This window comes from Kibdelosporangium banguiense, assembly GCF_017876405.1.
Classification (GTDB): Bacteria; Actinomycetota; Actinomycetes; order Mycobacteriales; family Pseudonocardiaceae; genus Kibdelosporangium; species Kibdelosporangium banguiense.
In genome coordinates this window covers 9929231-10159916 of record NZ_JAGINW010000001.1, presented here as the reverse complement: position 1 = coordinate 10159916, position 230686 = coordinate 9929231, and the positions used below count along the sequence as shown (strand labels likewise).

The 230686-nt window shown below is 66.5% G+C and carries 205 protein-coding genes, 1 tRNA gene and 10 pseudogenes (2 of these 216 cut by a window edge); 111 read left to right on the top strand and 105 right to left on the bottom strand.

Going from position 1 to position 230686, the window contains the following annotated elements:
• The 20 genes and pseudogenes from JOF56_RS45795 to JOF56_RS45705 all read right to left on the bottom strand — a co-directional run.
• Positions 1-948, bottom strand: the 5' portion of a protein-coding gene (locus JOF56_RS45795) for a hypothetical protein (protein WP_209645784.1). The gene continues 15 nt to the left of window position 1, outside the view; the window shows 948 of its 963 coding nt (coding positions 1-948); the start codon lies at positions 946-948; its stop codon lies beyond the left edge, outside the window.
• A gap of 10 nt (positions 949-958) precedes the next feature.
• Positions 959-2200: a hypothetical protein gene (locus tag JOF56_RS45790; RefSeq protein ID WP_209645783.1), complete on the bottom strand. Its 1242-nt coding sequence runs from the start codon at positions 2198-2200 to the stop codon at positions 959-961.
• Complete coding sequence (locus tag JOF56_RS45785) at positions 2197-4176, bottom strand: putative baseplate assembly protein (protein ID WP_209645782.1); 1980 nt, start codon at positions 4174-4176, stop codon at positions 2197-2199. Before JOF56_RS45785 ends, JOF56_RS45790 begins: the two co-directional genes overlap by 4 nt.
• Positions 4173-4592, bottom strand: coding sequence for a GPW/gp25 family protein (locus JOF56_RS45780; RefSeq protein WP_209645781.1), 420 nt, complete (start codon positions 4590-4592; stop codon positions 4173-4175). Before JOF56_RS45780 ends, JOF56_RS45785 begins: the two co-directional genes overlap by 4 nt.
• A 3-nt stretch (positions 4593-4595) precedes the next feature.
• Complete coding sequence (locus JOF56_RS45775; RefSeq protein WP_209645780.1) at positions 4596-4985, bottom strand: PAAR domain-containing protein; 390 nt, start codon at positions 4983-4985, stop codon at positions 4596-4598.
• A 31-nt stretch (positions 4986-5016) separates the two neighbouring features.
• The gene (locus tag JOF56_RS45770) at positions 5017-5673 is read right to left on the bottom strand and encodes a phage baseplate assembly protein V (RefSeq protein WP_209645779.1); all 657 of its coding nucleotides are present in this window, start codon (positions 5671-5673) and stop codon (positions 5017-5019) included.
• A gap of 11 nt (positions 5674-5684) precedes the next feature.
• Positions 5685-6758, bottom strand: coding sequence for a phage late control D family protein (locus tag JOF56_RS45765; RefSeq protein ID WP_209645778.1), 1074 nt, complete (start codon positions 6756-6758; stop codon positions 5685-5687).
• A complete protein-coding gene (locus JOF56_RS45760) occupies positions 6755-7438 on the bottom strand; it encodes a CIS tube protein (protein WP_209645777.1) in 684 nt (227 codons plus the stop codon). The genes JOF56_RS45765 and JOF56_RS45760 overlap by 4 nt, the downstream gene beginning before the upstream one ends.
• A gap of 5 nt (positions 7439-7443) precedes the next feature.
• Complete coding sequence (locus JOF56_RS45755; RefSeq protein WP_209645776.1) at positions 7444-7641, bottom strand: hypothetical protein; 198 nt, start codon at positions 7639-7641, stop codon at positions 7444-7446.
• Between the two features lie 4 nt (positions 7642-7645).
• On the bottom strand, positions 7646-8086 hold the full coding sequence (locus JOF56_RS45750; RefSeq protein ID WP_209645775.1) for a phage tail protein: 441 nt from the start codon (positions 8084-8086) through the stop codon (positions 7646-7648).
• Complete coding sequence (locus JOF56_RS60455; RefSeq protein WP_209645774.1) at positions 8079-9758, bottom strand: phage tail sheath family protein; 1680 nt, start codon at positions 9756-9758, stop codon at positions 8079-8081. The genes JOF56_RS45750 and JOF56_RS60455 overlap by 8 nt, the downstream gene beginning before the upstream one ends.
• A gap of 1 nt (position 9759) precedes the next feature.
• Positions 9760-10206 carry a phage tail protein gene (locus JOF56_RS45740; RefSeq protein WP_209645773.1) on the bottom strand — a complete coding sequence of 149 codons (447 nt, stop codon included), beginning with the start codon at positions 10204-10206 and terminating at the stop codon, positions 9760-9762.
• 28 nt (positions 10207-10234) lie between these two features.
• Positions 10235-11824 carry a phage tail sheath family protein gene (locus JOF56_RS45735; protein WP_209645772.1) on the bottom strand — a complete coding sequence of 530 codons (1590 nt, stop codon included), beginning with the start codon at positions 11822-11824 and terminating at the stop codon, positions 10235-10237.
• Entirely contained in the window at positions 11825-12466 is a 642-nt protein-coding gene (locus JOF56_RS45730) for a Pvc16 family protein (RefSeq protein ID WP_209645771.1), read from the bottom strand.
• Complete coding sequence (locus JOF56_RS45725) at positions 12442-13296, bottom strand: coiled-coil domain-containing protein (protein WP_209645770.1); 855 nt, start codon at positions 13294-13296, stop codon at positions 12442-12444. The genes JOF56_RS45730 and JOF56_RS45725 overlap by 25 nt, the downstream gene beginning before the upstream one ends.
• Before the next feature lie 65 nt (positions 13297-13361).
• Positions 13362-14276: a collagen-like domain-containing protein gene (locus JOF56_RS45720; RefSeq protein WP_209645769.1), complete on the bottom strand. Its 915-nt coding sequence runs from the start codon at positions 14274-14276 to the stop codon at positions 13362-13364.
• Positions 14277-15084: 808 nt separating this feature from the next.
• The gene (locus JOF56_RS45715; protein ID WP_209645768.1) at positions 15085-15471 is read right to left on the bottom strand and encodes an integrase core domain-containing protein; all 387 of its coding nucleotides are present in this window, start codon (positions 15469-15471) and stop codon (positions 15085-15087) included.
• Between the two features lie 379 nt (positions 15472-15850).
• On the bottom strand, positions 15851-17641 hold the full coding sequence (locus JOF56_RS45710) for an eCIS core domain-containing protein (RefSeq protein WP_209645767.1): 1791 nt from the start codon (positions 17639-17641) through the stop codon (positions 15851-15853).
• Between the two features lie 392 nt (positions 17642-18033).
• Positions 18034-18281 (bottom strand): annotated as a pseudogene (locus tag JOF56_RS58840) (helix-turn-helix domain-containing protein); the annotation flags it as partial.
• Positions 18282-18796: 515 nt separating this feature from the next.
• Positions 18797-20224 (bottom strand): FAD-binding protein, encoded by a 1428-nt coding sequence (locus JOF56_RS45705; RefSeq protein ID WP_209645766.1) that lies wholly within the window; start codon positions 20222-20224, stop codon positions 18797-18799.
• Positions 20225-20518: 294 nt separating this feature from the next.
• On the opposite strand from JOF56_RS45705, the gene JOF56_RS45700 reads away from it, so the two are divergent.
• A complete protein-coding gene (locus JOF56_RS45700; protein ID WP_209645765.1) occupies positions 20519-22816 on the top strand; it encodes a LuxR C-terminal-related transcriptional regulator in 2298 nt (765 codons plus the stop codon).
• Here the strand turns inward: JOF56_RS45700 and JOF56_RS58835 are convergent.
• A complete protein-coding gene (locus JOF56_RS58835) occupies positions 22790-23155 on the bottom strand; it encodes a cytochrome P450 (RefSeq protein WP_245378674.1) in 366 nt (121 codons plus the stop codon). The genes JOF56_RS45700 and JOF56_RS58835 overlap by 27 nt on opposite strands.
• A gap of 121 nt (positions 23156-23276) precedes the next feature.
• Between JOF56_RS58835 and JOF56_RS58830 the strand changes: the two genes are divergently transcribed.
• The 11 genes from JOF56_RS58830 to JOF56_RS45645 all read left to right on the top strand — a co-directional run bounded on the left by JOF56_RS58830 (position 23277) and on the right by JOF56_RS45645 (position 33152).
• Positions 23277-23465 carry a hypothetical protein gene (locus JOF56_RS58830; protein ID WP_245378673.1) on the top strand — a complete coding sequence of 63 codons (189 nt, stop codon included), beginning with the start codon at positions 23277-23279 and terminating at the stop codon, positions 23463-23465.
• Between the two features lie 242 nt (positions 23466-23707).
• Positions 23708-25000, top strand: coding sequence for an ATP-binding protein (locus JOF56_RS60450; RefSeq protein ID WP_209645764.1), 1293 nt, complete (start codon positions 23708-23710; stop codon positions 24998-25000).
• Positions 24997-25404, top strand: coding sequence for a roadblock/LC7 domain-containing protein (locus JOF56_RS45685; RefSeq protein WP_209645763.1), 408 nt, complete (start codon positions 24997-24999; stop codon positions 25402-25404). The genes JOF56_RS60450 and JOF56_RS45685 overlap by 4 nt, the downstream gene beginning before the upstream one ends.
• Positions 25401-25754 carry a DUF742 domain-containing protein gene (locus JOF56_RS45680; protein WP_209645762.1) on the top strand — a complete coding sequence of 118 codons (354 nt, stop codon included), beginning with the start codon at positions 25401-25403 and terminating at the stop codon, positions 25752-25754. The genes JOF56_RS45685 and JOF56_RS45680 overlap by 4 nt, the downstream gene beginning before the upstream one ends.
• Positions 25735-26325 (top strand): GTP-binding protein, encoded by a 591-nt coding sequence (locus JOF56_RS45675; RefSeq protein WP_209645761.1) that lies wholly within the window; start codon positions 25735-25737, stop codon positions 26323-26325. The genes JOF56_RS45680 and JOF56_RS45675 overlap by 20 nt, the downstream gene beginning before the upstream one ends.
• An 8-nt stretch (positions 26326-26333) precedes the next feature.
• Entirely contained in the window at positions 26334-27683 is a 1350-nt protein-coding gene (locus JOF56_RS45670; RefSeq protein ID WP_209645760.1) for a cytochrome P450 family protein, read from the top strand.
• Positions 27684-28060: 377 nt separating this feature from the next.
• On the top strand, positions 28061-28978 hold the full coding sequence (locus tag JOF56_RS45665; RefSeq protein WP_209645759.1) for an acetamidase/formamidase family protein: 918 nt from the start codon (positions 28061-28063) through the stop codon (positions 28976-28978).
• Positions 28979-29282: 304 nt separating this feature from the next.
• Entirely contained in the window at positions 29283-29891 is a 609-nt protein-coding gene (locus tag JOF56_RS58820) for a hypothetical protein (protein ID WP_245378672.1), read from the top strand.
• A gap of 137 nt (positions 29892-30028) precedes the next feature.
• The gene (locus JOF56_RS60920; protein WP_372448316.1) at positions 30029-30595 is read left to right on the top strand and encodes an MGH1-like glycoside hydrolase domain-containing protein; all 567 of its coding nucleotides are present in this window, start codon (positions 30029-30031) and stop codon (positions 30593-30595) included.
• Positions 30595-31173: an MGH1-like glycoside hydrolase domain-containing protein gene (locus tag JOF56_RS45650; RefSeq protein WP_209645757.1), complete on the top strand. Its 579-nt coding sequence runs from the start codon at positions 30595-30597 to the stop codon at positions 31171-31173. The genes JOF56_RS60920 and JOF56_RS45650 overlap by 1 nt, the downstream gene beginning before the upstream one ends.
• A 731-nt stretch (positions 31174-31904) precedes the next feature.
• Positions 31905-33152, top strand: a complete 1248-nt coding sequence (locus JOF56_RS45645) for a CE1 family esterase (protein WP_209645756.1) — start codon at positions 31905-31907, stop codon at positions 33150-33152.
• 292 nt (positions 33153-33444) lie between these two features.
• On the opposite strand, the gene JOF56_RS45640 is transcribed toward JOF56_RS45645, so the two are convergent.
• The 4 genes from JOF56_RS45640 to JOF56_RS45625 all read right to left on the bottom strand — a co-directional run bounded on the left by JOF56_RS45640 (position 33445) and on the right by JOF56_RS45625 (position 37857).
• The gene (locus tag JOF56_RS45640; protein ID WP_372448315.1) at positions 33445-34506 is read right to left on the bottom strand and encodes an arabinofuranosidase catalytic domain-containing protein; all 1062 of its coding nucleotides are present in this window, start codon (positions 34504-34506) and stop codon (positions 33445-33447) included.
• Positions 34507-34582: 76 nt separating this feature from the next.
• Positions 34583-35506 (bottom strand): dienelactone hydrolase family protein, encoded by a 924-nt coding sequence (locus JOF56_RS45635; protein ID WP_307855560.1) that lies wholly within the window; start codon positions 35504-35506, stop codon positions 34583-34585.
• A 233-nt stretch (positions 35507-35739) separates the two neighbouring features.
• Entirely contained in the window at positions 35740-36657 is a 918-nt protein-coding gene (locus tag JOF56_RS45630; protein ID WP_209645755.1) for an extracellular catalytic domain type 1 short-chain-length polyhydroxyalkanoate depolymerase, read from the bottom strand.
• Between the two features lie 96 nt (positions 36658-36753).
• Positions 36754-37857 carry an arabinofuranosidase catalytic domain-containing protein gene (locus JOF56_RS45625; protein ID WP_245378671.1) on the bottom strand — a complete coding sequence of 368 codons (1104 nt, stop codon included), beginning with the start codon at positions 37855-37857 and terminating at the stop codon, positions 36754-36756.
• A 383-nt stretch (positions 37858-38240) separates the two neighbouring features.
• Here JOF56_RS45625 and JOF56_RS45620 point away from each other — a divergent pair.
• Positions 38241-38330: pseudogene (locus tag JOF56_RS45620) on the top strand (arabinofuranosidase catalytic domain-containing protein); the annotation flags it as partial.
• Here the strand turns inward: JOF56_RS45620 and JOF56_RS60445 are convergent.
• Both JOF56_RS60445 and JOF56_RS45615 read right to left on the bottom strand, forming a co-directional pair.
• A complete protein-coding gene (locus JOF56_RS60445; protein WP_307855559.1) occupies positions 38291-38413 on the bottom strand; it encodes a hypothetical protein in 123 nt (40 codons plus the stop codon). The pseudogene JOF56_RS45620 and the gene JOF56_RS60445 sit on opposite strands and share 40 nt — an antisense overlap.
• 7 nt (positions 38414-38420) lie before the next feature.
• Positions 38421-38729, bottom strand: coding sequence for a hypothetical protein (locus JOF56_RS45615; RefSeq protein ID WP_281065590.1), 309 nt, complete (start codon positions 38727-38729; stop codon positions 38421-38423).
• Positions 38730-38876: 147 nt separating this feature from the next.
• Between JOF56_RS45615 and JOF56_RS45610 the strand changes: the two are divergent.
• A pseudogene (locus tag JOF56_RS45610) lies at positions 38877-39095 on the top strand (dioxygenase family protein); the annotation flags it as partial.
• Positions 39092-39316, top strand: coding sequence for a muconolactone Delta-isomerase family protein (locus JOF56_RS45605; protein ID WP_209648882.1), 225 nt, complete (start codon positions 39092-39094; stop codon positions 39314-39316). The pseudogene JOF56_RS45610 and the gene JOF56_RS45605, both read left to right, overlap by 4 nt.
• 9 nt (positions 39317-39325) lie before the next feature.
• On the opposite strand, the gene JOF56_RS45600 is transcribed toward JOF56_RS45605, so the two are convergent.
• Positions 39326-39925: a TetR/AcrR family transcriptional regulator gene (locus JOF56_RS45600; RefSeq protein ID WP_307855557.1), complete on the bottom strand. Its 600-nt coding sequence runs from the start codon at positions 39923-39925 to the stop codon at positions 39326-39328.
• 141 nt (positions 39926-40066) lie between these two features.
• Between JOF56_RS45600 and JOF56_RS45595 the strand changes: the two genes are divergently transcribed.
• The 3 genes and pseudogenes from JOF56_RS45595 to JOF56_RS45585 all read left to right on the top strand — a co-directional run bounded on the left by JOF56_RS45595 (position 40067) and on the right by JOF56_RS45585 (position 42165).
• On the top strand, positions 40067-41089 hold the full coding sequence (locus tag JOF56_RS45595; protein ID WP_209645754.1) for a type 1 glutamine amidotransferase family protein: 1023 nt from the start codon (positions 40067-40069) through the stop codon (positions 41087-41089).
• 67 nt (positions 41090-41156) lie between these two features.
• A pseudogene (locus JOF56_RS58815) lies at positions 41157-41576 on the top strand (fuconate dehydratase); the annotation flags it as partial.
• Between the two features lie 22 nt (positions 41577-41598).
• Positions 41599-42165 (top strand): ABC transporter permease subunit, encoded by a 567-nt coding sequence (locus JOF56_RS45585; RefSeq protein WP_307855556.1) that lies wholly within the window; start codon positions 41599-41601, stop codon positions 42163-42165.
• Here the strand turns inward: JOF56_RS45585 and JOF56_RS45580 are convergent.
• The 8 genes and pseudogenes from JOF56_RS45580 to JOF56_RS45545 form a co-directional block, all read right to left on the bottom strand.
• On the bottom strand, positions 42069-42680 hold the full coding sequence (locus tag JOF56_RS45580) for a TetR/AcrR family transcriptional regulator (protein WP_209645752.1): 612 nt from the start codon (positions 42678-42680) through the stop codon (positions 42069-42071). The genes JOF56_RS45585 and JOF56_RS45580 overlap by 97 nt on opposite strands.
• Positions 42681-42711: 31 nt before the next feature.
• Positions 42712-43911 (bottom strand): cytochrome P450, encoded by a 1200-nt coding sequence (locus JOF56_RS45575; protein ID WP_209645751.1) that lies wholly within the window; start codon positions 43909-43911, stop codon positions 42712-42714.
• 154 nt (positions 43912-44065) lie between these two features.
• Positions 44066-44629 carry a DJ-1/PfpI family protein gene (locus tag JOF56_RS45570; protein ID WP_209645750.1) on the bottom strand — a complete coding sequence of 188 codons (564 nt, stop codon included), beginning with the start codon at positions 44627-44629 and terminating at the stop codon, positions 44066-44068.
• Between the two features lie 99 nt (positions 44630-44728).
• Positions 44729-47302, bottom strand: coding sequence for a 3-keto-alpha-glucoside-1,2-lyase-like domain-containing protein (locus JOF56_RS45565; RefSeq protein WP_209645749.1), 2574 nt, complete (start codon positions 47300-47302; stop codon positions 44729-44731).
• A gap of 126 nt (positions 47303-47428) precedes the next feature.
• Positions 47429-48334 (bottom strand): annotated as a pseudogene (locus JOF56_RS45560) (CE1 family esterase); the annotation flags it as partial.
• 136 nt (positions 48335-48470) lie between these two features.
• On the bottom strand, positions 48471-49835 hold the full coding sequence (locus JOF56_RS45555) for a glycoside hydrolase family 43 protein (protein WP_307855555.1): 1365 nt from the start codon (positions 49833-49835) through the stop codon (positions 48471-48473).
• 17 nt (positions 49836-49852) lie between these two features.
• Positions 49853-51232 carry a glycoside hydrolase family 43 protein gene (locus tag JOF56_RS45550; RefSeq protein ID WP_209645746.1) on the bottom strand — a complete coding sequence of 460 codons (1380 nt, stop codon included), beginning with the start codon at positions 51230-51232 and terminating at the stop codon, positions 49853-49855.
• A gap of 16 nt (positions 51233-51248) precedes the next feature.
• Entirely contained in the window at positions 51249-52841 is a 1593-nt protein-coding gene (locus JOF56_RS45545; RefSeq protein ID WP_209645745.1) for a glycoside hydrolase family 43 protein, read from the bottom strand.
• Positions 52842-53635: 794 nt separating this feature from the next.
• Here JOF56_RS45545 and JOF56_RS45540 point away from each other — a divergent pair.
• The 9 genes and pseudogenes from JOF56_RS45540 to JOF56_RS45500 form a co-directional block, all read left to right on the top strand.
• Positions 53636-54658: an endo-1,4-beta-xylanase gene (locus JOF56_RS45540; protein ID WP_209645744.1), complete on the top strand. Its 1023-nt coding sequence runs from the start codon at positions 53636-53638 to the stop codon at positions 54656-54658.
• Between the two features lie 427 nt (positions 54659-55085).
• Positions 55086-57065 carry an alpha-L-fucosidase gene (locus JOF56_RS45535; protein WP_209645743.1) on the top strand — a complete coding sequence of 660 codons (1980 nt, stop codon included), beginning with the start codon at positions 55086-55088 and terminating at the stop codon, positions 57063-57065.
• Between the two features lie 87 nt (positions 57066-57152).
• Positions 57153-58079, top strand: a complete 927-nt coding sequence (locus JOF56_RS45530) for a CE1 family esterase (RefSeq protein WP_209645742.1) — start codon at positions 57153-57155, stop codon at positions 58077-58079.
• A 10-nt stretch (positions 58080-58089) separates the two neighbouring features.
• Positions 58090-60519: a PQQ-dependent sugar dehydrogenase gene (locus tag JOF56_RS45525; RefSeq protein ID WP_209645741.1), complete on the top strand. Its 2430-nt coding sequence runs from the start codon at positions 58090-58092 to the stop codon at positions 60517-60519.
• 10 nt (positions 60520-60529) lie between these two features.
• Positions 60530-61264, top strand: a pseudogene (locus tag JOF56_RS45520) (ThuA domain-containing protein); the annotation flags it as partial.
• A gap of 32 nt (positions 61265-61296) precedes the next feature.
• The gene (locus JOF56_RS45515) at positions 61297-63714 is read left to right on the top strand and encodes a glycoside hydrolase family 95 protein (RefSeq protein ID WP_209645739.1); all 2418 of its coding nucleotides are present in this window, start codon (positions 61297-61299) and stop codon (positions 63712-63714) included.
• A 45-nt stretch (positions 63715-63759) separates the two neighbouring features.
• Positions 63760-65157 (top strand): glycoside hydrolase family 30 protein, encoded by a 1398-nt coding sequence (locus tag JOF56_RS45510; RefSeq protein ID WP_209645738.1) that lies wholly within the window; start codon positions 63760-63762, stop codon positions 65155-65157.
• Positions 65158-65179: 22 nt separating this feature from the next.
• Positions 65180-66424, top strand: a complete 1245-nt coding sequence (locus JOF56_RS45505) for a glycoside hydrolase family 27 protein (protein WP_209648880.1) — start codon at positions 65180-65182, stop codon at positions 66422-66424.
• A gap of 114 nt (positions 66425-66538) precedes the next feature.
• A pseudogene (locus JOF56_RS45500) lies at positions 66539-66676 on the top strand (GntR family transcriptional regulator); the annotation flags it as partial.
• A 1-nt stretch (position 66677) separates the two neighbouring features.
• Here the strand turns inward: JOF56_RS45500 and JOF56_RS45495 are convergent.
• The 5 genes from JOF56_RS45495 to JOF56_RS45475 all read right to left on the bottom strand — a co-directional run bounded on the left by JOF56_RS45495 (position 66678) and on the right by JOF56_RS45475 (position 72939).
• The gene (locus JOF56_RS45495) at positions 66678-67322 is read right to left on the bottom strand and encodes an IS3 family transposase (RefSeq protein WP_245381309.1); all 645 of its coding nucleotides are present in this window, start codon (positions 67320-67322) and stop codon (positions 66678-66680) included.
• 17 nt (positions 67323-67339) lie between these two features.
• Positions 67340-67774 (bottom strand): effector-associated constant component EACC1, encoded by a 435-nt coding sequence (locus JOF56_RS45490; RefSeq protein ID WP_209645737.1) that lies wholly within the window; start codon positions 67772-67774, stop codon positions 67340-67342.
• 18 nt (positions 67775-67792) lie between these two features.
• Positions 67793-72079 (bottom strand): caspase, EACC1-associated type, encoded by a 4287-nt coding sequence (locus JOF56_RS60440; protein WP_209645736.1) that lies wholly within the window; start codon positions 72077-72079, stop codon positions 67793-67795.
• Between the two features lie 134 nt (positions 72080-72213).
• Positions 72214-72660, bottom strand: a complete 447-nt coding sequence (locus tag JOF56_RS45480; RefSeq protein ID WP_209645735.1) for a helix-turn-helix domain-containing protein — start codon at positions 72658-72660, stop codon at positions 72214-72216.
• A gap of 9 nt (positions 72661-72669) precedes the next feature.
• A complete protein-coding gene (locus JOF56_RS45475) occupies positions 72670-72939 on the bottom strand; it encodes a hypothetical protein (RefSeq protein ID WP_209645734.1) in 270 nt (89 codons plus the stop codon).
• A gap of 112 nt (positions 72940-73051) precedes the next feature.
• Between JOF56_RS45475 and JOF56_RS45470 the strand changes: the two genes are divergently transcribed.
• Positions 73052-73306 (top strand): hypothetical protein, encoded by a 255-nt coding sequence (locus JOF56_RS45470; RefSeq protein WP_209645733.1) that lies wholly within the window; start codon positions 73052-73054, stop codon positions 73304-73306.
• Here JOF56_RS45470 and JOF56_RS45465 read toward each other — a convergent pair.
• On the bottom strand, positions 73278-75242 hold the full coding sequence (locus JOF56_RS45465; RefSeq protein ID WP_209645732.1) for an ATP-binding protein: 1965 nt from the start codon (positions 75240-75242) through the stop codon (positions 73278-73280). The genes JOF56_RS45470 and JOF56_RS45465 overlap by 29 nt on opposite strands.
• A gap of 187 nt (positions 75243-75429) precedes the next feature.
• Here JOF56_RS45465 and JOF56_RS45460 point away from each other — a divergent pair, with 187 nt between their 5' ends.
• Complete coding sequence (locus JOF56_RS45460; RefSeq protein WP_209645731.1) at positions 75430-79128, top strand: nSTAND1 domain-containing NTPase; 3699 nt, start codon at positions 75430-75432, stop codon at positions 79126-79128.
• Positions 79129-79141: 13 nt separating this feature from the next.
• On the opposite strand, the gene JOF56_RS45455 is transcribed toward JOF56_RS45460, so the two are convergent.
• Both JOF56_RS45455 and JOF56_RS45450 read right to left on the bottom strand, forming a co-directional pair.
• Complete coding sequence (locus tag JOF56_RS45455; protein ID WP_209645730.1) at positions 79142-79936, bottom strand: alpha/beta fold hydrolase; 795 nt, start codon at positions 79934-79936, stop codon at positions 79142-79144.
• A gap of 761 nt (positions 79937-80697) precedes the next feature.
• Positions 80698-80955 carry a CBS domain-containing protein gene (locus JOF56_RS45450; RefSeq protein WP_209645729.1) on the bottom strand — a complete coding sequence of 86 codons (258 nt, stop codon included), beginning with the start codon at positions 80953-80955 and terminating at the stop codon, positions 80698-80700.
• A 156-nt stretch (positions 80956-81111) separates the two neighbouring features.
• Here JOF56_RS45450 and JOF56_RS45445 point away from each other — a divergent pair, with 156 nt between their 5' ends.
• The 12 genes and pseudogenes from JOF56_RS45445 (at position 81112) to JOF56_RS45390 (ending at position 91859) form a co-directional block, all read left to right on the top strand.
• Positions 81112-81468, top strand: a complete 357-nt coding sequence (locus JOF56_RS45445) for an ArsR/SmtB family transcription factor (RefSeq protein WP_209645728.1) — start codon at positions 81112-81114, stop codon at positions 81466-81468.
• Positions 81469-81572: 104 nt separating this feature from the next.
• Entirely contained in the window at positions 81573-82058 is a 486-nt protein-coding gene (locus tag JOF56_RS45440; RefSeq protein WP_209645727.1) for an NADH-quinone oxidoreductase subunit B family protein, read from the top strand.
• A gap of 47 nt (positions 82059-82105) precedes the next feature.
• A complete protein-coding gene (locus JOF56_RS45435; RefSeq protein WP_245378669.1) occupies positions 82106-84061 on the top strand; it encodes a proton-conducting transporter transmembrane domain-containing protein in 1956 nt (651 codons plus the stop codon).
• Positions 84058-85005, top strand: a complete 948-nt coding sequence (locus JOF56_RS45430) for a respiratory chain complex I subunit 1 family protein (RefSeq protein ID WP_209645725.1) — start codon at positions 84058-84060, stop codon at positions 85003-85005. Before JOF56_RS45435 ends, JOF56_RS45430 begins: the two co-directional genes overlap by 4 nt.
• Positions 85006-85016: 11 nt before the next feature.
• Positions 85017-85679, top strand: a complete 663-nt coding sequence (locus tag JOF56_RS45425) for a hypothetical protein (protein ID WP_209645724.1) — start codon at positions 85017-85019, stop codon at positions 85677-85679.
• Positions 85679-87139 carry a proton-conducting transporter transmembrane domain-containing protein gene (locus JOF56_RS45420; protein ID WP_209645723.1) on the top strand — a complete coding sequence of 487 codons (1461 nt, stop codon included), beginning with the start codon at positions 85679-85681 and terminating at the stop codon, positions 87137-87139. Before JOF56_RS45425 ends, JOF56_RS45420 begins: the two co-directional genes overlap by 1 nt.
• Positions 87136-88662 carry a hydrogenase large subunit gene (locus JOF56_RS45415; RefSeq protein WP_209645722.1) on the top strand — a complete coding sequence of 509 codons (1527 nt, stop codon included), beginning with the start codon at positions 87136-87138 and terminating at the stop codon, positions 88660-88662. Before JOF56_RS45420 ends, JOF56_RS45415 begins: the two co-directional genes overlap by 4 nt.
• An 82-nt stretch (positions 88663-88744) precedes the next feature.
• On the top strand, positions 88745-88951 hold the full coding sequence (locus JOF56_RS45410; RefSeq protein WP_209645721.1) for a hypothetical protein: 207 nt from the start codon (positions 88745-88747) through the stop codon (positions 88949-88951).
• 60 nt (positions 88952-89011) lie between these two features.
• A complete protein-coding gene (locus JOF56_RS45405) occupies positions 89012-89290 on the top strand; it encodes an ArsR/SmtB family transcription factor (RefSeq protein ID WP_372448311.1) in 279 nt (92 codons plus the stop codon).
• The gene (locus JOF56_RS45400) at positions 89287-90102 is read left to right on the top strand and encodes a hypothetical protein (protein WP_209645719.1); all 816 of its coding nucleotides are present in this window, start codon (positions 89287-89289) and stop codon (positions 90100-90102) included. The genes JOF56_RS45405 and JOF56_RS45400 overlap by 4 nt, the downstream gene beginning before the upstream one ends.
• Positions 90103-90141: 39 nt before the next feature.
• Positions 90142-91333 (top strand): annotated as a pseudogene (locus JOF56_RS45395) (phosphoenolpyruvate carboxykinase domain-containing protein).
• A gap of 154 nt (positions 91334-91487) precedes the next feature.
• Complete coding sequence (locus tag JOF56_RS45390) at positions 91488-91859, top strand: hypothetical protein (protein WP_209645718.1); 372 nt, start codon at positions 91488-91490, stop codon at positions 91857-91859.
• A 493-nt stretch (positions 91860-92352) separates the two neighbouring features.
• On the opposite strand, the gene JOF56_RS45385 is transcribed toward JOF56_RS45390, so the two are convergent.
• Entirely contained in the window at positions 92353-93153 is an 801-nt protein-coding gene (locus tag JOF56_RS45385) for a universal stress protein (protein ID WP_209645717.1), read from the bottom strand.
• A gap of 183 nt (positions 93154-93336) precedes the next feature.
• Here JOF56_RS45385 and JOF56_RS45380 point away from each other — a divergent pair, with 183 nt between their 5' ends.
• From JOF56_RS45380 to JOF56_RS45360, 5 genes are read left to right on the top strand one after another with little or no spacing between them, the layout of a single operon-like run.
• Complete coding sequence (locus JOF56_RS45380) at positions 93337-95703, top strand: phosphoketolase family protein (RefSeq protein ID WP_209645716.1); 2367 nt, start codon at positions 93337-93339, stop codon at positions 95701-95703.
• A complete protein-coding gene (locus JOF56_RS45375) occupies positions 95700-96194 on the top strand; it encodes a universal stress protein (RefSeq protein ID WP_209645715.1) in 495 nt (164 codons plus the stop codon). The genes JOF56_RS45380 and JOF56_RS45375 overlap by 4 nt, the downstream gene beginning before the upstream one ends.
• A gap of 32 nt (positions 96195-96226) precedes the next feature.
• The gene (locus JOF56_RS45370; RefSeq protein WP_209645714.1) at positions 96227-97189 is read left to right on the top strand and encodes an Acg family FMN-binding oxidoreductase; all 963 of its coding nucleotides are present in this window, start codon (positions 96227-96229) and stop codon (positions 97187-97189) included.
• Complete coding sequence (locus JOF56_RS45365) at positions 97186-98052, top strand: universal stress protein (protein ID WP_209645713.1); 867 nt, start codon at positions 97186-97188, stop codon at positions 98050-98052. The genes JOF56_RS45370 and JOF56_RS45365 overlap by 4 nt, the downstream gene beginning before the upstream one ends.
• Positions 98053-98102: 50 nt before the next feature.
• On the top strand, positions 98103-99737 hold the full coding sequence (locus JOF56_RS45360) for a heavy metal translocating P-type ATPase (protein ID WP_307855554.1): 1635 nt from the start codon (positions 98103-98105) through the stop codon (positions 99735-99737).
• Here JOF56_RS45360 and JOF56_RS45355 read toward each other — a convergent pair.
• Positions 99727-99948, bottom strand: a complete 222-nt coding sequence (locus JOF56_RS45355) for a dsRBD fold-containing protein (protein WP_209645712.1) — start codon at positions 99946-99948, stop codon at positions 99727-99729. The genes JOF56_RS45360 and JOF56_RS45355 overlap by 11 nt on opposite strands.
• Positions 99949-100097: 149 nt before the next feature.
• Here JOF56_RS45355 and JOF56_RS45350 point away from each other — a divergent pair, with 149 nt between their 5' ends.
• Both JOF56_RS45350 and JOF56_RS45345 read left to right on the top strand, forming a co-directional pair.
• Complete coding sequence (locus tag JOF56_RS45350) at positions 100098-102734, top strand: bifunctional acetate--CoA ligase family protein/GNAT family N-acetyltransferase (protein ID WP_245378668.1); 2637 nt, start codon at positions 100098-100100, stop codon at positions 102732-102734.
• Complete coding sequence (locus JOF56_RS45345) at positions 102731-102958, top strand: hypothetical protein (RefSeq protein ID WP_209645711.1); 228 nt, start codon at positions 102731-102733, stop codon at positions 102956-102958. The genes JOF56_RS45350 and JOF56_RS45345 overlap by 4 nt, the downstream gene beginning before the upstream one ends.
• A 135-nt stretch (positions 102959-103093) precedes the next feature.
• On the opposite strand, the gene JOF56_RS45340 is transcribed toward JOF56_RS45345, so the two are convergent.
• The 5 genes from JOF56_RS45340 to JOF56_RS45325 all read right to left on the bottom strand — a co-directional run bounded on the left by JOF56_RS45340 (position 103094) and on the right by JOF56_RS45325 (position 105671).
• Entirely contained in the window at positions 103094-103702 is a 609-nt protein-coding gene (locus JOF56_RS45340) for a DoxX family protein (protein ID WP_209645710.1), read from the bottom strand.
• 99 nt (positions 103703-103801) lie between these two features.
• Positions 103802-103924, bottom strand: a complete 123-nt coding sequence (locus JOF56_RS59760) for a hypothetical protein (RefSeq protein ID WP_281065588.1) — start codon at positions 103922-103924, stop codon at positions 103802-103804.
• 103 nt (positions 103925-104027) lie between these two features.
• Entirely contained in the window at positions 104028-104333 is a 306-nt protein-coding gene (locus tag JOF56_RS45335; RefSeq protein ID WP_209645709.1) for an HPF/RaiA family ribosome-associated protein, read from the bottom strand.
• Positions 104314-104832, bottom strand: a complete 519-nt coding sequence (locus tag JOF56_RS45330; protein WP_209645708.1) for a flavodoxin domain-containing protein — start codon at positions 104830-104832, stop codon at positions 104314-104316. The genes JOF56_RS45335 and JOF56_RS45330 overlap by 20 nt, the downstream gene beginning before the upstream one ends.
• A 2-nt stretch (positions 104833-104834) precedes the next feature.
• Entirely contained in the window at positions 104835-105671 is an 837-nt protein-coding gene (locus tag JOF56_RS45325; protein WP_209645707.1) for a universal stress protein, read from the bottom strand.
• A 108-nt stretch (positions 105672-105779) separates the two neighbouring features.
• On the opposite strand from JOF56_RS45325, the gene JOF56_RS45320 reads away from it, so the two are divergent.
• Genes JOF56_RS45320 through JOF56_RS45310 form a run of 3 tightly spaced genes read left to right on the top strand, consistent with a single transcriptional unit; the run spans position 105780 to position 109842 of the window.
• Positions 105780-108539, top strand: a complete 2760-nt coding sequence (locus JOF56_RS45320; RefSeq protein WP_209645706.1) for a cation-translocating P-type ATPase — start codon at positions 105780-105782, stop codon at positions 108537-108539.
• Positions 108536-109195, top strand: coding sequence for a potassium channel family protein (locus tag JOF56_RS45315; RefSeq protein WP_209645705.1), 660 nt, complete (start codon positions 108536-108538; stop codon positions 109193-109195). Before JOF56_RS45320 ends, JOF56_RS45315 begins: the two co-directional genes overlap by 4 nt.
• Positions 109192-109842 carry a potassium channel family protein gene (locus JOF56_RS45310; RefSeq protein WP_209645704.1) on the top strand — a complete coding sequence of 217 codons (651 nt, stop codon included), beginning with the start codon at positions 109192-109194 and terminating at the stop codon, positions 109840-109842. Before JOF56_RS45315 ends, JOF56_RS45310 begins: the two co-directional genes overlap by 4 nt.
• 133 nt (positions 109843-109975) lie before the next feature.
• Here the strand turns inward: JOF56_RS45310 and JOF56_RS45305 are convergent, their stop codons facing one another.
• Positions 109976-111238 (bottom strand): NAD(P)/FAD-dependent oxidoreductase, encoded by a 1263-nt coding sequence (locus JOF56_RS45305; RefSeq protein ID WP_209645703.1) that lies wholly within the window; start codon positions 111236-111238, stop codon positions 109976-109978.
• A gap of 178 nt (positions 111239-111416) precedes the next feature.
• On the opposite strand from JOF56_RS45305, the gene JOF56_RS45300 reads away from it, so the two are divergent.
• The 4 genes from JOF56_RS45300 to JOF56_RS45285 are packed head-to-tail and all read left to right on the top strand — an operon-like array spanning position 111417 to position 114187.
• Positions 111417-112454, top strand: a complete 1038-nt coding sequence (locus JOF56_RS45300) for a zinc-dependent alcohol dehydrogenase family protein (protein WP_209645702.1) — start codon at positions 111417-111419, stop codon at positions 112452-112454.
• A 13-nt stretch (positions 112455-112467) separates the two neighbouring features.
• On the top strand, positions 112468-113001 hold the full coding sequence (locus JOF56_RS45295) for a pyruvate formate lyase family protein (protein ID WP_209645701.1): 534 nt from the start codon (positions 112468-112470) through the stop codon (positions 112999-113001).
• Complete coding sequence (locus tag JOF56_RS45290) at positions 112893-113483, top strand: pyruvate formate lyase family protein (protein ID WP_209645700.1); 591 nt, start codon at positions 112893-112895, stop codon at positions 113481-113483. The genes JOF56_RS45295 and JOF56_RS45290 overlap by 109 nt, the downstream gene beginning before the upstream one ends.
• Before the next feature lie 14 nt (positions 113484-113497).
• Positions 113498-114187 (top strand): DUF998 domain-containing protein, encoded by a 690-nt coding sequence (locus JOF56_RS45285; protein WP_209645699.1) that lies wholly within the window; start codon positions 113498-113500, stop codon positions 114185-114187.
• 45 nt (positions 114188-114232) lie between these two features.
• Here the strand turns inward: JOF56_RS45285 and JOF56_RS45280 are convergent, their stop codons facing one another.
• From JOF56_RS45280 to JOF56_RS45270, 3 genes are all read right to left on the bottom strand, one after another.
• Positions 114233-114751, bottom strand: coding sequence for a DUF6069 family protein (locus tag JOF56_RS45280; RefSeq protein WP_209645698.1), 519 nt, complete (start codon positions 114749-114751; stop codon positions 114233-114235).
• Positions 114752-114876: 125 nt separating this feature from the next.
• The gene (ppsA, locus tag JOF56_RS45275; protein ID WP_209645697.1) at positions 114877-117132 is read right to left on the bottom strand and encodes a phosphoenolpyruvate synthase; all 2256 of its coding nucleotides are present in this window, start codon (positions 117130-117132) and stop codon (positions 114877-114879) included.
• A 1-nt stretch (position 117133) separates the two neighbouring features.
• Positions 117134-118132 (bottom strand): Acg family FMN-binding oxidoreductase, encoded by a 999-nt coding sequence (locus JOF56_RS45270; RefSeq protein ID WP_209645696.1) that lies wholly within the window; start codon positions 118130-118132, stop codon positions 117134-117136.
• Positions 118133-118298: 166 nt separating this feature from the next.
• Here JOF56_RS45270 and JOF56_RS45265 point away from each other — a divergent pair, with 166 nt between their 5' ends.
• From JOF56_RS45265 to JOF56_RS45255, 3 genes are all read left to right on the top strand, one after another.
• A complete protein-coding gene (locus tag JOF56_RS45265; RefSeq protein WP_209645695.1) occupies positions 118299-118811 on the top strand; it encodes a hypothetical protein in 513 nt (170 codons plus the stop codon).
• Between the two features lie 90 nt (positions 118812-118901).
• Complete coding sequence (locus tag JOF56_RS45260; RefSeq protein WP_209645694.1) at positions 118902-119348, top strand: universal stress protein; 447 nt, start codon at positions 118902-118904, stop codon at positions 119346-119348.
• A 1-nt stretch (position 119349) separates the two neighbouring features.
• Entirely contained in the window at positions 119350-119967 is a 618-nt protein-coding gene (locus JOF56_RS45255) for a CBS domain-containing protein (RefSeq protein WP_209645693.1), read from the top strand.
• A gap of 518 nt (positions 119968-120485) precedes the next feature.
• Here JOF56_RS45255 and JOF56_RS45250 read toward each other — a convergent pair.
• The 3 genes from JOF56_RS45250 to JOF56_RS45240 all read right to left on the bottom strand — a co-directional run bounded on the left by JOF56_RS45250 (position 120486) and on the right by JOF56_RS45240 (position 121941).
• Positions 120486-120767, bottom strand: a complete 282-nt coding sequence (locus JOF56_RS45250) for a PLD nuclease N-terminal domain-containing protein (RefSeq protein WP_209645692.1) — start codon at positions 120765-120767, stop codon at positions 120486-120488.
• Between the two features lie 5 nt (positions 120768-120772).
• Complete coding sequence (locus tag JOF56_RS45245) at positions 120773-121195, bottom strand: universal stress protein (protein ID WP_209645691.1); 423 nt, start codon at positions 121193-121195, stop codon at positions 120773-120775.
• Positions 121196-121287: 92 nt separating this feature from the next.
• Positions 121288-121941, bottom strand: coding sequence for a response regulator (locus JOF56_RS45240; protein WP_209645690.1), 654 nt, complete (start codon positions 121939-121941; stop codon positions 121288-121290).
• A gap of 327 nt (positions 121942-122268) precedes the next feature.
• Here JOF56_RS45240 and JOF56_RS45235 point away from each other — a divergent pair, with 327 nt between their 5' ends.
• The 5 genes from JOF56_RS45235 to JOF56_RS45215 all read left to right on the top strand — a co-directional run bounded on the left by JOF56_RS45235 (position 122269) and on the right by JOF56_RS45215 (position 125501).
• Positions 122269-122922: a CBS domain-containing protein gene (locus JOF56_RS45235; protein WP_245378667.1), complete on the top strand. Its 654-nt coding sequence runs from the start codon at positions 122269-122271 to the stop codon at positions 122920-122922.
• 11 nt (positions 122923-122933) lie between these two features.
• Positions 122934-123137: a DUF1918 domain-containing protein gene (locus JOF56_RS45230; RefSeq protein ID WP_209645689.1), complete on the top strand. Its 204-nt coding sequence runs from the start codon at positions 122934-122936 to the stop codon at positions 123135-123137.
• Positions 123138-123338: 201 nt separating this feature from the next.
• Positions 123339-124241, top strand: coding sequence for a universal stress protein (locus tag JOF56_RS45225; protein ID WP_209645688.1), 903 nt, complete (start codon positions 123339-123341; stop codon positions 124239-124241).
• Entirely contained in the window at positions 124238-124642 is a 405-nt protein-coding gene (locus JOF56_RS45220; RefSeq protein WP_209645687.1) for a CBS domain-containing protein, read from the top strand. Before JOF56_RS45225 ends, JOF56_RS45220 begins: the two co-directional genes overlap by 4 nt.
• Positions 124635-125501 carry a universal stress protein gene (locus tag JOF56_RS45215; RefSeq protein WP_209645686.1) on the top strand — a complete coding sequence of 289 codons (867 nt, stop codon included), beginning with the start codon at positions 124635-124637 and terminating at the stop codon, positions 125499-125501. The genes JOF56_RS45220 and JOF56_RS45215 overlap by 8 nt, the downstream gene beginning before the upstream one ends.
• Here JOF56_RS45215 and JOF56_RS45210 read toward each other — a convergent pair.
• Positions 125498-126181, bottom strand: coding sequence for a sensor histidine kinase (locus tag JOF56_RS45210; protein ID WP_209645685.1), 684 nt, complete (start codon positions 126179-126181; stop codon positions 125498-125500). The two genes, JOF56_RS45215 and JOF56_RS45210, sit on opposite strands and share 4 nt — an antisense overlap.
• On the opposite strand from JOF56_RS45210, the pseudogene JOF56_RS60435 reads away from it, so the two are divergent.
• Both JOF56_RS60435 and JOF56_RS60915 read left to right on the top strand, forming a co-directional pair.
• Positions 126119-126424: pseudogene (locus tag JOF56_RS60435) on the top strand (wax ester/triacylglycerol synthase domain-containing protein); the annotation flags it as partial. The gene JOF56_RS45210 and the pseudogene JOF56_RS60435 overlap by 63 nt on opposite strands.
• Positions 126394-126726, top strand: a complete 333-nt coding sequence (locus tag JOF56_RS60915; protein WP_372448310.1) for a WS/DGAT domain-containing protein — start codon at positions 126394-126396, stop codon at positions 126724-126726. The pseudogene JOF56_RS60435 and the gene JOF56_RS60915, both read left to right, overlap by 31 nt.
• Here the strand turns inward: JOF56_RS60915 and JOF56_RS45200 are convergent.
• From JOF56_RS45200 to JOF56_RS45165, 8 genes are all read right to left on the bottom strand, one after another.
• Entirely contained in the window at positions 126681-127913 is a 1233-nt protein-coding gene (locus tag JOF56_RS45200; RefSeq protein WP_209645684.1) for an acetyl-CoA hydrolase/transferase family protein, read from the bottom strand. The genes JOF56_RS60915 and JOF56_RS45200 overlap by 46 nt on opposite strands.
• A gap of 55 nt (positions 127914-127968) precedes the next feature.
• Entirely contained in the window at positions 127969-128352 is a 384-nt protein-coding gene (locus tag JOF56_RS45195; RefSeq protein WP_209645683.1) for a pyridoxamine 5'-phosphate oxidase family protein, read from the bottom strand.
• A 112-nt stretch (positions 128353-128464) separates the two neighbouring features.
• Complete coding sequence (locus JOF56_RS45190; protein ID WP_209645682.1) at positions 128465-128989, bottom strand: sensor histidine kinase; 525 nt, start codon at positions 128987-128989, stop codon at positions 128465-128467.
• 848 nt (positions 128990-129837) lie between these two features.
• Positions 129838-129915 (bottom strand) — tRNA-OTHER (locus JOF56_RS45185).
• Positions 129916-130008: 93 nt separating this feature from the next.
• Positions 130009-130650 carry a response regulator transcription factor gene (locus JOF56_RS45180; RefSeq protein ID WP_209645681.1) on the bottom strand — a complete coding sequence of 214 codons (642 nt, stop codon included), beginning with the start codon at positions 130648-130650 and terminating at the stop codon, positions 130009-130011.
• Between the two features lie 34 nt (positions 130651-130684).
• Complete coding sequence (locus JOF56_RS45175; RefSeq protein WP_209645680.1) at positions 130685-131374, bottom strand: DsbA family oxidoreductase; 690 nt, start codon at positions 131372-131374, stop codon at positions 130685-130687.
• On the bottom strand, positions 131371-132192 hold the full coding sequence (locus JOF56_RS45170; protein WP_209645679.1) for an MBL fold metallo-hydrolase: 822 nt from the start codon (positions 132190-132192) through the stop codon (positions 131371-131373). The genes JOF56_RS45175 and JOF56_RS45170 overlap by 4 nt, the downstream gene beginning before the upstream one ends.
• Before the next feature lie 18 nt (positions 132193-132210).
• A complete protein-coding gene (locus JOF56_RS45165) occupies positions 132211-133209 on the bottom strand; it encodes a DMT family transporter (protein ID WP_209645678.1) in 999 nt (332 codons plus the stop codon).
• Between the two features lie 127 nt (positions 133210-133336).
• Between JOF56_RS45165 and JOF56_RS45160 the strand changes: the two genes are divergently transcribed.
• Complete coding sequence (locus JOF56_RS45160) at positions 133337-133981, top strand: TetR/AcrR family transcriptional regulator (RefSeq protein WP_209645677.1); 645 nt, start codon at positions 133337-133339, stop codon at positions 133979-133981.
• A gap of 61 nt (positions 133982-134042) precedes the next feature.
• On the opposite strand, the gene JOF56_RS45155 is transcribed toward JOF56_RS45160, so the two are convergent.
• The 7 genes from JOF56_RS45155 to JOF56_RS45125 form a co-directional block, all read right to left on the bottom strand.
• Positions 134043-134297: a Rieske (2Fe-2S) protein gene (locus JOF56_RS45155; RefSeq protein ID WP_245378665.1), complete on the bottom strand. Its 255-nt coding sequence runs from the start codon at positions 134295-134297 to the stop codon at positions 134043-134045.
• Positions 134294-135136 carry an iron-containing redox enzyme family protein gene (locus tag JOF56_RS45150; RefSeq protein ID WP_209645676.1) on the bottom strand — a complete coding sequence of 281 codons (843 nt, stop codon included), beginning with the start codon at positions 135134-135136 and terminating at the stop codon, positions 134294-134296. Before JOF56_RS45150 ends, JOF56_RS45155 begins: the two co-directional genes overlap by 4 nt.
• Entirely contained in the window at positions 135133-135921 is a 789-nt protein-coding gene (locus JOF56_RS45145) for a dihydrodipicolinate synthase family protein (protein WP_245378664.1), read from the bottom strand. Before JOF56_RS45145 ends, JOF56_RS45150 begins: the two co-directional genes overlap by 4 nt.
• Before the next feature lies 1 nt (position 135922).
• Complete coding sequence (locus JOF56_RS45140) at positions 135923-136420, bottom strand: DUF6190 family protein (RefSeq protein ID WP_209645675.1); 498 nt, start codon at positions 136418-136420, stop codon at positions 135923-135925.
• Complete coding sequence (locus tag JOF56_RS45135) at positions 136410-137615, bottom strand: aminotransferase class I/II-fold pyridoxal phosphate-dependent enzyme (protein ID WP_245378663.1); 1206 nt, start codon at positions 137613-137615, stop codon at positions 136410-136412. Before JOF56_RS45135 ends, JOF56_RS45140 begins: the two co-directional genes overlap by 11 nt.
• A 758-nt stretch (positions 137616-138373) precedes the next feature.
• Entirely contained in the window at positions 138374-138538 is a 165-nt protein-coding gene (locus JOF56_RS45130) for a hypothetical protein (RefSeq protein WP_209645674.1), read from the bottom strand.
• Positions 138535-138732 carry a hypothetical protein gene (locus JOF56_RS45125; protein WP_209645673.1) on the bottom strand — a complete coding sequence of 66 codons (198 nt, stop codon included), beginning with the start codon at positions 138730-138732 and terminating at the stop codon, positions 138535-138537. The genes JOF56_RS45130 and JOF56_RS45125 overlap by 4 nt, the downstream gene beginning before the upstream one ends.
• Positions 138733-139142: 410 nt before the next feature.
• Here JOF56_RS45125 and JOF56_RS45120 point away from each other — a divergent pair, with 410 nt between their 5' ends.
• On the top strand, positions 139143-139670 hold the full coding sequence (locus JOF56_RS45120) for a hypothetical protein (RefSeq protein ID WP_209645672.1): 528 nt from the start codon (positions 139143-139145) through the stop codon (positions 139668-139670).
• Between the two features lie 5 nt (positions 139671-139675).
• On the top strand, positions 139676-140224 hold the full coding sequence (locus JOF56_RS45115) for a hypothetical protein (RefSeq protein WP_209645671.1): 549 nt from the start codon (positions 139676-139678) through the stop codon (positions 140222-140224).
• A 501-nt stretch (positions 140225-140725) separates the two neighbouring features.
• Here the strand turns inward: JOF56_RS45115 and JOF56_RS45110 are convergent.
• The 8 genes from JOF56_RS45110 to JOF56_RS45075 form a co-directional block, all read right to left on the bottom strand.
• Complete coding sequence (locus JOF56_RS45110) at positions 140726-141550, bottom strand: integrase core domain-containing protein (RefSeq protein ID WP_245378662.1); 825 nt, start codon at positions 141548-141550, stop codon at positions 140726-140728.
• Positions 141526-141789 carry a hypothetical protein gene (locus tag JOF56_RS45105; protein WP_209645670.1) on the bottom strand — a complete coding sequence of 88 codons (264 nt, stop codon included), beginning with the start codon at positions 141787-141789 and terminating at the stop codon, positions 141526-141528. The genes JOF56_RS45110 and JOF56_RS45105 overlap by 25 nt, the downstream gene beginning before the upstream one ends.
• Positions 141790-141936: 147 nt before the next feature.
• Positions 141937-142314 (bottom strand): group I truncated hemoglobin, encoded by a 378-nt coding sequence (locus JOF56_RS45100; RefSeq protein ID WP_307855553.1) that lies wholly within the window; start codon positions 142312-142314, stop codon positions 141937-141939.
• Positions 142315-143232: 918 nt separating this feature from the next.
• Positions 143233-144324 carry an integrase core domain-containing protein gene (locus JOF56_RS60430; RefSeq protein ID WP_307855552.1) on the bottom strand — a complete coding sequence of 364 codons (1092 nt, stop codon included), beginning with the start codon at positions 144322-144324 and terminating at the stop codon, positions 143233-143235.
• Positions 144325-144481: 157 nt separating this feature from the next.
• A complete protein-coding gene (locus JOF56_RS45090) occupies positions 144482-145759 on the bottom strand; it encodes an MFS transporter (RefSeq protein ID WP_307855551.1) in 1278 nt (425 codons plus the stop codon).
• Between the two features lie 95 nt (positions 145760-145854).
• Positions 145855-146907 (bottom strand): beta-keto acid cleavage family enzyme, encoded by a 1053-nt coding sequence (locus JOF56_RS45085; protein WP_209645667.1) that lies wholly within the window; start codon positions 146905-146907, stop codon positions 145855-145857.
• A gap of 40 nt (positions 146908-146947) precedes the next feature.
• On the bottom strand, positions 146948-147847 hold the full coding sequence (locus JOF56_RS45080; RefSeq protein ID WP_209645666.1) for a TauD/TfdA dioxygenase family protein: 900 nt from the start codon (positions 147845-147847) through the stop codon (positions 146948-146950).
• A gap of 34 nt (positions 147848-147881) precedes the next feature.
• Complete coding sequence (locus JOF56_RS45075; protein WP_209645665.1) at positions 147882-148856, bottom strand: quinone oxidoreductase family protein; 975 nt, start codon at positions 148854-148856, stop codon at positions 147882-147884.
• Positions 148857-148980: 124 nt separating this feature from the next.
• Here JOF56_RS45075 and JOF56_RS45070 point away from each other — a divergent pair, with 124 nt between their 5' ends.
• A complete protein-coding gene (locus tag JOF56_RS45070) occupies positions 148981-150018 on the top strand; it encodes an AraC family transcriptional regulator (RefSeq protein WP_307855550.1) in 1038 nt (345 codons plus the stop codon).
• Between the two features lie 382 nt (positions 150019-150400).
• On the opposite strand, the gene JOF56_RS45060 is transcribed toward JOF56_RS45070, so the two are convergent.
• Positions 150401-152092: a PucR family transcriptional regulator gene (locus JOF56_RS45060; RefSeq protein WP_307855549.1), complete on the bottom strand. Its 1692-nt coding sequence runs from the start codon at positions 152090-152092 to the stop codon at positions 150401-150403.
• Positions 152093-152264: 172 nt separating this feature from the next.
• Between JOF56_RS45060 and JOF56_RS45055 the strand changes: the two genes are divergently transcribed.
• The 8 genes from JOF56_RS45055 to JOF56_RS45020 are packed head-to-tail and all read left to right on the top strand — an operon-like array spanning position 152265 to position 160019.
• Positions 152265-152792 carry a YflT domain-containing protein gene (locus tag JOF56_RS45055; RefSeq protein ID WP_209645664.1) on the top strand — a complete coding sequence of 176 codons (528 nt, stop codon included), beginning with the start codon at positions 152265-152267 and terminating at the stop codon, positions 152790-152792.
• A gap of 24 nt (positions 152793-152816) precedes the next feature.
• Entirely contained in the window at positions 152817-154694 is a 1878-nt protein-coding gene (dnaK, locus tag JOF56_RS45050; RefSeq protein ID WP_209645663.1) for a molecular chaperone DnaK, read from the top strand.
• Between the two features lie 3 nt (positions 154695-154697).
• On the top strand, positions 154698-155234 hold the full coding sequence (locus JOF56_RS45045; RefSeq protein ID WP_209645662.1) for a nucleotide exchange factor GrpE: 537 nt from the start codon (positions 154698-154700) through the stop codon (positions 155232-155234).
• A 7-nt stretch (positions 155235-155241) separates the two neighbouring features.
• Positions 155242-156177, top strand: coding sequence for a DnaJ C-terminal domain-containing protein (locus JOF56_RS45040; RefSeq protein ID WP_209645661.1), 936 nt, complete (start codon positions 155242-155244; stop codon positions 156175-156177).
• Positions 156174-156494, top strand: a complete 321-nt coding sequence (locus JOF56_RS45035; protein WP_307855548.1) for a chaperone modulator CbpM — start codon at positions 156174-156176, stop codon at positions 156492-156494. Before JOF56_RS45040 ends, JOF56_RS45035 begins: the two co-directional genes overlap by 4 nt.
• On the top strand, positions 156485-159115 hold the full coding sequence (gene clpB, locus JOF56_RS45030; protein ID WP_209645660.1) for an ATP-dependent chaperone ClpB: 2631 nt from the start codon (positions 156485-156487) through the stop codon (positions 159113-159115). The genes JOF56_RS45035 and clpB overlap by 10 nt, the downstream gene beginning before the upstream one ends.
• A gap of 14 nt (positions 159116-159129) precedes the next feature.
• Positions 159130-159591: a thioredoxin gene (gene trxA / locus JOF56_RS45025; RefSeq protein WP_209645659.1), complete on the top strand. Its 462-nt coding sequence runs from the start codon at positions 159130-159132 to the stop codon at positions 159589-159591.
• On the top strand, positions 159591-160019 hold the full coding sequence (locus JOF56_RS45020) for a hypothetical protein (protein ID WP_209645658.1): 429 nt from the start codon (positions 159591-159593) through the stop codon (positions 160017-160019). Before trxA ends, JOF56_RS45020 begins: the two co-directional genes overlap by 1 nt.
• 112 nt (positions 160020-160131) lie before the next feature.
• Here JOF56_RS45020 and JOF56_RS45015 read toward each other — a convergent pair whose 3' ends face one another.
• On the bottom strand, positions 160132-161538 hold the full coding sequence (locus JOF56_RS45015; protein WP_209645657.1) for a selenium-binding protein SBP56-related protein: 1407 nt from the start codon (positions 161536-161538) through the stop codon (positions 160132-160134).
• A 1010-nt stretch (positions 161539-162548) separates the two neighbouring features.
• Between JOF56_RS45015 and JOF56_RS45010 the strand changes: the two genes are divergently transcribed.
• The 4 genes from JOF56_RS45010 (at position 162549) to JOF56_RS44995 (ending at position 166284) form a co-directional block, all read left to right on the top strand.
• Entirely contained in the window at positions 162549-163148 is a 600-nt protein-coding gene (locus JOF56_RS45010) for a hypothetical protein (protein WP_209645656.1), read from the top strand.
• A gap of 531 nt (positions 163149-163679) precedes the next feature.
• Entirely contained in the window at positions 163680-164384 is a 705-nt protein-coding gene (locus JOF56_RS45005; RefSeq protein ID WP_209645655.1) for a hypothetical protein, read from the top strand.
• A gap of 693 nt (positions 164385-165077) precedes the next feature.
• Positions 165078-165737, top strand: a complete 660-nt coding sequence (locus tag JOF56_RS45000) for a helix-turn-helix transcriptional regulator (protein WP_209645654.1) — start codon at positions 165078-165080, stop codon at positions 165735-165737.
• A gap of 31 nt (positions 165738-165768) precedes the next feature.
• Positions 165769-166284: a DUF3291 domain-containing protein gene (locus JOF56_RS44995; RefSeq protein ID WP_209645653.1), complete on the top strand. Its 516-nt coding sequence runs from the start codon at positions 165769-165771 to the stop codon at positions 166282-166284.
• Positions 166285-166615: 331 nt separating this feature from the next.
• Here the strand turns inward: JOF56_RS44995 and JOF56_RS44990 are convergent, their stop codons facing one another.
• Both JOF56_RS44990 and JOF56_RS44985 read right to left on the bottom strand, forming a co-directional pair.
• Positions 166616-168682: an ATP-binding protein gene (locus JOF56_RS44990; RefSeq protein ID WP_209645652.1), complete on the bottom strand. Its 2067-nt coding sequence runs from the start codon at positions 168680-168682 to the stop codon at positions 166616-166618.
• Positions 168683-168984: 302 nt separating this feature from the next.
• Positions 168985-169263, bottom strand: coding sequence for a DnaB-like helicase C-terminal domain-containing protein (locus JOF56_RS44985; protein WP_209645651.1), 279 nt, complete (start codon positions 169261-169263; stop codon positions 168985-168987).
• 274 nt (positions 169264-169537) lie between these two features.
• Here JOF56_RS44985 and JOF56_RS44980 point away from each other — a divergent pair, with 274 nt between their 5' ends.
• The 4 genes from JOF56_RS44980 (at position 169538) to JOF56_RS44965 (ending at position 174186) form a co-directional block, all read left to right on the top strand.
• Positions 169538-171829: an ATP-binding protein gene (locus JOF56_RS44980; protein WP_307855547.1), complete on the top strand. Its 2292-nt coding sequence runs from the start codon at positions 169538-169540 to the stop codon at positions 171827-171829.
• Positions 171830-172495: 666 nt separating this feature from the next.
• Entirely contained in the window at positions 172496-172807 is a 312-nt protein-coding gene (locus tag JOF56_RS44975) for a hypothetical protein (protein WP_209645649.1), read from the top strand.
• 417 nt (positions 172808-173224) lie between these two features.
• Positions 173225-173596, top strand: coding sequence for a hypothetical protein (locus JOF56_RS44970; protein WP_209648868.1), 372 nt, complete (start codon positions 173225-173227; stop codon positions 173594-173596).
• Positions 173597-173601: 5 nt separating this feature from the next.
• A complete protein-coding gene (locus tag JOF56_RS44965) occupies positions 173602-174186 on the top strand; it encodes a roadblock/LC7 domain-containing protein (protein WP_245378660.1) in 585 nt (194 codons plus the stop codon).
• A 1152-nt stretch (positions 174187-175338) separates the two neighbouring features.
• Here the strand turns inward: JOF56_RS44965 and JOF56_RS44960 are convergent.
• Positions 175339-175794: an Hsp20/alpha crystallin family protein gene (locus tag JOF56_RS44960; protein WP_209645648.1), complete on the bottom strand. Its 456-nt coding sequence runs from the start codon at positions 175792-175794 to the stop codon at positions 175339-175341.
• A gap of 57 nt (positions 175795-175851) precedes the next feature.
• On the opposite strand from JOF56_RS44960, the gene JOF56_RS44955 reads away from it, so the two are divergent.
• Both JOF56_RS44955 and JOF56_RS44950 read left to right on the top strand, forming a co-directional pair.
• Complete coding sequence (locus JOF56_RS44955) at positions 175852-177081, top strand: SRPBCC family protein (RefSeq protein ID WP_209645647.1); 1230 nt, start codon at positions 175852-175854, stop codon at positions 177079-177081.
• The gene (locus JOF56_RS44950) at positions 177078-177515 is read left to right on the top strand and encodes a CapA family protein (RefSeq protein WP_209645646.1); all 438 of its coding nucleotides are present in this window, start codon (positions 177078-177080) and stop codon (positions 177513-177515) included. Before JOF56_RS44955 ends, JOF56_RS44950 begins: the two co-directional genes overlap by 4 nt.
• A gap of 178 nt (positions 177516-177693) precedes the next feature.
• Here the strand turns inward: JOF56_RS44950 and JOF56_RS58785 are convergent, their stop codons facing one another.
• Positions 177694-179238 (bottom strand): serine/threonine-protein kinase, encoded by a 1545-nt coding sequence (locus tag JOF56_RS58785; RefSeq protein WP_245378659.1) that lies wholly within the window; start codon positions 179236-179238, stop codon positions 177694-177696.
• Between the two features lie 650 nt (positions 179239-179888).
• Here JOF56_RS58785 and JOF56_RS44935 point away from each other — a divergent pair.
• The 3 genes from JOF56_RS44935 to JOF56_RS44925 all read left to right on the top strand — a co-directional run bounded on the left by JOF56_RS44935 (position 179889) and on the right by JOF56_RS44925 (position 181465).
• A complete protein-coding gene (locus JOF56_RS44935; protein WP_209645644.1) occupies positions 179889-180038 on the top strand; it encodes a hypothetical protein in 150 nt (49 codons plus the stop codon).
• A 304-nt stretch (positions 180039-180342) separates the two neighbouring features.
• Positions 180343-180933 carry an RNA polymerase sigma factor gene (locus JOF56_RS44930; RefSeq protein WP_209645643.1) on the top strand — a complete coding sequence of 197 codons (591 nt, stop codon included), beginning with the start codon at positions 180343-180345 and terminating at the stop codon, positions 180931-180933.
• A 331-nt stretch (positions 180934-181264) separates the two neighbouring features.
• Positions 181265-181465 (top strand): zf-HC2 domain-containing protein, encoded by a 201-nt coding sequence (locus JOF56_RS44925; protein WP_209645642.1) that lies wholly within the window; start codon positions 181265-181267, stop codon positions 181463-181465.
• Positions 181466-181476: 11 nt separating this feature from the next.
• Here JOF56_RS44925 and JOF56_RS61140 read toward each other — a convergent pair.
• Positions 181477-181821 (bottom strand): annotated as a pseudogene (locus JOF56_RS61140) (helix-turn-helix domain-containing protein); the annotation flags it as partial.
• A gap of 191 nt (positions 181822-182012) precedes the next feature.
• Here JOF56_RS61140 and JOF56_RS44915 point away from each other — a divergent pair.
• Together JOF56_RS44915 and JOF56_RS44910 are read left to right on the top strand one after the other, a co-directional pair.
• Positions 182013-182243 (top strand): amphi-Trp domain-containing protein, encoded by a 231-nt coding sequence (locus JOF56_RS44915; RefSeq protein WP_209645641.1) that lies wholly within the window; start codon positions 182013-182015, stop codon positions 182241-182243.
• A gap of 25 nt (positions 182244-182268) precedes the next feature.
• Positions 182269-183699: a DUF2252 domain-containing protein gene (locus JOF56_RS44910; protein ID WP_245378658.1), complete on the top strand. Its 1431-nt coding sequence runs from the start codon at positions 182269-182271 to the stop codon at positions 183697-183699.
• A 103-nt stretch (positions 183700-183802) separates the two neighbouring features.
• Here the strand turns inward: JOF56_RS44910 and JOF56_RS44905 are convergent, their stop codons facing one another.
• The 4 genes from JOF56_RS44905 to JOF56_RS44890 all read right to left on the bottom strand — a co-directional run bounded on the left by JOF56_RS44905 (position 183803) and on the right by JOF56_RS44890 (position 188931).
• Positions 183803-185170 carry a diacylglycerol/lipid kinase family protein gene (locus tag JOF56_RS44905; protein ID WP_209645640.1) on the bottom strand — a complete coding sequence of 456 codons (1368 nt, stop codon included), beginning with the start codon at positions 185168-185170 and terminating at the stop codon, positions 183803-183805.
• A gap of 167 nt (positions 185171-185337) precedes the next feature.
• Positions 185338-185883, bottom strand: a complete 546-nt coding sequence (locus tag JOF56_RS44900; RefSeq protein ID WP_209645639.1) for a hypothetical protein — start codon at positions 185881-185883, stop codon at positions 185338-185340.
• 124 nt (positions 185884-186007) lie between these two features.
• Positions 186008-187420, bottom strand: a complete 1413-nt coding sequence (gene zwf, locus JOF56_RS44895) for a glucose-6-phosphate dehydrogenase (RefSeq protein WP_209645638.1) — start codon at positions 187418-187420, stop codon at positions 186008-186010.
• Positions 187421-187611: 191 nt separating this feature from the next.
• Positions 187612-188931, bottom strand: a complete 1320-nt coding sequence (locus tag JOF56_RS44890) for an NAD(P)/FAD-dependent oxidoreductase (protein WP_209645637.1) — start codon at positions 188929-188931, stop codon at positions 187612-187614.
• A 343-nt stretch (positions 188932-189274) separates the two neighbouring features.
• Between JOF56_RS44890 and JOF56_RS44885 the strand changes: the two genes are divergently transcribed.
• A complete protein-coding gene (locus JOF56_RS44885) occupies positions 189275-190717 on the top strand; it encodes a cytochrome ubiquinol oxidase subunit I (RefSeq protein WP_307855546.1) in 1443 nt (480 codons plus the stop codon).
• Complete coding sequence (locus JOF56_RS44880) at positions 190714-191733, top strand: cytochrome d ubiquinol oxidase subunit II (protein ID WP_209645636.1); 1020 nt, start codon at positions 190714-190716, stop codon at positions 191731-191733. Before JOF56_RS44885 ends, JOF56_RS44880 begins: the two co-directional genes overlap by 4 nt.
• 53 nt (positions 191734-191786) lie before the next feature.
• Here the strand turns inward: JOF56_RS44880 and ctaD are convergent, their stop codons facing one another.
• The gene (ctaD, locus tag JOF56_RS44875) at positions 191787-193436 is read right to left on the bottom strand and encodes an aa3-type cytochrome oxidase subunit I (protein WP_209645635.1); all 1650 of its coding nucleotides are present in this window, start codon (positions 193434-193436) and stop codon (positions 191787-191789) included.
• Between the two features lie 877 nt (positions 193437-194313).
• Between ctaD and JOF56_RS44870 the strand changes: the two genes are divergently transcribed.
• A complete protein-coding gene (locus JOF56_RS44870; protein ID WP_209645634.1) occupies positions 194314-195507 on the top strand; it encodes a lytic transglycosylase domain-containing protein in 1194 nt (397 codons plus the stop codon).
• Positions 195508-195790: 283 nt separating this feature from the next.
• Here the strand turns inward: JOF56_RS44870 and JOF56_RS44865 are convergent, their stop codons facing one another.
• Complete coding sequence (locus tag JOF56_RS44865; RefSeq protein WP_245378657.1) at positions 195791-196003, bottom strand: Sec-independent protein translocase subunit TatA; 213 nt, start codon at positions 196001-196003, stop codon at positions 195791-195793.
• 515 nt (positions 196004-196518) lie between these two features.
• On the opposite strand from JOF56_RS44865, the gene JOF56_RS44860 reads away from it, so the two are divergent.
• The 4 genes from JOF56_RS44860 to JOF56_RS44845 all read left to right on the top strand — a co-directional run bounded on the left by JOF56_RS44860 (position 196519) and on the right by JOF56_RS44845 (position 200137).
• A complete protein-coding gene (locus JOF56_RS44860) occupies positions 196519-197112 on the top strand; it encodes a polysaccharide deacetylase family protein (RefSeq protein WP_307855545.1) in 594 nt (197 codons plus the stop codon).
• Positions 197113-197114: 2 nt separating this feature from the next.
• The gene (locus JOF56_RS44855) at positions 197115-198323 is read left to right on the top strand and encodes a YncE family protein (protein WP_209645632.1); all 1209 of its coding nucleotides are present in this window, start codon (positions 197115-197117) and stop codon (positions 198321-198323) included.
• 51 nt (positions 198324-198374) lie between these two features.
• Entirely contained in the window at positions 198375-198800 is a 426-nt protein-coding gene (locus JOF56_RS44850; protein WP_281065586.1) for a twin-arginine translocase TatA/TatE family subunit, read from the top strand.
• 86 nt (positions 198801-198886) lie between these two features.
• Positions 198887-200137: an alpha/beta hydrolase gene (locus JOF56_RS44845; RefSeq protein WP_209645630.1), complete on the top strand. Its 1251-nt coding sequence runs from the start codon at positions 198887-198889 to the stop codon at positions 200135-200137.
• A 222-nt stretch (positions 200138-200359) separates the two neighbouring features.
• Here the strand turns inward: JOF56_RS44845 and JOF56_RS44840 are convergent, their stop codons facing one another.
• Complete coding sequence (locus tag JOF56_RS44840; protein ID WP_209648863.1) at positions 200360-201169, bottom strand: enolase C-terminal domain-like protein; 810 nt, start codon at positions 201167-201169, stop codon at positions 200360-200362.
• A 93-nt stretch (positions 201170-201262) separates the two neighbouring features.
• Between JOF56_RS44840 and JOF56_RS60425 the strand changes: the two genes are divergently transcribed.
• On the top strand, positions 201263-202102 hold the full coding sequence (locus JOF56_RS60425; RefSeq protein ID WP_307855543.1) for a glycoside hydrolase family 15 protein: 840 nt from the start codon (positions 201263-201265) through the stop codon (positions 202100-202102).
• 239 nt (positions 202103-202341) lie between these two features.
• Here the strand turns inward: JOF56_RS60425 and gyrB are convergent, their stop codons facing one another.
• The gene (gene gyrB / locus JOF56_RS44830; protein WP_307855542.1) at positions 202342-204315 is read right to left on the bottom strand and encodes a DNA topoisomerase (ATP-hydrolyzing) subunit B; all 1974 of its coding nucleotides are present in this window, start codon (positions 204313-204315) and stop codon (positions 202342-202344) included.
• A gap of 1424 nt (positions 204316-205739) precedes the next feature.
• Between gyrB and JOF56_RS44825 the strand changes: the two genes are divergently transcribed.
• Entirely contained in the window at positions 205740-208508 is a 2769-nt protein-coding gene (locus JOF56_RS44825; protein ID WP_209645628.1) for a helix-turn-helix transcriptional regulator, read from the top strand.
• An 8-nt stretch (positions 208509-208516) separates the two neighbouring features.
• Here the strand turns inward: JOF56_RS44825 and JOF56_RS44820 are convergent, their stop codons facing one another.
• The gene (locus JOF56_RS44820) at positions 208517-209011 is read right to left on the bottom strand and encodes a cupin domain-containing protein (protein WP_209645627.1); all 495 of its coding nucleotides are present in this window, start codon (positions 209009-209011) and stop codon (positions 208517-208519) included.
• A 218-nt stretch (positions 209012-209229) separates the two neighbouring features.
• Between JOF56_RS44820 and JOF56_RS44815 the strand changes: the two genes are divergently transcribed.
• On the top strand, positions 209230-210321 hold the full coding sequence (locus JOF56_RS44815) for a Gfo/Idh/MocA family protein (RefSeq protein ID WP_209645626.1): 1092 nt from the start codon (positions 209230-209232) through the stop codon (positions 210319-210321).
• Positions 210322-210339: 18 nt separating this feature from the next.
• The gene (locus JOF56_RS44810) at positions 210340-211473 is read left to right on the top strand and encodes an acyltransferase family protein (RefSeq protein ID WP_209645625.1); all 1134 of its coding nucleotides are present in this window, start codon (positions 210340-210342) and stop codon (positions 211471-211473) included.
• A gap of 17 nt (positions 211474-211490) precedes the next feature.
• Here the strand turns inward: JOF56_RS44810 and JOF56_RS44805 are convergent, their stop codons facing one another.
• Positions 211491-212906: an MDR family MFS transporter gene (locus JOF56_RS44805; protein WP_209645624.1), complete on the bottom strand. Its 1416-nt coding sequence runs from the start codon at positions 212904-212906 to the stop codon at positions 211491-211493.
• A 75-nt stretch (positions 212907-212981) separates the two neighbouring features.
• Positions 212982-213587, bottom strand: a complete 606-nt coding sequence (locus JOF56_RS44800; protein ID WP_209645623.1) for a TetR/AcrR family transcriptional regulator — start codon at positions 213585-213587, stop codon at positions 212982-212984.
• A gap of 214 nt (positions 213588-213801) precedes the next feature.
• Here JOF56_RS44800 and JOF56_RS44795 point away from each other — a divergent pair, with 214 nt between their 5' ends.
• From JOF56_RS44795 to JOF56_RS44780, 4 genes are read left to right on the top strand one after another with little or no spacing between them, the layout of a single operon-like run.
• Positions 213802-214074 carry an acyl carrier protein gene (locus JOF56_RS44795; protein ID WP_209645622.1) on the top strand — a complete coding sequence of 91 codons (273 nt, stop codon included), beginning with the start codon at positions 213802-213804 and terminating at the stop codon, positions 214072-214074.
• Positions 214075-214113: 39 nt separating this feature from the next.
• The gene (locus tag JOF56_RS44790) at positions 214114-215466 is read left to right on the top strand and encodes an NAD(P)/FAD-dependent oxidoreductase (protein ID WP_209645621.1); all 1353 of its coding nucleotides are present in this window, start codon (positions 214114-214116) and stop codon (positions 215464-215466) included.
• A gap of 9 nt (positions 215467-215475) precedes the next feature.
• Positions 215476-216915 (top strand): cation:proton antiporter, encoded by a 1440-nt coding sequence (locus JOF56_RS44785; RefSeq protein WP_209645620.1) that lies wholly within the window; start codon positions 215476-215478, stop codon positions 216913-216915.
• Positions 216912-218648 (top strand): B12-binding domain-containing radical SAM protein, encoded by a 1737-nt coding sequence (locus tag JOF56_RS44780; protein ID WP_209645619.1) that lies wholly within the window; start codon positions 216912-216914, stop codon positions 218646-218648. The genes JOF56_RS44785 and JOF56_RS44780 overlap by 4 nt, the downstream gene beginning before the upstream one ends.
• 54 nt (positions 218649-218702) lie before the next feature.
• Here JOF56_RS44780 and JOF56_RS44775 read toward each other — a convergent pair whose 3' ends face one another.
• The 5 genes from JOF56_RS44775 to JOF56_RS44755 are packed head-to-tail and all read right to left on the bottom strand — an operon-like array spanning position 218703 to position 224013.
• Complete coding sequence (locus JOF56_RS44775; RefSeq protein WP_209645618.1) at positions 218703-219695, bottom strand: Gfo/Idh/MocA family protein; 993 nt, start codon at positions 219693-219695, stop codon at positions 218703-218705.
• Positions 219696-219727: 32 nt separating this feature from the next.
• Positions 219728-220945 carry a cytochrome P450 gene (locus tag JOF56_RS44770; RefSeq protein ID WP_307855541.1) on the bottom strand — a complete coding sequence of 406 codons (1218 nt, stop codon included), beginning with the start codon at positions 220943-220945 and terminating at the stop codon, positions 219728-219730.
• Positions 220942-221547, bottom strand: a complete 606-nt coding sequence (locus JOF56_RS44765; protein WP_209645616.1) for a dTDP-4-dehydrorhamnose 3,5-epimerase family protein — start codon at positions 221545-221547, stop codon at positions 220942-220944. Before JOF56_RS44765 ends, JOF56_RS44770 begins: the two co-directional genes overlap by 4 nt.
• Positions 221544-222854 carry an aminotransferase family protein gene (locus tag JOF56_RS44760; RefSeq protein ID WP_209645615.1) on the bottom strand — a complete coding sequence of 437 codons (1311 nt, stop codon included), beginning with the start codon at positions 222852-222854 and terminating at the stop codon, positions 221544-221546. The genes JOF56_RS44765 and JOF56_RS44760 overlap by 4 nt, the downstream gene beginning before the upstream one ends.
• 16 nt (positions 222855-222870) lie before the next feature.
• Complete coding sequence (locus tag JOF56_RS44755) at positions 222871-224013, bottom strand: nucleotide disphospho-sugar-binding domain-containing protein (protein ID WP_209645614.1); 1143 nt, start codon at positions 224011-224013, stop codon at positions 222871-222873.
• 237 nt (positions 224014-224250) lie between these two features.
• Between JOF56_RS44755 and JOF56_RS44750 the strand changes: the two genes are divergently transcribed.
• The 4 genes in view from JOF56_RS44750 to JOF56_RS44735 are tightly spaced (at most 33 nt apart) and all read left to right on the top strand, a layout consistent with a single transcriptional unit that may run on beyond the window.
• Positions 224251-225045, top strand: coding sequence for a hypothetical protein (locus tag JOF56_RS44750; RefSeq protein ID WP_209645613.1), 795 nt, complete (start codon positions 224251-224253; stop codon positions 225043-225045).
• Positions 225046-225078: 33 nt separating this feature from the next.
• The gene (locus JOF56_RS44745; protein WP_209645612.1) at positions 225079-228129 is read left to right on the top strand and encodes a non-ribosomal peptide synthetase; all 3051 of its coding nucleotides are present in this window, start codon (positions 225079-225081) and stop codon (positions 228127-228129) included.
• Positions 228130-228131: 2 nt separating this feature from the next.
• Positions 228132-229595, top strand: coding sequence for an NDP-hexose 2,3-dehydratase family protein (locus JOF56_RS44740; protein WP_209645611.1), 1464 nt, complete (start codon positions 228132-228134; stop codon positions 229593-229595).
• Positions 229592-230686, top strand: the 5' portion of a protein-coding gene (locus JOF56_RS44735) for a cytochrome P450 (RefSeq protein ID WP_209645610.1). 99 nt of this gene lie beyond the right edge of the window; only the first 1095 of its 1194 coding nucleotides appear in the window; its start codon is at positions 229592-229594; its stop codon lies beyond the right edge, outside the window. Before JOF56_RS44740 ends, JOF56_RS44735 begins: the two co-directional genes overlap by 4 nt.

The following is a 230686-nucleotide window of genomic DNA, read 5'->3' as shown; positions in this document are numbered from 1 at the left end:
CACGTCGACCTGGAACCAACTGTCGAACACACCACCGGGGACGCCGTTGCCGGTCGGCAAGCGGCCGCCGAGATGGCTGCCGTCGATCTGACTACCGTTCTCATCGGTGAGGAAGTCGCAGAGCAGCGACACGTAAACCCAGTGTCCCACCGGGACAGGGGAAACCGGGTACGTGACGACAGTCCTGTTCTCGTCCAGCACCGGCTCCATCCCTTGTGGACACAGCAGCCTCGTCCGATCCGCGAACGGGTGCTCGGCCGAGTAGACGAGAAAGGTGTTCGCCGAAACGCCGTGCGCGGTGGCGTGCAGCCGGCGGTCGAACGTCACAGTCAGGTCGCGCAGGGGCGACGTTCTGTCGTGCTGCCAGTTCACCGACGAGATCCGAGTCAACCGGCTCGGCGAGAACAGCGGTCGTCGCACTGGCTGGACCACAAAGGATTGTCCGTTACTGCGGACGACGGCGAGCGGAATCAGGTCCAGCTCGTCGCAGGTCAGGTCGGCGCGGTCGTCGGTGACGATCTGCTGCCACCGGGCGGTGTCGGTGATCCATGTGGTTTTAGGGTTCTCCCGAACTCGGTTGTACTCGGACGCCGTCGCATCGGCTGATGCGACGGACACCGGTGGGACCGGTTCGATCTCGTCCTCGGCGTACTGGACACACAGCAGAGCGGGCAGGGCATAGAGATCCACGGTGGCACTCAAACCCGTGCTGACGATCACCTCCCGGCCGTTCCTGTCGAGCGCGACACCAGGAGCGACCCGGACGCATCTGGTCGTCGTCTGGTCGACAGTGACGGTGAGACCATCGAGGACTCCCCACCCGTGGCACAGCCGGTTGTGCGCCCGGTGAACGCCCAACAAGTAGTCCGGGTCAGCGGCGAAGTCCCTCGCCGCCATCGCCTTTCCGGTGAAGTACCGGTTGCGTTCGAGCTGCCAGGTGCTGGGCATCACCGGGGTGTCACCTCGAATCCGTGGTCGCGGTGGGATGGAAGGCAGGGGGTGGTGACACGATGGTGTCGACACCGACAGTGGCTTGCTGCCCAACGACAACCCGATCCGCCACCTCGCAGAGTTCGTAGCCGGCCGTGGCCGGTCGCTCGGCCTCGATCAGCGTGATGACCGCGGATCGCACCCCGGGCCTGTCGAGCCAGGCAGACGGCAGGAAGACTCGAAAGTGGTGCCCGGTCGTCATGACGTTGGTGGCGTCCTTGGCCGGATCGCCGACGCCGACAAGCCTGGCCTTCCCCACCTGGGAGTAGGTCCCGATCTGCAGTCGCCCGACAGCCTCCGCACCCCACAACCGGGTCGGGCCGCCCAGCACCGCCCGGTCCGGTCGGCAAAGGGCGAACCATCCACCGACCGATGGCCTCCCTTCAAGCAGAACCGGATAGTGCGTACGCGCGACGTCGACGCCGGTCAGACTGGTCAGCAACGCGATCAGCAATATGCGTAGTGCTGCTGGGGTGCCCCTGATCTGCGACGCCGCGATGCCGGCGCGCAGCACCCTGCGTTCGCGTTCGTACTGAAGGGTCTCCGTGGAGGCCATGGGTCCGGTCGTCAGCGCGATGCCGAACCAGCTCGCCAGCAACCTCATGGGCACGCCACCTGGCACAGCACCTGGATCAAGCGTCGCGGGCAGGTCGCGGATGCGGGCGGTGATCGGATCCCAACTTCCGGCGAGCGCACCGAGAAAGCGATCCAGCACGTCCCGGCTCTCATCGTCGGCGCGGAACACCGCGGGCAGGAAGTCCAGCCACGACGACCTGGGATAGTGCACCCGCAGCGCATGGACAGCGGGCGTACCACTGTCGTGACCCGACAGACACAGCCGGACGGCGAGATAGCGGCCTGGCCTGGACCGGACCGGCCAGTCGACGGTGTGTGTGCCCAGGCTGTTCGGCGCGTGGTGTTCGCCGCAGCGGGTCCAGTCCCGTTCGTCGATCTGCCACGGCGACTGGTCGAACGATGCCGTCTCCACCGTGACCACGCACTGTTCCGGCATGCCGGAGAAGACCAGTTCCACCTGGTCCCACACGCACCGGTCGATTCGGCTGTCCAGCACCAGACTGGTCCAGGTGCCCACCCCCCGGGCGGTCGGAAGCAACTTCAGGTCCGCGTCGTCGGACACGTCAGCGCAGGTAGCCGTGCGCCATCCGGTCAGCCGGTTCAGCAGCCAGTGTGTCGGTCCCCTCGGCCTCATTCGTTGCCACCGTTCTGGAACGTCACCGTGACGCCGTCGGGTTTGAGTACGGCGAGTTGTCCGGGCTCAAGGCGTGCCATGTAGGTGTTTTCGTCCGGTTTCTTCTTGTCCTTCCCGTACTCCACATTGAGCTTGGTCACGGCACGGACCCCGGCCATCGACAGCAGTTCGCTCCACAGGTCGGCGAACCGCAGCTCGGCGCGGAACATCGCACCTGGGCCAGGGGCGAAGGGGTCCATGAACCGGTTCACCGCCTCGGTCACGTCCGAGGAGAGGAGATCCTCGGTCGCGACCGAGGGGACACGTCTCAGCGTGATCTCGATGGTGAACTCGACCAGATCCGGCTGGCGGACGTGCAACTCGGTGGCGAGGAGGCGAACCTGCTCCAGCCGCTGACAGACCTTGGCGAGCAGCACGGGATCCACGAGCGGTCCATACGCCTCACGCCGCGCTGCGATGACAACCGTGACCACGCCGGGAACCTGCTTGTCCGGATAGTCCGGGTGAACCAGTGGTAGCGCGGCCGCATCGGCCACGCCGGGAACCTGCCGGGCGAAGGTGACATAGTCCTCAGCCGTCACCGCGCGGCGCTGGTTGCGCAGCATCGCTTTCGCGTGCGTCCTGAGTTCGTCGAGCGACTGCCGGTCGGCGCCGCCGGTTGCGGGCCGGTGGTTGGTGACGTGATCGACCCCGGGAAGCTCGGCCAGCAGGGTCAGCACCGCCCCGGCGGGCACGTTGCCCCGGATGCCTCCGCCGTGCCGGTAGCTCGCGGCCACGACCTCGGTGTCAGCCGATGGGATCAGGCCGTTGCGGCCGTCCCCGAAAGTGACCACCCCTGTGGTGGGTTCCAGCGCGAAGTCCGGATCGGCCGGACCGGAGGAGAGCAGGTCGGACTTGGCCTGCCAGCGTTGGGTGGTGCCGTCGTCCTGCCGTGTCTCCACCACGAGGCTGTCCGCATCGACCGGGGTCTGCCGGAGCTGGTAGGTCTCGGTGGGATGCCCCTCGGCATGCCCCAGCAGTTCCTCGTACTCAGTGACCAGGTTGCGAGCGGTGATGGTGTTGAACGACACCGCCTTGACCAACGGCTCCAGGTCGTCGGCGTAGGCGCCGTCAGCCAACCGGCACCGCAGCCAGTAGCGCTCCTCGGGTACTTCGTCGACAGATGTCAACGGGACGTCGTGCGGGCCGGCGATCACCAGATAGCCCTCGTGGGTCAGCCGGCCGGTCCCGTCGGTCAGCAAGGACAACGGACGCCATTCGAGAGCTTGGCCGGTACCGCGACGCGTCTGGTACTCCCACGCCAGGGTCACGGGTGGATCCGGCAGCTCCCGCACCTCCGCCGCGCTGAGCGTCTTGAGCACACCCGCCTCCGGCGGCACCGTCACGTGCAGTCGGAGCAGTTCGGGGAAACAGGCGGTTGGTGGGGGCACACCGTCGGGGACCGGAGCCATCGGGGCGAACCCCAGGAGCAGCGCGTCACCCTGGATCGGCCGGCAGCCGAACGGCCGGTAGGTGGGCGGTGCGTCGACCGAGGGCCGGCGCACCGACGAGTACTTGTCCTGGTGCCGGATCCAGATGTCGGTCAGGGGATACGACACCAGAGCCAGGTCGTCGTCTGTCTCGAACACCACCGGCGCCCCGTCGGAGCCGGTGGCCGATGCCCGCGTCCCCCTGGGAACTCGCACGCCGGTCACCTGGGCCATCGGGACGAACGTGAGGTCCACAGTGGCCGGGACCGCGGCGGCCTGGGAGAAGCCGACCAGTTCGAGGAATTTCACGTACGCCAGGTCGGGCATCCGGTTGGTCTCGTACAGCAGGGTTTCGGTGAGCCAGCAGAACAGCTCGACCAGTGCGGTGCCCGGATCGCTGGGGTTGAAGTCGGTCCACTCCGGCACGAACCGGACGATCCGCCGCTGTGCCTCGGCGACCAGCTCGTCGTAGGACCGGGTGTCGAGGTCGGGGAAGTCGAGGCTCATCGCCGGCCTCCGCTCACGGCGGCGTCGCCCTCGCTGAGGAAGAACGGGTAGACCACGTTCTGCGTCGCGTTGTTCGCCCGTATCCGGTAGTCGACCCGGATCAGCAGGCAGTTCGGCGTGTCGGGCGAGACGTCGACGCCCACGTCCAGCAGGTCGATCCGTGGCTCCCACCGGGTGAGCGCCACCTGGACCTGCTGGATCACCACGCCGTGCAGGGTCGCGGTGTTCGGCTGGAACACCAGGTCGTGGATGCCGCAGCCGAAGTCGGGGCGCATGACGCGCTCGCCGGGCGCGGTCGCCATGATCATCAGGATCGCCTGCTGGATCTTGGCCGAGCCCTCGGCCAGCCGGGGCCGGCCGGTCACGTCCCATCGGACGGGGAACGCCATCCCCTTACCGAGCATGTCGATGCCCATACTTCACCCCCCGAACTGCACAGTGCTCGTCGCCATCACCCTGCCGACCGGAAGATCGACCGGATCGTTGCAGGTCAGCACCGGATCTCCGGCGCGGGCGGCGGATTTTCCGTTGATCCGGACCGTGAGGCTGCCGAGGACGACCCGGCCCTGGTTGGTCGGGGGCTTGACGAACGTCCCGCCCGGCGGAATGTGCGGCGGCAGGTTCGTCGCCGTGCTGCCGACGGTGGCCGCGGGCCTGCCCTCGATCCGGACGTCGCGGGACACCTGCCCGACCAGGGTGCCGTTGAACGGCAACGGCACCGGGGCCGGTGGCGCTGTGCCAGGCGGCTGTACCAGGTGGGTGTCCATCGCGGTGACCCGGTCTCCGAGTTTCGCGGCCGGTTTGCCCATGACGTGTTTCCCCTTCAGAAGGAATGCCTGGCTAGTTGATGTCGACGGTCAGTCCGCGGATGGTGACCTTCTGCCCGGCGGTGGTGGACAACGTGGTCCCGGCCTCGGCTTTCAGTGATGTGCCCGCGGTCAGCTCGACGCCCTGCCCGGCCTTCGCCTTGAGCGAGGTGGTCGCGTCCAGCTCGATGGTCTTGCCCGACAGCGTGATCGCACCGTCCGGTGCGGACAGCTTGATCCCGCCGGAGCCCGCCTTGACGGTGATCTGGTCGCTGGTGCTGTCGATGGTCACCGAGCACTTCTTGCCCTTGTCGATCACCTCGATCTTCTCCTTGCCGGGGGTGTCGTCGAACCGGATCACGTGGCCGCTGCGGGAGGTGATGAACCGCCAGTTGTTCTCGGCCGGCTTGCCGTCGTCGGGCGGGGGAGGGTCCGGGGCGTTCCATACGGCACCTAGGACGTAAGGCGCCCGGCTGTCGCCCTGGAGGAAGCCGACCAGCACCTCGTCGCCCTTCTCCGGCCGGAACACCATTCCCCGGTGTTTGCCCGCCATCGGGGTGACCAGCCTGGCCCAGTCGCTGCGGGCGTCGCCCAGTTCCGGATAGCTGACCTTCACCCGGCCGAGGTGTTCCGGATCGTTCAGGTCGATCACGAGACCGACCAGCAGGCCGTGCCCGGCGGGAGGTGGCATCGGGTGTCTCCTCAGTCCTCTCGGCGGCAGTCGAAAGAGGTGCGGTAGCCGGAGTCACCCAGCGAGTGCTGGGTGCCCGTGACGAAGTAGGTGCCGTCGAACCGGGGCCCGACGCCGTCGATGCGCACCTTGCGGCCGGCCCGCAGGCCCGGCAGGCCGACCGTGGACCCGGTGGCCTGGATCATGCTGTTCCCGATCTCGGCGAGCCGGTCCTTGGCGATCCGGTGCGCTTCCTGTTCGCTGGCGACCACCGCGTACACCACCTCGCCCCGCCCGTTGAACGCCTTCCGCACCGCCGGGTCGCCGGAGGACCCGCGTTTCGCGGTTGCGGTGATCTGCTTCTTGCGCCTGCGGTCCCACGCCCATACCACCACCTCGTCGACCTGCCGCGCGGTGTTCAGCGTCGGCTCGAACTCGATCAGCGACTTGCCCCAGGTCAACCGGTAGTCGACCCGGCCGGCCGCGGCCGACGGCTCGAAGTGCAGCACTGGTTTTCCCCCGGAGAGGTCCTCGTCCACCCACAGGTCGTAACCGGCCCGCGCGGCCAGCCGCATCAGGAACAGCACGTCGTATTCGTTTTTCTGCAACAGGTACGGATACGGCTGCTCGTCCGAAGGCGCGGTGTGGATCGGTACCCCGATCTGGTCGGCGACCTGCTTGGCGATCTGACTGGCGGTCTTGTTCTCGTACACGGCGATGTTCTGCTTGTCGCGCAACCGATGCAGCAGGTTGAGCACGGTCACCACCAGCGTCGGCCGGCCGGATGCCGGGAAACTCGGCCGCATCGCGGTGATCTCACCGGTCATCAGCCGGCTCAGCGCGCCCTTGCCGCGGTAGCCGACCCACAGGTCCAGCTTCTTGCCTGGCAGGAAGGTGCTGGTCTCGCTGTACTTGAACGTCCGTTTGGCACTGTCCCAGTTGTTCACGGTGATCGAGAAGCTGTCGACCTCGCCGATCCCATCGCGGTAGGTCACGTCCAGCACGTCGTGCAGCACGTCGCGCGGCATCCGCTTGCCTGGCGGGTTGACCTCGAACGCCGGGACGTAGAAGTCCTGGCCCTGGTAGATCACCTGGCTGGTGCTCATGAGGCCGCCTGGCCCAGCGGGAGCGGGGGGATCTCCAGCAGCGTGCCCGGTTCCGGCCGCCTCGGATCCACACCGGGATTGGCGTCGGCGATCGCCCGCCACTGCCGCGGGTCGTCGTACGCCTCGGCCGCGACGGCGGCAAGTGTGTCGCCCCTGGCAACGACCCGGATCTTGGTGTGGTCCGGGGACTGGAGCTTCAGTTCGGCGAGTTGGGTCTCCAGCGACTTGTACTCCCGCATGGTCAGCGTCACCGTGGCCCGCAACGGGATGCCGGCCGGGCTGAACAGGGTGAAGCGCTGCTGCACCTGCTCGGCGACGGCGGTGAACGACAGGCCCTTGCCCCAGGTGACCCGGAACCGGGGAGCGGCATGGGTCGCCGGCTGGATCTTGACCAGCTGGTAGACGTGCCTGGTCAGGGTGGTCACGTCGAGCGCCTTGTCACCCATGCCGGACTCGGTGGTGTCGAACAGCAGCTCCAGGGTCAGCCGCTCGGTGTCGCCCCGGACGAACTGGAGAATCGGCGAGTCCACCCCGGGAATGCCGATCTCGGCGAACTGGGCGCCCTTGGCGAGCGTGTAGTCGGCCGGGTTGAACTGGGCGTCGAACTGGTCGAGCAGGCCACGGGCGCGGTCGACGGCAGCCTTGTCCAGCACCTCGAAGTGAATCTTGGTCAGGGCCATCGGCTTCAGTCCGCACTCGACCGGCGGCCACCGGCATCCGGCCACAGGTCGGTGGCCTCGGCCAGCAGCGCGGCGGCCCGCCGCCTGCGGTCCAGCCGGGCGGCCACCAGGTCCGCGATCCGGTCAAGGTCCTCGTTCGTCCACGAAGGACTGTCGGGTTGGGTGCGCACCTGGCTGGTCAGACTCTCGATGTGCAGCGGCACGACGTCATCTCCTCCGCTCAAGACCCTCATGGGCCAGTTCGACGGTCTCCACCGCGACGCGGCTCTGTGCCGCGTCGAGCTCCGGTCCGATCCAGGTCACCGGCAGGGCCCGGGAGAACCGCCATTCGGCCACCACGTCGGTACCACCCGGATCGCGCACCAAGATCGCGCCACCACGGCGGCGGACGATTCCGCCCGCCAGTTCGGCGTACCAGTCCCACAGCACCCGGTCGGCCACCCCGCGCCGCAGCGTGATGTCGCTTTGTGTGATCCGGACCGGCAGCTTGTGCACGTGGGTGTTCAACCCGCCCTCGGTGAAGTCCTGGATCTCGGTGTGCAGCCGCAGGCCGCCGCACTCGCTGAACCCGCCGACCGTGAGGGCGTCCAGCCGGACCTCGAAGCGGAAACCGAGGAACGGATAAGTCCGGGTGCCCAGCTCAGACATGCTCGCCTCCCGGCTGTTCGGCCAGTACTCCGGCCGGCGTGCGGACCATCCGGACCACCAGGAACTCCGCCGGTGGTGGTGGCCGAATCCCGATCAGGCAGGCGATCCGTCCCTCGGCGAGGTCCGCGGGCGGATTGACCGACTCGTCGCAGTGCACCGAGTACGCCTCGTCCGGTGTCGCCCCGGCCAGCAGTCCTCGCCGCCTCGCGTCTTCAAGGACGTTGCGCACCAGACGTTCCAGCTCGTCGCACAAGCTGGGCCCGTTGGCCTCGAACACGGTCCACGCGGTCTCGACCGCGATCTGCTCCTCCAAAGCCAGCAGCAGCCGTCGCACGTTCAACTGCCCCAGCCACGAACCCTGCTCGGTCATCGTCCGGTTGCCGAGCACGCGCACACCCCGAACCGCCCTGACCACGTTGACCCCCGCGTGGTTGAGGTCGCCGTGCTCCACCTCGTCCAGGTCGACGGCGGTGTCGATGGCCAGCTGTAGGGCGTGTCCAGCCGGGGCCTTATGCACTCCGATCGTGTTGTCACCCAATGCACAGAGACCAGCGACATGGCCGCTGGGTGGGATGAGCGTCCGTTCACTCGGTGTACGGTCGGGGAGCACGATCCAGGGGTGATAGAGAGCGGCGTAGGACGAGGTGAACCGGGCACGCCACGCGATTGCGTCAGCCGTACCCGCGAAAAGGCCGTCCGCGCCGTCGCGAGGAGCATCCAACAGCGCGACCCGGTCACCTCGTCGTTCGCAGTGCCAGACCACGGCCTGCTGCACCCGGGCCGCCTCCTCGGGATCGAACACCGCGCGTGGCGGCCCAAGCCCCATCCGGTCCACTGTGGACTTCGGGGCGCAGGGCCGTGGCTTGGCCACGTCACCCCACTGCACTGGCGGTGAGAAGCAGTCGGGCACGCTCACCATGGAGACCTCGTCGACCAAGTCAAGCGCCTCCACTCCCCAGCGGGCCTGCTCCGCACCGAAATGCTCGGGACGGAGACCGGCCAGGCCGTCCGCGCCGCCGGTGAGCAGTACGCCGTCGGCGGAATAACCCAGCGGATGCCCGACGACGCCGACCGTGTGGACCGTGTCGTCGGCCCACCACCGCACTGTCACCAAACGTGATCCCGTCACCGGGTCGTTGAGCACGGCGATCGGATCCCGGCCCACCGGGTGGTCCGGGGTGCTCGCCAAGCCACGCCACGTCTCACGAACGCCACCGCAGCGCAGTTCCAGTGAGAAGGTCCCGCCCAGCGCCGGCCGCACGTGGCATTCGATCTTGTTGCCCCAGGTTCCCGGATTGCCGGCCGTCACCATCAACGGGACACGGGCTTCCCCGACCATCACCGCGGCGCTGGCGGCGATGGCGTCGTCCGGGTTGGCGACCCGGACGACCCAGCACCGGTTGCCGCCGTTGGCGAAGAACGCCTCCACCGCGGACGCGAGATAGGCGTACCGGAGTGGAGCACCGAACACCCCTTGGAACTGGCCGAATCCGTCGACCCGAACCGCACTGTGCAGCGGCCCGCGCTCGGCTACACCGACGAAACCGGCAACGTCGGTCGGCACGACCGTGCGGCCCTGCGGGGCGGTGTCCAGCCATTCCATCTGGACACCGGGGGAGTGGTGCCTGCCAGACGGGTCTGGCCGCACGGAGGTGGTCGAGTCGCCGTGCACGCTATGCCGCTTCCAGCTCGAAGCTCTCCACGACCAGCACCAGTTCCTCGACCGCCACCTCGGTCGCGGTGCCGGTCAACTGCGGTGCGGAGTACTGCTTGGGCCACGCGTTGGTGAACTTCCAGCGCAGCGCGGGCTTGCCGGCCTCGTCGTTGAGCACGATGTGGCCGGTGCGGCGCACGACCGTGCCTTCCAGAACCGTGCGCCGCCACTCCCACAGTTCCCGGTTGGTGGTGAACCCCCGTTTCAGGGTGATGTCGCCGAACTTCTTCAACCCGGGCAACTTGATCACACTGAAGTCCATGTTGCCCTCGCGATACTCGATGACGTCCTGCTCGGTGTTGGCACCACTGCACTCCGAGAAGCCGTGTGAGCCGGCAAGTCCGTCGATGTCGAGGGTGAAGTTGAACGCCGCGAACGGATCCACTCGCGTTCCGGTCTGTGCCATGGTCGTTCCTCCAGGTGATTGGCCGGGATCAGGCGGTGGCCTCGATGGTCTTCTGCGAGAACCGCAGCACCACGAATTCCGCCGGGCGGACCGCGGCGAGGCCGATCAGGCAGATCAGACGGCCGTTGAGGATGTCGTCGGCCGACATGGTCGAGTTGTCGCACCGGACGAAGTAGGCCGCCTGCCGGGTGCTGCCCATCAGCGCGCCGTCCCGCCACACCTGTTCCAGGAAGGTGTCGACCGTCCGGCGCAGCCTGGCCCAGGTGGGTTCCGAGTTCGGTTCGAACACCACCCACTGCAGGCTGCGTTCCACCGACTCCTCGACATAGGTGAACAGCCTGCGGACGTTGATGTAGGTCCAGTCCGGCTGGCTGGCGATCGTCCTGGCGCCCCACACCCTGATCCCCTGCCCGGTGGCCCTGAAGTCCCGGATCACGTTGACGCCCTGCGGGTTGAGGATGTCGTGCTGTCCCTTGGAGATCGCGAACTCCAGCGGTCCGACGCCCGGCTGCACGTCCCGGGTGAGGATTCCCTGTACCTGGTAGTTCGCCGGTGCCTTGTGCACGCCCCGGCTGACGTCGTTGTTGGCGTAGATACCGGCGACGAACCCGCTGGGCGGCACCAGGATCGGCGCACGGGTGGCCGGGTCGAGTATCCGCAGATGCGGGTAGTAGATGGCGGCATAGTCCGACCGGCGGCCGACGTACTTGGTGGCGATCTTGGCGACGTCCGCCTCGCCCGGCCCGACGTCGAGGATCGCGAACCGGTCCTTCAGCTTCTCGCACTGGTCGAGGACGTTGCCGACGATGGTCCCGCGCTCGGCGTCGTCGGTGATCAGCGCGGTGTTCACCGCGTCGGGCACCGCGAGGATGGCCACCTCGTCCACGGCGGCCAGTGCCTCCAGCCCGGTGGGCGCACCTCCGTCCGCCCCGTCCTGTCCCTGGAAGTCACTGGCGGTCGGCTTCACTGAGGGGTCGTCGGCATCGACCGCGAGTGGGGTCCAATCGCCCTGGCTGGGCGGGGAGGGGGTTCTGCCCGGCGGCCAGGCCAGTGAGATGAGGTGGGAGGCGGCGTTGACCACGCCCGCCGCGTACCGCCCCGCGTGGGGGTCCGCGCCGAGTTCGTCGTAGTCCTCGGACACTGTCGGAGGGGACTTGACCGGGTCGAAGGGGTCTGGCGGCTTGCCCCGGTAGTAGGCCACCTGCAGCCGGAATCCGTTGGTGTTTCTGGTGGCCGGGATGACCCTGACGTACACCCGCCCACCCCAGCCACCCGGACCGGCCGCTGTGACAGTCGGCGCGGCGTCGCCGTCGGCGGGCAGGGTGAGCGTCGCGGTCGTGGCCGTTGCCGACTGTGCCACGACTCGGGCCACGAACAGCCGCTGGCCGCCGTTGGTGAAGAAACCCTGCACCGCGATCGGCAGGTACGACTGGGCCGGGTCGAGAATGCCGCCGTACCAACGCTGGTACTCGGGCCATGAGGTGACCAGCGTGGCGTGGGTCGGCCCGCGTTCGGTCAGGCCGGCGAAGCCCGCCGTGCTGGTGCTCACCCCCTGGATCGGGAGCACGTCGCTGGGCAGCTCTTCGACGTAGGTGCCGGGAGAAAGGTACTCGGGCATCTACCCTCCTCTGTTCTGCGGGATGTAATGACGCTCGATGGTTTCCAGAGGCCCCGTCGCGTCCCCCGGGTACAGCGACGCATAGATCGTTCTCACGTCGACGATCAGTGCGGTGTCGTCAACGCGGGTGCTGTCGATCCGCACCACCCGCACCACGTACGTGACCGACAGCCGGTACGGGGTGTGCAACGCTTCCCAGATCCCGACCGACTCGGCTTGGTCCTGGCGACCAAGGACGACCCTGATCTCGTCGACCGTGTGCGCGACGGGGTCATGGACGTACACGATCGGGTTGTCGTGCAACCGTTGCATCGAGCAGCTCAGCAGGATCTGGTCGTTCTCTGCCGCAGAGGCGAACGGGGTCAGCAGGTAGTGCAGGTCCAAGGCGAGCGGCGGCTGCCGGCGGGCTGTCGTCCCCGGCGGCTCCTCGACGGGGACGTTACGCAGGTAGCCGTTCTCCACAACCCGGTACAGCCACATCGAAAGACATCCCGGCGTGTCCTTGGCTGTGTCGGCCGGATTGGTGAACACGACGCCTCTCGTTGCGAGCGCGTTCACCTCCGGGTCGGTGCGGAGTCCCTCGGTGAGCACCTCGCGCAACGCACGGCTGACCATGTTCAGGGCGAGGTGGACGTGGCCCACTCCGGCACCTCTTCGTCCGCCGATTGGGTGGCCGCCCGCAGCAGTGCCGCCGTCCAGCGACGCAGCAACTCGGCGATCCGGTCCTTGGTCAGGTCGGCCACCGTCTGCTCGGCCGTGCTCTGCTCACCGGTGAGCGTGGACACCTTGTTCTGGGCTTTCGCGAGCGCCCGCTGGGTACGGACCACGTCGCCCCATTTGGCGAACACGAGCTTGTGGAACTCGTCCGTCGTCGGTATGAACAGTTCTTCCTCGAACTGCCGGATGATCTCGTCCGCCGTGGCGTACGCCTCGAAGGTCCGTAGGGGATCTTGTGAAGCGTCCTGCACCTTCTTGTCCAAGGCGGTCAGGGTGGTCAACTGCGTCGCCAGAGCAGCCGGCAGGTTCATCAAGCTGTTGAGGTACTCCTGCTTGTCGGCGAGTTCCCGCGTGCGCAGCGCCAGTTCCCGTTGGGCCGCCGTCAGGTGTTCGGTGATCTCCTCCAGCTTCGCCCGTGCCTGGAGGATGTCGTCCCGGTAGGTGCGGATGACCAGGTCGGCGAGATCGGCCTTGTCCTCCAGCACCCGCCGGAGACAGGGCCATTTGTCGTCGACGCGGGACCGTAGGTCGGCGAACTTCTTCAGGAAGTCGCCAGCGGCGTAGGCTTTCTCGTTCTTGTCGATGTCGTCGCGGTTCTTGTTCAACTCCTTGACGGCACCTTCAATCGCCGCCGCGTCCTTGGTGAGCGTCGCGGCGAACAGTTTTCCGTATTCGGCCTGCTTCTTCAGCTCGCGCAGCACGGTGTCCGGATCGTCGGAAGGGTTTGTGTTGTTGTCGTTGGTGTCGTCCGCCATGGCCAGCCTTCGGGTTGGAGAATCGGCACGGATGTTCATCGAACTCGGTCGCCGAGCCGGAAGATCTACAAGGAGTAGCAGACGGTGCGCACCAGCACATCGCCGTCCTTTTCGGACCAGGCCGGTTCGGCCACCTTGCGGAAGAAAATTGTGAATCCGCCGTTGAACCGCTCATAACCGGCCACTTCGACGGCTGCGAGATAGTCGTGGGCGATCGACTCGGCCTCCTTGGAGGACAGCAGAACCGTCCTCGAACTGAGGTTGTCGACGAAAACGTTCCTCGACCAGATCGTATTGATCTTGTGGTTGCTCAAGTCCTTGGCCGAGATCTTGTAGTCGTCCACGAGGACGGGCAGCGCGGAGGCGCCGTCCTTCCCCGGATCGCCCTTGTCTCCCTTGTCACCCCTCGGCCCGGGTTCACCCTTGTCGCCGCTGTCACCCTTCGGCCCTGGGTCTCCTTTATCGCCCTTGTCGCCTTTCTCGCCCGAATCGCCCTTCGGCCCGGGATCACCCTTGCCCCCCGGGTCGCCCTTGGCGCCAGCATCACCTTTCGGGCCGATATGACCGTCCGCCCCCGGTTCTCCCTTGTCTCCCGGGTCGCCCTTGACGCCGGGATCGCCTTTGTCGCCGGCCACACCCTTGTCGCCGGGGTCACCCTTCGGGCCGATGTCTCCCTTCGGACCACGGGTGCCCTGCAGCCCGGGGTCACCCTTCGACCCCTGGTCGCCCTTGGGTCCGGTATCGCCTTTGTCGCCGCGTTCCCCCTTGTCGCCCTTCTCGCCGTGATCTCCCTTGTCGCCCTTGGGCCCGGGGTCGCCCTTGTCACCTTTGTCGCCACGGTCTCCCTTGTCGCCCTTTGGGCCGGGGTCGCCTTTGTCGCCCTTCGGACCCCTCTGCGAATGATTCATGTCCTCATCGGGGTCCGGTCCGGCCACGCCACCGGATGGCTCGCTCACCGTGAGAGCGACATTGCCGAGCACGTCACCATCCGGTCCGCCCCTGCGCACCTCGATGCTGTGTTCGCCTGGTGACACGTCGGCCCCGACAGTGATATCGGCAGAAGCCGTGACCGCGCCGTCCGGGTCGGCGGTCGCAGTGAGGTCCCGCACTTCCCCGCCGTCGATGGCGGCAGAGAAAATGCTTACCGAGTCGACGTCGGACGGAAGTCCGTCAATGGTGATCCGTACGCGTGAACCCGGTTCGACTCTGGCTGGAGTGAAAATGGCATGGAGCGTTTGCGCGGTTGTCATCGCGGATTTCCCTTCCACAAGGGACGCACGAACATTGCGTATCAGCAAGCACATTTTCTGGGAACGTGTGAGCCCTCATTACGGGCTACCGTCGATACTGGCGCAAACAATTCGTGATCACAATCGGTTCACCCTTTAAGGCTAAGCGTAGCGTTCACCCGAATAGCCCACTTTCCGGGCAGCCCACTGGGTGGTAAGGCCGCCACAAAAGGTGGAACTTGAGCCCCTCCGGACACTTACTGTTATGACCGGTAGGCTATTTAGTGGTAGCACGTCGTGCATCCGAGCGGTTATCGCCCGAGAGCATGGCGATCACCGCTGTACGCGTGATCTGTTGTGACGCAGCTGTCGGATATCGGAGGGTAGACGATGGTCAGCCGAAAACAATGGCGGGGCGTCGGCACAGTGCAAACCAGGTATCACCGAGCACCGCAGGAACATCAGGCGTTCATCCTGTGCTGGTCGAAAACTCGGTTACCGGTTCTGGCCTGGACTTCACGCGGCAGGTCGGGTATTCGTTGAGCAGTCCGCCGAGACACTACCGGCGGCGGATCGTGTCGATCCGTGCCGGGAATGGGATCATGTTCGGTGCATCGTCGGGAGCACGCAGATGCATCCCGTCACCTTGGTGGCTGCGCCCGGCGTTGTAATGGGCGACGTAGACGTCGAGCACGTGGCGTAAGTGCCTTTCTCTGGTGACGAGGATCCGGTCGGTGCACTCTCGGCGGACGGAGCCGATCCAGCGTTCAGCGAAGGCGTTCATCCGCGGGGTCTGTGGTGCGGTGAGCACGACCTGGATGCCGATGGAGGCGAAGATCGCGTCGAAGGCGGTACCGAACTTCGCATCGCGGTCGCGAATCAGGTATCTGAATCGGTGCCCGGCCTCCTCCAGGTCGCTGGCAAGTCCGCGGGCTACCTGAACCATCCAGTTCGCAGTCGGATGATCGGTAATGCCGAGTAGGTGGACCCTGCGTGTCTTGATCTCGACGCAGCTCACCTGGATACGAACCGCGCCCCAGGTTCGGTTCTCCCTCGCTAAGCGCACGATCAGGCTGGCCAGCTCGTCGCTGATCGGTGGGCGACCTGGCGGGCGAGCAGGACAAGCCAGGACAGCACCTGACCGAAGAGCCAATAGACCAGACGAACAGACACGACAGCCGACCATCAGACGTCACGATCGCCCAGGGGTCAACCAGGTGGCCGCATTCTCGACCAGGACAGTCATTTATGGGATTCTCGGATATTCTGTCGATCCTGCCGTGGGTCAGCGTGTACGTGTGGCTATGGCTGCGATACCATCGGGCTCACTCACGTGGGCCGACGAGCTTCCTGAGCAACTCCCGCCTTTTTTGCTCGTTGTCTTTCGCCGCTTTCAGATCGCTATCCCATTTCTCGGCAATGCCCGTCAGAAAATTCTCCCATCCGCCGGGGAAGCGGCCGAGTTCGACCAGCATCCTGTTGTTCTTCAACTTCCCGCCCGCGATCTTGTCTTCCTTGTGTCCGAGCATGCTGGATACCGGGTTCGCGGTCTTCTCGCTCGAACGCCAGTTATGGACGTAGCCGACTGGGCTTTTGGCTCCCGGACCAACGGTCTCGATTCCGACCATGAGCGAGCCTTCTTTGGTCGCCGTCGGCTTCTGGTATACCATGAGCATGTGGCCATGCGAGCCATCCGGAAGAATCACCGCGCCGTTGAAGTCGAGCTGCCCAAGGCCGCCGGCAGCCAAGTTCAGTCCATAGATCTCCGCGTCACGTTTGACCACGTTGATCAGCGAGGCGAACATCCCGCCCTTCTCCTCGAACCTCCCGTCACCTATGTCCACCCGGTGCGTGGCGAACCCGCGCTTCTCGTCCTCGCGTCCCTTTCCGTCCGAGGTGAGTCCCAGCCAGTCGGTGAGTTCATGGCCGGTCTGCTCGGCGGTCAGGCTGGGGATTCTGATAGTGACCCGGCCTCCGTGAGCCAGGGCCCGCGCGACATCACCTTCCTTGTAGTCGACGTGGCCCGGCGCGCCGTCACCCTGTTCCCGCCACACCTGCAGGCCGTGTCGAAGTATGTGAAACACTCGGGTCAGAATGTCGGTCGCACGTTTGTTCTTCTCCCAATCGGATTTTTTCACGGTCGCCGCCGGCTCGGTCAATGATGCATCGATCGTGCGCACGAACATGTCCCGGATCTGCTCATCACGCTCCCGTTCGACTTCCTTCCGCTCATCTTCACCCAACGTGCCGCCCTTGAGCGCGAGGTGGCGACCGAGAATATAGGCAGGATCAGTTGGCGTTAGATTGGCGTCTTGACGACGGACACCCTTCCATTGCAAGGTTGCGATGAGTATCTTCTTTCCGGCGGGTAGTGGGTGCCATTGTAGATAATCCTTTTTGTTCAGATACTCGCGGGCCGCTTCCGAAGTGTCTATCCCGGCGTCGGTCAGCCACTTCGGGTAAGTCGGACTGGCCGAAAGAACTTCGATGTCGTCCAGATCGTCGTCGCTGAACAGGGGGCCGACCTTCAATCGCTTTTCCAGAATTTTCTTGATTGTGCTCGCGGACGACTTCTCCGGAGTTTTCGCGTCGCCCTCGGGCCCGTTTCGCCGTTTCTTGGTGATGCTCGCCTTGAGACGTGCCTTCGCCTCGATCCCGGCCGGGTCGCTCCCGCCGTTCTCGTCGTCCGTGGTGACGCGCTGGATCGCCCCCTCGTTGTGGGCCAGAGCTTTGGCTTCACCTCGCACGGTCGGCGAGAGGCCGGACATGACTCGATCGACATTGGCCTCTGCCGCCAACTCGAATGCGTCACCCGGATCGGAGACGCGCAGACCGGTGCCACTGTCGGTGCCGCCCACCGTTCCGGACCGCTGCTGAAGTACATGGGTCAGCTCATGGGCGAGGGTGCGCCGCCCCGCGGCGGTGGCAGGGGCGTATGCGGATCGCTGGAAGACGATGTGCTCTCCAGCGGTGAACGCCTGGGCCTGGACCGCTTGCGCGGCCGCATGGGCGAGGGCGCCGGCGTGCAGCCGAACGGTGGACAGGTCCGCGTCGAGGCGGGACTCCATATCCGCGCGCAGTTGTGGCCGCAACGGCGATCCGGGTTCACGAAGCACGGCGTGCACCCCCGCCGCCGTTCCGGACGGCTGGCCGTCGGCCTCGCCACGGGAGGGCGTGGACCGGCCGAGGTGCGTCGTCGATGGCTTCCTGCCGAGCACGAGGCCGGCTACCGCACGAGACACACCCCTGCCGGGCTCATCCCGTCCTGGTGACGTCGCCGCGGGGTTCGGGGCGCGGCCGCGGAGGTGAACCGCGACGCCCTGGGAATCCTGCTGTTTCCTGGTCCTCATCGTCGAATCCTATTCGTTGACCGCTGCGCCGAGCGAACAATCTCGGGGTGGCCCCATCACCGATATCATCCGATCTATGGCGTCAAGATCGCGAGCCCTGGACCCCATTGAATCGACGCCCGGATGAGTGGGATTCGTCGCTGAGGGCTTGCAGAGAATCACCATGCTGATTTGATCTTGCGCGTGGGGCGGTTGTCGTGTTCGAGGACGCGAGCGGTGAGCGCGGTGAGCGCGGCGGGTGGGAGGCTGCGGGCGGGGTGGCTGTCCCGTACTGGTCGAGTAGGTGCTTGATCTTGTGGAAGGTGTGGTGCACTGCGGCTCTGCTGCTGCCTAACAGCACGGCGAGAGGCTCTGCGGGCAGGTCGAGTCGGAGGTGGAGCACGGTGGCCAGAACCTGTTCAGGGAAGAACCGATCACTGGCCCTGAGTATTCACCGCGATCTTGACGCTGGAGCGTGTCAGACAGAGAAAAGTGCTCCTGGACTGGGAAAATGAGGGTGTCTACGCCTATTCCCCAGCTATCCCAAGGAGCACTGGAACATCCGCAACATCGAGGTCCTCGTCGACCGCGACGCGGTCACGTCCGGCCAAGCCGCCGCCTGTGAACCCTGGCTGCACTATGACCTCGGCCACGGATACTCCGGCTATCCGGCAGTGTTGCAGCCGGCGAAACGGCGCTGTCGTTCCCAGCCAACCCGAAGTCCGTTGCAGAGCCATGATGACCGAAGGGCTCTCGTCACGTGACAACAGGAAAGGTCTTACACAAGGTAGTCACATGTGGGGCGATCGTCGCCGGCTGCAGCTTTCCGATGCATGGCTGATTCGACGACCGTCTATAGGTTGCCCGACACCGCCGTGCGGATCGCGTTCCAGTTCTGGGTACGCCACCAGTCGAATAGGTCGATCGGGAAACATCAAGCGGCTAGGATAGAGTCGATATGGCAGGCCCAGGGGTCAGGATTCCAGTCGGATCGTAACGTTTTTTGGCGGCGGTGACGTCGGGCCACGTAGCTCCATAGTGGTCTTCCCAGGCGTGATTGTCGAAGGCCTGCGAACCGATGGGGTAGCGTACGCCACCGATAGATCGTGCTGTCTCGAATAGCATGCGGTTGCGTTCGAGCATTCGTGTCGCGAATTCTGGATCAGGGCCCACGTTCTTCGACGCGCCCAGGATGTCGAACAGCCAGACGTAATGGTCATCCTCGGGAATGCGCAGCCTCGGCGAGTGGAATGCGCTGGTTTCGTGGGGGAAGGCCAGCACGAAGCCGACGCCCGGGCTCCAGTCCTCTTCGGTGAGTTGCGAGACCACCTGCGCCACATAGGCCTGCACCGTCTTGTCTGGCAGAAACACGTCGAACCACGGCTTGACGCAATCGTCCCAGCCCTGTGCGCTCAGGGCGTCGAAGAACGCGTCGTAGGTGGTCACCTGCTGGACGTAGTCCTCGTCGATCTGCTGCCTGTCGGCGGGCGCTGGCAGTGCGCGCAGGAGATGCTTGTCGTCGGGCGAGGTGTTTGCGTCGTGAAACTGGTGCACGTGGAGTTGGTAGACCGGCGGGGTAGTAGCTGTCGGTGGAAGGATCATGCAGAACAGTTCGTCGACTTCGCGCCGAATGAGCAGCGTGCGCATCGCGTCGAACGCGGCATCGCTGCTGGTGTAGTCGAGCAGGTAGGTACGGACGAAGGGCAGAGCGGGGACCAGGTCGATCACGGCTCGGGTGATGATGCCGACCTGGCCGAGGCCGGCCAGCGCCGCGTGGAACAGATCGGTGTGCGCATCAGGTCCGCAGCGCACGATCTGCCCGGTCCCGGTGACCACCTCGAGCTCGCGTACCCGGTCGACCTGGCCGCCTACTCGGTAGGCGGGACTGACCCCACCGACGCTCAGCGTGCCGCCGACCGTCAGCCTCAGGTAGCCGGTCAGCGCGGGGAAACGCAGCCCTTGCTCCGCGGCTGCCTCGACGAGGTCTCGCCACATCACACCGGCATCGACCTCGGTGTGGTCGGTTCCAATGGTGTGGATCGTGGTGAGCGCGGTCATGTCGATGACGAGTCCGCCGGGGGCCAGACCCTGGCCGTGGGTGGTGTGGGCAGCACCGCGGGCCGCCACGGCGATGCCGTGGCGGGCGCAAAACTTCATCATGGCGGCGATGTCGGCGGACGATGCTGGCCGCAGCACCGCTCCCGGGCGACCGAACACGATGTTGCCGAGGTCGCGGCCGGCTGCGTCGAGGACTTCGTCGGACAGGATGAGTTCACCCTCGAGTGGTGGAACAGGGGCACTGTCGGTGGTTTCATGCCGGCGCACCCACCGGCGGCGCGATGCGTCGAACCTGACCGAGGGCTGGTCCATGACAAGGCCTCCGTTGCGCAGGGGGTGTGGTGGACAGCTGCCGCGAATCGATCAATTGTCGCAAGGCGCCTGCGGCTGTTCTATGCGCAAAACCCGCAGATTTGCGGGTACTGGGGCTGAGTAGTTGTTGCAGGTTCGCCGTGACAGGTAGGTAATTGCAACGGCGGTTGCGGGCCTGCGGATAATGGACCCCTGTGACCAGATAGCAGGGTGAGTGGTTGTACGGGTGCGATTGCGACAGGGGAGGGCATGGTCAGCGGCGTTCCGGGCCGATCTGAAAGGCTCGCGACTGGGGTGACCAGTTTTGTCGGACGCGACCACCTACTGGCGGAACTGCTGGATCTGCTGCGCGGATCCCGGCTGGTCACCCTGGTCGGCCCGGGCGGCGTGGGAAAGTCACGTCTGGCCGCTGAGCTGGAGCGACGCCACCGCGACAACTTCGGCACGGTCGCCGTGGTGCTGCTCGCGAAAGTCGACGCCGCCGGGGTGGTGGAGCGGGAGATCGCCGCCGCGCTGGGAATGGTGGACTACTCAGCCCGCCCGGCCTACGACACGCTCGTCGAGCACTTGCGCGGCCGCGGTGACGTGCTGCTCATCCTGGACAACTGCGAACACTTGTGGGAGGACGTCGCCGAGCTCGCCGGCGCGCTCATCGAGGACGTGCCCCGGCTGCGGCTCCTGGCCACCAGCCGGTCCTACCTCGGTGTGTCCGGGGAGCGCGTGTTGCAGGTTCCGCCCCTGTCGGTCGAGGCCACAGACCACAATGGACGGTCCGAGGCAATGATCCTGCTGATGGACCGCATGCACGCCGCCGGCAACTCCACCGGTGACATCGCCGCCGACGAGGCCGCCGACGAGCTGGCGCGCTGGTCGTCGGGCCTGCCACTGGTACTGGAGTTCATCGCGGTCCGGCTCGGCAGCGGCCTGACACCCGCCATGGTCCTCGAACGCCTCAACGGCGGCCGCCTGCTCAGCGCCGCCACTGGCCGTCAGAGCCGCCGCGTGCAGCCGCATCACAAGACGCTGCACGACGTCCTGGACTGGTCGTGGAATCTCTGTTCCCCCAAGGAGCAGCTGCTGTTGGCGCGCATCAGCGTCTTCAGTGGCAGCTTCGATCTCGATGCGGCGGAAGCGGTGTGCACCGGCGGCGACATCGCGCTCGAAGACGTGGTCGACCTGGTAGGCGAGCTGGTGCAGCAGTCCTGGGTCACCACCACCAAGAGCGGCCGTTACCTGCAACTACGGCCGATCCGCGAGTACGGACTGCGCCAGTTGGCCGCCTGCGGCGACGATGACCGGACCCGCAGAGCGCATTGCGCGTACTTCCGGGCGATGGCTGCGAACGCGGCGGTGTCCTGGTTCAGTCGCGACGAGGTCCGGTTGCTGAACCAGATCCGGGACAATCTGTACGACTTCCGCGCTGCGGTGAACTATTGCGCCACCGCACCGGACACCGTCCACTTCGGTCTGGAAACGTGGTTCAACCTGACCCGCGTGCGGGCGTGGTTCTTCTTCGGAATGCTCGGTGACGGCACCGAGCTGTTGCAATACATGCTGGATCTCGCTGATCTGCCGGTAGGGCCCGAACGCATCAGTGTGACGGCGTTGCTGGGGTTCAACCTGCTGTGCCAAGGTGATCAAGCCGGATCGGCCAAATACCTGGATCTCTGCCGTGACATGGCCGAGCAGGCAGGTGTGCCCGAGGCTCCTGCACTGACCTTCTTCGCCGGTTCGCACGCCCTGTTCTGCGACGATTCCACGCAGTCGATCCCGCTGCTGAAGCGGGCCTGCGACCTGTTCGCCCAGGCAGGGCCGGGCTTCCGGGGCGACCAGGGGATGGCTGAGCTGCTGGCGGCCATCGCCGGAGGGCTCGTCGGCACGCCTGCCGACGCTGTGCTCGCTGAACGATGTCTGGCCCACGCCGAGGAAAGCGGTGCCGAGTGGGCGGTGAGCTGGGCGCTGTGGGCGAAAGGCGTCACCCCGCTGCTGCACGGCGATCCGTTCACCGCCATCTCCCTGATGCAGGACGCGCTGGACCGGCAGATCACCCTGCAGGAGCGATGGGGAACGATCTGGTCGGTGGAAGGCTTGAGCTGGGCGACGGCGGCGCTGGTCATCCAGCTCCAACTCGACGGTGAGGCGGCGCAGCGGGCGGTCGAGCTGCAGGGCGGCGCCGAGCAGCTGCAGAAGGACAACGGCATCTACATCGGCGGTTTGGCCCCGATGCGCAGGCAACGGGACAAGGCCAGAACCTCGATGGTGAGCGTTCTCGGCGAGGCGGTCTACACAGCGGCCTGCGAACGCGGCGCAGCCCTTGCCCGGAGCAACCCCCAGGAGTTCCTTGCCGGAGCGAAGCGCCCGGTTGTCCTGAAGAACAGTCTCGACATCCTGACCCCGCGTGAGCAGGACGTGGCGCTGCTCATCGGCGACGGTCGGACGACCCCGGAGATCGCCGCCAAGCTCAACCTATCGCCACGGACCATCGAGAATGTAGTCCAAAAGCTGTACGACAAAGTGGGCGTCCGCCGTCGGCCCGCGCTGGCCGCCTGGGTGCAAGCGCAGCGGTCAGGGAGTCCACGTGACGGGCAGTGACCGCACTCCGCGTATTACCCCGTAGGTGGTCTCTATCTGCTGGCCGGGTGCGAGTGCGAGTCGGTGGTCGGGCATCGCCTCCAGGACTTCCCGGATCACCACACCCAGTTCGACGCGCGCCAGGTGCTGGCCCAGGCACCGGTGCGCGCCCGCGCCCCAGGCAAGGTGCCTTCCCTGATCGCGCTCGAGCCGGAACTGGTCGGCATCGGTGACGTGCTTCTCGTCGCGGGTACACGACCCCCCAGGCCAGCAGGAGCCTGTCGCCGGGGTGCAATGCGACGCCTGCCAGCGTGGTTGATGCCAGGACCGTGCGGCCGGTCGCCGCGACCGACGACTCATAACGCACCGATTCCTCGATCAGGTCAGGGATCAGGGTGGGGTCGGTGACAATCCGTCGGCGTAGTTCCTCGTCGCGTGCCAGCACCAGCAACGTGTTGGCGATCGTGTCCGCGGTGGTCAGGTGGCCGGCCGCGACCATCAGGAACGCGAACTTCACCAGTTGCAGTTCGGTGGCCTGGTCACCGATAGTGGAGTTGATCACTTGAGTGAGTACGTCGTCTCCGCTCCGGCCTCGGCGCTCGTGTACCTGTTCCCGCAGGAACGCCAGGTAGTGCTCAGCGGCGGATCGCGCCCGCTCCGGGGGCAGTGAGCCGGCGGCGATCGCACGGCGACCACGAAGGCCACATCGGATCGGCAGGCACACATTCGCAAGACCACCTGACCGGCCGAGCGCTACCGGATTTGTGACTGGTAGTGACCTGTCGCCGATTGCAGGTTCGCGGCCGGCCGTTGCGGGTTCGCGGGTAACTGTGCGGGTTCTGCTCTAGTGCGCGACCGAGCCCACCACGAGGATTTGACCCCCGCCACCGATTACGACAAATGGAGCTGTGCGTGCCGACATCGCTGGTGATCGTGGTGGGCTTGCCCGCGGTGTTGATACTTCTCGTCCTGCTGGTCCGGCAGCGACACGTCAGCACCCGGTTGCGGGGTCATCTCATCGCCGCACGCCAGGCTGTCGAACAGCGCGACGGCGAGCTTGAGCATCTGGGCAGGGCGCGCATACCCGCTGTGGTCGAGTCCGTTGGCGGCAAACAGGGCGAGGTGCCACCTCCGTTGTACCCGCAGCTGGAGAGCACCCGATTCGGACAGTTGCTGAACGGCTTGATGGACATGGCCACGAACTACGAGTCGACCGCGCTGCGCCGGGCCGATGAGCAGGCTAGGTCCGCGATTCTCGCAACCGCCCGCAGGGTGCAGAGCCTCGCGGCTCACCAGCAGGCCGCGATTTCGGACATGCAACACAAGCACGACGACCCGGAGGTACTGGAAGGCCTTCTGGTCATCGATCACGCCAACGCCCAGTTGAGCCGCCGCGCGCAAACACTCGCCGTGTTGGGTGACTCCTGGCCAGGCACTCAACGCTCCATGGCCGCGGACATCGTCGATGTCGTACGAGGTGCCACGTCGCGGATCCGCGACTACCAGCGCGTGGAAGTCACCTCCCGAGCTGCCGCTGCGGTCAAGGGCAGCTGCGTTGAGCCAGTCGTGCTGGCCGTGGCCGAACTACTCGACAACGCCGCCAGCTTCTCCGAAGCCAGCGTGCGAGTGGACGTGCAGCAGGCTTCCAACGGGATCGCGATCGTGATCGACGATGCCGGTATCGGCATGACGCCGGACCAGGTCACGCGGGCGACCTCCCTCCTGACCCGCGGCGCCTCGGTGAAGATCAGCGAGCTGGGCAACCCGGCGCAGATCGGGCTGCCCGTGTGCGGTGCACTGGCCAAGCAGTACCGCTTCAAGGTGTCGGTGGACACAAGCTCCCCCTACGGAGGTGTCCGCGCGGTGGTGTTCGTCCCCAACGAGATGCTGGTCTCCCACACAACGACAGAGGACCACCATGGTCGCCGTCCGGTGCCAGCGGTGCCGCCGCCAACGCAGGCCGCCGCTCCCGCGGTCGATGCGGCGGTCGTCGAACGCACGCCGAACGGCCTCCCGATCCGCCGCCGCAGGGAGCCCTCCGCCCTCGTGGCTCCTGCGGCGGCTTCTCGCTCCCTCTACCCCCAACCCGCTGCTCACCGTTCAGTGCAGGCAAGCGCGGACAACATCGCAGGCTGGCAGGACGCCGCTGCTGCGAACCGTGGCCATGCGACGTGGAGCGACGACGAAAGGATTGTCGAGTCGTGACTCGACCCATAACCGACAACAGGCTCGGCTTTCTGCTCGATAGAACCCTGCAGGGCGTCTCAGGCGTCAAGCATGGAGTCCTGTTCACCGACGACGGTCTACTCAAGGCGTACTCCACAGGGCTTCATCGCGACGAGGCGGAGCGACTGGCGGCCAGCCTGACCGCACAGGCGGCATTGGCACGGCAGGACGGCGAGCACTATTTCGGCTGGCAGCAAAGCGTAATCGAGTACAACAGTGGTTACGTCGTGCTCGCCCCGGCAGCGCTGAATACGAGGCTGGGCTTTATCACCACGCCAGAGGTGAGCCTGGGTGACCTGACACTGAAGCTGGCGGAGCTGGTGCAGCGGGTCGGCGAGGAGCTGGCAAGCGAACCCAGGCAGGACATAGGCAGCAGCGCGTGACTAACCCGCGTCGGCGTGACGAAGCGCTGGTGCGGCCCTACGTGGTAACCGACGGGCGGGGTACACCCAGCCGCGACGATTTCCACCACATCACCCTGATCAGTGCTGTGCGCAACAACTTCGACGGCCTGACTCCGGAGAAGGCACGGCTGGTACGGCTATGTCTGGGCGGACTGCTGTCCGTGGCCGAGGTCGCCGCCCACCTCGCGCTTCCCGTCGGCGTGACCAAGGTGCTGCTGGGCGACCTCGTTGACACCGGCCACATCACCACCACGTCGCCACGCGCACGTACAGCACCGCCCACCCGCGAAGTCCTCGAGGAGGTGCTCCATGCGCTCCAGCGTCTCTGAGACCGGCGTGGCCTACCTGCCCAGCGGCGTGCAACAGGCCGTGAAGATTCTCATCACCGGCCCCTTCGGCGTTGGCAAAACCACCCTGGTGTCGACGATGTCGGAGATCACGCCCCTGCGCACCGAGGAGGTCATGTCGCAGGCAAGTGTGCCCGTCGACGACCTGAGCGGGGTTCCCGGCAAGACCACGACCACCGTCGGGATGGACTTCGGCCGACGCACCCTGACTGACGAGATCGTGCTCTACATGTTCGGCACACCCGGCCAGAGCCGGTTCCAGCCAATGCTGGAACTCATGGCACAGGGGGCGCTCGGCGCGCTGGTCCTCGCTGACACTCGCCGTCTGGACCAGTCGTTCGAGGTGATGGAGCGCCTGGAAGGCATGTCGCTGCCCTATGCCGTGGCGGTCAACCATTTTCCAGAGTCGCGGACCTTCGCCGATCAAGAGCTGCGCGAAGCACTCGACCTGCTGCCGGACACCCCGCTGGTCACCTGCGACGCGCGGGATCTCCATTCGTCGGCGAGTGCGCTCGCCGCCCTGGTCGCGCACATCCTCACCCCTGACAAGTAGGAGTCCACGTGCAACCCACCCTCGGCGGTCCCGCGTCTCCGCCTCCGGGCTGTCCCGCACATGACCGCATTCCACTCTACGACTCGAAATTCGCCCAGAACCCCGCTGTTGTCTATGATGACCTACGCCGCCACGGCCCGGCCGCGCTCGTCGAGCTGGCGCCCGGTGTGCCGGCCATGCTGGTCACCGGCTACGCGGCGGCCTTGCGGGTACTGCAGGATTCCGTCACATTCCGCAAGGATCCCCGCCACTGGCAGCAGGGCATCGACCCGAACAGCAACATCGCTGCGGCCATGATGTACCGGCCGAACTGCATGTTCGCCGACGGCCTTCAGCATGACCGGCTGCGTGGGGCCGTCACCCGGTCACTGGCCAAAGTGGATCGCCACGAACTTGCCGTCTACACGCGACAGACAGCGGAAGCGATCATCAGCCAGCTCGGCGGCCGCGGCCACGCCAACCTGCTCACCGAGTACGCCATGCCGCTGGCCTTGCGCGTCTTCACGCACATGTTCGGCTGTCCCCAGGACCTCGCCGACAAACTGATGGCCGGCACGAACGCGATCTTCGACGGCGGCAACGCCGAGCAGACCAACGCCATGCTCGAGGAAGTGCTGCACAGGCTGATCACCCTCAAGCGCGACCAGCCCGGCGACGACGTCCTGTCCTGGATGCTCGCCGATGAGGCGCAGTTGACCGAGCCCGAGCTGATGCATCAGGTCCTGGTCGTCATGGGCGCCGGGGGCGAACCCGAAGCGAACCTGATCACCAACGCGTTGCTGCTCATGCTGTCCGACGAACGCTTCGCGGGCGACCTCTACGGCGGGACCGTACCGGTTGATCAAGCACTCGACCACGTGCTGTGGCACCTCCCGCCCATCTCCAACTACGGAACCGTCTTCCCCACACACGATGTCGAATTCGAGGGCACCATCCTCCCCGCACACCAGCCGGTAGTGATCAGCTTCGCGGCGGCCAACACCGACCCAGCCCTGGGCGACCCCACGAAGATGCGCAACCGTGCCCATCTGGCCTGGAGCGCCGGTCGCCACGCCTGTCCCGCACAGGAGATGGCCAGGCTGATCGCGACTAACGCCGTCGAGCGGATTCTGGACCGGTTGCCCGGCATGGAACTGGCCGTTCTCGTCGACGAACTCACGTGGCGCGAGGGACCATTTCACCGGGCGCTCACCGCTCTGCCGGTGCGGTTCCCGCGAGTGGCCGTACCCGCACTCGTCAACACCCCAACCATACCGGCCACGGCAACCGTCGCGTCGACCTCCGCCTCCGCCGCACCTCGTCGTCGAACAGGCAAACGTCTCTGGGCAAGGTTGGTGTCGTGGTGGCACGGCGAGTGAAATCAATGTGCTGTCACTACCTCGCTTCCGCCACGCCGCGCTGGGCGGCCGTCCCTGGGGGTACGGCTGTCCAGTTGCCTGCTCACACGTCTCGCTCATGACCACGTGCTCGTGCTTGGCCAGCCGACCCAACTTGAAAAGCCGCAGCGGAAACGGCTGAGCTGATCGTTCGTGCTCTGCTCAGCGAAGCATGGACCGAGCACTGGCAAGCTAAGGCACACGGACTGCGCGAGCCCTGTGAGACTCTGTTGCTTAATTTGGTTATGCGGCGAGACCCGGATCAAGCCTGGTGAGATGGCTGGCTCGTCGGTCGCGTGGCGTGCCGGTCAGCCAGGCGTCCAGCCGGATCAGGTTCAGAGCAAGAACAAGGAATCGGCGTGACCGTTCACGAACTGCATCCCGAGTCCGGGTTCACGACAGATGTGTTCGACCGTAGCGCGCCGCCTGTGTTGACCGTGGACCCAGGCGACACCGTTGTCGCGCGATCGCTCGACGCGGCTGGGTTCCTGGAACGGCAACGCTCACCAGGGGAGCAGCGGCCGACGATGTTCGACGGGCAGCGCGGCCACTGCCTCACCGGTCCCATCGAAGTGCGCGATGCGGAACCGGGGAATGTGCTCGCGGTCCACATTGTTTCGGTCAACCCGGCTGACTGGGGCTGGACCGTCGCCGGTGCCAAAAACAACGCGCTGAACCGCGCGCTCGGTCTCACCGGAGCACCTTCCTGGCTGCTATGGGAGATCGACGCGGACCTTGGGACCGCCACCAGCGACCGCGGCCACATCGTACAGACCTCCCCGTTCCTCGGCGTGATCGGCATGCCGCCGAATGAACCGGGCCACTCCACGATCCCGCCACGAGCCGCTGGTGGTGGGAACATCGACTGCCGTGACCTGACTGCGGGGGCGACATTGTTCCTGCCGGTCACCGTACCCGGCGCGCTGCTGCACCTCGGCGATGGCCATGCTGCGCAGGGCGATGGCGAGGTATCCGGCACCGCGATCGAATGTCCTATGACGACGGAGGTGACGCTCGACATCGTCACTGATGCTCCGATCTCCGGCCTGCACGCCGTAACTCCCAGCGGGCGTATCACTTTCGGGTTCGACGCAGACCTCAACGCGGCGATGGCGGAAGCCCTCGCCGCGATGGTGACGTGGATGCAGTATCTGTACGACCTTGACAGGGGCACAGCAACGGCACTGGCCAGTTCGGTCGTGGACCTGCGCATCACGCAGGTTGTGAACGAGACATGGGGCGTCCATGCCGTACTGGCACACGGGGCGATCACCTGAGTCATGGAGCTCTGACCGGCGGCGGGACTGAGGACATTGTCGTACGCAGATACGCCGAGATACCCACGTTTCTGGCCGAACGTGGCGAGTTTCAGCCACGCGCCGATTCACCTCAGTGGCCCGGCCCTCACCCGGCTGATTCCTCCCGGCAAGGACCGTGACTGGGAAAACCCTGTCGCCAACCGAATCCAGAGCCGTCGACTCGAGTACATCCGTCGGATTAGTGACCGGCATGCCGCCACACCTGTCAGGGAACGGCATGGATACGTTCAGCTCGTATCCATGCTGATCCCAAGGAGTTTCCATGCGACACAAGGGCATTGTTTCGACAGCGAACCCGCGGTGGCTCGAATCGGCCTGCCTGGCTGTCCTGGTGCCTGCGATGGCGTTCGGCTTGGCCGCGTGCGGCTCGAGCGTTGCGGGGACGAGCACCGCAGCACCCAGCGGCGGCACCAGTCCAACCGCGCCTCCGCCGAGTGCCACGAGCAAATCCAGCAGCGCCAACGCTCCGGCGGACAGCCCGGCTGCCGCGGTTGAGTCCTGGGTCACCCAGATTTTGCAGAAGCGCTACACTGAGGCATGCCTGGCGAGTGCGCCCGCGATGGCGCCGGATCAGGACGCCGAGACTGTGTGCAACGGTCCCGAAGCGAAGAAGACATTGGAGTCGCTGCACGAAGCCTGGGCCAAGCCCGGTGTCAAGTTGCCGCCGCAGGCGAAGGTCGAGGCGACCGGCGTGGCACCCCAAGGCGATACCGTCACGGTGGCGGACACTGCTATCAGCGTTGACGGCCGCACGTTGCACGAGCTCGCGCTCATCGGCGCGACCGGCAACGTCGAATCGTTCAGCGTCAGCCTGGAACTGAAGAAGCACAACGGGACCTGGCACGTCGGCGACCTGCACATCAAGTTCTGACCCACGTCGCGTCCTGTACCGCTCGAAAGTCATCGTTGTAGGTCAAGCGGCGTATCGGTTTCGTTGACTACGGCACTGGGCTTGTAACACGTGGCACCGATATCCAGCGCAGGGCATGGCGGGGGTGGCCAGGTTCGGTGCCTGGAAGCCGTTCGCTGTGGCGTTGGTGCGGAACAGGTGGATCTTGGCGGTGGGGGTGGTCGTTTCGTAGAGCGCGGCCAGGTCGGTGCGGCCGTCGGCGTCGAAGTCGCCTGCGGCGAGTCTGGCCCGTCCACTGTGGAAGGTGTTCCAACCGCCGCTGTCCCACCACCCGGCTGCGCGAGCGTCTCGCGTACGGGATACCTGATCCAGCGCGGGCCTATCGGCAACTCGCGGCGTGGACGTCCTTCTGGCTGGATCACCGCCGGCCGCCCGGCCACGAACTCCCGTACTACGAACACGGCAACGACAGCGGCTGGGACAACTCCACTGTGTTCCGCGACGACTGCCTCGTCCAGTCGGCGGACCTCGCCGCGTTTCTCGTGCTGCAGATGAAGGAACTTGCCACGCTCGCCGCCGAATTGGGTGAGCCATCCGCACAGTGGACCGAGCGCGCCGAGACATTGCTGACCACGATGCTGACCGATCTGTGGGACGGGACCCGGTTCCTCAGCCGTGATGTGGCCAGTGAACGCTCCGCGCCAGCACCAGCCTGCTCGACCTGATGTCAGTCGTGCGGGGTGAGCACCTTCCCCGTGACGTCTTCGATCGGTTGTGTGCCGGGGTCGCGGACCATCTGACATCGGTCGGTCTGGCCACCGAGTTGCCCGGATCGCCGTACTACGAGGCGGACGGATACTGGCGAGGGCCCGTGTGGGCGCCTGCCACAGTGCTGATCGAGGACGGCCTGCGCCGAGGCGGCGCGGTCGAACTCGCCGACCGGGTCAGTGCCCAGTTCCGTACTGTGTGCGAGAAGTCGGGCTTCGCTGAGAACTTCGACGCCCTCACCGGTGAAGGATTGCGCGATCGCGCCTACACGTGGACCGCCAGCGCGTATCTGATCCTTGCCGAGGACTCCGAGCGCGGCGGCCGGCACGACGAGACGGAGCTTCGTCACGGGGTTCATGGAGACCTTCAGTGCAGGGAAGGTGGGCAGTCCGGCAGTCAGCGAGAGCCGGACTATGGAAGGGAATCGCGGCCGGCGTCGCCCCGTGGGGCGACGCCGATCGAGCGATGTGGTCACCCGGATCGCTGGGCAGGGTGTGATCAGGGTGCGCCTGGGCGTCGGCAGGCCAGCGGATGAGCGGGATACGCGGCGCAGGAGTTTTGTCGCATCGAAAGTCCCCAACGTCATCGTTGACGAATGGCCGCGGCAGGGAGTCCGACCGGAGTGGGTCACCACCTCGTCGGCGGCCTTGACTTTCGAGCCAATGTAGCGCCGGCGGTACCGGCAGTCAACGAAAGTTGTGAGCGCTAACATTACCGCCCCGGGCCGGAAGATCGTTTTTCCGGGCCTGATAGTCGCGGCTACTCGACTCTTCCGTGGAGCGCTGTCCGTGCTCTTGGGCAGGCGGAACCTCTACCTGCTGGTTCGGCCTGTGAGCGTGAACAGTCCGGTGGCGGTTGTCCATAGTGGAACAGGCATGACCTGGGACCTCTGGGCCGTCTGGTCTCGCTGGGCAACGTCCGGACATCATATGTTTGTTGCTTGATCACTATCAGACCCCTGATCTGTCGAACCTGTCTTTGAGTCCTGGTGCGATCTCGCGGACGGTGACTGGCTGGCACTTGACACGACTCGGCACAAACATATGATGACTTGTTGGATGGCGGTATGCGTTGTGTGCCCGATGGCCACGATGCCCGCGATCGGGGCGGGTGTGCCGGGGAGTCGTTCCGCCTCGGGCGCCGCCGAACCGTTGGGTTGTCACCGTCAATGACGATGGGGTTCCCATGCCTGCTCAAGACTTCGCTCTCGGCTCTGCAGCCGATGTGCCGGCTTCCACGGTGACCCCGAGCAGAAGGAGTCAGTTCATGTTCAGGCACAGATTGGGGCCCGTCGTGGCCGCCGTGCTGCTCGTTCTGGGAATGGGAAGTACGGCCACGGCTGCGCCGGCGCAGAACGGCACTCTTGCGGCGAGCGCCGGATGCGGCAAGGCCCCGACGTTGACAAGCGGTACCCGTTCGATTCAGACCAGCGGCAAGAACCGCAGCTATATTCTGAGGATTCCCGACGGCTACGACCGCAGCCGCCCCTACCGGCTGATCTTCGGGCTGCACTGGCTGGGCGGCACGTCCACCGATGTGGACACCGGCCGCACGGTACAGACGGGGGTGTGGGCGTACTACGGGCTGCAGAGACTGGCGAACAACAGCGCTGTCTTCGCGGCGCCGCAGGGGTTCAACAACGGCTGGGGCAACTCCGGCGGCGAGGACGTCGTTTTTGTCGACGACATCATCAGGCAGATCGAGGCGGATCTGTGCGTCGACACGACGCAGCGTTTCGCCGTGGGATTCAGCTACGGCGGCGCCATGAGTTACTCGCTCGCGTGTTCCCGGGCGAATGTCTTCCGCGCCGTCGCGGTCCAGTCCGGCGGGGTACTCAGCGGGTGCAGTGGCGGCACCCAGCCCATCGCCTACATGGGCATACACGGACTCCGGGACGGAGTGCTGAACATCTCCGGTGGGCGGTCGATGCGGGACAGGTTCGTCCGGAACAACGGCTGCACAGCACAGAACCCGCCCGAGCCGTCGCAGGGAAGCCTGACGCACCGAGTCACCACCTACTCGGGGTGCCGGGCCGGTTATCCGGTCGTGTGGGCGGCGTTCGACGAAGGGCACATCGCCGCTCCACAGGACGGGGCCACTGGTGACAGCGGCTCCAGGACCTGGGTGCCGGCCGAGGTGTGGCGGTTCTTCTCCCAGTTCGGGTCCACCAACCCGCCGGATCCGGACCCGGGCACCGGGGCGTGCCGGGTCACCGACACAGTCAGCGCCTGGAACACCGGTCTGACTTCGAGCATCACCATCGCCAACACCAGTACCACCGCGATCAACGGCTGGTCGCTCGTGTTCACCCTGCCCGCCGGGCAGGCCATCACCTCCGGCTGGAGCGCGGATTACTCGCCCAGTTCCGGGCAGGTGACGGCCAGGAACGTGGCCTACAACGCCGAGATCGCTCCCGGTACGTCGACCACCATCGGGTTCCAGGCCAACCACACAGGCAACACCGCAGAACCAGCTTCGTTCACTCTCAACGGCACGGCCTGCACCGTCGCCTGATCGCTTGCCGAGCATCCGGGGGCAAGCCCTGCCCCGGGTGCTTGCCCGGTGTTTTCAATGAGGAGAGCAATGGCGTTCGCACGCGGCGATCCCTGTTATGGGGCGGGGACGCCACCGAGGTCGTCTCTGCGGAGCGTCCGGGTTCTTTCCCCTCGGTGTGATGACGTGTTGTCTCATGGTCGATATGCCTCCAGGACCGGATGAATGTGATGCGCTTTCGGCTTTGTGTCTACAGTGAACTGAAGGGCGGCCCGGACAGGGTGCGTGCCGCACGCCTGTCCGGGAGCTCGATCTAGCGGTAGCCGGCTGCGGTGATGTTGGCCTGCACTGCGTTCTCGGTGGCGTCTGTCGGGTAGCCGGAGGTCATGACGCCTTCGTAGAAGGTGCCAGCGGAGCCGTGGCTGTTGTCTCCGCCGATGCCGAGGATGATCGCGCCTTCCTTCTTCATCGGGTTGTAGCCGGGGACGTTGGGGCGCTTGCCGTTGTAATAGGTCGACAGGCCGCCGGACTGGGCGTTGCCGGCGCGGATGGCCCAGTGGTTCGGTTCGCCTTTGATGATGGCGGTCAGGTACCGGTGGTTCACGGTCGGGTCGTTGGCGTTGTAACGCTGGTTCACGCCGGAGAACAGGCCGTTTTCGAGGTCGGCCATCACCCAGGGGCCGGGACCGGTGCCGTAACCCCAGACTTTGATGTTGCCGAAGTAGATGGCTTCCATGGTGCCGTTGCCGTTGTCCCGGCTGTTGCGCTCGGCATTGCCGTAGTCGAAACAACAACCACCGTTGTAATGCGTCCCGTCGAGGATCGCGTACATGCCTTCGGGCTGGTCACCGGTCGCCACACCGTTGGTGTTGTTGTTGCGGTATCCGGTGCCAGGGGCCACGAACACGCCGTACGCTTTGCGGCCGCCTACCGTGGTCGGTGCCGCAGTGGCGTTCGCGAGGTTGTCGTACCCGCCCGGAGCCGGGCCGGGGAATCCTCCGGGCGGGGCCTGGGTGAGGTTGTTGTGCCTGCTGGTCTGGTCGTAGATGATCGTGATGAGACAGGTTGTGCCCGCGCAGAAAGAGTCCTGCGTTGCCGCGTTGGCGACTCCGCCCGCGCTCAGGACGCCGATGTCCCGGGTGGTGTTGTCCCTGGAGCGCCTGACTTGGTACAGCGGACCGTTGTATGCGCCGAACAACGCCCTGGTGGTGCTGTGGGCGGCCACGCAAGGCGTGCCACCGCTGGCGTAGATGTCACACGGCAGAGTGCCGGCTGCCGTCGCGGTCTGCGTTCCTGTCACACTCGCACCGGTGATGGCGAGTGCCATGGCAGCGGTGATCACCGCCAACCGGCCTGAGGTCCTCAACTTTCGCAAGGTGTACTCCTTTCTGGTGCGTAATCCGATCGCGCCTGGCCGGGAACACCACCGTGGTCCCGGCCAGGCTCAGGTGCTAGATCAACGGGCAGGTGCCGCGGTACATCGAGACACCGGTCTTGTCCAGCAAAGTCGGGCACAGGAACTGGCTGTAGCGGGTGTCGTTGTCGAGGAAGATCTTCAGCCAGGGGATCAACGTGCGCATCTCGACCGTGTTCGGCTTGGTGGCGAACAGATGGTCGGCGCCGTTGATCTGCACGTAGGCCTTCTTCGTCGCCGCGGGCAGACTGCCGTAGAGACCATCCAGATAGGACGGAGTGACCACTGTGTCCCGGTTTCCGGCGATGAACATCGTCGGCACGCGGTCGTTGGCCAGGTTCCCGGACGGCTTGAACGGCGCGAGCCCCACCGCGGCCTTCAGCGACGGCCTCTGGGTGGCGGCGACGAGGGCACCGCCACCACCCATGGAGTGCCCGATCACGCCCAGCCGGCCGGGGTCGACCCGGTTGCGCACCGCGCTCTTCTGCGTCAAGTAGTCCAGCGCGGCCAGCAGTTGCGTTCCCCGAGCGGTGTCGAAGTCCGTGCGGCTGTTGGTTTCGATGCCGATCACCACGAACCCGAAGGACGCCAGTCGCGGCCCCATCCAGGCCTCTTCGTTCTTGAACAGTGCTGTGTAGCCGGGCACGATCGCGACCGCACCCCACGTACCCAGGCTTGTGTCCGTCGGGTAGTAGATGTACCCGCCGTTGAAACCATTGCCTGGCGGCACGGTCATTTGCGCGGTGGCAAACGGTCCGTTCGTGGCCGCGACGCTGGCGAGGGTCGGATCCGGGCCCCGCTGGTACGGATTGGCCGCCGCCAACGCTGATTGCGGCGAGACCGCGGGCGCGAGTATCCCCAGGACTACCGCGGCTGCGGTGACAGCTTGTTTGAGCAGTCGCCGCCGGGGGATGGGGGGTTCGGCACCTGCCGGAGCCCGGGATTTTATGACATGTCGCACTGTTACGACCTCCTTGTCGGTGCAGGGGAGTTGTCGTTGCCGCCGTCGTGCGCGGAGATCCGCGAGCCGGGTGCAGGGACTCACAGACCGTCCGGAGTGGACCGTTACGGGCGGCGACTGGGTACATCACGACGCCGTGTGCGGGACTGAAGCGCTGATCGCGCTGGCCGTGGTCGACGTCGCACCGGTCTGCAGACCGGTCAGGGTGTAGCGGCCCGCGCCGGGAATGCCGGCTATGCGCGGGACAGGCCGAAGAAGTCGATGACGTACTGGGCCATACCGCCCTGCGGGAGGGCGTGGCCGACGCCTTGGATGCTGATGCCTTCCACCTGGACGGTGCCGCCAAGGTTGTAGCGGGTGCGGGTCCAGTTGGACTGTGGGCGATCAGTCGTGGTCGGGCTCTGGCTGATGCCCGCCACGTTCGTCCACTGTTTGATCGCCTCACCGAAGTTCGGGTATCGCAGCGTGGCGTCGGTCGTGCCGTGCCACAACTGCATCCGTGGCCTCGGTCCGCTGTAGCCGGGGTACGCGGCGCGGACGAGATCGCCCCACTGCTGCGGGGTCTTGATGATCTGTCCGTTGGCGCACTGGCTGTTCCACTCCGAACCGTTGGTGGTGGCGAAGCATCCGAACGGCACACCGGAGAAGGCCGCGCCGGCCTTGAACACGTCCGGATAGTCACCGAGCAGGACGTTGGTCATCATGGCGCCCGACGATGCCCCGGTGACGTACACACGGCCGGCGTCGGCGTTGTTGTGCTGCACCACGTACCGGACCATCGACACGATCCCGACCGGGTCGCTGCCGCCGTTGTGCTTCAGCGCCTGTGGGGAGGAAACGTCGAAACACTTGCTGGCACGGGTCACCGACGGGTAGATGACGACGAACCCGTAGCGGTCGGCCAGCCTGGCGAACTCGGTCCCGGAGTAGAAGGCCGGACCGGAACCCGTGCAGTAGTGCACCGCAACGAGGATCGCCGGCTTGGGTTTCACCGTGTTCGGCACGTACAGGTACATCTGCAGGTTCGACGGGTTGGTGCCGAAGTTGGTGACCTGGGTCAACGAGGCCGCGGACGCCGGCGAGGCCGTCAGCAAGGCGGCGGCGAACAGCGATATCGCGGTCAGCAACGCGGTAAGGAAACGACGAACCATTCTCTTGCTCCTCTCAGCTGTTCAGCACTCGGAGCGCGGCCGCCGCGCCGAGGACGGCTGTCTGCCATCGGTTGCTGGTCATGTGTTGATCTCCCCTTAGCGGTAACCAGCACCAACGATGTTGGCCTGTACCGCGTTCTCGGTCGCGTCGGACGGATAACCCGCGACGATCGCGCCTTCGTAGAAAGTTCCGATGCTGATGTTGGTGTTGCCGTTGCAGCAGTCGCCGCCGCTGCCCAGCACGATCGCCCCTTGCTTCTTCATCGGGTTGTATCCCCTGGGAAGCGAGCCGTCCCACAAGGTCGCCAGGCCGCCGGACTGTGCGTTGCTGCCTTTGATCGCAAACCGCGTGGTTCCGTTGTTCTTCAGCGTCGCGGTGACGAACTTGCTGGTGAACGATCGCTGGTTGGGGTTCCAGGATGTGCTGCCACCCGGGAACAGCCCCCACTCCAGATCCGCCTGTACCCAGGGACCGGACCCGGAACACCCGCCGAACCAGCATTGCCGGCTGAAGTTGATCGCGTCCATGGCACCGGGGCCGTCAGCCTTGCGGGTCGTTTCGCTGTTGCCGTAGTCGAAGCAGCAGCCGTTGTTGACGTGTGTGCCGCTGGTGACCATGTACATGCCTTCGGGAGCGCTCCCAGTCGGGACACCCGACGAGGACCCGTTGCGCCAGTAGCTGTTCCTCGCGTTGATGTACAACGAATAGGCCTTGTTCGTCCCGATCGTCAGCGACTCGCTGGTCGCCTTCGCCGGGACGTCCGAGCCGCCCGCGCCGCCGGGTCCCTGATAGGCCAGGTGGTTTCCCCGCCCGGACTGGTCGAGGACGACGGTGATGACGCACGACGTGCCGGCACAGAACGAATCCTGCGCCGCGGCATTGGCCGCACCGCCCGGGGACAGTACGCCGATATTTCTGGTCGTGTTGTCCGATGATCGACGGACCTGGTACAGGCTCCCGTTGTAGGAACCGTAGAGCGCGCGAACGGTGCTGTGTGCTGCTACACAAGGGGTTCCGCCAGCGGCATAGATGTCACACGGACCGGTCGCGGCCGCCGAGGCGGGCGCGGACCACGTCAGCGAACTCGCCAGCACCCCCGCCGCCACGAATACGACTTTCGTCGTCCGGCCGGCGGCGCGACGTGGAACAGTTGGGGCGCCGGAGGAGGCGATCACCGCGGACCAGTTCATACGGGGCATCGGAACTCCCATCATCGTTGACGGCGAGCACTGCCTGCAGGGCAGGAACCTGAATGGGCCGGACCTCTCGCCGGCCACATCGGACATCCGGCGGGGGAATGGAGTGGTCGGCTTACGTCAGGCGACTATCGTGTCGTGGAGCCGAGATTGTGTTAGCGCTAACATCTCGATTGTCAAAGTTTAGTACTCCAGATCGTCGTCTGGCAACGGTTCCGTCACGTTCTGCTTGCGCGTGAGGGTCATGGCTATCGCCGGCTCGAGACCTGATGATCCGGTCTTTCGTCCTCTGCTGACGTACTGAAAATGCGAAAAGACGGAGGAAAATGACACAACGGACTGTCCTCGGCGGGTAATAGTCGAAAGTGGACACAGAGCCCGAAGGCATGTACGCGATCTTCAACGGGACGCGTTACAACGGTGGTTGTTGTTTCGACTACGGCAATGCCGAGCGCAACAGCCGGGACGACGGCAACGGCACCAATGTGGGGATTTCGCACTGCCGGGCCGTCAGCCAGGCTTTGGGCAACGCGCCGACGCCTGTGACCGGCTGGCCCATCGGACAGTCACGTCGGGAGAAACTTCGCCGCGAGCACTCGAGCCAGAGCCCAGTCCTGGGCGGCGACGCCGACGGTCTTGAACACCGTTCGATCCCGCCGCGCGGGCGGATGGGACAGAGCCTCACCGAGCACGATGAGGTCATCGGCCACAATCGCCCCGCTGGACAACGCGTGCAGAATTTCGCCGGACTCGTCGAGGATCGCCGCACGGTCATCGATGACGACTGTGGCTTCGGCGAGCAGGTCGTCCGGAAGCTCCCGCATCGTCGGCCGGAACGCGCCGATGGCGTTGATGTGCACTCGGGCGGGCAGCATGGCCGATGCCAATGCTGGCTCGGGTCCGGTTGAGGTCGGTCACCGTCAGCTCGGCCAAGGGGCGAACGGCGTGCACGGCGCGAACCTGGTCGGCGGCCTGGCCTCCTGCGCCGACGATGGCCATTCGGTTGGGCGCGGGGGAAGCCAGCGGGCTGGCATGCCTGGCGGCCGGCGCACCTGCACGTCAAAGTCTCCGCGCCTGGCCACGAACTGCTCACCGCGCAGCTGTACTTCCCCGGCGATCCGCACAACGACGACGACATCGCCAGTGCGGTGAAGCCCGAGCTGATCCTGTCTCCCGTTGCCCAGGACGATGGCAGTGCCAAGGTCGGCTACGGCTTCGCGCTCGACCCGGTGCGAGGCTGAGCGTGCTGTTCCACGTGCGGAAGACGGACGTCCAGCAGCTGCAACAGTGCGGAAAGTGGCTGCATCTCTGGCGGATCACCGGTGAGTACGCCAACTTCTCGATCTTCGACGTCGAGTCCAACGACGAGCTGCACACTCTGCTGGCCGGGCTGCCGCTCTTCCCGTACATGGACATCCACGTCACGCCGCTCGCGACACACCCGTGCGACATCAATGCTTGAGGACCTGCATCAGTGATCGGTGGGCGTGTCGAAGGCGGCACCTGCCGTGGCCAGGTTGGCGCGGGCGGTGTCGATGAATTCGTGGAACGGGTCGTTGGGTTGCCATTGTTCGTAGGCGGTCATGAGTGCTGCCATCGCCAGGTTGAGTTGCAGGCGGGCCGATGGGAGGTCTTGTGCGGGGGTTCGTTGTTCGACCCAGGCGCGGAGGTCTTCGCTGATCCATTGGCTGCCTTTGCGGAACGTGGCCGCCATCGCCGGGGTCGAGGACTTCATCCGCCGGAGCGCCACGAACGATTTCTCGATCGATTCCAGTCCTTCCAGGACGGTGTCCGTGATCGCCCGCCACAGGGGTTCGGTGTCGGCGTGTTTCGCGCGAATGCTCGCCCACACGGCCCGCTCCTGCGGGTCCGGCTCGGTGATCGTGTCCTCTTTCGTGGGGTAGTAGTTGAAGAACGTCGCCCGGGAGACGTTTGCGGCGGCGGCGATCTCCTCCACGCTCACCGAGTCGTATCCGCGCTCGGCGAAGAGCTTCAGTGCCGCGTCGCGGATCGCTCGTCGTGCCTGCAGCTTCTTGCGCTCCCGTAGCCCGAGAGCCGGGTCGTTGCTCACATCCACGACCATAGACGACTGATGGACTTGCGTCCAACTTTGTCTTGAGTCTATGTTTGGGGTGCAGTCCAAAGTGTCCGTGTGGACATGAATCCGGATACCGCGCACAGCTACGTCCCAGACAGAAAAGGAACGATCGACATGTCGACCGGTAAGCGTGAAGTGCTGATCATCATCCCCTCGGGGGGCGACCTGCCGCTGGCCGAGCCCTCCGGGGCGTCGGTGTCGGTGGGGTTCTACCTCGTCGAACTCGCACAGGTCCTCCGGCAGTTCGAAAGCACTCACCAGTTCACTTTCGCCACGCCCGACGGGACAGTTCCCCAGCTGGACATCAACGGGATGGCGCTGCCGTATCACGCGTTGGACGCTCTCGTGGCCACGGCACAGCAGGCGCGCGAGCTGCAGAGTTCTCCCACGTTCGATGTGGTGGACTATCGCGAGCGGTTCGCGCCCCTGGTCGCGCGGCGCGAGCAGGAACTCGGACTGCTGGAGCGTCACCTCGGGCGGCTGGCGCTCTCCGACGTGCTGCCCGGCACGGACAAGGACGCCGCCACGTTGCACCCTGAGCTCGCGGCACGCATGTCTCGCCTGCCCGAGCACTCCTTCCTCTCCGCGCGGCAGATCGTGCAGCGCCACCGGGACCCGCTGGACAGCTTCGAGGTCGGCAGGTTCGACTTCATCCACGCGCCCGGGGGACACGCCCCCATGATCAGCTTCCGCGATGACCCATGGCTGGGCGAGATCCTGCACCTGGCCCGCGACAACGGCGTGCTCATCTCGCTGATCTGCCACGCACCCGTGATCCTCACCTCGACCCAGTTCCGGATCGACGAGAGCGGCAACCCCTACACGCCGCAACCGAACCCATTCGCGGGCACGACTGTCAGCACCGTGCCGAAACTCGCTGAGCGGTCCGCCGAGGACTACGGATATCTGCACGTTCCCGGCGAGCAGACCCGAGTCACCTACTACATCGACGAAGCACTCGAAGCCATAGGCGTGCACAACCTTCCCAAGGAAAACCCCGCAGCGATCGAGGTTCACCACGAGCGCGCCGTGAACGTGGTGTCAACCAACGGCCCTCAGGGGGTCGACGCCCTCGCGCAGGAGATCGAATCCCTGCTCGCCGCGACGGGTGCGCCCCGCGCCACATCGACCACTTGAGTCACAGCCGCCACCAGTGTCGGCCCTCAGGTTGCGTGGCGATGAGAGGTCAGTCCTCCAGGTGGGCATGCAGCCAGCGTTCCGCTTCCGGTTGAACCGAGAGGTGATCACGTTGGCCGAAGTGATCAGTGCCGTGGACGCCGTGGACGTCCGGTTCCCGACCTCGCTGAGCCTGGACGGGTCGGACGCGATGAACCCGGAACCCGACTACTCGGCGGCCTACGTGACCATCCGGACGAGTGCGGGCGAGGAAGGGTACGGTCTCGCGTTCACGGTCGGGCGTGGCAACGATGTGCAGGTAGCCGCCGTCCGCGCGCTGGTACCGCTGGTGGTGGGAATGCCGGTGGCCGAAGCGTTGTCGGATCTCGGTGCGTTCTCCCGTCGCCTGACCGGGGACAGCCAGCTGAGGTGGCTGGGGCCGGACAAGGGCGCCATCCACTTGGCCGTACTGGATCGAGGAGCCGACGTCACCGGACGACGTGCTGGGCCATGCCGCGATCCGCCGGGCGGTGGCGCCGATCAAGGTGGCCACCGGGATCGCACTGCTGGTGCTTGCCCAGACCATGGTGCTCGTCGTCGGCAAGATGGACCTCTCGCTGGAGTCCACGTTCGGCCTGGCACCCGGGGTGGCTGCCTGGCTGACCATCACCGGCGGCCACTCGCTGGGCCTGCTGCCCGGCTGGGCCGCGCTGCCTGTGGTGCTGCTGGTCGGAGTGCTGGTCGGTGCGCTCAACGCACTGCTGATCGTCCGATTCGGACTCGGCGGGTTCGTGGTCACCCTGGGTATGCTGATCGTCCTGCGTGGCCTGCTCACCGGGGTCTCCGGCGGCCGGACGTTCTTCGGCCTGCCCGATTCGATGCTCTATCTCGGAACGACGCTGTGGGCCGGGATCCCGGCGTCGATCTGGCTCTGCCTGCTGTTGTTCGCCGGCGGCACACCGATAGCGGCATGGGCAACCCGGTGCGCCCGTGATCGTCACTACCGGGGGGCAGGATGCGCTGGGAACTCGCGTGATGAGGGTGGAGGCAGCGTGGTCGGAGCAGTCCTCAGCCCGTCGGCCAGGAGAGCGACATAGCGTTTGCGGTCGGCGCCCTGGTGATCGTCTGGATGAACGGTGGCCAGGGCCATGACGATGACTGCCGCGAGGTCGCGAACCTCCAGCTCCGGCCGCGCCGTTCCGGCGTCGACGGCGCGGCGGAGCAGGCGTTCGAGGGAGCGCAGGCAGCGGTGCACGCTGTCGACGTCGAACGCGTCGGACTCCCGGGCGAGAGAGAGGATGGTCCGTTGCCGGGCCAATACCTCGACGGTCGTCTCAAGCATGCCGATGAGATCCCGCCACGGATCATCGGTGTGTGCCGCCGCCATGGGTTCGATCTCCGTGGTGAGCACATGGTCGAAAACGGCCCGGACGAGCTGGTCGCGAGCGTGGAAGCGCCGGTAGACCGTCATCACGCTCACATCCGCGCGCTGGGCGATCTGCTCGAGGGTCGCCTCGGGCCCGATCTCCTCGAACGCCAGGACTGCCGCGCCGACAATCCGCTCGTAGTTACGGGCAGCGTCAGCCCTCAGGGCCCGTTCGTTCGTCGCCATGGCAGACGCACGGTAACAGCCCGGCGGGACATCACCATGTCACCTGCAGTGTCTTGAGCCCGAACACCACGCCGAAGACATGGAACTGGGCCTGCTGGTCCGGGTCGGACAGCGCCAGCCGGGGGAAACGCCGAAGCAGGGCCGGGAAGGCGATCCGCATCTCCATCCGGGCCAGCGGTGCCCCCAGACAGTGGTGCACACCGTGGCCGAAGGCCAGGTGACCGGCGGCTCCACGGGTAATGTCCAGGGCCTGAGGGCGTTCGATGAACGTGCCGTCGCGGTTGGCCGCGGGCAGCGAGACGATCACGAGCGAGTCCGCGGGGATCGTGTGCCCACCGACTTCCACGTCAGCGGTGGTCATCCGTGGTGGCATCGAGTGCACGATGGACAGCCAGCGCAGCAGTTCCTCGACGGCGGGCTCGGCCTGTGCCGGATCGTCGCGGACCATGGCCAGCTGGTCCGGGTGCCGCAGCAGGGCCAGGGTGCCCAGGCCGAGCATGTTCGCGGTCGTCTCATGACCGGCCAGCAACAGCAGGCCCGCGATGCCGACAAGTTCGTCCGTACTGAGATCGCCGCCGTGTTCGCGCACCAGCATCCCCAGCATGTCCTCGCCGGGATCCGCCTGGGCGCGGGCGACCAGACCGGTCATGTAGTCGCGGCTCTCGCGCCGTGCCGCCATCCGCTGCTGCATGGACACCGACAGGTCGAGCAGGCGAGCGGAACGGCCGTGGAACTCGGCGCGGTCGGCGTACGGCACGCCCAGCAGTTCGCAGATCACCAGCGAAGGGACGGGAAGTGCGAAATGCGCCACCATGTCGGCGGGTCTGCCTGCCCGCTCCAGATCGGCCAGGGCCGCCTCGACGATCTCCACGATCCGCGGTTCCAGCCTGCGCATCCGCCGTACCGTGAACTCGGGCGTGAGGATGCGCCGCAACCGGGTGTGCTCCGGCGGGTCGAACCCGACCAGGTTGCCGGCCCGCATCCGGGCCACCTCCTGCTCGTCGGCAGCTATCTGGCCGCTCGGACCGAACGGTGTGCGCGCGCTGCTGAACCGTGCCGGATCCGACAGCACCTGCCGGACATCTTCGTAGCGGCTCACCAGATACGCGGGCACGCCGAACGGCGTCATCATCCGTACGACACCCTCGTCGTCCCGGGCCCGTGTCAGTTCCTCCGCGGGGCCGAACCCGTCCCGCCGCATGTGCAGCGGGATCTCCGGCGCTTCTGTCATCGCCTGTCCACCTTCCCTGCAGTCGTCCAGGGCCAACGTATCAGATAAGTGAAAGGTGGCTAACACTTACTGTATGGCGCCGGACCGGCAAGGTGGGTGCTTGGCAGGACTCTTGACCGTCCTTACTGGACATATTTCCGTGTCCGCGGGTCCGTCAGGCCGAAACGTTTGCCCGCTCGAGCACCTGCATGAACGCGCGTGACCACTGGGGCAGGTCGGGCCACCCACGACACGACACCATGTTGCCGTCCACGACGTCGGGCCCGTCCACGAATGTCGCGCCGGCGTTCTCCACGTCGGCCTTCAGCGGCGGGTATGCGGCGGTGGTGCGGCCGCGGAGCAGTCGCAGTGCGGCCGGGACCTGGGGGCCGTGGCAGATCGTGCCGACCGGGAGACCTTTGCCGAAGAAGTACCTGACGATGCGCGCCACGTCCGGGTCGGTCCGGATGTACTCCGGCGCGCGGCCACCGGGAATGACCAGCGCGTCGTAGTCCTCGGGATTCACGTCACCGAATGCCAGGTCCACGGGCAGTCGGTGGCCGGGCTTTTCGGTGTAGGCGTCGCAGCCGGGCTCGAAGTCGTGGACCACCAGCTTCACCGCCCGCGTCGTCGGGGCGGTGACTATCGCCTCGTGCCCGGCCTCACGCAGGCGGAACACCGGGTACATCGAGTCGAGTTCCTCCGCCGCGTCCCCGGTCAGGATCAGCACTCGTGCCATGCTCGCTCCTTCCGATCTGTCTGAAGCATCCCTTGTACACCAACGTAACCAGAACGGGAGCCCTTGCCACGCCTGGCGTGGCAAGGGCTCCCGTCCAGGTCAGAGCCGCTCGAGCCAGATGTCGCGGAACCGTGGGTTGGCACCGGGGTCGCCGTGGTCCTGCAGCTTGATCTTGCCGGTCGGGGCTTCCGGTTTGCCCAGGCCGGTCGGGCTGTCGATGGCCACGTTGTTGTGCACCTGCGTTCCGTTCCACCACACGGATATCCGTGCGTTCTCCACCTTCTTGCCCGAACCGTCGAAGCGCGCCGCGCGGAACTCGATGTCGTAGGTCTGCCAGGTGCGGGTCGGCCGCGCCGCGTTGACGTCGGGCGCCTTCTTCAGATAGATGGAACCTGCGCCGTTGAGCTCCGGTGGTCGCCGGTAGGACTCCAGGACCTGTAGTTCGTAGCTCTCGTGGATGTACACGCCACTGTTGCCGCGGGCCTGTCCGGTGACGTTCGGCGGGTAGTCCGGCTCGTACCACTCGACGTGCATGCGGAAGTCGCCGAACTGTTCCTTCGTACGGATGTCACCGCCGAGCGACTCCATCGACCCGTTCGCCACGGGCCACGTCGCCGGTCCGCCGGATGACTTCTCCCACGCGTTGAGGTTGGTACCGTTGAACAACGTAACCCGGTCCGCGTTCTGCGGTGGCGCCGCCTCGGCGGTAGGCAGCCGGTTGAGTGTGTACCACGCTTCGGTGCTCCACAGCTGCGTACCGGACGCCGAACTGAACGGGCGCGGCGTACGCACATACACCACCCGGCCCGGCTTCAGGTTCGCGATCTTCAGCGTCACCTTCTTGCGATCGGCCGACAGCGTCGCCGAGGTGACGCTGAGGTTCTCCTGGTCGACCTTCGGCCCGCCGTACGTGGACGTCGGCACGTACCGCCACTGCTGGGCCTTGTACCTGCTGAGGAGATTCGTCGCGGTGTCGTTGGACAGCGGCTGGGTGTACTCGAGTTCGAAGCCGCCGCTGATGGCCCGCATCTGGTAGATGTCGAACGCGGTGGAGGCGTTGAAGGTGAGCTTCTGCAGGCCGTGCTTGAGTTTGCCCTCCTGGCCCCAGTTGCCTGCCCAGCCGATGCCGCCGGCGTAGATCGCGCCGTCCGGGCCGAGGCTGATCCGGTTCACCCCGGCCTCGAGCCCCTGGGTCATGCGGAACACCGCGCCCTGATACTCGCCGCCGACCTTCTCCAGGTAGGCGCGTTGCAGACCGCCGTAGGTCACGTCGCCGAACACCATCTGGTCCTTGAACACGCCGCTGGGCAGCATGATCGGGTTGCTTGGCGAGTTGGAGATCTCGTTGTGCGGCAACCAGAGGATGGGCTGGGTCACCGGCTGGTCGTCGTACGGGCCGTCCGGGTTGGTGAAGTGGTTGTAGAAAGCACCTTGCTTGATCCGCAGCAGCTTCGACGTCGGCACCCACATGCCCTGGTTGTCGGTGACGAACAGGTCGCCCTCCGGCCCCAGGCCCGGACCGTTCGGTGTGCGCAGTCCACCGGCCATATAGGACAGTTGACCCGTGCTCCTGCTGATCTTGAGGACACTGCCGCGGCTGGGCACGGGCTGCGGGTCGGCGGTCGCACCGCCGGGGACCATCGCGATGCCCGTGGTGACGTAGAAGAACCCGTCCTTGTACACCAGGCCGAACGCGAACTCGTGGTAGTTGCCGCCGAACGGCCAGGTCGCGATCCGGCGGTACTCGTCGGCGACCTCGTCACCGGTGTTGTCCACGAGCGCGGTCAGCTGGTGCTTCTCCGACACGTAGATCGTGCCGTCGACGTACTTGAGCCCCATCGGTTCCCGCAGGTTCTGGGCGATGCGCTTCATCGTCACCTTGGACGGGTCGGTGTTGCCGGTGACACCGCTGAGCAGAAACACCTCGCCGAGCACGGTCAGCCGGTCGCCGCCCCACGTGGAGATGGCCAGCCGGCCGTCGGGCAGCCAGTCCATGCCGGTGACCTGCGGCTCGAAGCCAGGCGGACGCAGGTTCGTCAGCGTGTAGTCCGGGTGCACACCGGTCAGCGGCAGACCGTCGCCGCCCGAGTCGGCGGCTGTCTCGCACTGCTTGCGGCCAGGCGAGGTGACCCGGACGACGTCGGCGTCGGTGCTCAGCGCCGAGTTCGGCACCAGGCTGTATCCGCTCGCGCCCGGTGGCCGCCACTCGAGCAACAGACGTTGGGCGGAGACGGCGTCGAAGTGGTCGATGCGCAACGCATGCGGGCCCGTCGCCAGCTGGACCGAGCCTTCCTTCGAGGTGGCGCCATGCCGGCCGGGGTGGTTGATCACCTGGCTGCCGTCGAGCAGGAACCGGGCGCCGTCGTCGCTGGTCAGCCGGAAGCCGTACGTCCCTGCGGTGGATATGTTGAGATAACCGCTCACCTCGGTGACGAACCGGTCGGCGAATCCGAAGTGCGCGGTGGTCGACCAGTCGATCGTCGGCATCAGCTTGTCGATGTTGGGTGTCTGGGCGGGCTTGAGCCGGCAGTAGTCGTTCAGTTCGACCTGGACGTCGAACACGCGCATGGTCACGCCCGGTTCCTGGGGCGGGATGCCGGCCTGGGCGGACGCGGGGACTGAGAGGACGGGAATCGCTATGGCAGCGGCTAACAGGGCAGCGAACGACCGCATGAGGGGGTCTGCCTCCTTCGGGGCCGATGACAGGGCCCCACGCCGGTCGCGTGGGGTCCTGTCACTTACGGAAGAGGACAGCTTCCGTTACAGATCGACGAAGAAGTGGGAGTCCACTTCGGATCAGAACTGGGTGAAGAATTTCCATACCTCGGCGGGGACCCAGGTCCTGGAGCCGCTGTCACCGGGTGCGCCGTCCTGCGGTGCGGCGATGTGGCCACCGTCGAACGCGGCCCACGCGACCGGATATCCCCCTCGGCAGCCCGAGTAGGTGGTGGTCCGGTGTGTCAGGCTGCCGCGGGCAGGCTCAGGCGGGTTCTGCGCGGCGCAGCCGTTGTTGCGGACGAACCTGTCCCGCAGCCCTCGCCCACTGGCGATGTTGTCTCCGACGCCGTGCACACCCAGGTAGGCGATGGGCTGCGTGCCGCCGCTGCATCCGCTGAGCGTTCCGGGCGACGACTGGACCGCGACCGCACGGAAAACGTTCGGCCTGGCACAGGCCAGCGCATGGCTCATCGCGCCGCCGTAGCTGAAGCCCACGGCGAAGCGGCGCGTGGTCTCGACACAGAGGTCGCTCTCGATCCGGCTGAGCATGTTGTCCACAAAGGTGACGTCCTCGCCACCGGAGTTGGCCCAGCCGTTGCCGATACCTTGGGGTGCGACGAAAATCGTGCTGTTGTTCGCGAGTCGCTGCAGGCCGTAGTAGGCCCAGACATCGCGCTGCACGGTCTGGCCGGTGGCGACATCGGTGGCGGTGCCGCCCCACCAGTGGAACCCGAACACCAGCCGGTAAGGGTTCCTGTTGTTGTAGTTGTCGGGAATCTTGAGGATGAACGTGCGGTTCTTGCCGCTGCTCTGAATGGTGTGCGTACCGCTGCGCAGCGTCGGCGTCTTGCCGCATCCGGCGGTCGGTGAGGCGATCCCGATGTCCGTCGGTGACGCGGCGGCGCTGCCCTGGGCGGTGCCGCTCATGGTCAGGACTAGCAGTGCCGCGACCGCGGCGGCCCCGAGGAAGGATCTGTGTTTCACCATCATGTGGCTCCCTCGAACAAGGTAGGGGATTCAACAGAACGAGCCGGCCTGCGTGAGCAGGCCTTTCCGCCAGGCGGCCGGCCGTCGGCCGTGTTCCGGCGGGAAAACCCGGCGTGCGGCGAACACTCGATTCCGCTCAACTGGTGAACTGCCACCAGTTCATGTTGAACAGATAGCCGCTGGCGCCGGTGAATCTGAGAAACAGGTCCTGGGTTCCGGTCGCGCCGGTGACCGGGCAGGAGACGTTCGCCCAGTTCTGCCAGCCGCCTGTGCCCGCGACGGTGCACCTTCCGACGACCGTGCCGTTCTGGTTGCCGAGCCGCAGTTCGATGGTTCCGCCGTTGGTCGCGGAGGCGACTCGGGTGGTGAAGGACTTCGCGCCGGCTCCAAAGGCGACTGCTTTGATCTTGATCCAGTCGTTGTTGTGGATATGGCCGATGTTCATGGTGCCTTCGCTGGCAGGTTCGGTCTCGATGCCGGATCCCCAGGCGATGGTCTCGGCTTCCTGCCGGACATAGGGATTCAGCGTGTCGGCAGCGGGTGGCCCGGCGGTGGTCATGTTGAACGTCGGGATGGTGCCGTCGGCGTTGTAGCTGAACTTCTCCACGGCGACCGAGCGGGTGAAGCCGCCGCCGCCCGGCAGCGCGCCGTTGTGGTAGAAGAAGTACGAGGACCCCTTGTAGTCGATGATGCCGGGGTGGTTGGTGAAGCTGCTGCCCTGGGTGGGCATGATCGTTCCGCGGTAGGTCCACGGCCCGGTCGGGCTCGGCGCTGTCGAGTAGGCGATGAACTCCGAACAGCACTTCGCCGCGAACACGTTGTAGTACAAGCCGTTGCGTTTGTAGACCCAAGGTGCTTCCTCGTACAGGGTCGGCCTGCTCGGGTTGCCGGTCCGGGTGCCGAACCCCGCGGTGGTCAGCGGAATGCGAGTGGCGCTTCCGGAGAACGAGATCATGTCCGGGTTGAGCTTGACGTACCAGAGGTTGGGGTTGCCCCAGTACAGGTAGGCTTGGCCGTTGTCGTCGATGAACGCTGCGGGGTCGATCTCGCCGTTCTCCACCAGTGGGCGGCCGATGGCGTCCCGGAACGGGCCGGTGGGGCTGTTGGAAACGCCGACGCCGATGGCCATCCGGCCGGTCGCGCGGTTGGTGACCGGGACGTACCAGTAGAACATGCCGTTGCGCTGGATGGTGTGGCCTGCCCAGGCGTTCGTGCTTGCCCAGGAGAAGGTGGCCAGGCTCATCGGTGAGCCGTGGTCGGTCCAGTTCACCATGTCTGCGGACGACCACACCCGCCAGTCCTTCATCGTGAAGTTCGTGGAACCGTCCTCGTCGTGTCCTGTGTAGAGGTACACGCGTCCGTTGTAGACCATTGGGGCCGGGTCGGCGGTGTAGACATGCTGGACGATCGGGTTGTCGGCGCTGGCCACGGCCGGGAAGACCGCCAGGGCGCAGACAACACTGACGATCCAGGCGACTGTCCTGCACGGGAGAGATCGCACAGTCATCCTCCATGAGATCAGGGAGTGACGCGGAAGGTGGCGTCCTGCCGCTCGGTGAGGCTGGACGAGGCGCTGATCGGGTCGATACGCAGCAACGAGTTGGCGTGGCGCAGGTAGCGGGTGGGGAAGTTGTAGGAGCGGAACGACGACCAGGACGAGTCAGCCAGCCCAGCGGTCTGGTAGAACGTCGCGTCGCCGCGGAACGCCGTGGTGTTGTCATTGGGGTCCAGCCGGAGCGCGTAACCGGCGTGCCGCAAGTAGTTGTTGGCCACGTTCACCGACTGGAAGGACACCCCGGCCGAGTCGGCCAGCCCGGGGACCATCCGCCACAACTGTTCCTGGTACGGATCGAACGGGTAGGCGTCCAGCCTGGCAACGCGGTTCGAGTGCCGGACGAACCGGTCGGGCAGGTTGGACGACTTCAGCCGCACCCAGTTCGGCAGGCCCCACCGGTTGACCACGGCGTTGTACTCCACATCGGAGATACCGACCATCGAACCGTGCTTGGCGTTCAGCGGCGGGGTGTAGTCGCGCTGGTTGAGCAATGTCCACGCGTTGGCGGTGATGTTGGACGAGCTCCACGCGTAGTAGTCGGCGTTGACAGGGCTGAACGAGTCGCCCCAGAGGCGCCAGCCACCTTCATTGGTCTTGAGCAGTAGCGGCGCCTCCATGGCGTTGCCCTGTTTGAGGCCGCTGGTGTACGTGGTGAAACTGTTCGGCGCACCGGTCGAAGAACGCGCGCCATAGATGAAGCCGTCAGCAAGGTTCTTGTAGTACATGTACGTGGTCGCGCCCTCGACCACGATGTCACCGTCCAGGACATTGAAGCCGGGACTGAAGAACACCTGTGACGAGCTCACCGTCCGGAAGTCGCTGGTGTAGTTCACCATGAACACGTCCCGGCCGTTGTTGGCCGAGTACACGATGCCGTACTGGTTGCGCGAGGCGTCCCAGAACGCGGTCGGCGCCCACGTATGGGTGTTCAAGGTGTGCATCCGGACGCGCCGGTAACCCGTGAACGACGTGAGATCTGTCGAGTCGTACACGTGCAGGTACTGGCTGTTGCGGGAGAAGTCGGTGCCCTTCAGGTCAGTGGCGAGCACCACGAAGGCGCCGTCGCGCTTGCGGAACAAGAACGGGTCCCGCAGGCCCATCTCACCCGCGGTCGGTGTGACGACCGGGTTGTTCTGGTTGAGTGGCGTCCAGTTGAGACCGTCCCGGCTGACGGCCAGGTGCAGACCGTAGTCGGCGCCGGTGAAGCTGGGGGACTCGGTGAAGTACGCCATGAGGTACGCGGTGTTCGCCGCGAACGCCATGCGTGGCAGGGCCGCGAGTCCGGTGGCGCCAAGCGCCGACACGAAAGCCGCGCGTGTGAATGATCGACGAGTGAGAGCCATGGGATCCCTTACCGGGTCAGGGAGTGGCGAGTTCGAAGCGTTGGACGGTGACCGCGCCGCCGAGGGAGCTGGTGGCGTGGTTGAAGATGCCGAAGCGGTAGCCCATGAAGAACTGCCATTCGTTCTTGAGGGTGAATCCGGGGCCGAGTGGCGTGAAGGTGACGCCGTCGGTGCTGTAGGAGAACCGGGCCTGACGTCCGGCGCCGGGACGGATGTCGGCGTTGGCCCGCAACCAGATCTTCGTGCCTGTCAGGTTCGCGCTGGCCACTTCGGTACCTGTGCCGGTGGTGGCCCAGTTGTTGTTCATCGTCAGGCCGTTGACTATGACGAGCCGGTTGCGGCCGCCGTCACGTTTGACCCCGATCCAGGCCGAGGAGTCGCGTAGCATCGCCAGGCCGGTCCGGTCGCCATCACGCATCGCCGAGATATCCAGGGTGACGGTGCCGGTGGAGGTGGGGCCCTGGATGCGGTGGGTGAGGGTGTTACGGGCCGAGTAGAGGTCGTTGGTCACGGTCGCGGTTTGCAGGCGTAGTCCGTTGTTGACCGAGTACTTGCTGGTGTCCGGGTTGTGGTTCCATTCCCATTGCGGGCCCAGAGTGGTGCCGTTGAAGGTGTCCACGCCGGTCATCGGTTTCACCGGACGTGCGGGGAGGGGCATGGGGTAGCTGGCGCCCCAGCCGTTGTTCACCGTCTGGATCCGTGGCCACCCGTCGGATGTCCAGGTGATCGGGGCGAGGACAGGCACGCGTCCGCCGGGGTAGGCGTCGACGAAGGCCATGTAGTGCCAGTCGCCGTTCTGGGTCTGGACCAGTCCGCCCTGGTGGGGGACGCCGCCGCCGGGGATCGGGGTGGGCATGTTCAGCAGGACCTGTTGCAGTGTGTATGGGCCGAACGGGTTGCTGGCCTTGAGGATGTACTGGCCGTTGGCGGGGCGGGTGAGGAAGATGTAGTAGTTGCCGTTGCGCTTGTAGAAGCGGGCGCCTTCGAGGGTTCCGATGTTCGATGGGGTGGTGAAGACCTGTTGTGAGCGGACTTCGGTCTTGCCGTCCGGGGAGAGTTGGGCGACGCTGATGTTGGAGTTGCCGTAGGCGACGTACATGGTGTCGTTGTCGTCGACGAGCATTCCGGCGTCGTAGTAGCACTTGTTGATGGTGGTGTGGCGGGACCATTGGCCGTCGACGGCGGTCGCGGTGTAGATGTGGGTCTGGCCGAAGTCGATGCAGCCGCCCCAGTAGAAGGTCTTGTTGCTCTTGCGGTAGTTGAGGAAGGAGGCCCAGATGCCGCGCACGTAGCCGCGGCCGCCGTTGAGGTCGTACTTGGCGCCGAAGTCCAGACGCGGCACCGAGTGGCCGGCGAACTCCCAGTTCACCAGGTCGTAGGAGCGTAGGATTGGTGCGCCGGGGGAGTAGTGCATGGTGGATGCCGAGTAGTAGTAGGTGTTGTCCACGCGCAGGATGTCGATGTCCGCGAAGTCCTGCCAGAGAACCGGGTTGGTGAAGTTCGCGGCCGGCTGGACATCGCCGGTGCCTGCCTGTGCCGAAGGGCTTGCCAGCAGGCCGAGCGCGACGGTGACAGTTGCGCCGAGTGCCCAGAGGCGTCGGAGTGACATGGGGATTCCCTTTCCGGGTCGGAGCTCGGGCGCGGACCCGTGTCTGGCCGTGACAGGTCCAGGGACCGCGGCGCTCCGCGGCTCCTTCAGGTGGAAAGGGGACGCTGCCCGCGTGCTGCGCGCCGGCGGCGTCCCCGAGATCAGCAGGGCAGGACGGTCCGAGTGATCTGATTGATCAATGTGGACAGTCGACGCGGTGCGTCCGTCGGCTTGGTGATCGGGTTCATGGGCCTTCGGTGCAGGCAAGGGGGAGCGGGTGGGTGGGCGGACTCGGCGCAGGGGTTTGTTCGCATCGAAAGTCCCAACGTCATCGTTGACGGATGGTCGCGGCGGCGGGTGGCCCAACCGGGATGGGTTACGGCATCGGCCGTACGACCTTGACTTTCGGGCCAATGTAGCGCTAGCGGTATCGCCAGTCAACGAAAGCTGTGAGCGCTAACAGCGGTGGTCGCGCGATGTTCCGAGCAGGAAGATCGTCTTGTTCGGCCAGGCAGTCGCGGCCCTGTCACTGTTGTGAGCGGTCGATTGCTCTTTTCGAGGCAACGCGGGAACCCTACCGGCCGGTTCAACTTGTGAGCGTGAACAGTGCGGTGTCACACTGTCGCCCGTCAGGCGGGCTCCGGTTCCGGGCGCGCATCGCGTGGTGCTGCGCTGCCCCGAGTCCAGCCGGCTTGAGTCCGGACCGCGGCGGTCCTCCGCGACGCCCGTGCTATGTCTGCTTAGGACAGTCTGGCCGATCGCCGCTCCCTGCCACCTGCCTGCCATGGGCGGGTGCTGTCCAGAAGGTGTCACACATGAACCTGACAGCGAGGTCAGTGTCACGAGCTCTGATCGTGACGACGTTGGCGGTTGTCACAACCGGTGTAACCGCCCTGGTTCCGATCGGGTCGGCGAGTGCCGCGAGCACACTCGGCGCGTCCGCCGCGCAGACCGGCCGCTACTTCGGCGCCGCCGTCGCGGCGCACCGGCTCGGCGACGCGACCTACACCGGGATTCTCAACCGGGAGTTCGACATGGTCACGGCCGAGAACGAGATGAAGATGGACGCGACCGAGCCCAACCGCAACCAGTTCTCCTACGGCAATGCCGACCGGATCGTGAATCACGCGCGCAGCCAGGGCAAGCGCGTGCGTGGCCACACACTCGCGTGGCATTCGCAGCAGCCAGGGTGGATGCGGGGGATGGAAGGTTCCGCGCTGCGTTCGGCGCTGGTCAACCATATCTCGAAAGTCGCGGCGTACTACCGGGGCAAGATCTACACGTGGGACGTGGTGAACGAGGCGTTCGCCGACGGCGGTTCCGGCGGCAGGCGCGACTCGAACCTGCAGCGCACCGGCAACGACTGGATCGAGGTCGCGTTCCGCACCGCTCGTGCCGCTGACCCGGGTGCGAAGCTGTGCTACAACGACTACAGCATCGAGGACTGGTCAGCCGCCAAGACCCAGGGCGTCTACCGGATGGTGCGCGACTTCAAGTCGCGGGGCGTTCCCATCGACTGCGTGGGCCTGCAGGCCCACTTCGGCACCGGTATCCCCGGCAGCTTCCAGACCACGCTGCAGAACTTCGCCAGTCTCGGGGTGGACGTGCAGATCACCGAGCTGGACATCGCCGGTTCGGGCGCGCAGCAGGCCGACAACTACCGGCGCGTCACCCAGGCATGTCTTGCTGTGGCGCGCTGCAACGGGATCACGACCTGGGGAATCCGCGACACGGACTCATGGCGCTATCCAGGCGTGTCGCCGTTGCTGTTCGACGGAGCCGGCAACAAGAAGCCCGCCTACACAGCGGTGCTGAACGCTCTGAACGCACGCAACTAGGTGTGCCGGAACTCCTCGACACACACATCAGACATCATATGTTTAAGTTTGATCTCTGTTGTTAGCGGCAGGCGCACTCTCCGGATGGTCCGACGCTGCAAGGCAATGACGTAGACCGGTGAGAGCGTCGAAGCGAGGGTTGACAGGAAGCCTGATAGACATATGATGACTTGTTGGATGGCGGGACGTATTGTGTGCCTGACGGCCATGACGCCCGCGATCGGGATCGGGTGTGCCGGGGAGTTCACGTCGCTCTCCGCGTGCTGCCGAACTGTTGGGTTGTCGCCGTCAATGACGATGGGGTTCCCATGCCTGCCAAGCACTCTGCCCGTGTGAGGTTCTCCTCTCCGCATCCGGCCTGTTTCGCGCACAGCGGTCCGTAGCGTCTTCACTTTGCGCGCTTCGTCGTTACGAGAGGTTCCCTGCCATGTCCTCTTCAACGTCTCGATTCAACCGCCGCAGACTGCTTGTCGCCGCCGGGGCCGCCACGGCCACCGGCTTGTTGCGGCCTGGCATCGTGCTTGCCACCGAAGGCCCGAGTGGCTATACGCCGTCCTGGCCGTCGGTCGACCAGCATCCACCCGCGCCGGAATGGTTCCAGGACGCCAAGTTCGGCATCTACTTCCACTGGGGAGTGTTCAGCGTCCCCGCGTTCGCCAACGAGTGGTATCCGCGCAACATGTATGTCAGCGGCTCCAACGAGAACCGCCATCACGCTGCCACGTATGGGGACCCGTCCGCGTGGCCGTACCACAACTTCATCAACGGGGCACGAGACCGGGCGGGCAACTGGGTACAGTTCGCGCCGCGGTTACGGTCGGCGGGCGGCAACTTTGACCCGAACGAGTGGGCACAACTGTTCGCCGACGCGGGTGCCAAGTTCGCCGGACCGGTCGCCGAGCACCACGACGGCTACTCGATGTGGAACAGCACCGTCAACGAGTGGAACTCGGTGCGCACCGGCCCGCAGCTTGACTTGGTGCGGTTGCACGCGGACGCGATCCGCGCCAGAGGCATGAAGTTTGTGGTGTCGTTGCATCACGCGTACAACCACACCGGCTACTACGACCGAGTACCGGCCCAGCCGACTGCCAGTCTGCGCAAGCTGTACGGCCAGTTGGGCGCGGCCGCGCAGAACCAGTTGTGGCTGGACAAGCTCAGGGAGGTCATCGACGGCTATCAGCCCGACATCGTCTGGCAGGACTTCAACCTCGGCCGGATCGACGAGCCGAAGCGGCTGGAGTTCCTCGCGCACTACTTCAACCGGGCGGTCGCGTGGAACAAGGACGTGGTGACCACCTACAAGGACGGGCTGAACAACCGGGGATCGGTCTACGACTTCGAACGCGGCGGCCCTGCGGGGATCCAGTACCCCTACTGGCTGACCGACGACAGCATCTCCAGCTCCAGCTGGTGCTACACCGCCGGTATCGGCTACTACTCGCTCAACGCCATGCTGCACTCGTTGATCGACCGGGTCAGCAAGAACGGCAACATGTTGCTGAACATCGCCCCGATGGCGGACGGCACCATCCCCAGTGGACAGCGCACGATCCTGCTGGGCATCGGTGACTATCTCAAGCGGTTCGGCGAGTCCGTCTACGCGACACGGGCCTGGGAGGCCTTCGGTGAGGGCCCGACCCAGATGGGTGGCGGCTCGTTCGTCACGCCGCGGGCCGGAACCAACCGGGACATCCGGTTCACGCGCAACAAAGCCGCCACGGTGTTGTACGCGACCGTGATGGGCTGGCCGGGCAGCATGCTGTCGATCACGACCCTGAACTCGAACCGGATCAATCTCAGCGGCCTGGCCTCGGTCCAGCTGCTGGGAGCCACCGCCGGCACGTACATCAACCTGCCCGATCGCACCCAGAACAGCTCGGGCCTGCGGATCACGATGCCCTCGGCGGCGGCTCCGTTCAACGCACCTGCCTATGTCGTGAAACTCACCTTCAACGGCCAGATCCCCGGCCTGGGTACCGGTCCGCTGCCCACCGGCTGGACACGGATCGCCAATGTCACCAGCGGCCTGGTCCTCGACAGCGGTGGCAGCGTCCCTTCAGGCTCGGTGCTGAAGCAGTGGACCGCCGACGGAAGCACCAACTTGCAGTGGCAGCTGGTGGACGTGGGCGGCGGCTATGTGCGCATTGTCAACCGTACCAACGGCATGGTCGCCGACAGTGGAGGCAATGTCGCCGACGGGGCCAACGCGGCACAGGCGCCGTGGAACGCGAGCAACAATCAGCAATGGCGGTTGGCCAGCCTTGGCAACGGCCGCTACCAAATCATCAACCGGGCTACGGGCACGGCGTTGGACAGCGGCGGCGGTACTGCTGCCGGGTCCACTGTGAAGCTATGGAGCGTGAACTCCAGCACCAACCTCCAGTGGACGATCACGGCCGTCTGACCGTCTCCATTGGAACCATCTACCCGCGGCGCCTGTGGCGTTCCGGTGTGGCGGGCGCCTGCCCAGAGAACTGAGGAGTTACGAATCATGAGGTGGCGAACTTTCTGCCGATCTGTCGCGGTCGCGACACTTCTCGTGGCCGCCGTGGGCACGGGACACAGTGCCAGCGCGACCACGTCGGCTACGGATGTGGGCATCACCGCGGCGTCGGCAGGGTGCGGCAAGGCCCCGACGCTGGGGAACGGGACGTACACGATCCAGAGCAGTGGGAAGAACCGCAGTTTCATCCTGAAGGTCCCCGACAACTACAACAACCGCACGCCGTATCGCCTGGTCTTCGGGTTCCATTGGCGGGGCGGTACGGCCACCGACGTGGCCACCGGCCGGACGGTGAACCCGCAGTACTGGCAGTACTACGGCCTGTTGCGGCTGTCCGGTAACAGCACCATCTTCGTGGCGCCTCAGGGCCTGGGTAACGGCTGGGGCAATGCCGGTGGTGAGGACGTGACCTTCGTCGACAACGTGATCAACCGGATCGAGAACGACCTCTGCGTCGAAACAACCAAGCGCTTCGCTGTTGGCTTCAGTTGGGGCGGTGGCATGAGCTACGCGCTCGCGTGTGCCCGGCCGAACGTCTTCCGCGCGGTCGCGGCCTACTCCGGCGCACAGATAAGCGGATGCAGCGGCGGCACACAACCCATCGCGTACTTCGCCGCACACGGCGTCAGCGACGGAGTACTGGGTATCTCGGCCGGCCGGTCACTGCGAGACCAGTTCGTTCGCAACAACGGTTGCGCAGCGCAGAACCCGCGAGAACCCGCACGTGACAGCCGGACCCACATCATCACCACCTATTCCGGATGCCGGGCCGGCTATCCAGTTGTCTGGGCCGCGTACGACGGAGGCCACGACGCGAGTCCGTGTGACGGCGCGAACCGGGATGCCCCCGCGAACATCAAGGGCCAGTGCACCTGGCTGCCGGGCGAGACATGGCGGTTCTTCACCCAGTTCTAGGAGAACCACGATGAACAATCATGTCCGAGTTCGCAGATGTCTCTTCGTGCTGGCGGTGGCGATCGGTGCTCTCGCGATCGCACCGGCGGCCGCCCAGGCGGGATCGGTCATTCCGCCCGCTGACTACCAGCAGGTGCAGCTTGCGTCCGGCGGCGGTGAGCTCGGTGAGGCGATGTCGCTCGCGGTGTTGCCGAACCGTTCGGTGGTGCACACGGCGCGCGACGGCACAGTCCGGATCACCGACGCGGCCGGGAACACCGCCACCGCAGGAAAGCTGAACGTCTACTCACACGATGAAGAAGGCTTGCAGGGCGTCGCGGCCGACCCTGGTTTCGCCACGAACCGGTACATCTGGCTGTACTACTCCGCCCGGCTGTCCACTCCAGGCGGTGACGCACCGTCGGAGGGCTCGCAGGCGGAATGGGACCGCTGGAAGGGCGAGCTGCGGCTGTCCCGGTTCACGCTCACCACTGGCAATACCCTGGACATGGCCAGCGAGCGGATCGTGTTGCGGGTGGCCAACGACCGAGGCCTGTGTTGCCACGTGGGCGGCGACATCGACTTCGACGCGGCCGGAAACCTCTATCTGACCACAGGTGACGACTCCAACCCGTTCCAGTCCAGTGGCTACACGCCGATCGACGAGCGCACGAACCGCAATCCGCAGTACGACGCGCAACGTACCGCCGGCAATACCAATGACCTGCGGGGCAAGCTGTTGCGGATCAAGCCGCAGCCGGATGGGACGTACACGATTCCTGCAGGGAACCTGTTCCCGGCCGGCACCGCGCAGACGCGGCCGGAGATCTACGCGATGGGATTGCGTAACCCGTTCCGGATGAGCGTGGACAAGGCGACCGGCGTGGTCTATCTCGGCGACTACGGCCCGGACGCGGGCACCACGAACGCCGGCCGCGGGCCGAGCGGCCAGGTGGAGTTCAACCGGATCACCAGCGCGGGCAACTACGGCTGGCCGTACTGCACCGGCACGAACACCCAGGCCGAGACCTACACCGACTTCCAGTTCCCGTCAGGCCCGTCGGGGGCGAAATTCGACTGCGCGGGCGGGCCGGTCAACAATTCCTTCCGCAACACCGGTTTGCAGAAGCTTCCACCGGTGAAGCCGGCGTGGATCAAGTACGCGGGTGACAACGGAACCCCGCCGGAGTTCGGCACCGGTTCGGAGTCGCCGATGGGCGGTCCCGTCTACCGGTTCGATCCCAACCTGAGCTCCTCGGTCAAGTTCCCTCAGTCGCTGGACGGCCGGTTCTTCGCCGGTGAGTACGGCCGCCGCTGGATCAAGGCGATCGAAGTCACCTCCAGTGGCGGGGTCGGTGACATCGGGGCGTTCCCCTGGACCGGGACCCAGGTCATGGACATGGCGTTCGGCCCGGACGGGGCACTGTACGTGCTGGACTACGGTACGGGCTCGAACAACCAGGCGTTGTGGCGGATCGAGCACATCGGCAGGCAGAACCGTAATCCGATCGCGAAAGCCGCGGCGAACAGGACGTCCGGACCGGCGCCGCTGACCGTGACGTTCTCCTCGGCGGGCAGTTCCGACCCTGAGGGTGGTGCGCTGACCTATCAGTGGAACTTCGGCGACGGCACCTCGTCCACCGCAGCGAACCCCACGAAGACCTACAACTCCAACGGAAACTACACGGTCACGCTGACCGTGCGGGACCCGCAAGGGCTCACCGGCACGGCGAACGTGCAGATCTCAGTCGGCAACACCGCACCCTCGGTCACACTGTCCACACCGGCCAACGGAACCTTGTTCTCCTTCGGTGACCGGGTGAACTTCCAGGTCGCGGTGTCCGATCCGGAGGACGTGAGCATCGACTGCGGCCGCGTCAAGGTCCGCTACCTGCTCGGCCACGACAGCCACAACCACGAACTGACGTCGGTCAACGGTTGCTCCGGCACGATCGCCACACCGGCCGATGGTGAGCATGACCCGGCCGCCAACATCTACGGTGTGCTCGACGCCGAGTACACCGACAACGGCGGGCTGACCACCCACAGCCTCCGTACACTCCAGCCTCGCCATCGGCAGGGCGAGCATTTCTCGGCGCAGCAGGGCATCCAGACCGCGCAGCACGCCGGTGCCGAGGGTGGGACGACGGTCGGTTACACCGACAACGGCGACTGGATCTCCTTTACGCCCTACACACTGCCCAGCGCGGGCGGGAGCATCTCCGCCAGGGCTTCCTCCGGCGGTGCCGGCGGCACCCTCGAGGTCCGTGCAGGCTCGGCCACCGGCACGCTGCTCGGCTCGGTGACGGTGCCGAACACCGGAAGCTGGGACACCTTCACCACCGTCTCGACATCGCTGTCCGCCGCGCCGGCCGGCACGACCCAGCTGTTCCTCGTGTTCAGGAGGGTCAGCGGGACGGGCTACCTGTTCGACCTGGACGCGTTCACCATCTCCGGCTGAAAGGTCCGTCATGGCACACGAGATCACCCGCCGGTCGGTGTTGTCCGGCATCACCGCCAGTGGGCTTGCCCTGTTCCCAGCCGTGGCCATTGCCGCGCCCGTGACCAGGGTTCTGGTGTTCTCCAAGACCGCGGGATTCCGGCACGACTCCATCCCCGCCGGGATCGCCGCGATCCGGCAGCTCGGTACGCGCAACGGTTTCACCGTCGACGCGACCGAGGACGCCGGCCGCTTCACCACACAGAACCTGGCCCAGTACCAGGCGGTCGTGTGGCTCTCGACCACCGGCGACGTGCTCAACGCCGCCCAACAGGTGGCATTCGAGTCCTATGTGAACGGTGGCGGTGGGTATGTCGGCGTGCACGCCGCTGCCGACACCGAGTACAACTGGCCCTGGTACGGCGATCTTGTCGGTGCGTACTTCGCGTCGCATCCCGCGCAGCAACAGGCGTCGGTCATCGTCGAGAACCGCACCAACGACTCGACCGCGCATCTGCCGGCAGTCTGGAGTCGTTTCGACGAGTGGTACAACTATCGTACGAACCCGCGAGGCCGGGTGAACGTGTTGACGCGGCTGGACGAGTCGACCTACCGCGGTGGCACGATGGGCGCGGACCACCCGATCACCTGGTGGCGTGCGGTGGGTGCCGGGCGGGCCTGGTACACCGGCCTCGGCCACACCATTCAGTCCTATTCAGACGCTTTGTTCACCCGCATGCTCCTTGGCGGTATCCGGGTGGCCGCCCGCGCCGTCTGACTCGTGAGTGGAGGACCCAGATGTCGGATCTGACGCGACGGCAAGCGTTGAAGGCCGGTGCCGCGGGTGCCGTGCTGTTGCCGTTTCAGTGGACGGAGGCTGCCCGTGCCGGGTCGCTCGCGCCTCCGGAGGTACGTGCGGTCAACGACCTGGCGCTGTGGTATGACAGGTCGGCCGGTTCGGACTGGCTTCGTGCTCTGCCGATCGGCAATGGCCGCCTCGGCGCGATGGTGTTCGGCAACACCGACACGGAGCGGTTGCAGCTCAACGAGGACACAGTATGGGCCGGCGGTCCGCATGACTACAGCAATCCACGAGGTGCGGCCAATCTGGCGGAGATCCGGCGGCGGGTGTTCGCAAACCAATGGTCGCAGGCCCAGGATCTGATCAACCAGACGATGCTCGGCAGTCCGGGCGGTCAGCTGGCCTATCAGCCCGTGGGCGACCTCAGGATCACCTTGCCCGGTGCGAGTGGGATATCCGGTTACCAGCGGTGGCTGGATCTGACCACAGCCACAACGGTGGTCACCTATGTGGCGAACAATGTGCGGTACCGGCGTGAGGTGATCGCGAGCGCTCCCGACCAGGTGATCGCCATGCGCCTGACCGCGGAGACCCCGAATTCGATCTCGTTCTCGGCGTCTTTCACGTCTCCGCAACGGGTGACGGCGTCCAGTCCGGACAGTTCCACGATCGCGGTGGACGGCCGGTCCGGCGATCAGCGGGGCATTGCCGGAACAGTGCGGTTCCTCGCGCTGGCCAAGGCGATCGCCACAGGCGGGACCACCACCAGCTCCGGCGGAACACTTCGAGTGTCCAATGCGAACAGTGTGACGCTGCTGATCTCGGTCGGCACCAGTTACGTCGACTACCGCAACGTCAACGGCGACTACCAGGGCATCGCGAGGGGCCGCCTCAGCTCCGCTCAGGGCACGCCGTACGACACTCTTCTCGCCCGGCACGTAGCCGACTACCAAAGGCTGTTCGGCCGCACGACTGTCGACCTGGGACGGACCTCAGCGGCCGACCAGCCGACGGACGTCCGGATCTCCCAGCACAACTCGGTCAACGACCCGCAGTTCTCGGCCCTGCTGTTCCAGTACGGCCGGTACCTGCTGATCTCCTCCTCCCGGCCCGGTACCCAACCGGCCAACCTGCAGGGCATCTGGAACGAGCAGATGGCCCCGCCGTGGGACTCGAAGTACACGATCAACGCCAACCTGCCGATGAACTACTGGCCCGTCAACACGACGAACCTCGCCGAGTGCCAAGAGCCGGTCTTCAAGATGATCAACGACCTCACGGTCACCGGTACTCGTACGGCACAGGTGCAGTACGGCGCCCGAGGCTGGGTCACCCACCACAACACCGACGGATGGCGAGGCTCCTCGGTCGTCGACGGGGCGCTGTGGGGCATGTGGCAGACCGGCGGTGCATGGTTGTCCACGTTGATCTGGGACCAGTACCGGTTCACCGGTGACGTGGGGTTCCTGCGGTCCAACTATCCCGCGATGAAGGGTGCCGCCCAGTTCTTCCTCGACACGCTGGTGGAGGAACCGACGCTGAAGTCGTTGGTGACCAACCCGTCGAACTCGCCGGAGCTGGCTCATCACGCGAACGTGAGCGTGTGTGCGGGGCCCACAATGGACATGCAGATCCTGCGGGACCTGTTCGACGGGTGCGCTCGTGCCAGCGAGGTACTGGGCGTGGACGCCGACTTCCGCGGGCAGGTGGTGGCGGCCCGCAACCGGCTGGCCCCGATGAAGGTCGGCTCGCGCGGGAACATCCAGGAATGGCTTTACGACTGGGTGGAGACCGAGCCGGGGCACCGGCACATCTCGCACCTGTACGGTCTGCATCCCAGCAACCAGATCACCAAACGTGGTACGCCGCAGTTGTTCTCGGCCGCCCGCCGGACCCTGGAGCTGCGCGGGGACGCCGGAACCGGCTGGTCACTCGCCTGGAAGATCAACTACTGGGCCCGGATGGAAGAGGGCGCCCGGGCCCACAAACTGATCCGTGACCTCGTGACCCCTGCCAGGCTCGCGCCCAACGTGTTCGACCTGCACCCGCCGTTCCAGATCGACGGCAACTTCGGCGCGACCTCCGGTATCGCCGAAATGCTGCTGCACAGCCACAACAACGAACTGCACCTGCTGCCCGCGTTGCCGGCGGCCTGGCCGACCGGGCGCGTCACAGGATTGCGTGGACGCGGCGGATACACAGTCGGCGCCGCGTGGAGCACCAGCCGGATCACCGAGCTGTCCCTCACCGCGGACCGCAGCGGCACGGCAAGGGTCCGTAGCCGGATGTTCACCGGCACCTACGAGATACGTGACGAGACAAGCAGCACCGTGATCCAGCCGGCAAAACCCGAGACCGACCTGATCGAGTTCCCCGTCCAGGCCGGCCACACCTATCGCGCGACCGCCCGATGAGCGCACGACGGTGGAGCGATGACTCCGCACTGATGAGGTTTCACCATGCTTCGTAACTCCAAACGTTGCCTCGCCGTGACGATGTCACTGGCGTGCGTTTTGCTGAACCAGCCTCCAGCGCACGCCGCGGCCGCGGCGACCATCGACGGCGCTGTGGTGTACCAGCCGATCGACGGATTCGGGTTCTCCCAGGCGTTCGGGCGGACCAACGTCATCCGCGCCATGTCCGCGGCCAATCAGCAACAGGTGCTCGATCTGCTCTTCAACCGCACCACCGGTGCCGGGCTGAGCATCGTGCGGCTCGGGATCAGCTCAAGCGGCAGTTCCATCCAGCCGACCAACCCGGGCGGCCCGAACGCCACACCCCGCTATGTCTGGAATGGCGACGACGACGGCCAGGTATGGCTGTCGAAGAAAGCACAGTCCTATGGCGTCAATCGCTTCTATGCCAACGCATGGAGCGCGCCCGGCTACATGAAGACCAACGGCAACGAAGCCAACGGCGGCTCGTTGTGCGGCCTGCAGGGCGCCTCGTGCGGCAGCGGCGACTGGCGCCGGGCGTACGCCAACTACCTGGTGCAGTATACGAAGTTCTACGCCCAGGAAGGCATCAAGATCACCGATCTGGGGTTCACCAACGAACCCAACTACACCACCGACTATTCCTCGATGCGGTTCACCCCGGCGCAGGCCGCGGAGTTCGCCAGGACAGTCGGGCCGATCGCGGGCGCGGCCGGGCTCAAACTCGCCTGTTGCGACCCCGTGGGCTGGAACGACCAACGCTCCTACGCCTCGGCGATCCTCGCGGACCAGGAAGCCAACCGGTGGGTTTCTCTCCACACCGGACATCACTACAGCAGTGCGCCGACCTCGCCGTTGTCCGTGGGCGGGCGGCCCACCTGGATGTCGGAATGGTCGCCGGGCAGCAGTTCCAGCTCCTGGAACACCAACTGGGACGACCGTGGCGGCTATGACGGGTTCACAGTCGCCAACTCCATCCATACCGCCCTCACCGGCGGGAACGTCAACGGGTACGTCTACTGGTACGCGGTGTCGCTCAACAACACCCGGGCGTTCATCCAGGGAAACGGCAGCAGCTACACGGTGTCCAAGCGGCTGTGGGCCATGGCCGGGTACAGCCGCTACATCCGTCCCGGCGCCACCCGCATCGGTGCGATGTCAGGGGATGGCAACCTGCGGCTGTCGGCGTTCCGCAACAGTGACGGTTCCCTGGTGGTGGTCGCGCTCAACACCGGTACCAGCGCCACGCCCATGTCGTACACCTTGCGCAACAGTGGTGTGACAACCGGGACTGCCACCCCGTACCTGACCAACAACTCCAACAACATGGCCCAGCAGCCGGCAGCGGGGATCAACGGTGGCGCGTTCTCGGCGACCGTTCCGGCGCGGTCGCTGGTGACCTACCGGATCACCAGTGGATAGCAGAAGGGAGACCACAGTGACTATGACCTGCCTGGCCCGCCGCCGGCTGGCGACCGTCGTGTCCGGGCTGTTGCTGCTGACTGGAATGTCGGCTGTATCGTCGGCAAATTCCGCGCAGGCACTGGAAAACGGTGTGGCGCGCACGCCGCCGATGGGCTGGAACACGTGGAACACGTTCGGCTGCAACATCAGCGAGACCTTGATCAGGCAGACGGCCGACGCGATGGTCAACTCCGGCATGCGCGATGCGGGTTACAAGTATGTCGTGGTCGACGACTGCTGGTTCAACCCCAACCGTGACTCGGCCGGCAACCTGCAGGGCAACCCGAGCCGGTTCCCCAGTGGCATGAAGGCGCTCGGCGACTACATCCACAGCAAGGGGCTCAAGTTCGGTATCTATCAGGCACCGCTGGACAAGACCTGCGCTCAGTACTTCAACGCCTATCCGGGTGCGACCGGCAGCCGCGGGCACGAGGTGCAGGACGCCCGCCAGTTCGCCGCGTGGGGCGTGGACTATCTGAAGTACGACTGGTGTTCGCCCACGGGCACGATCGACGAGCAGGTGCGTACGTTCGCCAGGATGCGTGACGCGCTTGCCGCCAGTGGCAGGCAGATCGTGTTCAGCATCAATCCCAACAGCATCCACGACAAGACCGGGCCGCGGCGCAACTGGGGTGACGTGGCGAACATGTGGCGTACCACCGAGGACATCACCAACAGGTGGAACACCGGGCAGACCAACGGCTACCCGATGGGCATCCAGAACATCGTGAACGTCACGGTGCCGCTGGCCTCGTACGCGCGGCCGGGAAGCTTCAACGATCAGGACATGATGGAGGTCGGCCGTGGCGGCATGACCGACACCGAGATGCGCAGCCACTTCGCGCTCTGGGCGATCATGGCCTCGCCGCTGATCGCGGGCAACGACCTGCGGAGCATGAACCCGGCGACCACGACGATCCTGAAGAACCAGAACCTCATCGCGATCAACCAGGACAGTCTCGGTCTGCAGGCCACCCAGGTCAGCAACGACGGTACCCGCCGGGTGCTGGCCAAGCGGCTGGCCAACGGCGATGTGGCGGTCGCCCTGTTCAACCAGGGAAGCGGCACCACCACCGTCAGCACGACAGCCGTCGCGATCGGGCTGTCCGGGAATTCGTTCACTCTGCGGGACGCGTGGACCGGTCAGACAAGCACGACCTCAAGTGCCATCTCGGCCAGCGTCCCGTCACACGGCACGGTTGTCTACCGGGTCGCCCGTTCCTGACCAGGAGGGGAGGTGGGGTGTTGGCGGCGTTGGAGCGACCGCCAACACTTCATTTCACTACGATGTGGACTGAAGGGCCCGGTACCGGTCCGACCGTCGAGGAGTTCAGCCAAGATGTCATTGACCGACGAGGCCATCTCGCGGATCCGTGAGCTGGTCCGGTCCGGGCGTTTCCCGGCTGGTGCGAAACTGCCGCCCGAACACGAGCTGACCGCGGAGCTCGGCATGTCGCGCAGCCCGGTGCGGGAGGCTGTCAAGGCGCTGGCGGTAGCCGGCGTGCTCGACGTGCGTCGTGGCGACGGCACCTACGTGTGCCGTGTTCGAGGAATATCAGCGCGTAGAGACGCTTGCCGAGTGCGGTGTCGATGTGGAAGAAGTCTGCGGCGGTGATGCCGCGGGCTTGGCTGGCCAGGAACTGTGTCCACGTGGGGCCAGTTCGGCGTGGAGCGGGATCGATCCCTGCCGTGCGGAGGATCTTCCATATGGTGGATGCGGCGATCGGGTGACCGAGTCGTGCCAGTTCGCCTTGGATTCTCCGGTGACCCCAGCGCGGGTTGTCGTGAGCCAGGCGGAGGATGAGCTTCTTGATCGTGGCGTGGGTGGGCGGCCGCCCGGCAGGGCGTCGGCGTGCGCTGTAGTCCCATTTCGCGGTGATGAACCTGCGGTGCCAGGCCAGGATTGTTGCGGGTTGGACAGGGAAGATCTCACGCCAGCGGCGTCGGGGGAGCAGTGAGGACAGTGCGGCGAACCAGAAACGATCCGCCGGTTCGTACCGGACCTGACTGGTGATCTGGCAGCGGAGGACGGCGTTCTCGTGCCGGAGCACCAGCAGTTCAGCGTCGAGCACCCCACCGGGTTCGTCGGCGACTTCCGTTGCCCTCGAAGCCGTCGCGACCAAGACGCCTACCAGTTGCGCTATCGCGGGGGCTCTGGCTCGTCAGAGGTACGTTCCGCCGCGGGCAATTCGGCCAGCGGCGGGTCGGCCAGGGTGCCGGCTACCTGTGCGGCCAGTGCCTGAATGGCTTGCGGATCGAGATGGCGGACATGGTCGGCGGCCAGTTCGACGGACTCGCCGTCCTTGGTCACCTTGATGGTGATCTTGCCTGAGCGGTGCCGGAGCCAGACGATGACGGCGCTGGTCAGCGCCGCCAGTGCGCCGCCTGGACCGAGACCGACCTGCAGTACGTCGGTGATCGTGCCCATGGCGCCGGATGGCGGCGGGGCCTGGCGCAGCTCGATCCGGCCGCGGAACTCGTCCTCGCCGATCAGCCAGTCTCGCAGGTCACGCAGATCGTCGTCCGGACTGGACGTGGTCTTGACGAGAATCGACAGGGCGACTTGCTGCTGCATGGAATGTGGCCTCGTTCGTCAGGGACAGGGGGACTGGAACGGTACGTCAGGCAGAACCTGACGCCATTGGTCTTCGGTGATCCTGGTGTTCAACGTCGAGCACACCAGGTCGGCCACGGCCTGCGCTTCGGTATTCCAGAGCTGGACGGTCGAGTCCCATGAAGCGGTGGCGATGGTAGACGAGCCCGGGGCGAACGACACCCCGTAGACCACATTGGTATGACCGACAAGGGTTGCCACCAGAACTGGTTTGGCGCGGTCGCTGACGTCCCATACCTTGGCCGTCTTGTCCTCGGAGGTGGTGACGACAGTGCGCCCGCCGTCACCGAACGCGACGCCGAAGACCTGACCGACATGACTGCTCAGTACCGACATCACGACGGGTCGCCGTGGATCGCTGACGTCCCAAAGCCTGGCCGTCCGATCGTCGGACGCGGTGGCGAGCGTCAAGCCATCCGGACTGAACGCGACACCTCGCGTCGTGCTCCCATGATCGTCCTTGACCGCGATCTGCCGGGCCTGGCGCGGGTCGACGACATCCCACAACCGCAACGTCCGGTCCTCCGACACGGTCGCGAGTGTCTGGCCGTCCGGGCTGAACGCCACCCCGAACACGTAACTGGTGTGTCCCCTAAGGACGTCCAGTGGTACTGGCTGCCGAGGATGTGTGACGTCCCAGAGCCGCGCGGTCTGGTCGCCCGAAACCGTCGCCAGTATCGAGCCGTCCGGGCTGAACGCCACGCTTTTCACGGTGTCGGTGTGTTCGCCAAGGGTTGCCAGCTCCACGGGTTGAGAGCCGACATCCCATAACTTCGCGGTGCCGTCATCGGACGCCGTGGCCAGCAGTTGACCATCCCGTTTGAACGCCAACGCGTTGACTGTGTTCTTGTGCCCGGGAAGCGTCGCGAGCGCGGTGGGCGCACCGGGGTTGGAGATGTCCCACAGCCTCGCCGTACGGTCCTCCGACGCGGTGGCCAACGTCTTACCGTCCGGGCTGAACACGGTCGCGCGAACAGTGCCAGTGTGGCCGCCGAGTGGTGGCAGCATGCTGGCCGGATGACGGGGATCGCTGACGTTCCAGAGCTTTCCGCTCTGATCCGCGGATGTCGTTGCCAGTGTTCGGCCGTCCGGGCTGAACGTCACCCAGTTGACCGCGTTGGTGTGGCCGGAGAGGGTCGCGGTGGGAATCGGATGAGCCGGATCGCTTACGTCCCACAACTTCACCATCGTGTCGGCTGAGCCGGTGGCCAGCGTGCGCCCGTCCGGACTGAACGCGGCGCCGCGGATGGCGTCCGTGTGACCGGTGAGGGTCGCCAGCTCCACAGGTTTGCCAGCGATGTCCCAGAGTTTCACCGTTCGGTCATTGGACGCGGTGGCCAGAAGGTTACGGCCCGGCGCGAACGGCACTACTCGAACGGTGTCCGTGTGGCCAGGCAGAGTGGCCACGCCCTTGGGCTGACTGGGATTTGTGATGTCCCATATTTTGGCCGTACGGTCCTCGGACGCACTCGCCAGCAGGCCGTCCCGCAGGAACGACACGCTTCGCACGACGTCCTGATGACCTGGGATCCTCGCCAGCAGTGCCGGTTTGCCAGGGTCGTTGATGGCCCAGAGGCGGATCATCCGGTCCGCCGACGCGGTGGCGATCGTTCTGCCGTCGGGCGCGATGGCCAAACCACGTACGGAGTTCGTATGTTCGGCCAATGTGGACAGTTCAACTGGACGTCGTGGATCGCTGACATCCCACAGCTTCACCGTACGGTCACCGGATGCCGTCGCGAGCAACTGCCCGCCGCGGTCAAAGACGGCCTCGTAGACCGGGCCGGTATGTCTCTCCAGTTTGGCCAGTTGAACGGGATGGCGAGGATCGGCGCGGATGTCCCACAACCGCACAGTGTTGTCCTCGGCGCCGGTGGCGACGACCGCGCCGTCGCCCCGGAACGCTGCCGCGACCACACCGCCTGTGTGCCCCATGAGCGCCACAGGCAACGGGAGTGTCACCGAGCTGAGGACCGCGCTGCGTGCTTCGGGCGTGTTGTGAGTACGGAACGCGGCAACGCCGAGCTGCATGGCCACGGCGGGGTCGACGCCGCGCATGTCGGCAGCCGTACGGGCGGTGGCGAGGGAGTGAGCACGATTGAGACTGGCTTCAGCCACGTCACGCTGGCGGTCGGCGATCCGCTCCTGCCAGATGGCGTAAACGGCGGCCAGCGATGACATCACAAGCAGAACGGCCAGCACGGCGACACCGATTTTACGCAGCCGCCTGGCTTTCCGGACCTGGCGACGGCTGGCGTTGAGAAACTCACGCTCACGCTGCCCGAGCGATTCCCCGGAGTCCTCCCGCAGCTGGCTGTCCACCGCGGCCAACCGGTTGCGGGACAACAGCGAAGCCGGATCGCGGTTCTCGTCCTCCCAGGTGGCCGCGGCTTCGCTGAGCTGCCGGTGGACCAGCAGGTCCGCCCGGCTGTCGGCGATCCAGTCGCGCAGCCTCGGCCACGCACGCAGCAGCGCGTCGTGCGTGATCTGCACGAAGTCCTCGTCCACGCTGACCAGCCGCGCCCGCACCAGCTTGTCCAGCACTTTGCGGACACCCGGCTCCGCACCGATCTTCGATGATGGAAGCTTGCGTCTGCTGTCGGCGGTCCCGACACCGACCTGCACCAGCTGCAGCAGCAGGCGCCTGGCGATGTCCCGGCTGTCCGGATCGAGTTCGTCGATCACCGAGTCCGCGGTCTTGGCCAGCGCCTGCTCGATACCGCCGGTGGTCAGATATCCCCGCAGGGTCAGGCGGTTTCCTTCGCGGACCTGCCATGTGCTCAGCAACGCGTGGGACAGCAGCGGCAGCGTGCGGGCCGCTGCGCCGGTCCCACCGACGTCCTCGAGCAGCCGGTCGACCAGCTGCGGTTCCACTACCAGTTTGGCTCGGTCCGCCGGCTTTTCGATCACTTCGCGTATCTCGGCGTCGTCCAGCGGGGTGACCACCACCGGGCGCTGCAGTGCCGGCACCAGCTCGGGGTAGCTCGCGCAGATGCCGAAGAACCCGGCCCGCAGGCAGATGACCACTGTCGCCGCGGGCTCCCGCCCGTCCGGGCCGGGGCTGCCGGCCGCGCTCAACTCCTCGATGAAGCGGCGGCGAACCGACTCGTCCTCACAGCTGGTGAACAGCTCCTCGAACTGGTCGACCACCAGGAGCATCCGCGTGCCGGTCCGGTTGCGGGCCACGAGCACGTCGGCGAGCGCCCCCGGCTTGGCTTGCAGGCGCTCGCGGAGCACGCCGGTGGACACGCCTGCTGACGCGGACAGCCGGATCGCCAGTTCCCAGAACGGATCCGACCCGGGCGTGAGCACCTGCCATTCCCATCTGGGCGCCACGGTCATCCGCCCGACCGCAGGGACAAGGCCCGCACGCAACAAGGATGACTTGCCCACCCCCGACGATCCGGTCACCAGCAGCGGCTGGCGCTCGCCGATCCGAGCGACCAGATCGTCGATCAGCCGGTCGCGCCCGAAGAAGTAGCCGGCGTCCTCGGGACGGAAGTACGCCAGTCCGCGATACGGGCTGCCTTCGTCGCCACGGTCGGGTTCGGGCTTTGGCGGCCGTGCGGCTGCGTTACGCGCGAACGGCCTCATGTCGGTGTGGTCGGCCGCTTGCCGGCGTGGTCGCGGAAAACCTTTGTCTGCCAGCTTCGCCGACAGCGCTTGGTACACCTGGTCCAGAGTGAACACATCGGGACCGCCGGGGTCGCCGTTGCGCAGCAGCCGGATGACCTCACCGCTGAACGCGGTGTGCCGCTCGTTCTCCGGCGCCCACGCGTGCTCGTCCCGTCCGGCTGCGGCCAGCAGGTAGAAGCCTTTCTCCTGCGCAGTCGCGGACAACGAGTCCATCACGTTCCCGGTGACACCGTGGGCACGTCCGGCGAAACAACAGTCAAGGACAACGACAGTCGAGCGTGCCGTGGTTTGTTCCACCACCTCCCGCAGGTCCTCGTACGGGAACGCCTGATAGCGCAGCAGACCATGGCCGATGTCGGTGGTGGCGAGCGTGGCCAGGTAGAGGCGGCCGCCGTTGCCGATGACGCCGTGGCACACGAAATACAACACCAGTGTGTCCGTCGCGCGCGTCGCCGCGGCCATGAGGGCCTCGCCCAGCTCGTTCGGCGTACCGGGATCCAGCACCGTGGTGAGGTTGCCGGGGGCCAGGCCGCAGTAGTCGACGAACGTCTGCCCAAGCGCTGCGACGGTCGGCGCGATCGAGGGGACGCCAGGCAACATCGACCCTTGCTCGTGGCCGCCGGTGCCCACGACCAACACCCGAGTTCCGGCCGAGGCCAATAACCCGCCAGATCCGGACTCCACCGGTCATCCCCCTGCTCGCCTGTGTGAGCCGTCGCACGCCGATCACGCTCAGCATAGGTCACCATGGGCGTCGTCAAGGGCTAGGCAGGTCCTGAATCGCCTTGCGCAACGCGAGGGACCCGATGGCCGAGGCGACGCAGCTCGCCCTGGATACGCACCACCCCCAGGTCTGGTTCTCCCTCGCCAGGCGCAGTATGAAAGTCACCAGCTTCATCGCTGATCGGCGGCCGGCCCGGTGGCTTTGATTGTCGCCAGCGCGCGGCGATCAGCCTGCGGTGCCAGCGCACCAATGTTCCCGGTGTGACTATCCGGTGGGCGCGTAGGACCTTGGGAAGCATTCGGGCAAGCGCGGCGAGGACCGCGCGAGCTGACCAGGAGAGACGAGGCTTCGGGTTGTTGCGTTGCAGCACAGCGAGCTGGTGGCGCAACGCGACGATCTCGGCGTCCTTTGACGCTGACGGTCGAGCGAACAGGGCAAGCCAGTACAGCACCCGACCGAAGAGCCGGTAGACCATGCGAACAGACACGACCGCCGATCATCGGATGCCGCGATCGCCCAGGTCAAACCGGATTGCCGCATTTTCGACCAGGACACGCCACAGGTCGGCCCGTCGCCTCTGCTCGCTGTAGTCTGCCCGCTCCCGAGCGACCGCCCGCGCCGCCCGAAGCCGTTGCAGCACAATGGTATCGATGCTGTCCAGCACCCGCCACGCGATGGCCGTCGAGGCCACCGCGCCGAACAGGGCCGGCTGATCCGGTAACGCGGCCAGATCGCTGATCGTCTGGCCGCCCTTGCCCAGCATCACCGCCAGATCGATCGCAACCCGCCCCGGCTCATGCCCGCGCCCGCGAGCTGTTCGCGGAAGGCCGCGAACGGGCGTTCCGGGAAGGCTACCGTTCGTTCGTGCCGTACCTGGGGTGGCCGCGTCGCCGCTGGCGTCGGCACAGGGCGATCACCTGCTTGCCGCGCGGATGGTCGGGTTCGCCGACAGTGCGTTTGCCGCGATCGGGCTGGTGCCTGATCCCGACGACGCGGAAGAGCTGTCGACCGCCCGCGCGGCCGCTGTCGACGCGCTGGGCGATGCCCGCTTCACCGAAACCTGCGCGAAGGGCGCTGCGCTGGCGGACACCGAGGTGTTCGGACTCACCTGGACCGACGCGCCGGGTCGGTGAGCGGCCCCGCGGCCCACAGGTGGTAGGCGAGGCGCTCAGCAGTCGAGCCGGTGTGCTCGAGGGCATCCGCGATCCGCATGTGCAGCCGGGTCGCCCGGGGTGGCGGTGTGGTTTCGGAGACCGCTTCGCGGACCAGGTCATGCGCGAAACGAAACGAGAACGGGTCGTCCGGAGTGGGTTCGAGCAGGCCGAGTGCGTCCAGGGCCTCGATGCGGTCCAGGCAGGTCTCGATGTCGAGGTCAGCCGCGCGGGCAAGCAGGTCGAGGTCGACCTCACGGCCGATGAACGCGGCGATCTGGAGGAGATTCCGGGAATCGTGGCCGAGGCCCGCCATGCGGTCCCGGACGATGTCGTGCACGGTGGACGGCACACCGGTCCGTGCGGTGTCTTCGGTGAGCACACCCGTGAGCAGCCGGGACAGTTCCCTGACGAAGAACGGATTGCCGGCTGTGCGGGCGTGGATGATGCGGGCAGCGTCCGGGCTGGGCTCCCTGCCGATCTCGTGACGCACGAGCTCGGCCGCCTCGGCCGCGTCGAGCGGACCGAGCCGGATACGGCGATGACTGGGCACCCGGCTAGCCGTGGCGAGCATCCCCGACAGCTCGGTGCTGAGGGCGGGCGCGCGATTGCGGAGCGCGCCGACAAGAACGGTGCCATGGGGCATCCGGGCTGCCAGATGACCGAACAGACGCAGTGACGCGAAGTCGGCCCACTGCAGGTCGTCGATGACGAGAAGTACCGGCCGCTGGGCCGATGCCTCGCCGATGACAGTGACGACCCGCTCGAACAGCCGGAACCGGGTGGCGTTGTCCGGCAGCGCAGGACCGTTCTCCCGCGGATCGATGAGGCGGCTGAGCTCTCCGCCGAGCCACTTCTCCCGCGCGGTGGGCAGGTTGTCGAGGACCGCGCCGATCGCCTGTACCCACGGCCACATCGACGGCGTGTCGTCGCCGTCGAGGCAGCGACCCCACCCGACGAGCGCGCCGCGTCGATCCGCCTCGGCGGCGGCCTCCTCCAGCAGACGGGTCTTTCCCACCCCGGGCTCGCCCTCGACGATGACAAGCCCGGTAACACTCGCCACCGCCTGGTGAAACACCGCGAGTTCCTCGACTCGGCCGACCAGACCGCCGATCGGCGGTGTCTCGGGCACCCCGGCCACCGGGGCCAGGGTCGGGCGCAGCACCCGCTGGTGCGCGGCATGCAGAACAGGGCCAGGATCGATGCCGAGATCCTCGGCAAGTCGCGCGCGGACCGTGCGGAAGGCCGCGAGTGCTTCTGCCTGCTGCCCGGCGGCGGCCAGCGTGGTGATGAGGCTTGCCTGGACCGACTCGTGCAGGGGTGCCATCGACGTGGCCAGCCGGAGAGGCGGCAGCACTCGATGCGGTTGGCCCAGGGAGATCGCGAGGTCGGCAGCGGCAGTGCACGCGTCGAAGAACTCTCCGTCGAGGGCGGTGAAGATGATCATCGCCGCTGATCCGTAGGTGAGCCCGTGGCCCGCTGGACCGTGCCACAGTCCCAGGGCTTTGGTGTAGTGGTCGAGAGCGCCCTCGTTGTCGTCATGGGCGAGGTGGGTCCTGGCGGTCTCGACGTGTTCGCGGAAGTCGATCAGGTCGAGCATGCCGTGCGCGATGGTGAGCCGGTAGCCGTTGCCATGTCTGTGCAGGTAGGAACCGGCTTCGCGAGCTGGGAGCGTGGGCTCGAAGATTCGGCGCAGGGCACCTACGTACTTGTGGACGACATTGACCGCACTGGCGGGGGCGTCGTCGTCCCAGATCAGGTCGATCAGTTCGCCCGCACTGACCGGCTGGCCGGCGCGGGCCAGGAGCAGGGCGAGCAGATAGGCCTGCTGGCGTGGGCCGGGGTGGACTTCGACACCGTCGCGCCGGAGTCGCAGCGGACCGAGAACCTGGAGCCACAGGGAGTTGTCCGAGACCATCTGAGCCTCGCCATCTGTACGGGTGGGACGCGTCCTCCGGTATAGCAAGCGTGGCGCGTGTCCAGCAGCTCCCTCGGGTACTGGACAAAAGGAAATCCGCTGGTCGCCGCGTGCCCTGACGTGCGAGCTCCTTGCTGTGTAACGACCAGCCGGACGCTCGCGATCTTTCCCGGCGGGGGTGGCCCGATTGGGAAGACGCGAGCGTCCGCTTGACCCGGACCAGGGAGTTCTGCAGCGTTTCGCGTCGGAGTTGCGGCAGTTGCGGGAGTCCGCGGGCGCACCCAGTTATCGGGAGCTGGCCAAGCGTGCGCGCTATTCGGTGACAGCGCTGTCCGAGGCTGCCGGCGGGCAGCTGTTTCCGTCGCTTCGCGTCACGCTCGCCTACGTCAAGGCATGCGGCGGCGACCCGGACATCTGGCGGGAGCTCTGGGAGAACGCGTGCCTCGACCTGATGCCGAACAATGACGGCGACGACCCGGAGAAGGCGCCCTATCTGGGGCTCGCATCCTTTCAGCCCGAGGACGCGGACCGGTTCTTCGGCAGGCGAGCCCTGCTCGAGGACGTGTGCGCGCGGCTCGCTGAGTCTCCTTTTCTCGCGGTCTTCGGCACGTCCGGCAGCGGGAAGTCGTCGCTGCTGCGTGCGGGCCTGCTGCCCGCGGTCTGGCGAGGGGACATCCAGGGAAGCGACGACTGGCCCACCGTCCTGCTGACACCCGGCAGTCGCCCGCTCGAACAGCTCGCCGTCTATCTCGCCGACCTCGGCGGCGTCTCCCCGGCATCGAAGGTCACCGACCCCGACGGCATCCACGTGTTGCTCCGGCAGGTGCTCACCAAGCGCGCGGAGACGGTGCGGCTGACCATCGTCGTCGACCAGTTCGAGGAGATCTTCACGCTGTGCCGGGAGGAGGACGAGCGGCGCCGTTTCGTCGAATGCCTGCTGGCGGCCGCCGGTGAGGACGGCCAGGCGCGGGTCGTGCTGGGGGTGCGGGCGGACTTCTACGCGCGGTGCGCGCAGTATCCGGCGCTGGTGACGGCGTTGCGTGACCGGCAGGTGCTCGTCGGTCCGATGGACGCCGACGACCTGCGGTCCGTGGTGCGTGAACCGGCCGTCCGCGCCGGGCTGACCGTGGAGAACGCGCTCGTCGAAGCCGTAGTCGCCGACACCGCGGACGAACCGGGTGCGCTCCCGCTGATGTCGCACGCGTTGGTGGAGACGTGGAAGCGGCGCTCCGGCGACCGGATGACGCTCGCCGCCTACCGGCAGGCAGGCGGGGTGCGGGGCGCGATCGCACGGACGGCGGACCGGGTGTTCGACGAGTTCGACCCGGATGAACAACTTCTCGCCCGGGACGTCTTCCTGCGCCTGACCGCGTTCGGCGAGGGCACCGAGGACACGAGGCGACGGGTCGCGCGCAGCGAGCTGCTCGACCGCGTCGGCGCGGAGTCCATGGCGAAGGTCCTGGCCAGGTTGGCCGAGGAGCGCCTCGTGACGCTGGGCAGTGACACCGTGGAGGTAGCGCACGAGGCGCTGATCCGTTCCTGGCCCCGGTTGCGTGCCTGGCTCGCCGAGGACCGCGAGGCACTGTCGGCGCACCGCAGGCTCACCGAGACCGTCGCCGACTGGGAACGCCACGACCGCGACGACGGTCTGCTCTACCGAGGGGCACGGCTCACCGCGTGGCAGGACGATTCCCTGGAACGGTTCAACGACGCCGAACGAGAGTTCCTGTCCCTGAGTTTTTCCGCCGCCGACCGCGAACGCCGGGGCCGTAGGCGACGCACGCGCGTGGCCTTCGGCTTCTCCGTCACGGCGACGGCCGTGGTGACCGTGCTCGCGGTACTCGCCATGATGCTCGCCGGCAGGAACGCCGAGGAACGAGAACTCGCCTACAGCCGTCAGCTGATCGCCGACGCGCGGGCACAGGGACAGCGGGACCCTGAGCTCGGGCTTTTGCTGACACGGGAGGCGTACCGGATTCGTCCTGGCGCGGAGACCGAGGCGGCGCTGCGCCAGGCCGCCGTCGACTCGCGCGTCCGGGCCAGCCTCACCGGCCATCAGGGCAAGATCACCGGCGTCGCGTTCGCCGAGGACGGCCGGCAGCTGGTCACAAGTGGCGCGGACGGCGCGCTTCGCGTGTGGGAATGGACGGACGGACATGTGTCGTCGAAGCCGCCGGTCGTGCTGCGCGGGCACCAGGGCGAGGCGTGGTCCCCGGTGTTCAGCTGGGACGGATCGCGGATCGCGGCCGCTGGGGTCGACGGCATGGTGTCGGTGTGGGATGTGAGAAGCGGTACGGCGGTGCTGCTGCGCGGGCATCAGGACGCCGTGTGGGCCGTGTCGTTCAGCCAGGACGGTCAGCGGGTCGCGAGCGCCGGTCAGGACGGCACAATCCGGGTGTGGCGGGCCGACGGCAGCGGCGAGCCGGACGTCCTGAAAGGACACAACGGAAGAGTCCTCGGGGTCGCGTTCAGCCCGGACGGCCGGAGCCTGGCCAGCAGCGGCGGCGACGGCACGGTCCGGATCTGGTCCATGGACGGCGCCGGACCCCCGATCGTGTTAACGGGACACCGGAACTCGGTGGAGATGGTCCAGTTCAGCCCGGACGGGCGGCACGTGGCGACGGCGAGCACGGATGGCACAGCGCGGCTGTGGGACGTGCGAGGCCACGAAGATCCGGTTGTGCTCGGTACTCACGAAGGAACAGCAGAGGGGATCGCGTTCAGCCCCGACGGCAGGTGGCTGGCGAGCACCGGCGACGACGGCACGATCCGCGTGTGGAGCATCAGGAACCGCGCATTCTCCACCGTGCTGCGCGGGCACCGCGGCACGGTCTGGGCCGCGACGTTCAGCCGGGATGGGAAGTCGCTGGTCAGCGCCAGCGACGACGGCACGGCCCGAGTGTGGGACCTCGAGGAAACCGAAGACGTGGTGATGGACGGCCACACGGGTCCGGTCTGCTGCGCGGCGTTCAGCCCGGACGGCACGCGGGTTGCCAGCGCCGGCAAGGAGGACGGCACGCTCCGTGTCTGGGACTCGTCCGGGCGAACGGACCCGATGGTGCTGTCCGGCGGCGGCCCGATGACGGACATCACGTGGAGCCCGGACGGCACAAGGGTGGCCGGCGTCGCCAAGGACAGCGTGGTGCGAGTATGGCAAGTGGACGGACGAACGGACCCAATGGTGCTGCCGAGCCTGGGCGATCCCGCGCCACAGGCCACGTTCAGCCCGGACAGCCGGCGAATCGCGGTTGCGAACGGCAAGGACGTCATCAACATCTGGAACGTGACCGGCACCGGCGGGCCGACGGAACTGCGGGCCAAGGAGGGCGGATTCCTGTACGTGGCGTGGAGTCCGGACGGGGGACGGATGGCCGCGTCCACCCTCAGCGGCGTCATCGTGGTCTGGGACCTCGCCGGGCGCGGCGAGCCCGTGGTGTTACGAGGCCATCTCGGCCCGGTATGGCAGTTGGCGTTCAGCCCGGACAGCACCCGGGTCGCCAGCGCCGGCAACGACGGCACGACCCGGGTGTGGCGTGTGACCGGGACCGGTGACCCGTCTGTCCTAACCGGACACCAGGGACTGGTGTGGAGTGTGACGTTCACCCAGGACGGCCGGTACCTGATCACCAGCGGCAACGACAGCACCGCACGCCGCTGGGCCCTTGATCGCCCCGGCGAGTCCCTGGTGTTCCGCGAGTTCCGCGCCTCGGTGGAAAGCGCGACCACAACGACCGACGGCCGCTACCTGACGGCCCACGGTGACGGCACAGTACGTGTCTGGCGCTGCCCGGCCTGCGGCCCGATCGACAAGGTTCTCGCCGACGTCGACCACCACGTCACCCGCGGCCTGACCGCCGACGAACGCAGGATCTTTCTCGGCCGCTAGAACCCCTTTCGCGTCAGCCTGCGGCGCGCTTGATGAGGTCGGCCACCGGGGCGGGCTGGGCGATCATCGCGACGTGCGAGGTGCCGGCCTCGACGGTGTGTGCACGGGCCCGCTGTGCCATGAAGCGCTGCGCTGCGGCGGGAAGCACCTTGTCGTTACGGGAGACCAGGCACCAGGAAGGAATGGTCTTCCAGGCCGGGGCGCCGGACGGCTCCTGTAACGCGCCAGTGTCAACCGGCCGCTGACTGACCCACATCAGGCTCGTGACCGCCTTGGGCACATCCCCGGCGAACACGTCATGGAACAGCTCTTTCTTGATGTACGCGTCGACGCCCGCGCTGTGCGGACGGAAGTCCAGCGCCGTCTCGTCGATCTGGCTCCCCGGGTACTTCGTCTGCAGGCCCAGCAGCGTTTCACCCTGATCCGGCGCGAACGCGGCGATGTAGACCAACGCCTTCACGTTCGCGTTGCCGGTCGCGGCGTTCGTGATCACGTTGCCGCCGTAGGAATGCCCGACGAGGACGAGCGGGCCGCCGAGGGTGGCGAGAACGCTGGCCAGGTATGCGGAGTCGACGGCCACGCCGCGCAGCGGGTTCGCCGGGGCGATGACCGGATAGCCGGCGCGCATGAGCCGGGCGGCGACGTCGTTCCAGCCAGAGGCGTCAGCGAACGCACCATGCACCAGTACAACGGTGGGCTTCTGCTTGCCGCCGTGCCGGGGCTGTGCCTCCGCGGCGGGCACTCCGACAGCGGCACCGGCCGCGACCGCAGCGGATCCGGCGAGCAGGTTTCGGCGAGTCGTGGTCATCGATGTGCTCCTCATTGTCCGTTCTCACCCAGTGATCGCGGATCAGTGTGGAACCGGGTACTTGACGAACACTGAACGAAGCGGCTGGCGGATTGCTTCGTCGTTCCCTCTTCGTCAAGTGCGATCGGACACCGCCGGCTCGAGCCCCAGCTTTGAAGACGCGCTGATCCCATGGTGCGGCCGGCGGGCATCGGAATGTCGCGCAAGATCAACCGGACCCTGGCTTCGCGGAAACCCTGCTGCCCTTTGAGGATGGCAAGGATCTGTTCGACCTCGTCGAGTCGCCGTGGTGGTTGGCCAGACCGTGCACCTGGGTGTCATTGTTGGAAGGGTTGGGGTCTCCTTCGCCAGGCGCATAACCAGGACTCGGATGGAACGATGGTGCGGGGCCGTCCGGGACATTTTGGCCGGGATGCTGCGGCGTGGTGTCGGCGGAGTAGTTCGCGGTGCCAACGCAGGATGGTGTCGGGGCGTACCAGCAGGCGGAGTCTGTTCAATGTCTGACGTGGTAGTCGGTGCAGGACTGCGGCGAGTAGTGCCCGGTCGGCTGGACTGAATCGCACCCGTGTGCCAGCGAGTTGCCGTTGCAGCACTGCGATCTGGTGGCGCAGCGTGAGGATCTCGGTGTCCTTGTCGCGGTCGCTCATTGGGAGCAGGCGAAGCAGGGCGAAGGTGTTGGTCAGGCCGAGGTAGGCCAGTCGCAGTAGCACGGCCGGTCATCCTGCCGCGGGGCCGCAACCCGTGAATGGACGGCCTCGACGTCATCGTGTGCAGCGTCTGACCAGCACGGATGAGGTTTTCGGCAAGCGCAGTGGCGGGTCGGCGCCGCCGTGAAACTCGAGTTTGGTCAGGATGTCGGCTTCGCTGACCACGCCGATCGGTCTGCCGGAGCTGTCGATGACAGGCAGCGCGTCGATGCCGTGGGCGAGCATGGCGCCGGCCAGTTCTTTGAACGGGGTGTCGTACACCGCGGTGATCACCTGGCGGGTCATCACCGCGCCCACGGTCGGCTCATCCATCGCAGCCTCGTTGCGCCGCACGCTTTCGGAGTTGCTAAGATTAGCAACTGTTGAACCGTGCGGCTACGGTCGGGATGTCGGCGCTCCGGCGTAGGCCAGAGAGGATCGCCTTATGAGCGCGACAGAGGGACATGGCCCAGGTGGGGAGGGGTGTCGGTGAGCAGGCCCCTTTATCAGCTGAAGGCGGAGTTCTTCAAGACGCTGGGGCATCCCGCGCGGATTCGGGTCCTGGAGTTGTTGAGCGAGCGGGAGCACGCGGTCGCGGAGATGCTGCCCGAGGTCGGCATCGAGTCGGCCAACCTGTCGCAGCAGTTGGCGGTGCTGCGCCGGGCGGGGCTGGTGACCACTCGCAAAGAGGGCTCGAACGTCTACTACTCGCTGGCCAGCCCGTTGTTCGCGGACTTGCTGGCGGTCGCCCGCCGGATCCTGACCGGGGTGCTGTCCGGGCAGATGGAGTTGCTGGCCAATCTCAACACACCGGTGGTGGTGCCCGCGACGACACCGGAGGGGTAACGCCGGGCGGATGAGCTGCGGTCGCCCCGCTGTCGTTCCGAACCCGTTGCCGGTTTCGGCGGGGTGGCCGCTTCCTTTGGTGATCCGATGTGCAGGAGTGACTAGTGCTGGGTTTGTGGCGCAAGATTCGCGCGACCGGGCGGGTCGCGCAGGCCGCGCCGCCTCGGCCGGAGGGTGATCGCCCGGTGGCCGCGGCGGGGTTGGGTGGTTCGGTACAGATCCGTCACGTTGATGCCGGGTCGTGCAACGGCTGTGAGGTGGAGATCGGCTCGGCGTTCGGGCCTGTCTACGACGCCGAACGGTACGGCGTGCGGCTGGTGGCTTCGCCGCGGCATGCCGACGCGCTGGTGGTCACAGGGGCTGTGACTCGCAACATGGCCGAGCCGCTACGACGGACCTACGATGCGGTCCCTGGCCCAAAACTGGTTGTCGCCGCGGGGGATTGCGCTCGTGACTGTGGTGCGTTCGCGGGTGCGTACGGGGTGGTCGGTGCGGTGTCCGATGTGGTGCCCGTCGATGTGGAAATCGCCGGGTGTCCGCCGCGGCCGGAGGCGATCGTCGAGGGATTGCGGAAGCTGACCGGACGATGACCTCGGTGAGCTTCGGTATTGCCATGGCACTAGGTGTACTGGCTGCGATGAGCGCTGTGGTTGTACCGGTCGCGATCCGGTCCACTGTGGTCGGTTTGGGAACGGCACTCGCTGGCGTTACGGGGATGTTGGCCGGTGGTGCAGCGCTGGCGGGGGAGTCGTTTTCGGTTGCGCTGTCAGGGTTGTTGCCGCTGTCCGGTGTGGTTTTCAGTGTGGACGCGCTGAGTGGACTGTTCATCGTGGTCATCGGCGGTGTCGCGGTCGCAGCCGGGGTGTACGGGATCTCCTATGCCCGTAACGGCTTGGACTCGCGACCGGTGCAGGCGGTGTTCCCGCTGTTCGTCGTGGCGATGTTGCTGGTTCCGGCGGCCGGGAGCGTGGGCACGTTCCTGGTGTGCTGGGAGCTGATGGCGCTGACCTCGTTGCTGCTGGTCGTGGCCGAGCACTGGCGACGCGACGAGGTCGCGCAGGCGGGCCGATGGTACGTGGTGATGACGCACCTCGGGTTCGTGGCTGTGCTGAGTGGACTGTTGATGTTCGTGGCGCACGCGTCCGGTGACTCGTTTCCGGCGTTGCGGGAGGCTGGCCTGTCGCCGGGGACGGCGGGCGTGGTGTTCGGGCTGACCTTGGCCGGGTTCGCGTCGAAGGCGGGGGTCGTGCCGCTGCATGTGTGGTTGCCGCGAGCTCATCCGGAGGCGCCGAGTCACGTGTCGGCGTTGATGTCCGCGGCAATGGTGACGCTTGGGGTGTATGGGATGGTGCGGGTCGGGTTCGACCTGCTCGGTGGTGGTGAGCGCTGGTGGTGGTTGCTGGTGCTCGGGCTGGGCGCTGTCTCGGCGGTGTACGGGATCTTGCAGGCCGCGATGAGCACCGATCTGAAGCGGCTGCTGGGGCAGTCGACGACCGAGAACATGGGGCTGGTGCTGGTCGGCGTGGGCGCCGCCGGGCTGTTTGCGTCATCGGGTAACCGGGTCCTGGCCGGGCTGGCATTGGCCGCGGCGTTGTTACACGTGATCAACCATGCGGCGTTCAAGACGCTGCTGTTTCTGGCGGCCGGTTCGGTGCTGCACGGCACGCATAGCCGGGATCTGGACGAGCTGGGTGGGCTGCGGCCGCGGATGCCGGTGACCACGGCGGCGTTCGGTCTGGGTGCTTTGGCGGCGTCGGCGTTGCCGCCGGGGACAGCATTCGTGTCGGAGTGGTTGTTGTTGCAGGCGTTGATCCATGGGCTTCCGGTGTCCGGGGTGGCCGCGGCGATCGCGATGCCGGTGGCGGTGGCGGCAGTGGCGCTGACCGCGGGGCTTGCGGTGGCGACCTTCGTGAAGGCGTTCGGAGTGGGATTTCTGGCCAAGCCCCGCAGTGCGGCCGCTGAGAACGCCCACGAAAGCCCGCCGAGCATGCTCGTGGGCATGGGACTGGCCGGTGCGGCGTGTGTGGTGCTGGCGTTACTCCCGACCGTGGTTCTGCCATCCGTCGCGTCGGCGGTCGGAATCGCTGTGGGGACAGGCGATGCGGCTGTGTCCGGCGCGGTGACCCTGCAACTGGCGGGAGTGACCGGGGCGTTGTCGCCGTTGATGCTCGCGCTCGCGTTGGTTGCCGGTGTTGTTGTGGTGGTGGGTGTTGTTCGGTTTGTCGCGGTGCGGCGGGCACGCCGTGAGGCACGGCTCTGGGACTGCGGTGGTGGCCCGATGTCGGCGCGGATGGAATACACGGCAACTTCTTTCGCGGAGCCGTTGCAGCGGGTGTTCGACGACGTGGTCCAGCCGGAGACCGATGTGGACGTCAGCCACCACGAGGAGTCGCGGTACCTGGTTCAAGCTGTCGAATACCGGCGGCGGGTTCCGGATCGGATCGAGCGGCGACTCTACGAACCGGTCCTTGCCGCGGTGTCCGCGTGGGGCAAGGTGGGCCGCCGTCTGGCAACCGGGAGTGTGCATCGGTATCTCGGGTACGGCTTCTACACCGTATGCGCGGCCCTGATCCTGCTGGCGGTGACCAGGTGAGCACGCTGGGAATTGTCGGCGGGATCGTGCAACCGGTGGTCATTGTGGCCGGGGCACCGCTTCTCGTTGGGGTGATGCGGCAGGTCCGCGCCAGGCTCGAAGGCCGTGCGGGCGCAGGTATCTGGCAGCCGTGGCGGGATCTGCGCAAGCTGTTCGGCAAGGAGCGCATCGCTCCACGCGGGACCAGCGAGGTGTTCCGCGTCGCGCCGCTGGTGCTGGTGGCCACCACGCTGGTGGTCACTGTGGTGGCGCCGTTCGTGACCACTGCCTCGGCGATCGATCCGGTCGCAGACCTGTTCGCCGTGGTCGCGCTGCTGGCGTTGGGCGCGGTGGCGCTGGCGCTGGCCGGGCTGGATACCGGGACCGCGTTCGGCGGCATGGGATCCAGCCGGGAAGTCACGATTCTCGCGCTGGTCGAGCCGACCCTGCTGGTAGCGATCTTCGCGCTGTCGGTCCGGGTCGGGTCGACCAACCTCGGCGAGATCGTATCCTCCACATTGGACGATCCGGCACGGGTGATCTCCCCGGTCAGCCTGCTGGCCGCGGTCGCGCTGATCGTGGTGATCATCGCGGAGACCGGGCGGCTGCCGGTGGACAACCCCTCGACGCACCTGGAACTGACGATGGTGCACGAGGCGATGGTGCTCGAGTACGCAGGTCCGGACCTGGCTCTGGTGGAGCTGGCCTCGGCGATGCGGCTGTCGGTGTTCCTCGGCCTGCTGGCGAACTTGTTCCTGCCGTGGGGGATCGCGACGTCGGCTGCTCCGCTCGCGGTCGTGGCCGGGGTGCTGGCGTTGGTGATCAAGGTCGGCGTGTTCGGCGTGGTGCTCGCCGCGGGTGAGGTGTTCCTGGCCAAGCTGCGGCTGTTCCGTGTGCCGGAGCTGCTGGCCGGGTCGTTCCTGCTCGCGCTGCTGTCCGTGGCGGCCTCGTTCTTCCTGGCCTGAAGGGAATCGTGGTGGACGAGGGCCTTTACGTGCAGTTGCTGGACCTGGCGTGCGGCGGCCTGTTGCTGACCTCTGTGCTGGTGCTGTGGCGCCGCGAGCTCGCTGTGATCATCCGAGTGTTCGCGCTGCAAGGCCTGGCACTCGCAATGTTGGTCGGTGTCCTTGCCGCGCACGAGAACTCCGCTGAACTGTGGGCTGTGGCGGCCGGTGTACTGGTGTTGCGCGCTGGGGTGCTGCCGCATCTGCTCTGGCGGGCATTGGCCAGCGCTGGTGAGGCTCGGCGGGAGACCCGGCCGTTGGTGAACGTGGCCGCGTCGTTGCTGGCTGCCGCGGTGCTGACGTTGCTGGCGTACGCGGTGTCCCAGCCGTTGGTGCAGCTCGCGCCATCCGCGGCGACACAGGCGATCCCGGTCGGGATGACTGTCGTGTTGATCGGGTTCTTCGTGCTGGTCACCCGGCGCCGCGCGCTGTCGCAGCTGGTCGGTTTTCTGTTGATGGACAACGGGATCACCGCGGTCGGGTTTCTCACCACCGCAGAGGTCGGACTCATCGTCGAGCTAGGCGTCTCGCTGGACGTACTGCTGGCGGTGCTGGTGTTGCAGATCCTCACCACCCGGATGCGGGAGACCTTCGGCGATACGGACCTCGATGAGCTGCGGGAGCTGCGCGACTGATGACTGTTCTTCTCCCGCTCGTGGTGCCGGTCATTGGCGCTCTCACCTTCGCCACATTCGGCTGGCATCGAGTCACCGCCTGGGTCAGTGCTGTGAGTGCCGCCGCCGTGCTCGCATCCGCGATCGTCCTCGCCGGCTCCGAACCACATACCGGCGTGGCGGGGTTGCTGCGGGTGGATGCGCTTTCGGCGTACATGCTCGTGGTGATCGGTGCGGTGGCACTGCTGGCCACTGTGGCGACTCCGGCCTACTTCACCGCCGAAATCACGGCAGGCCGGGCCACCGTACGCACCGCTACCCGGCACAGTGTCCTGGTTCAGCTGTTCCTGGCCGCGATGGCGTTGGCGGTGCTCGCCGCGAACCTGGGCGTGTTGTGGGTGGCGATCGAGGCCACCACCATCGTGACGGCATTCCTTGTCGGGCAACGCCGGACACGCTCGGCTGTCGAGGCGGCGTGGAAGTACGTGGTGATCTGCTCGGCCGGTATCGCGCTGGCTCTGCTGGGCACGATCGTGCTGAACTTCGCCTCTTCTCGCGCTCCTGGTACGTCCGGACTGGACTTGGACGCGTTGGCGGCCAACGCGTCCAATCTCGACCCTGGGGTCACCCGAATCGCGGTGCTGTTGCTGGTTCTCGGGTTCGGCACCAAGGCCGGGCTGGCACCGCTGCACGCCTGGCTGCCCGACGCCCACAGCCAGGCCCCCGCACCGGTGTCCGCACTGATGTCTGGCGTGCTGTTGTCCGTCGCGTTCTACGCGATCCTGCGGGTCAAAGTGATCGCCGACGCCGCGCTCGGTACCGGGTTCACCCGCATGCTGCTGGCGGTGATGGCCGTCGCTTCGTTGGTGCTCGCGGCGTCCCTGCTGGTGGCGCAACGGGACTACAAGCGGATGCTGGCCTATTCCAGCATCGAGCATCTTGGCCTGGTCGCTCTCGGTACCGCGTTCGGCAGCCCGCTCGCGCTGACCGCGGTGCTGTTGCACATCCTCGGCCATGGTCTGGCCAAGGGCGTGCTGTTCCTGGGGGCCGGGCGGATCCTGCAGGTGACCGGCTCCAGCCGGATCGGCGGCGTGCGCGGGCTGGCCACCCACCATCCCGCACTGGCCGGGGCCGTTGGGCTGGGAGTCCTGGCGCTGATCGGCTTGCCCCCGTTCAGCCTGTTCGCCAGCGAACTGGGCTTGTTCCGCGCCGGATTCACGGCCGGACTGGGCTGGCTCACCGCGATCGCGCTCGTTCTGGTGCTGATCATCGCCGCGGCTCTGGTGACCCACACCAGCCGGATGCTGCTCGGCGCCGCCCCGGACGGCCCGGGAACGGCCACCGGGACACGCCAGCTGCCGATACCCACCTCGCTCGCTCTGCTCGGCGGACTGGTCGCGTGCGCGGTCCTGGGCGTCACCGCGGGACCGCTGACCACATTGCTGCACTTGGCCGCTGAAACCCTGGTGGGGGCCCGATGAGTACTCCGAACACGTCCGCTCTCGGTGAGCCGGTCGGCGAGCACCGCACCACACTGACCGTTGCTCCCGACGAACTGGCCGAGCACGCGCGTTCCTTGCTGGACAATGGATATCGGGTCGCATTGGTCGCCGGTCACGACGACGGCGACCGGCTTCGCGCGGTGTACCTGTTCACCGCCGCCCAGCCGGACCGACGCGTCGACGTGCACGTCCCGCTCGACCGTGCAGCCCCGCGCGTGCCGAGCCTGGCCGGCTTGTCCTTCGCCGCCGGGCGCTTCGAGCGGGAGATGCGGGACCTGTTCGGCATCGTGCCTGCCGATCACCCGCTGCCCCAGCGCCTGGTCCGGCACTTCCACTGGCCGCGAGGCTGGCATCCGATGCTCGCCGACGCGGGCGAACCGCCCCAGTTCGGCGACGTCGACGGACCGTATCCGTTTCGGACGGTCGAAGGTCCTGGTGTGTACGAGATCCCGGTCGGCCCAGTGCACGCCGGGATGATCGGTCCGGGCCATTTCCGGTTCTCGGTGGTCGGCGAGACCATCCTCAACCTCAAGGCCCGGCTCTGGTTCGTCCACAGAGGAATCGAGAAACTGTTCCAGGGCCGGCGCCCGCGACAGGCGATCGAGCTCGCCGAACGGGTCAGCGGTGACACCACCGTCGGGCACGCCCTCGCCTTCTGCCAGGCGATCGAAGACGCCTGGCAGTATCCGGTGCCCGCGCACACCCAGCGGATTCGCGCGATCCTGCTGGAGCTCGAACGGCTCTACAACCACATCACCGACATTGGCGCCCTGTGCAACGACGTCGGCCATGGCATCCTCAACACCCACGCGCAACGCGTTCGCGAACAACTGTTGCGGATCAACGACGAGGTGACCGGCCACCGGTTGCTCCGCGGTGCCATCCATCCCGGCGGCGCGACCGTCACTGCCCTGCCTGACCCCGTCCGCCTGGCGGTGATCGGCGAGGACATCGCCGAAATCGCCGCCCTCGCACTCGGCAACACCGTCGTGGCCGACCGATTCGCGGGCACTGCCGTGCTCACTCGTGAACAGGCCACCGATCTCGGCACCCTCGGCTACGTCGCCCGCGCCAGCGGCCTGACCACCGACGCCCGCCACGACCACCCGTTCCTGCACGAGGTGTTCCGCCGCACCGAGCACACCCATACCGATGGCGACGTGTTGTCCCGGTTCCTGGTTCGCGCCGAGGAGATCACCTATTCGATCGGGCTGATCACCAGTCTCGTGCATACCGTGCGTCAACAGCCGGCAACCACGCCGATCACACCGGTCGAACCCCGATCCGGCCGGTCCGGGGTGGGCATCGTCGAGGGGTGGCGAGGCACGATCGTGCACCGAGTCGAACTCGCCTGCGACGGCACGCTGGCCCGGGTGAAGATCGTCGACCCGAGCTTCTTCAACTGGCCGGCTCTGCCGGTCGCGCTGGCCGACACGATCGTCCCGGACTTCCCGCTGACCAACAAGAGCTTCAACCTCTCCTACGCCGGCAACGATCTATGACTTGCGAATTTCTTTAACTGCGCAGATGCTGTATTCTGTAGCTGTGTCGGACGTTGCTGGCCGCCGGAAGAAGGTGGGAACGATGAAGGAGTTCACTGCGGTCTTGCACAGTCAGGTCGATGACGCCAAGCAAGCGATGACGGCGGCCCGGCAGGCGCGGCACGACTACGAGGTTCACCTGCACGGCGCCCGGATCCGCGACCTGCTCGACGTGCCCGCCGAGCACGGCATCGACACTGGCGACTGGGTGGATCGCACGATGCTGGACGACGCGATGCTCGGAGCCTGACCCATGGGCATGCCGTTGTGTGAGGCGAAATCCGCGTTGTTTCGCGGGTTGGCGCACCCGGTGCGCATTCGGGTGCTGGAACTGCTGGACGAGGGCCCCAAAACCGTGCGTCAACTACTGGACGCGGTCGCGATCGAAAGGGCCCGGTTGTCTCAACAGCTCACGGTGCTGCGCGGCACCGGACTGGTCGCCACCCGCCGCGCCGGCAACACCGTGGAGTACTCACTCAGCACGCCCGAGGTGGCTGAACTGCTCCACGCTGCGCGCCAGGTGTTGACCCACGTCACGCTTGGGCAGGGACAGCTACTGGCGGAACTGCGCCTGGAGCAGGCCTCGTGACATCGAGCAATCGCACGGTCGCAGTGGTCAGCGACGGCAGCGCCCTGGCCGACCAGGACACACCGATAGAACCGTTGCTGCACGAGTACTCCGCGCTGATCCGCGACGTGGCCGGTCTGCCGACAGTCGTGATGCCGTTCGAGGCCGGTACCCCGAGGCAGTTGCATGCCACGCTGGGCGGCCTCCCATCCACCGTCGGTGCTGTCTTTCTGCCGCACGTCGCACCTGGACACGCCCACGTGGCGCGCCTGGCTGCGGGCGAGACACCAGTGGTCACCGACCACAACACCGCAGCGATCGCCCTGATCGCCGCGCTGCTGACCACGCTCACCCGCGCCGGCCGCCCACTGACGTCCAGCCGTGTCGTGATCGCAGGCGCGAACACCATGCCGATGCTGTCCCCACTGCTGGTGACCGCTGGGGTGGGCGATATCACCACCTGGAACCGCGACGACGCCGTCGCGTTCCCGCTGCATCGCGTCGCCGCCGGTTCGGATGCCGTGATCGACCTGCTCGGTGGTATCACCGAGGCATTCGGCACGCTTGTGGAACCTGCCGTGATCACCCGCGACGACCCGCGCACCGTGCTGCTCGCGTTGCCCGGCCTGCTTCGCGCGCTCACGCAGGTCCCGAACGCACGGCTGGACGTCGAGGTTTACCACGCCTGCGCGCTTGCCCTGGTGATGGCCACCCCATCTGACGAGCGGTTACCGCAAGGTCCGGACCGTGCCCTCACGCGCCAGGTTGCCGACGCCGCGACCCGGACTCTGCACCAGCCAGCCCGCCACTCCCACGACACACGTTCGAGCTGACCGGCCGATGAACGCCGGGCGGCCGGCAAGGAGACCACGATGACCGCAACCACCATCCCCGGCGTGGACCAGACACCCACCACGCACCAATCCCTGCTGGCGTGGGTGCGCAAGGTCGCCGAGCTGACCACCCCGGAGCGGGTGGTGTGGTGCGACGGCTCGGACGAGGAGTGGCGTGCTTTGACCACCAAGCTGGTCAAAGCGGGAACGTTCGTGCGGCTTTCCCGGAAGCCCAACTCGTTCTGGTGCGCCTCGGATCCCGGTGATGTCGCCCGGGTCGAGGATCGCACGTTCATCTGCTCGACCTATGAGGCCGACGCGGGGCCGACCAACAACTGGATGGACCCGATCGACATGAAGGTCGTCATGACCGAGCACTACCGGGGAAGCATGGCCGGCCGGACCATGTATGTGATCCCGTTCTCCATGGGCCCGCTCTCGGCGGAGAAACCCATGCTGGGCGTGGAGATCACCGACTCGGCGTACGTGGTCGCCTCGATGCACATCATGACCCGCATGGGCAGCAAGGCACTCGCGCTGTTTGGTGACGACGCCGAGTTTGTGCGCTGTCTGCATTCCGTGGGCGCGCCACTCAAACCCGGGCAGAAAGACGTGTCGTGGCCGTGTGACCGGACCAAGTACATCAGCCAGTTCCCCGAGGAGCGGATGATCTGGAGCTACGGCTCCGGTTACGGCGGAAACGCGTTGCTGGGCAAGAAGTGCTACTCGTTGCGGATCGCCTCGGTGATCGGCCGCCAGGAGGGCTGGCTGGCCGAACACATGCTGATCCTCAAGCTCACCTCACCGCGGCACGCCGGGGACTACTTCCAGCACTGGATCGACACCGGCAAGCACGCCGACGCGGGCGAAGCTGCCGAAGATCTTCTATGTCAACTGGTTCCGCCGCGGCGCCGACGGCCGGTTGCTGTGGCCTGGGTTCAGCGAGAACGCCCGCGTGCTCAAGTGGGCCATCGAACGCATCGAGGGCACCGCGCCCGCCGTGGAGACTCCGATCGGCTGGGTACCCAACGTCAACTCGCTCGACATGGGGGGCCTGGCCGCCCCGCCGGACGATGTCGAGGCCGCGATCGAGGTCGACATCGACGAATGGAGAGCCGAGATCCCGCTGATCGAGGAATGGTTCACCACGATCGGCGACAAACTACCCACCGCGCTGTACGACGAACTGACGGCGCTCCGCCACCGTCTCGATAGGACACCAGCACCGTGACGCCCTGCGCGTCCGTCCTGACCCGTACGCGGCCGGGACTGTCACGAAGCGGCTGATGTTCCTCTAAAGCGGATCCCATCCCGAACTGGCCGGGGACGTCGCCAGGCACGCCATCCCGTGCGTGCCCGAACGAACACAAGGAGAAAGTCACGCGATGAATATCGAGACGGCGCTGAAAGAGGCGATGTCCATCGCCGGTGCGGTGGGTGCCGCGCTGGTCGACCATGAGAGCGGGATGTCGCTCGGCAGGATGGGCGGTGGTGACTGGCTGGATCTGGAGGTCGCCGCGGCCGGCAACACCGAAGTGGTGCGGTCGAAACTGCGCGTGATGTCCGCCCTCGGGCTCGGCGACGGTATCGAGGACATCCTGATCACCCTGCACCAGCAGTATCACCTGATCCGGCTGCTGCGACCGGCCAGGGGCAACTCGACACTGTTCCTGTACGTGATCCTGGACCGGGAACGGGCGAACCTCGCGCTGGCACGCCATCACCTCAAGCGCATCGAAGCCGACCTGATCGTTTGACCGAGACGCCGAGAAGATCGGCCACGGATCCCGCCCTGCTGCCCACTCGTATGCCGCCATCGGCAGGGCGGGACTCTGGCCGGCCCGGCCGACAGTGGCGCGACCGCCGAACGATGCCGACGCGGCGCGCCGACGTCGCCGTGGTACGTGACGACCTTGCCAATATCCCTGCTGTGGTTGCGCTGGCACGACGAGCTTGGCGACTACTGTAGCTGTCGTGCGCTGCTGTTTGCCGACACCTCACCGCCCGTGTGATCGTTATGCGCGCCAGTACCGAGGATCTGCCGAAGATCGCAAAAGAGATCTATCGGGTGCGTGGCGTCCAACTGAGACCGGCCACTCGTGGTGACGTTCCGCCGGACTCAGGGCCGGCAACTACTGGAGCCGACGGTCATCTGCCATGAGCGGGCATTGATCCGCATGCAATGTGTTGTCGTCCTGCCGCACCGGGTGGTGCCTTGAATCCTCCTCCGCAGGGACATCTGACTCGAGCCTACTGCGGTTTCACCACGAGGACTGGGCATGTGGCCATGTGCAGCGCGGTCGAGGTGATGACTGAGAGTTTGCCGGGCTGGTTGCCTGAGCCGATGACGAGCAGGTCGGTGCGGTCGCAGGTGCGGACGGCCTCGTGGGGCTGGCTGCGGACCAGGCGGAGGCTGGGAGTCAGGTCAGGGGCGAGTTCGTGCACGAGGTCGTGGGCGTGTTCGAGAATGCTGGCGGGGGCGACAACTGCCGGTACGGCGGGGGCGCCTGGTAGTGGCGCGGCGTGCAGAAGACGCAGTCTGCTGCGGGACCGGATGGCGAACTGGACCGCGCGCCGCACGACCAGTGTGTCGTCCTGGCCGCTGATGGCGGCGGTGATCCAGCGGTGCTCGCCTTGCACGGCCCGGGTCTGGCCGCGGACGACGACAGTGTCACAGCGGGCCGCGGTCACGATGGGCACGACGGAGCGGCCGAGGCCGAACGGGCCGTGCTGGCGGCCTCGGTAGCCGAGGACCAGCAGGTCGTGATCCTTGCTTGCGGCCACCAGGGTCTGTACTGGTGGCTCAGGGGAGACGCTGACTGAGGTGAACAGCCACCGGTAGGCGCTGAGTCTGCGGGCGATGGCCTGGTCGTCGGAGGATTCTGCGGCGAACACGCGCACCTGGGCGTTGAGCGGTCCCGCGTGCCGTAGGGCCCAGTCCAAGGCCGCGTCGCCCCAGAGTGTTCCGTCGGTGCCCACGGCGATCCGTGGCCGACGAAGTTGACGTTGCTGGGGGACCGGTTGGATGGCCGGTGCGGTGCGGGTCGTCATCGTTCCTCCACTACCTGTGTGTGCCGGTGTCCACGGTCGCCTTGACTGACGTTGACCCGATAGGGCTGGCTGCCTGCTGAATTGGGGGCGAAAGTCCTGATCCGCACAGGGCTGGCGGCGGTATCGGCGGCGTGGGGTGTGCGGGCAGCGTTGGGGTCGACAACCTCGACGGAAGGTATGGCGATGACCGCCCAGACTCACCTCACCGAAGCCCGGTCCGGCGCTGACACGATGCACCGGATCGATGCGTGGTGGCGTGCGGCGAACTATCTGTCAGTGGGCCAGATCTACCTGCTGGACAACCCGTTGCTGCGCACTCCGCTGCAGCCTGGGCACGTCAAACCGCGCCTGCTGGGTCACTGGGGGACGGTGCCGGGCATCACGCTGACTTACGCCCACCTCAACCACCTGATCATGCGCGACAACTTCAATGCCCTGCTGGTGACCGGCCCCGGACACGGGGCCGCCGGACTGAACTCCGCCGCGTGGCTGGAGGGCACCTACTCGGAGCTCTACCCGCACGTCAGCCAGGACGAACAAGGGATGCGTGAGTTGTTCCGCCAGTTCTCGTTTCCTGGTGGCGTGCCCAGCCACGCGTCGGCGCACCTGCCGGGCTCGATCCATGAGGGCGGTGAGCTGGGTTACGCGCTGGCGCACGCCACCGGAGCCGCGCTGGACAACCCTGACCTGATCGTGGCCTGTGTGATCGGCGACGGTGAGGCAGAGACGGGCCCGTTGGCCACGAGCTGGCACGCACCGGCGTTCCTCGACCCAGCGACCGATGGCGCGGTGCTGCCGATCCTGCACCTCAACGGCTACAAGATCGCCAATCCGACCGTGCTATCCCGGCTGGCGCGCGAAGACCTGGCTGCGATGCTGCGGGGACACGGCTGGCGTGCGGTCGAGGTCGCCGGCTCGGATCCGTTCGAGGTCCACGAGGCCTATGCGGAAGCGCTTGCTGACTGTTTGTCGGACATCCGGCAGATCCAGAGCGATGCGCGCCGGGGCGTCCGCGGCCGGGCAGCGGTATGGCCGGTGCTCGTGCTGCGGACTCCGAAGGGCTGGACCGGGCCCACAGTTGTTGATGGGCACCAGGTCGAGGGTTCATGGCGATCGCACCAGGTGCCGATCACCAACATCCGGTCGGACCCGCACCGGCTGGCCCAGCTGGAAACCTGGCTGCAGTCCTACCGGCCTGGCGAGCTGTTCGACACCGACGGTACGCCTGCGGCTCTGGTGCGGTACTGGCATCCGTTGGGCGAGTTGCGGATGAGCGCCAACCCGATCGCGCACGGTCTGGTGCAACGTGACCTTCGTCTGCCGGACTGGCGGAAGTACGCGGTGGAGGTCACCAGGAAGTCCGAGGCGACTCGCGCGCTCGGCGGCTACCTGCGTGACGCCATGGCCGCGAACACCGACAACCTGCTGTACTTCGCGCCCGACGAGCACGCCTCCAACCGGCTCGGCGACGTCCTGGATGTGACCGGCAGGCGCTGGCAGCTGCCCATCGAACCCAACGACGAACACCTGTCGCGGGATGGCCGGGTGTTCGAGGTGTTGTCCGAGCACCTGTGCCAAGGCTGGCTGGAGGGTTACCTGCTGACCGGTCGGCACGGGCTGTTGTCGAGCTATGAGGCGTTCACGCACATCGTCGACTCGATGGTGGCCCAGCACGCCAAATGGTTGCACACGGCCGCGGACATCCCGTGGCGCCGGCCGGTGCCGAGCCTGAACTACCTGCTGACCTCGCACGTGTGGCGCCAAGACCACAATGGAGCGTCGCACCAGGACCCTGGGTTCATCGACCACGTGCTGAGCAAGCGCCCCGAAGTCGCCAGGGTGTACCTTCCGCCGGACGCCAACACACTGCTGAGCGTGGCCGACCACTGCCTGCGCACCCGCGGGCTGGTGAACGTGATCGTGGCCGGAAAGCAACCCGCACACCAGTACCTGACCGCCGACGAGGCACGCGCGCACTGCGAACAAGGTCTGGGTGTGTGGAGCTGGGCGAGCAACGACCTCGACGGCAACACCGACGTCGTGCTGGCCTGCGCGGGAGATGTCCCGACACAGGAAACGCTTGCCGCTGCGGATGTTCTGCGAGAACTAGTGCCGGACTTGAAGATTCGTATCGTCAATGTGGTCGACCTCGGCCGCTTGTTCTCGCCGGAGCAGCACCCGCATGGTGTCAGCGATCGCGTGTATGGCGAGATCTTCACAGGCGACAAGCCGGTGATCTTCGCGTTCCACGGCTATCCGTGGCTGATCCACCGGCTGACCTACCGCCGCCCGGGCCACGACAACCTGCACGTCTGGGGTTTCCACGACTACGGCACCACCACGACACCGTTCGACATGTGCGTGCTCAACGAGCTGGACCGCTACCACCTCGCACTCGCCGCACTGGAGCGTGTGCCACGGCTGGAGGGCCGGATCGGTCACCTGCGTCAGGAACTGCTCGGCCGGCTGGCCCGCCACCACGACTACATCCGCCGGACAGGCGAAGACCTGCCCGAGATCCGTGACTGGACACCAAGGAGGACATCATGAACAAGCCGATCATCGTCGGCGTCGACGGATCCACTGTCAGTATCGCCGCATTGCGTTGGGCCATCGACGAAGCCATCCGCCGGGGCGTCACCGTCACGGCAGTTAACGCCTGGCACTCCGACCCGGCCGCCGCGGGACTGAACAGGCTGGACCTGATCCAGCTGCGACCCCGCAGCGAGGTCCTGGAGGCACAGCGGGAGCTGCTGGCGAATGCGGTGAACCAGGCAGGCCACACCGTGGAGATCACCGAACTGCTGCTGGAAGGCCAGCCTGGCCCGGCCCTGGTCCAGGCCGCTGCCGAAGCCGACTTGCTGGTCGTCGGCAGCCACGGCTACAACCGGTTGTACGAGGCGCTGCTCGGCTCGGTCAGCTCGTACTGCGTGCACCACTCGCCCTGCCCGGTCGTCGTCATCCCGGACGCCCACCGCAAGCACGAGAAGGCACCCGTCACCGAAGACGCGCCGCCGTTGACGATCGGGCCCCTGCTCTGAAACTTCCGAAATAGACACTGGAGTGAGCTGTCATGTCGTTCTGGTCACCAGGCGAGGTTCGCGTACTTTTCGAGGCGGTCTCCCAGGCACCTTCGGTACACAACATTCAGCCATGGGTGCTGGAACTGCACGATCGCAACCTCCTGCTGTTCGAACGCTGGGACCATGCGCTGCCGCACCACGACCCGGCAGGCCGGGACAGGCTGATGTCCTGCGGCGCGGCCTTGGCCAACCTCGAGCTGGCTGTGCGCAGTCTGGGATGGGAGATCATCACGACGCTCTTCCCGGACCCACAGCATCCGGACCAGGTCGCGGTCGTCACCCCGGTTCGCCGGCAGTCGCATACCGAATCCGAATGGCAGATGTACCAGGCCATTCCGCACCGGCGCAGCCAGCGCTTCAAGTTCGACGGCGAACCGCTGTCCGCGGAGGAGATCCGTGCTGTTGAACACGCGATGCACGGCGAGCGCGTCGGCGTTCGCCGTGTCACCGGGCAAGCCGAAGCGAGCGTGGTCGCAAAGCTCTGCGAACACGCCGCCAAAGTTCTGCATCACGATCATCGCTACCTGCGAGAGATGCGCTCGCTGACGTTCGACCGGGGTGCGGCCAGGATCGGCATTCCGGCGGACCGGATCGCGCACGGGCTGTTCGGCGGCCTGGTTCACGGTATTGACGGAGTGCCGGACCTTGACGTCCTGACGGCTCGCATCGCCAAGGAATGTGTGCTGATCGTGGAAACCGTCGACGACACCAAGCGGGACCATGTGCTTGCTGGTGCCGCAATTCAGCGTGCATGGCTGACTGCGACACATCTGGATCTCGCGGCGTCGCTGATCACCCAGCCGCTGCAACTGGCCGAAGTCCGAGCCGGGCTCAGCGAACAGTTGCAGCTGCCCGGCTTCCCGCACGCCCTACTGCGGGTCGGCCGATCACATCGTGTTCCGGAAGCCAGCCCTCGCCGTCCGTATGCTGAAGTTGTCAGGGGATTGAGATGAGCAAGCCGATTGTTGTCGGAGTGGACGGTTCCACGTCCGCGGAACACGCGGTCCGGTGGGCCGCGAAGCAAGCAGCCGGCCGGCACGTGCCGCTGCGGTTGGTGCACGCGTGCATGGTCATCGAGGCGTACACCCCAGTGACGCTGCCGGTGTCGGTCTCCGAGGCGCTCGCCCAGCAAGGGCGGGAATGGCTGCGCGAGGCCGCGCTACTGGCGAAAGAAGCGGCCCCCGAGGTCGACCTGTCGACGCACCTGCGCAGCGGCCCTGCCGCCCAGCGGCTGATCGAGGAGTCGGAATCCGCGGGACTTGTGGTTCTCGGATCACGCGGACTTGGCGGTTTCACCGGGCTGGTGATCGGCTCAGTCGCGGTCGCGCTGTCCACTCACGGGCATTGCCCGATCGTGGTGGTGCGTGGCGAGGAAGACCGGGCTGAGAAGCCGGTCGTGGTTGGAGTGGATGGTTCGGCCACCAGCGAGGCGGCCGTCGCCTTCGCGTTCGAGGAAGCGTCCAGGCTCGGCGTTCCGTTGGTCGCGCTGCACGCCTGGAGCGATCTTTCCCTGTACATGAAATTCTCGCTGCCACCCTACGGCTTGACATGGACAGAAGCGCAGGATGAGCAGCGGCGCATCCTCGACGAAGGCCTGGCCGGCTGGCGCGAGAAGTATCGGGATGTCGAGGTCCGGCTGGTCGTCACTGCCGACCGGCCCGCACACAGCTTGCTCGAAGCCGCGCGCGACGCCCAGCTGGTGGTGGTCGGCTCGCGTGGCCGCGGCGGCCTGAAAGGCATGCTGCTCGGCTCGACCAGCCAAGCACTGCTGCATCACGCGCCGTGCGCGGTTGCTGTCATACGACCACACAGCTGATATGTCCAAGCTGCTGAAACCGCGGGCCAGGCGAAGGCATCCGCAGCGGAGTGGTCAACGCCGGCGAGGCAGCCGAATTGACCGCGACCGCGACTGCGGACGAAAGCACCTACGCTGGAGTGATGTGCCTGGCCGAACAGGCGGCTGCGGAAAGCGCGCCTGTGGTTCGGCTCGCTGATCGCCTTGCCGCGGTGTTCTTGCCCCTGGCTGTCGCGATCGCAGCTGCGGCATGGATTCTGACGGGAGATCCGGTACGAGCAGTGGCGGTGTTGGTCACGGCCACACCGTGTCCGCTGTTGTTGGCCGCGCCCATTGCCATCACAGCGGGAATGTCTCGTGCCTCACGCCTAGGTGTGGTCCTCAAACATGGTGCTGCTCTGGAAGCGTTGGGGCGTGCGCGCACCGCCGTCCTGGACAAGACCGGAACTGTGACGGCCGGACAGCCGACGATCACCAGTGTCCTGGCCGCGCCGAACTACACCGAACAACGTGTCCTTGAGCTGTCGGCCGCCGTGGAGCAACTGTCACCGCACGTGCTGGCAACTGCGGTTGTCCGTGCGGCTCGGCTCGCAGGGCTCCGCGTAGCACCCGCGCAACAGGTCACCGAGCAGCCCGGCATCGGCGCCGCCGGATATGTCCAGGGGGCAAGGATCACCGTCGGAAAGCCCGAGAGCGAGGTGTTGCCACCATGGGCGAAGGCCGCGGTCCGGCGAGCCGAACTCGATATGGCCAGCACAATCTGGGTCAGCCGGGACGGCGAACCCATCGGGGTCCTGCTCGTCCGTGACGAGATCCGGCCGGACGCCGCACGAACGCTCCGGCGACTGCGATCCGCCGGTCTGCAGCGGATCGTCCTGCTCACCGGTGATCGACTGGCCAACGCACAGGACGTCGGCATCCTGCTCGGCCTGGACGACCTGTCGGCGCAGTGCAGTCCGGCGGACAAAGTCAACCGAGTGCGGGAAGAACGTGCCCGGGCGGTGACGTTGATGGTCGGCGACGGGATCAACGACGCGCCCGCGCTGGCCGCGGCCGACGTGGGGATCGGCTTGGCTGGACGGGACGCCACCGCTGCAGCTCAGGCTGCGGACGCGGTCATCACCGACGGGCGCATCGCGCGGCTGGCCGACGCCGTCGAGGCCGCCGTCCGAGCGCACCGCATCGCCCTGCAGAGCGCGGGCATCGGTATCGCCTTGTCTCTGGTCGCCATGGTGATCGCCGCGGTCGGCTGGCTCCCACCAGTGCGGCGACGGCCGGCTGAGCAGATCGAGCAGGTCCTGCAGAGGTTCGCGGCTGAGCACGAGCAGCTGATGCCGGCCCGCCGAGCAGTGCGCCAGGCGGCGGACGATCTCTCGGAAGGGCCGACTGCCCAGGCGGAGCAGTCCGTGCGGCGCGCGTACCAGCTCGTGTCCGAACACCTGCTGCCGCACGAACTGGCCGAGGACCGGGAGCTGTATCCGGTGGTCGCCGAGTTGCTCGGCGATCCGGAAGTCACCCAGGCGATGAGCCGCGGGCACATGGAGATCGAGCGGCACATCCGGCGGCTCGGCCGCCACCTGTCCACATCGGATTCCATCGGCCCGGACCAGGTCGACGATCTGCGAGCCACCCTGTACGGGCTGGATGCCATCCTGACACTGCATTTCGCGCAGGAGGAAGAGGACTACTTCACACTCACCGGCTAGCAGCGGTGATCAGAGCGTCGGACAGCCGCTGTAACGCACGCGCGGCGGCGAGCTCAAATTGACACTGAGACACGGCCGTGTCCGGAGTCGCGCTACGGAATTGCGCGCTGGCTGACAGCGTTCCGTCGTTCTCGTCGATCAACGTCGCCGTCGCGATCACCGCGCCCGTGGAGTCGTCCAGGTGCACCTGCACCGTCCAGTCCTTGGCCATCTTCGTCTCCCTTGTGAATAAGCCCATGTTGCCGGGGAGCACGGGGCGCGGCCACGGGGCGGATGGCTGTGAAAGGCGGGCGATGGCCCTTGAGGCACAGGGTCTTCTGGCCGTAGTTGGTCTTTTACATTGTGCCTAGCGTCGAAGTCATGACGATGAGCACCGAAGCGGTCAAGTCACTGCTCGCGGACGGAACAATGGTGACTGTCCGCCAGTTGGGCCCCGCCGACCACGAACAGGTGGTCGCGCTGCACCAGGCGATGCCGGACGAAGACCGCTACCTGCGGTTCTTCAGCATGTCCAGCCCGCCCTTGGACAGCTTCGTCAACAAGGTCGTGTCCGAGGACACCGCGAATCACGGCGCTGTGGGCATTTTCGAGGGCGAGACGTTGCTGGGAATGGCCGCGTACGTCGTCATCAAAGGCCGCTCGCCGGTCACCGGAGACGTCGCTCTTGTGGTGTCACACCAAGTGCAGCACCACGGTATCGGCACAATCCTGCTGGAGCACCTGGGATCGCTGGCGCGCAGCCGCGGCGTGCGGAAGTTCTCCGCGGACGTGTTGCCGAGCAACTGGCGGATGCTGCAAGTGTTCTCGAACATCGGCTTGCCCGTGCACACGCGTCCGGACTTCGATGTCATCGAGGTGGATATCGACCTCGCGCCGGACGACGGATACCTCGACGCTGTCGCCGTCCGGGAACGGCTCGCTGACAAAGCGAGCCTGCAGCCCTTGTTTCGCCCGGACTCGGTCACGGTTGTCGGCGCGGGACGCAAGCCGGAATCCATCGGCCACGCGGTGCTGTCCAACATTCTTGCAGGCGGTTTCACAGGCGCGGTCACCGCGGTCAACCCACATGCTCACGAGGTGCTTGGTATCCCCTGCTATCGCTCTGTGGCAGCCATACCCGACGTGCCGGACCTTGCTGTGCTGTGCGTGCCCGCCGCCGCGGTGCCTGACGTCGCGGCGGAATGCGGCCGTGTGGGCGTCCAGGCGCTGTTGGTGATCAGCTCAGGACTTTCCACAGATCCCGATCTGGGCAAACGGCTGCTGGAGACCGTGCGGAAACACGGGATGCGCATGGTCGGCCCGAACTGCCTGGGAATCGTGAATAGCGAGCCAGCGGTTCGCCTCGACGCGAGCTTCGCCCGCGGCGGCCTGGCCATGGGCGACGTCGGAGTGGTGACGCAGTCCGGTGGTATCGCCATTGCCTTGCTGGAGGAGCTGCGCCGGTTGGGGATGGGTGTGTCGACCATGATTTCCACTGGGGACAAGTACGACGTGAGCGGCAACGACCTGTTGCACTGGTGGGAGAACGACATCCGAACCCGAATCGCGGTGCTCTACATGGAGTCGTTTGGTAACCCACGCAAGTTCTCCCGCCTGGCTCGGCATTTGGCCCGGAGCAAGCCCGTCCTGGCCATCCGTGCCGGTAGTACGGACGTGGGGCAGCGGGCTGCGGCGTCGCATACCGCGGCCACTACGACGCCGACTGTGCTGCGGGATGCCTTGTTCCGGCAGGCCGGTGTCATCGCGGTCGATCGGCTGTCCGAGCTGACCGACACGGTCGCGCTGCTGGCTCGCCAGCCGTTGCCGACAAGCAACCGCGTGGCTGTGGTCAGCAACGCGGGCGGCGCGGGTGTGCTTGCCGCTGATGCCTGCGTCCAGAACGGACTCGTGGTTCCGGAACTGTCTGATGAAACGCGCAAGAAGCTGCACGCGGTTCTGCCTGCCTTGGCCAGTGTGAGCAACCCTGTCGACACCACTGCGGTGGTGGACGACAAGGTCTTCACCGAAGCGCTGCGGATCGTGCTCGAAGACGACGGAATCGACGCGGTCATCGCCATCGCCGCGCCCACCGCGCTTGGCGACCCCGCAGACGCTATCGACGTCCACACTCAAAAGACTGTGATCGCTGTGCGACTGGGACAGGTCAGTGCGGTGGACTGGTTGAACCAGGTGCCCTGCTTCGCTGACGCCGCTGCCGCGGCCGTCGCGCTGGGCCACGCTGCAGAGCGAGCCGCCTGGCTGCGCCGGCCTGCAGGCCGCACACCCGAACTGGCTGGCATCGATGCCGAGGCCGCGCGCCGGGTGATCCACGACTATCTGGCGGCCAACACCCACGGCGGGTGGCTAGGCCCGGAACAGGTCGTCACCTTGCTGCGGGCCCTCGGCCTGCCGGTGCTCGGCGAGATGTTCGCCCAGGACGTCAACGCAGCTGTCGCCGCTCAGCAGGAGTTCGACACTCCCGTCGCGATGAAGGCCGTCGCCAGCGGGCTGCTGCACAAGAACCGCGGCGGGGGAGTACGCCTCGGCCTGTCCAACGCCGAGGAGGTCCGGGCGGCCTTCGAGGGCTTCGCAGACCGGTTCGGGACGGCACTGCACGGCGTCGTGGTCCAGCCGATGGTCCAGCCCGGCCGCGAACTGCTGATCGGCGTGAGTAGCGATCCCATGTTCGGACCGTTGATCGTGTTCGGGCTCGGCGGCGTGGACACTGACATGCTCGACGACCGCACAGCGCGGCTCGTCCCAGTCACCGATGTCGACGCCGACGAGATGCTCGACGCCATCCGTTCGGCCCCGAAACTGTTCACGTCCGATGTGGACAAGTCCGCCGTCCGCGACGTCCTGCTGCGCGTGGCCCGGCTGGCCGAGCTACTGCCAGAGGTCGCGGAGCTGGACATCAACCCGCTGGTCGTCGGGCAGCGCGGCGGGATCGTCGTCGACGCACGCGTCCGTGTCATGCCGACGGACTACGTGGATCCCTTTCTGAGGAGGATGAGATGACCAGCTTCGAGAAGTTCCAGGCCTCGACCGAGGCCCGCCAGACCACGCACGGCGACCACGTCGACAAGCTCACGGGGTATTTCATGGCCGAGGCCAACCGGTTGCGTGAGCAGGAGGAGCCTCCGGAGGCCGACGTGCCACAAGTGGCACCGGAGCTGGTCGGCGAACCACCGCCCAAGGCGAACAAGCGCTTCCGGTGGCTGCGCTGGTGGAAGCGAACCTGACTGAACAGAATGCGAATAGGACAGCAGCTCGCAGCTGTTGTCCTATTCGCGTATGGGAAGCCCTGCGTCCAATGATCAAGGCCGGGCGCCCTACCAGCAGCGGTAGGGCGCCCGGCCGTTTGATGTCGTCGTGTATCAGATCAGCCAGTGGTTCTTGCGGACGATACCCAGTTCGGCCCACTTGCGACCGAAGCCCCACGTGTTGCCCGCGTACGTGACCGCGAGCGCGATCAGGACGATCGCGTAGAGCAGGTGGTAGTCGAGGATGGGGTTGGTGGACATGGTCGGCTGGCCTGCTTCGTTGAAGCGGTCGAGCGGCCATTCAGCGACCCACATCATCAGCATCATGATCGTGCCGGCGATGGCGGAGATCCGCAGGCCGATGCCGAGGGTGACGGCGAGGCCGATGCCCAGCAGGCCGAGCATGAACAGCCAGTCGGTCAGCCAGCCACCTGCCCAACCGCGCAGGGTCTCGGAGAACGGTCCGACGTCGACGCGGCTGAGGAATCCTTTGGTGGGGGAGCCGCCGTTGATCCACGCGTTGGCTGAGCCGGTGGCGTAACCCAGGCCGAATGTCTTGTCCAGGAACGCCCACAGGAAGACCAGTCCGGTGGTGATCCGCAGGATCGCGGTGACTTTGCCCGCGGTTGTCGTCATCACCGCGCCGTGTGCCGGTGCGGTGTCCGCGGCCTGGTGCGGGGAGACCTGCAGGCAATCGTTGACCGGGGCCTCGTGGATGGACATGAGGACCTCCTAATCTCGTTGTTTGACACCATCCTGTCGGTGTCGAGGCAAGACCGATTGGGTCGAAAGTCCCTGTGCGGTAAGGGCATTGGGTGCAACTCAGAGACCGCCGGGGATCGGGTCGATCAGGCGGAGCTTCTCGTCGTCGTGCGCGTAGGTCAATTCGTTGACGACATCGACGACTCCGGCGACCGCGTGGGTGAGTGAAACAGCGATGTCCACGGAGCTCTTGCGCTCCAGCTGGGCCAGTCAACGTCACGACGCCGTCGGCGACCTGGACGCCGACCTGTGCGGGATCGGTGGCCATGCTGCATCAGTTCCTCCGCTACATCCGGCTAAGCTGACCGCGGAGCTTGTCCTGCAACAGGTCCACGGCTTCGGTCGCGGTCTTGCCGACCGAGTGGGAGATCAGGGGTGTGCCGTTGACGTCCATGTTGGCGTGTGCGACGACGTCCACGTTGTGGCCGTGGCCGGCCGGCATCAGGCGGACCTTGATGAACAGGATCGGCAGGCGCGAGTACTTCACCAGGCCTGGAATTTTGGCCCTGGCGTAGTTCTCGGCGGTGGCCGGGATGCCGTCGGCGAGTTCGATCTGGACGTTCGGCTGCTGGTCAGTCCTGGTGGGGCGCATGGATGTCTTCCTCGTGCAGCGAGCGGGCGATCTCGGCCGCCCAGGTTCGGATCTGGTCCCAGTCGCGGAAGTCTCCGGCGAGCGAGCCTTTGGCCATACGGCGGGCCATGAAGCCCTGTGCCGTTTCGGGTTCGAGGCGACCGGCGAAGGTGGTCGGTTCGGCAGCTCCGATCGTGCTTGCCATGCGACGCACGGCAGACGGTGTCTTCTGCGGTTTGCCGACTGTCTCGCCGAGTGGTCCGCTGTGGAACAACCAGACGTGCCGGTTGGCCAGATCAGCGCGGAACCGGCGCAGGAACTGGACGGCGTCAGGGCGCCAGCGGGCCGCGTACAACGCGCTGCCCAGCACCACGGCGTCGTAGTAGCCGACGTCGGTGACCTCGTTGGCCGGCAACACGGTCACCTCGTCGCCGGCCGCACGGATCGTGTCGCCGATGGCGTCGGCGATTCCCTTTGTTGCCCCCATTTTCGTGGCGTAGGCCACCAGAACTCGTGACATGATTATCGTTCCTCAGCGGGTATTACCGCGAGCGGGCAGCTCACGGTACGCAGTAATGCCTGGCTCACCGAGCCGAGCAGCAATCCGGCCTTGGGACTGTGCCCTCGCGTGCCCACTACCAGCAGTTGGGCCTCCATGGACTGTTCGGAGAGGACTTCCTCCGCACGGCCGACGGGCCGGGAGATCCGCACTGGCACAGTTGGGTGCCGGTCACGAGCGGCTGCCAAGGCGTCGGAGACGATCCTGAAGTGGGCCGCGCGCTCCTCGGCGATGTCATCGCCACCAGGGAACATGCTGCGATGCCACGTGTGCACGGCGCGAACCCACGTCTTGTGCCGGGAGGCGTAGTCGAACGCGAACTCGACGGCCGCAGTGGTCACGGCCGATCCATCGACACCGAGCAACACTGGAAGCTGATCGCTCGCCAGAGAACGGACAACGACTACGGGGCAGCGGGCCTGGGATGCGACGGTTCCGCTCACCGAGCCCAGCGCCGCGGTCGTCAAAGCGCCGCGGTTGCGGTTGCCGAGCACAATCATGCTCGCGTCGGTTGCCCAGCTCGCCAAAACATCCGCCGGAGTGCCGGGCACGATGAGCGACGAGAAGCGGATATCTCGATTCATCGCTTGGATGACCGCGGCGGCGTCGGCGACCACCTTCTGGCCGTGCGTCTGCGGCGCTGTCATCAGCGGGCCGCCGGCGACTGGCCGTGACCACGCTTCGCCGACGTGCAGCACCGTCAGGCGAAGGCCTCGCCTGGCCGCTTCGGCAATGGCCCAGTCCAGGGCGATCGCACTGTCCGGTCGGCCATCGATTCCGACCACGATCGGTTTGCTCATGGCCCCAGGCTTGCCCAACGAACGAGGACCAGGCAGGGCCTGATGGCACTGTCCTGACCGGGCAATGGCCTCTGCCTGACATGCCGGCATCGCACCTACGTTGCGGGCATGTCCCAAGCGACAGACAGGCGCGTTCCCCTGCTGACGCAGGAATGCACGGCGGCCGAAGCACTCGAGGCGGTGGGTTCGTCGTGGCATGGACTGTCTGCGGAAGACGCCAATGAACGACTGGTCGCGCACGGCCGTAACGAACTCGTCCGCCCACGCCAAGCGTCCGTGGTGCGTCGCTTCCTTGCTCAGTTCACGGATCTGTTCGCGGTGATGTTGATCGTCGCGGCAGGCATCACGTCGGTGGCGTATCTGCTCAGCGATCCACCGGACATCGGCAGTCTCCAGCTTGCGATCGCCATCCTGGCGGTGGTGCTGCTCAACGCGGTGATCGGGTTCATGCAGGAGTACATGGCCGAGCGCACTGCCGAAGCGCTGCAGGCCATGGTTCCGCACCGCGCCCGGGTCATCCGGGACGGTGAACGAGCTGAGGTGCCGGCGGCTGAACTGGTGCCCGGGGACTTGGTGGTCGTCGAGGCCGGAGACGCGGTGTCGGCTGACTGCCGGGTGGTTGAGGCACACGAGCTCACGGTCAACAACATGGCTCTCACCGGAGAGAGCGCGCCCGTCCGGCGCGATGCGGATCCGGTGGCGGCGAGCATTGCCCGGCTGGAGGCACGCGATCTGGTATGGATGGGCACGACCGTGACTGCGGGAACCGGGAAGGCAGTGGTCGTCGCCACCGGCCGCAACACCGAGTTCGGCCGGATCTATCAGCTCACTGCGGGCGCGGCGACCGACGTCAGCCCGTTGCGGCGCCAGGTGGCGCTGATGGCGCGCCGGGTGGCGGCTGCCGCGTTCGCTTTGGGAGTGCTGCTTTTTGCCGTTCGCCTGCTCGCAGGTGGATCGTTGGTGGAGACGTTCGTCCTCGCGCTGGGTGTGATGGTCGCGCTGGTGCCGGAGGGGTTGCCGGCGACCATGTCTGTGGCGTTGGCGATCGGTGTCCGGCGGATGGCCAAGCGGCATGCGCTGATCAAGAAACTGCTCGCGGTGGAAACGCTCGGCTCGACCACCGTGATCTGCACGGACAAGACGGGGACCCTGACCAAGGCCGAGATGACGGTTCAGGTGATCTGGACCGATGGTCGCGTGCGGCGAGTGTCGGGCGCCGGCTACGAGCCCAAGGGCGAGGTGGAAGATCCGGATTCGGTCCGGGAGTTGTTGCGGGTGGCTGCTTTGTGCTGTGACGCGCGCCTGCTTCCGCCTGCTGGACGACAGGGCTGGCGAGTACTGGGCGACACCACGGAGGGCGCTTTGCTTGTCGTGGCAGCGAAAGCAGGGCTGGACGTCCAAGCGGAACAGCAGAACGCGGCCAGGGTCGGTGAACTGCCGTTCGACTCTGCTCGCAAGCTGATGACCACCCTGCACACCACGGACGGACGGACTTGGGCGCACGTCAAAGGCGCGCCACAGGAACTGCTCGCCCGGTGTACTCACATCCGTGACGCGGCCGGTATCTCCACATTGGATGACCAGAAACGCCGGGCAGTGCTGGCGGCGAACGACGAGATGGCCGGTTCGGCGTTGCGCGTGTTGGCTGTGGCGGTTCGCGAGGTCGGGAGCGCCAGGGCGGATCACGACGAGGCGGAGCATGGTCTGACCCTGCTCGGTCTGGTCGGAATGCTCGATCCGCCGCGGCCGGAAGTCGTCGCGGCTGTCCAGGCATGCCGGGAAGCGGGGATCCGGATCGTGATGACGACCGGGGACTACGCGCTCACAGCCGAGGCGATCGCCCGGAAGGTGGGGATCATCCCGAGGGGTGCTGTACCACGCACGATCACGGGAGTGGAGCTGGACCAGACCGACGATGCGACCCTGCACACTGCGCTGGTGGAGAACCCGTATCTGTTGTTCGCCCGAGTCAAACCCGAGCACAAGATGCGGGTTGTCTCAGCGTTCAAGGACCTCGGCGAAATCGTGGCGGTCACCGGTGACGGCGCCAACGACGCGCCGGCCCTGAAGCGGGCCGACATCGGTGTGGCGATGGGGGAGTCCGGCACGGATGTCGCCCGTGAGGCGTCGGTCATGGTGTTGCTGGATGACTCGTTCGCGTCGATCGCGGCCGCGGTGGAGCTGGGCCGGTCGGTGTACCAGAACATCCGCAAGTTCCTGATCTACCTGTTCAGCCACAACATCGGCGAGCTGATGCCGATCCTGGCCGCGACCGCCGTCGGGTTCCCGCTGGTGCCGTTGAGCGCGGTCCAGGTGCTGGCGATCGACCTCGGATCCGACGTGCTACCCGCGTTGGCGCTGGGCACCGAGCCACCTGAGCCCGGGGTGATGAAGACACCACCACGTGATCCCCGCAAGCCGCTGTTCTCCATCGATCTGGTTCGCAGGATGTTGTTCCTCGGTAGCATCCAGGCGGTTGTGGTGACCGCGGTGTTCTTCTGGCACATCAGCAAGGCCGGCATTCCGTTCGACGCTTTCACTTCGGACAATCCGGTCTACCGCGAGGCACTGACGATGACACAGGCAGGCATCGTGGTCTGCCAGTTCTTCAACGGTTTCGCCGTGCGCAGTGACCGGCTCAGTGTGTTCCGTATCGGCCTGCTGTCCAACCGGCCATTGCTGGCCGCGCAAGCGATCGGGCTCGCAATCATGTGCGCCATCAGCTATCTGCCGCCACTGCAGGCCGTGTTCAACACCGCGCCGCTTTCGGTCGCGGACTGGGGACTTCTGTTCGCACTGGGCTCGCTTGTCCTTGTCGCTGACGAGATCCGCAAGGCCGTGCATCGTCGCAAGGAGGTCTTGACATGAAAGCGATCATCATGGGGTGCGGCCGGGTCGGGTCGACGCTGGCTCATCAGCTGTCGGTCGAAGGCCACGACGTATGCGTGCTCGATCGAGATCCGGAGACCAGGCAGTTGCTGCCTGCCAACTACTCCGGGGTTTTCATCGTCGGCAACGGCTACAACCGTGCGGTGCTGGAAAAGGCGGGCATCGCGGAGGCCGGTGCGTTCGTGGCCGTCACCTCCGGCGACAACACCAACATCGTCGGCGCCCGGATCGCCAAGGAGGACTACCAGGTCCCGCAGGTCGTGGCCCGTATCTACGACCCGCGTCGCGCGGACATCTACCGTGACCTGGGGATTCCGACCGTGGCCAGCGTCCGGTGGACCACCAACCGGATCCGCCAGATGCTCTCGCACCGGTACGTCAATCCGGAGGTGAGCTTCGGCAACGGCGACACCTTGCTGGTCCGCGAGACCCTGCCCTCCTGGTTTGATGGCCGGCCGCTGCATGACTTGGAAGTCGACAGCGAGATCCGTGTCATCGCCGTCACGCGTGGCGGCACATCGTTCATTCCGACCACGACCACTCTCGCCGAAGCCGACGACGCGGTCAGTTTCGCCGTGGCCGCCACAGCTTTGGACCGGTTGCGGTCGTTTCTCGACAAGGAGCTCGGCACATGAAGATCCTGATCGTCGGAACGGGCCGGCTCGGCGAGCAGGCCGCGCATCTGCTGGCGGCCACCGGCCACGAGGTCACGGTCGTCGACCGCGACCAGCACAGGCTCGACCGCCTCGGCACGGCATATCGACTGGTCCGGGGCGACGCATGTGAGCCACCTGTACTCGAGGCCGCTGGTGCCCTGCGCACGCACCTGCTGCTGGCCGCGACCGGTGAGGACGAGGACAATCTCGTTATCTCGCTGCTGGCCAAGCGGCAGTTCGGCGTGCGCAGGGTGCTGGCACGGGTGAACGATCCCGACAACGCGTGGCTGTTCGCGGCGCGTTGGGGCGTGGACGTCGCTCTGCCGGCTGCCGCACCGCTGGTGTCGCTGATCGAGGAAGCCGCGGGCGTCACGGACACCGTGGGCTTGGTGCGTCTCGCGGCGGCGGGTGTGGAGCTGATCGAGACCCGGATCGGGGATTCGTCCGCAGCAGCAGGCAGGCAGCTGGCGGACCTGGAAGTACCTGCGGGCACGGTAGTGGCGACTGTCGTCCATGATGGACAGCCGATGGTTCCCAGCGGCGACTACCGCTTCCACCCTGGGGACACTGTCCTGGTCGTCACGAGCACCGCGACCGACAGCGACATCCACAAGGTGTTTCAGTGACTGGTGGTTCCGTCGGCGTCGATCTGCTCGTAGCCGAGCTCGCCGGCAACCGGTTGCCATCAGGGACCTTGTGCCCAGGCTCGCGGCCGAAGGGTTCCCTTTCGGCGACCTGCTCTAGGGCCATCCGGCCCTGTCAGTGCGCGAGCAACCGCGCCCCGGCCCGCAGTCCGGTCTCCATCACGCGCCATCCGGCTCCTGCGTGGAACGGAAGACCATGGCGGAACCGCGCCGGCAGGTAGGTCCCTAGGGCCTTCTTGCCCAGCCGCCAGGTCGCGCCTGTCCCGACGCGGTATTCGCTCACCGAGTCCAGGTCGACGGTCACCGGCCTGTCCGGATCGTCGGTGAGGCGCAAGGGAACCTGGGCGAAGGTGGCCCTGTCCAGCATCTCCATCACGCACATGCTGGTCGGCTCGAACAGCCGCTGGGGCGTTCGGCCGGTGATGTCGGCCGTGATCTTGCTGGCGACCGCGTCGGCCTGCAGCAGGGCCAGGAAGGCCTGTTTGACCGGGAAGTCGCCCGCGTCGCCGGGCGCGAAGATGTCCGGATGGCCGACGACTGCGCGGGTTTCGGGTTCGCAGGTGAGGAAACCGCGGTCGTCGGCAGGCAGGCCCTCGTACCGCTTGGCCGCGATATACGGTGGGAAACTGATCAACAGGTCGAACTGGCGGGTCTCGCCGTCGGTGTAGACGACCTCGGTCTCGGTGACCTTCTCCGGGGCGACACCGGTGTGGCCGGTGATCCTGCGGATGGCGAACTCCTCGACGACCACGTCCCGGACTTTGGGGCCGAATGCCTGGATGAAGGCCGGCTCGCAGGTGGTGAACGTGATGTCGATCTGGTGACGCACACCTTTGCGGTGCAGCCAGATGTCGAGCATGAACGCGATCTCGTACAGCGGTCCGGCGCACTTGTTTCCGGGCGGGACGAGGAACAGGACATTCTGGTGGCGGCCGTGCCGGGCGTGCTGCGCGACCCACTGCAGGTCCTCGCCGAGTTTGTGCATCTGGCCAGGTGCCCAGATCGTCCGGGCGAACTCGCGCAGGCCGGGGATCTCGTCGGGATTCATGGCCGCGCCGGTGGCGATGACCAGTTTGTCGTAGTGGATCGGCAGGCCGCGACTGGTGTGCACGACACTTCGTTCGGCGTGGACGTTTTCCACGTGGCCGATCCGGTGGTGGATGTCGTGGTTGAAGAAAGCCTTCTGCAGCGGCACGTGCAAAGGTTTCTCCGCCGCGCCGAACGGCAGGTAGATCATGTTGGGCTTGAACAGGAAGTCGTCACGGTCCGACACGACCGTGATGTCGACGTCCGCCTTGTCGAGCTTGGAGCGAAGCAGGAACGCGGTCTCCAGGCCCGCGAAGCCGCTGCCGAGGATGACCACTCGTGGCGCGAGCATCACGTCTCCTTTCCCTTGTCACTTGTCGTGCTCACGGTGCTGCCTGACGGCGATTCCCATCAGGGCCTGGCGCTCCGCTGAGTTCGGGCCTTTCGGCCCTGATCGCAACGGCAGCAGGCCCTAACCACTTGATGCGGTCCGGCGGGAGTCTCGTAGTGCACGAAAGTGAGGAGGAAGTATGAAGGCACTGGTGTACCACGACCCCGGCCGCCGTTCGTGGGAAGAAGTCCCGAAACCCGAACTGCGCGACCCCACCGACGCGATCATCCGCGTCGACGCGGTCACGATCTGTGGCACGGACCTGCGCATCCTCAAGGGCGACGTGCCAGAAGTCGAACCGGGCCGGATCCTGGGCCATGAGGCTGTTGGGACGGTCGAGCAGGTCGGTGCTGCGGTGTCCGGCTTGAAGCCCGGCGATCGGGTGCTGGCGTCCTGTATCAGCGCGTGCGGGCGATGCCTGTACTGCCGCACCGGCGTTTACGGCCAGTGCCAGGGCGGTGGCGGCTGGATTCTCGGCCACACCGTCGACGGTGTGCAGGCCGAGTACGCCCGGATTCCATTCGCGGACACCTCGACCCACGTGCTGCCTGATGGCGTTGCCAATGACGCCGCGGTGATGCTGGCCGACATCCTGCCCACCTCCTACGAGGTCGGCGTCCTCAATGGACAAGTCAAACCGGGCGACACGGTCGTGATCGTGGGTGCGGGGCCGATTGGCTTGGCCGCGATCCAGACCGCGCAGTTCTACAGCCCGAGCCACATCGTCGCTGTCGATGTCGCTGCTTCCCGACTCGACGCCGCCAAGCAGTTCGGCGCCGACATCACGGTGAATGCGGCCGACGACGTCGCCGCCGCGGTTGCCGAGCTGACCGCAGGAGCAGGCGCCGACACCGCGATCGAGGCTGTGGGTGTGCCGGAGTCGTTCGAGCTCTGCACGCGGCTGGTCAGGCCTGGTGGCCGGGTGGCAAACGTTGGAGTGCATGGCAAGCCGGCGACTTTGCATCTGGAGGAGCTGTGGATCCGCAACGTCACGATCACGACAGGTCTGGTCGACACCGTGACCACGCCCCGGCTGCTGAGGATGCTCGCGGCCGGACGCCTGGACGCGGAGCGGTTCATCACTCACCGCTTCGGACTGTCCGAGATGGACGAGGCCTATGACGTCTTCGCGCACCCAGCCGACAGCGGCGCGCTGAAGGTCGTCCTGTTCAGCTGAAAGGAGAGCAACGGTGACCGAGACGAGCGGACGCCGCCCGATCCTGGTCGGCGTCGGTGGATCGACGGCGAGCACAGCCGCTCTGAAATGGGCGGTCGCCGAGGCGGGCCGGCGTGATCTGCCCGTGTTGGCGGTGATGGTCCACCTGCCGCAGGGGCAGATCATGATCGGCGCCGTGCCGTATGACGCTCTCCCGCCGAGCGGCGTCGGCCTGCAGACTGACGCACCCCTCAAGCGCGCAATTATGCCAGCCGGCGGGCTGCGGCTGGTCGAAGCCGGGCTGGACGCGTACGGCTACAAGCTCGACCCGGTCGTGAAGGAGATCTTCACCAAGTACCGCAAGACACACAACGACGGCATGTTCGACGCCTACACCGCCGAGATCCTGCACGCCCGCAAGGCGGGGATCATCACCGGCCTGCCCGACGCCTACGGCCGATGGCCCTGCACGACTATCCGGTGCAGCGCCTGCTCGGCTGCGGTATCGCAGGCCTGTCAGTGGTCGCCGACAGCTTGTCGGCCATTCAGTACGCCCGGGTTCGCGTGATCCGCGACTCCAACGGCCTCGCCGTCGACTACGCCGTTTCCGGGGATTTCCCGCGCTACGGCAACAACGACGACCGCGCGGACCGCATCGCCGTTGGTCTGGTCGAGCAGTTCATGACCAAGGTGCGGCGCTACTCGGCCTACCGCGACGCCATCCACACCCAGTCCGTGCTGACCATCACGTCCAACGTGGTGTACGGCAAGCACACCGGCGACACACCCGACGGCAACCGCATGTGGATCAGGTTCGTGCTCGTCCCGGGCCTGACCGACGACCCAGCCAACGTGGAGGGCATCGCCTCGTTCGTCAGCACCCTCAAGACCGTCGACCGCGTCGAAGTCCTGCCCTTCCACAAACTCGGTGCCGCCAAGTACACCAAGCTCGGCATGGTGTTCCCGTTGGAGCACGTACCGACTCCGGATGTCGCGTTGATCGAACGAGCCCGGGACCAGTTCGCCCAGCGGGGAACACCGGTCTTCTAAAGAGGAGGTCGGCAATGTCAACCGTGATCGATCGAACGCTGGAGTCGTTGCGACATGGCGTCCTGCGGGAAGGCGGCCGGACGGCACTGCTCGTCTGTGGCGTGCTGTCCTCGTTGCTCTACGCCGGGACGACAATCCTGGCAACCCTGTTGTGGGAGGGGTACAACACCGCCTCACAGACCATCAGCGAGCTGTTCGCGATCGACGCACCGCCACGTGCACTCGTCGTCGCGCTTTTCCTCGCGCACAACATTCTGTTGATCGCCTTCGCGGCTGGTGTCTGGGCCTCTGCGAACCGGCGAGCACTCCGTGTCACTGCCGGCCTGCTCGCCGGTATTGGAGTCATCGGCTCGGTAGCCACGGTCTTCTTCTCGATCCACCTCCGCGGTGCCGTGCCGACAACGACCGACACGATGCACGCGGTGCTCACCGGTGTGATCGTGGCCCTCATCCTGCTTGCGGTGGGCTTTGCCGCGACGACAGCGGGGATGTGGTTCCGCGTCTACTCGTGGGCCACCTTGGCCACTCTGGTGGTTTTCGGCGCCATGGCCGGTCTTCAGGGACCCCACCTTGCCGCGAACGAATCAACGCCATGGCTCGGTGTGCTCGAACGCATCAATATCGGCGGATACCTGCTGTGGCTGACAGTCCTGGCCGTCGTGCTGCTGCGCGCTCAGGTTCGCAGATCAGCGACAGCGCTCTAGACCGGACACGATCGTGTCCGGTTTCACCTGAATGGGCCACTTGTCTCAGTAGTTGTCGGGTGGCTGGTCCCACTGGCGTGTGGGCGCGTCATTCGGCCTGCCGGCGCGGACGGTTCGCGCTGAGGCGGCGACGGTGTTGAGGACGATCGTAATGGCCAGGCCGATGGCCAGATTGATCACCGCGGTCGCGATCTTCCCGCCGATCTCGACGGTCAGGGTCAGCGGCAGGACCACGGCGATCAGCGTCATCAGCACCATGATCCACGTGAAGAACTGCCGGGGTGCCGCGACTGCCAGGATCAGCAGATGCATCATCCCGGTGGCCAGCAGTGCCGCCAGGGCGGAGAGCATCGCGTAGGTGAACGTGTTCGCGTTGCCCCAGACGCCCTCGCCTTTCGGCGCCAGGACGGCGACCTCGACGACGCCCCGGGCGATCAGGATGCCCACCACGGCCAGCAGGGCGGCGACCACAGCTGTGGCAAGCCCGCTCGCCCAGAGCCGGGCGGCGTTGACGCCAGGACGTCTGGCCGCGCCGTACCGGGCGCCACCGTCGTAGTCGGCCATGTCCGACTCCCTTCGTGCTGATCCACCGCTGCCGATTGTCGTCCTTCACGAGCCGGTCCGCTCGGTCAGCGGACAGCGAAAGGTGGGGATCGCTGGTCGTCCCAGTGATCCCCACCAGCGGTGTCTCACCGGTCGCGTAGTGCCGCCTGCAGCATGAGACGGCGCTCGGCAGAGCCGATGATGGCCCGAGCGTGCGGCACGACGTCAGGGTTGACCGACACGGACGTGATGCCGGCACGCACCAGGTGTTCAGCGAACTCCGGCCGGTTGGACGGGGCCTGGCCACACAACGAGGACGTGATCCCGGCTTCCTCGCAGGCCTTGATAATCCGCGCGATGGTGTCCAGCACCGCGGGGTCAGACTCGTCGAACAGCTCCGCGCACGGCGTGGAGTCCCGGTCGACGCCCAGCACCAGTTGTGTCAGGTCGTTGCTGCCGATAGAGACGCCGTCAATGCCCATGGCGGCGTACTCCGGGATCCGATAGACAACCGACGGGACCTCAGCCATGACCCAGCGCAACAGGCCGCGCTGGCGGCCGAGCGGGCTGGCGGCGATCATCTCCAGGCACCGGGCCAGCTCCCACTTTGTGCGCACGAACGGGATCATGATGTGCAGGTTCGGCGTCTCCTCCCGCACCCGGGCCAGCGCGGCCAGTTCGAGCGCGAACAACTCGGGTTCGCGGACGTACCGGTAGCAGCCGCGGTAGCCGATCATCGGGTTGTTCTCCGACGGTTCGAACTCCGCGCCGCCGACGAGGTCGTGGAACTCGTTGGTGCGGAAGTCCATCGCACGGTAGATCACCGGCCGCGGCATGAACGGGCGGGTGATCTTCAGCAGGGACTTGGCCATCGCGGAGATGAAGTCCTCCGGCCCACGGTCGGCCAGGAACCGACGCGGGTGCATCCCGGACAGGGCCTCGGCCAGCATGAACTCCGCCCGCAGCAGACCCACGCCGTCGACCGGCAGCGCGGCCGCGGCTTCGGCGTGGTCGGCCATCGCCAGATTGACGTACAACTTGGTCGCCAGCGGCTCGAAGATCGGCATCGCCGCGGCTGCGACCTGAGCGACCTCGGCCTTCTGCCGCACAGCCCCGGCCAGGACGCGACCTTCGCGACCATCTATCGTGACCTGCTGGCTGTCCTTCAAGACGCTGGTCGCGTTGCGAGTACCCACGATGCACGGCACCCCGAGTTCACGGGCGACGATGGCCGCGTGGCATGTCATACCGCCCTCGTCGGTGACCACAGCACCGGCACGGCGCATGGTGGGCACCCAGTCAGGGTTGGTCATCGACGCGACGAGCACGGCCCCGTCCTGCAGCTGTGCGCCTTCGGCGGGAGAGGACAGCACCCGGACACGGCCCACCGCGATGCCTGGCGAGGCAGCGAGGCCCTTGATCAGGACCTGCTCTTCGCCGTCGGCCGGGCCGAGAGTGGTGATGGGCCGGGACTGCACCAGCCAGATCTTCCCGTCGACAATGGACCATTCGATGTCCTGCGGGACGCCGTAGTGCTGTTCGACCCGGGCGGCCAGCCGGGCCAGGTCGCCGGCTTCCTCGTCGGTGAGCGCGCGACGGGTGGATTCCTTGCCGGTCAGCTCGACGCGCAGGTCGGCGCCGTCTGGGCCGCGGACGATCTCGTGGGTCTGGGTGCCGACCCGGATGCTGATCGCGGAGAAGTCCTTTTTGGACATGATGTGGGTGTCCGGCTCGATCGCACCGCTGACGACGACCTCGCCGAGGCCGAATGCGGCCTCGATGACGATCCGGTCGCGGTCGCCGGTGGACGGGTCCGCGGTGAACATGACGCCGGACCGTTCGGAGTGCACCATCTGCTGGACGACGACGGCGATGGCGGGTTCTTCGGTCAGGCCGCGTTCGGCGCGGTAGGCCAGGGAACGCTGTCCGAACAAGGATGCCCAGCAGTCGACGAGCCGCTCCAGCAGCTGTTCGGCGCCGACGACGTTGGTATAGGTCTCGTTCATCCCGGCGAAGGACGCGCCCGCGGTGTCCTCGGAGGTGGCCGAGGAGCGCACCGCCACCGACACGTCATCACCCAGCAGCCGGTACTCATCCAGCACACCGGCCCGGACATCCGGGTGCACTCCGGCCTCCCGCACGAGTGCCTGGAGGTGCTTGCTGGCCGCCGCGAGTTCCTCGGGCTGGGCGGCCAACGGCAGCAGGTCCTGCACGGCTTTGTTGATCTCGGCGCGGGCTCCGTTCTGCCCCATGGACGTCAGGTAGGAGTCGGCGGCGACCACGAACCCGGGCGGCACGGGCAGCCCGGCTGCGGTGAGCTCGCCGAGGTTGGCCCCCTTCCCGCCGGCGACGGGCGCGTCGTTCTTGCCCAGCGCCTCGAATCCGATCACGTACTTGGTCATCTCATCTCCCCGGAAGGTGGTCGAAGATCTCAGTGACGGGACGCCGGGGCGTGGCCAGCAGCGGGTCCGCGTTGATGTGGCCCCAGCCGATCCGCAGCACCAGTTGCGGGAACAGGGCATCGTCCAGCAGTTGAACTTTGAGCTCCTCGCGGACGCTCGGCACCTCCAGCGGCTGGCTCAAGGGGCATGTAGCCAGGCCGAAAGAGGTCGCCCACAGCAGAACGGCGCTGGTGGCCTCGCCGGCGTGCAGCCGGGACACCAGGTCGTCCGAAGTCGTTCCCAGCACGACAAGTTCGCCCGCGTCGAGGTCGGCGTATGACTCTTTCGGCTGCGCCAGACCGGGCGCGGCGAACCGTCGCATCGACAGATCCCCGTAACCCTCGTAGATCAACGGAGTCGCGGCCGCAGGCACACCGTCCGTTGACCCGCTGTACCGGCCGCTCCATGCCGCCAGCTCGGACTGGTACTCCGGGGCAGTGCTTTGTAGACGGTCGGCTTCCGTGATCGCCGAGGCGAGGCGGAAGCGCATCGCCGGATCGGTCGCCGCGCGCAGCACGGCGCCTTGTTCGAACGAGTATTCGCCCAGTTGGTCCAGCAACGCCTCCGGGACCGGCCAGGAGCTGTAGAGCCGCCGGTCGGTGCGGCGCCTGGGGATGGCTGCCGCGACCGGGATGTCCTCCTCGGTCGGCGCGCGTTCGAAGACCTCCACGGCGGCAAGGTGATCCGGATCGCCCGGGTTGGGCAGATGATGGACAGTCGTGCCCCAGCCGAGTGCGGCCAGTGCCACTCGTAGGTGGTGCAGGGACGCACCGCAGCTGACGATGAGGTCGCGGCCGTCCGGGTCGGTCGCGGCCAGATGCCGTGACCAGTCGGCGTACAGGTGCAATGAGCTGTCGCCCACGCGCCAGCGCCAAGGTTGGGAGTTGTGCACCGACGGCGCACGAATCGCCAGCGCGATCGCGGACCGCACGGTCTTCTCGTCGGGTAGGCCGTGCCTCATGCTCTGTCACCTCCAGTGAACTTCCGTTGCCCGGACGGTCGCACGCGTGCGGTGTTCCGGGTATGGGCCAGAAGACCCGCTATGCCCCGGCCTGTGTGCCCTGTCCGGCCCAACCCAGCGGGTCGACAGTGGGGTCGAAGTGGACAGCTATCGCGAGGAGGACTCGATGAGTTCTGTCCGGTTGCAAGGCCGGCCGGACGAGCAGCTGAGCAGCTGGCTCTGGCTGGTGAAATGGTTTCTGGTGATTCCGCACCTGATTGTGCTGGTCAGGATCAACGCCGACTCCAGCCAGCGCCTGTTCATCGGGATCGGGCCGGCCGATGACGTGTCCCGGTACCTCAGCGGCATCGCCTACGACCGCGCCAGGACGCTGTCGCCGGTCCCGATGTGGCGCGGGCGCCGGATGGCCGGTCAGTTCGCACTACCCGAAGAACAACAGTTTTGGTCGGTTTCCGTGGTCGGCTCCGGTCCACGCAGGCTGTCCTGGAATGTCCCGGATGGACAGTGGACGCTAGTCGTCCTCAACGCGGACACCACCTCAGGCGTCGAGGTCGACCTGTCGGCCGGTGCGACGGTCCCTGGCCTGTTGCCGCTGGGAGCAGGACTGCTCGGTGCCGGGTGGTCGCGATCGCGGGTGGCGTGCTGCTGCAGTACGCCGGTCTGCGACGCCGGGGCGTGAGCCCTAGGGCCACTGGGTAATTGGGCCCTATCGACGTGAGCTTGCCGGCGACCACAGTGATGGCAGGACTTCACGGGAAGGTGAACCACAATGGTTGAGCAGAACGAGAACCGGCCGATCGTTGTCGGCGTGGACGATTCGGATGCCGCGCGCAAGGCGCTGGCCTGGGCGATCGAGGAAGCCAGCCTCCGCCGCTGCTCGGTGCACGCGGTCACGGTGTGGTCGGTCGACCCGGCGACGGACTTCGTCTGGACGCCCAGCGAGCAGATCCGCAAGATCGCTGAGGAGAAACTGTCGAGCACAGTACGACTGGCCGTTCAGGGCCGCGAGCACGTGCCGCCGATCGTCGAGCGTGCGGTCGAAGGCCCGCCGGCCAAGGCACTGGTCGAGGCCGCACAGGAAGCCGCGATGCTCGTTGTCGCGACACACCGCGGCGAGCGGCTCCGCAAGGCCCTCCTCGGGTCCGTCAGCGCGTCGTGTGTGCGGCACTCCAACGTGCCCGTCGTGGTCGTGCGTCCGGAACCGGAAGGTGCGTGACATGCGAGCACGTGACGTGATGACCACCTCTGTGGTTACCGTCGGCCCGGATACCACGGCCAAGGAAGCGGCCGATCTGCTGGTGCGGAAGGGCTTCACGGCGCTGCCGGTGGTCGATGCCGACCAGAACCTGGTGGGCATTGTGACAGAGGCCGACATCCTCAAGGACCGGATTGGCCTCGATCCACGCTCACTGGCACACCCGGACTGGCCCGTTGATGCCCCCAACGGGCCAGCACCGCCCACGGTCGGGGCCGTGATGACCACCGACGTGGTCGTCCGAGGCCCGAAGACCGATGCCGCGCAGGTGGCACGCGACATGCTCGACCACCACCTGCGCGCCATTCCGATTGTCGACGGGGACAAGCTCGTGGGCATCGTCAGCCGCCGGGACCTGCTGCGCACAATCGCGCGTGATGATGAGCTGATCGTTCTGGATGTCCGCCAGCATCTGACGCGGTGCTTCCGCCGCGGCGACTGGTCAGCCACCGTTACCGATGGCGTGGTCACGCTCGTGGACGACTACAGCAATGAAGAGGACCGGCACGTCGCACGCGTCATCGCTGGCGCCATTCCCGGTGTTGTCGAAGTCCGGGTCGTCGCGCCCGCAGGCAGGTAAAGACTCCGGCGAATACCCGCTCCGCCGCTGTCCTGGATGGGCCTCGCGGGTCACTGGCGATGTCACACAACCGCGAAAGGAGGCGACGCCGTTGTAGGCCGCGGGGAAGCGGTTACAGAAGGTCGAGGTGGTCCGGCCACCTCGGCCTTCATTTCGTGGCAGCAGCAGCGTTCGGATTTGGAGCACGAGGTGGCTCGATTGATGCTGGCTGATCCCTGCGGCCCAGTTTTCCTGCTGTGGAACAGGTCTTGCAGATCGGGTCTTGTGCGCCGGCAGAAGACATGGTCGGCGGCCATCGTCCCCTCGGTTCGGCCAGGATCATCGAGAACACGGCGCACTCGCTCGTGCGCCGCCGCTCCAGTATCGGGCACGAACTTGGACATTCGCGGATATGTCCAATTCCAATGAGGACTTAGCTGTGAAGTTCGGAGTCAGCACACAGTTCGCCCAGATGCGGATGTACGGGCCCCGGGCGCTCGTAGAGAACACGCGTCGCAAGCAAGCGGCTGGACGGTGAACTAACGCGCCGGTACCGAATCGGTCAGATGCGCCCGTTCGTGCCAGGGCGTCGCCTTGTGCGTGATGGGCTGGTGCCGACCGAACCGGAAGTAGGCCGATGGGCCCACGAAGTTGATGGCAATGACCAAGGCCCACAACAGTTTTGGGCCGTTCACCAACTCCTGGGGACGACGCGACAGGTCGTACCAGGCGGAGACTGCAAGCCCCACCTGCACGGCGCCAGTTGCCACAATCGTGCGCCGCTGGCGCGGTTCGAGGTCGCGCCACTTCTTGGCAGCCATGATTCTCACTCCTTCTTGCCGGCAAGGACGACCACGACCGGGCAGCGTGCGTGCCGGACGCACGCCATGGTCACGCCGCTGAGCAGACCGCCGCGGCCGATCACGAGCAAGTCCCCGGGGCCGGCCATCCGGGTCAGTTCTCGCGCCGGCTCTCCACTCAGCAGGTGTTCGCTCACGTTGTCGTTGTGTTTCCCGACGATCGAGTGCAACTGCTCGGCTCGAGCGGCCTGCGTCGGCTGCGGCGGGGAGCCGTATGGGTGCAGAGCCATTGAGCTGGCTGGCATGAACGCGGGTATGCGTCGTTGGACCGCGACCGCGGCGACGTGGAAACCCTGGGCCGAGGCCAAATCCATCGCCCAGTGCAGGGCAGCCCGGCTCGCGGGCGATCCGGCCACGCCGACTACGACGGTGCGCTGCTGTGTCTTCATCTCCAGTTCCTCCGCTTCTCGTTCGACCTCAGAGTCGACGGTGCGAAGGACGGTGGTCAGGGGCAAAGGACCCTGTGTCTGAGGGCCGCTGGTCAGGACGATTTCTGCTCGTCGCGCCTGCGGGTGGCGTAGACGGCTGCTTCGGTGCGACGTTCGAAGCCGAGCTTGTGCAGGAGGGAGGAGACGTAGTTCTTGACGGTCTTCTCGGCGAGGTAGAGCTGGGCGGCGATCTGCCGGTTGGTCATGCCTTCGGCGATCAGGTCGAGGATGCGGCGCTCCTGCGGGCTCAGTGACGCGTAACGGGGATCCTCCTGATCGCCGCCACTGCGCAGCCGGTTCAACACTGTGGCGGTGACGCCGGCGTCGAGCAGGGAGCCGCCTGCGGCGAGGGTGCGGATCGCGCCGACGAGGTCGTTGCCGCTGACTTGTTTGAGCATGTATCCGGCCGCGCCGGCCATGATGGCGCTGAAGAGGGCTTCGTCATCGGCGTACGACGTGAGCATCAGGCACGCCGGCGGGGGTTCGACAGCGGCGCGGATGTCGCGACAGACCGTGACGCCTTCGCCGTCCGGCAGGCGGACGTCGAGGATGGCCACGTCCGGCCGCAGCGCGGGGATACGGGCGATGGCCTGGGCGGCGGTGCCTGCCTCACCGATGACCTCGATGTCCGGCTCGGCTTCCAGCAGTTGCTGCAGCCCCCGGCGGACGACCTCATGGTCGTCGAGCAGGAAAACCGAGATGCCCATGGTCCGCTCCTCTTCATCGGCGACGCCGACGCTACTCCGCGACAGTTGTCTTGCCGAGTCAAAAGTGCCGGACCTGCGGCGACCCCGGATAGGGCCGCGTGCCAGCTCGAATAGGGCCGAACGGCCCTATTCGAGCAGTCGGGTCATCGGCATCGGCCACAAAGGACATTTCCGGCAAGCCTCCGGGATGGTGCTGGTGTCGATGAACACCGGGCCGCTTCTGTACCGGCTCAGGTCGAAAGGCCCTGCCTGCCGATGGCGCATGCCCCTGAACTGGCAGGTCGAGAGTGCATAACGTGCCAGCCAGCCAATGCGGAGGTAGCAGTCATGCGAGGGCTCACCGTCGCCACAGTGATGACCAAGGACCCGGTCACCGTGGCACCCGACACCGAGTTCAAGGACATCGTCGAGATTCTCGCCAGGCACTCGATCAGCGCGGTCCCGGTGGTCGGCCGCGACGGCGTGCCGATCGGGGTCGTCTCCGAGACCGACCTGATCCACAAGCAGGAGCAGCCGTCACAGCCGAAGGTCCTTGTCGGCCAGCAGACCCGTGAGCGCTGGCACAGGGCCACCGCCGAACGGGCATTGGAACTGATGACGGTACCTGTGCGCGCGGTGTCGGCCGACAAGTCGGTGAGCTTCGCGGCCCGTGAACTCAACCGCAGGGGAGTACGGCGCCTCTTTGTGATCGATCAGGACCGTCTGGTCGGTGTGGTGTCCAGGCGCGATCTGTTGCGGGTGTTCTTGCGGTCGGATGAGGACATCCAGGTGGACGTCGAGCGCGAGGTATTCCAGCGGGTGCTTTGGCTGGACTTGAGCGCGATCACGGTGTCGGTGAACCGCGGCGTCGTGACGTTGACCGGCCGGCTCGACCGCCGCAGTGAAGTGGAGATCGCAGGGCGGCTGACGCCGACGATCCCGGGCGTCGTCGAGGTCCGCAACCGGCTCGACCACGCCTGGAACGACCAGGTCCACAACTGAAGGGAGATGTCATGCACGGCAATGTCGGCGACTGGCTCGTCATCAAGGGAGCCAAGCTGGACGACCCGTACCGCCGGGGCGAGATCGTGCAGCTCGTACACACGGACGGCAGGCCGCCGTACTACGTGCACTGGCTGGACACCGGTCGCACCACCCTCGTGTTCCCCGGACCCGACTCTCACATCGAGCACCGTTCTACCGAGCCGGTTTCCTAGTCGAGTGCCCTCGCGTGTGTCCACAACATACGCATCAGGCCACGGGCCGGTGCCGGAGACATTGCTGTCACGGGTACGTATCCGGCAGATAGGGACTATCGGCCCTGGTCCGGCGGGCCGGTCGCCACTGCCTGGATGAGGGGCGCTCGCGGGAAAGTCTCACCAGGAGATCGAAACCGTCCGATGTGGAGGAAATCCGCGATGAGCACCCTGTCCGAACACCACCGGCCTGTTGTCGTCGGGATTGACGGCTCGGCTGCGGCCGTGCAGGCGGTCCGTTGGGCGGCCAAGGAAGCCGCGGCTCGGAAGCTGCCGTTGCGGCTTGTGCACGTGCATCCTGATCCGGCTGTCAGGTACGCCGACGACAAGATCGCGGATGCGATGCGTCCGGCGCTGGAAACACAGGCGAAGAAGTGGCTGAATGAGGCGGCCGGCGTGGCGCCGGAAGCCGTATCCGAGCTGGAGCCGCAGGTGGAGTTGCGCGCGGGTGCGGTCGTGCAGACGTTGGTCGACATGTCGGCCGACGCCGCGATGATCGTGCTCGGAGCCCGGGGACTGGGTGGTTTCACTGGCATGCTGGTGGGAACGACCGCGAATTCCGTGGTCGCTGGTGCGATGTGCCCGGTCGTGGTCGTGCGGACCGCGCCATTGGGCCCGTCCAGGACCGGCGGACCGATTGTGGTCGGCGTCGACGGCTCTCCGGCGAGTGAAGCGGCCATCAAGTTCGCCTTCGAGGAAGCGTCCTTGCGTGGGTGCGCTCTGATTGCCCTGCACACGTGGACCGAGATCTTCATCGACCCAGAGCTGAACGTCGACCGTATCGCCTTCGACACCACAGTGCTGGAGCAGCGTGAGCGGGAACTGCTCAGCCAGCGCCTGGCGGGCTGGCCGGAGAAGTACCCGGATGTCCAGGTGACCCGCGTGGTCAAGCAGGACCGGCCGGTGCGGGCGTTGCTGGACTACGACGAGGAAGCCCAGCTCCTCGTGGTCGGTAGCCGCGGGCTCGGCGGCTATCACGGAATGCTGCTGGGATCCACCAGCCAGGCGCTGATGCACTACACGCAGACACCGCTGGTCGTGGTCCGGCCTGAGGACACGCCATGACTACCGCGGTTCAGCCGTACGCGGTGGAGCTCGCCAGCGCACCTGTGCTGTCGGTGGACACGGATGTGGATGCCCTGGCAGCGCTCAGAGTGATGCACGCCAACCAGATCAGGCATCTTCCGGTCCTCAGCAGGGGCGCTTGTGTGGGTCTGGTCAGTGAGACGGAGTTGTTGACGGGTTTGTTGAGCCGCACCCGAGGGCCGTTGCCCACCAGCGGCGAGCTGTGCCACCGCCCGCCGCCCACAGTAGACGATCGGGCCACCCTTGCGGACGCGGCGAGGGTCATGCGAGAGACGGCTTCCGACGCGGTTGTCGTGTTCTCCGGCCAGCAGGTCGTCGGTGTGCTCACCGCAGTCGATTTCGTCCAGTCGTTCGCCCGAGAAGGAGCAGATGATGACTAAGCCGATCGTCGTCGGAGTCGATGGCTCCGATTCGGCCCAGCAAGCTGTGCGCTGGGCGGCCCGCGAGGCCGCACGCCGGAAGGCACCGCTGCGCCTGGTGCACGCCAACATGGTCATCCCGGCGTACACGACCGTGCCGGTTCCGAGGTCGCTGGCCCAGGCGCTGGCCGAGGAAGGCCGCAGGTGGCTACGCGAGGCGTCCCAGGTGGCGCAAGAGGAGGAACCGCAGATCGAAGTGTCGCGGATCCTGGAGCGCGCCGATCCGCCGACGGTGCTGCTCGCCGAGTCGCAAACGGCCCAGTTGATGGTGCTCGGCTCGCGAGGGCTGGGCGGGTTCACCGGACTGATGGTCGGCTCTGTTGCCGTCAAGTTGGCCCAGCGTGCGTCGTGTCCCGTTGTCGTGGTTCGAGACGAGCACGACGACACCAGCGGCAAACCAGTCATTCTGGGCGTCGACGGTTCGCCGGCGGGCGAGGCCGCGATCGCGTTCGCCTACGAGCAGGCCTCCCGATGGAACGTGCCTCTGGTGGCCGTGCACACCTGGAGCGACGTGCTGCCGCCCGCCGCGTTCTCGATCGTCCCGCACGCATTCGACTGGCCGGAGATCCAGACGAAGGAACTCGAACTGCTCTGCGAACGCCTCGCCGGCTGGCAGGAGAAGTACCCCGACGTGCAGGTCGAGCGGATAGTCACCCAGGACAGTCCGGCGCGCAGCCTGATCGAGCAGGCACGGAGCGCCCAACTGGTGGTGGTCGGCTCGCGCGGCCGCGGAGCACTGGCAGGGCTGCTGCTCGGATCCACCAGCCAGGCACTGCTGCATCACGCCCCTTGTCCGGTGGCGGTCGTGCGACCGGACTAGGTCTGCGTCGGTAGTGGGACTGTCCAGGTGATGGTGGTTCCGCTACCGACGGCGGTGTCGATGTCGCAGGTGCCGTGCCATCGGTTGGCTCGTTCGGTGATGTTGGCCAGGCCACTGTGGCGCTGGGGTTCTCCGGGCATGCCTTTGCCGTCGTCCTTGATCGCCAGCTTGAGGCCGCGTCCCTCTCGATCGACGTTGATCGTGATCAGGACAGTGCTGGCCTGGGCGTGCCGGGCGGCGTTGGACAGCGTTTCCCGCAGTGTTGCCAGGACGTCGGGGCGCAGGTCGTCGGGGACCAGGCTGTCCAGCGGGCCGTCCATGTTCACCGTGGGCTCGAAACCGAGTGCGCCGGCGCCTTCCTGGATCACCCGCAGCAGCTCGCCGCGCAGGCTGACCGGCCCGGTGCCAGGGTCTTCCTGCAGGGAGAAGATGCTGCGGCGGATCTCGCGGATGGTCTGGTCGATCTCCTCGACGAACCCGGCCACCCGGCGGCCGAGGTCGGGTTTGACCATCAGCCGGGACAGGCCCTGCAGGCCGAGGCCGATCGCGAACAGCCGCTGGATGACCTGGTCGTGCAGGACATCGGTGTCCTGGCTGTTCTTGATGGCAGGCAGTTGATGGACACGGACGGTCAGCTTCGGATCGATGATGTGCGGCAGGCAGTCGGGGCCCGGCTTCACCTTGTTCCCCGGTTCCGGCAGCTCCTCTATGTCCCACGGCGCGGGTTGGGCCGGCCGGTGTGGGAGATGTGGATGCTTCCCGGGTTGTCGGACGTGCGGGTGGGCATGTTCGTGAAGGCACACCACACCATCGCCGACGGCGTCGCGGGCGTGGACCTCCTCGGGAGACTGCTCGACGTGAATCCCCATGCGGCGCAGGCGGGTTTCGATCCTTGGCGGCCAGCGCCAATGCCCTCGTCACGCGATCTGCTCTCGAACCAGTTTCAACCACTCGATCGGCCCGGCTCGTACGTTCGCGGTTGGCTGGTGCGCCGTTGGTTGAGGTGTTTCCGATGGTGCCGCTCACCGGGAATCTCGCTCTCGGTGTCGGTGCACTCTCGTATGCGGGTCAGTTCAACGTCACCGTGGTCGCTGATCCCGGTGTATGTCCTGATTTCGAGGTCTTCGCCGACGGGGTGCGGCGAACAATGGAGATGGTGGCGGGCACCGGTGGCTCATCTCAGCGCACTGCGAATCCCAGTTTCCGGCCGGTGTCGCGCAGGTGATCGCGGGCATCGGGGTGAGCGACGTGGTCGATGATCTGCTGTGCCTGTTCGCCGGCGTCGTGACCCCAGATTGTGGCTGTGCCTTGCTCGCTGACGATGAAGCTGTGCTGGAACGACGTGACCGGCCCGGCCAGCAGCGGGACCACAGTGGACACGCCAGCTTTGGGGTGCCAGGAGGGCAACGCGATGATCGCGCGGCCGCCGGGTGAGTGCAGCGCGCCCACCACGAAATCCGTCTGCCCGCCGAACCCGGAGTAGATCACCCCGCGTACCCGGCTGGCGTTGGCTTGGGCGTAGAGGTCGACTTGCAGCGCGCTGTTGACCGAAACCAGCGACCGTTGTCTGGCTATCAGTCCTGGATCGTTCGTCTTTTCGGTGCGTAGCAACCGTACGCGGGGGTTGCGGTCGACCCATTTGTACAGCTCCTCGGTACCGAATACGAACGAAGCGGTCACCGGCGTCGCGGGATCGAGTGCTCCGGCGCGATCCAGCCCGAGTACTCCGTCGCTGAACATCTCCGACCACACCGCCAAGTCGCGCCGCCTGGTCAGCGTGGCCAGCACTGCGTCCGGCACCGCGCCGATGCCCAGTTGCAGGGTCGCGCCGTCGTCCACCAGTGCGGCTACCCGCTCGCCGATCGCGTGGGAGACCTCGCTGGGTGGCCGCGGCATGGGCGAGGGGAGTGGCTGGTCGGCTTCGATGGCGTAGTCCACCTCGTCGCAGGCTAGGACGGCGTCCCCGAAGGTGTAAGGCATTTGTGGGTTGAGCTGCGCGATGACCAGGCCGCCGCGGGCCCGGACAGCTTCGATCGCCGCCGGCAGGATGTTTACTTCGGTGCCCAGCGACACCGTTCCGTCCACCGGCGGTGAGGTGTGGATCAGCACGATGTCCGGCGGAAGTGTCTGGGCGAGCAGGTGCGGCACGAGCGACAGCCGGGATGGGAAGTAACGTAACGTGCGGCGGCCACGCATACCTGGCCCCACGAAAGGAGTTTCGAGCGTCACTCCGCCACGGTCGGGTATACCAGGTTGGGCGTTGAGCATGAACAACCGGTACTCGGCCACTGTCCGGTCCAGCACTCCCAACGCGTGGCTGGGCGTGGCGAAATTGCCGCTGGCCACGACCCGTGGCGGCGCGCCGATACCGGACAGGACATCGGCAAGTTGCGACTCGGATACCACCCGCATGGTTCGTCCCCCTGATCTCTCCGCACCGACCGTACCCGCGCGCGTTTCCGAGGTGTCAGATCGGGGCTGGGAGCTCCGCAGGAGCGTGGAGCCGCCGGCCGGTCACCCACGGCTGGAGCCAGACGCCGGAAAGCTCCACGAGCTCGTCGGTATCAAAGATCAGCTGCGCGTGCCCGACAACGGTCACGCTCCAGCCGGCGCGCAGGTCGGGATCCAGTTCGTCGGCCTGGAAAGCGACCACAGCGTTGCCGGAGGCGGCTCGTAGTTTCGCACTGCCTGCCACCCGGATCACGATCTGCCCTTCATACAGCCGGAAGTTGACCGGTTGCACCGCGGGCAAAGCGTCCTCGGTGAACACCAGGCGGCCGAATCGCACAGTCTGTAACAGGTCCAGGCACTGTTCCCGGTCCAGGACCTCGAGTTCCGATCGAACTGACATGCTTGCTCCAAACCGAGAAGGTGCGACTGATTGCCATCGAGGATGCGTGCCCGCGCCCAGACGGACGCAGGGGCGAAAGTCCCGTACAGAGGGACCGAGTGGCACCCATTTGTCAGGCGTTCACGAGGGGAACGGTCCACGTGATGGCCGTGCCTCTGCTGGGCGCGGAGTCGATATCGCAGGTGCCACCCCAGCGAGCGGCGCGTTCGGAGAGGTCAGCCAGGCCGTCACGCGAAGGCGGGCGGCTGGGCAGGCCCTTTCCGTCATCCTGCACTGCCAGCTGCAGCCGGGTGCCCGCGACGGTGATCCGGACCGAGTGCGCATCTGCGTGCCGGGCGGCATTGGACAGTGACTCCCTGAGCGTGGCCAGCACGTCCGGCCGCACGTCATCCGGTACCAGGCTGTCCACCGGCCCGTCGATGCTCAGCGTGGGTTCGAACCCCAGCTGGCTGGTGGCTTCCTGGATCACGCGCAGCAGCTCACCGCGCAGACTGGCCGGACCGCCCGGGGCCTCCTGGAGGGAGAGAATGCTGCGCCGGATCTCACCGATGGTCTGGTCGAGCTCTTTGACGAAACCCGTGATCCGCTTGCTGACCTCCGGTTTGGCCACCAGCCGGGTCAGACCCTGCAGGCCCAACGCGATGGCGAACAGCCGCGAAAAGGACGTTGCCCCTAGTCGACACGTGACTGCCCATCGGTGCGGAGGGTTTTGATGACCCGTTCGCAGTGGGCGTTCATCTTCGGTGCCTGGGGTGTGCTGGTCAGGATGTTCATGTCGTCGGCTTGGAAGACGGCGTCGGAGGCGGCCGAGTACTTTGTGTCGCGATCACGGAGCAGAAAGCGGAATGTGCCCGTATCCGTTCCGAGATCGGTGGCGAGGTTGCGAGCCTGTTGTGTCGTCCCAGTCCTGGGTCGGGTGTTCGGTGACGCCGGCGATGTGCAGCCGTCGTGTGCCGTTTTCGAGGAAGATCGGGGCGTAGAGGCGTGTGTCGATGTGGAAGAAGTCTGCCGCGATGATGCCGCGGGCCTGGCTGGCGAGGAACTGTTTCCAGGTGGGGCCGGCTCGGTGTGGGGCGGGATCGATGCCTGCTGAAGTTCAGAATCTCCCAGATGGTCGATGTGGTGATCCGGTGGCTGAGTCCGGCGAGCTCGCCTTGGATCCTTCGGTGGCCCCAGCGCGGGTTGTCGCGGGCCAGGCGAATAACGAGCTTCTTGATGGCCGCGTGCGTGGGTGGCCGTCCGGTCGGGCGTCGGCGCGCGCTGTAGTCCCACTTCCTGGCGAGGAACCTGCGGTGCCAGGCCAGGATCGTCGCGGGTTGACCAGGGAAAATCTCGTGCCGGCGGCGACGGGGGAGTAGCGAGGACAGGGCGGCGAACCAGACGCGGTCTGTGGGCGCGTATCGGACTTGACCGGTGATCTGGCGGAGGACGGCGTTCTGGTGCCGGAGCCCCGGAGCGCCTGCCTCTGCGCTACGGGACCAAGCCTGCCAGGGCGGCCGGATTCGAACCGGCGTACTCAACCGTGACGGGTTGGTGCGCCTGCCTCTGCGCTACGACCCTGGCATTACCGGCATCGTATCGGCCGGGTTCACAACCCCACTGACCCGTCAAGCCCAGGCAGTCCTTTGTGACAGGACATGCCCAAGGTTTACGGCGTCATGTCAGGTGGCCGTTGCGGGGAGCGGGGGTGACGAGGCCTGCCTCGTATGCGTAGATCGCGGCTTTCACGCGGTTACGGGCGCCGAGCTTGCTCAACAGGTTCTGCACGTGTGACTTCACTGTGCTCTCCCCCAGGCGCAGTCGTATGGAGATCTCCGCGTTCGTCTGGCCCTCGGCCAGCAGCATCAGCACTTCCACCTCCCGGGCGGTGAGTGCGAGCCCGTTGGTGTCCAACCGTTTCGGGACCGAAGGCGTCGAGTCCCGGGGCCGTGGCACGACAAAGTGCCCCGCCGCAATCAGCCTGACCGCGGCGATGAACTCCTTCTCCGTCGACGACTGGGGTAACCAGCCAGCGGCCGCGCATCGCTGGTCGAACGCGGCCGGGAAGCCTTCGCCGCCGATCATGAGCATCCGGATGGGCCAGTCGGGTACGGCCTCGATGAGCCCGGTGATCACCGAGGCCGGGTCGTAGGCGTCGGTCATCACCAGGACATCGGGCGGTGCGTCGCCGGAGATGTGCGCGAAAACCCAGTCGATGTCATCCGCCTCCGCGACGATCTGGAGATCTCCGGTGCGCGCCATGGCGGCACGCACCGCGGTACGGGTGATCCAGTGGCTGTCCAGCAACACGACAGCCATTGGCTTTTCGTGCACGAGCCTCCCATCGACCACGTCAGGCCAGTGCTCCCGTCAGCAAGTTCTCGAACACCCCCGGGTCGTCCTTGCTCACCACTGGCCAGCCGACGCCATAGACACCCTCCCAGTAAACCTCGATTCCCGGGTTCGCGTGATCGGTCCCGTCCGGGAGGAACAAGTGCGGACTGCAGTTGACCTGGTCGGTCGCGGAGATCGCGGCGTCCGCGGACAGAGCCTTGCGGGCGCGGCCGTCGTCGAGGGCTTCGGCGAGCGCTTTCACGTCCACGACACCGGTCGATCGCGCGGCGTCCATGATGACCTTGCGGTTGCTGATGCACTGGGACTCCGCCCAGAAAGCCCGGCGAAGCGCCAGATCGAGCTGCTCCGACGCACGGTAACCCTGTTCCTTCGTAGCGATGACGGCCTCGAGAGCGGGCAGCGTCGTCGACGGGTACAGGTACTCCTTCGCCTGCCAGAGCTGCCAGCCCGCCTCAGGCTCGTGCTGTCCCATCCGGCCGACCTCGCTGTCGGTGCCCGACCGCGGGCTCGGCTGGTCGTTGAGCAGTTCCAAGGGGAACGCGCGCAGATCGAAGCTGATCTTGTCGGTCAGGCCGAGCTTGGCCCGGGTCTGGTGCAGCCGGAACACGGCGATATGCGCGAACGAACACCAGATATCGGCGAACACCGTGATGACACCGGGCTTCGGGGTCAGATTCGCGACCGTCATTGCCTGTCTCCTTCGTTTCCGGCCTCGTAGCGGGTCAGCGCCGCTTCGACTTCGATATCCTCATCGGGCAGCCACGGGTCCATCGACGGCACCGCGAGCACGGTCTCGATCAGCTCACCTGTCCGTCCACGGGCCGTCGGCGAATGGGCGGACAGCACGACTTCCGGTGACAGCGAACGGATCGAGTCAAGCGAGCGCTCCCACTTCACCTGATCGGCCAACGCGGTCCACGGTGCGTTGGCCCGCGTGAACAACGCCATGCCGTCGAGATAGGCGGATCGGTCGGCGTCCGCGGAATCCTCCACCAGCTCTGGTATCACCGTGCCGAAGCTGTCCGCCGCGAACAGCGCGGCGCTGCGGTGGTCGTACACCGCGATCGTGGACGGCGAATCGTACGAAGGCGGCCGTACCAACGTGATCCCGCGGTCGCCCAGCTCGATCGTCCGGCCGGGATTGACCGTCCGCACGCGGTGCTTGGGGACGTCCCATTCCTCGCCGAGCCTGGCCACCGCCAGCCCGTTGGTGATCACGGTCGCGTTCGGCGCGGCCATCAGCACCTCTTTGAGGTTGCCGCAGTGGTCCCGGTCGTCGTGGGTGATCACGATCCACTTGAGATCCCGCGGGTCCACCAGCGACCACAGCTCCTGCTCGAAGTAGCCGCGGTCGATCGCCATCCCGGTGTCCACCAGGATGGGCTCCTTGCCGGTGATCACGTACGCGTTGACGGGCAACAGACCGAGCCCGGTCAGCGGGAGATGTGACGGAAGCGTGTGGATGTCCGGAGCGGCCAGATACGGCTTGCGTAAGTTCGACGGCACTTGAAGTCCCTTCGATGATCAGGCGAGCTGGACCAGGATCGAGCCTGCGATCAGCAGCGCGAGGCCCGTGATGCGACGGGTGGTCAACGGGCGTTTGGGCATCCGGAACAGGCCGAAGCCGTCGATCACGGCGGAGGCGAGCTGCTGGCCGGTGACGGTGAGCGCGACCGTGGTGGCCGCGCCGATCTCCGGGATCAGCAGGAACGTCGCCGTCACGTACGCGGCCGCGCATGCGCCGCCGAGCCAGCCCCACCAGGGCATCCTGGCCAGCGGCTTGAACTGCGGCGTGGGTGTGCGGCGCAGTGCCAGCAGGACCAGCAGGACGATCGCGATCGTGATGGTCGCGACGATGAAGCTGATCATCGCGACGGTGATCGGCGCCTTCAGCTCGGCGCGCAACTGGGCGTTGACCGCGCCCTGGATCGGCAGTACCGCGCCGGCGACGATGCCCAGGATGATCCAGCCGATCCGGCCGACGCCGACCGGCGATGCCGGCTTCACCATGGCCCCCAACGACTTCCCGGCCGGCTGAGCGTCCGGCTGGGCGGCCGGGGACGGTGCGACGGGCTTGGCGGCGGGCTGACGGATGATCATGGTGATCCCCACGAGCACCGCGATCGCGCCCAGCACGATGCCGATGCTCAACGGCTCCCGCGGGATGCCGATGAGCCCGAACAGGTCCAGCGCCAGCGAAGCGAACATCTGGCCGGTCACGAACAGGCCGACGGCGGCAAGCGCACCGAGCCGCGGGAACAACAGGATGCCGCTCGTGATGTAGAGCGGGCTGGCGAGTCCGCCGAGCAGGTGCCACCAGGTCACGTCGGACACCAGGGACACCGCGCCGATCGTGCCCGCGGCGAGCGCCACGATCGCGAGCAGGATCGTCGCCACGGAAAGCTGCACGGTGGACGCACCGTAGGGAGTCTTGACCGCGCCGTTCAGTTGCAGGTTGACCGACGATTGCACCGCCAGCAGGCATCCCACCAGCAGTGCCGCGGCCAGCAGAGCCACGTTCATTTCTCACCTTTCCCCGTCGCATGGGAGAAGATCCACGCAAGTGAACGTCGTGTCCACTTATGGTCAGGAGAACCGTAGGGTATAAGTGGGCATGCTGTCCACTTAGCTCCCCCGTAAGGTGACGCCCATGGTCACTAGCGACCACCAGCTCCAGCCACCCGACCGGGCGGATCCTCGGCGGTCTGATCGGGCCAACCTGCTGGGCGGCCCCGCACGCCAGGAACGGGCCGACGCGGCACGCAACCGTGTGCGTGTGCTGGAGGCCGCTGACCGGCTGTTCTCCGCCGGTGATCCCCGCTCGGTCACGATGGACGACATCGCGCGTGCGGCAGGCGTAGGCCGCGCGACGCTGTACCGCCGTTACCCCGATCCCGGCGCTGTGGCGGTTGCCCTGCTGGACGAGCACGAACGGGTCCTACAGGAGAAACTGATCTTCGGCGAACCTCCGCTCGGCCCCGGCCAGATGCCCGCGGCACGGCTGGCTGCCTTCTACGAGGCCATGACCGATCTGCTGGACAAGCACCTGCATCTGCACCTGGGCGCGGAGATCGGCAGGTCGAGACTGGAAACAGGGGCGTACCGGTTCTGGCGGACGCATGTCCGCGCACTGGTGCACGAAGCCGGCGTGGGAGACCCGGACACGCTCGCCGACATCCTGATGGCGCCGCTGGCGCCGGAGGTCTACCGGTTCCAGCGCCACCACATCGGCCTGCCGAAGAAGGAGATCGTCGAGTCGCTGGTGCTGCTCGCCGGCCGTGTGCTCAGACCGTGACAAAGGCGCAGGGGCGCGGGCGAATGTGGATTCGCCCGCGCCCCTGCGCCTTGTCGTACCGTTATTCCTGCTGTGTCAGGTCTTCGGCGACCCTCACCCGCAACGACCCGCACGGCGGACCGGACAGCTGGTTGCCCGACCGCAGGTCGAACGTCGAATGGTGCAGTGGGCACGTGATCGTCATGCGGCGCTCGTTGACCACGCCGAACCGCAGCCTGCCCCCGCGGTGCGGGCACCGGCTTTGCACGATCACGCTGGTATCGCCCAGTTCCAGGAGAATGTCGTCCTCGCTGACCTGCCGGATGACCACCGTCATACCGGCACCGCCGCCCGCGCACGGGAGACCGCCGCCGCGGTCGCCTCGGCGACGACCGCGCTGGTCAACTGGATCCCGGTCCACACCTTGGCCAGATCGACCGGCCGGTACCGCTCCAGTGCGCCGATCGACGCCCGCATCTGCTTGCTGTGATACGCGTCGATGTACAGGTGCTCCGCGTAGTACTTGCCGTTGACGATCCCGAGCCGCTTGGTCGCCTCGGCGTAACACCTGAACGCGTAGAGCACGCTCGACTCGAAGTACGCATACGCGCCAAGGAAGTACTCGGGCATGGGTGCCCGCTCGGCGAACCAGTGGAACAGGTTGACGTACGCGAAGCACTCGTCAGGTGCGATGCCGACGTAGTGCTCGAGCTCGGCCGGCATCCCCAGCTCGGTCACCAGTCCGGTGTAGAGCTGGGCGTGTTCCTGTTCGTCGTTGCCGCATCCGAACTCGTCGATGAGGACCCGCAGCACGGCGGTCCGTGCCTTGGCCGGCAGGCGCGGGATGATTCCCAGGTGTGACTGGGATTCCACCAGGCCGTCGACCGCGAAGTCCGCGACCACCGACGTGAACTGCGCCAGCGTGGCTTCCTGGGCGAGGAAAAACTCGTCCGGGCCCGGGACGCCGCGCTCCTCGGCGTCGAGGAGGTCCTGCAACGCGTCGAGAAGTTCGTTGCGAGACGAGAACTCCGGCGCCTGCGCTTCGATTTCGGCGGCCAGGCCGGCCACCCAGGCACGTTCGATCTCGAGCATGTCCGCGTACGCCTCGACGGTCGGCACAGTGCGATTGTGGATATAGAGCCGCTTCTGCGGGGAGTCCCCTGGGGAGACCCTCATGTCCGCTCCTCCACCACCAGATCGGTGCCGATCACCTTCCGTTTGCAGAGTTCCTGCTTGACCAGCCGGTACCAGTCGTCCTCGAAAACGCCGTAGCGCCGGCAGGTCTCGTCGATCGTGGCCTGCCGCTCTGGCGTGGGGTCGACGAGCATCGCGTTGCACAGCTGTGGTTCGAGGTTGGCCAACGGCCCGATGAACCCGGCCACACCGTGCGCTTCCAGAAGCAGGTTCTCCCAGCCCTCGAACACCGGCACGGTGTGATCGGCGCGCACGATCCGCCGGGTGAGCTCCGCCGAGCCGCTGGATTCCTTGATACCGACCACGCCGGGCAGGGCGAAGATCCGCAGCAGCGTTTCGAGCTCGATCGTGTTGCCGGACACCGCGGCCTCGTTGTAGATGAACAACGGGATGTCGACGGCCGCCCGTAGCGCCTGGTAGTGCGCAAAGATCTCGTCCTGCGAGATGTCGGCCTGGAACGGTGTGGTCACGACGACCGCGTCCACACCGAGTTCCTTGGCCAGCCGGGCGCGTTCGATCACCTGCCCGGTCTCCGGCAGCTGGATCCCCGCCAGCACAGGCAGGCCGCGCGAATGCTCGCAGGTGGCAGCGACCATGTCACGCCATTGGGTCTCGCTGAGCTTCCAGCCCTCGCCCGAACTGAGCGTGGGCATCAGCCCGGCCACGTCCCGGTGCACCGACTCGATCAGCCTGGCCACGCTCGCCGTGTCCACACGGGTGTCCATGTCCAGTGGCGTGATCAGCGGAACGATTGTCCCGGAGTACATGTCAGAGATCCTTTCCGGCGACCCGCACCAGCAGCGAACGCTGGTACAGACGCTCCAGATATGGCGGGAAACCGAGCTCCGTCCCGCCGTCCGGCGCCCGGACGGGCAGGCCGTCGTTGCTTGCCAGCCGCGGGTTGACGGTGACCAGCTCACCGCCCCTGGCCAGGACCATGCCCACGGTCAGCCGGTCGGTCAGCTCCAGGCCGTCGAGGATCGCGGCCGACTGCGCGGTCTTGATGTCCTGTTCCTGGTACGGGACACGATCCAGGGTGATGTCGGTGTGCAGGACGTCCATGAACGGGTAGTAGGTGTCCTGCTCCGTGCGGCCGTACTTGCTCCAGATCAGGTCGTCGCACCTGCCGACCTGTTCCAGGCTCATCACGATCCGGCCGCCGGCCAGCCGCCTGACGAAGAAGTTCTTGCACGCCCGGCGGATCGAGTCGTCCTCGGCGTGCATCCCCATGAACAGGGCGGAATCGATGAACACGTCACCGGCCATCGTTGCGCAGCACCTTCCGCATGGCGGTCATGGCGTCCGCGAACTCCTCGGGCCGCCTGGCCAGTGCGATGCGGATGTAGCGCTCGCCTTTTTCCTTGTCGTCCCAGTAGAAATACGTGCCCGGCAGGACGTAGATCTCGTGGTCGAACAGCTGTGACTGCAACTGGCTCGCGGTCAGATCCGGCTGCGTGATCCTGAACCACGCCACGCTGGTGTCCACCACCGGCTCGACGTACTCGAGGATCGTGCCCGCCAGCGCCTCCCTGGCCGCGGCCCGGTTCTCGGTGATCACATCCCGCACCGAGGCGAAGCCGTCGTCGATCGAGTCCTCGACGTACCGGACCAGGAAGTTCAGCACGAACGGCGAGACGTTCAGCAGGACCGCGGTATGGATGTTGTAGACGTCCTCCCGGATGTCCTCGCTCGCCGTGATCATCGCGCACTTGGCGTCCTGCACCGGCCAGGTCTTGCCGGTGTCCTCGATCGCCATGTAGGTGACACCGGACTCCTCCAGCATCCGGTAGATGTCGATCCGGTCCATCCCCTGCGCGCACAGCACGAACGACGCGAAGCAGAAGTCCATGATCAGCAGCTTGCCGGTGTCCTTGCACAGCCGCAGCAGCTCGGCGAACCCGCTTCTGCCGTCCTTGAGCAGGGTGAAACCGGTCGGATTGTTCGGGTCGACGAGATAGATGGCGTCGGTCGTGACACCCGACATCCGGTCGTAGACGGAGTCGAGGTCGTGCAGCCATTCCTCCGGGAACGAGCCCAGCTCCACACCCATGTGGCGCAGCAGGTCGACCAGGTTGTCGAAACACGGCGTGACCAGCGATACCGACATGTTCCGCTGCTGCAGGTACATCGCCGCGACCATCGTGGAGACACTCGCCGAATACGACAACAACGTCTTCTGCATCGCCGCGGCTGTGGGCTGCTTGTGTAACCGGAAGAACGCGTCGAGAAAACGTCGTTCCGCGTCCGACTGCAGGTTGTCCTCGGACTCGTGCCACAGGTCGGGCAAGCTCGCGACGATCGCGTCCTGGCTGGCGGACTGGCGCTGGTGGGTGTGCGCGTCGGCCAGGTTGTACTTCGTCTTCAGCGCCTGGATCTCGTGCTGGGTCAGGTCGACGAACTTGCTGACGTCCGGAGTACCGGCCTCGACCGGATCGAGGATCGTGACGTCGTCGCTGATCATTACCTGGATCTCCGTTCAGAGCTCATAGAAACCGCGAGAAATGACATGGCAACTGTGCGGCCGCTTCCCCGACGATCGCGGAAGCGGTCGTGCCTTGCTCAACTCAGCTGTGTTGCACAGAACTGCAATTCCAAACCGCCCACGCCAAACGCGGACAGTTTTATTCGGCCCCAGGTTAAGTTCCCGTCAACTGCCCGTGACGCATTTGAAACAGCGGAGCCCAGCATAAGAACTGCGGATCAAGGACGCCACCCGCCGATGTGATGGTTCTTCTTCATCATTTCGGCCGACGCTATCCGGGTGGTCCGAGTAGCTCACTTTCCGTGGCCGGCCGGGCTTGACATATCCACGCGCCCCGCTAGCAGGGCATATTTACCTACAATGCGCAGAATTGTTCCGAGATCCGCCTGTTGGACGGCCTTGACTTCGAAGGCCGTCCGTACCAGGGCAAATAACGAGGTCACCATAGGGTCACGCGTTCGCCGCACGGACGTCCGAAAGCTGATAAAATGTCGCCACTCACCCGGCGGACACCTGTAACAGAGGTCGCAAGATGTAAAGATTACGTCGATATTTTTAGATTTCCCGTCAAGTTACCGCCGCGAAGGCAAGGCTATCCATTCAACGGGCCGAAGCTCGTCAAGATGACCCGTGGCTGCTATAAACGTCGTCATGCGACTCCGCGCCACCCAGTGCAGCCGGCCTTTTCGTCGCGCGGCCAGTGGGCGGGAAGCCCGGCCGCTCGAGAACACGAGTCCTCAGGGGGTGACGATCACCTGGTACATCAACGCGGTGAACGAAGGGAACCGGATGGGCGGCGCGGCTCTCCAGGAGAACAGGCTGTAGGCCGCCCATTCCCCGGCGTCGTCGACATCGCCCGGGTCGAGGAACAAGATTCCGGCGTCTGCCTGCAGCGAGATCACCAGTCCGCGGCTGAACCGGTGCCGTTGCCCGGATCGGGGTTGTCCTCGGCGCACAGGTCTTCCCAGTGCGCCCAGCGCGGCTCGATGTCGCGCAGCCAGCCGAGATTCGTGGTGTCCCGCATGCGCCAGACGAAGCCCCCGGCGTTGCGCCAGCCGTCGGTGGTCAGCAGGAACTCACGGTACGACGGCGGCAACCCTCAGCCCCCAGGCGAGCCTCCGCGCTCGCCGGCGCGAAGCCAAGCCATCGGTCACGGAGCAATTTATCCACATTCGACTGTCCAAGACGGACCCTGTTCGCCTCTGGACCTGTCACGGTTGCGTACCTTCCGCGCCAGGCAACAGCAGTTCACCGGGCGGCGGAGGGACTCGCCAGTACATCAAGGCGGTGGCCGAGCGGATCACTGAGGGTTCCCGCTCAGTGGCTGTAGAGGATGCCTCGGTAAAGCGCCGTGCAGAGCGTCGCAGGGTCTAACCCGACTGCCACGATGAGTGCGTCCGCAACTGCCGCTCGCGGGTTGATGTACGGATTGAGTCGTTCTGTGCACGCTGTGTGACTGGTTTGGTTAGGATCCTCCTCGGTTCGAGAGGTGGGAGAGGGGAGCGAGTGTGCAGGAGGGGTATCGCCGCCGAGACTGCGGCGTTCTTCGGCATCCAGTCGACCGATCTGGGGGCGGTCGCCTCGGCGGTCACTTTCGCGACCATGGCCGGTGCGGTGCGCGAGGCCGGTGCGTCGTATGGCGCGGCCGGGTTGTTCCGGAGTGTCGACGGCCTAAGGCCTGTGCTCGCGCTCGTGCAGTGTTTCGTGCTGCTGTCCGACCACTACACCGTCGACGCGGCTGTTGCTGGATTGACATCGCTGCACGCAAAGCAGGGAATGGGGGCGGTCCGCACCGAGCGTCTGGAGTCCGGGCCTGCGGTCGTTGTGGAGACGGTCGAACAGGATCTGCTCACGATGGGTGATGAGGTTTTCCAGACCGAACCGCGATCCGTTACGGCGTGGATACCGGACCCGGCCGGCACGTGTGTGGTCGGGTTGGGCGTGTCGAGCAACAACACCGAGGACTGGGACCAGATCAAGGATCTTGCCGAAGGGGTGTTCAACGCCTTCGAGTGGGTCGTCGCTGGAGGATAGGCCGGATGAGCGAGGACTATGCGCGGCCGGAGAGTCTTGCTTGGCAGGAGGTTCCGCCTGTTGCGGTGTATCAGTTGGCGAGCCGGACATTGCGGCATCCGTTGTTGTACGGGTTCCAGCTTGATGAGTTCCATCCCGCTTACCAGGTGCCGGGCAGGCGGAAGGACGGATCAATCGAGGGGGAGCAGCAGGTCAATCAGTTGCTGCGGCCGTTGCGAGCCATCGGTCGGGGGATCTCGGAGCTGTTCTTGGACACGGGAAGTAGTCAGTCCAGGCGGGGGATCGTGATCGGTCCGCCCGGCGGGATGGCGGTGCGATTCGCCGACGCGCACACGCGTCGCAGCGAGATCCCCTGGCTGCTGTGGTCGGTGTATCGCGTCGTCCTGGTTGAGGTCGTCGGTGATCGGCTGGATCTGCTGTGGTCCGGCGAACACCAGACAATGCCTGTTGTGGACGCTGTGAACGGCGTTCTGCGTTGGCAGGATGGCTCGTCGGCCGACCTGGGCCTTGGCGACTCGGCGCGTCAGCTGTTCGCGCGGCAGCGCAGCGTCTGAACCTTCGCCGCAAACAGGCTCGCGTAGACCAACGAGCAGTGCTCGGAACGTCCCTGCGTATTCGGCGGAGTAGTTCGCGGTGTCAGTGAAGGACGGTGTCCAGTCGTATCAGCAGGCGGGGTCTGTGCAAGGTCTGGCTTGGTAGTCGGTGTAGGAGCGCGGCGAGCGGCGCTCTGTCGGCTGGACTGAACCTCACCCTGGCGCTATCGAGTTGCCGCTGCGGCAGTCTGATCTGGTGGCGCAACGGCAGGATCTTGATGTCTTTGCCCCTGCTGCTCATCGGGATTAGGCGGGACAGAGCGAAGGTGTTAGTCAGGCCGATGGCAGGAGCACGGCCGATCATGCTGCCGTTGTGGTCGGCCGTCTTGAGAGGAGGGACAGGGTTGATGTCGTGCGTTGACCAGCACGGATAGCTTTTTCGGCAGGCGCAAGGCTCCGTCCAGGACCTGTGCCGTGCCAAAACTCGGCCCTGTGCCTTTGACCTGGGGTTCGTTGATGTTGTCACGCGGCCCTGTGGTACTCGTTGATCACGCCTCCGAGGAGCCGTTGGCGGCGGATCGGCGCAGCTGCTGGGATGATGGTGGCGTTGGGGTCGTCGTTCGGGGCTGTGTGGCGCAGTGCTTGGTGTGGTCGGTGGTTGTTGAAGTGGCGTACGTAGGTGTTCAGGACTGTGAGAGCGTGCTTTTCGTTGTAGATCAGTATCCGGTCGGTGCATTCCCGCCGGGCGCTGGAGACCCAGCGCTCGGCATAGCAATTCGCCCGCGGACGCCGCGGAGGGATCTTGACGATCTCGATGTCCTCGGCGGCGAAGACAGCGTCGAAGGTGTCGGTGAACTTGGTGTCCCGGTCGCGGATCAGGTGTTTGAACTGTCTGACGCGATCGCCGAGCTGCATGAGCAGGTTCCGTGCTTGCTGGGCGACCCAGTCGGCCGTTGGGTGCGCGGTCACGCCAAGGATGTGCACGCGTCGTGTCGTGACTTCCCTGACGAACAGGACGTAGAGGCGGCGTAGACCGATGGTGTCGATGTGGAAGAAGTCTGTGGCCAGCAGACCTGAGGCCTGGGTGCGGAGGAACTGCCGCCACGATGTGTCGGTCTGTCGTGGTGCTGGGCCGATGTGACGGTGGCGAAGGATCCGGCGGATGGTGCCTGCGCCGAGGTGGTGTCCCCATCGGGTGAGTTCGCCTTGGATCCTTCGGTGGCCCCATGTGGGGTTCTCTGCTGCCAGACGAACTACCAGGTTGCGGAGGTCGTCGGGGATGGGTGGGCGGCCAGTGGGGTGGGGATAGGTCCATTTCCTGGTCAGCAGGCGACGATGCCGGCGCAAGGGCGTTGCGGGGTGACGATCCGGTGTGCTCGTAGTCGGTTGGGCAGAAGCCGGGACAGTGCGGCGAGTATCGCTCGATCTGGCCACGATGGTTGTGGCTTGGCGACTTGCCGGCGCAGTACTGCTACCTCATGGCGCAACACCAGCAGTTCCGTGGTCTTGGCGGTGTCATTGCGGCAGAGGAGCACAAGCCAGCCAAGCACGTGATTCACGCTCAGGTAGAGCAGTCGAAACGTCACGGGAAACGATCCTGCAGCAGCTGGTCACGATGCGAAGGAACAGGCCAGTGGGTCGGCCGAGTTCTGGCACCCCACAGGTCCCGCCGCGTCCTTCCTCAGCGTCGAAGGGACGTCGAGGTGCTGGTGCTTACGACCCGAGGAGCGGTTCTATGCCGCCGGAGTCGTGTCGGCGGAGGGTGAGACGATGTCGGCCGCCAGTGGTGCGATCGCGCCGATGATGGCGGTCACGGTTTCGTCCGGCACGCCGGCCGCGGCCAGCGCCTCGGTGAGGTGCTCGGCCACGAGGTCGAAGTGCACCTGGCCGATGCCCCGTCCCTGGTGGACATCTTTCATGGCCCGGCCGGAGTACTCGTGCGGGCCGCCGAGCGCGGCCGCGAAGAACTCCATCTGCATCCCCTTGAGCCGGGACATGTTCGCCCCCGCGAAGAACGGCGCCAGCTGCGGGTCGGCGAGTACCCGCACGTAGAAGTCGTCCACCACGGCGATCAACGCTTCCTGGCCACCGATCCGCTCGTAGATGGTCATCATCATCGCCTCCCCGAACCCCGATTGTCCGACCAGGCAACTGCCGGAACGTTGCCGAGACATGACGCGACTGACGCGGCCAGGCAAAACTCGCCGCACACCAGCGGCCGGCAGCGGTGCGAGACTCACGGGATGCTCTCCAAGGGGGCATCCCGACCTTTGCCGCTCCAGTGAAACACGGCATTGCGGTGCACGTGCAACCAGCCACGTTGGCGCAACTCTACTCGGCGGAGCGTTCAGAGAAGCCGCCGCGATACGGAAAGTCTGCGCACAGCAGGATCCGGCGCTCCACGGACCCGCCTATCGCCGCGCATCGGCGCAGCTACGCAACCACCTCGATCACATCGGACGAGCCGACGAGGCAGTGGCACTCGATCTGACCGCCCAGTCGCTGAGCCAGTCCGCCGACACCCGCAAGAACGATCAGTGAATATTCACTGCAGCCGCCCACGGTGCCCGCCGCAGCCCTCAATCCACAGGTTCTCGCGCTGCCAGTACGTTCGCTCGCCGTATCAACATATGTCTATTATGGATGATCGGATTCCGACCGCTTCGCGGCAGACCGGAAAACCCCGGCAAGCGTGCAAGAGTCCGGTCGATCGGACAAGCCCGCCGCAGCAGAGGGCTGACCGCGACCGTGGTCGGGAGTCCATAGTGGAGGCAAGCTCCTGTTGTGGTTACTGGTGTGTCCATTGCGGGTGTGACCGGCGATGTGATGGCGTGGTTGGTGTCTGGGCGGATGCGCGATCGCTGTCCTTCATTCGAGGTCCAATGTGGATATAAGTGGTCCACGGCGTGGAATCGTTCGCCGCTACAGTTCCTCGGCGTCGCCAGCCTGTCCCGCATGACGATCGGCCGGTGCGCCGCGCTTCCACCTCGGCCAGCAACAACTTGCGCCTGTCCTGGTCGAAATCTCGGTTACCGGTTCTGGCCTGGAGTTTCATGCGGCGGGTCGGTATTCGTTGAGCAGTCCGCCGAGATGCTGTCGGCGTCGGATCTCGCCGATTTGGCAGGGAATGGGATCATGTTCGGGACATCGTCGGGAGCACGCAGAAGCATCCCGTCGCATTGGTGGCTGCGCCCGGTGTTGTGATGGGCGATGTAGACGTCGAGTAGGTGGCGTAGGTGGCGTTCTCCGGTGATGAGGATCCGGTCGGTGCACTCTCGGCGGACGGAGCCGATCCAGCGTTCGGCGAAGGTGTTCATCCGCGGGGCCTGCGGTGCGGTGAGTACGATCTGGATGCCGATGGAGGCGAAGACCGCGTCGAAGGCGGCACTGAACTTTGCGTCACGGTCGCGAATCAGGTGTCTGAAGCGGTGCCCGGCCTCCTCGAGATCACTGGCAAGACTGCGGGCCATCTGAACCGCCCAGTCCGCGGTTGGATGCTCGGTGATGCCGAGCAGGTGGACTCTGCGCATGTTGATCTCGATGGTGAACGCGGCATATAGCCTCTTCAGCGTCACGGTGTCGACGTGGAAGAAGTCGATCGCCAGCAGGCTGCCAGCCTGGGCGCGTAAGAAGGTGCGCCAGGTGTCATCGCTGCGTATCGATGGCGGGATCCCGTTGGCGCGCAAGATTTTACGGATGGTCGAGGCGGCGAGTCGATGGCCGAGGCGCCGCAGCTCACCCTGGATACGGACCACACCCCAGGTCCGGTTCTCCCTCGCCAGGCGCAGGATGAACGTGGCCAGTTCATCGCCGCTCGGCGGACGACCCGAAGGCTTCGGCTGTCGCCACTGCGCTGCGATCAGCTTGCGGTGCCAGCGCAGCAACGTTGCGGGTGTGACTATCCGGTGGACGCGTAGGGCTTTGGGAAGCATTCGGGCAAGTGCGGCCAGGACCGCGCGATCCGGCCAGGACAGGCGGGGACTTGGGTTGTTGCGTCGCAGCACAGCGAGCTCGTGGCGCAAGGCGAGTATCTCCGTGTCCTTCGATGCCGACGACCGAGCGAACAGCACAAGCCAGGACAGCACCTGGACGAAGAGCCGATAGACCAGACGAACAGACACGACCGCCGATCATCAGATGTCACGATCGCCCAGGTCAAACCGGATTGCCGCATTCTCGATCAGGACAGGCAGGTGAGGCCTATGCCCTGACAGCCCTCCACCGCCCCGATTGGTCATGCTGCGCAAGGTCTCCCGGACTGTTTGCCCACGGCCCTAGTCAGGCCGAGAGACTCTGATTCAGCGTCGTGAGTCGTGACGTACCCGCTGGATAGCAGCGCTTGCCGATCAGCAGCGCGGCAACGGCTCCGATGTAGGCCAGCGGCGCCAGCCGCAGTGCCTCCAGCAGTCCGAGACGGTCGGCCAGCACCCCGACGACGAAGGGGCCCAAAGCCAGTCCGAGCAGGCTGTTGACCAGGGTGAGTGATCCGAAACCGGTGGCCCGGATGGAGGGGTGGGTGAGGTTGGCGACCATGGCGGTCGCCGGGCCGGATGCGCCGGCCGAGAAGAAGGCGCCGGCTCCGATCAGAACGAGCTGGAGCCCGCCCGCGTCGAGGTTGAAGCCGACGATCAGCAGCGCCGCCGCGAGCAGGCTGTAGGAGGCGGCCGTGGTCCATTTACGCGTCGGTTGCTCGTGGCTGAGCCGGTCGGTGACGATGCCGCAGACGATCATCCCCACACCGATGAGCAGGACGAAGATCGCGGCGACCGCACCGGCCCGGTCCGGGGTCATGGCGTGGTAGCGATTGAGGAAGCTGGGTATCCAGGCCGGCAGGACGGCGGCGACGAACAGCTGCAGACCGCTACCGATGTAGGCGCAGTTCACCGAGGCGATGGAGAACAGACTGGTGAGCGGAGCACGATATCCGGCGGTTGTTCTCGGTTCACCGCTGGTCGCGGTCGTGTCACCATGCTGATACCGATCCACCTTTGTCTGGGTGACGAACACCCGGAACAGTACGACCAGGAGCAGGCCGAAGATCGCGACGGCGGTGAACGACCAGCGCCAGCTCAGCTGCACGGCGATGACGCCACCGAGCGCGACACCGATCACTGAGCCGAACGATCCACCGGCCATGAGCGCACCGCTGAGCGACGCACGAAGGTGGGGCGGGAACATGCTGAGTACCACGGCGATGCCCACGCTGCCATATGCGGCCTCGCCCACTCCGACGAGGAAACGCGCGCCGAGCAACTGACCGTAGTTGACAGCGACGGCGCAGAGGAGGGTCGCCACGCTCCAGATGATCGCCATCAGGACCAGGCTCTTGACCCGCCCCCAGCGGTCCGCCAGTAGCGACAGGGGAAAGGTGAGCAGGCCGACCATCAATGCGACGACGCTGTTGAGGGCGGCGAGCCGGGAGTCGGACAGCGCCCACTCTGCCTTCAGGAACGGGAAAACCGCGCTGAGGACCTGCCGCGACATGTAGTCCGACAACAGCAGTACGAAGGCCAAGCCGAACACGACCCAGGGGTAGATCCTTTGCCCTCCTGTCACGGCGACAGGGTCTGTTGTGGGGGCGTCGGCAGTCTGAGCTTGCGGTTCCACGGCCACTCCTGTGCTGGCTCGAACGTGATCGGCGTAGACCTCGATCAGGAGTGATGCGTGAAACCGACCTGACCCGGTTGACGGTTCGGCGCGAACCCGATCTTGGCCAGGGTTTCGTCGGCGTCGGCGTACCGCTCGCCGATCTTGTAGATATCGAAGGCCTCCTTTCCAGTGGCCACCTCGCGGCCGAGTTCGCCGGCGATACGTGCCAACTGCTCGACCTGCTGGACCGAGGTCATCTTCTGGCCCTCCTTGCCCCACAACGTGTCCTCGTTGCCGCAGCGGGCGTGCAGACCCATCGCGATCGCCATGGTGTTGACCGGCAGGACACTGCGCATGAGGGTTTCCAGCGTGAGCACCGCACCGTCGGGGACACGGCGGATGAACTCCATCATGTTGTACGGACTGGGGCCATCGAACCCACCTCCGATGCCGACCCACGTCAGCATGAGCGGGCCGGTGTAGACCCCCCGCCGGATCAGCCGCTCCACGGTTTCCAACTGCGGGATGCCGGCCAGCTGGAAATGCGGCTGGATACCCGCGGCTTGCAGCCGCCTGAGGTGTTCCTCGACCCAGGCCGGGCCGGCTGGTACGAACATTTCGCGGTATGCCTCCGCCACGGCCGGTCGCGTGAACGAGGTGCCCGCGATGTCGTCCGCTGTCATCAGCTCCATGATGTTCATCTGGCAGGTGTTGATGGCGATGGTCACCTGGTCCGGCGCGGGATCCAGCGCGGCCAGCATGTGACGGGCCTCGTCGCCGAGCCACCTGGCGTCCGCCCCTTCGTGTTCCGGCGCGAAGGAGATGGAGCCGCCGACCTGCAGGATCATCTCGGGGACGGCCGCACGCAGCCGGTCGAGCAGTTCGTTGAACCGCGACAGTCGTTTGGAGCCCTTGCCATCAAGCTCCCGCACGTGGATGTGCAGCACGGTGGCGCCCGCGTTGTAGCAGTCGACGGCCTGGCGGACGTGGTCGTCCATGGTCAGCGGAAGGTCTTCGGGGAAGTCGGCTGGTTCCCATTCCGGCCCGTAGGGAGCCGCCGTGATGACCAGCTTTTCCTGGTTCTCGGGAAACAGTGAGTCGTCGAGGAAATGCATGATTTTCTCCCGTCGAAAGGGGAAGGATTGAATCGGACGGTCAGAATGGCCGGTCGCCGATGATTCCGGCCCGCTCCATCTTGCGGACCCCGGGCCAGTAGTCCTGAACCGCGTAGTGCTGCGTGGATCTGTTGTCCCAGATCGCGACGCTGTTGGGGGTCCACCGCCAGCGGACCTGGTATTCCGGGATCGAGGCCTGACTGATCAGGTAGTTGAGCAGGTTGCTGCCGCCGGGGGCGTAGTCGATGCCATAGCGGATGTTCTCCGGGGTGTGGAAATTGACGAAATGTGTGGTGTACGCGTTGACGAAGAGGACCTTTTCCCCGGTTTCCGGGTGAGTGCGCACGACCGGGTGCTCCGCGTCGGGAAAGTATTCCTTCAACCGGTGGCGTTGTGCCACCGGCATCACCGCACCGAATGTGGCCTCAATGCTGTGCCTGGCACGCAGCCCATCGATCAGTGTCTTGATGTAGTCGGGCAGCTTCGCGTACGCCTCGACCATGTTCACCCAGATCGTGTCGCCACCGGCCTTCGGTGTCTCCACGCAGCGCAGCACACATCCCATCGGCGGCTTCTGCCGCCAGGTGGCGTCACAGTGATAGGCGTTCTCGTAGTGCTCGGCGGGGCTGTCGAGATCCTTGTAGATCCGGACCAGGCCCGGATGTTCCGGATCGCTGCTCGCTAGCGGGTGGTCTTCGAGTTCGCCGAAACGCCGGGCGAATGCCACGTGTTCGGCGCGGCTGATGTCCTGATCGCGCAGGAACAGGACCTTGTACTTGAGCAGCAGCGCCTTCAGTTCGGTGAACAGCGTGTCGTCCCGGCTGACGTCGCCGAGGTCGACGCCGAACAACTCGGCACCGATAGAGCAGGTGAGCGGCTCGAACCTGATCGTCGACGACCCGACGGGCGTCGAGTCCGCCGACTCAGGGGTGTTGGTCATGACGAATCCTCTGGGTTGGGTTTCGTGTGGCGGGTCAGACCGAGAAGACGGAGGAGCCGATGCCGCGGCCCGCCTCCAGGTCGCGATGAGCCCGCACGGCGTCAGCCAGGGCATAGCGTTGGTTGATGCCGATCTCGATCCGGCCGGACTCGACGTGGCCGAAGAGCTCTCCCGCCAGCTCGGCGCGCTCCGCGGGGTCGGCGATATAGTCGGCCAGCGCCGGGCGGGTGACGAACAGCGAGCCCTTGACGGCGAGCTGCATGGCGTCGATTGGTGGGACAGGTCCCGACGCGGTTCCGAAGCACACCAACAGGCCGTGCCGGGCCAGCGAATCAAGGGAAGCCGAGAAAGTCGTCCGGCCGATGCTGTCGAACACGACCGGCACACCGGCACCACCGGTGAGTTCCCGGACCCGTCCGGCCACGTCCTCGCGGGGGTAGACCACGACGTGGTCGCACCCGTAGGCACGCGCTATCTCGGCCTTCTCGTCCGTCGACACCGTGCCGATCACCGTGATACCCAGGAGTTTCGCCCACTGCGTGAAGATCAGACCGACGCCGCCCGCGGCCGCGTGCAGCACAACGGTGTCTCCCGGCTTCAGAGGGTGGATCCGGCGGAGCAGATAGGCCGCGGCGAGACCACGCATGGTCATGGCGGCAGCGGTGTCGAACGCGATCGCGTCTGGTAGCGCGATCAGTGGTGCGGCGGGCATCACGCGCTCGGTGCTGTAGGCCCCGAGGGGGCTGCCGGTATAGGTGACGCGGTCGCCCTCCCGCACGTGCGCTACCCCTGGTCCGACGGCCTCGACCACGCCGGCCGCTTCCACGCCTATGCCTGCGGGCAACTCGACCGGGTAGAGGCCGGCGCGGAAGTACGTGTCGGCGAAGTTCAGTCCAACCGCCTCATGGCGGACCCGGACCTGACCCGGCCCTGGTTCGCCGACCTCGACAGTTTCCCACCGCATGACCTCTGGGCCACCAGTCTCGTAGTAGCGAACCGCGTTTGCCACGGCGTTCTCCTCAGGTCGGAATCGGGTGGTCTCATCTGCCGCGTACAGCACCAAACGGTAGGCAGCCTCGACGACCGATGCTTATCCTGAGGTGACAGCAAAGTATTCAACCCGGGACGCGATCGTGAAAACCCTCGCTCGCTATGCCGCGCTGAACAGCTACGTCGAGGTCAGTCAGTCGGTCGGCATCGACCCGGCACGGCTGATGAGAGGCGTCGGCCTCGATCCCGCCGACCTGGGCCTTCCGGATCGCTGGATCCCCGCCGTGGCGATCGCCAGGCTCCTCGAGCAGTCAGCGGCGACGTCCGGGCACCAGGACTTCGGCCTGAGACTGGCCGAACGTCGACGGTTGGCCAACCTCGGGCCCCTGAGCCTGGTCATTCGCGAGGAGTCGGATCTCCGCAGCGCTCTCGGAATGCTGATCCGCCACGAAAACATGTACAACGAGGCACTGCGAATGCGCATGTCCGTGATGAACGGATTGGCGACCGTCCGCATCGGGTTCGAATTCGGTGAATCGGCGCAGACGAGGCAAGCGACGGAGTTGGCTGTGGGCGTACTCCACCGGCTGCTGCGCGACTTCCTCGGCACCTTGTGGCAGCCGGTCACCGTCTGCTTCACGCACCCGCCTCCGGCGGACGCGAGCACCCATCGAAAGTTCTTCGGACCAGCGGTCAAGTTCGAGCATGAATTCAACGGGATCGTGTTCTATGCAAGTGATCTTGACACACCGAACAAGATGGCGGACCCGCAGTTGCGCACCTATGCCCAACAGTTCCTCGACTCCCTCGAACCCTCGAAAGAAACGACGACCCTGAATCGAGTCCGGGAACTCGTCGAACTTCTGCTGCCCTCCGGCCGATGTTCGGTCGAGCAGATAGCCCGTAGCCTCGGCGTCGACCGCAGGACCGTCCACCGGCACCTCGCCGACGCGAACGAGACGTTTTCGTCGGTACTGAACTCGATACGGACCGAACTAGCCGAACACATGGTGAGCAACCGGCGTTACTCTCTGACCGAGATCGCCACTCTGCTGTCCTTCTCCTCGTCGAGCAACTTCTCTCGCTGGTTCCGAGGGCGATTCGGATGCAGCCCCAGCCAATGGCGTGCCAGTGGTGTGCCGCTCGCGCCTGTTGCGAGCGCGGCATCACCGACGGCGTAGACGTCGGGGTGCGAGACCGACCGCATTGTGTCGTCGACGACGATCTGCCCCGTCGCGGAAACCTGCAGGGTCGTGGCCGCATTGGCGCGTCGCGCGCTCGAGCTTGCCGGGGTTTACCAGGGCGGGGGTCCTGGCGGACCGGTACGGCTTCAGTCCTCGACGATGATGGTCCCGTCGGTAGCCGACGCGGTTCCGCTCGTGATCGTTACCGCCACTGCGGCGATGAACACGGCCACTAGAGCCAAAACAAACCTGCGACGAATCTTCACGCCGCCAGGTTAGGCGCGCACGGCTGGACCAGGCACCGCTACTCGGCCGAACGCGGCCGCACAGTCCACTGTGGCCAGACAGCTGCAGCGGGCCGGCGTAGTAAGGGTTCTCCTCACGGCGCGCCCTCGATCATCTTCCACGCGCGGGTGGCCATGTGCAGGTTGAGGCGCTGGTCGACGTCGGTCAGGTCGAAGCCGGTGATCTCGCGGATACGCCGCAGGCGGTATCGCAGCGTGCTGCGGTGGATCAGCAGTTCCGCCGCCGCGGCATCGTAGTTCCCGCCGCACTCAAGGAAATGCGACAACGTCGGCACCAGTTCGGCGTTGCGGCGGTAGTCGTAGTCGATCAGGGCGCCGAGCCACTCGTGCACGAACTGCTCGATCTCACTGCCGTTCTCGCCGGTCTGCAGGATGCGGAACACCCCGAGCTCGTCGTAGGACGTGATCCCGTCCGGGGTCCGCGACATCATCCGGATGTCCAGTGCCCGGCCGGCCTCGAAGAACGACCGGGGGAAGTCGGCCGGACAGTCGCACCGCCCGCCCACACCGATCGAACCGTTGGCCGGCCTCAGCTCCTTGCCGATCGCCCGATACAGGGCCCGGGCGTCCGGCCGGCCGCGGAACAGCGCCACCACCGCCTTCGGCCGCCTGGTCACCAGGACTTGCAGCTGCATCCGGACCGCTGCGTGCTCAACTGCGCGAACCACCTTGCCGTCAGCGATCCCGGGCCAATGCAGCACCGCTACATAGTGAGGTCCTTGCAGGTCGTGGCCGATGACTTCGGATCGCGCGTAGGCGCTCGCGTCGTCGGTGCCGGAGAGCAAGTCCTCCACCAGTTCGCGCCGTAGGCGTAGCTCCATCTCGGCAAGCTTGTGCTGGTAGGTGAACTCCAGCGCCAGGATGACCGCGCCGCGTTCGAGAACGAACATCTCGTGATCGCCCGCTGTCTTCTCCGGATCGATGAGCAAGAGCACACCGAGGATCTCGTCGCGCGGCTGGACCAGAACGAGCAGACGGTCCTTCTCCCTTGTGGAACCGCCCTCCCGGACCGCACGACTGAGTACCTCCTCCCGCCGTACGGCGTGCGGCTTCGGGTAGGGATCCGGGCAACCGGGCCCCTCCCACGCCCGGAGGTTCCCGAACCGGTCCTCGACCGCCACCGCGTGTCCCGTCAGCTCGAACAACGCTGCGGCAATACCTTGCTCGCCGTGCAAGGCGATCACCTTGGTGAGCACCTCATGCACGTGCCGTGCCCGTTCCAGATCAGACACTGTCCGCATGAGCTCGGCGTTCACGGCCGCACGTTCCTCGTACAACCGGCGAAGTTCCTTGGCCTGCTCACGTTCCCGCTGATGCGACGACGCGTTCGACATCGCCGTCGCGGTCAGCTGGGCGAGCGCCTTGAGCAGGAAGAACTCGTCCCTGAATGGCTCACGGTCCGCGCTTACCACCAGGTACCCGTTCGGCGCGCCGATTCGCCGTAATGCGAACGCCCAGCACCAAGGGCTATTGCCCGCGATGATCGCGCCGTCCTCACCGCCCAGGGCACGCACTGCGCCGTCGATCTCGTCGAGCGCCGGACACCGTCCCCGAGTGGCGGTCCGCACCAGCGAGTTGTCGCGGACCAGGTAACCGGCCTCGGCTTGGCAGGGGCCGAGGGAGGCGACCGAGGACATGGCCAGCTTCAGGATGTCCTCCTCGTCGCGATCGCTGAACATCATCGTCGACAGCACGAACAGACTGTGCAGGCTGGACAGGTGAGATCGGCCCCAGGACTGCGTGTCCGCCGATCCGGCCGAAGTCACACCTCTACGTTACCCGCTGGTGACCCGCAGTACCGGTTGGTCTCACCCTGCCAGGACCAATCAGGCCGGTGGATTTCGACCGGCCAGAGGCAAGCGGAATCCGGCGAGGTTCTGGGACCCTGCCTATGCCACGGCACGATCTTGTCCTAGGTAGACAGACGGAGGAGTCGCCATGGTACTCAGGCATGACAAGGAAAACCGGCGATCAACCACCGATCCCGCCGACACCGGGCAACGGCGGGTCATCGCCGCGTTCGCCAGCTACGGCGAGGCCGAGCGCGCGGTGGACTTCCTGTCGGACCAGAAGTTCCCGGTCGAGCGGGTGGCCATCGTCGGTCACGACGTGCGGATGGTCGAACAGGTGGTCGGACGGCTCAACTGGGGCCGTGCCGCATTGCACGGCGCGGGCTCCGGTGCACTGGTCGGCGCACTGGTGGGGTGGATCTTCGGCCTGTTCGACTGGGTCCGGCCGCTGGTGGCGAGCCTGACATTGGCCGCGTACGGATTGATCTTCGGCGCTGTGGTGGGCGCGATTTTCGGGCTGATCGCCTACGCGCTGCAGGGCGGGCGCCGTGATTTCTCGTCCATCCGGATGATGATGCCGAGCCGCTATGAGGTTCAGGTCGATGCCGAGGTGGCCGACGAGGCCACGCGTCTGCTCATCCAGCGTGAGAGCGCTCTCAAAGCCCCTGAGAAGTAGCGCGGACGCCCGAGGAGGCAGCTCATGGCGAAGGCAGTCGGAATCGATCTGGGCACGACCAACTCGGTGATCGCCGCCTGGGAAGGCGACGAGGCGACCGTGATCCCCAACGCCGAAGGATCCCGGACGACGCCGTCGGTGGTCGCGTTCACCGATAGCGGCGAACGGCTGGTAGGTCAGCTTGCCCGGCGGCAGGCGATCCTGAATCCCAAGGGGACTGTCTATTCCGCGAAGCGGTTCATCGGGCGCCGGTACGACGAGATCTCCGAGGAGACCAAGGCGGTCGGCTTCGACGTGGTGGAAGGGCCGGGTGGCTTGGCCCGCTTCCAAGTGCACGGGAAGTTGTTCGCACCGGAGGAGATCAGCGCGCAGGTGTTGCGCAAGCTGGCCGACGACGCGTCGAAGTTCCTCGGTGAGAAGGTGACCGAGGCCGTGATCACCGTGCCGGCCTACTTCAATGACGCGCAACGGCAGGCCACAAAGGACGCCGGACGGATCGCCGGGCTCAACGTGTTGCGGATCATCAACGAGCCGACCGCGGCCGCGCTCGCCTACGGGCTGGACAAGAAGAGCCACGAGACGGTGATGGTGTTCGACCTGGGCGGCGGCACCTTCGACGTGAGCCTGCTCGACGTGGGTGACGGCGTGGTCGAGGTACGGGCCACCGCCGGCGACGGGCACCTCGGCGGCGACGACTTCGACCGTCGCCTGGTCGACCACCTCGCCGAGACGTTCCAGCGGGACAACGGCATCGACCTGCGCAAGGACCCGCAAGCGCTGCAACGGTTGTTCGAGGCGGCGGAAAAGGCCAAAGTGGAGCTGAGCTCGGTCACCCAGACGCAGGTGAACCTGCCGTTCATCACTGCGGACGCCGCCGGCCCGAAGCACCTGACCACGACCATCAGGCGAGCCACCTTCGACGAGCTCACCCACGACCTGGTGCAGCGCTGCCTCGGCCCGGTGCAGCAGGCGATGGCCGACGCCAAGGTGTCCGCGAACGACATCGACGAGGTCATCCTGGTCGGTGGCTCGACCCGGATCCCGGCGGTGCAGAACCTGGTTCGCAGGCTGACCGGCGGCAAGGACCCCAACATGAGCGTCAACCCGGACGAGGTGGTGGGGATGGGCGCCGCCATCCAGGCCGGGGTGCTCAAGGGCGAGGTCTCCGACGTGCTGCTGCTCGACGTCACCCCGCTGTCGCTGGGTGTGGAGACCCGCGGCGGCGTGATGACCAAGATCATCGAACGGAACACCACCATCCCGGCCCGCCGCACTGAGGTGTTCTCCACCGCGGAAGACAACCAGCCCGCTGTCGACATCGTTGTACTGCAAGGAGAACGAGAGCGAGCGGCGGACAACCGGGGGCTCGGCCGGTTCCAGCTGACCGACATCCGGCCCGCACCGCGTGGCGAGCCGCAGATCGAGGTCACCTTCGACATCGACGCGAACGGCATTCTGCACGTCACGGCACGCGACAAGGACACCGGCAAAGTGCAGGGCATCACCATCAGCGAGGCATCGAACCTCGACCCCGGCGAAGTGCAGCGGATGATGACCGAGTCCGAGCAGCACCGGTCCGAGGACAAGGCCATGCGCGAGGCCGTCGACGCCCACAACGAGCTGGACTCGGTCGCCTATCAGGTGGAACGACGGCTGGCCGAGCTCGGCGACGCCGCCCAGCCACACGACAAGGCGCGCGCCGAGATCCTGATCAACGACGCGCGTGACGCGGTCAAGAACGAGGCACCGCTCGATCGGGTGCGATCGCTCACCGCCGAACTCCAGCAGCTCTACCATGGCCTCGCGGCGGCCCGGCCGGGCGGCGACGGCGGTACCCGGTCCGGCTCCGGGTCCGGGGTGGCCGACAACGATGTCATCGACGCCGAGTTCGACCGGAGCTGACCCGTGCCCACCCAGAACGAGTCCGGCCAGCCGGAGGCCGCCCGAAAGGAGCCGGCGCAACAAGAACCGGCACAGCACGACTCGGCCCGGAACGAATCGGCCCAGCAGCCGCCGGCCGAGCTCGCCGAGTTGGCGGACCGCTGGCGGCGGGCCGTCGCCGACCTGGACAACCTGCGCAAGCGGTACGCACGGGAGCTGCGGCGTGAGCGGGCGGCCGAGCGGGACCGGGTCGCCGCGGACTGGCTGACCGTGCTGGACGATATCGAGCGTGCGCTCGCCCATGCCGAAGCCGATCCACGCGCGATCGTCGCCGGTATTCAGGCGGTCCGGGACCACGCGGTCGGTCTTCTGACCGCACTGGGATACCCGCGACAGGACCAGACCGGGATTCCGTTCGACACCGCCAAACACGAGGCGGTCGCCGCGGTGGACAAACCGGATGTCCCGCCGGGCACTGTGGTGGACGTGCTGCGGCCTGGCTACGGAGATGGCGAACGGCAACTGCGACCGGCCGCGGTGACGGTCAGCCGCCGGGGGTGACCGCGCGGTGGCACGAGACTTCTACGAGATCCTCGGCGTGCCGCGAACTGCCGGCCCCGAGGAGATCCAGCAGGCGTACCGCAGGCTCGCCAGGAGACACCACCCGGACGTGAACAAGGATCCGGGTGCTGAGGAGCGGTTCAAGGAGGTCAGCGAGGCCTACGACGTGCTCGCCGATCCGGAGACCCGCAAGCGCTACGACCAGTTCGGTGCCGATTTCCGGCAGGTCCCGGAGGATTTCGACGAACGGGTTGCCGTTGGGCAGGGATTCCGCTCCGGAGCGCCACGGGGTGGCGTCCGGGCCGGCTTCGGCGACGACGTCCAGTTTGGACAGGGTTTCGGCGGTGTCGACATCGAGGACCTGCTGGGCGGGATGTTCGGCAGACGGGGCGCAGGCGGCCCGATCCCCGGTGCCGACCAGGAGGCGGAGCTCGCGCTGTCGGTCGACGAGGCCTACCGCGGCGGTCGTCGGAAGCTCACCCTGGCCGGGCCGGACGGCCCACGCACCTACGACGTCACTATCCCGCCAGGAGTCGTTGACGGGCAACGGATCCGACTGTCGGGTCAAGGAGGCCAGGGTAGTGGCCAGGCGCCGAGTGGTGATCTTTACCTGATCGTGCGGATCAAGCCGGATCCGGCCTACCGGCTGTCCGGCCGGGACATCACCGTCACGCTTCCGGTGACGCCTTGGGAGGCCGCGCTGGGCACCACCGTCCCGGTCACCACGCCGGGCGGTGACGTGAAGGCCAAGGTTCCGCCCGGCACGTCGAGCGGCCGCCGGCTCCGGCTGCGCGGCCAGGGAATGCCCGATCCCCGTGGCGCGCCGGGAGATCTGTACGCCGAGGTCCGGATCATGGTGCCGGCCGAGCTGTCCGGCCGCGAGCGAGAGCTGTTCGAGAAGCTGGCCGCCGGGTCGGCCTTCGACCCGAGGAGGCAGCGGTGACGGCAGTAAGTTACGCGCTCGCCCGCCCTCGCAGGCTCAGCACCGCGATGCTGGCCAGCAGCACCGGCCTGCATCCCGAGCTGGTCCGCAGGTTCGCCGCGCTCAGCCTGCTCGATGCCGTCCGCGATTCGACGGGTGAGCTCTGGTTCACCGCGACGGCGCCCGCGAAGGTGGCCAGAATCCAGCGGCTGCGCGCCGGGCTTTGCTTGAACTACAACGCGATCGGGCTCGTGCTCGACCTGCTGGACCGCATCGACGCGCTGGAAGCCGAGCTGCGGGCGAGCCGATCGGTGGAGGGTGGACGTCCATGGACATGAACCGGCTGACCCGGAAATCCCAGGAAGCGTTGCAGGACGCGCAGTCCATCGCCACGCGGCACGGCCATACCGAGGTGGACGGCGAGCACCTGCTCGCCGCCCTGCTCGACCAACCGGACGGGCTTGCGCCACGCCTGCTCACCGGCGCTGTGGTCAACATCGACGCACTGCGTTCCGACGTCGAGGCCGACCTTGCCCGCAAACCCGCGGTGACCGGCCCAGGCACCGCGCCCGGGCAGGTCTACGTCACCAGGCGGCTGGCCGCTTTGCTCGAAGCGGCCCAGCGGGAGGCCAAGCGGCTCAAGGACGAATACGTCTCCATCGAGCACCTGGTGCTCGCGCTGGCCGAGGAGGGCTCCGCGACCGCGGCCGGCCGGGCTCTCAAGAACCACGGCGTGACAAGGGATTCCTTCCTGTCCGCGCTGACCGGCGTGCGTGGCAACCAGCGCGTGATCTCGGCCAACCCCGAAGTCGCCTACGAGGCACTGGAGAAGTACGGACGTGACCTCGTGGCGGAGGCGCGCTCCGGCAAGCTGGACCCGGTGATCGGGCGGGATGCCGAGATCCGCCGCGTCATCCAGATCCTGTCCCGCAAGACGAAGAACAACCCGGTGCTGATCGGTGATCCCGGCGTCGGCAAGACCGCCATCGTCGAAGGGCTGGCACAACGGATCGTCCGCGGGGACGTGCCGGAAGGGCTGCGGGACAAGACGATCTTCGCGTTCGACCTGGCCTCTCTCGTCGCGGGCGCCAAGTATCGCGGTGAGTTCGAGGAGCGGCTCAAGGCCGTGCTCGCCGAGGTGACCGCGGCGCAAGGCCGCATCCTGTTGTTCGTCGACGAGCTGCACACTGTGGTCGGGGCAGGTGCCGCGGAAGGCGCCATGGACGCGGGCAACATGCTCAAGCCGATGCTGGCCCGCGGCGAGCTGCACATGATCGGCGCGACAACGTTGGACGAGCACCGCAAGCACATCGAGAAGGACGCTGCGCTGGAACGCCGGTTCCAGACCGTGCTGGTCGACGAGCCGACCGTGGCGGACACCATCTCGATCCTGCGTGGACTGCGGGAACGGCTCGAGGTGTTCCACGGGGTACGGATCCAGGACGGCGCCCTGGTGGCCGCGGCGGTGCTGAGCAGGCGTTACATCACCGACCGGTTCCTGCCGGACAAGGCGATCGACCTGGTCGATGAGGCCTGCGCCAGGCTGCGTACCGAGATCGACTCGATGCCGGCCGAACTGGACGAGATCACCCGGCGCGTGATGCGGCTGGAGATCGAGGAAACCGCTCTGGCCAAGGAGAAGGACAACGCCAGCAAGGCCCGTCTCGACGAGTTGCGCAAGGAACTAGCCGATCTTCGGGCCCAGGCCGACGCCATGCGTGCGCAGTGGGAGGCCGAGCGGCAGGGCATCCGCCGGGTTCAGCAGCTGCGTGAGGAACTGGAGGCGGTGCGGCGCGAAGCCGAGGAAGCCGAACGTGTCTACGACCTCAACCGGACCGCCGAGCTGCGCTACGGCAAGCTCGCCGAACTGGAACGCAAGCTGGCCGCCGAGGAGGAGACGCTGTCGGCCAAGCAGGGTGGCAACCGGCTGCTGCACGAAGTGGTCACCGAGGACGAGATCGCCGAGATCGTCGCGGCGTGGACCGGCATCCCCGTGGCCCGGTTGCAGGAAGGCGAGCGGGACAAACTGCTGCGGCTCGACGAGATCCTGCACGAACGGGTCGTCGGCCAGGACGAGGCGATCCGGCTGGTGGCGGACGCGATCATCCGGGCCCGTTCCGGCATCCGCGACCCACGCCGGCCCATCGGGTCGTTCATCTTCCTCGGCCCGACCGGGGTCGGGAAGACCGAACTGGCCAAAACCCTTGCGGCGGCGCTGTTCGACACCGAGGAGAACATGGTCCGCCTGGACATGAGCGAATACCAGGAACGGCACACGGTTTCCCGACTCGTCGGCGCCCCACCCGGCTACGTCGGCTATGAGGAGGGTGGCCAGCTGACCGAAGCCGTACGGCGCAAGCCGTACTCGGTGGTGCTCTTCGACGAGATCGAGAAGGCGCACACCGACGTGTTCAACACCCTGCTGCAAGTGCTCGACGACGGGCGGATCACCGACGCGCAGGGCCGCACCGTCGACTTCCGCAACACGATACTGATCATGACCTCGAACATCGGGTCGATGCACCTGGTCGACGGCGTCACCGCGGACGGGGAGATCAAACCCGATGCGCGCGCCCAAGTGATGTCCGAACTGCGCCGGCATTTCCGGCCGGAATTCCTCAACCGGGTCGACGACATCGTCCTGTTCACCCCGCTCAGCGTCGCCGAGATCGCCAAGATCGTCGACCTGCAGTTCGAGGAGCTGCGCAGGCGGCTGGCCGAACGCCGGATCCCGTTGGAGCTGACCGGGAACGCGCGCAGGCTGATCGCCGAGCACGGATTCGATCCGGTCTACGGGGCACGGCCGTTGCGTCGCTACATCGCCCACGAGGTGGAGACCAGGGTCGGCAGAGCGTTGCTCGCCGGCGACGTGAGGGAAGGGCGGGCCATCGTCGTCGACGCGAAGGACAACGAACTGGTGGTGTCCTTTCAGGACGCCCTGGAGGCGCAAACCGCCTGAGGAGGATCGAGCCGATGGAGTCCGAGATCGTCGAATGTGACCATTGTGGACGGAAGAACAAGGTGCCCGCCGCCGCGCCCGGCTACCCCAAGTGCGGCAACTGCGAGTCCGCGTTGCCGTGGGTGGTCGACGCGGGCGACGCCGACTTCGCCGAGGTCGCCGAGCAGGCGTCGATCTTCGTCCTGGTCGACCTGTGGGCGCCTTGGTGCGGCCCGTGCCGGACGGTCAGCCCGGCGCTGGAACAGCTGGCCAAGGACCGCGCCGGCCGACTGAAGCTGGTCAAGGTCAACGTGGACACCGCACCCGGGCTGTCTCAGCGGTTCGATGTCCTGGCGGTGCCGACATTGCTGCTCCTGCAACGGGGAGAAGTGATCGCGCGCCAAGCGGGTGCCGCGCCGGCTGGTGCCCTTCGTGAGTGGGTGGACACCGCGATTGCGAAGGCCAAAGCATCCACATCGGACTCGGGAGGACGCTGATGAGTTCCGGCGTTGTCAGCACTGCGCATTTTCTCGCCGCTGGACTGCCGGAACACGACCTCACCGCGATGCGGCCAGGCCGGTTCGCCGCAGCCACCTACCCGTTGCACGGCATGCTCGGCGAGCATCTGTACGCCCGGCTGCACCCCGGTGGGGAGATCGCGACCGAGGTCGCGTTGTTCGTGTCGGCCATCCCGGAGGAGCTGACCGCGAAGCTGCCGACCGCGTTGTCGCTCGAACTGCTCGCGGTGCATTTCCCCATCCTGCCGACCGGGGTGATCCCAGATGAGATCACCCTGTATCCCCTGCCGTTCCCGGCCTGGGTGGCCCCGCTCGAGGCGCTGGACCACGGCGATGTGGTGGCACACCGAGCCGTGGCCGCGGCCCCACAGGTACTACGGGCCTGGCTGTCCACGTCGAATGACTGAGTCGGACGGGCTGCCGGAGACGCATGAAGGTCCAGGCCAGAACCCGTAACCGAGTTTTCGACCAGGACAGGCATCCGATGGGTGGCATGACGAGCACACCTGGCTCGGCGGCCTACCCGGTGAAGCAGTACGAGTCGCTGGACGCGTCGCCGCCCTGCAGGCGGGTCTGATGCACCCGCAGGCCGCGGAAGGTGTCCCCGTACAGGAAGAAGCGGTGGTCCGCGGACAGCCCGCCGTCGGCGTTATCCGCGTCCAGCTTCACCATCCACGCGCCGACGCCCTCCGGGTAGAAGACCTCGTCCCAGGCCGCGTACAGCGAATTCGTCAGGTAGATCCGCTTGGCGTCCCGGCTGATCTCCACCATCTGCGGACCGCCGGACAGCGGCAGGTCGGGTGCCGCCGGATGTGGCCGCTTCCCGACGATGCCACCGAGCCGCACCGATGCCGTCTCGCGCGGCGAGAACGGATCGCTGACGTCGTACTGCTTAAGCTCCCCGGTGCCCCAGCACGAGACGTAGAGCCAGCGATCGTCGACCGACAGGTCGATGTCCAAGATCAGCGGCGGGACCGCCGAGAACGGCCGCAGCGCGGGCGGCAGCTGCGCGGGATCGGCCGGCTCGGCGGGAATCGTGATCACCTTGCGGACCGCCCACTGGTCGCCGTCCTTGTGCCACAGCCACACCGAGGCGGACAGGTCCTCGACGCTGATCACCACACCGGCGAAGCCATAGGTCTTCGCCGGATCGTGCGCCGGCCGCAGCTCCAGCACCATCTGGTGGGCGTCGCCGAGGTCGACGCGCTGGCGCGGCTTGCGCTCGGACATGCTCCAGAAATTGAGGTGATGGCCGAACCGGCGGCCCAGCAGGTCCTCCGGGTTGAAGCCGTTCTCGATCATCGACGGGGTGGCCCATTCGGAGGTGATGACCGTGTCGTGGTTGAGGTGCCACCACACGTCGTAGGCGAAGTACTGGTCACCGCGCTCGGCCTCCCATGGGCCCATGACGTCGAAGGTGTCGTGGTCGAGCAGCGCGACCCCGCCAGGGCCGTCCGCGCCATCGGCGCCGCCGAGCGCGGACAGATAGATCCCATCGGGTCCGCAGTGCACCGTGTGCGGGCGCGAGTAACCGGCCTTCGCCGCGAGCTCGTCCGCCCCGATCTCGCGCACGACCTTCGGTGCTCTCGGGTCCAGCTTGGTGTCCAGCACGTAGGTCCGCGACGAGCGCAACCCCGGCACGATCAGGTACCGGCGTTCGAGGTGTCCCGCGTGCCCGCCGTGGCACAGCGCGCTCGAGCAGGCGTTCCACCCGAAGTGGTGCAGTTCGTTGCCGCTGGTCGGCAACTCCGTCCAGCCGACCACCTGGCCGAATGTCGAGGACATTTCGTCGCAATCCACCACGGTGAGTGCATCTCTGGCCTGGCCGGCCGGATCGAACGCAACCACATACGCGAGTGACTCCGGCGCGGCCGCGATCGCGTCGGACGGGGTCCGGTAGAACGTGGGATCGGCGATGTCCGCCATGATGGCCTCCTCTTCAATTATGTCCACAATGGACAGATCGAGCCATCGTCGCCACGCGCTGGCGGCGGGTCACCGACAACCAGCTTCCCCGGTCCCGCATCACCCTGGGCCGCGACGAGGGGGCACGGAGACTGCCACGGTATGACCGTGGCCACCCGCGCATAAAGGGCCATATCCGGCCAGATAGCGCCAACGCGCATCCGCGCCGTCGGCCAGGACGGAAGCGATCACCTCACACTGCTCTGCAGACTCTCTGCAGTTTCTCCTCGAAGGAGTAGCGCAGAGTCTGACGCTGGTCTTCCGCTTAGGTCGTCTGAATACGGCATCCCGCGAGGTTCGCGATTCCTCGTGGGGACCTAGGGTTCGCGGATGTCTCACGACATGTCTCCCGGCTGGAATCTCAGATCCGTGGCATTTTTTCAGCGCCAGTTGGGGTGGGACTGGCGACACGGGCTCCGGATTTGCTCGGCGAGCAGGCACGGGTGAACTGGACGACGTCAACCAGGTGAACGTGCCAAACATGGGACACTGGACTGTGGACTGGGTTGGTGCCCGGACGGCCAGTGGTGCCCGCCGTGCGGGCGGGCAGCAGGAGAACCTCCACTCGGGGGCGGCGATACAACCCGTGCGTGGCCCACCGAGTCGAAAGGAAACCCCATGGCTGCTACCGTCCCCCCGCTTTCGTCCCGGCACACCGAGGTACTTGAGGACCTCGCGCGGTTCCCGCTTGTCGACGCCCTCCTGGGCCGCCGGTCACGGCGCTTTGCACTCGGCGACGAGATCCCTGACGGCCCGTTGGCGTACACCTCCAGGCACGATCCGATGCCGCTGAGGAAGAGGTCACGCTCCAGCGCATCCTTGAGCGTCACCGGGACCGCCTGCGCCAGCTCTCCGGCCAGCGTATCCACCTGCCCCGGGAAGAGCCGTACCTGGAAGGCCACAACACCTGGTGCGTCCGCCCGATCCCCGGAATCGAGCGGTTTCGCGGTCTGGCCGATATCGACCAGCTGATGCCACTGACGTTCTTCGACCAGTACATGCTCTCGGAGGTGGTCGCCGAGTTGGCCACATCCTGTTATGCGGGCGTGCTCATGCTCCAGGGCATGGGGCTCGGCGGCTGGATGTTCGACGGAATCGACCGCTTCACGATGCTCGGCGCGTCCGGCGACCCCGGGATTCCCGGCCTCGGCTTCCGCTACGACCAGGACGAGCGCTGGCCGACACCCAACCCGACCGGACGGCAGGGTGTATTCGAGGCATACTGCCCGCCGCACTACCTCGACATGGCGGCGGCCGTGGAGGCGTTCGCCGAGCGGAAGTTCGGCCCGGGCGGCCCCTACCACCCCGACACGCCCGGTGCCTGGACCGACAGCCCGGGCGTCCGCGCCAGCGCCCAGGTCCACTCACCGCAGTTCAAGGCCTGCGTCACCCACCAGGCGCAGTACATCTACGACACCTTCGGCAAGTTCCCGGGCACCGTGCCGTCGGTCATGATCCTGAACTACGTCCAGGCCCACCACCTGGATCTGGAGTTTTACGACCGATTCTTCAGGCCAGGGGCCTACCTCCGCGCTCACGCTCACCACATGCAGCGCTGGCATGCAGAATAAGCGACGCCAGAGCCCCACGCGATCCCGCCCGGATTACGAAACCGACAGATACCGACTCGGCCGCGTTCCCGGGGGGAGAGTGTCCGTTCTCATCCATCGTGTCGGGGAGTCAGGCCGCTGAACTGGGAATGGACATTTCCGTTGAGACGGAGCGGATGGGTGGCGTGCCCTGCGTTTGCTGGCCGAGTTGACCCTCCCTCCAGCGTCTCAATGATCACTTCATAGTGGGTGCTCGCCGACCTGGGCCGTGACAGCTTCAGTGAGACGCGATTCTGCTTCGTCTCAGTTGAAATGGCAGATTTCGGTACTGGCTAGGTGGAACAGAGATCGTTCCGTGTCGGCCAGCAACGTCCGCTTCGCTGGTGACAGGACGATCGGACGATACCGATTTCGTATTGACCAGATTTTGTCATGTCTTGACTGTTCGGCCATCGCCGAAACAGCCGCGCCACCTTCCTCAGCTCAGAATTGTCGGACCCCTGTGTTGTACTGACCCGCGCTGAAGGACGCACGACGCAAGGGGATTCCTGCATGCCAGTGATCATTCGTACCCGCCCCGATGGCACTAAATACCCCATCCGCGTTGGCGGAGGAGGCAAGATAGCAGTCGCCGCAACTTTTGCCGCTGCCGTCCTGGCCGGTGGCGGCCAGTTGGGTCTGACCGCAACCACAGGCGGGGCGGGCAACAGCGTCGCGGGCAACCTCACGGGTGATGTGGCCGATTCGCTTCCCGGCCGCGATCTGCGGACACGAAAGACGGAAGGACGCAAGTCCGCTCAGCGCGGGCGTTCGGATGAAGCGTGGAGCAGGATGAAGTTCAAAGAACTCAAGCGCAATGTCGAGCACCGGCTCGAATGCGTCGCCGCCTCGACGGGCAAGGTCCGGGAGTTCCTCCTGCGGACACCGTGCACGTCGTTGGATGGGCTGTTGTTCCTCGTCGGTGACGGCCAGGGCAACGCGGCCGTCGTCTCCGTGGTGCGCATCGGGTTCCGCACCAAGGCCCAGGCTAACGCTTTCCAGAAGGTAGAGGACATCGGTGAAAGCGGCGACGTCTTTCCCTGGAATGTCGCGACAGCTCTCGACTTGGCCAACGTATCGATGACCGGGCACCACTACCACCTGCGGACAGACAAGACTGCGAAGATCATCGGCGAGGCTGATGTCGCCACGGGCAGCATCGACAAAGAAACACTTCTTGCATTGGCTGAAGTCGCCTCATACTTACCAACAAAGTGACCGGCGTATCTGTCGCACCAGGACATGCGCCTCATGACCACGCCGAAGATCCTCTTGTAACAAGTGCGCTAATCGGCATGACAGCGTGTCCGGACTTCCTCGGACGCATGTCCACTTCCGCGGGATTCTAGTGAGACAAGCCAACTCTGATGAGACTGACATCAGCCTAGCCGAGCACGAACAAGACAAACCGGGCGGTCTGCTGCACCACCGCTTGAGAATCTGTCAGACCTGCGCGCGACACCCTGAGACGCTGCAAAGTCCGCTGAGAACGGACAGAGAGAGTCTCGGTACGAGTCGCATACGACATCCACACGACATCGCCGGTGAGATTACGACATCACATTTGAGACCCTACAGTGATGTAGGGTCTCACCGCGCATGACATCTCGATCTTGTGTGACCTGCGGATTCACTCCGTGTCTCAGTTGATGCGTCCGCCTTGATGTCTCACTTCGGTGACACTTCTTCATGGCGGGCCCAACGGGCGCCGCCCGCTCTGGTGATGCATGTCCCGCGCCGGCCGGTGAGCAGCTCGATCAAGCGCACTGACCGCGCGCGGATGGGCGAGCAGCGTCCGGGGCCGAACACCAGGTCGAGGCAAGCGGACCGCGATCAGTTGGGGAAGGGATTCGACAAGGCTCGCCCCAGGCGCCCTCTAACGAGCATCTCCGTTGTTCTTAGAATGGTCGCGTGGAAGACATTGAGGCGATCGCCGTTCTGCAGGATCCGGTCCGGCGGCGGCTGTATGACTACGTGGCCGCACAGGACCACGAGGTGAGTCGGAACGAGGCCGCTGAGAGAGCCGGGATCCAGCGCACGCTCGCTGCTTTCCATCTCGACAAGCTCGTGGACGCGGGGCTGCTGGAGACCGAAAGCAGGCGTCTGAGCGGGCGTTCGGGCCCGGGTGCCGGGCGGCCGGCCAAGCTCTACCGTCGGTCCGGCGCCGAGCGTCAGTTCTCGGTCCCGGCGCGCGACTACCGCATCGCCGCCGACCTGCTGGCCGAGGTCGCCGAGGTCGCCCGCCTGGACACCGCGCTGCAGGCCGCCGCCCGGCGCGAGGGGCGTGCCGCTCGCGCCGCCGCCGGGCCGGTCGAAGGTCTCGCCGCGGCGAAGGCCCTGCTGGCTGCTCGCGGCTACGAGCCGCGCATGGACGCCGACGAGGGTGTCTTGCGCATGGCCAACTGCCCCTTCCACGCTCTCTCCGAGCGGTATCCGGCGTTGGTGTGCGGCATGAACCTGGCGCTGCTGGAAGGGCTTATGGAGGGCGCCGAAGGGCTGCGGGCCTGCATGGACCCGCGCCCCGGGCTGTGCTGCGTCGTTGTCGAGGGTTCTAAAAATAATGTCAGTTGACATAGAAGTTTCGCGATGGTGAGGTGAGGGCATGACGGGACATCACCTCGCCCAGCTCAACGTGGGCACCTTGAATTTCCCTCTTGATGACGTCCGCGCGCACGGCTTCACGTCCATGCTCGACACGCTGAACGAGGTCGCCGACAACGCGCCCGGCTTCGTATGGCGGCTGATCGAGGACGGTGGCAACGACGCCACCGCGATCCGGACGTCGCTAGGCGACGACGTCTTGGTGAACATGTCGGTCTGGGAGAGCCGCGACGCCCTGTGGGACTACGTCTACCGCAGCGGCCACCTGGACATGTTGCGCTGTCGTGCGGAGTGGTTCCAGCTACCGAAGGCGCCGTTCCAGGTGATGTGGTGGATCCCCGCCGGGCACATCCCCACCATCGAGGAGGCTGTCGAGCGTCTGGAACTGCTACGCGAGCAGGGCCCCTCGTCCAGTGCCTTCGGTTTCAGGGACACCTACATGCCTGAGGACGCCGCCTCGGCTGTACCGCTCGAAAAGTCATCGCTGCAGGTCAAGCCGCGTATCGGTACTCGTTGATGAGTCCATTGAGGACGCGGGTGCGTAGCAATGTGCGGGTGTCGCCTTCATGCGTTCGGTCGGGATGTGGATGAGGTTCGGGTGGTCGTTGGTGTCGGGCTTGGTGCGGTCGATGGTGGTTGTAGTGCCGCTGGTACTCGGCGAGGACTCTCGGGCGTGTGCCTCGTTGAGGATCAGGATGTGATCGCACACCTCGGTGCGGAGCGTCGTCCGCGAACGCGACCTCGAACTCGCCGCCCGGCGTCGACGGTGCTCCGTCAGTGTCCGGTGACAAGTGATTGTCCTCGGTCTACCTGGCCTGACCAGGGCTGAGGGCGCTCAACTGGCGATGTCATGCGCGGGCGTAGGCGATGGAGTGCTCGCCGGTGAGTTGGGTGCCCTCGCTGAACAGGGCGGTGAATGCCTCATGTCCCAGCGCTTGATGGACGCGCTGTTTGCAGAGTGTGTGCTCCGGGGCGAGGTATCCCAGCTCGGATGGAGGTGTTCCGGTTAACCGCCAAAGCCGGTCGGCGGCCCCGAGCAACCGGGCGGCGCGCTGTTCGTCTTGCTCTGCTGCCGCGACCCAGGCCAGCAATTCCAGGCAGTGCGCCGTACTCAACTGATCACTCGAGGGCTGCCCGGTTCGCAGTGCTTCCCGGCTCAAGCTGTCAGCCTGCCGCAGATCGCCGGCGATCCACCGGCCGAAACTGTGCACCCACAGCGCCCACGACCTGGACATGGATCCGCCGCAGTCCTTGACCAGGCTCAGACTGTCCTCGCCGAAGGCGAGCGCCCGGTCCGGGTCTCCGGCGACCGCGGTGGACACGGCCAAGTGCAGCAGGTTGATCCAGACATCGCTGCGGTCCCCGGCCGCCTGCAGACCGGGCAGGGAGTCCTCGAACAGTGCCACCGCGCGCGGGACGTCGCCGCGGAGGAACGCGGCGAAGCCGGAAATCCAGGTGGCGTGCGCGAGGAAGTACTCGTCTCCTAGCCGCTCGGCCAGTTCGCGGCACTCCTGCACCATCGACAGCCCCGCGGCCCAGTCGGCCTGCAGCAGGGCGAACCACCCGTTCACCCAGAGGGCCTTGGCCCGTGCCGGGCTCGGCTCCCGGTCCACCTCCAGGGTGCTGTCGAGCCAGTAGCGGGCCTCGCTGAGCCAGCCCGAGATGTTCCAGTAGATCCACAGGGCGGCCGCGATCTCCACCCCGGCTCGTGCCTGGCCGGGTTCGGTCAGGCAGAACTCCAGCGCGGTCCGCAGGTTGGCGTGCTCGCGCAGGAACCAGACGAACCAGGCCTGCTCGTCCGGCCCCACCCACGCCCGCTCAGCCCGCCCTGCCAGCCGACGGTAGTGATCCCGGTGCCGCAGCCGCACCACCGTCTGGTGGCCGGATGCCGCGAGTCGCTGCTCACCGTACTGGCGAATGGCCTCCAGCATCCGATACCGGGCCGCCGTCACGTCCTCGGCCCGCACGAGGACGGACTTGTCCACCAGCCCAGCCACCAACTCCAGCACCTCCTCACGCGCGACACCGGCGCCGGAACAGACTTCTTCCGCGGTCGGCAGGTCGAACCCGCCGGTGAACACCGACGCCCGCAGCCACAGCGTTCGCTCCTGCTCGGTGCAGAGGTCGAAGCTCCAGGTGATCGCGGCCTGGAGCGTCTGCACCCGCGGCACTGCGGTGCGGCTGGCCTCCGCCAGCAGTTCGAAGTAGTGATTCTCGAGCCGGGTCAGGATCTGTTCCAGGGACAATGCGCGTACCCGTGCCGCGGCCAGTTCGATCGCCAGCGGTATCCCTTCCAGCCGCCGGCACACGCGAGCGACCGTCGCGCGATTACGGGCCTCGACGGTGAAGCCGGGCCGCGCGAGGGCGGCCCGCGCGGCGAACAGCCGCACCGCCTCATTGCGCGCCAGCGCGCGGGCCGTCATGGGCTCTTCGGTGTCGGGCACCGGCAACGGCGGCACCTCGAGCAGACGCTCCCCGCCCGTGCGCAACGCCTGCCGGCTGGTGGCCAGGATTCGTAGTCGAGGTGCCGCCCGCAGCAGGTCGTGCACCAGCATCGCGCACGCATCCACCACATGCTCGCAGTTGTCCAGCACCAGCAGCAGCTCTTGGTCGTGCAGGAACTCCGCCAGCACCACCATCGGCGGCCGACCGGACTGATCCCGGACGCCCAACGCGTCCGCGACCGTCCGAGCCACGAATGTGTCATCCTCCAGCGCGGCCAGCTCCACCAGCCACACCCCATCAGGGACGACATTCGTCAGATGCGCGGCTATCCGCTGGGCGAGCCGGGTCTTGCCGACCCCCGCACCACCGGTCAAGGTGACCAGCCGATGCCGCCGCAACAACCGCTTCGCCGCGGCGACCTCTCCTCGGCGGCCGACGAAGCTGGTGACCTCGGCGGGAAGATTGCCCACCGATTGACACGAACCGGCACGTGACATCACAGATCCCGGGTTGTCCAGCGTGCAATCATCTTTGCAGCGATCTCCACACCGAACCAGCCCCCGTGAGCGGTATTCGGTCGACGGTTCGTCACATATGTGTCGTGCCCAGGCAGAAAAGGCGCCACTGGCCACTATTCGCCATAGTCTCATCTCATTAATATGCTGTGGACATCTACCTCCACAAGGGCAGCCAAGACTACAGGCGGACAGGCACTTGACCGTTCGAGGTAGAGAAGAAGTTCATAGCGCGACAATGAAAAACTGAAAGTCGATCAAGCTTCGGACGTGCCACTCCGAGCCTTCACGCCCGGCGCTACGAAGCGTCGGAGCTCGGCCGTCACGACCACCGGCAACTCCAACCGGAGGGCCAACTCTTTGAGCCGGCGGACGATGATGGACACCTCGCGTTCACGACTGGCATTCGGCTCGGCGGTGGCTGTCATCGAGGCCAACGGGTCGATGGCGACAAGCTCGAGCGGGCCGGTCGTGGCAACCTTGGCGATCTCGCCGGCCAGGGCGTCGACACTACCTCGCTGGCGTTTAGTGGCCATTGCCAGGACCACGCCTACGCCTGCCGTTCCACCATGCCGGGTTGCTGCAGCATTCTTGACGCTGGAGTTTGCGGGCTATCCCGCGTCCTCGTCCGGTGCGGAGGTTTGTGTAGTGCCCTGCGGAAGGTCACGGTGAATGCATCGCGGCTGCTGGTGGCCTCGCTGAACGCGCCCGGCTCGCGGCCTGGATGACACCACCGAACGTGAGACCGTCATGTCAGGTACCAGGTCGCGGCGGCATGGTGGCAATCTTCCTGCCGAGACCACCAGTTTCGTGGACCGTCGACAGGAGATCGCCGAGGTCAAGCGGTTTCTGTCCACCAGCCGGTTGCTGACGTTGACCGGTGTCGGTGGGGTGGGCAAGACCCGGCTGGCGGTGCGGGTGGCGGCTGGGGTGCGGCGGGCGTTTGTCGATGGGGTGTGGCTGGTCGAGTTGGCCGCCCTGCAGGACCGCACGTTGCTGGAGCAGACGGTCGCGGACACTGTGGGGCTGCAGGATCGGTCGGCGCGGTCGCCGCGGGAGGTCGTGGTCGGTTACCTGAGGGACAAGCAGTTGCTGCTGGTGCTGGACAACTGTGAGCATCTGGTGGACCGGTGCGCGGGGCTGGCCGGCGACCTGCTGACTGCGGCGCCGGGCGTGCGGATCCTGGCTACCAGCCGACACGCGCTGCGCACTGCGGGCGAGCACATCCTGGCGGTGCCGCCACTACCGGTGCCGGACCCCGACCGCCCGTCGCAGCCCGGGAAGCTGGTCGGCGACGAGGCGATCAGCCTGTTCGTGGAGCGAGCGGTGGCCGTGCGGCCCGGCTTTGAGGTCACTGCCGGCAATCGCGCGACGATCGCGCGGATCTGTCGGCGGTTGGACGGGTTGCCGTTGGCGATCGAGCTGGCCGCGGCGCGGCTGCGGGCACTTGCGCCAGAGCAGATCCTGCACCGGCTGGACGACCGGTTTCGTCTCCTGCGCGGCGGCAGCCGGGCAGTGTTGCCGCGCCATCAGACGTTGCGGGCGGTGGTCGACTGGAGCTACGAGCTGTGCTCGCCGGCGGAGCAGGCGCTGTGGGCGCGGGTGTCGGTGTTCGCCGGCGGGTTCGACCTGGATGCGGCCGAAGCGGTGTGTGCCGGGGACGGCATCGACCGCGACCGGGTGCTCGATCTGGTGGCCGGGCTGGTGGACAAGTCGATCCTGATCCGCGAGGACCAGGATCACGGTTTCCGGGTGCGGTATCGGTTGTTGGACACGATCGCCCACTATGGGCGGGATGCCCTGCGGGCGGCAGGGGCGGAGGCGATGCTGTGTCGGCGGCACCGGGACTACTACCTGGGATCGGCCGAACGTGGCGAGGCCGAGTGGTTCGGTCCTACCCAGCTGGCGGTGGCCGCCCGCACCCGATGTGAGCATGCCAACCTGCGCCTCGCGCTGGAGTTCTGCCTGAGTACTCCCGGTGAATCCCAAACCGGGCTGCGGATGGCCGGGGCCCTGTACTTCTACTGGCTCGGCTGCGACTTCCTCGCCGAAGGACGGCATTGGCTGGACCGGGCACTGGCTCTGGATGCCCAGCCGACCAGAGCCCGGGCCACCGCCCTGTGGATCAACGCCCACCTCGCCGTCGTGCAGGGGGATGCCTCCGCCGCCACGGCCACGATCGAGGAGTGCCTGGACTGGGCCGAGCGGCGGGGCGAGCAGACCGTGCTGGCCTACGCCGTCTTCGTCCGGGGGGCCGCCGCATGGCTCAGCGGCGACTCCCCGCCCGGGCGGGCCCTGCTGGAGGATGCCCTGGCGCGCTTCGAAGCCCTCGGTGAACTGCACACCACCGTGATCATCGCCTATGTCATGGCGATCGTGGCAGCCGTGTTCCAGCAGGACCTTGCGCGCGCTGTCGCGCTGGGCGCGCATGCCCGCGCGCTGTGCGAGCGGCACGGCGAGCAGTGGGCGCGGGCCTTCACGCTCGGTGGTCTCGCCCTCGCCGAATGGCGACGGGGCGAGGTGGCGCAGGCGAGCACGCACACCCGGGAAGGCGTGCGGGTCATGCACACCTTCCACGACACCTTCGGCACGGTGTTGTTCATCGAGCAGTTGGCCTGGATCGTCGGGGCGGCCGGCGAGGGCGAGCGGGCCGCGGTGCTGCTCGGCGCGGCCGGCACGATCTGGCCCCTGGTCAGCGGTCAGCCCCTGTTGGGCTCCCCGCCTTACCTCGCCGCGCGTGAGGCGTGCGAGCAGCAGGCCCGCCGCGCCCTGGGCGACCACGCCTTCCAGGCCGCCTTCCGCCGTGGCGCCGACCTTGACCTGGAGCAGGCCGTCGCCTACGCGCTCGGCGAGAAACCAGAACCCGCCCCCACAGCCCTCGCAGAAACGTGCACTTCGGGGACGCCATTGACCAAGCGGGAGCAGCAGGTCGCCGAACTCGTCGCGGAAGGACTGTCCAACAAGGACATCGCCGCGCGGCTGGTGATCGCCCAGCGCACCGCCGAAGGCCACGTCGAACGCATCCTCGCCAAACTCGGCTTCACCAAACGCACCCAGCTCGCCGCCTGGATCACCCGGCAAGGGAAAGACCGAAACCCATGACAGCGCGTGCCAGGTCAGGTCGGCCGGTGGGCAATCTGCCGGCCGAGCTGACGAGTTTGTGGGTCGTCGGCGCGAGACCGCCCAGGCCGCGCGGCTGGTGCGGCGGGGACGGCTGGTCACGCTGACCGGGGGGGAGAGAGGTCGATCGCGAGGAGGCTGTCGGCTTGGGCTCGCAGGAAGGTGCGCCAGGTGTCGTCGCGGTGGGTCGATGGTGGAACTCGGCTGGCGTGCAGGATTTTGCGGATGGTTGAGGCGGCGACTCGGTGGCCGAGGCGGGCGATCAGCGTGTGGTGCCGGCGCAGCAACGTTGCGGGTGTGACTATCCGGTGGCCACGTAGCGCCCTGGGAGGCATTCGGGCCGGCCCGGCCAGGACTGATCGCGGTGAGCTGGTAGGTCGCCAGCTGGCCACAATGAGCCAACGTCAACAATCCGCCAGGCGCTGCGAGCCCTGGCGACTCGTTTGTGCCTGTGGCGGTTACCGGTTCGGATCGCACATGCGTGCCGGGAATGAGTTGGCTTCTGTGTTGGCCGTTTCCCGTGGTGGTGAGCGGTTTTCGTGTGGCCCGCGGCGGACGCGGATGACAATGTGGAGGTTTCGTTCGCTTGGCAGCGAGACCGTTTGGAGGGGGTACTGGGGGTCGGTCGTGGACGCTAGCGTCACACGCATGACGTTGCTGCGGACGTTCGAGGACGAGGAGTGCTGGCCGTACGACACGCTCGTGCTGTGCGACTCCTGGGACTCCGATGCTGGCAGGGAGGAGTGGTCGTCAGTGCGCTCAGTTGGAGTTTCGTGTGCCTGCGCTCGAAACGACTGGCTCCATGGGTGTGCGAGCGGCGACTATCAGGTTGACCGGCTCAAGGTCCACGACTGCGTTCCTCCCGATGACTTCGGCGGCTGGGACGACGTGATGGAGACGCCCTATCGCAACTTCACCGGGTCGGTGGGGCTGACGTTCCTGACGGAACAGCTTCGGTAACCGACGTCGGAAAACCTTGACGACAGCAGGTCATTGCCTAACGATCTGATATGTGAAATTCCTGAGCCTCAACCAATAGTGGAAATCGGAAAACCGAACTACCTTTACGACGAGCCACCAGGTCCACCTCGTTCGGTCGGGTGATAATCGGGACGGCTCCTTACGGTTCGAGCTGGGTGGCGTGATCGCGCGCGTCGCGCCTACCCGGTATCTTGCGAAAGATCGTTTGATGCCAACGGGAGTTTAATATCGTTTGTTATCGACAGGTATCGATGTTGCTTCACAAAAGTAGGTACTCGTACGCCATCGTGGCATGAAGTGATCCATCAAACGGCCCGTATTTACCCACAGTGGTCGGGAACCCCCCAGGCGCGCCATCCTGTGCGTGTCCGTATTAACACGAGGAGAAAGTTCGCGATGAATATCGACACGGCGTTGAAAGAGGCCCTGTCTATCGCCGGCGCGGTGGGTGCCGCGCTGGTCGATTATGAGAGTGGGATGTCGCTGGGCACGCTGGGCGGTGGTGACTGGTTGGACCTGGATGTCGCCGCGGCCGGCAATACCGAGGTGGTGCGGTCGAAACTGCGGGTGATGTCCACCCTCGGGCTCAACGACGGTATCGAGGACATCCTGATCACCTTGCACCGTCAGTATCACCTGATCCGGCTGCTGAAGCCCGCCAAGGGTACCTCGACGCTGTTTGTGTACCTGGTCCTGGAGAGGGAACGGGCGAACCTCGCGTTGGCCCGGCATCAGCTCAAGCGCATCGAAGGCGACCTGGTGGTATGAGCGAGATGCAGACTAAGACACGCACGGATCCCTGGGACTCCGCCCCGCTGCCCACGCGCAGGCACACATCGACGAGGCGGGACCCATCGTCTGAGCCGACGCACGCGCCGTACGACGCCGAGACGATGAACGAGGCGACGATGAACGAGGCGCTGGACGAGATCCGCGGTCGCCTCGACCGTGTCTCCGGGCTCCTGGTGGCCACCCGGGACGGGCTGGTGTTGTGCAGCGACACCCACGGCATCGAGGAGGGCAGCGTCGCGGCGATGGCGGCCGCGGCCGTCGGGCTGGCCACCCAGTTCACCGGGCAGGCCAAGGTCGGCGCGCCGCGCGCAGCGCTGTTCGAAGGCGCGTCCGGTCACGTCTGCGTCTTTCCCGTCGAGGGCTCCATGCTGCTGGTCGTGTTCGGCGAGCCCGACATCACCATGGGCCTGTTCAACATCGCCGCCAGGCAAGCGCTGTCCCTGCTCCAGCAGGCCATCCTCCGCCTGCGGGTGCACACCGTCCGCAACGCCCGCCGTACCTACTTCGAGCAGCCGGCGCCGGCCGGCGCCGAGGACAGCAGCCCGGACCTGGTGCGCGAGGAGTAACAGCCGCCACGTTCGTTTGTCTACTCAGGATCTGTCGCGGGACCACGACCTCTATTCGAATAGTCGCACGTCCGCTCGTAGCCGCGAAGCGCGCTTCTGCGGATGAGCGCGACGTCCGAGTGTCAACCCGTGGAACCGAGGCTGATTGTCGAAGTCGAAGCCGATCTCGTCCCGGAACGCCGGCAGTTCCGCGACCGTCCTCCGTCAACGGCGGAGGCGGTCGCGGGAACGGAGAATTGGGCCGACTGGGCTGGCACGGGTCGAATCCGGTCGATCCCGGGGATTGGTGTGCGCATGGCGCCGCTTAGCCCTGTGGCCGTGTGTTGGTGCCTGTGGGGTTCCGAAATCATGCATTGTTGCCTTGAACTGCGGTAACCGTGAACTTTGGTCGTAGGGCATGATCGCGCCACATGGCGTTGCGGCACGAGGTCGCCGTGCTGCGTCGGAGGAATCCTTGTCCACGGCTGGACTGGGCTGATCGCGCAATGCTCGCAGCCTTGGCGCGGCGGTTGCCAGCTGTGCTGCGCCGACACCGACTGCTCACTCCGGCGACGCTGCTGCGATGGCATCGGCGTCTGGTAGCCAGGAAGTGGACCTATCCGACCCGGCCTGGCCGCCCGGCGCTCGACACTGAGGTCGTCGCGTTGATCGAACGGTTGGCGCGCGAGAATCCGACGTGGGGGTTATCGCAGGATCCAGGGCGAACTGCTCAAGCTCGGTCACCGGGTCGGTGCCTCGACCGTCCGCCGCGTGCTCAAGCGCTTGCGAATTCCGCCAGCACCCAACAGGGACGCTGACATGTCGTGGCGGCGGTTCCTGCGTACCCAGGCGTCCACCATGCTTGCCTGCGACTTCTTCCACGTGGACTGCGCGGTGACGCTCAAACGAATCTACGTGTTCTTCGTGATGGAGATCGCCACCCGCTACGTCCACATTCTCGGTACGACAACGCATCCGGACAGATCATGGACCACGCAACAAGCCCGCAACCTACTCATGGACCTCGGCGACCGAGCTGATGAATTCCGGTTCTTGGTTCGCGACCGGGCCGGCCAGTTCACCTCGGCGTTCGATGCGGTGTTTGCCGGCGCAGGTCATCATCCCATCGGAGTCCTGATGGGACAGCTGTCCCGGCCTCGAGGCGAAGTGCGGCTACCGCTCGGTGATCTCGATCCTGCGGGCCTTGGCCGTTTCGGTCTTGGGGATCCGCACGGTCAGGACGCCGTTGGCCAGGCTGGCGTCGATCTGGTCCGGGGCCACGTTGCGAGGCAGGGTCATCCGGTAGTCGAAGTGACCGGTTCGCCGGGTGCGCTTGCGGAACAGGCCTTCCCGTTCGGTTTCCTTCAGCTCACCGGTAATGGTCAGTTCGTCGTCCCGGAGGTCGATGGTGATGTCGTCGCGTTTCACGCCCGGCACGTCCACCTCGACGATGTAGGCGTCGTCGGTCTCGCACAAATCGGCGAGCGGGGACCACGCCGACGCCGTCGGCGAGTCGGTTCCGACTGCCGACTCCCACAGCCGGCCGAGACGGGTGTAAAGATCCTCGAACTCGCCGAACGGGTTCCAGCGGGCGATCTGGCCGCCCCGTCGTGGCGCAGGAAGTGTCATCGCAGCTCAGTCCTCCTATGACCGTCGTTCGTTGCGTGTCGATGACCGTGTACCCGAGTGACGTCGTGGGTACTCGCGGTGAAGGCGAGTGAGAGGTGGTTGATCATCATGGAGGTCCGGATCGGGCGCGCTCGCCCGCGCCGCCGGTCGCCGGTGCGGCAACAGGCCGCTGTAGCCGGAGTTGCCGCGGGCGCGGGCGTGGTGGCCGAGTATCTGCTGGATCCTCATCGGGGCCGGGCCAGGCGGGCCAAGGTGCGGGACAAGACCGGTCGTGCCGTGCGCAAGGTGAGGATCGGGACGAGAGTTCTCGCGGACGACGTGACCAATCGCGGCCGAGGTCTGCTCGCGGGTGGCCGGTATCGACTCAGGGGCAATCACGTCAAGGACGGGCGGGTGCTGCATGAGCGTGTGCGCGCGGAGTTGGGGCGGCATGTCCGGCATCCGCATGCGGTGGGCGTGCAGGTCGAGGACGGCGTGGTCACGCTGACCGGCGATGTGCTGGCCGACGAGGAAACCCGTGCCCGGCGTGCGGTTCGGCGTATACCGGGCGTCAGCCAGGTGCGTACGGACTGGACCGTGTGGACCGACTCGACTGGCGTGTCGGCGTTGCAGGGCGAGGGGCGGATGCGGGAGCCCGTTCCTGAATTGCTGCAACAGCATTGGTCACCGACCGCGCGGTTGCTTGTGGCGCTTGCCGCCGTTTCGGCATGGGGTGCGACGAGCCGGTTGCCACAGTCCGTGGCGTGGCTGGTGCGTGGGGCGAGCGCGGTGCTGGCGGCGCGGGCGGCCACGAACCTGCCGCTGAGGCGGTTGACCGGGGTCAGGGCTGGGTGTCGTGCGATCGACGTCGAGGACACGATCGTGGTCGGTGCGCCGGCCGAGAAGGTGTGGCCGTGGGTCAGCGACTATGAGCTGTTCCGCCTGATCATGCCCGATGTCCGGGAGATCGAGCGGATGCCGGCCAGCAGGGAATCGCGGTGGGTCATTACGGGCCCGGCCGGCGTGCCGGTCCGCTTCACCGCGGAAGAGACCAGGCGCGAGGACGGCCGGGAGATCGCTTGGACGACCAGTGACGGCCAGCTCATCGCCCACACCGGCACGGTGCGGCTCGACTCGCTGGACGGCCGGACCCGGCTGCAGGTGCGGTTGAGCTACAACCCGGTCGCCGGTGCGGTCGGGCACGTGGTGGCGGCGTTGTTCCGCGCGGATCCCAAACACAAGCTGCACCGCGACCTGCAACGGCTGAAGTCGCTCGTGGAAACCGGCACACCGCCACGTCGGCAATGAGCCCGCCTGTCACGGTGTTCCTGTGCGGCGATGTCATGACCGGGCGTGGCGTCGATCAGATCCTGCCCAGGCCTGGCGATCCGCGGCTGTGGGAACGGTTCGTCCGGGACGCCCGGGACTATGTCGGGCTCGCTGAGGCGGCCGACGGCCCGATTCCACGCCCGGTCGATGTCACCTGGCCGTGGGGCGACGCGTTGCGCGTGATCGAGGAGATCGCCCCCGATGTCCGGATTCTCAACCTGGAGACAAGCATCACGCGTCGCGGTGAACCTGCCCGCGGCAAGCAGATCCACTATCGAATGGCTCCGGAGAACGTGTCCTGCCTGACGGTGGCCCGGCCCGATGTGTGCGCGCTGGCCAACAACCATGTCCTCGATTTCGGCCACAGTGGACTAGAGTACCTACACGCCGGACACAACTCTGTTGGCGTATAAGCGACATTGACACCTGTTGGCCACTTCACGACCTACGACGGGGCGACCGGTGTCGCTGGGGTACGACGAAGCCGGACGGCTAGACGATCCACAGTGGACGCCATGGAGGACGTCCTGACCAACCGCCGCTCGGAAAGCCATTGTCTCGACACGGTTCTTGATCATTACGGGACAACCTTTAGTTGCCTCCGCCGTCGTTTTCTTTCTTCTTGTTCTTCTCTTTCTCGCCGTGGCCCTCTCTGTTGCCGCTTCCCTTGCTGATCTGGGAGGAGAGCACCTGGTCGGAGTTGATCAGTGGCGTGCTGTTCTGCAGCAGCATGGTGTGTCGGTGGGTTTCCCGGATCCGGCCGCGGCTTTCTTGGGTGAATTCGATTTCCACGATGACGGTGTTTCCGGAGACCTGGGGAGTGGTGCGTGTCCGGAGGTCTTTGACGTTGTGCCAGAACTTCTTGTACTGCTCGCGGTCTTGGCTCTGCATAGCCGGGCCGAGCAGTGTCCATGCCTGGTCGGCGTTGTCCGGCAGCAGCGTGTAGTACTGGGTGACGGCCTGTTGCAGGAGGGCCGGATCGCCGGCCAGCGACGGGCTCGGCGAACTGTTGGCAGTGCTGCTTGGTGCGGTGCTCGCAGAGGGTGGTGCGCTGGACGGGATGCCGGTGTCCGGATCAGCCAGCAGCGTGGTGAGCAGGATGAGCACGCTCGCGGCGAGCAGGCCCAGCAGGGCGTAGGTGATGCGCCGCCGTCGCCTGGGCGGGACGGCGGTGGCTGGTGCGCTGTCGGTCTGGTGGGGGTCGCCGAAGGGCCGGAGGTCTATCCGTGTGGGTGCGTGCCTCGCGGCGATCTCGTTATCCGTTGCGACAGCCGGTGTGTCGGTCCTGGTGGATGGTTGATCGGCGATAGCCGTGAGGGCAGCTGCGACCTGGGACATAGTGGGCCGCGTGGTGGGGTCGTCACGGAGCATGCTCGTCAAGGTCCGTGTGAGTGGGCCGGCTTGTCGGGGCGATGGGGCGTGCCCGGCGGCGACGCGATGGAGCTGGGCGATGGGATTGTCGGCTTCGCCGAACGGCGGCGTGCCCTCCACGGCCATGTACAGGGTCGCGCCCAGGGAGAACACGTCCGAGGCAGGTGTGGGCGGTTCGCCGCACGCCGCCTCAGGGGACAGGAATGCCGGGGTACCGGCCAGCATGCCGGTGCTGGTGACGGTGACATCTCCGGCGGCGTGCGAGAGCCCGAAGTCGGTGACCTTGGCCGTGCCGTCGTTGTCGGCGATCAGGATGTTGCCGGGCTTGACGTCGCGGTGCACGACGCCGACGTCGTGTGCCGCCGCGAGGGCAGAGGCGATCGCGGCTCCGATGCGGGCGACTCGTGCTGGCGGGAGCGGGCCGTGTTCGGTGAGCGCGGCGGCCAGGCTGTGTGACGGCAGGTATTCCAGGATCAGTACGGGCTGGTCCTGGTCGTCGGTGATCACGTCGTAGATGCCGACCGTGTGCGGATGCTGCAGCCGGGCGGCGATGCGGGCCTCCCGGAACACGCGTTGCCGGGCACGCTGTGCTTCGTCCTCTGCTGGGGCTGGGGGCATTCGGAGTTGCTTGACCGCCACCGCTCGGTCCAGGAGGAGGTCCGCTGCCCGCCATACGAGGCCCATCGCGCCTGCGCCGACACGGGATTGCAGGCGGTAGCGGCCGGCGACGACTCGCCCCGTCTGCCAGGTCCCGTTCGGACTCATGTCCGGGATGGTTGGCAGGTCCGGTGTAACGCCGCCCAGTGTGTCCCGATGTGAGTTATCGCGCACAACGCAGTCCGTCCTCTTCGGCCGATACCCCTGCGAGAGGAATTGTCATCGATACCGCTTCCCGCATCACGGGGGTACCCGGTTGCCGTGGTGATCGCCGGCCATGTGAGCGGGCGGAGTCGAGGTTGATAGCACAATCTGACCAGGAGGGATGAGGTTTCGGCAAGCGCAGGGGCTGGCAGGACCAGTGTGCCGGCACCGGCCAGCAGCAAAGCCCCGCCGGCGAGCAGGTACGGGCCGCCGTTGAACCCGGTGTTCGCCAGGCAGAGGGCTGGATCATGAGGGCTCATCGGTGTAACGCGTACCTGCGTATCAACTATCGACCCGGCCGTTAGCCACTCGTTATCACTCCATTCCGGACGACACGCCACTGTTCACACGGGATTCCCAGCTCCACGTCGGAAACCGCTGTCCTGCGGAAAGTTTGATCTTCGAGGGGGCAATCCCGACCTGCTGGGTGGGCAGCGCTGCTGGCTGCGGTTCACGAAGTGGCCATGCGCCCATGTTGTCCTATTCGGTCAATGGCCATTATTGGACACAGCGGGAGCGGCCCGCACTTGATCGACTGAGGGCATGATCGCAACATGAGGATTCTCTCGGTGGAGCAGGACAGGCGGGCGTCCCACGCCCGCGCGAGGGTGCTACGCCACGCGGGCTACGGCGTTGACGTCGAGCCCTCCGACGCGGCACCCACGTCGATCGGACCGCATGCGCCAAGCGGGCCGACGCGGTGAATTCGCTGCGTCTTGATGTCAGGGGTTGTAGAGCGCTTGGTCCAAAAGGGACTGTCTCTTTTGCGGCATGCGGCTGGTCTTTGTGCGCCCCGCAAGCGGTCTCCGTCAGCCCTCCGGGGAATGTGATTGTTACTTGCCAACTCTGCATCAGTCCCGTGTGGATATGACATTCCGGCAGGGGTTTCGCCGAGCCAGGAGATAGATCAAGATGTCGCGGGTGCACAGTGCGGCTGCGTTGGGTGATGGTGGTGAGGTTTCTGGTGTCGCGGGGTTGCGGCGAAGCCGGACGGCTGAACGATCTACAATGGATGCTTCGGGGGACGTCCTGACCGGAGAGAGACGGCCACTGACCGATGCTGCGGACTTGGCAGCGGCTTTGCCTGAGGCGCAGCGTGGTGGTGAGGACGCGTTTCGGGTGTTGTATCGGTCTGTTCACCCGGCTTTGCTGCGGTACTTGCGGGTATTGGTGGGTGAGGATGCGGAGGATGTGGCGTCAGAGGCGTGGTTGCAGATCGTGCGGGATCTGGCGTCGTTTCGTGGGGAGGTCGATGGGTTTCGTGGCTGGGCCACGACGATTGCCCGGCATCGTGCGATGGATCATCTGCGTCGTCAGCGTCGGCGGCCGGTCGTGGCTGGGCCGGTGGAGGAGTTGGCGGAGTTGTCCGGGCCGGAGAACACCGCCGAGTCCGCGGTGGACGCGGTGGCCACTGATGCCGCGTTGGTGTTGGTCGCGCGGTTGTCGCGGGATCAGGCTGAGGCGGTGTTGTTGCGGGTGGTGGTGGGGCTGGATGTGAAGACTGCCGCTCGGGTGCTGGGCAAGCGCCCGGGCGCGGTGCGTACGGCGGCCTATCGTGGTCTGCGCAAGCTCGCCGAGTACCTCGAGCACCCTGGTTGACCAGCATGGAGCATCCTGACTGGACGGAGTTCGCCGGTTGGAGTGACACGATCGAAGGCGTTGACGCTGAAGGACATGAGATGAGCGCGCACCGTTCCCGCCGGATCGACCGGCGCACCGCCGAGCACTTGCTTAGTGGCGCGCCGGGCCGGGCTCGGGCGGCGACCGTTCCGTAGTCCTGTTGCCCAGGTCGCCGCCCGAGGGCGGGCGGCGGTTGTCTTCCTCCCGGCCGCCGCTCGCCCCTCAATCCATCCAGGACACACAACGAATTGTTGGCACAGCACGGGAATCCAGAGGCGCCCGGGCGACGGTATGAGGTGGAGAAGACACGATGACGCACGCCTGCCCGTACACCGTCACGGTCCGCGCGTACGTACTCGGAGCGCTCTGCGAGCGGGAAGGCACCGAGTTCCGTCGGCACGCCGAGGTGTGCCCGTCCTGCGAGCGGGGGATCGCTGAGCTGACACTGGCCGTCCGCCTGCTGGAGAAACTCCAGACCGAGACACACGCAGCCAACGGGCACGCGCCCTGAGCGGATCCGCGCCGGCCAAGCCGACGTGCGATCTCACGTACTCCCGCGTCATGTGCCTTCAGGATCGCGATCTCTTCCCGCTCCGCGAACGACAGATAGCGCCCCGACGACGGCTGGAGACTGACTGTTGGCATGCCGCCACCTTCGCGCAACCACCGCGGCCCCAACGGCGTCGACACGCCGCGTGCCACGGCGGCATCCTCACTGGACAGTCCTTCGGCAATCTTCTGCCAGAAACGCTGCCGCTCCTCACGCCGATTGACCGGCGGCCGTCCTGGTGATCGCAACGGCGGCCGTCCAGCCTGAATCGCCGCACGCGCTCTTCCCTGTGCCACAACATCCTCCTCCACAGTCAAGGGGTGTTGCGACGATCAGTCGAATCCACCTGACGGTGCCGTCACGGGTGACGACCAGGCCGCTGCCGACCGTGCACCTGTTCACCAATGGCGGGCGATTTCACCAATGGCGGGCGATGTATGGCAGGCGATGCCGACGTTGCCTTCAGGTGCGGAGATTCTGCTCCGCGAACGGGAAAGGAGCACCTCAGATGTCCACCCTCGAAGTGACCCGTCAGGAGTTGCTCACCCGCGATGAGGCCGCCCGCCGTCTGTCGGCGCTGGCGGCCGCGCTCGCCAACGGCGAGAAAGTCGAGGTCGCGCTGGGCAGCAGCAGTGTGAAGATCCATGTCCCGGACCACGTCCGGTGCGAGATTGAGGTGGAAGTCGACCGCGAGGACGTCGAACTCGAGGTGGAACTGAAATGGACCACGTCCGAGTAGCCCGAGTAATTCCCGAGGCGACTCGATGACGGACATGACGATGGATCGCGTCGCGGCGGAAGGCGCGGGATTGACACGTACCGAGCGCATTGCGAAGGGAAAGGCGGCCCGTTCCGCGGTGCCTCGCGCACGCCATGCCGAATTCACGCGTGACCCGGATCGGCCGGATCCATTGGCGCTGCTGGCGAGTCAGGACGCTGCGCGCGTGCAGGACCTGCTCCCCATCCGTTATGGGCGCATGGCCCTGTCTCCGTTCTCCCACTTTCGCGGGGCCGCGCTGCCGATGGCCAGCGACCTCGCCGGTACCGCGCGAACCGGTTTCCTGGTGCAGGCATGTGGCGACGCCCACCTGTTGAACTTTGGTCTGTTCGCCTCGCCGGAACGGCGGCTCGTCTTCGACATCAACGACTTCGACGAGACTCTGCCCGGGCCCTGGGAATGGGACGTGAAGCGCCTCGCGGCGAGCCTCGAGATCGCCGGCCGGAACAATGGCTACGCGCCGAAGCAGCGGCGAAACGTAGTGCTCAAGTCGATCGCCGAATACCGCCGCGCGATGCGGGAGCTGGCGGGCTGGCCCGCGCTCGAAGTCTGGTACGCCCACGCCGATGTGGAAGCGGTGCGGGAGGTGTACGCTGGCCAGCTCAGTGCGGTCCGACGCAGAAGGCTCGCGGACAGGGTCGCGAAGGCGCGCACGAATGACAACTTCGGTGCACTCCGCAAGTTCACCGAGATCGTTGACGGGACACTGCGGATCACCCCGGACGCTCCGCTCATCGTCCCGGTCGACCAGCTGGCTGGGTCTGGGCAGGACCCCGCCGAGCTGACATCGCGGTTGACCGCCGTGCTCGACGCGTACCGGGAAACCTTGGAACCGGAGCGGCGCCGGCTCCTGGACCGGTACCGGCTGGTCGACCTCGCGCGGAAGGTCGTCGGGGTGGGCAGCGTGGGCACGCGGTGCTGGATGGCCCTGCTGCTCGGCAACGACGAACGCGACCCCCTGTTCCTGCAAGTCAAGGAAGCGGGCCCGTCCGTGCTGGAGGCGTTCCTCGGCCGGAGCAGGTACCACAACGCCGGGCGCCGGGTGGTCGTCGGGCAGAGGCTGATGCAGACGGTCAGCGACATCTTCCTCGGCTGGGTTCGGGTCACGGGCTTCGACGGCCAGACCAGGGACTTCTATTTCCGGCAATTGCGCGATGGGAAGGGCTCGGCAGACGTGGAGACGATGCCTCCGGGGGGCATGCTGGGCTACGGCAGGTTGTGCGCTTGGACCCTCGCCCGTGCCCACGCGCGCACCGGGGACGCCATCGCGATCGCGGCGTACCTGGGGGCCGGTTCCTCTTTCGAAGCGGCGATCCGCGAGTTCGCCGGTGCCTATGCCGACCAGAACGAGCGTGACCACGCGGCACTGCTGGACGCCATCAAGGCCGGCCGGATCGCCGCCGAACACGGGCAGTGATCGTCGTGACCGCCGCTGCTGGCGACCGCATACCTCGCTGTTTCGTAGGTACGAGGCCCTCGGCGGGCGGCGGCGGGCATAGGCCGTGCGCCGAGGGCGATGTTCAGCGCGCTGGATGCCCGGCGAGCACTCGGAACGAGGCCGTGACCACCTGCCGGATGCCGACCGGGGTCACGGCCGCGGGCGCGGTGTTCGGCGCGTCGATGGGGGTGCGCACGCGAAGCGCGCCGGGAAGCGAGCGGAATCGCAAGGGGGGTGGCAGCCGCAGGGCCTCACCGTCGACGCCGACGTCGACCAGGGGCTGCCCGGAATCCACCTCGAACTCGCGCGTGGTCCACTCCTGGTAGCCGGGGAAGCGGTCGAGGTGCCCGCCGGCCTCGGCCACGATGAGCGCCGGCAGGTCCCGCGCGCGGTTCACCGTCAGGGTGGCGACGCCGAGCACGCCGGCGTCCAGGCGGCTCCTGGTGCCGAACCCTTTGAGGCTGTCGAGGCGGTAGACGCCGTTCGACACGAGCACGATGTCAGCGCTCCGTACGCTCGCCCCGTCCGGGCGGGTGAAGCGCAGGTCGAAGCCCCGTACGTCCGGGCCGAGCAGGTCGGGGAGGAGTTCCTGGGCAGTGGCCAGCTTGGCGTCGCGGTAGCCAGCGGAGTGCACGATGGCGGCGTACACGCCGAGCGAGGCGTTGTTCACGAACACGCGATCGCCGAGCATGGCGAGGTCGACGCGCCGTTCCAGGGCGTCGCCGAAGGCACCGAGCGCGGCCGTCACATCGGCCCGGTCCAGTCCGAGGTCGAGCGCGAAGTGGTTGCGAGTCCCGGCGGGTACGCAGATGAACGGGATATGGTGTCGCCGGGCGACGTCGGCGACCAGAGCTTGCGACCCGTCACCGCCGGCCATGCCGATCACGTCGGCGCCCTCGGCCACGGCATGTTCGGCCAGGACCCGCAGGTCGTCGCCGCGCTGGAGTACGACCGGGGTGATCCCGAGTTCGCGTGCCTTCTCCTCGAGCCCGAAGCGCTCCACCTTTCTGCCACCGGACCAGGGGTTCATCAGCAGTACGCCGTGGTTCGCCGGACCGGCCGACCGGGTGGCGGTGGCGGGGGCCAGATCGCGGGCGACCGCCACCTTCACCGCCGCCGTGGAGATCGCGATCAGCCCGATTACGACCGCCAACAGCGCGAACGAGCGCACGTCGGGCAACGCGACGGTCGCGGCCAGCGTCACGACCGCGGCGATCGCCGCGAGCACCCGGCGGATCCCGTGATGCACCACCGCGGTCCAGGCCGCAATCACCGCGAGAATGATCAACAGCAGCGCCAGTGGCAGCTGGACAGGGTGCTGAACGAGGCGCCAGGCCACCACCACGGCAGCGGCGACGAGCGTGATCAACGCGACCGCGGCGGCCACCCGCCGCCGGGCGGATGGGCGCTGTGCCGACGAAGCGTTCGCCGGGCCGGTGTGGACGTCCATCAGCCCGCCTCCTACTGGGAGGCCCACGGACCGGCCCTCGTGCCGATGCGCGCGGACGCGGCGGTCAGTTTCGCCGGCGGCTGACGCGCCGCGCGGTGCGCCGCGCCGTGCGGCGGGCGATCCTCCGTGACCCGAACATGTCCTACCTCCCGAAGATCATCGGCACGTCACTTGTGGCTGCCCGCCGCCGTTTCCAGCGCGTGCAGCTCCTTCGCCTCCTCCGCCGAGACCAGACCGACGCCGATCAGGTCCAGCGGGCTGACGAAACCATCGCTGATGCGGAACCCGCCGGCCGCCGCGATCGCGTCGCGCAATGGGATGGCCCAGCGGTGCTCCAGCAGAAGCAACGCCGCGGCCGAGCCGTTCGGGATCTCCTCCAGCACATCCCACGCGTCTTCGTCGGAGAACACCTCGAGACCCTCCACGGCCGCCTCCGCGCTGGCACGCGCACCGGCTACCGCACCTTCCTCACCCGCGATTCCGAGCCCGATCAGCGCAGCGATCTTGCTGCCTAGCTCGATCGCCTCCTCGTCGCTGATGTTGCTCAGATGGGTGACCTCGATGGCACCGTCGCGGTGCTTGTGGACCGCGAGCGCGTCGATGACGCGAATGGTGTCGCTCTCCCGCAGGCGTTCCAGTTCTTCGATGATGCGGCCGTGGAAGTTCGGCTCCGGGAATCCCAGCACGACCAACTGCACGGGCCCGATTGTCATTTTCTTTCCCTCCGCTCCACGGAGTGATCGCCGTGGCACGACGCCTGTGGCAAGGGTGCACCCCTGCGTTTCCGGCTGCCTCATCTGCTGGAGGTGAGCTTTCCCGGGCGCGGGGCGTCCTTGCTCACGTTGTCACCCACGGGCCCTGCCAGCCGATGCTGGCGACCAGGTCGTCGGCCGCCTCTGGCCCCCACGACCCCGGCGCGTAGTGGTGTACCGGCGGCGGCGCATCGAGCAACGGCTGCATGATTCGCCAGGTTTCCTCAACCTCGTCTTGCCGTTTGAACCGCAGGCTTTGCCCAGTCATCGCGGCGTGCAACAGCACCTCGTACGGCGTCGGCCCCGCGCCGCCCTCTTCAGCAAATTCCATGTCAAGCGTTATGGGCTCCGGTTGCGGCGTGCCCGCGTGGCGGGCGTTGAGGATGACCCGAATCCCGGTCGACGGGTCGAGCTTCACGACGATTTGATCCGGTGTTGGCCGACGATCTCCGCGCAGACCAAAACCGAGACGAGGCGGGTCCTTGAAGATGAGCCGAAGCTCGGTTTGTGTGACCGGCAGTCGTTTCCCGGTGCGGATGACGAACGGTACGCCTGACCAGCGCCAGTTATCGATCTCCAAGCGAAGGGCGGCGTAGGTCTCAGTGGTGGAGTCCTCTGCGACTCCATCGATGCTGCGATAGGCGTCGTACTGGCCGCGAACATACTGAGCGGGGTTCGCCGCGATCGTGGCCTTGAAGAGGGCAACCTGCGCGTTCTTGACCGTTTCCCGGTCACCGCCAGCGGGAGGCTCCATCGCCGCGGCGGACACCACCTGCATGAGATGGTTGACGACCACGTCACGTAGCGCACCGACGGGATCGTAGAAGTGTCCTCGGTCCTCGACCCCGAAGCTTTCCGCCATGGTGATCTGCACACATTCGAGGTAGTTCCGATTCCAGACCGGCTCCAGCATGGTGTTCGCGAAACGCAGGTAGAGGATTTCCTCGAGGCCCATCTTTCCGAGGTAATGGTCGATCCGGTACAGCTGTGACTCGTCGACGTATCGGTGGAGCTCCTCCGCCAGGGCGCGAGCCGAGGCGAGGTCGTGACCGAATGGCTTCTCCACGACCACACGTCCAGTTTTCACGAGATCTGCTTCGGCAAGCCCCTTGACAACGGGGGCAAACAGGAACGGCGGGATCTCCAGGTAAAAGACAGGAAGCTCGGCACCCTTGATCGCCTCTGCCACCCGCTGATAGGTACCCGCATCAGTAAAGTCGCCCGGTACGTACGAAAGCCGGGCAGCAAAACGCACAAACACGGATTCGTCCAGCCGCTCCCCGGTGCCCTCGATGGACTGACGCGCGCGTTCCACCAGTTGATCGACCGTCCAGTCCTCGACGGCGACACCAACAATCGGACACTGCAGCAACCCTTGCTTTTCGAGCCGGTACAGCGACCGGAACGTCATCACCTTCGCAAGGTCGCCGGTGATCCCGAAAATCACGAAGACATCGCCCCGCTGTCCCGAACCCGCGGAGCCGTTATGTCCCACCATCGCCGGCCTCCCTCCCCAAGTGATCATCGCGCTCTTCCGGGTGAGAGAGCACGAGGACATACCCGTCATGTGACGCTAGAGAGAGGGCGACGCCCTGCCTTCACCTCTACGGGGTGACACCCAGCCGGTGAGCGTCTGCTCGCTGTCGAGCCGACTGCAGCGTGGAGGACGAGTGAAGGACGGGCTTCGGCTCACGATCCGGCGGGATGAGGCTCAAACTCCGGACGCTCGCCGTGGTCGTCGTCTCCCCACTCGATGCGCGCCGCGTCTGGGCCGTCAACCACTGCTGTGGCCCGGTTCTTGCTGAAGTAGTCCCAGCCCCAGGCGATGAACGCGTCGATTTTGCTTCGGATGCCACTGAGCAACATGGCGTGTACGCCAAGCCATGCCGCGAACGCTACTGGCCCCTCGACCTCATGCCTGTGCGGCCCCATTTCGGCCACAGCAGCGTTTCGGCCGATCATTGCCATGATGCCCTTGTCCTTGTAGCGAAAGGCCCGCCCTGGCTTGCCGGCGATGCTGTCGAGGATGTTTCGGGCGGCCCAGGCTCCTGACTGCTGCGCAACGGATCCAAGCTGCGCCAGGATCACTCCGTCGGCGCCGGGGACATTCGCCGCATCCCCCAGCACGTAGACCCGCGGATGTCCAGCCACAGTGAGATCCCGCTGCACGTCGATCCGGCCGCCACGCCCTGTGGGCAATCCCGCTGTCGCGATCACGTCGGCAGGTTTCTCGCCACCACCCCAGATCACGGTTCGGGTGATGATCTCGGTCCCGTCGGTGAGCGTCACGCGGTCCTGGAGCACCTCCTTGACGCCGACACCGAGGTGGAGGGTGACGCCGTCGCGTTCCAATCGTTTCGCGGCATAGGTGTGTGCCTTGTCGGAGAAGGGCGCCAGCAGAACATCACCAAGATCGACGAGGTGTACCTTGGCCGGGGCCGCCAGCGATCGGTAGCGGTCGGGGACCACGTCCCTGAGGACCTCGGCCAGTGCCCCCGCGGTTTCGACTCCGGTTGGCCCGCCGCCGACTATCACGAAGTTCAGCGATCCCCGGTCGACGAGCTTGGGGCGGTCCACGGTGGCATCGAGGACGTCGAGGATGTGGGCACGCAGTCTCTCGGCATCGTTCACGGAGTAGAGCGGGAGGGCGTGCTCGGCCGCTCCCGGAGTGCCGAAGAAGTTCGCCTGGGCTCCGGCCGCCATGACCAGGTACTCCCCGGACAGGACCGACCCGGAAGCCGTGGTGACAGAGCGTGTCGTCGGGTCGATCGACGCGGCGGCCGTGCGGCGTAGGTCAACCGTCTTGTCGCGATGAAAGATTCCTCGCAGCGGCCGCGCAATGTCGTACGCGGCTACCTGGGCCGTGGCGACCTGGTACAGCATCGGCTGAAACTGGTGATAGTTGTTCTGGTCCAACAGAATCACGTCAACGTTGTGCTTCGCGAGGTGTTGCGCACAAGTGACCCCGGCGAACCCGCCCCCGACAATGAGCACTGTCGTGTCAGCCATGCATCCTTCCCCTCCTTCAGACGCGGTCAGCAGCCCTGTGCGAGTAATGGCGCCTCTGGCAGTGCCATAGGCGAGAGCTGGGCCAACCGAACGCATGGTCCAACCGTCGACGCGGTCACACGTCACCCAGCGCGGGTGAGTCGCTGCGCACACGACCGCCGCACACGCGGTGACCGCTGCGAACTATCCACACCATTCGTCTCGTCCCGCCCCAGACCGACGATCAGAACGTCGCCCTTTCCAGATGATGCTTCTGCAACGGTGCACCGGCCACGCTCAAAACGTCACCGGGCGCTTCGCGCGTCGACGCGGACCGGCTTGGACGTGTCGAAAACGGAGGGTCGTGGTCATCCTGTCCGGAACTCTCAGCGCACTTGCGGTTTTCGCCGTCGTGGACCCGGTTCCGTGGGCACGGGGACAGATGGCGTTCACCTTGGCCTGTCACATCATTCTGGTGCCGCTCGGAGTCTCCTGGACCTTTCTGACCCTGATCGCCAACTATCGGGCGCTGCGGCACAACGACCGGGACGCTTTGTCACTGGCCCAGCGTTGGTCCAAGTACATGGCCGTGACCTTCGCCGTCGGCGCGGTTACCGGAACCGTCCTGAGCTTCGAATTCGGCTTGCTCTGGCCACGGTTCATGCGACAGTGGGGCGAGGTCTTCGGCGTGCCGTTCGCCTTTGAAGGATTGTTCTTCTTTACCGAAGCGATCTTCATCGCGATCTACATCTTCGGATGGCGTCGGCTAAGACCGTGGGCCCACTTCTGGACCGGCGTTCCGATCGTCCTCGCCGGCCTCTTCGGCAGCGTGTCGGTGGTGTCCGCGAACGCTTGGATGAACGCGCCGTCGGGCTTCACGCTCGATTCGGCCGGACGGGTGGTGAAGGTTGATCCCATCCAAGCGATCTTCAACGAATCGATGCCGTTGCAGGCCGCCCACATGGTCATCGCCGCGTACCTGGTCGGTGGATTCCTGATCGCCTCGGTGTATGCGACAGCCCTGCTCCGCGGCCGCCTGGATCACTACCATCGCATGGGCTTCGTGATCGCGTTCACCGTCGCCGCGGTCATGACGCCGATCCAGATGGGCGTCGGAGATTCGCTGGCACGGTGGGTCTACAACAACCAGCCGGTCAAGTTCGCGGCCATCGAACTGGTGCCGGAGACCAGCAGTGACGTGCCCGAGATCCTGCTGGGCCGACTGAACGAGGATGGCACGGTCAGTGGCGGTATCAAGATCAAGGGCCTCGCGTCGTGGCTGTCCGACCCGAGCACCGGCACCGCGACGGTTGTGCAGGGACTCGACTCGGTGCCAGCCGACGAGCGGCCGACCATCCGGCAGGTCAACATCGTCCACCTGGCTTGGGACGTCATGGTCGGCTTCGGGGCGCTGCTGTTTCTGCTGTCGGTGTGGTACGCCGGCAGCTGGATCGTGCGCCGCCGCATGCCGAGGAGCAGATGGTTCCTGCGAGCCGCCGCCTGCTCCGGCGTGATCGCCGTGATCGCGATGGAGGCAGGATGGGTCGTCACCGAGGTGGGGCGCCAGCCATGGATCGTCTACGAGCACATGAAGGTCGCCGACGCGGCCACGAGTAACACGGGGGTATGGGCCACGTTCATTGCGGTGATCATCCTCTACATCGCCATCGGCATCACGACAATCCTCGTCCTGCGTGGGATGAGCAGACGGTTCAGCAGGGCTGACGGCTTCACCGACGACGACACGCCTTACGGCCCAAGCGCGCCCCTCGCCACGCCCCCCGGCCAGGAGGAGGCGGATCGGTGAGCACCGCAGTCGCCCTGATCCTCCTTCTCGCCGTGGTCGCGTATGCCGTCTTCGGCGGTGCTGACTTCGGGGCGGGCTTGTGGGACCTCACCGCAGGTGGAGCCGAGAAGGGGGAGCGTCCACGCCGCATCATCGAGCACTCGATCGGACCGGTGTGGGAAGCGAACCATGTCTGGCTGATCTTCATCTTCGTTGTCTTGTGGACGTCATTCCCGCAGGCCTACGCGTCGATCACACTGACCTTGTTCGTGCCGCTGACTATCGCCGCGCTCGGGATTGTGCTGCGTGGTGCGAGTTTCGCGTTTCGAAAGGTAGTCGTCACGACCCGCACGCGCCGCATTTTCGGGGGAGCTTTTGCGATTTCCTCAGTGCTGGTGCCCTACTGCATGGGTGCCATCGCCGGGGGAATTGCGTCTGGGCGGGTGCCGGCCGGAGGCAGGGCCGGGGATCCGTGGGACAGCTGGGTGAACCCGACGTCGGTGCTCAGCGGCGTCCTGGCCGTTGCGGCGGTCGCCTACCTCTCCGCCGTCTACCTTGTCTGGGACGCCCGCCGCCTTGACGACAATGACATGGCCGACTACTTCCGCCGGAGGGCCGTTCTTGCGGCCGCCGCCGCGGCCCTCATCGTGGTCGTGAGCATCTTCGTGCTCCGCGCGGACGCGCGCTACCTCTTCGACGGTCTCACATCACGGGCACTGCCCCCGGTCATTCTCAGCGCCATTTGTGGGATCGGCGTGTTTCTGTTGCTCGTCCGCGGCGCCGCGCGTGGCGCTCGGATTCTCGCCGTGGCCGCTGTGGCGAGCGTCGTCGTCGGCTGGGGTGTGGCGCAGTGGCCGTACCTGTTGCCCGAGAGCCTCACAGTGTCTGCGGCGGCGTCGACTTCGGGCACCCTGGTCGCCGTTCTGATCGTGGTCGGTCTGGCAGCCGTCCTGGTGATCCCTGCCTTCGTCCTGCTTTATGTCCTGGACCAGAAGGGTCTCCTTCCCGAAGAAGGTGTGACCGATACCGCGCCATGACCACCACCAAGACTGCTGATACCAACGATGACGCTCTCACCGCACCGGGCGCTCTACGTGTCGTGGCCGTGGGCTTCGTCGCGGATGCGGTCGATCATGTGCGCGTAGTGCAGTTCGAATGCCGGCCGTTCGGACCGGATCTTGGGCAGTTCAAGGAAGTTGTGCCGGGGTGGTGGGCTGGTGGTGGCCCATTCCAGTGAGTTGCCGAAGCCCCAGGGGTCGTCGGCGTCGGCGCGCTGGCCGTAGCGGTAGCTGGTGAACACGTTCCAGATGAATGTCAGCATGGACGCGCCGAGCAGGTACGAGCCGATCGTGGAGATCACGTTCAGCGTGGTGAAGCCGTCGCTGGCGAGGTAGTCGGCGTACCGGCGGGGCATGCCTTCCGCACCGAGCCAGTGCTGGACCAGGAATGTGGTGTGGAAGCCGATGAACGTGGTCCAGAAGTGGAGGTTGCCCAAGGGTTCGTCCAGGTATCGGCCGGTGATCTTGGGGAACCAGAAGTAGATCCCGGCGAAGGTGGCGAACACGATGGTGCCGAACAGGACGTAGTGGAAATGTGCGACGACGAAGTACGTGTCGGTCACATGGAAGTCGATCGGGGGCGCGGCCAGCAGTACACCGGTCAGCCCGCCGAGCAGGAAGGTGACCAGGAACCCGACGCTGAACAGCATGGGTGTGCGCATCATCAGTTGGCCTCGCCACATGGTCAGGCTCCAGTTGAAGAACTTCACGCCGGTGGGCACGGCGATCATGAAGGTCATCAACGAGAAGAACGGCAACAGCACGGCTCCGGTGGCGTACATGTGGTGTGCCCACACCACGGCCGACAGCCCGGTGATGGCGGCCGTCGCCCACACCAGCGCTTTGTAGCCGAACAAGGGCTTGCGGCTGAACACTGGGAAGATCTCACTGACGATGCCGAAGTACGGCAGGGCGACGATGTAGACCTCGGGATGTCCGAAGAACCAGAACAGGTGCTGCCAGAGGACGGCGCCGCCGTTGGCGGGGTCGAAGACGTGCGCGCCGAGGTGCCGGGCGGCCAGCAGCCCGAACAGTGCCGCGGTGAGGACCGGAAAGGCCAGCAGTACCAGGATGCTGGTGAAGAGGATGTTCCAGGTGAAGATCGGCATCCGGAACATCACCATTCCGGGGGCGCGCAGGCAGATCACGGTGGTGATCATGTTGACGGCGCTGAGGATGGTCGACACACCAGTGACGATCAGACCGGCGGTCCACAGGTCGCCGCCGACGCCGGGCGAGTACGTCGCGGTCGACAACGGCGTGTAGGCGAACCAGCCGAAGTCCGCGGCACCGTCCGGGGTCAGGAAGCCGGACAGCACGATCGTCCCACCGAACAGGTAGAGCCAGTAGGACATCGCGTTGAGCCGCGGGAACGCGACGTCCGGCGCGCCGATCTGCAGCGGCAGGACGAAGTTGGCGAACCCGAACACGTTCGGCGTGGCATACAGCAGCAACATGATCGTGCCGTGCATGGTGAACAGCTGGTTGTACTGCTCCGACGAGAGGAACTGCAGACCCGGCCAGCCCAACTCGGTACGCATCAACAAGGCCATCACGCCGCCGGCCATGAAGAACGCGAACGAAGTCGTCAGGTACAGCACGCCGATCTGCTTGTGATCGGTGGTCCGCAACAGCCGCAGCAACACCTTTCCCTTGGCGGCCGGGCCAGCGGGCCTGATCATGATTGGTTCTGGAGCGGTTGGCACGGTGAGTCTCCAGACGAAAAGGCTAGACGCCAGGGTGGGCCCGGCAGAACCGGGCCATCAAAGGCGCGCCGCCGCTGTCATTGGCCGCTGTCATCGATGTCTCGCTCCCTCCACTATGGTTCCATCGCCTCAGCATGCCCCCGACACCATGCATGATCACGCCATCGGCGTTCATCCGCCAGCACAAGCAAGGCGGCCGTCGCTCGATCGAAGCGTCGATGTGCCGCCCGGCATCGGAGATACCCGCAGGTCCATTCTGGACAATAGATTCTGTGCCCCATCGAAGAACGGACGGCGAGGCCGTGGCCGCTTCACTGATGGCCGTACTATGATGTCTACTGTGGTCGATCGAGACGGCATTGAGCAGTTGCGCATCGACTTGGAGATCCCCGCGTTGCGGCACCAAATCGCCGTGCCGCAACGGCAACTCGGTAACACGAGGGTCCGGTTCACTCATGACGAGGCTGCGACACAGTCCACATGTAGACACCAATATATTTGACTTTGACGGGCGGTAACGCAAGGCACGCACCGTGGCTGAACGAAGTGGCGCGACGTATGTGGCAACGACACGACACACCGAACCAACTGGCCGTCATTGATCATCCGCGCTGATCAACAGTGCGGTCCGCGCCAGCGGTCGTGCTGGGGGTATCCCGGCGAACAGGCCCAAGGACCTGTGAAAAGTGACGGCGTTTCGGGCACGCTAGGAAACGGGGCCACCACAGGTCGCAGGAGAGTGTAAGAGCCGAGAGATCCCGGGGAGGCCGGGTCCGTGTCGTTCGTGCCAGCAGCGTTCAACAGGACTGCCCGACGCAACCTGATGCGCTTCGTACGGAGTCAGCGTCGTGTGGTGGCCGTCGTCGTCGCGGTCCTGCTCATATCGGCCACGGCCGCTGCGGACATTGCCGGCTGGATCGGGGCTGACCCGAACCCCGACGCGGCCCCCTTGGTCCCGGTCGCGAACGGCCTCGGCCACGGGTTCTTCGGTATCGACCTGGACGACCTGGGCGCCACCGGGCAACTGCCGCAGGTGGACCAACTGTCCGACCAGTTGCTGCGGCTGGCGGGCGACCCGGGCGCGTTGGCCGCGACCGGCGACCCGATCTCGGTGCCCAGCGGCCCGCTGGGCATCCCGGGTCCGGCGATGAACGCCTACACGAGGGCCGCGAGCATCCTGGCGACCCAACTGCCGAACTGCCACCTGCCGTGGTACCTGCTGGCAAGCATCGGCCGGATCGAGTCCAACCACGGCAACGGCGGTCAAGCCGACGACAAGGGCAACACGATCACCAAGATCGTCGGCCCGGTGCTCGACGGCCAGGGCTTCGCCGCCGTCCCGGACACCGACCACGGCGTGTGGGACGGTGACACCCAGTGGGACCGGGCGGTCGGCCCGATGCAACTGCTCCCGTCCACCTGGGCCCAGTACGCGTCGGACGCCAGCGGCTACGGCACCAGGAGCCCGCACAACTTCTACGACGCCGCGCTGGCGGCCGGGAAGTTCCTGTGCTCCGGCGGCTTGGACATGAACAACCCGCAGCAGCGCGCAATCGCGGTGTTCCGGTACAACCATTCCGAGAGCTACGTGCAGACCGTGCTGATCTGGGCGGACGCATACGAGCACAACATCGTTGAGATCCCGTCAGGCACCGGTGCCATGGAAAGGCCCCCACGGAACGTTGCCCAGACGTCCAACAACGCGCCGCCGACCAACAGTCCGCATCCGCCGCCCACCAGTTCCGCGCCGCCGCCGAGCACGAAGGTCACCGGCGACATCCCCGACGACCCAACGACAACGACCACCGTCCCCACATCGTCGCCACCGTCCCAGGCCACCTCAAGCCCACCGTCATCCACGCCCACATGCACGTCGATGACGACCACCAACACGACCACCACGACGACGAGCACCCCGCCGTCAAGCTCCGTGCGTCCGAACAGCACCAGCCAGACCAGCGTGGTGGAGCACGCCGCAACGGGGGCGACCACGACCACCGCCCCGACCGGCCAACCGTGCCCGCCAGCCACAAACAAGAACAAATAGTGGATCCAGCGGCATACCAAGAGACTCCGCGCGTCCGCACATGCTTGATATGCGGGTGTTGAAAGGGGCGGTTAGCCATAGAACGGTGGCCCATCGCCGAATCCTCCGCTGTCCGGGGGTGGTGCATGTCCCATGGATGTCCGGCGGGACGCTGCGCTTGCCGTCGGGGCGGTTGTGTTCGGCGGCCGACCCAACTGTGGAGGTTGCGACGACCAGATAGCCGTAATGGTCCTGCAGCTCTGCAAGGTGTGTCAGCACCCGGTCCGCAGTCGACGGAGGATGTCTATTCGGCGTTGGTGGGAGGTTTCCCGGCAGGCGGATCGTCCTCACGCAAGCCCTTGGTCTCCGCTTTGAGAATGCGAAGCGCCCGGCCGGTGGAGCGGGCGGCGTCGGGTAGCCGTTTGGCGCCGAACAACAGAATGAACGCCGCGGCCACGATGAGGAGATGCGGCCAGCCGAGACCGTTGGCGAACACGCAATCCTCCAGTTCTGTCAAGTCTTGTTCATGAGACGGGAAAGTTGGGGAATTTGCCGGTTCGTTTCGTTGGTAATCCTACGCCAGGACGCCGTCGGGTGAGGGCGGTGTGCCGGGCATGGTCAGAGGCAGGGTCAGGCGAATAGTGGCCATTGACCGGTATGCGCCTTCGCACGGATATGTCCCAAAAGGATTAGCCGGGCGCCGGACGTTCTGCGGCATCAGTGAACCACTCATCAGCCGTGAACCCGACGTGTTGCCGGTAGCCGGGACTTTGTGACCGTTTCGGACAGAGATGCCCTGACGGCAGGCGCTGCCGAGTTCGGCTAGCGTTGAGCCAAGCCGCCATGCAGTCTCTGGAGGACCTTGTGTCCGATCAGTCGAATCCGATATCCCGGCGCCGATTCCTTGGATTCGGGCTCGGGGCTGCCACCGCGCTCAGCGCGTGTTCGCCGCCTCTCCCGCAGCGACCTGGTCAGCCTGGCACCACTGTGCCGTCGGCTTCATCGCCGGTCGGGAAACCCGGTGGTGGCTCCGTGACTGAACTGGTGCGTGCCACAAGTGGTCGATCCGAGGTCGCGCTGACCTTTCACGGCGCGGGTGACCTCGACATCACGCGTCAGGTGCTTGCCGCGCTGGCTCAACACGGCGCTTACGTGACTGTGCTCGCGGTAGGAACATGGCTGGCGGCCAGGCCGGACGCCGCCAAGATGGTGCTCGACGGTGGCCATGAGCTTGGCAACCACACGTGGAGCCATCCGGCGTTGTCGGCGTACAAGCCTGAGCCGATGCGTGTGGAGATCGAGCGTTGCCGGGACGAACTGGTCGAGCTGACCGGATCACCGGGCGCGTTCTTCCGGCAATCCCAAGGGCAGCACGCGACTGCCGAGGAACTCCTGGAGGCGGGCAAGGCCGGGTACTCGCGGGTGCTGTCGTACGACATCGATTCGCTGGACTGGCGCGATCCCGGGCCTGCGGCGATCCGCCACGCCGTGGCCGCGGCTTCGGCGGGCAGTGTCGTCAGTATGCACCTTGGCCGGCCCGGCACGGTCATCGCGCTGCCCGGGATTCTCACCGACTTCGCCCGTCGTGGCCTAACTGTCGTGACCGCTTCGAAACTGGTGAGCTGAACATGACAAAACCCAAGATCTTGCTCGTTGCCGCGCTGGCGGTAGCGCTCGTCGCCGGCTGCACCTCAGCGCCGAGTCGTTCTGCTACGAACATGCCAGGCATGTCGCAGTCCGGTTCACCGATGACGAACCTGCCGGGCGAACCGAACCCGTCGGCACCGGCCCTCGGTGACCCGTTGCCTGGCATGCCGCCGGTGACCGACCCGAGGAACGTCTACGCGGCCGCGGGTGCCGGCATGCTCCTGCCTGTGGTGGCCGCTGACAAGCCACTGGTTTACGTGCCGCATAACAAGTCCGGTGACGTATGGGTGATCGACCCGACGACCTACCAGGTGGTCGGCAAGAACCACGTCGGTGGCGAACTGCAGCATGTCGTGCCGTCGTGGGACATGCGCACGCTTTATGCCACGGACGACAAAACCGACCGTGTGATGCCGTTCGACGCCCGTACCGGCCGCGCAGGCCCGGTATTCCCGGTCGTCGACCCGTACAACATGTACTTCACGCCGGACGGGAAATACGCGATCTCCGTGGCGGAGAGACTCCGCAAGCTCGTCTGGTACGACCCCCACACCTGGAAGATCCACGACGAGACGCCGACCCCGGACTGCGCGGGAATCGACCACGCCGACTTCTCTCCCAACGGCCGCACCGCGGTGTTCACCTGTGAGTTCGCCAGCCGGGTGGCCGTCATCGACGTACCCAGCCACAAAGTGCTCCGCATGATCGACATGACCCACCGGCACACCCACATGGGCCCGCAGGACATCAAACTGGCCCCGGACGGCTCGGTCTACTACATCGCCGACTCGGACGCCAACGGCCTCTGGGTCCTGGACGGCGCGGCAACCCGCGTTCTGCGCTTCATCCCCACCGGCAAGGGGGCCCACGGCTTGTATCTGTCCCGGGACGCGAAACGGCTGTTCGTCACCAACCGCGAGGAAGGCACTGTGACAGTGCTCGACGCCTACACCGGCTCGCCCGTGACGACCTGGCGCATACCAGGCGGTGGCAGCCCCGACATGGGAAACGTCACCGCGGATGGCACCCAACTGTGGCTTTCCGGCCGCTACAACAATGTCGTCTACGTCATGTCCACCAAAGACGGCTCGATGATCAAAACAATCCCCGTCGGCCCCGGTCCCCACGGCCTCTGCGTCTGGCCCCAGCCCGGCCGGTATTCCATCGGCCACACCGGCATCACCCGCTAGGTCCTGTCGGTGAGGGCGAGATACGGGGACGAGCCACCCCGAGTGTCTGCTATGGACAATCTAGCGGTAGGACCGGCGCAGACGAGGGAGGTGTCCGGATTGAGCATTGAGCACATGTTCGTCCTTCTCCTCGCGGCGTTGTTCATTCTCGGACCCGAGCGGCTGCCCGCAGCGGCCAAGTGGCTGGGGCTGACGATGCGTCGACTGCGTGAGTTCGCCACCACGACCCGCGAGCAACTTGAGGCCGAACTGGGACCGGAGGCGGACGAGTTGCGCGAACCGCTGCAGGATCTGGCCGCGTTCCGAGCGGCGGAACCGCAGCGGATGGTCACCCGCTACCTGGTGGAGATCCTCGACAGCACTCCCGTGCCGGAGAATCGCCCTACTGGCCGAAACTCCACGCCGGTCAACGCAGGCCGGCGTGGCGGTCCGCTGCGGCCGGGCGAGTCGCCGCCAGTCGACCCAGACGCCACCTGATCGCAGTCGGACCGGGGGCATCCGTCTGTCCCAATTGGCCTGGCTGTCACGACCGGCCGGGCCCTGTGGATGGGCACAATGACAGAGTGGGCGTGTCCTTGTTGCACGGCTGGCTGCCGTGGGCATTGCAGGCCGCCACGGTGCTGGCCATCGTGCTGACGGCCGGCATGCGTGACCGGTCCTGGCTGCGGCGCCGTTTCCCCACCGCGGTGCTCATCGGGATCGTGCTCTCCGCTGTGGCCGCTGTGGCCCTCCCGGCGATGCTCGCGCTGACCGATCCCCTCCCGGCCACGTTCTGGTTGTGGGCCGGAGCGATGGTCGTCGCGCTGTGCGTGCTGGTCGTCGTCTGGCGAGGTGCACGCTGGCGGCAGCGCGTGGCCGGTCTGGTCGCGGTCCTGCTCGCCGTTATGACGGCGGCGAACTCCCTCAACATCTGGACCGGCTACTACCCGACCATCGACGACGCTCTCAGCGACGCGACCCACCGCCCTGTGTCCCATCAGATCGGTATTGACCAACTCGGTGTGGTTCCGGCGGAGACCACAACCGGGCGGGTCGTCGCGGCCGACCTGCCGGCCCGGATCAGCCACTTCCCGCACCGCCAGGAACTGGTCTACCTGCCACCCGCCTGGTTCCGCTCGCATGGGCAGTACCGCCTGCCCGTGCTGGAGATGATCGGCGGACAGGTCGGCTCCCCGGCCGACTGGATCCGGGCAGGCAACGCGGTTGCCACCGCCGACGCCTACGCCGCTCAGCACGGCGGCGTCGCTCCGATCCTGGTCTTCGTCGACCCGTCGGGCGACTTCGCGGTCGACTCCGAATGCGTCAACGGCCTGTGGGGAAACGCCGAGGATTACCTGCTCCAGGACATCCCACGGGACGTCGTGCGTACCTTCGGCGCCTCGGCGGACCCACGCAACTGGGGCGTGGCCGGCTGGTCGATGGGCGGCACCTGTGCCTTCGACCTGGTGGTCGAACACCCGGAGGCGTTCCGCCACTTCGAGGACATCTCCGGCGATCTTGGGCCCAACCTGGGCAGCAGGCAGGACACCATCCGCAAGCTCTACCACGGAGACACCACCGCCTGGGCCGAGCACGACCCGCTCACCGTGCTCGGCCACCACGCCCGTTACCTCGACACGTCCGGCTGGTTCGCTGCCGGCACCGCGGAAACTGGGCACGCCCGGCAGGCGACCCAGCTCAATGCTGCCGCGCAACGCGCTGGCATCACCACTCGGCTGATCATCGAACCCGGGAACCACAGTTGGAGGTTCGCCGCTCGTGCCTTCGCCGAAGCATTACCGTGGCTGACCAACGAACTGAGCGGGCGTGCGTGACGGCCCGGGGCCGCGCTGGACTGGGATTGGCCCGATTCGACAGACAAGGCCGATATGTGGCCAGGCTACTGCACGACCGGTAGCGGGTTCGGTGGTCGCCTCGTAGGCGGCCGGACTGAGACAGCCGAGGCTGGAGTGCCGTCGCCGGGTGTTGCACCACCCTTCGCCGTATTCGAAGATTGCCTTGTGTACCAAGGCTTTCGCCAACCTCCATATGGGTGGTCATGGCGAGACGAGGTATTGGGCAACGTCCTGTCGTTTGAGGAGCATGCCGTGTTCGGCGGCGCTGAGATCGGGGCTCACCGTGCCACCGGTGGGATCCAGGACGCCGTCGAAGAAGATCTTCTCGATCCGGTCGTGGTCGGCGAACCACTCGATGTGCCGGAAGTTGGGTGTCGCCACCGCGACATGGGTGGACAGGTTCGGTGCGCAATGGGCGGAGACCTCCAGCCCGGCGGCCGCGGCCACGGCAGCCGCGCGCGCCCACTCCGTGTAGCCACCGCAGCGGGTGACATCGACCTGCAGGCAGTCGACGGCTCCAGCACCGACCATCCGGGCGAAGTAGACGAGGTCGTAGCCGTACTCGCCGGCCGCTATGTCCACTGTGGTCGCTTGACGCAGCCGGGCGAGACCGACGAGGTTGTCGCTGGTCACGGGTTCCTCGAACCATCGCACGTCGTACTGCTCCAGATGGCGGACGACCCGGCGGGCCTGGCCCGGCGAGTAGCCGTCGTTCGCGTCGACATACAGTTCGACGTCGTCGCCAATCAGGGAACGCGCCGCGCGGATTCGGGTCAGGTCCCGGTCGATGGCACTGCCGTCGCGTTCGGCGATCTTCATCTTGACGCGTGGGATGCCCTGCTCGCGCACCCATGTGTCGAGCTGGGTTTCCAGCTCCCGGATGGTCTGATTGGTGAAGCCGCCGCTGCCGTACAGCGGGACGCTCTTGTGCACTCGACCGAGCAGCCTGCCGACCGGGAGTTCGAGGAACCGGGCTGCCGCGTCCCACAACGCTATGTCCACTGCGGACAGTGCGCAGGAGCTGGAGCTGCCCGGCTACGCCGGCTCGCGGCCGGTCCGGATCGGCAATGCCGCATACGGACAGTTCCAGCTCGACGTTTATGGATGGACTTCCTCGAGTCACGGTGGCGTGAGCCGGACAATGGCTTGTGGGAGCTGCGCGGCCCGCGCCGGCATTTCACCCACTCCAAGGTCATGGCCTGGGTCGCGGCGGATCGCGCGGTCAAGGGGATCGAACAATTCGGACTCGACGGACCGCTCGATGACTGGAAACTGCGGCAGGTGATCTTCGACGAGGTCTGCGAGCGGGGTTACGACAGCGAACGGCAGACCTTCACCCAGTACTACGGATCATCCACACTGGACGCGTCGCTACTGCTGATCCCCGCCGTCACCGACGTCCAGGGCCTGCGCCAGCACCTGCGCACAGACACGGAGATCTCCTCGGCCGAGTACGACGAAACGGCGGCCCGCTGGACCCTGACCACCCGCCGGGGCGACCGGTACACCGCGGACGTGGTCGTCTTCGGGGTCGGCCAGTTGCACCGGCCCAAGCTCCCCGACATCGCCGGCCGGGAGGACTTCACCGGGCCTGCCTTCCACACCGCACAGTGGGACCACGCACAGGACCTGACCGGGCGCCGGGTCGCCGAACACGATCCTCGGCCACAACTCGAACGTCTTCATCATCGAGTGCCAGGTCCACTACGTCATGAACTGCCTGCGGCTCCTGCGCGGCGCCCGCGCCATCGAGGTCCGCGCAGAGGCCATGGCGGCCTACCGGCAGTGGCTGACCGGGGCTCTGGCCGGGACGGTGTGGCAGGCCGGTTGCCAACGCTGGTACCAGAACCCGGCCGGCCGCGTCACGACCCGTGGCCGATGTCCACAATGCACTACCGCCGACTGACCCGACGCGACCCACGACCCGCCTTTCACGCCAGTTGACCCATGTGGCACGTCCAGCGTCGCCGCTGAAACGGCCCGGCCAAGCTGTGACAGTCAGTTACTCCGGACGAGTGGCTCAGTGCCAATCGCCAGTCCTGCCGCCCAGTTCGTCCGCCGGTGAACTGGACCTCGTGTGGTAGTTCCGTGTCCGAGCGAAGTTCGGAACGAGTGGGACACTGGATCGCGCACCCGATGATCTGGTCCCGGTGAACTCAGGGCGCTCGCTCTTCGCTGCGCAGCTAGACGTCCAGGAAACGAACGTCCTTGGCGTTGCGGGTGATGAACGAGCGGCGCGCTTCGACGTCCTCGCCCATCAGGACGCTGAACAGCTCGTCGGCGGTGGCCGCGTCGTCCAGGGTGACGTGGCCGAGCACCCGGTTGGCCGGGTCCATTGTGGTCTCCCACAGCTCGTCGGCGTTCATCTCGCCGAGACCCTTGTACCGCTGGATGTTGTCGTCCTTGCCGAGCTTCTTGCCGTTGGCCAGGCCCTGCTCGATCAGCCCGTCGCGCTCACGGTCGGAGTAGGCGAACTCGGGCTCGACACCACGCTGCCACTTGATCTTGTAGAGCGGCGGCTGCGCGAGGTACACGTGACCGGCCTCGACCAGCGGGCGCATGAACCGGAACAGCAGCGTCAGCAACAGCGTCCGGATGTGCTGGCCGTCCACGTCGGCGTCGGCCATCAGCACGATCTTGTGGTACCGCAGCTTGGCCAGGTCGAACTCGTCGTAGATCCCGGTACCCAGTGCCGTGATCAGGCTCTGGACCTCGGTGTTCTTGAGCACCCGGTCGATCCGGGCCTTCTCCACGTTGATGATCTTGCCTCGGATCGGCAGGATCGCCTGGAACTTCGAGTCGCGGCCTTCCTTGGCCGAGCCACCCGCGGAGTCACCCTCCACGATGTAGAGCTCGCACTCCTCCGGGTTGGTGGAGCGGCAGTCCTTCAGCTTGCCGGGCAGGCCACCGATGTCCAGCGCACCCTTGCGGCGAACGAGTTCCTTGGCCTTGCGGGCCGCCATCCGAGCCTGCGCCGAGCCGACCGCTTTGTTCACGATCGTCTTGGCGTCGGCCGGGTTGCTCTCGAACCAGTGCATCAGTTGTTCGTTGCAGGTCTGCTGCACGAACGTCTTCGCCTCGGTGTTGCCCAGTTTCTGCTTGGTCTGGCCTTCGAACTGCGGCTCGGACAGCCGGATCGACACGATCGCGGCGAGACCCTCGCGGACGTCCTCACCCGTGAGGTTCTGGTCCTTCTCCTTGAGCAGCTTCTTGTCGCGCGCGTACACGTTGACCACGCGGGTCAGCGCCGCACGGAAACCTTCTTCGTGCGTACCGCCCTCGGGCGTATTGATCGTGTTGGCGAAGGTGTAGACCGACTCGGAGTAGCCGGTGTTCCACTGCATCGCGATCTCGGCTTCGATGCCGGTGCCCTTCGCCTCGAACGCGATGACCGACTTGTGGATCGACTCGCGCGCGTGGTTGATGTGCTTGACGAAGTCCTCGAGACCGCCCGGGTAGTGGTAGGTCCGCTCCTTGATCCGCGCGGCCTGGCCCTCGGCGTCCTCCTGCGCCTCCTCCTCGGAGACGCGCTCGTCGCGCAGGATGATCGTCAGGCCCTTGTTCAGGAACGCCATTTCCTGCAGGCGGCGGGCGACGGTCTCGGCGTTGAAGACGACTGTCTCGAAGATCGTGGCGTCCGGCCAGAAGGTGATCGAGGTACCGGTGTGGTCGCTCGGCTCGCCCCGCTTGACCGGCGCTACCGGCTCGGTGTCCCGGTAGCTCTGGGTCCATACGTATCCATCGCGGTGCACGATTGCTTCCAGGCGCGTGGACAGCGCGTTCACCACGGAGATACCGACGCCGTGCAGACCGCCGGACACCGCGTAGCTGTCGCTGTCGAACTTGCCGCCCGCATGCAGCATGGTCATAACGACCTCAAGGGCGGATTTCTTTTCTTCCGGCTGCTCGGCGACGGGGATGCCGCGGCCGTCGTCGACGACGCGCACACCACCGTCCGCGAGCAGGGTCACCTCGACCTTGGTCGCGTACCCGGCCATCGCCTCGTCAACGGCGTTGTCCACAACCTCCCACATAAGGTGGTGCAGACCCCGCTCACCCGTGGAGCCGATGTACATGCCGGGACGCTTCCGAACGGCTTCCAGCCCTTCGAGTACTCGGATCGACGAAGCATTGTAATGATCCTGTTTGCCTGGCACAGGCCTTACTTCCTTTTTGGTCTCGCACAACGGGAATCCACTCCGTGTCGACTCTACATGGTCGGTCCTCGCGAGCAGTGCTTGTCCGTGCTGGATTGCCGCAAGCAGAGTCGGGGAGTGGTGCGGTGGCATACCGCTCCGCTTCCAGTGCTACTACATCAAACCGTGCATGCAGTCTTCCCGCGCACACAGTTTTCCGACATCGTTCACCCATTGGTATGCACGGTCGCCATGCGTACGGTCCAGAACGTTCCTGTTCAGCCCCGTAGAGTTTATGTCCGCGGTGGGTGGGCGAAGGCTGCCAGCCGCTTGTGGACGTATCCCAAATCTTGTCAGTTTTACCGCAACGTCCGCGCCGACTGTCAACGTTGCGGGCAGCGCTGCTCCGCCATCTCCACGGTTCCACCTTTCGACGGCGGAAGCGGAGAAACTCGAAGCCCTACCCACCTCTGCCGCCGGATCCGGTGCGTTACCCGGTGGGTGACAAGACCAGTAAGTGGTCGCGGTAGGGTGCCGACGTCCCTCGTCGGCAGTCGTCGTGCTTGCAACGCCGTACCAAGCGCGTGCAGCGCGATGTTGGTCAGCAACGGGGGAATCGGCGATTCTTGCCAAGTTCCCATTACACACTCACTGGTTCGCCGCAACGCACACTGCTTGGCAGGCGTCGACCGCGGACCGCTTGGACCGAACCTGGAGCTCGCCTCGGTGAACCGGCCCTCCGAAACCGGTTCGAGCACCAGCTTCGCGGCGAGTTCTCCCGTCTGCCCCGGTTTGGGAACTTTGCGGGGAACCGGAATCAGGGACTGATCACGGGCGTATGTCCGGACTTCACGTCACTATGGGCGGCCGATGGCTGTGAGCTGCTTATCAGAGGTTGTGCGGGCGTGGCGAGTGGGATACCGTCGCTTAGGGTTATGGTCCCGGTGCACCAATCTGAGATCCGCATGTTGGGGAAGATTCGGGTCGGCAGTTCTACGGGGGTGTCGGTGAGATTTGTTTCAGAACCGCGATGATGTGTTTCGCGTTGCTCTGGTCTGGCGTGGTTAAAGGCGTGTATCTGCGTCCTCGCGGTCGTGCTCGGCTGCTTTGGCACGTCACGAATGCTTCGCCGTGTAGTGCGACGGGAAGTGGCTCGGTGTGTGCTGTCGACGGGCGGCACCTCCTTTGCCGTTTTGTCCGAATGACCCTGTTTGTTTATTGGTCCGGTTGAGCTATCGGTATCGACCATCGAGGCGTATGGCGCATATTGTGCACCACTGTCGTTCTCTGTTCCATTTTTCCGATTATCGATCCGTATGTAGGCGAGTGTCATCCTCGAGCGCGTCAGCGGCGTCGGTCATTGCAGGGCTGGGGCGGCTGGCGATTAGCCGTGCTCGGGCTTCGCGACCGTGGGAGATTGTCGTGCTCAAAGGGGGGTATTTCGCGTGTCATTGGTTGAGCGTGACGAAGAGTTGGAGAGCCTTTTGTCAATGCTGGCCGAGGCTGAGCAGCGCCGTGGCGGGATCGTCCTCGTCAGTGGTGTGCCTGGGGCTGGCAAGACAACCCTCACCGACGTCTTTGCCGGCCTGGCCACCAGAGCCGGCGCGAAGGTCGCCCGGGCCGTCGGAGCGCCGTCGGAGCGCGCCGTCAACTTCGGTGTGATCCGTCAGCTGGTCGTCGGTCTGGCCGGATCCGCGCCAGGCACGGCATTACCCGCGGCACTCGATCTGGAGCCTCACACCGAGGATCCAGGGGCCGGCCCGCACGACGCCAGCGTTGTCCAATTTGGAGACAAGCTGGTCGCGGCATTGCGCGAGCTGGCCGGCAGTCCGGTCGTGCTGATCGTCGACGACATGCAGGATTCCGATGCCGCTTCGTTGGAGTACTTGCTGTACATGGCACGCAGGCTGATCGGCGCACGAGTGCTGATGGTGTTCACCGAGACCCCGTGCGTGCCGGCCCGGCACCCGGACCCGGCCGCGGATCTGATGCGGCAACCGAACAGCAGGAGGCTCCGCCTGGCTCCGCTGTCGCCCATGGGAGTTGCCACATTGTACTCCGAGAAGTCCTTACCGGGCACCGGATGGCGTGCCGAAGCGTGCCACGTGGCCACCGGTGGAAACCCGCTGCTGGTGCACGCACTGCTGCAGGAGCATCTGGGGCTGACAAAGCAAACAGCCGGGGATGACACCGAACCGCCACTGGTGGGCGGGGCGTTCGCCCAAGCCGTAGTGGCTTGCCTGCACCGGTGGGGACCCAAGGTTCTGGACGTGGCTCGTGCGATCGCCGTGCTCGGCGAGACCGCGACGGAACCGGCGGTCGGGCGGCTGACCGGCGCGGACTCGATGACCACGGAGAGCGTGCTGACCGCGCTGAGCCGGACAGGGCTGACGAATGGGCTTGAGTTCCGGCATCCAGCCGCGGGCAAAGCCGTTATCGACGCGATGGACGACGACATACGGGCCGACTGGCATCTGCGCGCCGCGGCGCTGCTGCACGCCGATGGTGCCGATCCGGCCTCAGTCGCGCGGCGGCTCATCGCGGTGGGCTGGGCGCCTGAACCGTGGTGCCTCACCCTGCTGGGCGAGACCGCCCAGCGAGCCATCGAGGACAGCGACCGGAAACTGGCGGTGGCGTGTTTACGCCTGGCCGTCGACCAGACCACCGACCCGCGGCGCCGCGCGTCGTTCACCGCGGCGCTGGCGAAGGCGGAATGGGCAGCCAGCCCGCTGACCGCGACCCGCCATCTGACCACCCTCCTGCCCGCGCTGCGCCAAGGACACCTCCACCCGAAGGACGGGATCGCCGTGGCGAGGCTGCTGCTGTGGCGAGGCGACTTCACCGACGCCATCGAAGCCCTGCGCCGCGTGGGTGACACGGCCGAGGAGCCGGCGACAGCGGCCGAGTTGCGGGTCACGCGTGAGTGGATGTCCGTGACGATTCCATCGCTGAGCGACCGCATCCCGGCGCCGAGATCACCGCAACCGGCCCACCAGCCGAAGTACTCGATCCTGTCGAAGGCCGAGGACGCGATGCTGGGCTTCGCCGCACTCCTGCGGGGCGACGACAAGCCGAACGCCTCGTACTCGGCCGAGGCTCTCCTGCAGGCCGCCGACCTGACCGACGGGATGCTCGAACCCGTGGTGTCGGCGTTGCTGGCGCTCGCGTACTCGGGCCGGCTCACCGCGGCCGCCGAATGGTGCGACCGGTTCATCGGGCGTGCCACCAACCTCGGCCTGCGCACCTGGTGGGCGGTGCTCACCGCGGTCAGTGCCGAGATCGCCGTGTCCACCGGCGACTTCGGTTCGGCCGAAACCCGTGCGCTGGCCGCGCTCGACGACCTCGATCGGGACGACTGGGGACCGGCTATCGCGATCCCGCTCGCCAGCCTGCTCGCCGCGCTGACCATGACCGGGCAGGAGGGCCGCGCGTCCGAGGAGATCCGCCGGGACGTGCCGGCCGCCACCTTCGAGACCCGGTTCGGCCTGCGGTACCTGCACGCCCGCGGCCAGCACCATCTCAACTCGGGCCGGCTGGAGGCCGCGCTCGGGGACTTCCTCGCCTGCGGCGACCTGATGACCGGCTGGGGCATGGACTTACCGGCGATCGCGCCGTGGCGGCTCGGTGCCGCCGAGGTACAGCTGGCGCTCGGCCGGCCCGAGCTCGCGGCCGGACTGGCGCATGAGCACCTCGACCGGGCCGGTCGCGCGGATCCGCGGAACACCGGTGTCGCGCTCCGGCTGCTCGCGGCGACCAGCGGCATCCGGGATCGGCTGCGCCTGTTACGTGAGTCCACGCGACTGCTCGAATCGGGGACCGACTTGTTCGAGCTCGGCAAGACCCTGGCTGATCTGCGGGACGCCTATCAGGCCATCGGGATGGTCGACAAGGCTCGGATGCTGGCCCGTCGGGTGTCCCGGGTCGGCGGCGGCCGCAAGGACCTCGCCCAGCGGATTCCGGAGCCCGCCGCGCCGGAGCCGGCTCCTGCCGGGAGCGGCGAATCCGCCACCGGGCTGGGCAGTCTGAGCCTCGCGGAGCGCCGGGTGTGCGCACTGGCTGCCCGCGGGCACACCAACCGGGAGATCAGCAACCGGCTGCACATCACCGTGAGCACGGTCGAACAACATCTGACGAAGATCTACCGCAAGCTGAACATCAACCGGCGCGCCGAGCTGCCGTCGACGGTCGAGCTCGACCCGATCGAAGCCGGATGAGCGCCGCATCAGGCGAGCTTCTGGATCACCTGCAGCAGCGTCGGCCGATGCTCGCCGGTGCGCCAAGCGTGCACCAGGCCCGGAATGACCACCGTGTCGCCTTGTTCGAGCAGGATCACCGACTCGTCCTCCAGCAGCAGCTCGATGCTGCCGGCGACGACGAAGACCAGGTCGAGGGTCTTCGTCTGGTGGAAGCCGGACTCGGTGTGCGCACCCCAGGTGCTGTAGAGCCAGGTGATCCCGGTGCCGAGCGGCTCGGTGTGGAAAAAGTCCAGGCCGGTGGTGAGATCCGGCTGGTCGGACCGCGCCGGCGACGCGTCGCTGGCCCACAGTTCGGCGCCCGCGGTCTGGCCGTCCGGTATCCGCTCGGGCACGTCCGGCAGGCCGACGATGGTCAGATGGTCGGCATCGGGGCCGGAGATCCCGAACACCGCCTGGGGCGGGCCGTCGGAAAGCACCGTGCCTTTGCCGCTCGCGTCCAGCCCGGTGACCACCCTGCGCATCGTTGGCTCCCATCGCCGAATGCCGCCAGATCCGTTGTGCGTCAACGTAACTACAGCTCCGACGGGTCACTACCCTTACCGAGCCCCTGGGGGCCCCTAGTGGCCGGATCAGTTCCGTTGCCGCTTGGCGAAACTCGTCACGGCTGCTTACGCTGCGCGCCGGCGGCAGTTCACCGCCGACATGCCGGGCAGGTTTTCTGTTTCCGAAGGAATTCGCGATGTCTCGAGTACTGCGGGTCGGTGTCATCGGGGCCGGCGTGGGCGTGCGCACGTATCTCCCGGCTTTTGCCGCGACCGGGCGGGCGGCGGTCACCGCCATCGCCGCGAGTAGTCCGCGGCGTGCTCGCGAGGTCGCCGCCGAGCATGGTATTCCCTTCCCCTGCAACGATTTCGTGCAGCTGTGCGCGATGCCGGAACTGGACCTGGTCTGTGTGGCGTCACCGAACAATCTGCACCTCGAGCACTTCCGTTCGGCACTCGCGTCCGGAAAGCACGTGCTGATCGAGAAACCGGTCGCGGTGGACATGGACACGTTCGTGGAATTCATCGAACCGGGCCAGGCGGAGGGGCAGTGGGTCCTGGTCAACCACCAGCTGCGGTTCAATCCGTATCTCCGGGCGCTGCGTGACGTAATCGTGTCCGGCGCCCTCGGGAATCCCTACTCGATACGGATCCACCAACAGGACTCCGGTCTGTTCTCGTCGGCTGCGCCCTTCTCGTGGAACACCGACCCGCGCGGCGGCGGGGTGCGCCTGGCGATGGGCTCGCACCTGGTCGATCTGCTCGGCTACCTGCTTGGTCACCAGCGGTTCGACGCGGTGTCCACCACGACCACCGCGGTTGTCCCGGCTCGCTTCGACCGCGATGGCCGGCTTCGCACCGCCGCCGACGTCGCTTTCGCCGCACTGGTGCGGGCGAACGGCACGAGTGCACTGCTTTCCGCCAGCTCGGCCGCGGCCGGCCGGACCGCGTTCGAGGTGGAAGTGCTCGCCGACCGCGGCGAGGCGCGGTTCGACCTCGACCGAAAGCTGTCCGTCGCGTGTCGCGGCGACCCGATGACGCCGTGCGAACCACCCGGTGTCACGCAAACGGAACGGGGCAACAAGCAGTCGATCTTCCGGACCTCGTTCGTCGGTTTCGCACAGGCACTGGTCGAGGCCATCCTCGATGGCGATGGTGCCGCGCTCGCGTCGGCCTGCTCGCTCACCGAGCAGGGACCGACAATGGCCGTCCTCGACGCCATGCACACGTCGGCTCGCACCGGCCACACGGTCGTGCCCGGACCGGCGACTGTTCCCGACCGCATCTGAGACGATTCGGAGTCCACAATGTCCACCACGGCGTCCACGGCCGAAGCCCCGAGAGTCGCGCTGCCGTCGCTGACGGGAATGCGTTTCGTCGCGGCGTTCATGGTGTTCTGCGGACACGCCATGGCGGAGAACCTGTTCGGCGACGACTCGGTGAACCGGGCACTGGTCAACCCGGCGCTGGCCGGCAGTTTCACCGGTGTGAGCTTCTTCTTCGTGCTCAGCGGTTTCGTGCTGACGTGGTCGGCCCGTGACGACGACACCAAGCGCCGGTTCTGGCGCCGCCGGTTCTGGCGGATCTATCCGGTGCACCTTGTGACGTGGCTGTCGAGTGCGGTGATCGGCCTCGCGCTCGGCAACGTCGTCGCCGAGCTGATGAACCTGCCGAGCCTGTTCCTGCTGCACGCGTTGTTCCCCCGGCCGTTCTCGATCAACGAGCCGAGCTGGTCGCTGAGCGTGGAGGCGTTCTTCTACCTGCTCTTTCCGTTGCTCCTGCGGTGGGTCAAGCGGATCCGGCCGGAGCGGCTGTGGCTGTGGGCCGGGCTGATCGTGGCGGCGATCGCGGTCGTCGGGCTGGTCGTGAGTTTCGCCTTGCCGTCGCAGCCCTGGCAGGACCCGCTGCGGATGACGTGGGTACAGCAGTGGCTGGTGTACAGCCTTCCGCCGGTGCGGACGCTCGAGTTCGTGCTCGGCATCGTCATGGCCCGGATCGTTCTGACCGGACGCTGGATCCGTCTGCCGCTCGGGCCGGCAGTGGTACTGCTGGTGGCCGGATACCTGGGCAAGGCGTTCACCGTCACCGTGCCGTACGGCGTTGTCGCGCCGACGATCATTCCGATCGCGCTGGTGATTCCGGCGGCGGCCGCCGCCGACCTGACCGGCGCGTCGTCCGTGTTCCGTACGCCGGCGATGCTTTGGCTCGGCCGGATCTCCTATGCCTTCTTCATGGTCCACTTCTTGGTGCTGCACTTCGGCCACCAGTTGTTGCTGGACGAGGCGACGTACTCGATTCCCGTCGCGATTGGCGTGCTGGCACTGGCGTTCGTCGTGACGGTCGGGGTTTCCGCCCTGCTGCACCATTACGTCGAACAGCCGGCGATGCTGCGCTGGAGCCAGCCACGTCGCCGACGAGAGGGGACGACGGCCGGCGCCTGACCGGGGCACCGGGACGATCATTCGGCCGGGCTTGGTTGTTGTTTGCGGCTCCCCGGCAGGAAAAGGGCAGGAATCATGGCACAGACGCCGATGCCGACCGCCCACCAGAAGGTCGTTCCGAACGCCGCGCCCGGGTCGCCGCCCTCGGACAGGTTGCCCTGCAAGGCAACGGCGAACAGCGCCATGCCGAACGGTCCGCCGAGCTGCATGAAGGTTCGCACGGCGGAGGTGGCACGTGGCACGGCAGCGCGGTCGAGACCGTCGTACGCGGTCGTCATGGTGGGCACCATCATCGCGCCCATGCCCAGACCGGACACGACGAGCGCGAAGCTCACCAGGACAGGGCTGGTCGTGGAATCCAGGCCAGTCAACGGAAGCAGCCCGAGGATCACCAGAATGGCGCCGCTCAGCACGAGTGAGCGGGCCGGCACCCGGCCCACGAGCCGACCGCACCAGATCATCGCGATCGCCATGCCCACGCCCTGCGGGCCCATCAGCAGCCCGGCGTGCCCGGCGGTGTATCCGCGAACCTGCTGGTAGTAGAACGGAAGCAGCAGACTGCTGCCGAACAGCATGAGGCCGGCGACGAGCAGTACACCGGACGACGCGGCGAACGGGCGGCTGCCGAACAGGCGCAGATCGATCAGCGGCTCGACGCGGGTTTTCAGTACGTGCCAGACGAACCCGGCTATCAGCACGATCCCGGCCAGCGCCGGCCAGAGCACGGTCGGCGCGCCCAGACTCCCGTGGTTTCCCGCCTGGGACAGGCCATAGGCGAGCGCACCGAGCCCTGGCGCGATCAGAAGCAGACCGAGCAGGTCCAGCGGGGCACCGCCCGGTTTCCCGGCGCGGCCAGGGAACTGGGTCACCGACAGCGCGAACGCGGCGGCGCAGATCGGCACGTTGACGTAGAAGATCCAGCGCCACGACGCGTGGTCCACCAGCAGGCCGCCCAGCACGGGCCCGAACACCGGGCCCAGCAGCGAGGGCAGGGCGACCAGCGCCATCAGACGGCCGAGCTCGGCCGGTTTGGCCGACTGCACCAGCGTGGCCTGGCTGACCGGGATCAGCATGCCGCCACCGAGTCCCTGCAACACCCGGAACACGATCAGGCTCTCCGCCGACCAGGCGGCGCCGCAGGCGATCGAACCGATCAGGAACACCGCGATCGAGGTGAGCCAGACGGCCTTGGCACCGAACCTGTCGATCGCCCAGCCGGCCGCCGGGATGACCATGCAGAACGCGAGCAGGTAGCCGGTGCCGACGCCCTGGATGGTCGGCAGCGTGGTGTGGAACTGGCCGACCAGCGTCTTGAGCGCCACCGACGTCATGGTTCCGTCGAGCTGGACCGCGAGTGTGATGAGCAGGATCGGGAACGAAAGCCGGATCAGTTGCGGCGACAACCGCCGGGGCGGCGAGTCGATGCCGGTCATGCCGAGGTCTCCTTACTGATGTAAATATTTACTGCAGGACTGGCGCGAAAAACCCGGCCAGGTCGGCCGGGCGGCTCAGCGCGGGGGCAACGGTCCGCTCATCCCGTCGATGAGCTGGTCGATCACCATTCCCAGGATCTCGGTCTGGTCGGGTTTCGGGCTGGCGTTGGCGATGATCTTCGCGTCGCGGCCGCTGAGGATCGGCATCGCGATCAGCGCGCTCATCGCGGTGGTGTACATGACGAAGAACGGGCAGTCTTGGCGGAAGACGCCTTCCTGCTGCCCCCGTTCGTAGATGGCGCGCATTTCGGGCACCGGTGTGTCGGTGTCGGGCAGTGGCAGCGTCTGCCAGCCGCCCAGCGATTCGTGCATCCACAGCTTGACCAGTAGTGGCGACGCGCTGAGCGCGTCCACAAAGCTCATCAGCGCGGCTCGCATGCCCTCGTACGGGGGCAGGGTGGTCGCGTGCTTCAGCGCTGGCTTCCAGGCCGTGAACAGGCGCTGCTGCTGGTCGCGTATGGCCTCCTCGTACAGCCTTTCCTTGCTGCCGAAGTGGTGGTAGATCATCCGCTCGTTCACGCCGGCCTTCTGCGTGATGTTCTGCACCCGCGTGCCGCGCAGGCCGTACTTGGCGAACGCCTCCACGGCCGCGGCCAGGAGCAACGAGCGGCTGTCGGTCATGCAGTAAATGTTTCATGCATCGCCGTGGCCCGTCAAACTCCCAGGTAGTCAAGGGGACTCGGGCCGGACAGGGGATGAGCGGGGTCGGGTAGGGGTTGGGCCGCCTGCCGGCCGTGGTTAATTTCGGACGGGAGGCGGCTGGGGTGGGTGTGCGCCATTCCGATTCCCCGGCATGCCGTTCGATGCGAATCCGGTATTCCGGCGGAGGGAAACCATGTCCGTGGAGAGTCGTGAGGTCGTGGTTGGCAGCCTCACCCGCTATATCGAAAGCCATTTGCTCGACGGCGACAGTTCGATCGGCCTGACCGTCGAGACACCGCTGTTGGAATGGGGTGTGCTCAACTCCATCGAAACCGCGCGGCTGGTCGCCCATATTCGGGACGAATTCGGCGTCCGGGTACCGCCGGCGAAGATGGTGAGCAAGCACTTCTCGAACATCGACCGGATCGCCGACCTGGTGTGCTCGCTGGGGCAGAACGAGGCGTGACCACCGCGTACGACGCACGACCCGGTAAGGGAGAGCAACGTGTCCGTTGATTTCAACTACGACGTGGGCATCATCGGGGGCGGGCCGGCCGGTGCCACGCTGGCCGCCTACCTTGCCAAAGCCGGCCTTTCCGTCGTGATTTTCGAGAGTTCGCGTTTCCCCCGGGAACACGTCGGTGAGTCCTTGGTACCGGCGGTGATTCCGGTGATGCACGACATCGGCATCATCGGGGAAATCGAAGCGGCCGGATTCCCGCGCAAATACGGTGCGGCTTGGACGTCGACCGACACCCGGCCGACCAGCATGCTCGAATTCGACGCCGATTCACACACTCTCGGTTACGCGGAAATCGCCTATGAGGAACGAGAACAGGCCGGTGTCGACCGGGTCTACGCCTGGCACGTCGACCGCGGCCGGTTCGACCAGATCCTGCTGGACCACGCCCGCGAGCTGGGCGCGACGGCGTTCGAGGGCACTCGCGTCAACCGCGTCGACTTCACCGACCCCACGAGGCCGGTCATGCACCTGCGCTCCGGCGAAGACCGCTCGACGGTCACGGTCCGGATGGTCGCCGACGCGAGCGGCCGGCAGACCATGCTCGGCAGCCAGCTGCGGGTCAAGGTGCCCGACCCGGTCTTCAACCAGTACGCGGTGCACACCTGGTTCGACGGCCTCGACCGGCAGTCGCTGGCCACCCGGCCGGGGGACGCGGACTTCATCTTCGTGCACTACCTGCCGCTCGAGGACACCTGGGTCTGGCAGATCCCGATCACCGAGACGATCACCTCGATCGGCGTGGTCTCGCAGAAGCAGCGGTTCAGGGCGGCCAAGGACGACCTGGACCGGTTCTTCTGGGAGTCCGTCGGCAGCCGGCCGGAACTGCTGAAGGCCCTGCAGGACGCGCAACAGGTGCGCCCGCTCAAGGCGGAGGGCGACTACAGCTACGCGATGCGCCAGATCACCGGGGACGGTCTGGTCCTGATCGGCGACGCCGCGCGGTTCGTCGACCCCATCTTCTCCAGCGGCGTGAGCGTGGCGATGAACAGCGCCCGCCTGGCCGCGAAGGACATCATCGCCGCGCACGCGGCCGGGGACTTCCGCAAGGAGAGCTTCGAGAACTACGCCGGCACGCTTCGCCGGGGCACCCGTATCTGGTACGACTTCATCTCCATGTACTACCGGCTGAACGTGCTGTTCACGGCGTTCATCCATGACCCGGCCTACCGCATCGACGTCATCCGGATGCTGCAGGGCGACGTCTACGACGCCGAGGAGCCCGAGGCGCTCAAGGCGATGAAGGAGTACGTAGCGGCCGTCGAGGCCGATCCGACCCATCTGTGGCACCGGCATCTCGGCAACCTGAAGGCCACCTCGGCCGCGGCGCTGTTCTGAGTGTCCGCCATGGCTGCCGGCTCCGACACGGCCCCCCGCCGGGGCACCCTGCGCGCGGCCGGGCGGTTGATTGCGCCCTATGTGCTACTGGTCGCGGTGCCTGGTGTGCTCGGGGTGGCGCTGCTGATCGGCATGAGCGGCTCGCCCGACGGCACGATCGGAGCCGTCGCGTCCGGGTCCGATGTCGTACCGAAACTGCTGTTCGCGCTCCCGGTGATCTTCCTGGCCTGCCGGCTGATCGCGGCCCTGTTCCGTCGTGTCGGCCAGCCCGCGGTGATCGGCGAGATCGTGGCCGGCGTACTGCTCGGGCCGTCCCTGCTGGGCTGGCTGTGGCCGGCGGCTTACCAGTGGATCCTGCCGGACCGGCTGGTGCCAGCGCTGGACGTGCTCTCGCAGCTGGGACTGGTGCTGTTCATGTTCGGCATCGGCCACCAGCTCGACCCCGGCGCGCTGCGGCGGCGAGTGGGTGCCGCACTGCTCGTCAGCCACGTGAGCATCGCGATTCCGTTCCTGTCAGGCATTCTGCTCGCGTTGGCGCTCTACCCGAGCGTGGGCGGTGGAGTCGGGCTGATCGCGTTCGCGCTGTTCTTCGCGGCCGCACTGAGCATCACGGCTTTCCCGGTGCTGGCCCGGATCCTGACCGACCGCCAGATGGATCACACACCGCTCGCCTCGCTGGCACTGACCTGCGCGGCGATCGACGATGTGACCGCGTGGTGCCTGCTGGCGCTGGTGACCGCGGTGGCGCAAGGACACTCGATGGGCGGCACGCTCGTCACGGTCGGCCTTTCGCTGGCTTTCTTCGTGCTGATGATCTGGCTGGTCCGGCCCCTGCTGGCCCGCCTGCTCGGCACCGGCGGGCGTCCCGGCCTGATCCGTGACGACGCGGCCGTGCTGGTGCTGCTGCTCGGCGGGTTGATGCTGTCGGCGCTGGCGACGGATGCGATCGGGATCCACGCCATCTTCGGTGCGTTCCTGTTCGGACTGATCACGCCACGCGACCATCCGGCGGTGACCCGGATCGTGCAGCAGTTGCGCGCGGTGACGATGGGGCTGCTGCTGCCCCTGTTCTTCGTTTTCACCGGCATCCACACCCGGTTCGGGCTGATGCGAGGCAGCTGGGCCCTGTGGGGCTGGTGCGCGCTGATCATCGTGGTGGCGGTGCTGGCGAAGTGGGTCGGCAGTACGGTCGCGGCCCGGGTCAGCGGCATCGACCGCCGCTCGGCGTGGTCGCTCGGCGCACTGATGAACTGCCGCGGGCTGACTGAGCTGGTGGTACTGAACATCGGACTGAGCCTCGGCGTCATCAGCCAGACCGTGTTCACGATGCTCGTGTTGATGACCTTGGTATCGACCGTGATGACCGCGCCGGCACTGTCCATTATCGAGCGTGTGGGCAGGCGCAGGCAGACCGTGCCGGCCTCTGCCCCGGAGGAGAATCCCCGATGACCGAAGCGAACGAGCCGTCGTCGCTCGAGGCCGATCTGTTCCTGCTGCACGCCCCGAGCGTCTACGACTTCCGCGAGCGAGACGACATGCTGTTCTCGTACTTGAGCGACAGCGACAGCGTGAACGTGACGTCAGTGTACGAGATGTTCCCGATCGGCTGGTTCTCCATCAAGCAGCGGCTCGCCGAGCACGGGCTGGACACGAAGATCGTCAACCTCGCGTCGCTCATGCTGATGCACCCGTCGCTGGACGTGCAGGCGCTGCTCGGCCGCCTGCACGCGCCGGTGTACGGCTTCGACCTGCACTGGATGACCCAGTGCCACGGCGCGATCGAGCTCGCGGCCGCGCTCAAGCGGGTCAACCCCGACGCGTTGGTGATCTTCGGCGGGATCTCGGCGACCTACTACGCCGAGGAGCTGATCCGGTATCCCGGCGTGGACGTCGTGGTACAGGGCTACGACACGCTCGCGCCGGTCACGGAGCTGGTCACGCTGGCCAAGCGGGGCGGCCGGGACCTGTCCGGGATACCCAACCTGCTGTACAAAGCGGACGGTGAGGTGCGGCGGACCGGGTTCAGCCACAAGCCGGCCCGTGACTACAACGACGCGACCAACGACTGGTCCTACTACCGGGAGCAGCGGCCGTCGGACCCGTCGGTCTCCAAGCTCATCATGACGTTGCCGAACACCGGCTGCGCGCACGACTGCGGCTGGTGTGGCGGCTCGCGCTACGCGTACAAGAACATGATGGGCGTCCAGAAGACGATGATCCAGAAGAACAACAGCCGCGTCGTGGACGAGCTGCGCAGCATGGGCGAAGCGGCCCGGCACACGTCGATCTACGCCCTGCAATGCTACTCCGAGGGCAAGAAACGCATGCACGAGTACCTCGACGCGGTGCAGGAACTCGGCTACAACAGCGTCTTCTTCGAGCAGTTCAACCTGACCCCGCCGCAGACGCTCAAGAAAATGGGCGAGGCGACCCGGTCCTACATCATGCTGTCGCCGGAATCGCACGACCCTAAGATCAGCAAGGCGGCCGGCCGCGGGACCTACACCATGGCCGAGATGGAGGACTGGATCCCGCGCGCGCTGGACGCCGGGGTCAAGGGCGTGATGGTGTGGTTCTTCATCGGCATGCCCTACCAGGACCGCAGGTCCGTGATGGACACAGTGGACTACTGCGAGCACCTGATCCGGAAGTTCAAGGGCTGGGCCGCGTTGCCGCTGATCTGCCCGATGGTCCCGTTCCTCGACCCCGGCTCCCGCTTCTTCGAACAGCCCGAACGGCACGGCTACCGCATCTACCACCGCACGCTCGAAGAGCACCGGCAGGCGCTGGTCGAGCCGTTGTGGTATCGACGGCTGAACTACGAGACCAAGTGGCTGAGCCGGCGCGACCTGCAGGACGTGTCCTACGAGGCGATCGCCCGGCTGGTCGAGATGAAAGCCGAGTACGGGGTGCTGCCCAGGGAGTTCTGTGACGCGGTGCTGGCCACGATCGCGCAGACCCGCACCCTGCTCGCCGAGATGGAACGAGCGCTCGAACTGGACGGCCGGTTCCCGGCGGATCTGCGTGCGGAGATGCGGGTCTACAACCGCAAGATCCTCGCCTACTCCAGCGACCAGATCATCCCGGTCCAGCGCCCGTTCGGCGGCCGGTGGTTCGACGACATCACCGTGCCGGAGCACATGATCCGCGAGCTGTCCGGCGACGTGGTGCCCACCGTCTAGTGCGACCGGATTGGTCCGCCGTGCCGAACGGCAAGCCAATCCGGTCACCACACCTCAGGCCGGCTGGGGAAGCGGTAGGCCGGCCGCGGTGCGGATGGCGTCCAGGACAGCCATGGTGCGCACGGCATCGTCCGGGGGCGTCAGTACAGGGCCGCCGTCCAGAACAGCCGCAGCGAAGGCGTCCAGCTGGTAAGCATAGGAGCTGCGTCGGTGGAACCGTTCGGTTCGTTCTCCCGCGCCTGTGCGCACCCGAAGCCGGTGCCAGGCCTGGGGAACGATCGGGTTCAGGACGTGCATCTCCCCGCGGTCGCCGGTGACTCGCGCGCTCATCTTCAGCACGTTGCGCGACCACATCGCTGAGCGCACCAATCCGGTGTGCCCCTCCGGGAAACACAGACGTGCGGTGACTGCACGCTCGACGCCGTCGCGCATGGCCGCTGTCGCCGAGACCACTTCGGGCTCACCACCGAACATCCTCGCCAGGTGAACGACATAGCAGCCGGAGTCCAGCAGGGAGCCACCGCCCAGGTCGGCCCGCCACCGGTTGTCCGAGAACACCGGCAGCGACAGGCAGAAGTTGGCCTCGACGTGCCGGAGCCGCCCGAGCTCACCGGACCGGACGATCTCCTCCGCCCGCAGTAACAGCGGGTGGTAGCGGTGGTGCAGGCCCTCCAGCACCACCACGCCGGCGTCCGCGGCCGCTGTCGCGACTGTCCGCGCCTCGGATTCGTTGACCGCGAAAGGCTTTTCGCACAGGACATGCTTCCCCGCCTTGATCGCGGCGAGTGTCCAGCGGCCGTGCAGGGTGTTCGGCAACGGGTTGTAGACCGCGTCTATCCCGGGATCGGCCAGCAGTTCGTCATAGCTGTCGTGCACGCAGGAAATACTGTGCTGTGCGGCGAACTGTTCGGCTCGCTGCACGTCTCGGGCCGCCACTGCGACCACATCGATCCGCGCGCCCGCAGCGGCCGGGCCGACGACCACCCGGGGCGCGATCCTGGCCGCACCGAGCAGCCCGATCCGGACCTTGTCGTGCGCACCGTCCATTGTGTCGTTCTCCGTTCCCCGATCGGCGAATGTCAACGGACCGAGATCGTCACCGTGGCAGGCCCACGCAGGTTGATCCGGCCGTTCCAGCTGACCGCGCCGAGCGTCAGGCGCGGGAAGCGCGCGAGTAGCCGCGTGAAGATGACGCGCGCCTCCAGTCGGGCCAGCGCGGCACCGAGACAGTGGTGCGCGCCGGCGCCGAACGACAGGTGCTGGCGCGCGTTGGCACGGTCCAGCCGTAACTCGTCGGCGTCTGGCCCCCAGAAGGACGCGTCCCGATTGGCCGAGGCGAGGCTCGCGGTGACGAATGTGCCCGCGGGAATCTCGTGCCCGCCCAGGTTGAGTGGTGTCAGCGTGATCCGCCGGCTCATCTGGACCGGGCAGTCGTAACGGAGAAGTTCCTCGATCGCGTTGGTCATCAGGTCCGTGTTCGCGCGCAGCAGCCGCAACTGCTCCGGCTTACGCAGCAGGGCCACGGTGCCGCCGGAGATCAGGTTGACCGTGGTCTCGTGGCCGGCGATGTAGAGCAGCAGGACCTGGGCGACCAGTTCGTCGTCACTGAGCACGTCACCGTCGTGCTCGGCCCGGATCAGCGCGGTGAGCAAGTCGTCGGACGGCGTGCGGCGCTTCCAGGCAAGCACGTCCTGCATGATCGCGGTCAGCTCTTCGTTCGCGGTCGCGTTCTCGGTGAGCAACTGCGGATCCACCACGGGTTCCGACGAGCGGACGACGGTTGCGGTCAACTCCCGCAGCCGGACGTGATCCAGCGCCGGCATCCCGAGCATCTCGGAGATCACCGCGAACGGCAGCGGAAAGGCCAGCGCCGCGACGAGATCGGCCTCGCCCGCGTCCGCCATGCGGTCCAGCGCCTCGTCGACCAGCACGCCGACCCTCGGCTCCAGCGCCTCGATGGAGCGCGGGGTGAACGCCTTGGACACCAGCCGGCGCAGCCGGGTGTGGTCCGGCGGATCCTGGTCCAGCATGGACAGTCCACGCATCCGCCGTGCGCCGTCGCTGTGGGTGGTCTGGTTGATCTCGCGCAGGGTGCCGGGGCCGAGGCGTCGTTCCTCGACCGAGTGGCTCGACCGGAGCAGCGTGGATACGTCGTCGTAGCGGGTCAGCACCCAGTAGCCCAACGGATGGGCGTGCACCGGCGCCAGTTCGCGCAGTTGCGCGTAGTGCGGATAGGGGTCATCGGTGAAACCGGGAAGGAACGGGTTGAAGAAGACCGCCGGCGAACTCTTGGTCACGATGGCCCCTCCTGGTACAGCCGCAGGCATTTCGTGTACGCGGGGAAAAGCCCGGCGCGCCGGGCCGCCGCCACGGCCGGCGCCGTACTGTCTCTTGTGGACAGAATTGGTTCGCTGCCGGCGAGCAGGCCCCGCCAGTCGATGCCCAGATCCTCGTCGAGCGGGTGCACCCCGAACTCGTTCGCCGGGTCGTAGGTGTCCGAGCACAGGTAGAACGCGGTCGTGCCGTCGGCCAGCGACGCGATCCCGTGCCCGACTCCCTCGGGCAGAAAGACGATCTTGTGCGTGTTCTCGTCCAGCAGCACGGTGTCGTGCACGCCGAAGGACGGGGAACCCGCCCTGGTGTCGACGATGACGTCCACCAGCGCGCCGGCCAGGCACGTCACGAACTTCGCCTGGCCGGGAAGTCCGGTGAAGTGCACCCCGCGCACCACGCCACGGTGGTTGACGCTGCAGTTCACCTGGGCCACCGGCAAAGCACGGCCGATGGCCTCGTGCCACCATTCGGCCCGCAGCAGTTCGAGGAACCGGCCTCGGTGATCGGCGTGCACATCCGGCGTGAACTCCAGTGCGCCGGGCACGGCCAGTTCGCGGACCTTCATCGCTTCCGCAGGTATTCGCGGATCGACCGGGACAGCGTTTCGGCCAGCTCGCAGCACTCCGCCCGCGAGATGGTCAGCGGTGGCATCAACGGCAGGTTGCCGTGGCCGAGGCTGGTGAGCAGACCGTTGTCGCGGCAGATCACCCGCAGGTCGTTGACGGCCAGCACGTGCCATGGCTCGTCGTTCTCGTCCGCCAGGTCGACGCACAGCATCATGCCTTCGCCGCGGACCGCCCGTACGGCCGGAAGATCGGCCAGTGTCTCTTCGAGCAGCGAGCGCAGGAAGGCGCCGGTTTCCCGGACTTCGGCGAGGAACTCGTCGGACCGCAGGATGTCCAGCACGGCCAGCCCGGCGGCCATGCCGAGCGGGTGGCCGTCGGTGGTCGAGCCGTTGATGAAGCCGATCGGCTGGTCCAAACCGGACAGCCGGTGGTAGATGCCGTCGTGCACGGCCAGTGCGGCCAGCGGGAAGTACCCGCCGCTCAGCCCTTTGGCCATGACCACCATGTCGGGCACCTCGCCGAGCGTCTCGGCGACGGTCATCCGCCCGGTGCGGCCCGCGCCGGTGGTCACCTCGTCGAGGATGACGTGCACGCCCAGTGCCCGGCATTCGCGGATCAGCCGATCCAGATAGTCCCGGGGCAGGGTGATCGTGTCGGTGCCCATCACCGGTTCCAGCATGACCGCGGTGACCCGGTCGGCGCCGAGTTCGTTGATCAGATCGAGGACCGCCCGCGCCGCGGAGCCGTCGCAATCGCCTGCCACCGGGGGAGCGGTGACGTGCCGGACGTCCGGGTCCAACGGCGCGGAGAACTCCTGCAGCTTCGGCTCACCGGTCAGCGCGGTCGCCAGCGGGCCGGTTCCGTGGTAGCTGCTTTCCAGCGTGACGACGAGGGTACGGCCGGGCTCGCCGGTCAGCCGCCGGTAGAACCGCGACAACATCGCCGCCGCTTCGGTCATCTGGCTTCCGGTGTTGCCGAACCGGATGTGCCCCAACGAGTCCGGCAGCATCGACGCCAGCGCGGCGGCGTACTGCGCCATGATGGCCGGTGGCTGCTCGAACCGCATGATGGTGGCGAACGGCAGCTCGTCGAGCTGACGGCGGATGGCCGCCTTCACCGGTTCGCAGGAATAGCCCAGTGTCACGTTCCACATCGAGGACCTGGCGTCCAGGTAGCGCCGGCCCGCCCGGTCGGTGACGTGACTTCCCTTGCCCTCGGCAAGGAACAGGTCCGGGTGCGAGTCGCGATGGAAGTGCGCCATCGGGGCCAGGCCGTGCCAGGCGTGATAGTCAGAACCGTCGAACACCGCTGTCTCCTCGTGCTCAGGCGCCTGGCGGGCAGATGCCGCCGGCCAGTTCGGCGGCCAGCTCGGCCGGGGCAGGCAGCCGGGTCAGTTCGTCCGCGACCTCAACCGCCGCGGCGCGCAGTTTGTCGTCCTCCAGCAGCCGGTTCAGCAGCTCCGGGGTGACGTCCGCGGCCGACGCGGTGAACGCGGCCCCGCGTTCACCGACCGCGGCCGAGTTGATGTGCCGATCGGAGCCGTCCGGCAGTAGCAGCTGGGGAATACCGGTGTGCAGTGCGGTCATCGTCGTGCCGGAGCCGCCGTGGTGGATCGCGGCGGCACAGGTCGCCACCAGCGCGTCCCACGGCACCCAGCCCGCCGCGCGGACGTTGGGCGGCAGTTCGCCCAGTGCCGCGGTTTCCGCATCGTCCATGGCCAGCACGAACTCCGCGTTCACACGGCTCGCCGCCTCGACCACGCCGCGGATCCGGTCGACGCCGGTCATCGCCGCGGAAATGGTGCCGAGGGTCACGGCGACCCGCGGCCGCTCAGGGGGTGTGGTCAGCCACTCGGGCAGCTGTCCGCCGCCGTTGAGCGGCACCGGCCGGACCGGCATACCACCGTGCTCGCCATTGGTCATGCTCGGCGGCACGGTGTGGACGACTTCCAGCGGGGCGAGCGGCTGGGATGCCCCATGTCTGGCGAAGGCGTCGGCGAGATGCGGCAGCATCACCTCCCGCAACGGCCCGGTGGGCGTGAAGCCGATCCCGACCTGAACCGCGGGAATGCCGAGAGCGCCCGCGACGACCAGTCCCGCGGGCGACATGTACTCGTAGACGACCAGATCCGGGCGCCACGTCCGGGCCGCCGCGACCATCCCGTCCGCCACGACGTCGTTGACGTGGGCGAACAGCACCGCGAAGGCGGCGCGGTCGGCCCCCATGGTGCGCTTCACCCGAGCCAGCTCGGCCGGATGCGCTTCGCCGGCGACCTGGAGTGCCTCGTGATACATCTTCACGCCGGGTGCCGCGTCGACCCACGGCAGTCCGGTCATGGCGATCCTGGCCGCGTCGTCGTAGGAGGCGAACAGCACGTCATGACCGGCCGAGCGAAATGCCCATGCGAGTGTCGCGAGTGGAAAGAAATGCCCGACAGCCGGTACCGAGACGAACAGAACGCGCATGTTCACTTCCTGTTCTCGTAATTCCAGTTCCGAATGTATTCAGCCGATTGGCCGGGCGGTCGTCGACCCTGGCGGTCATGCTTTCGGCGAGCCGAAACGCTTGTCAAGAGGCCTGGGTCCGAGGTGGGGTGCTAGGGGTGGCTAGGGGAGGCCTAGGGGTTCAAAGCGGATTCGCCGCGCGTATTGAATCGGTTTCGGTCGTTGTCCGAGATTCGCTGCCATGGGGGCAAAGAATTCATGACCGAATTACACTCGTGGCGAGTTCTGAACAAAGGGCGATCGGCCGATGTCGTGCTCGCCGCCGACTTCAACATCGCCGGTCGCCGGGAGGCCGGGTTCGCCGATCTGGTGCCGCGGCTCGACCCTGGGCTGGCGGTGTGGGAGACCGATCCGCCACGGGTCGGTGACGATTTCACGCTGAGCGGTAACGACTACGTCGACCGCTGGGCCACGGCGGTGCGGACCACCGGCCGCCCGGTCCGGGCCGTGCTCGGCTTCTGTGCGGGGAGCGTGTTCGCCGCCGAGCTGGCCGGCCGGATCGAGGGTTGGCAAGGCGATCCTGTGCCGCTGATCCTCGTCGATCCGGAGGTCCCCGTCGCCCGGACCGTGCAGGAGCAGTTCCACCTCGCGGTGGACCACATGCTGACCGTGCTCACCCCTCAGGAGCGTGTCGCCACCCAGGAGGCGGCGCGACGGGCGCTGGCCGAGGACCCGGACCTGGCCGTGTTCGGGCCCCGGCTGATGAAGATCTTCCGCGAGTCCGGACAGCTGGCCTTCGACCGGGTCGGGCTGAATCCCGCCGGTCAGGAGGAGATGTTCACGACGGTGAGCTCGTTCATCTCGTTCGTGGTCGCCGCCGCACAGCTCGATCCCGTGCCCGGCTGGGCCAAGGCGACCGCCGTGACGTCGGCGACCGAGGGGTCGGGCACTGGAGCGGAGCACGCCGCACGGCGCCTGCCATTCGACGTCGAGCACATCAACCTGTTGCGACACGAGGGTGTCGCAGCGGCCATCGCCGGATTGCTCGGCTGACCCGGCCGGCCGAGGAGGGAAGTGGGGGATCGGATGACAGCGGTGGAAAGCCTGTTCGGCGCGGCGACGCGCAAGGAACAGGCGCTGCGGTTGCTGGAGGACTTGGTTCCGGGCGGCGTCAACAACCTGCCGGTGGTGCTGCGGGTCGACGGCCGGATCGACCGCACGGCCATCACCGCCGCCGTCACGGCCGCGGTGCGTCGTCATCCCGTGCTGCGCACGGGCTTCCCCACGCGAGACGCGGTCATGCAACGAGTAGTGCTGGCCGCCGAGGCGGTAGCCGTGGAACTCGAGATCCTGCCGACGAGCGGCCCTGCGCTTGAGGACGACCTGGCGGAGTTCATCCGCCGTCCATTCCCGTTCGACGGCGGGCTCATGCTGCGCGCGGGAATCTGCCCACGGCCCGAGGGCGACGTCCTTTGTCTTGTGCTGCACCATCTGGTGTTCGACACCATCTCCGGCGCGCTGCTGATCGACGAGCTCACCGCGGCCTACGACGCGCTGGTGGCCGGGCGCGCGATGCCCGGCGGGCAGGCCGAAATCGTGCCCGCATCCCAGGCGTCCGCGGCCGATATCGAGTTCTGGCGCGACCACCTCGCAGGCTTCGAGCCCAGCGGTCTGGAGCTGGCCTGCGGAGGTCCTGACCGGGCCAGGCCGACCCTGCACGGCGGCCGGATCTCGTACGCGATGAGCTCGGACGTTCGGGGAATGCTCGACCAGGTGCGCACGCAACTGCGCGCTCCCGAGGCGGTGGTGCTGCTCGCGGCGTACTACTTGCTGCTCGCCCGGCATGGCGCCGGCCCCGATCTCGTGGTCGGTTCGCCGATCAACGTCCGGCCGGCCGAGGCCCGGTCGGCGATCGGCTATCACGTCAACGTCGTCCCGCTGCGGGTCCGGGTCGAGCCGTCGGCGAGCTTTCGCGACCTGGTCCGGCTGACCCGTGACGTGTTCTTCGAAGCGATCGCCCATGCGGACGCGCCGGTGGAGCAGGTCATGGACGAGCTGAACGCACCCGGTGCGTCCTGGCGCAACACCGTGTTCCGGCACGTGTTCAACTACGTGCCCGACATCGGGCTCGGCGAGCGTGCGTTCGGTGGCATGCCGACTCGCCCGGTGCTGGTCGAGAACGGCTACAGCAAGTTCGACCTGGAGTTCTTCCTGGTGTCGTCGGCCGCGGAGCTCACGATCCGTGCGGTCTACTACGACGAGATCCTGTCCGTCGCGGATGTCGCGGCGTTGCTGCGGCGATACGAGACGATCTTGGCAGCGGTACTCGCCGACCCGGACCTCCCGGTCGGTGACGTCCCGCTGTTCACTGACGAAGACCATGCGGTGATCGGCAAGGCGAACGCGACCGCGTCGCTGAGCACGCCCAGCGACTTGCTCACCGCGGTAGCGGACCGCGTTCGCGCGAATCCTGACGCGGCGGCTGTCGAAGACGGCGCACGCACCGTCACCTATCAACAGCTGTGGGACCAAGCCGCCGCCACACGCGATGCCTTGCGTGACAAGGGGATCGGGCCAGGTGCGGTCGTAGGTGTCTTCGCGCCGCGCGGAGCGGACCTCGCCGCTGCGGTTCTCGGCGTCTTGCGGGCGGGCGCGGCATATCTGCCGCTGGATCCGGTCTACCCGGTGGCTCGGTTGGCCTGGCAGGTCACGGACGCGGGATGTGCCGCGGTCCTGGCGCCACGTGGGGCCGCCGTGCTGCCGGACGTTCCTACGGTCGAGATTCCGTTGACTGGTGCCACTGGCGGGACGGACAGCGAACCGGCCGCGCGGGACTGTTCCCTGGTCGTGTACACCTCCGGTTCCACCGGGCGGCCGAAGGGCGCCCGGCTGACCCATGGCGGACTGGCCAATGTGGTCGCCCATTTCGCGGACATGCTCGGCGCCGGTCCGGGCGACGGGACGCTTTGGCTGGCCGGCTTCGGCTTCGACATGTCCTCGATGGACCTCTGGCTGGCGCTGAGCACCGGCGGCCGGCTCGTCGTGGCCCCGGATGAGGCGCGTTCGAACGGCCAGATCCTGCTGGATCTGTTGTCCCGCCACCGCATCCGGTTCGTCCAGGCCACGCCGACCACGTGGCGGTTGGTGACCAACGAGATCACGACCGGGCTCGCCGGGCTGCGGGTGGTGTCCGGAGGTGAGCCGCTACCGCCGGACCTGGCCGCGCGGCTGATCAGTGCGGGTGCTCGGGTGTGGAACGGCTACGGCCCCACCGAGACGACGATTTACGCCACCTGCCGCGAGGTCGGCGCGGACGAAACCGCCCCGCTGGACGTCGGTACGCCGATCCGGGGCACCCATGTGTTCGTCGCGGACCCCGCCGGCCGGCCACTGCCGGTGGGCGTCCGTGGCGAGTTGTGCATCGCGGGTGCTGGTGTGGCACAGGGATATCAGGCCCGGCCGGACCTGACGGCCGAACGGTTCGGCGTACACACCGAGTACGGCAGGTTCTACCGCACGGGCGACATCGCACGGTGGCGAAGCGACGGCACGGTGGAGCTGCTCGGCCGTGCCGACCGACAGGTCAAGCTGCGCGGCGTACGAATCGAGCTCGGTGAGATCGAGGCGGTTCTCGCCGAACATCCGGCCGTCCGGGCCGCGGCGGTGACCGTTGACGGCGAGGGCGCGGACCGGGTTCTGGTCGCGTTCGCCGAGAGCGATGGGATCACCCACGACGAGCTGTGGACGCACGCGAGCGCCCACCTACCGCCGTCGATGGTGCCGAACCACTTTCATGTCGTCGCGGCGCTTGCCCGCAACAACAACGAAAAAGTCGACTACGGCGCACTCGCCGCGACACCAGGACTTCGCACCATCGCCGCGCCACCCGACGACGACCTCGTCATCGAGCTGATCGCGCTGTGGCGGGAGCAACTCGAGCGGGACGACGTCGACGCGGAGACCAACTTCTTCGCCCACGGCGGCCATTCGCTGCTGGCCGCGCAGCTGGTGCAACAGATCGAGGAACGACGGCCGTCGGGCTTGCGGCTCGCCGACCTGTTCACGAACCCGACCCCGTCGGCACTGGCCGCGTTCCTGCGTGCCGGGCCGACCGCCGACGAGCCCGGAGCGGAGTGACGATGGCCGAAGAGCACGACGCCGGACTGGCCAAGCGACTGGCCATCTCGGCCTCGGCGAAAGCCGGACGGGGAGCCACGGCGGACTTCCACGCCGCGTTCGCCGGCCTGGCCGAGGCGATGCCGATCCAGGTCGACCGGATCCCGTTCGCCGAGCTGGCCGGCTGGGCCTTCCACCCGGGCACCGGCAACCTCGTGCACGACACCGGCCGGTTCTTCACCGTCGAGAGCATCGAGGTGCGAATCCCCGACGCCGTGGTGCCCGGCTGGTCGCAGCCGATCATCAACCAGCCCGAGGTCGGCATCCTCGGCATCCTGGTCAAGGAGTTCGGCGGCGTCCTGCACTGCCTGATGCAGGCGAAGGCCGAGCCGGGCAACTGCAACGGCGTCCAGCTTTCGCCCACCGTCCAAGCCACCCACAGCAACTACACGCGGGTACACGGCGGACGCCGGGTGCCCTACCTCGAGTACTTCCTCGACGCCGACGCGCACCAAGTGGTCGCGGACGTGCTGCAGTCCGAACAGGGCAGCTGGTTCTACCGCAAGCGCAACCGCAACATGGTGATCGAGGTGACCGGCCCGGTCGAGGTTCTCGACGGCTTCTGCTGGCTGACCATCGGTCAGCTGCACCAGCTGCTCGGCCAGGACAACCTGCTGAACATGGACAGCCGCACCGTGTTGTCGTGCCTGCCGTTCACCGGCGAGGCACTCGAATCTGTGTTCGCCGCGGACACCGAAGACCTACGGGCGGCCGCGATTCGTTCGTACCACGAACTCTCACCCAGCCGGCACAGCACGCGCGAGGTGCTGAGCTGGATCACCGCGGCCCGTTCGCGCGGGGACGTGCGGACCCGTCGGATCCCCCTCGCCGAAGTCACCGGCTGGACGCGCGACGCCACCGCGATCACGCACGACTCGGGCCAGTTCTTCCGGATCATCGCCGTCGACGTCCAAGCCGGATCCCGGGAACGGACCAGCTGGACGCAGCCCATGCTCGAACCGGTTGAGGTCGGCGTGGTGGCGTTCCTCGTCAAGTCGATCGCCGGGGTGCTGCACGTGCTGGTCAACGCCTGCATCGAGCCCGGATACCTGGATGTGGTCGAGCTGGCGCCGACGGTGCAGTGCTGCCCGGGCAACTACGCGCACCTGGCACCGGAGGCCCGGCCGCCGTTCCTGGACGCGGTGCTCGACACGCCGCCCGAACGGATCCTGTTCGACACCGTGCTGTCCGAAGAGGGCGGCCGGTTCTTCGCCGCTCGCAACCGTTATCTCGTCGTGGAGGCCGACGACGACGAGCACGAGCCGCCCCCGCCGGACTTCCGCTGGCTGACGCTGCACCAGCTGGTCGGCCTGCTGCGGCACAGCCATTACGTGAACGTCCAAGCCCGCAGCCTGATCGCCTGCCTGCACGGCCTTTCCGCGCGGCACAGCGCTGTGGTCCAGCCAGCGAACGGAGGCCGGCGATGACCGTCGAGACCGACCAGGCACCGAGCTACCCGATGGCCCGCCGGTGTCCCTTCGAGCCTCCCGAGGGCCATGCGGGCCTGCGTGCCGAGGGGCCGCTGACCAAGGTGACCCTGTTCAACGGACGCACTGTGTGGGCCGTGACCGGCCACGCCGAGGCCCGCGCCGTGCTCGCCGACCCGAGTATGTCCGTGGACCAGGCGAACCCGGCCTATCCCGCGTTGGTGCCGAGCCTGCCCGGCAAGCTCCCGTTCCGGATGTTCGTCGGCATGGACGATCCGGAGCACGCCGTGCACCGGCGGGCCGTGCTGCCGTGGTTCACGGTGCGCCGGATCCAGGCCATGCGCCCCAGCATCCAGGCCGTCGCGGACCAACTCGTCGACAGGTTGCTCGCCGCCGGGCCGCCCGCGGACCTGATGACCGGCTACGCGATGCCACTGTCCTCTTTGGTCATTTGCGAAATGCTCGGTGTGCCCTACGAGGACCACCACTTCTTCGAGGAACGGACCCTGCTGCGCCGCTCGCCGGACCGGGCGGCGGCCGCGCAGGCCGTGCGTGAGCTGTCGGACTACCTGGCCGAGCTGCTCGCCGCCAAGGAGGCCGACCCCGGCGATGATCTGCTCAGTTCCGTTGTGGCACAAGGCCGTCGTGAGGACAAGCTGAGCTGGAGCGATCTCGTCGGCATCAGCGTCGTGCTGCTGATCGCCGGGCACGAGCCGCCCGCGAACATGATCGGGCTGGGTACCCTGGCGTTGCTCGAGCACCCGGACCAGCTCGCCGCGCTGCGCGCCGACCCCAGCCTGCTGCCCGGCGCCGTGGACGAGCTGTTGCGGTATCTGTCCATCACGGACTCCTCGATCCGGTTCGCCACCGTCGACCGTGAGCTGGCCGGGCAGCGGATCGCCGCCGACGACGGCGTGCTCGTGCTGCTACCGGCGGCGAACCGGGACAGCGCGGCGTTCGCCGATCCGGATCGGCTCGACGTCACCCGGACCGATATCCAGCACGTGGCGTTCGGGCACGGCATCCACCAGTGCCTCGGCCAGAGCCTGGCCCGGCTGGAACTGGAGATCGCCTTCGGCACGCTGCTGCGG

What these genes read in the sequence shown, in the direction of transcription:
- JOF56_RS45790 (WP_209645783.1), bottom strand. Translation starts at nt 2,200, where the DNA reads ATGAGGCCGAGGGGACCGACACACTGGCTGCTGAACCGGCTGACCGGA.
- JOF56_RS45785 (WP_209645782.1), bottom strand. Translation starts at nt 4,176, where the DNA reads ATGAGCCTCGACTTCCCCGACCTCGACACCCGGTCCTACGACGAGCTG.
- JOF56_RS45780 (WP_209645781.1), bottom strand. Translation starts at nt 4,592, where the DNA reads ATGGGCATCGACATGCTCGGTAAGGGGATGGCGTTCCCCGTCCGATGG.
- JOF56_RS45775 (WP_209645780.1), bottom strand. Translation starts at nt 4,985, where the DNA reads ATGGGCAAACCGGCCGCGAAACTCGGAGACCGGGTCACCGCGATGGAC.
- JOF56_RS45770 (WP_209645779.1), bottom strand. Translation starts at nt 5,673, where the DNA reads ATGCCACCTCCCGCCGGGCACGGCCTGCTGGTCGGTCTCGTGATCGAC.
- JOF56_RS45765 (WP_209645778.1), bottom strand. Translation starts at nt 6,758, where the DNA reads ATGAGCACCAGCCAGGTGATCTACCAGGGCCAGGACTTCTACGTCCCG.
- JOF56_RS45760 (WP_209645777.1), bottom strand. Translation starts at nt 7,438, where the DNA reads ATGGCCCTGACCAAGATTCACTTCGAGGTGCTGGACAAGGCTGCCGTC.
- JOF56_RS45750 (WP_209645775.1), bottom strand. Translation starts at nt 8,086, where the DNA reads ATGTCTGAGCTGGGCACCCGGACTTATCCGTTCCTCGGTTTCCGCTTC.
- JOF56_RS45740 (WP_209645773.1), bottom strand. Translation starts at nt 10,206, where the DNA reads ATGGCACAGACCGGAACGCGAGTGGATCCGTTCGCGGCGTTCAACTTC.
- JOF56_RS45735 (WP_209645772.1), bottom strand. Translation starts at nt 11,824, where the DNA reads ATGCCCGAGTACCTTTCTCCCGGCACCTACGTCGAAGAGCTGCCCAGC.
- JOF56_RS45725 (WP_209645770.1), bottom strand. Translation starts at nt 13,296, where the DNA reads ATGGCGGACGACACCAACGACAACAACACAAACCCTTCCGACGATCCG.
- JOF56_RS45715 (WP_209645768.1), bottom strand. Translation starts at nt 15,471, where the DNA reads ATGGTTCAGGTAGCCCGCGGACTTGCCAGCGACCTGGAGGAGGCCGGG.
- JOF56_RS45705 (WP_209645766.1), bottom strand. Translation starts at nt 20,224, where the DNA reads ATGGACCAGCCCTCGGTCAGGTTCGACGCATCGCGCCGCCGGTGGGTG.
- JOF56_RS58835 (WP_245378674.1), bottom strand. Translation starts at nt 23,155, where the DNA reads ATGAGTCGTCGGTCGCGGCGACCGGCCGCACGGTCCTGGCATCAACCA.
- JOF56_RS45675 (WP_209645761.1), top strand. Translation starts at nt 25,735, where the DNA reads ATGCGCTCCAGCGTCTCTGAGACCGGCGTGGCCTACCTGCCCAGCGGC.
- JOF56_RS58820 (WP_245378672.1), top strand. Translation starts at nt 29,283, where the DNA reads ATGCGACACAAGGGCATTGTTTCGACAGCGAACCCGCGGTGGCTCGAA.
- JOF56_RS45650 (WP_209645757.1), top strand. Translation starts at nt 30,595, where the DNA reads ATGTCAGTCGTGCGGGGTGAGCACCTTCCCCGTGACGTCTTCGATCGG.
- JOF56_RS45645 (WP_209645756.1), top strand. Translation starts at nt 31,905, where the DNA reads ATGTTCAGGCACAGATTGGGGCCCGTCGTGGCCGCCGTGCTGCTCGTT.
- JOF56_RS45630 (WP_209645755.1), bottom strand. Translation starts at nt 36,657, where the DNA reads ATGGTTCGTCGTTTCCTTACCGCGTTGCTGACCGCGATATCGCTGTTC.
- JOF56_RS45625 (WP_245378671.1), bottom strand. Translation starts at nt 37,857, where the DNA reads ATGCCCCGTATGAACTGGTCCGCGGTGATCGCCTCCTCCGGCGCCCCA.
- JOF56_RS60445 (WP_307855559.1), bottom strand. Translation starts at nt 38,413, where the DNA reads ATGGGCCAGCCGGTCACAGGCGTCGGCGCGTTGCCCAAAGCCTGGCTG.
- JOF56_RS45615 (WP_281065590.1), bottom strand. Translation starts at nt 38,729, where the DNA reads ATGCTGCCCGCCCGAGTGCACATCAACGCCATCGGCGCGTTCCGGCCG.
- JOF56_RS45595 (WP_209645754.1), top strand. Translation starts at nt 40,067, where the DNA reads ATGTCGACCGGTAAGCGTGAAGTGCTGATCATCATCCCCTCGGGGGGC.
- JOF56_RS45580 (WP_209645752.1), bottom strand. Translation starts at nt 42,680, where the DNA reads ATGGCGACGAACGAACGGGCCCTGAGGGCTGACGCTGCCCGTAACTAC.
- JOF56_RS45575 (WP_209645751.1), bottom strand. Translation starts at nt 43,911, where the DNA reads ATGACAGAAGCGCCGGAGATCCCGCTGCACATGCGGCGGGACGGGTTC.
- JOF56_RS45570 (WP_209645750.1), bottom strand. Translation starts at nt 44,629, where the DNA reads ATGGCACGAGTGCTGATCCTGACCGGGGACGCGGCGGAGGAACTCGAC.
- JOF56_RS45565 (WP_209645749.1), bottom strand. Translation starts at nt 47,302, where the DNA reads ATGCGGTCGTTCGCTGCCCTGTTAGCCGCTGCCATAGCGATTCCCGTC.
- JOF56_RS45550 (WP_209645746.1), bottom strand. Translation starts at nt 51,232, where the DNA reads ATGGCTCTCACTCGTCGATCATTCACACGCGCGGCTTTCGTGTCGGCG.
- JOF56_RS45545 (WP_209645745.1), bottom strand. Translation starts at nt 52,841, where the DNA reads ATGTCACTCCGACGCCTCTGGGCACTCGGCGCAACTGTCACCGTCGCG.
- JOF56_RS45540 (WP_209645744.1), top strand. Translation starts at nt 53,636, where the DNA reads ATGAACCTGACAGCGAGGTCAGTGTCACGAGCTCTGATCGTGACGACG.
- JOF56_RS45535 (WP_209645743.1), top strand. Translation starts at nt 55,086, where the DNA reads ATGTCCTCTTCAACGTCTCGATTCAACCGCCGCAGACTGCTTGTCGCC.
- JOF56_RS45530 (WP_209645742.1), top strand. Translation starts at nt 57,153, where the DNA reads ATGAGGTGGCGAACTTTCTGCCGATCTGTCGCGGTCGCGACACTTCTC.
- JOF56_RS45525 (WP_209645741.1), top strand. Translation starts at nt 58,090, where the DNA reads ATGAACAATCATGTCCGAGTTCGCAGATGTCTCTTCGTGCTGGCGGTG.
- JOF56_RS45515 (WP_209645739.1), top strand. Translation starts at nt 61,297, where the DNA reads ATGTCGGATCTGACGCGACGGCAAGCGTTGAAGGCCGGTGCCGCGGGT.
- JOF56_RS45510 (WP_209645738.1), top strand. Translation starts at nt 63,760, where the DNA reads ATGCTTCGTAACTCCAAACGTTGCCTCGCCGTGACGATGTCACTGGCG.
- JOF56_RS45505 (WP_209648880.1), top strand. Translation starts at nt 65,180, where the DNA reads ATGACCTGCCTGGCCCGCCGCCGGCTGGCGACCGTCGTGTCCGGGCTG.
- JOF56_RS45490 (WP_209645737.1), bottom strand. Translation starts at nt 67,774, where the DNA reads ATGCAGCAGCAAGTCGCCCTGTCGATTCTCGTCAAGACCACGTCCAGT.
- JOF56_RS45465 (WP_209645732.1), bottom strand. Translation starts at nt 75,242, where the DNA reads ATGGTCTCGGACAACTCCCTGTGGCTCCAGGTTCTCGGTCCGCTGCGA.
- JOF56_RS45455 (WP_209645730.1), bottom strand. Translation starts at nt 79,936, where the DNA reads ATGACCACGACTCGCCGAAACCTGCTCGCCGGATCCGCTGCGGTCGCG.
- JOF56_RS45450 (WP_209645729.1), bottom strand. Translation starts at nt 80,955, where the DNA reads ATGGATGAGCCGACCGTGGGCGCGGTGATGACCCGCCAGGTGATCACC.
- JOF56_RS45435 (WP_245378669.1), top strand. Translation starts at nt 82,106, where the DNA reads ATGAGCGCTGTGGTTGTACCGGTCGCGATCCGGTCCACTGTGGTCGGT.
- JOF56_RS45420 (WP_209645723.1), top strand. Translation starts at nt 85,679, where the DNA reads ATGACTGTTCTTCTCCCGCTCGTGGTGCCGGTCATTGGCGCTCTCACC.
- JOF56_RS45415 (WP_209645722.1), top strand. Translation starts at nt 87,136, where the DNA reads ATGAGTACTCCGAACACGTCCGCTCTCGGTGAGCCGGTCGGCGAGCAC.
- JOF56_RS45410 (WP_209645721.1), top strand. Translation starts at nt 88,745, where the DNA reads ATGAAGGAGTTCACTGCGGTCTTGCACAGTCAGGTCGATGACGCCAAG.
- JOF56_RS45390 (WP_209645718.1), top strand. Translation starts at nt 91,488, where the DNA reads ATGAATATCGAGACGGCGCTGAAAGAGGCGATGTCCATCGCCGGTGCG.
- JOF56_RS45385 (WP_209645717.1), bottom strand. Translation starts at nt 93,153, where the DNA reads ATGACGACCCGCACCGCACCGGCCATCCAACCGGTCCCCCAGCAACGT.
- JOF56_RS45380 (WP_209645716.1), top strand. Translation starts at nt 93,337, where the DNA reads ATGACCGCCCAGACTCACCTCACCGAAGCCCGGTCCGGCGCTGACACG.
- JOF56_RS45375 (WP_209645715.1), top strand. Translation starts at nt 95,700, where the DNA reads ATGAACAAGCCGATCATCGTCGGCGTCGACGGATCCACTGTCAGTATC.
- JOF56_RS45370 (WP_209645714.1), top strand. Translation starts at nt 96,227, where the DNA reads ATGTCGTTCTGGTCACCAGGCGAGGTTCGCGTACTTTTCGAGGCGGTC.
- JOF56_RS45365 (WP_209645713.1), top strand. Translation starts at nt 97,186, where the DNA reads ATGAGCAAGCCGATTGTTGTCGGAGTGGACGGTTCCACGTCCGCGGAA.
- JOF56_RS45355 (WP_209645712.1), bottom strand. Translation starts at nt 99,948, where the DNA reads ATGGCCAAGGACTGGACGGTGCAGGTGCACCTGGACGACTCCACGGGC.
- JOF56_RS45350 (WP_245378668.1), top strand. Translation starts at nt 100,098, where the DNA reads ATGACGATGAGCACCGAAGCGGTCAAGTCACTGCTCGCGGACGGAACA.
- JOF56_RS45345 (WP_209645711.1), top strand. Translation starts at nt 102,731, where the DNA reads ATGACCAGCTTCGAGAAGTTCCAGGCCTCGACCGAGGCCCGCCAGACC.
- JOF56_RS45340 (WP_209645710.1), bottom strand. Translation starts at nt 103,702, where the DNA reads ATGTCCATCCACGAGGCCCCGGTCAACGATTGCCTGCAGGTCTCCCCG.
- JOF56_RS45335 (WP_209645709.1), bottom strand. Translation starts at nt 104,333, where the DNA reads ATGCGCCCCACCAGGACTGACCAGCAGCCGAACGTCCAGATCGAACTC.
- JOF56_RS45330 (WP_209645708.1), bottom strand. Translation starts at nt 104,832, where the DNA reads ATGTCACGAGTTCTGGTGGCCTACGCCACGAAAATGGGGGCAACAAAG.
- JOF56_RS45325 (WP_209645707.1), bottom strand. Translation starts at nt 105,671, where the DNA reads ATGAGCAAACCGATCGTGGTCGGAATCGATGGCCGACCGGACAGTGCG.
- JOF56_RS45320 (WP_209645706.1), top strand. Translation starts at nt 105,780, where the DNA reads ATGTCCCAAGCGACAGACAGGCGCGTTCCCCTGCTGACGCAGGAATGC.
- JOF56_RS45315 (WP_209645705.1), top strand. Translation starts at nt 108,536, where the DNA reads ATGAAAGCGATCATCATGGGGTGCGGCCGGGTCGGGTCGACGCTGGCT.
- JOF56_RS45310 (WP_209645704.1), top strand. Translation starts at nt 109,192, where the DNA reads ATGAAGATCCTGATCGTCGGAACGGGCCGGCTCGGCGAGCAGGCCGCG.
- JOF56_RS45305 (WP_209645703.1), bottom strand. Translation starts at nt 111,238, where the DNA reads ATGCTCGCGCCACGAGTGGTCATCCTCGGCAGCGGCTTCGCGGGCCTG.
- JOF56_RS45300 (WP_209645702.1), top strand. Translation starts at nt 111,417, where the DNA reads ATGAAGGCACTGGTGTACCACGACCCCGGCCGCCGTTCGTGGGAAGAA.
- JOF56_RS45290 (WP_209645700.1), top strand. Translation starts at nt 112,893, where the DNA reads ATGGCCCTGCACGACTATCCGGTGCAGCGCCTGCTCGGCTGCGGTATC.
- JOF56_RS45285 (WP_209645699.1), top strand. Translation starts at nt 113,498, where the DNA reads ATGTCAACCGTGATCGATCGAACGCTGGAGTCGTTGCGACATGGCGTC.
- JOF56_RS45280 (WP_209645698.1), bottom strand. Translation starts at nt 114,751, where the DNA reads ATGGCCGACTACGACGGTGGCGCCCGGTACGGCGCGGCCAGACGTCCT.
- ppsA (WP_209645697.1), bottom strand. Translation starts at nt 117,132, where the DNA reads ATGACCAAGTACGTGATCGGATTCGAGGCGCTGGGCAAGAACGACGCG.
- JOF56_RS45270 (WP_209645696.1), bottom strand. Translation starts at nt 118,132, where the DNA reads ATGAGGCACGGCCTACCCGACGAGAAGACCGTGCGGTCCGCGATCGCG.
- JOF56_RS45265 (WP_209645695.1), top strand. Translation starts at nt 118,299, where the DNA reads ATGAGTTCTGTCCGGTTGCAAGGCCGGCCGGACGAGCAGCTGAGCAGC.
- JOF56_RS45260 (WP_209645694.1), top strand. Translation starts at nt 118,902, where the DNA reads ATGGTTGAGCAGAACGAGAACCGGCCGATCGTTGTCGGCGTGGACGAT.
- JOF56_RS45255 (WP_209645693.1), top strand. Translation starts at nt 119,350, where the DNA reads ATGCGAGCACGTGACGTGATGACCACCTCTGTGGTTACCGTCGGCCCG.
- JOF56_RS45250 (WP_209645692.1), bottom strand. Translation starts at nt 120,767, where the DNA reads ATGGCTGCCAAGAAGTGGCGCGACCTCGAACCGCGCCAGCGGCGCACG.
- JOF56_RS45245 (WP_209645691.1), bottom strand. Translation starts at nt 121,195, where the DNA reads ATGAAGACACAGCAGCGCACCGTCGTAGTCGGCGTGGCCGGATCGCCC.
- JOF56_RS45240 (WP_209645690.1), bottom strand. Translation starts at nt 121,941, where the DNA reads ATGGGCATCTCGGTTTTCCTGCTCGACGACCATGAGGTCGTCCGCCGG.
- JOF56_RS45235 (WP_245378667.1), top strand. Translation starts at nt 122,269, where the DNA reads ATGCGAGGGCTCACCGTCGCCACAGTGATGACCAAGGACCCGGTCACC.
- JOF56_RS45230 (WP_209645689.1), top strand. Translation starts at nt 122,934, where the DNA reads ATGCACGGCAATGTCGGCGACTGGCTCGTCATCAAGGGAGCCAAGCTG.
- JOF56_RS45225 (WP_209645688.1), top strand. Translation starts at nt 123,339, where the DNA reads ATGAGCACCCTGTCCGAACACCACCGGCCTGTTGTCGTCGGGATTGAC.
- JOF56_RS45220 (WP_209645687.1), top strand. Translation starts at nt 124,238, where the DNA reads ATGACTACCGCGGTTCAGCCGTACGCGGTGGAGCTCGCCAGCGCACCT.
- JOF56_RS45215 (WP_209645686.1), top strand. Translation starts at nt 124,635, where the DNA reads ATGACTAAGCCGATCGTCGTCGGAGTCGATGGCTCCGATTCGGCCCAG.
- JOF56_RS45200 (WP_209645684.1), bottom strand. Translation starts at nt 127,913, where the DNA reads ATGCGGGTGGTATCCGAGTCGCAACTTGCCGATGTCCTGTCCGGTATC.
- JOF56_RS45195 (WP_209645683.1), bottom strand. Translation starts at nt 128,352, where the DNA reads ATGTCAGTTCGATCGGAACTCGAGGTCCTGGACCGGGAACAGTGCCTG.
- JOF56_RS45180 (WP_209645681.1), bottom strand. Translation starts at nt 130,650, where the DNA reads ATGGCTGTCGTGTTGCTGGACAGCCACTGGATCACCCGTACCGCGGTG.
- JOF56_RS45175 (WP_209645680.1), bottom strand. Translation starts at nt 131,374, where the DNA reads ATGACGGTCGCGAATCTGACCCCGAAGCCCGGTGTCATCACGGTGTTC.
- JOF56_RS45165 (WP_209645678.1), bottom strand. Translation starts at nt 133,209, where the DNA reads ATGAACGTGGCTCTGCTGGCCGCGGCACTGCTGGTGGGATGCCTGCTG.
- JOF56_RS45160 (WP_209645677.1), top strand. Translation starts at nt 133,337, where the DNA reads ATGGTCACTAGCGACCACCAGCTCCAGCCACCCGACCGGGCGGATCCT.
- JOF56_RS45155 (WP_245378665.1), bottom strand. Translation starts at nt 134,297, where the DNA reads ATGACGGTGGTCATCCGGCAGGTCAGCGAGGACGACATTCTCCTGGAA.
- JOF56_RS45150 (WP_209645676.1), bottom strand. Translation starts at nt 135,136, where the DNA reads ATGAGGGTCTCCCCAGGGGACTCCCCGCAGAAGCGGCTCTATATCCAC.
- JOF56_RS45145 (WP_245378664.1), bottom strand. Translation starts at nt 135,921, where the DNA reads ATGTACTCCGGGACAATCGTTCCGCTGATCACGCCACTGGACATGGAC.
- JOF56_RS45140 (WP_209645675.1), bottom strand. Translation starts at nt 136,420, where the DNA reads ATGGCCGGTGACGTGTTCATCGATTCCGCCCTGTTCATGGGGATGCAC.
- JOF56_RS45135 (WP_245378663.1), bottom strand. Translation starts at nt 137,615, where the DNA reads ATGATCAGCGACGACGTCACGATCCTCGATCCGGTCGAGGCCGGTACT.
- JOF56_RS45115 (WP_209645671.1), top strand. Translation starts at nt 139,676, where the DNA reads ATGAGCGAGGACTATGCGCGGCCGGAGAGTCTTGCTTGGCAGGAGGTT.
- JOF56_RS45100 (WP_307855553.1), bottom strand. Translation starts at nt 142,314, where the DNA reads ATGACCATCTACGAGCGGATCGGTGGCCAGGAAGCGTTGATCGCCGTG.
- JOF56_RS45085 (WP_209645667.1), bottom strand. Translation starts at nt 146,907, where the DNA reads ATGCATTTCCTCGACGACTCACTGTTTCCCGAGAACCAGGAAAAGCTG.
- JOF56_RS45080 (WP_209645666.1), bottom strand. Translation starts at nt 147,847, where the DNA reads ATGACCAACACCCCTGAGTCGGCGGACTCGACGCCCGTCGGGTCGTCG.
- JOF56_RS45055 (WP_209645664.1), top strand. Translation starts at nt 152,265, where the DNA reads ATGGTACTCAGGCATGACAAGGAAAACCGGCGATCAACCACCGATCCC.
- dnaK (WP_209645663.1), top strand. Translation starts at nt 152,817, where the DNA reads ATGGCGAAGGCAGTCGGAATCGATCTGGGCACGACCAACTCGGTGATC.
- clpB (WP_209645660.1), top strand. Translation starts at nt 156,485, where the DNA reads ATGGACATGAACCGGCTGACCCGGAAATCCCAGGAAGCGTTGCAGGAC.
- trxA (WP_209645659.1), top strand. Translation starts at nt 159,130, where the DNA reads ATGGAGTCCGAGATCGTCGAATGTGACCATTGTGGACGGAAGAACAAG.
- JOF56_RS45020 (WP_209645658.1), top strand. Translation starts at nt 159,591, where the DNA reads ATGAGTTCCGGCGTTGTCAGCACTGCGCATTTTCTCGCCGCTGGACTG.
- JOF56_RS45015 (WP_209645657.1), bottom strand. Translation starts at nt 161,538, where the DNA reads ATGGCGGACATCGCCGATCCCACGTTCTACCGGACCCCGTCCGACGCG.
- JOF56_RS45010 (WP_209645656.1), top strand. Translation starts at nt 162,549, where the DNA reads ATGCCACTGACGTTCTTCGACCAGTACATGCTCTCGGAGGTGGTCGCC.
- JOF56_RS45005 (WP_209645655.1), top strand. Translation starts at nt 163,680, where the DNA reads ATGCCAGTGATCATTCGTACCCGCCCCGATGGCACTAAATACCCCATC.
- JOF56_RS44995 (WP_209645653.1), top strand. Translation starts at nt 165,769, where the DNA reads ATGACGGGACATCACCTCGCCCAGCTCAACGTGGGCACCTTGAATTTC.
- JOF56_RS44985 (WP_209645651.1), bottom strand. Translation starts at nt 169,263, where the DNA reads ATGGCCACTAAACGCCAGCGAGGTAGTGTCGACGCCCTGGCCGGCGAG.
- JOF56_RS44975 (WP_209645649.1), top strand. Translation starts at nt 172,496, where the DNA reads ATGACGTTGCTGCGGACGTTCGAGGACGAGGAGTGCTGGCCGTACGAC.
- JOF56_RS44970 (WP_209648868.1), top strand. Translation starts at nt 173,225, where the DNA reads ATGAATATCGACACGGCGTTGAAAGAGGCCCTGTCTATCGCCGGCGCG.
- JOF56_RS44965 (WP_245378660.1), top strand. Translation starts at nt 173,602, where the DNA reads ATGCAGACTAAGACACGCACGGATCCCTGGGACTCCGCCCCGCTGCCC.
- JOF56_RS44960 (WP_209645648.1), bottom strand. Translation starts at nt 175,794, where the DNA reads ATGACACTTCCTGCGCCACGACGGGGCGGCCAGATCGCCCGCTGGAAC.
- JOF56_RS44950 (WP_209645646.1), top strand. Translation starts at nt 177,078, where the DNA reads ATGAGCCCGCCTGTCACGGTGTTCCTGTGCGGCGATGTCATGACCGGG.
- JOF56_RS58785 (WP_245378659.1), bottom strand. Translation starts at nt 179,238, where the DNA reads ATGAGTCCGAACGGGACCTGGCAGACGGGGCGAGTCGTCGCCGGCCGC.
- JOF56_RS44935 (WP_209645644.1), top strand. Translation starts at nt 179,889, where the DNA reads ATGAGGATTCTCTCGGTGGAGCAGGACAGGCGGGCGTCCCACGCCCGC.
- JOF56_RS44930 (WP_209645643.1), top strand. Translation starts at nt 180,343, where the DNA reads ATGGATGCTTCGGGGGACGTCCTGACCGGAGAGAGACGGCCACTGACC.
- JOF56_RS44925 (WP_209645642.1), top strand. Translation starts at nt 181,265, where the DNA reads ATGACGCACGCCTGCCCGTACACCGTCACGGTCCGCGCGTACGTACTC.
- JOF56_RS44915 (WP_209645641.1), top strand. Translation starts at nt 182,013, where the DNA reads ATGTCCACCCTCGAAGTGACCCGTCAGGAGTTGCTCACCCGCGATGAG.
- JOF56_RS44910 (WP_245378658.1), top strand. Translation starts at nt 182,269, where the DNA reads ATGACGGACATGACGATGGATCGCGTCGCGGCGGAAGGCGCGGGATTG.
- JOF56_RS44905 (WP_209645640.1), bottom strand. Translation starts at nt 185,170, where the DNA reads ATGGACGTCCACACCGGCCCGGCGAACGCTTCGTCGGCACAGCGCCCA.
- JOF56_RS44900 (WP_209645639.1), bottom strand. Translation starts at nt 185,883, where the DNA reads ATGACAATCGGGCCCGTGCAGTTGGTCGTGCTGGGATTCCCGGAGCCG.
- zwf (WP_209645638.1), bottom strand. Translation starts at nt 187,420, where the DNA reads ATGGTGGGACATAACGGCTCCGCGGGTTCGGGACAGCGGGGCGATGTC.
- JOF56_RS44890 (WP_209645637.1), bottom strand. Translation starts at nt 188,931, where the DNA reads ATGGCTGACACGACAGTGCTCATTGTCGGGGGCGGGTTCGCCGGGGTC.
- ctaD (WP_209645635.1), bottom strand. Translation starts at nt 193,436, where the DNA reads ATGATCAGGCCCGCTGGCCCGGCCGCCAAGGGAAAGGTGTTGCTGCGG.
- JOF56_RS44855 (WP_209645632.1), top strand. Translation starts at nt 197,115, where the DNA reads ATGACAAAACCCAAGATCTTGCTCGTTGCCGCGCTGGCGGTAGCGCTC.
- JOF56_RS44850 (WP_281065586.1), top strand. Translation starts at nt 198,375, where the DNA reads ATGGACAATCTAGCGGTAGGACCGGCGCAGACGAGGGAGGTGTCCGGA.
- JOF56_RS60425 (WP_307855543.1), top strand. Translation starts at nt 201,263, where the DNA reads ATGGACTTCCTCGAGTCACGGTGGCGTGAGCCGGACAATGGCTTGTGG.
- JOF56_RS44820 (WP_209645627.1), bottom strand. Translation starts at nt 209,011, where the DNA reads ATGCGCAGGGTGGTCACCGGGCTGGACGCGAGCGGCAAAGGCACGGTG.
- JOF56_RS44815 (WP_209645626.1), top strand. Translation starts at nt 209,230, where the DNA reads ATGTCTCGAGTACTGCGGGTCGGTGTCATCGGGGCCGGCGTGGGCGTG.
- JOF56_RS44810 (WP_209645625.1), top strand. Translation starts at nt 210,340, where the DNA reads ATGTCCACCACGGCGTCCACGGCCGAAGCCCCGAGAGTCGCGCTGCCG.
- JOF56_RS44805 (WP_209645624.1), bottom strand. Translation starts at nt 212,906, where the DNA reads ATGACCGGCATCGACTCGCCGCCCCGGCGGTTGTCGCCGCAACTGATC.
- JOF56_RS44800 (WP_209645623.1), bottom strand. Translation starts at nt 213,587, where the DNA reads ATGACCGACAGCCGCTCGTTGCTCCTGGCCGCGGCCGTGGAGGCGTTC.
- JOF56_RS44795 (WP_209645622.1), top strand. Translation starts at nt 213,802, where the DNA reads ATGTCCGTGGAGAGTCGTGAGGTCGTGGTTGGCAGCCTCACCCGCTAT.
- JOF56_RS44785 (WP_209645620.1), top strand. Translation starts at nt 215,476, where the DNA reads ATGGCTGCCGGCTCCGACACGGCCCCCCGCCGGGGCACCCTGCGCGCG.
- JOF56_RS44780 (WP_209645619.1), top strand. Translation starts at nt 216,912, where the DNA reads ATGACCGAAGCGAACGAGCCGTCGTCGCTCGAGGCCGATCTGTTCCTG.
- JOF56_RS44775 (WP_209645618.1), bottom strand. Translation starts at nt 219,695, where the DNA reads ATGGACGGTGCGCACGACAAGGTCCGGATCGGGCTGCTCGGTGCGGCC.
- JOF56_RS44765 (WP_209645616.1), bottom strand. Translation starts at nt 221,547, where the DNA reads ATGAAGGTCCGCGAACTGGCCGTGCCCGGCGCACTGGAGTTCACGCCG.
- JOF56_RS44755 (WP_209645614.1), bottom strand. Translation starts at nt 224,013, where the DNA reads ATGCGCGTTCTGTTCGTCTCGGTACCGGCTGTCGGGCATTTCTTTCCA.
- JOF56_RS44750 (WP_209645613.1), top strand. Translation starts at nt 224,251, where the DNA reads ATGACCGAATTACACTCGTGGCGAGTTCTGAACAAAGGGCGATCGGCC.
- JOF56_RS44745 (WP_209645612.1), top strand. Translation starts at nt 225,079, where the DNA reads ATGACAGCGGTGGAAAGCCTGTTCGGCGCGGCGACGCGCAAGGAACAG.
- JOF56_RS44740 (WP_209645611.1), top strand. Translation starts at nt 228,132, where the DNA reads ATGGCCGAAGAGCACGACGCCGGACTGGCCAAGCGACTGGCCATCTCG.